The organism is Cytobacillus sp. FSL R5-0569 (genome assembly GCF_038007265.1).
GTDB lineage: Bacteria > Bacillota > Bacilli > Bacillales > Cytobacillaceae > Cytobacillus > Cytobacillus kochii.
This window is the reverse complement of the sequence record NZ_JBBOWW010000001.1, coordinates 57,672-288,357: the sequence shown is the minus strand read 5'-3', so window position 1 is coordinate 288,357 and position 230,686 is coordinate 57,672. Positions and strand designations below refer to the sequence as shown.

Annotated in this window: 228 protein-coding genes, 21 tRNA genes, 9 rRNA genes, 1 pseudogene, 4 riboswitches and 3 other annotated features (2 of these 266 only partly in view); of the genes and pseudogenes, 40 read left to right on the top strand and 219 right to left on the bottom strand. The window is 38.7% G+C overall.

What is annotated here, in order from left to right; all coding sequences use genetic code 11:
* Window positions 1-970: the 5' portion of a methionine--tRNA ligase gene (gene metG, locus MKX78_RS01575; RefSeq protein ID WP_341049479.1), read on the bottom strand. Its footprint begins 671 nt before the window's first position; only the first 970 of its 1,641 coding nucleotides appear in the window; its start codon is at window positions 968-970; its stop codon lies beyond the left edge, outside the window.
* An 80-nt stretch (window positions 971-1,050) separates the two neighbouring features.
* Window positions 1,051-1,326, bottom strand: a binding site (T-box leader).
* A 1,319-nt stretch (window positions 1,327-2,645) separates the two neighbouring features.
* Between metG and MKX78_RS01570 the strand changes: the two genes are divergently transcribed.
* Entirely contained in the window at window positions 2,646-3,356 is a 711-nt protein-coding gene (locus MKX78_RS01570; RefSeq protein ID WP_340977373.1) for a hypothetical protein, read from the top strand.
* Between the two features lie 90 nt (window positions 3,357-3,446).
* Here MKX78_RS01570 and MKX78_RS01565 read toward each other — a convergent pair whose 3' ends face one another.
* The 10 genes from MKX78_RS01565 to MKX78_RS01520 form a co-directional block, all read right to left on the bottom strand.
* Window positions 3,447-3,644, bottom strand: a complete 198-nt coding sequence (locus MKX78_RS01565) for a hypothetical protein (RefSeq protein WP_095370983.1) — start codon at window positions 3,642-3,644, stop codon at window positions 3,447-3,449.
* A gap of 19 nt (window positions 3,645-3,663) precedes the next feature.
* Window positions 3,664-4,395 carry a cytochrome c biogenesis CcdA family protein gene (locus tag MKX78_RS01560; protein WP_341052687.1) on the bottom strand — a complete coding sequence of 244 codons (732 nt, stop codon included), beginning with the start codon at window positions 4,393-4,395 and terminating at the stop codon, window positions 3,664-3,666.
* A gap of 46 nt (window positions 4,396-4,441) precedes the next feature.
* On the bottom strand, window positions 4,442-4,798 hold the full coding sequence (locus tag MKX78_RS01555) for a hypothetical protein (RefSeq protein WP_341049477.1): 357 nt from the start codon (window positions 4,796-4,798) through the stop codon (window positions 4,442-4,444).
* Window positions 4,799-4,991: 193 nt separating this feature from the next.
* Window positions 4,992-5,114: a hypothetical protein gene (locus MKX78_RS01550; RefSeq protein WP_307315695.1), complete on the bottom strand. Its 123-nt coding sequence runs from the start codon at window positions 5,112-5,114 to the stop codon at window positions 4,992-4,994.
* 24 nt (window positions 5,115-5,138) lie between these two features.
* Window positions 5,139-5,876: a class I SAM-dependent methyltransferase gene (locus tag MKX78_RS01545; protein WP_341049473.1), complete on the bottom strand. Its 738-nt coding sequence runs from the start codon at window positions 5,874-5,876 to the stop codon at window positions 5,139-5,141.
* Between the two features lie 14 nt (window positions 5,877-5,890).
* The gene (locus tag MKX78_RS01540; protein WP_341049471.1) at window positions 5,891-6,664 is read right to left on the bottom strand and encodes a Cof-type HAD-IIB family hydrolase; all 774 of its coding nucleotides are present in this window, start codon (window positions 6,662-6,664) and stop codon (window positions 5,891-5,893) included.
* Window positions 6,661-7,110 carry a DUF4275 family protein gene (locus MKX78_RS01535; protein ID WP_341049469.1) on the bottom strand — a complete coding sequence of 150 codons (450 nt, stop codon included), beginning with the start codon at window positions 7,108-7,110 and terminating at the stop codon, window positions 6,661-6,663. Before MKX78_RS01535 ends, MKX78_RS01540 begins: the two co-directional genes overlap by 4 nt.
* A 4-nt stretch (window positions 7,111-7,114) precedes the next feature.
* On the bottom strand, window positions 7,115-8,392 hold the full coding sequence (locus tag MKX78_RS01530; RefSeq protein ID WP_341049467.1) for a hypothetical protein: 1,278 nt from the start codon (window positions 8,390-8,392) through the stop codon (window positions 7,115-7,117).
* Window positions 8,389-8,802 carry a hypothetical protein gene (locus tag MKX78_RS01525; RefSeq protein ID WP_341049465.1) on the bottom strand — a complete coding sequence of 138 codons (414 nt, stop codon included), beginning with the start codon at window positions 8,800-8,802 and terminating at the stop codon, window positions 8,389-8,391. The genes MKX78_RS01530 and MKX78_RS01525 overlap by 4 nt, the downstream gene beginning before the upstream one ends.
* Window positions 8,803-8,889: 87 nt before the next feature.
* The gene (locus MKX78_RS01520; RefSeq protein ID WP_341049463.1) at window positions 8,890-9,891 is read right to left on the bottom strand and encodes a YeiH family protein; all 1,002 of its coding nucleotides are present in this window, start codon (window positions 9,889-9,891) and stop codon (window positions 8,890-8,892) included.
* A gap of 106 nt (window positions 9,892-9,997) precedes the next feature.
* Between MKX78_RS01520 and MKX78_RS01515 the strand changes: the two genes are divergently transcribed.
* The 5 genes from MKX78_RS01515 (at window position 9,998) to MKX78_RS01495 (ending at window position 15,516) form a co-directional block, all read left to right on the top strand.
* Window positions 9,998-10,876: a LysR family transcriptional regulator gene (locus tag MKX78_RS01515; RefSeq protein WP_095370991.1), complete on the top strand. Its 879-nt coding sequence runs from the start codon at window positions 9,998-10,000 to the stop codon at window positions 10,874-10,876.
* Window positions 10,877-11,255: 379 nt separating this feature from the next.
* Window positions 11,256-12,095 (top strand): helix-turn-helix domain-containing protein, encoded by an 840-nt coding sequence (locus tag MKX78_RS01510; protein ID WP_233435361.1) that lies wholly within the window; start codon window positions 11,256-11,258, stop codon window positions 12,093-12,095.
* Window positions 12,096-12,146: 51 nt separating this feature from the next.
* Window positions 12,147-14,201, top strand: coding sequence for a HelD family protein (locus MKX78_RS01505; protein WP_341049462.1), 2,055 nt, complete (start codon window positions 12,147-12,149; stop codon window positions 14,199-14,201).
* A gap of 344 nt (window positions 14,202-14,545) precedes the next feature.
* Window positions 14,546-14,836: a hypothetical protein gene (locus tag MKX78_RS01500; protein ID WP_307315710.1), complete on the top strand. Its 291-nt coding sequence runs from the start codon at window positions 14,546-14,548 to the stop codon at window positions 14,834-14,836.
* Window positions 14,837-15,183: 347 nt separating this feature from the next.
* Window positions 15,184-15,516, top strand: a complete 333-nt coding sequence (locus MKX78_RS01495) for a hypothetical protein (RefSeq protein WP_307315713.1) — start codon at window positions 15,184-15,186, stop codon at window positions 15,514-15,516.
* A gap of 899 nt (window positions 15,517-16,415) precedes the next feature.
* On the opposite strand, the gene MKX78_RS01490 is transcribed toward MKX78_RS01495, so the two are convergent.
* Window positions 16,416-17,390 carry a M23 family metallopeptidase gene (locus tag MKX78_RS01490; RefSeq protein ID WP_307315715.1) on the bottom strand — a complete coding sequence of 325 codons (975 nt, stop codon included), beginning with the start codon at window positions 17,388-17,390 and terminating at the stop codon, window positions 16,416-16,418.
* Between the two features lie 23 nt (window positions 17,391-17,413).
* Window positions 17,414-17,653, bottom strand: coding sequence for a hypothetical protein (locus MKX78_RS01485; protein ID WP_095370996.1), 240 nt, complete (start codon window positions 17,651-17,653; stop codon window positions 17,414-17,416).
* 133 nt (window positions 17,654-17,786) lie between these two features.
* Window positions 17,787-17,891: riboswitch (TPP riboswitch) on the top strand.
* A 104-nt stretch (window positions 17,892-17,995) separates the two neighbouring features.
* Between MKX78_RS01485 and thiT the strand changes: the two genes are divergently transcribed.
* A complete protein-coding gene (gene thiT / locus MKX78_RS01480) occupies window positions 17,996-18,574 on the top strand; it encodes an energy-coupled thiamine transporter ThiT (protein WP_095370997.1) in 579 nt (192 codons plus the stop codon).
* Window positions 18,575-18,925: 351 nt separating this feature from the next.
* Here thiT and MKX78_RS01475 read toward each other — a convergent pair whose 3' ends face one another.
* Window positions 18,926-19,636, bottom strand: a complete 711-nt coding sequence (locus MKX78_RS01475; RefSeq protein WP_341049457.1) for a hypothetical protein — start codon at window positions 19,634-19,636, stop codon at window positions 18,926-18,928.
* 528 nt (window positions 19,637-20,164) lie between these two features.
* On the opposite strand from MKX78_RS01475, the gene sigY (MKX78_RS01470) reads away from it, so the two are divergent.
* The 4 genes from sigY (MKX78_RS01470) to MKX78_RS01455 are packed head-to-tail and all read left to right on the top strand — an operon-like array spanning window position 20,165 to window position 21,535.
* A complete protein-coding gene (gene sigY, locus MKX78_RS01470) occupies window positions 20,165-20,722 on the top strand; it encodes an RNA polymerase sigma factor SigY (protein WP_095370999.1) in 558 nt (185 codons plus the stop codon).
* A complete protein-coding gene (locus MKX78_RS01465; RefSeq protein ID WP_307315724.1) occupies window positions 20,676-21,035 on the top strand; it encodes a YxlC family protein in 360 nt (119 codons plus the stop codon). Before sigY (MKX78_RS01470) ends, MKX78_RS01465 begins: the two co-directional genes overlap by 47 nt.
* The gene (locus MKX78_RS01460; RefSeq protein ID WP_095371001.1) at window positions 21,022-21,240 is read left to right on the top strand and encodes a hypothetical protein; all 219 of its coding nucleotides are present in this window, start codon (window positions 21,022-21,024) and stop codon (window positions 21,238-21,240) included. The genes MKX78_RS01465 and MKX78_RS01460 overlap by 14 nt, the downstream gene beginning before the upstream one ends.
* Window positions 21,221-21,535, top strand: a complete 315-nt coding sequence (locus MKX78_RS01455) for a YbjQ family protein (protein WP_341049453.1) — start codon at window positions 21,221-21,223, stop codon at window positions 21,533-21,535. The genes MKX78_RS01460 and MKX78_RS01455 overlap by 20 nt, the downstream gene beginning before the upstream one ends.
* Window positions 21,536-21,892: 357 nt before the next feature.
* Here the strand turns inward: MKX78_RS01455 and MKX78_RS01450 are convergent, their stop codons facing one another.
* From MKX78_RS01450 to MKX78_RS01365, 19 genes are all read right to left on the bottom strand, one after another.
* Window positions 21,893-22,087, bottom strand: coding sequence for a helix-turn-helix transcriptional regulator (locus MKX78_RS01450; RefSeq protein WP_307315728.1), 195 nt, complete (start codon window positions 22,085-22,087; stop codon window positions 21,893-21,895).
* Between the two features lies 1 nt (window position 22,088).
* On the bottom strand, window positions 22,089-22,391 hold the full coding sequence (locus tag MKX78_RS01445; RefSeq protein WP_341049451.1) for a hypothetical protein: 303 nt from the start codon (window positions 22,389-22,391) through the stop codon (window positions 22,089-22,091).
* 98 nt (window positions 22,392-22,489) lie between these two features.
* Window positions 22,490-23,917 carry an aspartate ammonia-lyase gene (gene aspA / locus MKX78_RS01440; protein ID WP_095371007.1) on the bottom strand — a complete coding sequence of 476 codons (1,428 nt, stop codon included), beginning with the start codon at window positions 23,915-23,917 and terminating at the stop codon, window positions 22,490-22,492.
* Between the two features lie 133 nt (window positions 23,918-24,050).
* The gene (locus MKX78_RS01435) at window positions 24,051-24,296 is read right to left on the bottom strand and encodes a hypothetical protein (protein WP_095371008.1); all 246 of its coding nucleotides are present in this window, start codon (window positions 24,294-24,296) and stop codon (window positions 24,051-24,053) included.
* A 218-nt stretch (window positions 24,297-24,514) separates the two neighbouring features.
* Window positions 24,515-24,784 carry a cytochrome C biogenesis protein gene (locus MKX78_RS01430; RefSeq protein WP_341049449.1) on the bottom strand — a complete coding sequence of 90 codons (270 nt, stop codon included), beginning with the start codon at window positions 24,782-24,784 and terminating at the stop codon, window positions 24,515-24,517.
* A gap of 60 nt (window positions 24,785-24,844) precedes the next feature.
* Window positions 24,845-25,027 (bottom strand): hypothetical protein, encoded by a 183-nt coding sequence (locus MKX78_RS01425; RefSeq protein ID WP_095371010.1) that lies wholly within the window; start codon window positions 25,025-25,027, stop codon window positions 24,845-24,847.
* 91 nt (window positions 25,028-25,118) lie between these two features.
* Window positions 25,119-25,352: a hypothetical protein gene (locus MKX78_RS01420; protein WP_341049445.1), complete on the bottom strand. Its 234-nt coding sequence runs from the start codon at window positions 25,350-25,352 to the stop codon at window positions 25,119-25,121.
* Between the two features lie 166 nt (window positions 25,353-25,518).
* A complete protein-coding gene (locus tag MKX78_RS01415) occupies window positions 25,519-27,195 on the bottom strand; it encodes an acyl-CoA dehydrogenase family protein (RefSeq protein ID WP_341049442.1) in 1,677 nt (558 codons plus the stop codon).
* Window positions 27,192-28,697 carry a class I adenylate-forming enzyme family protein gene (locus tag MKX78_RS01410; RefSeq protein WP_095371012.1) on the bottom strand — a complete coding sequence of 502 codons (1,506 nt, stop codon included), beginning with the start codon at window positions 28,695-28,697 and terminating at the stop codon, window positions 27,192-27,194. Before MKX78_RS01410 ends, MKX78_RS01415 begins: the two co-directional genes overlap by 4 nt.
* Window positions 28,690-29,073, bottom strand: coding sequence for a MerR family transcriptional regulator (locus MKX78_RS01405; RefSeq protein ID WP_322910329.1), 384 nt, complete (start codon window positions 29,071-29,073; stop codon window positions 28,690-28,692). The genes MKX78_RS01410 and MKX78_RS01405 overlap by 8 nt, the downstream gene beginning before the upstream one ends.
* A 127-nt stretch (window positions 29,074-29,200) precedes the next feature.
* Window positions 29,201-29,398, bottom strand: a complete 198-nt coding sequence (locus tag MKX78_RS01400) for a hypothetical protein (RefSeq protein WP_322910250.1) — start codon at window positions 29,396-29,398, stop codon at window positions 29,201-29,203.
* Entirely contained in the window at window positions 29,385-29,894 is a 510-nt protein-coding gene (locus MKX78_RS01395; protein ID WP_341049439.1) for a phosphoribosylanthranilate isomerase, read from the bottom strand. Before MKX78_RS01395 ends, MKX78_RS01400 begins: the two co-directional genes overlap by 14 nt.
* Before the next feature lie 200 nt (window positions 29,895-30,094).
* Complete coding sequence (locus MKX78_RS01390; RefSeq protein ID WP_341049437.1) at window positions 30,095-30,244, bottom strand: hypothetical protein; 150 nt, start codon at window positions 30,242-30,244, stop codon at window positions 30,095-30,097.
* Between the two features lie 378 nt (window positions 30,245-30,622).
* Window positions 30,623-30,844, bottom strand: coding sequence for a hypothetical protein (locus MKX78_RS01385; RefSeq protein ID WP_341049435.1), 222 nt, complete (start codon window positions 30,842-30,844; stop codon window positions 30,623-30,625).
* A gap of 228 nt (window positions 30,845-31,072) precedes the next feature.
* On the bottom strand, window positions 31,073-31,387 hold the full coding sequence (locus MKX78_RS01380; protein ID WP_322910247.1) for an antibiotic biosynthesis monooxygenase family protein: 315 nt from the start codon (window positions 31,385-31,387) through the stop codon (window positions 31,073-31,075).
* Window positions 31,388-31,411: 24 nt separating this feature from the next.
* A complete protein-coding gene (locus MKX78_RS24470) occupies window positions 31,412-31,522 on the bottom strand; it encodes an HTH domain-containing protein (RefSeq protein WP_370873339.1) in 111 nt (36 codons plus the stop codon).
* A gap of 149 nt (window positions 31,523-31,671) precedes the next feature.
* Window positions 31,672-32,229 carry a DUF4256 domain-containing protein gene (locus MKX78_RS01375; RefSeq protein ID WP_289432618.1) on the bottom strand — a complete coding sequence of 186 codons (558 nt, stop codon included), beginning with the start codon at window positions 32,227-32,229 and terminating at the stop codon, window positions 31,672-31,674.
* A gap of 117 nt (window positions 32,230-32,346) precedes the next feature.
* A complete protein-coding gene (locus tag MKX78_RS01370) occupies window positions 32,347-32,790 on the bottom strand; it encodes a hypothetical protein (RefSeq protein ID WP_341049431.1) in 444 nt (147 codons plus the stop codon).
* The gene (locus tag MKX78_RS01365) at window positions 32,783-33,259 is read right to left on the bottom strand and encodes an NUDIX hydrolase (RefSeq protein ID WP_341049429.1); all 477 of its coding nucleotides are present in this window, start codon (window positions 33,257-33,259) and stop codon (window positions 32,783-32,785) included. The genes MKX78_RS01370 and MKX78_RS01365 overlap by 8 nt, the downstream gene beginning before the upstream one ends.
* Window positions 33,260-33,390: 131 nt before the next feature.
* Here MKX78_RS01365 and MKX78_RS01360 point away from each other — a divergent pair, with 131 nt between their 5' ends.
* Window positions 33,391-34,104, top strand: a complete 714-nt coding sequence (locus MKX78_RS01360) for a class I SAM-dependent methyltransferase (RefSeq protein ID WP_307315757.1) — start codon at window positions 33,391-33,393, stop codon at window positions 34,102-34,104.
* A gap of 50 nt (window positions 34,105-34,154) precedes the next feature.
* On the opposite strand, the gene MKX78_RS01355 is transcribed toward MKX78_RS01360, so the two are convergent.
* From MKX78_RS01355 to MKX78_RS01340, 4 genes are all read right to left on the bottom strand, one after another.
* Window positions 34,155-34,910: a class I SAM-dependent methyltransferase gene (locus MKX78_RS01355; protein ID WP_095371024.1), complete on the bottom strand. Its 756-nt coding sequence runs from the start codon at window positions 34,908-34,910 to the stop codon at window positions 34,155-34,157.
* A gap of 17 nt (window positions 34,911-34,927) precedes the next feature.
* Entirely contained in the window at window positions 34,928-35,248 is a 321-nt protein-coding gene (locus tag MKX78_RS01350; protein ID WP_307315763.1) for a hypothetical protein, read from the bottom strand.
* Window positions 35,249-35,387: 139 nt separating this feature from the next.
* Complete coding sequence (locus MKX78_RS01345) at window positions 35,388-36,182, bottom strand: CAP domain-containing protein (protein WP_341049426.1); 795 nt, start codon at window positions 36,180-36,182, stop codon at window positions 35,388-35,390.
* Window positions 36,103-36,630 (bottom strand): LysM peptidoglycan-binding domain-containing protein, encoded by a 528-nt coding sequence (locus tag MKX78_RS01340; protein WP_341049424.1) that lies wholly within the window; start codon window positions 36,628-36,630, stop codon window positions 36,103-36,105. Before MKX78_RS01340 ends, MKX78_RS01345 begins: the two co-directional genes overlap by 80 nt.
* Before the next feature lie 398 nt (window positions 36,631-37,028).
* On the opposite strand from MKX78_RS01340, the gene MKX78_RS01335 reads away from it, so the two are divergent.
* Window positions 37,029-37,415 carry a hypothetical protein gene (locus tag MKX78_RS01335; protein WP_307315764.1) on the top strand — a complete coding sequence of 129 codons (387 nt, stop codon included), beginning with the start codon at window positions 37,029-37,031 and terminating at the stop codon, window positions 37,413-37,415.
* A gap of 121 nt (window positions 37,416-37,536) precedes the next feature.
* Here the strand turns inward: MKX78_RS01335 and MKX78_RS01330 are convergent, their stop codons facing one another.
* A complete protein-coding gene (locus tag MKX78_RS01330; protein WP_307315767.1) occupies window positions 37,537-38,301 on the bottom strand; it encodes a hypothetical protein in 765 nt (254 codons plus the stop codon).
* A 167-nt stretch (window positions 38,302-38,468) separates the two neighbouring features.
* On the opposite strand from MKX78_RS01330, the gene MKX78_RS01325 reads away from it, so the two are divergent.
* Window positions 38,469-39,602: a CamS family sex pheromone protein gene (locus MKX78_RS01325; protein ID WP_322910242.1), complete on the top strand. Its 1,134-nt coding sequence runs from the start codon at window positions 38,469-38,471 to the stop codon at window positions 39,600-39,602.
* A gap of 116 nt (window positions 39,603-39,718) precedes the next feature.
* Window positions 39,719-40,405: a DUF1796 family putative cysteine peptidase gene (locus MKX78_RS01320; RefSeq protein ID WP_307315774.1), complete on the top strand. Its 687-nt coding sequence runs from the start codon at window positions 39,719-39,721 to the stop codon at window positions 40,403-40,405.
* Between the two features lie 1,417 nt (window positions 40,406-41,822).
* Here MKX78_RS01320 and MKX78_RS01315 read toward each other — a convergent pair.
* The 5 genes and pseudogenes from MKX78_RS01315 to MKX78_RS01295 all read right to left on the bottom strand — a co-directional run.
* Window positions 41,823-42,062 carry a hypothetical protein gene (locus tag MKX78_RS01315; RefSeq protein ID WP_095371028.1) on the bottom strand — a complete coding sequence of 80 codons (240 nt, stop codon included), beginning with the start codon at window positions 42,060-42,062 and terminating at the stop codon, window positions 41,823-41,825.
* A gap of 19 nt (window positions 42,063-42,081) precedes the next feature.
* On the bottom strand, window positions 42,082-42,321 hold the full coding sequence (locus tag MKX78_RS01310; protein ID WP_095371029.1) for a hypothetical protein: 240 nt from the start codon (window positions 42,319-42,321) through the stop codon (window positions 42,082-42,084).
* Window positions 42,311-43,798 (bottom strand): glycosyltransferase family 2 protein, encoded by a 1,488-nt coding sequence (locus MKX78_RS01305; RefSeq protein WP_341049418.1) that lies wholly within the window; start codon window positions 43,796-43,798, stop codon window positions 42,311-42,313. The genes MKX78_RS01310 and MKX78_RS01305 overlap by 11 nt, the downstream gene beginning before the upstream one ends.
* Before the next feature lie 65 nt (window positions 43,799-43,863).
* Window positions 43,864-45,105: a nucleotide sugar dehydrogenase gene (locus tag MKX78_RS01300; RefSeq protein ID WP_322910328.1), complete on the bottom strand. Its 1,242-nt coding sequence runs from the start codon at window positions 45,103-45,105 to the stop codon at window positions 43,864-43,866.
* A pseudogene (locus MKX78_RS01295) lies at window positions 45,097-46,608 on the bottom strand (glycosyltransferase family 2 protein); the annotation flags it as partial. The pseudogene MKX78_RS01295 and the gene MKX78_RS01300, both read right to left, overlap by 9 nt.
* 282 nt (window positions 46,609-46,890) lie before the next feature.
* Between MKX78_RS01295 and MKX78_RS01290 the strand changes: the two are divergent.
* Together MKX78_RS01290 and metE are read left to right on the top strand one after the other, a co-directional pair.
* On the top strand, window positions 46,891-47,175 hold the full coding sequence (locus MKX78_RS01290) for a DNA-binding protein (RefSeq protein WP_341049416.1): 285 nt from the start codon (window positions 46,891-46,893) through the stop codon (window positions 47,173-47,175).
* A 77-nt stretch (window positions 47,176-47,252) separates the two neighbouring features.
* Window positions 47,253-47,365: riboswitch (SAM riboswitch) on the top strand.
* Between the two features lie 53 nt (window positions 47,366-47,418).
* A riboswitch (cobalamin riboswitch) is annotated at window positions 47,419-47,598 on the top strand.
* A gap of 148 nt (window positions 47,599-47,746) precedes the next feature.
* Window positions 47,747-50,047 carry a 5-methyltetrahydropteroyltriglutamate--homocysteine S-methyltransferase gene (gene metE, locus MKX78_RS01285; protein ID WP_341049414.1) on the top strand — a complete coding sequence of 767 codons (2,301 nt, stop codon included), beginning with the start codon at window positions 47,747-47,749 and terminating at the stop codon, window positions 50,045-50,047.
* Between the two features lie 20 nt (window positions 50,048-50,067).
* Here the strand turns inward: metE and MKX78_RS01280 are convergent, their stop codons facing one another.
* The 6 genes from MKX78_RS01280 to MKX78_RS01255 all read right to left on the bottom strand — a co-directional run bounded on the left by MKX78_RS01280 (window position 50,068) and on the right by MKX78_RS01255 (window position 55,338).
* On the bottom strand, window positions 50,068-50,358 hold the full coding sequence (locus tag MKX78_RS01280) for a hypothetical protein (protein WP_095371033.1): 291 nt from the start codon (window positions 50,356-50,358) through the stop codon (window positions 50,068-50,070).
* 260 nt (window positions 50,359-50,618) lie between these two features.
* Entirely contained in the window at window positions 50,619-51,482 is an 864-nt protein-coding gene (locus MKX78_RS01275) for an anti sigma factor C-terminal domain-containing protein (protein WP_341049413.1), read from the bottom strand.
* Window positions 51,469-51,975, bottom strand: coding sequence for an RNA polymerase sigma factor (locus MKX78_RS01270; RefSeq protein ID WP_341049411.1), 507 nt, complete (start codon window positions 51,973-51,975; stop codon window positions 51,469-51,471). The genes MKX78_RS01275 and MKX78_RS01270 overlap by 14 nt, the downstream gene beginning before the upstream one ends.
* A gap of 238 nt (window positions 51,976-52,213) precedes the next feature.
* The gene (locus tag MKX78_RS01265) at window positions 52,214-52,525 is read right to left on the bottom strand and encodes a hypothetical protein (protein WP_233435324.1); all 312 of its coding nucleotides are present in this window, start codon (window positions 52,523-52,525) and stop codon (window positions 52,214-52,216) included.
* Window positions 52,526-52,735: 210 nt separating this feature from the next.
* Window positions 52,736-54,217 carry an FAD-dependent tricarballylate dehydrogenase TcuA gene (gene tcuA / locus MKX78_RS01260; RefSeq protein WP_095371036.1) on the bottom strand — a complete coding sequence of 494 codons (1,482 nt, stop codon included), beginning with the start codon at window positions 54,215-54,217 and terminating at the stop codon, window positions 52,736-52,738.
* Between the two features lie 98 nt (window positions 54,218-54,315).
* Complete coding sequence (locus MKX78_RS01255) at window positions 54,316-55,338, bottom strand: AbrB family transcriptional regulator (protein WP_341049408.1); 1,023 nt, start codon at window positions 55,336-55,338, stop codon at window positions 54,316-54,318.
* A gap of 199 nt (window positions 55,339-55,537) precedes the next feature.
* Here MKX78_RS01255 and MKX78_RS01250 point away from each other — a divergent pair, with 199 nt between their 5' ends.
* A complete protein-coding gene (locus MKX78_RS01250) occupies window positions 55,538-56,401 on the top strand; it encodes a LysR family transcriptional regulator (RefSeq protein ID WP_341049406.1) in 864 nt (287 codons plus the stop codon).
* A 229-nt stretch (window positions 56,402-56,630) separates the two neighbouring features.
* Here MKX78_RS01250 and MKX78_RS01245 read toward each other — a convergent pair whose 3' ends face one another.
* The 7 genes from MKX78_RS01245 to MKX78_RS01215 form a co-directional block, all read right to left on the bottom strand.
* Window positions 56,631-57,119 (bottom strand): GNAT family N-acetyltransferase, encoded by a 489-nt coding sequence (locus MKX78_RS01245; RefSeq protein WP_341049404.1) that lies wholly within the window; start codon window positions 57,117-57,119, stop codon window positions 56,631-56,633.
* A 372-nt stretch (window positions 57,120-57,491) separates the two neighbouring features.
* Window positions 57,492-58,175, bottom strand: coding sequence for an ABC transporter permease (locus tag MKX78_RS01240; RefSeq protein ID WP_341049402.1), 684 nt, complete (start codon window positions 58,173-58,175; stop codon window positions 57,492-57,494).
* Window positions 58,168-59,091 carry an ABC transporter ATP-binding protein gene (locus tag MKX78_RS01235; protein WP_341049400.1) on the bottom strand — a complete coding sequence of 308 codons (924 nt, stop codon included), beginning with the start codon at window positions 59,089-59,091 and terminating at the stop codon, window positions 58,168-58,170. The genes MKX78_RS01240 and MKX78_RS01235 overlap by 8 nt, the downstream gene beginning before the upstream one ends.
* A gap of 136 nt (window positions 59,092-59,227) precedes the next feature.
* Window positions 59,228-60,163 (bottom strand): sensor histidine kinase, encoded by a 936-nt coding sequence (locus MKX78_RS01230; protein WP_341049398.1) that lies wholly within the window; start codon window positions 60,161-60,163, stop codon window positions 59,228-59,230.
* 3 nt (window positions 60,164-60,166) lie between these two features.
* Complete coding sequence (locus MKX78_RS01225; protein ID WP_341049396.1) at window positions 60,167-60,862, bottom strand: response regulator transcription factor; 696 nt, start codon at window positions 60,860-60,862, stop codon at window positions 60,167-60,169.
* A gap of 235 nt (window positions 60,863-61,097) precedes the next feature.
* A complete protein-coding gene (locus MKX78_RS01220) occupies window positions 61,098-61,940 on the bottom strand; it encodes an aldo/keto reductase (RefSeq protein ID WP_341052685.1) in 843 nt (280 codons plus the stop codon).
* Window positions 61,940-63,151 carry an MFS transporter gene (locus MKX78_RS01215; RefSeq protein ID WP_341049394.1) on the bottom strand — a complete coding sequence of 404 codons (1,212 nt, stop codon included), beginning with the start codon at window positions 63,149-63,151 and terminating at the stop codon, window positions 61,940-61,942. The genes MKX78_RS01220 and MKX78_RS01215 overlap by 1 nt, the downstream gene beginning before the upstream one ends.
* A 201-nt stretch (window positions 63,152-63,352) precedes the next feature.
* Here MKX78_RS01215 and MKX78_RS01210 point away from each other — a divergent pair, with 201 nt between their 5' ends.
* Window positions 63,353-63,715 carry a winged helix-turn-helix transcriptional regulator gene (locus tag MKX78_RS01210; RefSeq protein WP_341049392.1) on the top strand — a complete coding sequence of 121 codons (363 nt, stop codon included), beginning with the start codon at window positions 63,353-63,355 and terminating at the stop codon, window positions 63,713-63,715.
* A 125-nt stretch (window positions 63,716-63,840) separates the two neighbouring features.
* Here the strand turns inward: MKX78_RS01210 and MKX78_RS01205 are convergent, their stop codons facing one another.
* From MKX78_RS01205 to MKX78_RS01195, 3 genes are all read right to left on the bottom strand, one after another.
* Entirely contained in the window at window positions 63,841-64,293 is a 453-nt protein-coding gene (locus MKX78_RS01205) for a helix-turn-helix domain-containing protein (RefSeq protein ID WP_307315870.1), read from the bottom strand.
* 507 nt (window positions 64,294-64,800) lie between these two features.
* Entirely contained in the window at window positions 64,801-65,166 is a 366-nt protein-coding gene (locus MKX78_RS01200; protein WP_095371056.1) for a hypothetical protein, read from the bottom strand.
* A 36-nt stretch (window positions 65,167-65,202) separates the two neighbouring features.
* A complete protein-coding gene (locus tag MKX78_RS01195) occupies window positions 65,203-66,630 on the bottom strand; it encodes an aminotransferase-like domain-containing protein (RefSeq protein ID WP_341049390.1) in 1,428 nt (475 codons plus the stop codon).
* Between the two features lie 100 nt (window positions 66,631-66,730).
* Here MKX78_RS01195 and MKX78_RS01190 point away from each other — a divergent pair, with 100 nt between their 5' ends.
* Window positions 66,731-67,330: a LysE/ArgO family amino acid transporter gene (locus tag MKX78_RS01190; protein ID WP_095371058.1), complete on the top strand. Its 600-nt coding sequence runs from the start codon at window positions 66,731-66,733 to the stop codon at window positions 67,328-67,330.
* Window positions 67,331-67,430: 100 nt separating this feature from the next.
* Here MKX78_RS01190 and MKX78_RS01185 read toward each other — a convergent pair whose 3' ends face one another.
* The 4 genes from MKX78_RS01185 to MKX78_RS01170 form a co-directional block, all read right to left on the bottom strand.
* The gene (locus MKX78_RS01185) at window positions 67,431-68,084 is read right to left on the bottom strand and encodes a uridine kinase family protein (RefSeq protein WP_341049387.1); all 654 of its coding nucleotides are present in this window, start codon (window positions 68,082-68,084) and stop codon (window positions 67,431-67,433) included.
* Window positions 68,085-68,170: 86 nt separating this feature from the next.
* Window positions 68,171-68,689: an SRPBCC family protein gene (locus MKX78_RS01180; RefSeq protein ID WP_340977314.1), complete on the bottom strand. Its 519-nt coding sequence runs from the start codon at window positions 68,687-68,689 to the stop codon at window positions 68,171-68,173.
* A 669-nt stretch (window positions 68,690-69,358) separates the two neighbouring features.
* Window positions 69,359-70,675: a DUF4179 domain-containing protein gene (locus MKX78_RS01175; RefSeq protein WP_341049385.1), complete on the bottom strand. Its 1,317-nt coding sequence runs from the start codon at window positions 70,673-70,675 to the stop codon at window positions 69,359-69,361.
* Window positions 70,668-71,180: a sigma-70 family RNA polymerase sigma factor gene (locus MKX78_RS01170; RefSeq protein ID WP_322910326.1), complete on the bottom strand. Its 513-nt coding sequence runs from the start codon at window positions 71,178-71,180 to the stop codon at window positions 70,668-70,670. Before MKX78_RS01170 ends, MKX78_RS01175 begins: the two co-directional genes overlap by 8 nt.
* Window positions 71,181-72,147: 967 nt before the next feature.
* Here MKX78_RS01170 and MKX78_RS01165 point away from each other — a divergent pair.
* From MKX78_RS01165 to MKX78_RS01155, 3 genes are all read left to right on the top strand, one after another.
* Window positions 72,148-72,354 (top strand): helix-turn-helix transcriptional regulator, encoded by a 207-nt coding sequence (locus MKX78_RS01165; protein ID WP_095371063.1) that lies wholly within the window; start codon window positions 72,148-72,150, stop codon window positions 72,352-72,354.
* Entirely contained in the window at window positions 72,351-72,650 is a 300-nt protein-coding gene (locus tag MKX78_RS01160; protein ID WP_095371064.1) for a hypothetical protein, read from the top strand. The genes MKX78_RS01165 and MKX78_RS01160 overlap by 4 nt, the downstream gene beginning before the upstream one ends.
* 888 nt (window positions 72,651-73,538) lie before the next feature.
* On the top strand, window positions 73,539-73,916 hold the full coding sequence (locus MKX78_RS01155) for a DUF2283 domain-containing protein (protein ID WP_095371065.1): 378 nt from the start codon (window positions 73,539-73,541) through the stop codon (window positions 73,914-73,916).
* A gap of 194 nt (window positions 73,917-74,110) precedes the next feature.
* On the opposite strand, the gene MKX78_RS01150 is transcribed toward MKX78_RS01155, so the two are convergent.
* The 7 genes from MKX78_RS01150 to sigW form a co-directional block, all read right to left on the bottom strand.
* Complete coding sequence (locus MKX78_RS01150) at window positions 74,111-74,965, bottom strand: aldo/keto reductase (RefSeq protein ID WP_095371066.1); 855 nt, start codon at window positions 74,963-74,965, stop codon at window positions 74,111-74,113.
* A 682-nt stretch (window positions 74,966-75,647) separates the two neighbouring features.
* Window positions 75,648-77,447 (bottom strand): glutamine--fructose-6-phosphate transaminase (isomerizing), encoded by a 1,800-nt coding sequence (gene glmS, locus MKX78_RS01145; RefSeq protein ID WP_341049380.1) that lies wholly within the window; start codon window positions 77,445-77,447, stop codon window positions 75,648-75,650.
* Between the two features lie 487 nt (window positions 77,448-77,934).
* A complete protein-coding gene (gene glmM, locus MKX78_RS01140) occupies window positions 77,935-79,281 on the bottom strand; it encodes a phosphoglucosamine mutase (protein ID WP_307315837.1) in 1,347 nt (448 codons plus the stop codon).
* Between the two features lie 36 nt (window positions 79,282-79,317).
* Window positions 79,318-80,646 carry a CdaR family protein gene (locus MKX78_RS01135; RefSeq protein WP_341049377.1) on the bottom strand — a complete coding sequence of 443 codons (1,329 nt, stop codon included), beginning with the start codon at window positions 80,644-80,646 and terminating at the stop codon, window positions 79,318-79,320.
* Window positions 80,639-81,481, bottom strand: coding sequence for a diadenylate cyclase CdaA (cdaA, locus tag MKX78_RS01130; protein ID WP_095371070.1), 843 nt, complete (start codon window positions 81,479-81,481; stop codon window positions 80,639-80,641). The genes MKX78_RS01135 and cdaA overlap by 8 nt, the downstream gene beginning before the upstream one ends.
* A gap of 244 nt (window positions 81,482-81,725) precedes the next feature.
* Window positions 81,726-82,355, bottom strand: coding sequence for an anti-sigma factor family protein (locus tag MKX78_RS01125; RefSeq protein WP_095371071.1), 630 nt, complete (start codon window positions 82,353-82,355; stop codon window positions 81,726-81,728).
* A 13-nt stretch (window positions 82,356-82,368) separates the two neighbouring features.
* Complete coding sequence (gene sigW / locus MKX78_RS01120; protein WP_095371072.1) at window positions 82,369-82,932, bottom strand: RNA polymerase sigma factor SigW; 564 nt, start codon at window positions 82,930-82,932, stop codon at window positions 82,369-82,371.
* 321 nt (window positions 82,933-83,253) lie between these two features.
* Here sigW and MKX78_RS01115 point away from each other — a divergent pair, with 321 nt between their 5' ends.
* Window positions 83,254-83,418 (top strand): aspartyl-phosphate phosphatase Spo0E family protein, encoded by a 165-nt coding sequence (locus MKX78_RS01115; protein WP_095371073.1) that lies wholly within the window; start codon window positions 83,254-83,256, stop codon window positions 83,416-83,418.
* Window positions 83,419-83,442: 24 nt separating this feature from the next.
* Here the strand turns inward: MKX78_RS01115 and rocF are convergent, their stop codons facing one another.
* From rocF to MKX78_RS01050, 13 genes are all read right to left on the bottom strand, one after another.
* Window positions 83,443-84,339 carry an arginase gene (gene rocF / locus MKX78_RS01110; RefSeq protein WP_341049375.1) on the bottom strand — a complete coding sequence of 299 codons (897 nt, stop codon included), beginning with the start codon at window positions 84,337-84,339 and terminating at the stop codon, window positions 83,443-83,445.
* Window positions 84,340-84,718: 379 nt separating this feature from the next.
* A tRNA-Lys gene (locus MKX78_RS01105) sits at window positions 84,719-84,791 on the bottom strand.
* A gap of 5 nt (window positions 84,792-84,796) precedes the next feature.
* Window positions 84,797-84,871 (bottom strand) — tRNA-Gln (locus tag MKX78_RS01100).
* 79 nt (window positions 84,872-84,950) lie between these two features.
* Window positions 84,951-85,034, bottom strand: a tRNA-Tyr gene (locus MKX78_RS01095).
* Between the two features lie 18 nt (window positions 85,035-85,052).
* Window positions 85,053-85,128: transfer RNA gene (locus tag MKX78_RS01090), tRNA-Thr, on the bottom strand.
* Window positions 85,129-85,148: 20 nt separating this feature from the next.
* Window positions 85,149-85,224: transfer RNA gene (locus MKX78_RS01085), tRNA-Val, on the bottom strand.
* A 4-nt stretch (window positions 85,225-85,228) separates the two neighbouring features.
* Window positions 85,229-85,303, bottom strand: a tRNA-Glu gene (locus MKX78_RS01080).
* A gap of 24 nt (window positions 85,304-85,327) precedes the next feature.
* Window positions 85,328-85,400: transfer RNA gene (locus tag MKX78_RS01075), tRNA-Thr, on the bottom strand.
* Between the two features lie 31 nt (window positions 85,401-85,431).
* Window positions 85,432-85,506 (bottom strand) — tRNA-Asn (locus tag MKX78_RS01070).
* Window positions 85,507-85,525: 19 nt separating this feature from the next.
* Window positions 85,526-85,642, bottom strand: a 5S ribosomal RNA gene (gene rrf / locus MKX78_RS01065).
* Window positions 85,643-85,872: 230 nt separating this feature from the next.
* A 23S ribosomal RNA gene (locus tag MKX78_RS01060) occupies window positions 85,873-88,805 on the bottom strand.
* 326 nt (window positions 88,806-89,131) lie between these two features.
* Window positions 89,132-90,680, bottom strand: a 16S ribosomal RNA gene (locus MKX78_RS01055).
* Together the 16S, 23S and 5S rRNA genes with 8 tRNA genes alongside form the textbook arrangement of a ribosomal RNA operon.
* 252 nt (window positions 90,681-90,932) lie before the next feature.
* Window positions 90,933-91,172, bottom strand: a complete 240-nt coding sequence (locus MKX78_RS01050; RefSeq protein ID WP_095371075.1) for a hypothetical protein — start codon at window positions 91,170-91,172, stop codon at window positions 90,933-90,935.
* 138 nt (window positions 91,173-91,310) lie between these two features.
* On the opposite strand from MKX78_RS01050, the gene pdaB reads away from it, so the two are divergent.
* Window positions 91,311-92,063 (top strand): polysaccharide deacetylase family sporulation protein PdaB, encoded by a 753-nt coding sequence (gene pdaB / locus MKX78_RS01045; RefSeq protein ID WP_095371076.1) that lies wholly within the window; start codon window positions 91,311-91,313, stop codon window positions 92,061-92,063.
* Between the two features lie 19 nt (window positions 92,064-92,082).
* Here the strand turns inward: pdaB and MKX78_RS01040 are convergent, their stop codons facing one another.
* The gene (locus MKX78_RS01040) at window positions 92,083-92,724 is read right to left on the bottom strand and encodes a KinB-signaling pathway activation protein (protein WP_095371077.1); all 642 of its coding nucleotides are present in this window, start codon (window positions 92,722-92,724) and stop codon (window positions 92,083-92,085) included.
* A 148-nt stretch (window positions 92,725-92,872) separates the two neighbouring features.
* Here MKX78_RS01040 and gerD point away from each other — a divergent pair, with 148 nt between their 5' ends.
* On the top strand, window positions 92,873-93,538 hold the full coding sequence (gene gerD, locus MKX78_RS01035; protein WP_341049373.1) for a spore germination lipoprotein GerD: 666 nt from the start codon (window positions 92,873-92,875) through the stop codon (window positions 93,536-93,538).
* A 44-nt stretch (window positions 93,539-93,582) separates the two neighbouring features.
* Here gerD and MKX78_RS01030 read toward each other — a convergent pair whose 3' ends face one another.
* From MKX78_RS01030 to MKX78_RS01000, 7 genes are all read right to left on the bottom strand, one after another.
* Entirely contained in the window at window positions 93,583-94,632 is a 1,050-nt protein-coding gene (locus MKX78_RS01030) for an Mrp/NBP35 family ATP-binding protein (protein WP_095371079.1), read from the bottom strand.
* Window positions 94,633-94,818: 186 nt separating this feature from the next.
* On the bottom strand, window positions 94,819-95,538 hold the full coding sequence (gene cwlD, locus MKX78_RS01025; RefSeq protein WP_095371080.1) for an N-acetylmuramoyl-L-alanine amidase CwlD: 720 nt from the start codon (window positions 95,536-95,538) through the stop codon (window positions 94,819-94,821).
* A gap of 64 nt (window positions 95,539-95,602) precedes the next feature.
* Window positions 95,603-96,046, bottom strand: coding sequence for a DUF2521 family protein (locus MKX78_RS01020; protein WP_322910585.1), 444 nt, complete (start codon window positions 96,044-96,046; stop codon window positions 95,603-95,605).
* 90 nt (window positions 96,047-96,136) lie between these two features.
* Complete coding sequence (gene proC / locus MKX78_RS01015) at window positions 96,137-96,973, bottom strand: pyrroline-5-carboxylate reductase (RefSeq protein WP_095371082.1); 837 nt, start codon at window positions 96,971-96,973, stop codon at window positions 96,137-96,139.
* A gap of 662 nt (window positions 96,974-97,635) precedes the next feature.
* A complete protein-coding gene (locus MKX78_RS01010) occupies window positions 97,636-100,311 on the bottom strand; it encodes a YhgE/Pip domain-containing protein (RefSeq protein ID WP_307316859.1) in 2,676 nt (891 codons plus the stop codon).
* Between the two features lie 835 nt (window positions 100,312-101,146).
* Window positions 101,147-102,334, bottom strand: a complete 1,188-nt coding sequence (locus MKX78_RS01005) for a DUF4317 domain-containing protein (RefSeq protein ID WP_095371085.1) — start codon at window positions 102,332-102,334, stop codon at window positions 101,147-101,149.
* A 282-nt stretch (window positions 102,335-102,616) separates the two neighbouring features.
* Complete coding sequence (locus MKX78_RS01000; protein ID WP_307316861.1) at window positions 102,617-103,216, bottom strand: TetR/AcrR family transcriptional regulator; 600 nt, start codon at window positions 103,214-103,216, stop codon at window positions 102,617-102,619.
* A gap of 183 nt (window positions 103,217-103,399) precedes the next feature.
* Here MKX78_RS01000 and MKX78_RS00995 point away from each other — a divergent pair, with 183 nt between their 5' ends.
* Window positions 103,400-104,137: an SDR family NAD(P)-dependent oxidoreductase gene (locus tag MKX78_RS00995; RefSeq protein WP_095371087.1), complete on the top strand. Its 738-nt coding sequence runs from the start codon at window positions 103,400-103,402 to the stop codon at window positions 104,135-104,137.
* A gap of 153 nt (window positions 104,138-104,290) precedes the next feature.
* Here the strand turns inward: MKX78_RS00995 and bla are convergent, their stop codons facing one another.
* Window positions 104,291-105,178 (bottom strand): class A beta-lactamase, encoded by an 888-nt coding sequence (gene bla / locus MKX78_RS00990; RefSeq protein ID WP_307316863.1) that lies wholly within the window; start codon window positions 105,176-105,178, stop codon window positions 104,291-104,293.
* A gap of 113 nt (window positions 105,179-105,291) precedes the next feature.
* Between bla and MKX78_RS00985 the strand changes: the two genes are divergently transcribed.
* The 4 genes from MKX78_RS00985 to MKX78_RS00970 all read left to right on the top strand — a co-directional run bounded on the left by MKX78_RS00985 (window position 105,292) and on the right by MKX78_RS00970 (window position 109,588).
* The gene (locus tag MKX78_RS00985; RefSeq protein WP_341049368.1) at window positions 105,292-107,085 is read left to right on the top strand and encodes a BlaR1 family beta-lactam sensor/signal transducer; all 1,794 of its coding nucleotides are present in this window, start codon (window positions 105,292-105,294) and stop codon (window positions 107,083-107,085) included.
* Window positions 107,086-107,472, top strand: a complete 387-nt coding sequence (blaI, locus tag MKX78_RS00980; RefSeq protein ID WP_095371090.1) for a penicillinase repressor BlaI — start codon at window positions 107,086-107,088, stop codon at window positions 107,470-107,472.
* Between the two features lie 113 nt (window positions 107,473-107,585).
* Entirely contained in the window at window positions 107,586-108,608 is a 1,023-nt protein-coding gene (locus MKX78_RS00975) for a zinc-dependent alcohol dehydrogenase family protein (protein ID WP_445662668.1), read from the top strand.
* Between the two features lie 245 nt (window positions 108,609-108,853).
* Window positions 108,854-109,588: an SDR family NAD(P)-dependent oxidoreductase gene (locus tag MKX78_RS00970; protein WP_095371091.1), complete on the top strand. Its 735-nt coding sequence runs from the start codon at window positions 108,854-108,856 to the stop codon at window positions 109,586-109,588.
* A 303-nt stretch (window positions 109,589-109,891) separates the two neighbouring features.
* On the opposite strand, the gene MKX78_RS00965 is transcribed toward MKX78_RS00970, so the two are convergent.
* From MKX78_RS00965 to sigY (MKX78_RS00935), 7 genes are all read right to left on the bottom strand, one after another.
* Window positions 109,892-110,368, bottom strand: a complete 477-nt coding sequence (locus MKX78_RS00965; protein ID WP_095371093.1) for a DinB family protein — start codon at window positions 110,366-110,368, stop codon at window positions 109,892-109,894.
* Window positions 110,369-110,603: 235 nt separating this feature from the next.
* On the bottom strand, window positions 110,604-111,344 hold the full coding sequence (locus MKX78_RS00960) for a CPBP family intramembrane glutamic endopeptidase (RefSeq protein WP_341049362.1): 741 nt from the start codon (window positions 111,342-111,344) through the stop codon (window positions 110,604-110,606).
* A 333-nt stretch (window positions 111,345-111,677) separates the two neighbouring features.
* Window positions 111,678-112,457, bottom strand: coding sequence for an ABC transporter permease (locus tag MKX78_RS00955; RefSeq protein ID WP_307316875.1), 780 nt, complete (start codon window positions 112,455-112,457; stop codon window positions 111,678-111,680).
* Window positions 112,454-113,359 (bottom strand): ABC transporter ATP-binding protein, encoded by a 906-nt coding sequence (locus MKX78_RS00950; protein WP_307316876.1) that lies wholly within the window; start codon window positions 113,357-113,359, stop codon window positions 112,454-112,456. Before MKX78_RS00950 ends, MKX78_RS00955 begins: the two co-directional genes overlap by 4 nt.
* The gene (locus tag MKX78_RS00945; RefSeq protein ID WP_095371097.1) at window positions 113,359-113,562 is read right to left on the bottom strand and encodes a PLD nuclease N-terminal domain-containing protein; all 204 of its coding nucleotides are present in this window, start codon (window positions 113,560-113,562) and stop codon (window positions 113,359-113,361) included. Before MKX78_RS00945 ends, MKX78_RS00950 begins: the two co-directional genes overlap by 1 nt.
* Window positions 113,563-113,859: 297 nt before the next feature.
* The gene (locus tag MKX78_RS00940; RefSeq protein ID WP_307316881.1) at window positions 113,860-114,204 is read right to left on the bottom strand and encodes a YxlC family protein; all 345 of its coding nucleotides are present in this window, start codon (window positions 114,202-114,204) and stop codon (window positions 113,860-113,862) included.
* Window positions 114,191-114,721, bottom strand: a complete 531-nt coding sequence (sigY, locus tag MKX78_RS00935; RefSeq protein WP_095371100.1) for an RNA polymerase sigma factor SigY — start codon at window positions 114,719-114,721, stop codon at window positions 114,191-114,193. The genes MKX78_RS00940 and sigY (MKX78_RS00935) overlap by 14 nt, the downstream gene beginning before the upstream one ends.
* A 756-nt stretch (window positions 114,722-115,477) precedes the next feature.
* Between sigY (MKX78_RS00935) and MKX78_RS00930 the strand changes: the two genes are divergently transcribed.
* The 5 genes from MKX78_RS00930 (at window position 115,478) to MKX78_RS00910 (ending at window position 120,105) form a co-directional block, all read left to right on the top strand.
* Entirely contained in the window at window positions 115,478-116,176 is a 699-nt protein-coding gene (locus tag MKX78_RS00930) for a response regulator transcription factor (protein WP_307316883.1), read from the top strand.
* A 1-nt stretch (window position 116,177) separates the two neighbouring features.
* A complete protein-coding gene (locus tag MKX78_RS00925) occupies window positions 116,178-117,119 on the top strand; it encodes a sensor histidine kinase (protein ID WP_307316884.1) in 942 nt (313 codons plus the stop codon).
* A gap of 158 nt (window positions 117,120-117,277) precedes the next feature.
* A complete protein-coding gene (locus tag MKX78_RS00920) occupies window positions 117,278-118,477 on the top strand; it encodes an MFS transporter (RefSeq protein WP_307316886.1) in 1,200 nt (399 codons plus the stop codon).
* A 16-nt stretch (window positions 118,478-118,493) separates the two neighbouring features.
* Window positions 118,494-119,417, top strand: a complete 924-nt coding sequence (locus tag MKX78_RS00915; protein ID WP_307316890.1) for an ATP-binding cassette domain-containing protein — start codon at window positions 118,494-118,496, stop codon at window positions 119,415-119,417.
* Window positions 119,410-120,105 (top strand): ABC transporter permease, encoded by a 696-nt coding sequence (locus MKX78_RS00910; protein ID WP_341049350.1) that lies wholly within the window; start codon window positions 119,410-119,412, stop codon window positions 120,103-120,105. The genes MKX78_RS00915 and MKX78_RS00910 overlap by 8 nt, the downstream gene beginning before the upstream one ends.
* 1,502 nt (window positions 120,106-121,607) lie before the next feature.
* Here MKX78_RS00910 and MKX78_RS00905 read toward each other — a convergent pair.
* The 41 genes from MKX78_RS00905 to rpsJ all read right to left on the bottom strand — a co-directional run bounded on the left by MKX78_RS00905 (window position 121,608) and on the right by rpsJ (window position 145,073).
* Complete coding sequence (locus tag MKX78_RS00905) at window positions 121,608-122,567, bottom strand: hypothetical protein (RefSeq protein ID WP_341049348.1); 960 nt, start codon at window positions 122,565-122,567, stop codon at window positions 121,608-121,610.
* Between the two features lie 60 nt (window positions 122,568-122,627).
* Window positions 122,628-123,101, bottom strand: coding sequence for a hypothetical protein (locus MKX78_RS00900; protein WP_341049346.1), 474 nt, complete (start codon window positions 123,099-123,101; stop codon window positions 122,628-122,630).
* Window positions 123,062-123,562 carry a peptidoglycan recognition protein family protein gene (locus MKX78_RS00895; protein WP_322910599.1) on the bottom strand — a complete coding sequence of 167 codons (501 nt, stop codon included), beginning with the start codon at window positions 123,560-123,562 and terminating at the stop codon, window positions 123,062-123,064. Before MKX78_RS00895 ends, MKX78_RS00900 begins: the two co-directional genes overlap by 40 nt.
* A 283-nt stretch (window positions 123,563-123,845) precedes the next feature.
* Window positions 123,846-124,238, bottom strand: a complete 393-nt coding sequence (gene rpsI / locus MKX78_RS00890; protein ID WP_095371191.1) for a 30S ribosomal protein S9 — start codon at window positions 124,236-124,238, stop codon at window positions 123,846-123,848.
* A gap of 22 nt (window positions 124,239-124,260) precedes the next feature.
* Window positions 124,261-124,698 carry a 50S ribosomal protein L13 gene (gene rplM / locus MKX78_RS00885; protein WP_095371192.1) on the bottom strand — a complete coding sequence of 146 codons (438 nt, stop codon included), beginning with the start codon at window positions 124,696-124,698 and terminating at the stop codon, window positions 124,261-124,263.
* A 203-nt stretch (window positions 124,699-124,901) separates the two neighbouring features.
* A complete protein-coding gene (gene truA, locus MKX78_RS00880; RefSeq protein WP_341052683.1) occupies window positions 124,902-125,663 on the bottom strand; it encodes a tRNA pseudouridine(38-40) synthase TruA in 762 nt (253 codons plus the stop codon).
* 9 nt (window positions 125,664-125,672) lie between these two features.
* Window positions 125,673-126,470, bottom strand: coding sequence for an energy-coupling factor transporter transmembrane component T family protein (locus MKX78_RS00875; RefSeq protein WP_095371194.1), 798 nt, complete (start codon window positions 126,468-126,470; stop codon window positions 125,673-125,675).
* On the bottom strand, window positions 126,470-127,336 hold the full coding sequence (locus tag MKX78_RS00870) for an energy-coupling factor ABC transporter ATP-binding protein (RefSeq protein ID WP_341049343.1): 867 nt from the start codon (window positions 127,334-127,336) through the stop codon (window positions 126,470-126,472). Before MKX78_RS00870 ends, MKX78_RS00875 begins: the two co-directional genes overlap by 1 nt.
* Window positions 127,312-128,151, bottom strand: coding sequence for an energy-coupling factor ABC transporter ATP-binding protein (locus tag MKX78_RS00865; RefSeq protein ID WP_307317062.1), 840 nt, complete (start codon window positions 128,149-128,151; stop codon window positions 127,312-127,314). Before MKX78_RS00865 ends, MKX78_RS00870 begins: the two co-directional genes overlap by 25 nt.
* 409 nt (window positions 128,152-128,560) lie before the next feature.
* Window positions 128,561-128,731: a hypothetical protein gene (locus MKX78_RS00860; RefSeq protein WP_307316990.1), complete on the bottom strand. Its 171-nt coding sequence runs from the start codon at window positions 128,729-128,731 to the stop codon at window positions 128,561-128,563.
* Between the two features lie 177 nt (window positions 128,732-128,908).
* Entirely contained in the window at window positions 128,909-129,547 is a 639-nt protein-coding gene (locus tag MKX78_RS00855; protein WP_341049340.1) for a hypothetical protein, read from the bottom strand.
* Window positions 129,548-130,172: 625 nt separating this feature from the next.
* Window positions 130,173-130,535, bottom strand: coding sequence for a 50S ribosomal protein L17 (gene rplQ, locus MKX78_RS00850; protein WP_095371198.1), 363 nt, complete (start codon window positions 130,533-130,535; stop codon window positions 130,173-130,175).
* A gap of 52 nt (window positions 130,536-130,587) precedes the next feature.
* Window positions 130,588-131,532 carry a DNA-directed RNA polymerase subunit alpha gene (locus MKX78_RS00845; protein WP_095371199.1) on the bottom strand — a complete coding sequence of 315 codons (945 nt, stop codon included), beginning with the start codon at window positions 131,530-131,532 and terminating at the stop codon, window positions 130,588-130,590.
* A gap of 170 nt (window positions 131,533-131,702) precedes the next feature.
* A complete protein-coding gene (gene rpsK / locus MKX78_RS00840) occupies window positions 131,703-132,092 on the bottom strand; it encodes a 30S ribosomal protein S11 (RefSeq protein WP_095371200.1) in 390 nt (129 codons plus the stop codon).
* A gap of 22 nt (window positions 132,093-132,114) precedes the next feature.
* Window positions 132,115-132,480 carry a 30S ribosomal protein S13 gene (gene rpsM, locus MKX78_RS00835; RefSeq protein ID WP_095371201.1) on the bottom strand — a complete coding sequence of 122 codons (366 nt, stop codon included), beginning with the start codon at window positions 132,478-132,480 and terminating at the stop codon, window positions 132,115-132,117.
* A gap of 21 nt (window positions 132,481-132,501) precedes the next feature.
* Window positions 132,502-132,615, bottom strand: coding sequence for a 50S ribosomal protein L36 (rpmJ, locus tag MKX78_RS00830; RefSeq protein WP_003156543.1), 114 nt, complete (start codon window positions 132,613-132,615; stop codon window positions 132,502-132,504).
* A 35-nt stretch (window positions 132,616-132,650) separates the two neighbouring features.
* Window positions 132,651-132,869 carry a translation initiation factor IF-1 gene (gene infA / locus MKX78_RS00825; RefSeq protein ID WP_095371202.1) on the bottom strand — a complete coding sequence of 73 codons (219 nt, stop codon included), beginning with the start codon at window positions 132,867-132,869 and terminating at the stop codon, window positions 132,651-132,653.
* Between the two features lie 296 nt (window positions 132,870-133,165).
* Entirely contained in the window at window positions 133,166-133,912 is a 747-nt protein-coding gene (gene map, locus MKX78_RS00820) for a type I methionyl aminopeptidase (RefSeq protein WP_251163144.1), read from the bottom strand.
* Window positions 133,912-134,562, bottom strand: a complete 651-nt coding sequence (locus tag MKX78_RS00815; protein WP_095371204.1) for an adenylate kinase — start codon at window positions 134,560-134,562, stop codon at window positions 133,912-133,914. Before MKX78_RS00815 ends, map begins: the two co-directional genes overlap by 1 nt.
* Window positions 134,563-134,618: 56 nt before the next feature.
* Complete coding sequence (gene secY, locus MKX78_RS00810; RefSeq protein ID WP_095371205.1) at window positions 134,619-135,914, bottom strand: preprotein translocase subunit SecY; 1,296 nt, start codon at window positions 135,912-135,914, stop codon at window positions 134,619-134,621.
* Window positions 135,914-136,354 carry a 50S ribosomal protein L15 gene (gene rplO / locus MKX78_RS00805; RefSeq protein WP_095371206.1) on the bottom strand — a complete coding sequence of 147 codons (441 nt, stop codon included), beginning with the start codon at window positions 136,352-136,354 and terminating at the stop codon, window positions 135,914-135,916. Before rplO ends, secY begins: the two co-directional genes overlap by 1 nt.
* A 34-nt stretch (window positions 136,355-136,388) precedes the next feature.
* Window positions 136,389-136,571, bottom strand: a complete 183-nt coding sequence (gene rpmD, locus MKX78_RS00800) for a 50S ribosomal protein L30 (protein ID WP_095371207.1) — start codon at window positions 136,569-136,571, stop codon at window positions 136,389-136,391.
* 13 nt (window positions 136,572-136,584) lie between these two features.
* Window positions 136,585-137,085, bottom strand: coding sequence for a 30S ribosomal protein S5 (gene rpsE, locus MKX78_RS00795; RefSeq protein WP_095371208.1), 501 nt, complete (start codon window positions 137,083-137,085; stop codon window positions 136,585-136,587).
* A gap of 23 nt (window positions 137,086-137,108) precedes the next feature.
* Window positions 137,109-137,471, bottom strand: a complete 363-nt coding sequence (gene rplR / locus MKX78_RS00790) for a 50S ribosomal protein L18 (RefSeq protein WP_095371209.1) — start codon at window positions 137,469-137,471, stop codon at window positions 137,109-137,111.
* A gap of 32 nt (window positions 137,472-137,503) precedes the next feature.
* Window positions 137,504-138,043: a 50S ribosomal protein L6 gene (gene rplF, locus MKX78_RS00785; protein ID WP_095371210.1), complete on the bottom strand. Its 540-nt coding sequence runs from the start codon at window positions 138,041-138,043 to the stop codon at window positions 137,504-137,506.
* 31 nt (window positions 138,044-138,074) lie between these two features.
* Entirely contained in the window at window positions 138,075-138,473 is a 399-nt protein-coding gene (gene rpsH, locus MKX78_RS00780) for a 30S ribosomal protein S8 (protein WP_095371211.1), read from the bottom strand.
* A gap of 29 nt (window positions 138,474-138,502) precedes the next feature.
* Window positions 138,503-138,688, bottom strand: a complete 186-nt coding sequence (gene rpsN / locus MKX78_RS00775; RefSeq protein WP_009499044.1) for a 30S ribosomal protein S14 — start codon at window positions 138,686-138,688, stop codon at window positions 138,503-138,505.
* Window positions 138,689-138,713: 25 nt separating this feature from the next.
* The gene (gene rplE, locus MKX78_RS00770) at window positions 138,714-139,253 is read right to left on the bottom strand and encodes a 50S ribosomal protein L5 (RefSeq protein ID WP_095371212.1); all 540 of its coding nucleotides are present in this window, start codon (window positions 139,251-139,253) and stop codon (window positions 138,714-138,716) included.
* Window positions 139,254-139,279: 26 nt separating this feature from the next.
* Complete coding sequence (rplX, locus tag MKX78_RS00765) at window positions 139,280-139,591, bottom strand: 50S ribosomal protein L24 (RefSeq protein WP_095371213.1); 312 nt, start codon at window positions 139,589-139,591, stop codon at window positions 139,280-139,282.
* A 36-nt stretch (window positions 139,592-139,627) separates the two neighbouring features.
* Window positions 139,628-139,996, bottom strand: a complete 369-nt coding sequence (rplN, locus tag MKX78_RS00760) for a 50S ribosomal protein L14 (protein WP_095371214.1) — start codon at window positions 139,994-139,996, stop codon at window positions 139,628-139,630.
* Between the two features lie 41 nt (window positions 139,997-140,037).
* Window positions 140,038-140,301, bottom strand: a complete 264-nt coding sequence (gene rpsQ, locus MKX78_RS00755) for a 30S ribosomal protein S17 (protein WP_095371215.1) — start codon at window positions 140,299-140,301, stop codon at window positions 140,038-140,040.
* A gap of 21 nt (window positions 140,302-140,322) precedes the next feature.
* Entirely contained in the window at window positions 140,323-140,523 is a 201-nt protein-coding gene (gene rpmC / locus MKX78_RS00750) for a 50S ribosomal protein L29 (protein WP_009336588.1), read from the bottom strand.
* Complete coding sequence (gene rplP / locus MKX78_RS00745) at window positions 140,513-140,947, bottom strand: 50S ribosomal protein L16 (RefSeq protein WP_095371216.1); 435 nt, start codon at window positions 140,945-140,947, stop codon at window positions 140,513-140,515. The genes rpmC and rplP overlap by 11 nt, the downstream gene beginning before the upstream one ends.
* A gap of 1 nt (window position 140,948) precedes the next feature.
* Window positions 140,949-141,605: a 30S ribosomal protein S3 gene (gene rpsC, locus MKX78_RS00740; RefSeq protein ID WP_095371217.1), complete on the bottom strand. Its 657-nt coding sequence runs from the start codon at window positions 141,603-141,605 to the stop codon at window positions 140,949-140,951.
* Window positions 141,606-141,608: 3 nt separating this feature from the next.
* Entirely contained in the window at window positions 141,609-141,950 is a 342-nt protein-coding gene (gene rplV / locus MKX78_RS00735) for a 50S ribosomal protein L22 (RefSeq protein WP_095371218.1), read from the bottom strand.
* 18 nt (window positions 141,951-141,968) lie between these two features.
* Window positions 141,969-142,247: a 30S ribosomal protein S19 gene (rpsS, locus tag MKX78_RS00730; RefSeq protein ID WP_095371219.1), complete on the bottom strand. Its 279-nt coding sequence runs from the start codon at window positions 142,245-142,247 to the stop codon at window positions 141,969-141,971.
* A gap of 60 nt (window positions 142,248-142,307) precedes the next feature.
* A complete protein-coding gene (rplB, locus tag MKX78_RS00725) occupies window positions 142,308-143,138 on the bottom strand; it encodes a 50S ribosomal protein L2 (protein WP_095371220.1) in 831 nt (276 codons plus the stop codon).
* Window positions 143,139-143,166: 28 nt separating this feature from the next.
* Window positions 143,167-143,451, bottom strand: coding sequence for a 50S ribosomal protein L23 (gene rplW, locus MKX78_RS00720; RefSeq protein WP_095371221.1), 285 nt, complete (start codon window positions 143,449-143,451; stop codon window positions 143,167-143,169).
* The gene (rplD, locus tag MKX78_RS00715; protein WP_095371222.1) at window positions 143,451-144,074 is read right to left on the bottom strand and encodes a 50S ribosomal protein L4; all 624 of its coding nucleotides are present in this window, start codon (window positions 144,072-144,074) and stop codon (window positions 143,451-143,453) included. Before rplD ends, rplW begins: the two co-directional genes overlap by 1 nt.
* A gap of 24 nt (window positions 144,075-144,098) precedes the next feature.
* Complete coding sequence (gene rplC / locus MKX78_RS00710) at window positions 144,099-144,728, bottom strand: 50S ribosomal protein L3 (protein ID WP_095371223.1); 630 nt, start codon at window positions 144,726-144,728, stop codon at window positions 144,099-144,101.
* Between the two features lie 36 nt (window positions 144,729-144,764).
* Complete coding sequence (gene rpsJ / locus MKX78_RS00705; protein WP_003348621.1) at window positions 144,765-145,073, bottom strand: 30S ribosomal protein S10; 309 nt, start codon at window positions 145,071-145,073, stop codon at window positions 144,765-144,767.
* Between the two features lie 358 nt (window positions 145,074-145,431).
* Window positions 145,432-145,544, top strand: a riboswitch (SAM riboswitch).
* A 106-nt stretch (window positions 145,545-145,650) separates the two neighbouring features.
* On the opposite strand from rpsJ, the gene MKX78_RS00700 reads away from it, so the two are divergent.
* Window positions 145,651-147,510 (top strand): bifunctional homocysteine S-methyltransferase/methylenetetrahydrofolate reductase, encoded by a 1,860-nt coding sequence (locus tag MKX78_RS00700; protein WP_341049337.1) that lies wholly within the window; start codon window positions 145,651-145,653, stop codon window positions 147,508-147,510.
* The gene (gene metH, locus MKX78_RS00695) at window positions 147,488-150,910 is read left to right on the top strand and encodes a methionine synthase (protein WP_341049336.1); all 3,423 of its coding nucleotides are present in this window, start codon (window positions 147,488-147,490) and stop codon (window positions 150,908-150,910) included. Before MKX78_RS00700 ends, metH begins: the two co-directional genes overlap by 23 nt.
* A 93-nt stretch (window positions 150,911-151,003) precedes the next feature.
* Here metH and tuf read toward each other — a convergent pair whose 3' ends face one another.
* The 67 genes from tuf to spoIIE form a co-directional block, all read right to left on the bottom strand.
* Window positions 151,004-152,191 (bottom strand): elongation factor Tu, encoded by a 1,188-nt coding sequence (gene tuf / locus MKX78_RS00690; protein ID WP_307317031.1) that lies wholly within the window; start codon window positions 152,189-152,191, stop codon window positions 151,004-151,006.
* A 121-nt stretch (window positions 152,192-152,312) separates the two neighbouring features.
* Window positions 152,313-154,391 carry an elongation factor G gene (fusA, locus tag MKX78_RS00685; RefSeq protein ID WP_341049334.1) on the bottom strand — a complete coding sequence of 693 codons (2,079 nt, stop codon included), beginning with the start codon at window positions 154,389-154,391 and terminating at the stop codon, window positions 152,313-152,315.
* Window positions 154,392-154,445: 54 nt separating this feature from the next.
* Window positions 154,446-154,916 (bottom strand): 30S ribosomal protein S7, encoded by a 471-nt coding sequence (gene rpsG, locus MKX78_RS00680; RefSeq protein ID WP_095371228.1) that lies wholly within the window; start codon window positions 154,914-154,916, stop codon window positions 154,446-154,448.
* Between the two features lie 44 nt (window positions 154,917-154,960).
* The gene (gene rpsL / locus MKX78_RS00675; protein ID WP_095371229.1) at window positions 154,961-155,383 is read right to left on the bottom strand and encodes a 30S ribosomal protein S12; all 423 of its coding nucleotides are present in this window, start codon (window positions 155,381-155,383) and stop codon (window positions 154,961-154,963) included.
* A 104-nt stretch (window positions 155,384-155,487) separates the two neighbouring features.
* Complete coding sequence (locus MKX78_RS00670) at window positions 155,488-155,736, bottom strand: 50S ribosomal protein L7ae-like protein (RefSeq protein WP_095371230.1); 249 nt, start codon at window positions 155,734-155,736, stop codon at window positions 155,488-155,490.
* A gap of 144 nt (window positions 155,737-155,880) precedes the next feature.
* Window positions 155,881-159,477, bottom strand: coding sequence for a DNA-directed RNA polymerase subunit beta' (rpoC, locus tag MKX78_RS00665; RefSeq protein ID WP_307317037.1), 3,597 nt, complete (start codon window positions 159,475-159,477; stop codon window positions 155,881-155,883).
* Window positions 159,478-159,597: 120 nt separating this feature from the next.
* On the bottom strand, window positions 159,598-163,161 hold the full coding sequence (rpoB, locus tag MKX78_RS00660) for a DNA-directed RNA polymerase subunit beta (RefSeq protein ID WP_095371232.1): 3,564 nt from the start codon (window positions 163,159-163,161) through the stop codon (window positions 159,598-159,600).
* 420 nt (window positions 163,162-163,581) lie between these two features.
* On the bottom strand, window positions 163,582-164,184 hold the full coding sequence (locus tag MKX78_RS00655; protein WP_095371233.1) for a class I SAM-dependent methyltransferase: 603 nt from the start codon (window positions 164,182-164,184) through the stop codon (window positions 163,582-163,584).
* Between the two features lie 178 nt (window positions 164,185-164,362).
* Window positions 164,363-164,728, bottom strand: a complete 366-nt coding sequence (gene rplL, locus MKX78_RS00650) for a 50S ribosomal protein L7/L12 (RefSeq protein ID WP_095371234.1) — start codon at window positions 164,726-164,728, stop codon at window positions 164,363-164,365.
* Between the two features lie 52 nt (window positions 164,729-164,780).
* The gene (rplJ, locus tag MKX78_RS00645) at window positions 164,781-165,281 is read right to left on the bottom strand and encodes a 50S ribosomal protein L10 (protein ID WP_095371235.1); all 501 of its coding nucleotides are present in this window, start codon (window positions 165,279-165,281) and stop codon (window positions 164,781-164,783) included.
* Between the two features lie 59 nt (window positions 165,282-165,340).
* Window positions 165,341-165,488: a sequence feature (ribosomal protein L10 leader region), on the bottom strand.
* A gap of 73 nt (window positions 165,489-165,561) precedes the next feature.
* Window positions 165,562-166,260, bottom strand: a complete 699-nt coding sequence (gene rplA / locus MKX78_RS00640) for a 50S ribosomal protein L1 (RefSeq protein ID WP_095371236.1) — start codon at window positions 166,258-166,260, stop codon at window positions 165,562-165,564.
* 193 nt (window positions 166,261-166,453) lie between these two features.
* On the bottom strand, window positions 166,454-166,879 hold the full coding sequence (gene rplK / locus MKX78_RS00635) for a 50S ribosomal protein L11 (protein WP_009336545.1): 426 nt from the start codon (window positions 166,877-166,879) through the stop codon (window positions 166,454-166,456).
* Between the two features lie 273 nt (window positions 166,880-167,152).
* Entirely contained in the window at window positions 167,153-167,686 is a 534-nt protein-coding gene (nusG, locus tag MKX78_RS00630) for a transcription termination/antitermination protein NusG (protein ID WP_224938664.1), read from the bottom strand.
* A gap of 211 nt (window positions 167,687-167,897) precedes the next feature.
* Window positions 167,898-168,080, bottom strand: a complete 183-nt coding sequence (gene secE / locus MKX78_RS00625; protein WP_095371238.1) for a preprotein translocase subunit SecE — start codon at window positions 168,078-168,080, stop codon at window positions 167,898-167,900.
* A gap of 110 nt (window positions 168,081-168,190) precedes the next feature.
* The gene (rpmG, locus tag MKX78_RS00620; RefSeq protein ID WP_191816903.1) at window positions 168,191-168,334 is read right to left on the bottom strand and encodes a 50S ribosomal protein L33; all 144 of its coding nucleotides are present in this window, start codon (window positions 168,332-168,334) and stop codon (window positions 168,191-168,193) included.
* A 147-nt stretch (window positions 168,335-168,481) separates the two neighbouring features.
* Window positions 168,482-169,204, bottom strand: coding sequence for an RNA polymerase sporulation sigma factor SigH (gene sigH, locus MKX78_RS00615; RefSeq protein WP_180317053.1), 723 nt, complete (start codon window positions 169,202-169,204; stop codon window positions 168,482-168,484).
* A gap of 8 nt (window positions 169,205-169,212) precedes the next feature.
* A complete protein-coding gene (locus tag MKX78_RS00610) occupies window positions 169,213-169,719 on the bottom strand; it encodes an NYN domain-containing protein (RefSeq protein WP_095371241.1) in 507 nt (168 codons plus the stop codon).
* A gap of 2 nt (window positions 169,720-169,721) precedes the next feature.
* Window positions 169,722-170,465 (bottom strand): 23S rRNA (guanosine(2251)-2'-O)-methyltransferase RlmB, encoded by a 744-nt coding sequence (rlmB, locus tag MKX78_RS00605; RefSeq protein WP_095371242.1) that lies wholly within the window; start codon window positions 170,463-170,465, stop codon window positions 169,722-169,724.
* Window positions 170,462-170,887: a Mini-ribonuclease 3 gene (locus tag MKX78_RS00600; protein WP_095373563.1), complete on the bottom strand. Its 426-nt coding sequence runs from the start codon at window positions 170,885-170,887 to the stop codon at window positions 170,462-170,464. The genes rlmB and MKX78_RS00600 overlap by 4 nt, the downstream gene beginning before the upstream one ends.
* Before the next feature lie 5 nt (window positions 170,888-170,892).
* Window positions 170,893-172,293, bottom strand: a complete 1,401-nt coding sequence (gene cysS / locus MKX78_RS00595) for a cysteine--tRNA ligase (RefSeq protein ID WP_341049333.1) — start codon at window positions 172,291-172,293, stop codon at window positions 170,893-170,895.
* On the bottom strand, window positions 172,293-172,943 hold the full coding sequence (gene cysE, locus MKX78_RS00590; protein ID WP_095371244.1) for a serine O-acetyltransferase: 651 nt from the start codon (window positions 172,941-172,943) through the stop codon (window positions 172,293-172,295). The genes cysS and cysE overlap by 1 nt, the downstream gene beginning before the upstream one ends.
* 148 nt (window positions 172,944-173,091) lie before the next feature.
* Window positions 173,092-173,317, bottom strand: a binding site (T-box leader).
* A gap of 67 nt (window positions 173,318-173,384) precedes the next feature.
* Window positions 173,385-174,842, bottom strand: a complete 1,458-nt coding sequence (gene gltX, locus MKX78_RS00585; protein WP_322910604.1) for a glutamate--tRNA ligase — start codon at window positions 174,840-174,842, stop codon at window positions 173,385-173,387.
* Window positions 174,843-174,996: 154 nt separating this feature from the next.
* Complete coding sequence (gene ispF / locus MKX78_RS00580) at window positions 174,997-175,476, bottom strand: 2-C-methyl-D-erythritol 2,4-cyclodiphosphate synthase (protein WP_095371246.1); 480 nt, start codon at window positions 175,474-175,476, stop codon at window positions 174,997-174,999.
* A gap of 13 nt (window positions 175,477-175,489) precedes the next feature.
* Complete coding sequence (gene ispD, locus MKX78_RS00575; RefSeq protein ID WP_340977150.1) at window positions 175,490-176,179, bottom strand: 2-C-methyl-D-erythritol 4-phosphate cytidylyltransferase; 690 nt, start codon at window positions 176,177-176,179, stop codon at window positions 175,490-175,492.
* A gap of 87 nt (window positions 176,180-176,266) precedes the next feature.
* On the bottom strand, window positions 176,267-177,349 hold the full coding sequence (locus tag MKX78_RS00570; RefSeq protein WP_307317049.1) for a PIN/TRAM domain-containing protein: 1,083 nt from the start codon (window positions 177,347-177,349) through the stop codon (window positions 176,267-176,269).
* Between the two features lie 217 nt (window positions 177,350-177,566).
* Complete coding sequence (gene disA, locus MKX78_RS00565; RefSeq protein ID WP_095371249.1) at window positions 177,567-178,640, bottom strand: DNA integrity scanning diadenylate cyclase DisA; 1,074 nt, start codon at window positions 178,638-178,640, stop codon at window positions 177,567-177,569.
* Between the two features lie 4 nt (window positions 178,641-178,644).
* Window positions 178,645-180,024, bottom strand: a complete 1,380-nt coding sequence (gene radA, locus MKX78_RS00560) for a DNA repair protein RadA (RefSeq protein ID WP_307317052.1) — start codon at window positions 180,022-180,024, stop codon at window positions 178,645-178,647.
* Window positions 180,025-180,183: 159 nt separating this feature from the next.
* Window positions 180,184-182,628 (bottom strand): ATP-dependent protease ATP-binding subunit ClpC, encoded by a 2,445-nt coding sequence (clpC, locus tag MKX78_RS00555; protein WP_095371251.1) that lies wholly within the window; start codon window positions 182,626-182,628, stop codon window positions 180,184-180,186.
* 6 nt (window positions 182,629-182,634) lie between these two features.
* Window positions 182,635-183,714: a protein arginine kinase gene (locus tag MKX78_RS00550; RefSeq protein WP_095371252.1), complete on the bottom strand. Its 1,080-nt coding sequence runs from the start codon at window positions 183,712-183,714 to the stop codon at window positions 182,635-182,637.
* Window positions 183,715-183,716: 2 nt separating this feature from the next.
* Window positions 183,717-184,265: a UvrB/UvrC motif-containing protein gene (locus tag MKX78_RS00545; RefSeq protein ID WP_095371253.1), complete on the bottom strand. Its 549-nt coding sequence runs from the start codon at window positions 184,263-184,265 to the stop codon at window positions 183,717-183,719.
* Window positions 184,266-184,292: 27 nt separating this feature from the next.
* Window positions 184,293-184,754, bottom strand: a complete 462-nt coding sequence (locus MKX78_RS00540; RefSeq protein ID WP_095371254.1) for a CtsR family transcriptional regulator — start codon at window positions 184,752-184,754, stop codon at window positions 184,293-184,295.
* Window positions 184,755-185,003: 249 nt separating this feature from the next.
* Window positions 185,004-185,120 (bottom strand): 5S ribosomal RNA (rrf, locus tag MKX78_RS00535).
* Window positions 185,121-185,195: 75 nt separating this feature from the next.
* A 23S ribosomal RNA gene (locus tag MKX78_RS00530) occupies window positions 185,196-188,128 on the bottom strand.
* Window positions 188,129-188,387: 259 nt separating this feature from the next.
* Window positions 188,388-188,463, bottom strand: a tRNA-Ala gene (locus MKX78_RS00525).
* A gap of 15 nt (window positions 188,464-188,478) precedes the next feature.
* A tRNA-Ile gene (locus MKX78_RS00520) sits at window positions 188,479-188,555 on the bottom strand.
* A gap of 99 nt (window positions 188,556-188,654) precedes the next feature.
* Window positions 188,655-190,203, bottom strand: a 16S ribosomal RNA gene (locus MKX78_RS00515).
* A gap of 183 nt (window positions 190,204-190,386) precedes the next feature.
* Window positions 190,387-190,462 (bottom strand) — tRNA-Ala (locus MKX78_RS00510).
* Window positions 190,463-190,479: 17 nt separating this feature from the next.
* Window positions 190,480-190,556 (bottom strand) — tRNA-Pro (locus MKX78_RS00505).
* A gap of 4 nt (window positions 190,557-190,560) precedes the next feature.
* Window positions 190,561-190,637: transfer RNA gene (locus MKX78_RS00500), tRNA-Arg, on the bottom strand.
* A gap of 9 nt (window positions 190,638-190,646) precedes the next feature.
* A tRNA-Leu gene (locus MKX78_RS00495) sits at window positions 190,647-190,735 on the bottom strand.
* Window positions 190,736-190,741: 6 nt separating this feature from the next.
* A tRNA-Gly gene (locus tag MKX78_RS00490) sits at window positions 190,742-190,816 on the bottom strand.
* A gap of 18 nt (window positions 190,817-190,834) precedes the next feature.
* Window positions 190,835-190,919: transfer RNA gene (locus tag MKX78_RS00485), tRNA-Leu, on the bottom strand.
* Between the two features lie 9 nt (window positions 190,920-190,928).
* Window positions 190,929-191,004 (bottom strand) — tRNA-Lys (locus MKX78_RS00480).
* A 7-nt stretch (window positions 191,005-191,011) separates the two neighbouring features.
* Window positions 191,012-191,087 (bottom strand) — tRNA-Thr (locus tag MKX78_RS00475).
* Between the two features lie 17 nt (window positions 191,088-191,104).
* Window positions 191,105-191,180 (bottom strand) — tRNA-Val (locus MKX78_RS00470).
* Window positions 191,181-191,189: 9 nt separating this feature from the next.
* Window positions 191,190-191,306 (bottom strand): 5S ribosomal RNA (rrf, locus tag MKX78_RS00465).
* A 75-nt stretch (window positions 191,307-191,381) separates the two neighbouring features.
* Window positions 191,382-194,314, bottom strand: a 23S ribosomal RNA gene (locus MKX78_RS00460).
* Between the two features lie 326 nt (window positions 194,315-194,640).
* A 16S ribosomal RNA gene (locus MKX78_RS00455) occupies window positions 194,641-196,189 on the bottom strand.
* A gap of 1,003 nt (window positions 196,190-197,192) precedes the next feature.
* Window positions 197,193-198,692: a lysine--tRNA ligase gene (gene lysS, locus MKX78_RS00450; protein WP_328200258.1), complete on the bottom strand. Its 1,500-nt coding sequence runs from the start codon at window positions 198,690-198,692 to the stop codon at window positions 197,193-197,195.
* Between the two features lie 237 nt (window positions 198,693-198,929).
* Complete coding sequence (dusB, locus tag MKX78_RS00445) at window positions 198,930-199,931, bottom strand: tRNA dihydrouridine synthase DusB (protein WP_341049326.1); 1,002 nt, start codon at window positions 199,929-199,931, stop codon at window positions 198,930-198,932.
* Window positions 199,932-199,948: 17 nt separating this feature from the next.
* Window positions 199,949-200,173, bottom strand: a complete 225-nt coding sequence (locus MKX78_RS00440) for a helix-turn-helix domain-containing protein (protein ID WP_095371256.1) — start codon at window positions 200,171-200,173, stop codon at window positions 199,949-199,951.
* Window positions 200,089-200,652, bottom strand: a complete 564-nt coding sequence (gene folK / locus MKX78_RS00435; protein ID WP_095371257.1) for a 2-amino-4-hydroxy-6-hydroxymethyldihydropteridine diphosphokinase — start codon at window positions 200,650-200,652, stop codon at window positions 200,089-200,091. Before folK ends, MKX78_RS00440 begins: the two co-directional genes overlap by 85 nt.
* Complete coding sequence (gene folB / locus MKX78_RS00430; RefSeq protein WP_095371258.1) at window positions 200,652-201,014, bottom strand: dihydroneopterin aldolase; 363 nt, start codon at window positions 201,012-201,014, stop codon at window positions 200,652-200,654. The genes folK and folB overlap by 1 nt, the downstream gene beginning before the upstream one ends.
* Window positions 201,007-201,843, bottom strand: a complete 837-nt coding sequence (gene folP, locus MKX78_RS00425) for a dihydropteroate synthase (protein WP_341049324.1) — start codon at window positions 201,841-201,843, stop codon at window positions 201,007-201,009. Before folP ends, folB begins: the two co-directional genes overlap by 8 nt.
* Before the next feature lie 10 nt (window positions 201,844-201,853).
* Complete coding sequence (gene pabC / locus MKX78_RS00420; protein ID WP_341049322.1) at window positions 201,854-202,714, bottom strand: aminodeoxychorismate lyase; 861 nt, start codon at window positions 202,712-202,714, stop codon at window positions 201,854-201,856.
* Entirely contained in the window at window positions 202,704-203,306 is a 603-nt protein-coding gene (pabA, locus tag MKX78_RS00415) for an aminodeoxychorismate/anthranilate synthase component II (protein WP_307319474.1), read from the bottom strand. Before pabA ends, pabC begins: the two co-directional genes overlap by 11 nt.
* The gene (locus tag MKX78_RS00410; RefSeq protein ID WP_341049319.1) at window positions 203,303-204,712 is read right to left on the bottom strand and encodes an anthranilate synthase component I family protein; all 1,410 of its coding nucleotides are present in this window, start codon (window positions 204,710-204,712) and stop codon (window positions 203,303-203,305) included. Before MKX78_RS00410 ends, pabA begins: the two co-directional genes overlap by 4 nt.
* A gap of 171 nt (window positions 204,713-204,883) precedes the next feature.
* Window positions 204,884-205,807 carry a cysteine synthase A gene (gene cysK / locus MKX78_RS00405; RefSeq protein WP_341049316.1) on the bottom strand — a complete coding sequence of 308 codons (924 nt, stop codon included), beginning with the start codon at window positions 205,805-205,807 and terminating at the stop codon, window positions 204,884-204,886.
* Window positions 205,808-205,984: 177 nt separating this feature from the next.
* Complete coding sequence (locus tag MKX78_RS00400; protein WP_095371264.1) at window positions 205,985-206,857, bottom strand: peptidyl-prolyl cis-trans isomerase; 873 nt, start codon at window positions 206,855-206,857, stop codon at window positions 205,985-205,987.
* Between the two features lie 107 nt (window positions 206,858-206,964).
* Window positions 206,965-207,843 (bottom strand): Hsp33 family molecular chaperone HslO, encoded by an 879-nt coding sequence (hslO, locus tag MKX78_RS00395; protein ID WP_341049312.1) that lies wholly within the window; start codon window positions 207,841-207,843, stop codon window positions 206,965-206,967.
* A 36-nt stretch (window positions 207,844-207,879) separates the two neighbouring features.
* Window positions 207,880-208,659 carry a type III pantothenate kinase gene (locus MKX78_RS00390; RefSeq protein WP_322910613.1) on the bottom strand — a complete coding sequence of 260 codons (780 nt, stop codon included), beginning with the start codon at window positions 208,657-208,659 and terminating at the stop codon, window positions 207,880-207,882.
* A 492-nt stretch (window positions 208,660-209,151) separates the two neighbouring features.
* Window positions 209,152-211,149, bottom strand: a complete 1,998-nt coding sequence (gene ftsH, locus MKX78_RS00385) for an ATP-dependent zinc metalloprotease FtsH (protein ID WP_095371267.1) — start codon at window positions 211,147-211,149, stop codon at window positions 209,152-209,154.
* 122 nt (window positions 211,150-211,271) lie between these two features.
* Window positions 211,272-211,817, bottom strand: a complete 546-nt coding sequence (gene hpt / locus MKX78_RS00380) for a hypoxanthine phosphoribosyltransferase (protein ID WP_095371268.1) — start codon at window positions 211,815-211,817, stop codon at window positions 211,272-211,274.
* Window positions 211,818-211,841: 24 nt separating this feature from the next.
* Complete coding sequence (tilS, locus tag MKX78_RS00375) at window positions 211,842-213,233, bottom strand: tRNA lysidine(34) synthetase TilS (RefSeq protein WP_341049310.1); 1,392 nt, start codon at window positions 213,231-213,233, stop codon at window positions 211,842-211,844.
* Window positions 213,234-213,331: 98 nt separating this feature from the next.
* On the bottom strand, window positions 213,332-214,273 hold the full coding sequence (locus MKX78_RS00370) for a serine/threonine protein kinase (RefSeq protein WP_445662656.1): 942 nt from the start codon (window positions 214,271-214,273) through the stop codon (window positions 213,332-213,334).
* The gene (locus MKX78_RS00365) at window positions 214,257-214,994 is read right to left on the bottom strand and encodes a VWA domain-containing protein (protein ID WP_341049307.1); all 738 of its coding nucleotides are present in this window, start codon (window positions 214,992-214,994) and stop codon (window positions 214,257-214,259) included. Before MKX78_RS00365 ends, MKX78_RS00370 begins: the two co-directional genes overlap by 17 nt.
* A gap of 115 nt (window positions 214,995-215,109) precedes the next feature.
* Window positions 215,110-217,584, bottom strand: a complete 2,475-nt coding sequence (gene spoIIE, locus MKX78_RS00360) for a stage II sporulation protein E (protein ID WP_095371272.1) — start codon at window positions 217,582-217,584, stop codon at window positions 215,110-215,112.
* 327 nt (window positions 217,585-217,911) lie between these two features.
* On the opposite strand from spoIIE, the gene MKX78_RS00355 reads away from it, so the two are divergent.
* Both MKX78_RS00355 and MKX78_RS00350 read left to right on the top strand, forming a co-directional pair.
* Window positions 217,912-217,988, top strand: a tRNA-Met gene (locus MKX78_RS00355).
* A gap of 11 nt (window positions 217,989-217,999) precedes the next feature.
* Window positions 218,000-218,071 (top strand) — tRNA-Glu (locus MKX78_RS00350).
* 818 nt (window positions 218,072-218,889) lie between these two features.
* Here MKX78_RS00350 and MKX78_RS00345 read toward each other — a convergent pair.
* From MKX78_RS00345 to MKX78_RS00290, 12 genes are all read right to left on the bottom strand, one after another.
* Window positions 218,890-219,336: a S1 domain-containing RNA-binding protein gene (locus MKX78_RS00345; RefSeq protein ID WP_095371273.1), complete on the bottom strand. Its 447-nt coding sequence runs from the start codon at window positions 219,334-219,336 to the stop codon at window positions 218,890-218,892.
* 95 nt (window positions 219,337-219,431) lie between these two features.
* On the bottom strand, window positions 219,432-219,842 hold the full coding sequence (locus MKX78_RS00340) for an FtsB family cell division protein (protein ID WP_341049304.1): 411 nt from the start codon (window positions 219,840-219,842) through the stop codon (window positions 219,432-219,434).
* Between the two features lie 22 nt (window positions 219,843-219,864).
* Window positions 219,865-220,494: a spore cortex biosynthesis protein YabQ gene (gene yabQ / locus MKX78_RS00335; RefSeq protein WP_341049302.1), complete on the bottom strand. Its 630-nt coding sequence runs from the start codon at window positions 220,492-220,494 to the stop codon at window positions 219,865-219,867.
* Window positions 220,491-220,790 (bottom strand): sporulation protein YabP, encoded by a 300-nt coding sequence (yabP, locus tag MKX78_RS00330; RefSeq protein WP_095371276.1) that lies wholly within the window; start codon window positions 220,788-220,790, stop codon window positions 220,491-220,493. The genes yabQ and yabP overlap by 4 nt, the downstream gene beginning before the upstream one ends.
* An 82-nt stretch (window positions 220,791-220,872) precedes the next feature.
* Complete coding sequence (locus MKX78_RS00325) at window positions 220,873-221,136, bottom strand: RNA-binding S4 domain-containing protein (RefSeq protein ID WP_095373565.1); 264 nt, start codon at window positions 221,134-221,136, stop codon at window positions 220,873-220,875.
* Between the two features lie 32 nt (window positions 221,137-221,168).
* Window positions 221,169-222,611 (bottom strand): nucleoside triphosphate pyrophosphohydrolase, encoded by a 1,443-nt coding sequence (mazG, locus tag MKX78_RS00320; RefSeq protein WP_328200228.1) that lies wholly within the window; start codon window positions 222,609-222,611, stop codon window positions 221,169-221,171.
* 43 nt (window positions 222,612-222,654) lie between these two features.
* Window positions 222,655-224,217, bottom strand: a complete 1,563-nt coding sequence (locus MKX78_RS00315) for a putative polysaccharide biosynthesis protein (RefSeq protein WP_322910616.1) — start codon at window positions 224,215-224,217, stop codon at window positions 222,655-222,657.
* 602 nt (window positions 224,218-224,819) lie between these two features.
* Window positions 224,820-225,356 (bottom strand): stage V sporulation protein T, encoded by a 537-nt coding sequence (gene spoVT, locus MKX78_RS00310; RefSeq protein WP_341049297.1) that lies wholly within the window; start codon window positions 225,354-225,356, stop codon window positions 224,820-224,822.
* 420 nt (window positions 225,357-225,776) lie between these two features.
* Entirely contained in the window at window positions 225,777-229,313 is a 3,537-nt protein-coding gene (mfd, locus tag MKX78_RS00305; protein WP_307319217.1) for a transcription-repair coupling factor, read from the bottom strand.
* A 331-nt stretch (window positions 229,314-229,644) separates the two neighbouring features.
* Window positions 229,645-229,875 carry an anti-sigma-F factor Fin family protein gene (locus tag MKX78_RS00300; protein WP_095371280.1) on the bottom strand — a complete coding sequence of 77 codons (231 nt, stop codon included), beginning with the start codon at window positions 229,873-229,875 and terminating at the stop codon, window positions 229,645-229,647.
* Window positions 229,876-229,951: 76 nt separating this feature from the next.
* Window positions 229,952-230,515, bottom strand: coding sequence for an aminoacyl-tRNA hydrolase (gene pth, locus MKX78_RS00295; protein WP_095371281.1), 564 nt, complete (start codon window positions 230,513-230,515; stop codon window positions 229,952-229,954).
* 74 nt (window positions 230,516-230,589) lie between these two features.
* Window positions 230,590-230,686, bottom strand: partial view of a 50S ribosomal protein L25/general stress protein Ctc gene (locus tag MKX78_RS00290; protein ID WP_095371282.1) — the final stretch only. It continues 512 nt past the right edge of the window; only the last 97 of its 609 coding nucleotides appear in the window; the start codon falls outside the window, past its right edge — the gene reads right to left on this strand; its stop codon occupies window positions 230,590-230,592.

Here is a 230,686-nt window from a genome sequence, read left to right as displayed (position 1 = left end):
TAACATATTCGTTGGAAATCACCCTTGTCGGCAATGCCGCAATCCCTATTCCTTGTAAAATGGCGGGCCAAATGACCGTGTGGAACGGGATATTATCTTTTCCGTGCACATAATACGAGGTTGTTTCATTTGACCAAAAATGATGCTCATCCTGATTGTTTTCTTCGGCCCACTTTTTACTTGCTGAATAATAGCCTGAAACCGCCTCAATCCATACATACACCTTTTTATCTTCATAACCAGAAACAGGGACACTGACACCGATTGGTAGATCTCGAGAAATGGCCCTGTCGTGCAAGCCTTCACTTAAATACCTTTTCGTTAAATGCAGTGCATTCTCTCTCCATAAATGCTGCCCCTCAGACCGTTGTGTATATTTCTCCAAATCAGCTTGTAAGTCACTTAGTGCAAAATAAAAATGTTCTGTCTCCCTTGTCGTCGGTGTGTGACCACAAATTTTACAGCTGCGTTCATGAAGTTCAAGGGGCTCTAAGATGGTTGCACAATGATCACATTGATCACCTCTGGCAGGTTCATTGCAAACTGGACATAATCCTTCCACATAGCGGTCTGGCAAGAACTGCTGACAGTGCTCACAATAGGTTTGCTCTACCTTTCGCTTGTAGATCAAGCCTTTTTCTAAAAGCGCTAAAAATATTTCTTGTACTACATGATGGTGATGAGCTGTATCTGTTCTTGTATAAATATCATAAGAAAAACCTAATTGCGTAAAGCAATCAACAAACTCTTGGTGATAGTGATCCGCTATCGCCTGCGGCTCTACCCCCGCCTGTCTTGCCTTCACAGTAATCGGTGTACCATTACAATCACTGCCTGAAACATATAGCACTTTTTCTCCTTTTAAACGATAATATCTTGCCAAAATGTCTCCAGGTAGCAAACTTGAAACATGACCGAGATGTAAAGATCCATTTGCATAAGCCCACGCCCCACCAATAAAAATACTCATCTTCTATTCCCCCTAAATTGTTAGCCTGATTGATTGAGACATGACTGCAAACAAAAAACCTCGCCCCATAGCTATTTCTAGCTAAGGGCGAGGTTTACACCACGCGTTACCACCTTATTTTACAAATAGGTTACCCTACTTGCCTCATCAAGTACGCCAGTCCCAATCGGCCTTTATACTGTGACATTGATAACGAGTGCCAAAACTCGGTGGAGCCTACTTATACTTATAAACAAGTATGTTCAGTACACAGCTCAGAGACCATTTTCGAATGATTGCTTTTTGCTTCTTCTCAGCTACCGAAGCTCTCTGCTTAAAAAACGACACATTCTACTTTTTCTCTTCATTGCTTTTGGAGTGAAAATATTTAAATGTAATTGTAATCAACTGGGTTTTGAAAGTCAATGGGAGAAGTGAAAGGCAAATGTGTTTTGCTCGGCTTTCGTGACGGATTTTCTGGCTGAATGACTTGCTAATGCTATTTGCTCGGCTTTCGTGGCGGGATTTCTGACTGAATGACTTGCTAATGCTATTTGCTCGGCTTTCGTGGCTGATTTTCTGGCTGAATGACTTGCTAATGCTATTTGCTCGGCTTTCGTGGCGGGTTTTCTAGTTGAATGGCTCGCTAATGCTATTTGCTCGGCTTTCGTGACGGATTTTCTGGCTGAATGACTTGCTAACGCTATTTGCTCGGCTTTCGTGACGGATTTTCTGACTGAATGACTTGCTAATGCTATTTGCTCGGCTTTCGTGGCGGGATTTCTGACTGAATGACTTGCTAATGCTATTTGCTCGGCCTTCGTGACGGATTTTCTGTCTGAATGACTTGCTAATGCTATTTGCTCGGCTTTCGTGGCTGATTTTCTGACTGAATGACTCGCTAATGCTATTTGCTCGGCTTTCGTGACGGATTTTCTGTCTGAATGACTTGCTAATGCTATTTGCTCGGCTTTCGTGGCAGATTTTCTAGTTGAATAACTTGCTAATGCTATTTGCTCGGCTTTCGTGGCAGATTTTCTAGTTGAATGACTTGCTAATGCTATTTGCTCGGATTTCGTAGCGGGTTTTCTAGTTGAATGATTTGCTAATGCTTTGCTCGGCTTTCGTGGCGGATTTTCTAGTTGAATGACTTGCTAATGCTATTTGCTCGGCTTTCGTGGCGGGATTTCTGACTGAATGACTTGCTAATCCTACTTGCTCGGCTTTCGTGGCGGATTTTCTAGTTGAATGACTTGCTAATGCTATTTGCTCGGCTTTCGTAGCGGGTTTTCTAGTTGAATGACTTGCTAATGCTATTTGCTCGGCTTTCGTGGCTGATTTTCTGACTGAATGACTCGCTAATGCTTCCTTTTTTTACTTTCACCATTGTTTGTTGTGTATTTCGGCCAAATCACGGGTCTTTATCTATTTCTCGGCGGCACGGGAAAACAATATTTGCCGACGATTTATCTTTCGATTACCAATGAAAGGCCTGGGCTCATCGGGCAGGCACGCGGCGTCATCTACCACTGACCATGGATTATTCTTTTCCCTCCCATAGCTTACTTATTACTACTATTGGCCTTTTATCTCGTCTCGTCAGGTTAAATAACCAGACAAATAAAAATTGGCGGAGGATGACTCATTTATGATTTTTGGGTATATAGAAGGGTAGAGAAATAGGAGGGGAATCACCATGACCATTGAATCCATCATCATTGGCGTTATTCTTATATTCATTCAACTTTTTGCACTAAGGATTATTAAATGGCTACCAATGAAAGAGCAGAAAATACTTTCACTTTCCGGCGGTGTGGCGATCGCTTATGTATTTGTATATATTCTCCCTTCCATGCATGAAGAACAAGACAAGTTAGGTGGCACACTAGCGATCGATTCCGAACTATACTTCTTGGGGTTGATCGGATTAATTGTTTACTATAGTGTGTATAAATTCGCAAAATCTACAAAAGCGCAAAAAATGAACCAAAACGCCGCCTATTTTGTGCAAGCAACTTTTTTCGCTATCTATACATTTATGGTTTCTTATATTGTATTCTCATCTGACGTTCACTCTGGTGAAGCTTTATTTTATGGATTAGCCATCGGTCTTCACTTTATCGGCATATCCTATCATATTGGAAAAGAAAACGAGGATATTCACCATCAATACGGACGCTTTCTGTTTGCGATAGCTACGCTTATAGGGGCACTTGCCGGATCAATGGGCCCTACTACAGGGTTATTCGTCCACTCCATCATCGCTTTCAGTTCAGGCGCAATGATCTTTAATGTCATTAGTAAAGAGTTACCGGAGGAAGACTATGCCCACCTGCCCACTTTCTTATTGGCTTCCCTTTTGTACTCATTGATTCTCTTTACTCTTAAAACCGTCTTTAATTGGTAAATAAAAGGAAAAAACCCAATTTAAATGACATGAGCAAATTCCCAGAAACATTTGTTCATGTCTTTTTTATGGAGTTGTACTCAACTCTTCCTACTTACTTTTTCTGTAAAGTATAGCACTAGTAAGAATCATAACGACTGTACCAATCATTAATAAACTGTTTGGGATCCAATACAATTCACTCGGTAAAGTACTAAAAAATATGATAGAGAGCACGATCAAAGGTAGCATGCCTAAAATATACAGACGGATGATTGGGTTTTGCCACTTTATATTAAACTGATTCAACTAATTGTCCCCCTTTGTGCTAACTAGTAATCATCCCCCACAACCCTTTCAAAAAGAATTCCGCCTTCGCTCCCCAAATGTTGATGACATACACTTGATCAAAATAGATCATTACCCCAATAATAATCAAAATGAAACCACCCATTTTCATCAAATGACTCGAATATTTATGAAAGAATCGCGCCTTCTCAATAGCAAAACCTAGTAAAATAAACGGTATAGAAAATCCTAACGAATAAGCTGTAATATGGATAAAAGTTTGTTCTGGTGGTTGAGCCAAACTAGCGTAAATAATAGCACCTAAGATGGGGCCAATACATGGGGTCCAAGCGGCAGCAAAAATGACGCCTACTAAGTATGAACTCAAAAAAGTTCCTGCTTGTTTATATTTAAAGAGGCGTATCTCCTTCATAAGAAGTTTCGGCTGAAAAAGACCCATTAAAAATATCCCCATCATAATAAGGAAAATCCCACCAAACATGCGAATGAGATCATTATATTCTCTAAAAAACTCCCCAAGAAAACTCGCAGAAAAACCCAATACATAGTTTAAAGATGCTAATCCGAAACAAAACGCAACCGCATGAAGGATTACCTTCGACTGTGCACCATGCTTTTGTTTCAGGTCATTTACCGATACCCCGGTAATATAAGAGATAAAAGTCGGATATAACGGTAGCGTACACGGAGAGAAAAATGCCAATAGCCCGCCTAATAATGCTAAGGTTACTGTCATATTCATTATATCCATCACTAGGTATCCTCCTGATCCATTTAAGTAAGTGAATTTCAGTATCTTACAGTAATTCTAACCACTTATGATGTGGCATATGTAATTGCATCGCCGTTTGTAGCCATTTCTTTTCTTCAGAAGATAGGAAATCGACGACTCGAAGAAAGTCCTCTTGATCTTTCGCTTTATATAACAACACCACTTCGGGACTCAAATAAGGAATGCCTTCTTTGTTTACGGACTTCATTTTTTCAAATGAATAACGAATACGCTCATCTCTTCTAAAGATCCAATCGTTATGTTGGATTTCATTTAACAATACCTCTAAAGAAGTACCATTTATCACATTCTGGCAATGAATTTCATGAATCGGTCGCTGTAAGTTTTCTCCTTCCCAAATAACTAGTTCACCATTCACCACTTTCTGAAGCCTCCATTGTTTAAGGTGATTTTTTACATGCGCTTGATCATGACGAAATACAGCGATTTCAATATCTTTATGTTCTCTAGTCTTTTAACCGATATGCAAATCAATCGCCCAACCACCCGCAATAAACCACGGTTTATCAAATCCCGACATGAGTCCTTTATTCTATGACAAAGTTGGAACTCCGTCATAATTTCAACCCCATATATAAAGCTCCTGCTACCGGATTGTACGTATATGGCGGAATCTCATAAAACTGGTTAAGAGAATAATCTCTTGAAACGACCAATTCATCTACTCCTTTCTTCAACAACCAACCATCATTGATATTAAGCTACTCGTATTTAGTCGCCGAAATAATGATCATCATGGGTCTTCTCATTTCATTCTTCATTTCCTCTGTATGCATCATATGTTCTGGTGGCTTTGGTTCCACTACTCTTGTGATTTGAAAACCTTGCTTTAGTAAGCCATCAAGATAAGTAGTCAAAGTTTTATGGTATTTCGTTACTTTTTCTTCCAAAAAGGTTGTTTGTCTTTCTCCTTCAAAGAAATATTGGTCAACAGGAAAATGAGAAACCTTTTGCTGTGCATCATAGAACCAATCTTGACTACCTTGTGCTGTAAAAATAGGATGTTCTACAGAAAAAATAAATTGTCCTCCTTTTACCAATCCCTTATGAACATTATTAGCCACTTCTTCAAAGTCAGGTACATAGTGTAGGGCAAGCGAACTTACTATCACATCATAATGCCTCTCCTTTATTTGCATATCCTCTATTGTGGATCGAATATATGTAACATTTTCATAGTCTTGTGACATTGTTTTTGCTTTCGAGATCATTTTTTCAGAAATGTCTACTCCCACAACTGATTTAGCTCCATGCTCTGCCGCGAATCGGCAATGCCAACCGAAACCACAACCTAAATCTAAGACGGTTTTATCCTGAAAGGTCTGCAGCATCCCCTTTAATGTTTGCCATTCTCCAGCTCCTTCTAAGCCTTTTACCGATCGTGTCATTTGGCTATATTTTTCAAAAAAGGATGCTTGATCATATATATTCCCCTTCATAACGAACCTCCTTCTTATAAAATATTGAACTTCTTTAATGCCTCATAAATCCCTCCTTCACTTGCCCTAGAAGTCACATAATCCGCAGCAGTCTTAACGCCTTGGCTACCATTCCCCATCGCAATTCCTAGCCCAACAAGTTTCACCATATCAATGTCATTGTCGCCATCACCAAAAGCAATTGTTTCATGGGGGTACACATTGAAATAGGCTAATACTTCTTTTGTTGCTACATACTTAGATACCTCTTTTTCAACTACATTTAAGATATAAGGGTGCCACCTCTTGAAGATTAAATAAGGAAACGTTTGCCGATAAATATCTACTACTCTATCATTCGCAAATAAACATAAAAGATAGACCTCTTCCTCAAGAATAGCAGGCTGTGTACTCGGATAATCAGCAAGAGATAAAGTCTCATTAAGTGCTGTAAGAATAGCTCCTTCTTTGACACCATTCATATAAAGGGATTCAGTATAAAAAGATAAACCATGTTTCATTTTTTCTGCAAAGTTCATCACGTCTATTAATCTCTCTTTATTAAATGGAATCTTATGTATGACCGTCTGTTGATGCTTGGCGTACCCTCCGTTAGCTGTTATAAATGTCTCAATTCCTATTTCCCGCAACTCTTCACACATGGATAATGGTCTACCAGTAGCCGCAACAACGTGTATACCTTTCTCCATCAGTCTTCTAATCGCTACCTTAGTTGTTGGTGGTATACTCCCATCTTTTTCACTCGTTATCGTACCATCCACATCAAAGAATACCAGTTTATAAGTCATCTTCTCTCAACCTCTTTATGATGATAAAAATAAGGACCGTACCATGGGGATTCATGTGTCCTTATATATGTCCAAGTAAAATCAACATCCACCACATAAATATCACTTTCTCTCTCGAAATCAATCGCCTTGAGTGATGTTACCCGATCAATGATATACGCAGCATCCTCCATCTCGTAAAATATATAACAAGACATATTTTTCATTTGATCTAACCTACCTCTAGCCTGTTCTCCTTCTAGACAAGCGACTGTCTCATAACTAAAAACGTGCCATAGAAACCCACAAATTCTCCCTTTATCATATAAATGAATCTCTTCTTCTTCACTCTTATTCAAGTGACTAGCAAATGACTGCTCCCAGCGATATTGTAAATAAGGACCCCATTTCGGTATCTCGGTTACTTTTACTCCCCGATCTCGCAATCTTGTTACTAAATCCACCACTCCATCACTTCCTATCCGCCAGCAAGAAAACTTCACCAGTATTGGCATCAACCCCATACAAACTATCAATCATTGCACTTAAAATATATTTTCGTGTATCAAAGTCATACACATAAATAGGTTTTAACTCAATGAATTCCTTGATTTTTTCATAGGCTTTTTCTTTTGATAGGACAACCTCATCCGGGCCATCATACGATTTAAATTGATCACTTAATAACTGGTTGTCTATATAATTTATCACCTCGAGCGAAAGAGGATCGATAAAGACTTTCAGTTTCCTCTGGAAAACAAACGAATTTTTCTTACTTCCTTTTAAATTTGCGTGAATATAACCAGTATCGCGATTGAAAGAAGTTAATAACCATTCTCCTGAATACTCTGGGTATACTTGTCTTAAAAACGTTTGAACGACGTCAATATAAGCAGTTACTTCACTTTTATTAATCGGTACAGTATCAGCACTAGGTTCATTCGTGAATGCCTGTTTTGCTGAGATATCTTCTATCAACATCAACTCACTCCGAGTGAAGTTATTTTGTAACGGCTCCGACCAAACCAATAGCTCTTCCAATTCAATACGTCCACATCTATCGGTAAAACCTTCAAAAGGAAATGTTTTCGAAAGATCATTGGCTATATAAATTTCCTCTACAGCATATACAGCGTGGATTTTTTCCTCTTCAAAGGAAGGATCATGTATCAGTTTGATTTGCGATTGGGCAGCTTTCTTTACTTGCTCAACGGTCAGTGTATATTCCTCTTCTTTCACTACTTCTTCTTTTGGAAATTGCCCATAAACACTATAAAAAACGAGTTTCCCTTCACTATTTAATTTCAGTTCAATATAACCAGGTGGAGATATGTCTTTCCCTTTATAACATTCTTTAAAAACGTACTTATCCCCTTTATGAGAATCCAGTTGAAAATGCCTACCATATATTAAATTCGTTTCCGCTTCTATCCATTTGATAATGCTTTCTACATCTCGCTGATGAAAGACAACACCATGCTCTGCATATGTTTTCCCTTCCACAAAAATAGCGGATTCTACCTTATTTGTTTGCAAATCGATCGTAATTACTGCCGTTCCCTCAGGATTTAAATTTTCCTCAACAATACATGCCTCTTTAGGAAACCACTCCATACAATATTGGTAAACTGTTTCATTAAAAAGTGTTACACGGCGACTGTAACTACTACGACATAAATCATAATGAGCTAAGCCGAACTTTAATCTGGTCCATTCTATTATTTTTTGCTCTTGTTCGTTTATAATCATTTCCTAAGCATCTCCCTTAACACATTCGTCATGTCGCCTGTGGTCAAATACATCTCCCCATCATTAACCATATACATGAGAATACTAGGTTCATCTTGTTCTCCTACCCATAAATGAATGGCATGAGTAGGCAAACCCTTTTTATACTCAACCATTACATCATAATCTGGCAGTCTTTCATTTATTACTGTTGGCTCTTTTACAGCTGTTAAAATGACTTTTTCCACTGTTTTTATGTCTGCATCTTCTTTGATAGAAAAAAGGATGGTTTCATTTATTTCACCCACGCCTTTTGATGGTGAAATATGAATAGCTTTAATTGGCTCGTTCAATAACACCATCGGCTCTCCCTTTTCACAACCTATGAGAACTAATACGCTTAAAACGATAGCGAGGTATATACTTTTCATACTTACTCCTTCATACATATAAAATGGAAATATATGCTTATTATCATACAATGGAACAAAAAAAAGAGCCACACTTCATGTGACCCTTTACATCATAAAAATAATGATAAATCCTAATAAAACAAGCAGTATCGTACCAAGTAATGCCGCATAAAAAATCTGCAGGCCCATTTTCTTAAAAGCGGAGAGTTCTACATTTAGCCCTAAGCCCGCCATTGCCATTGCTAATAATAAATATGATCCACTAATAAGCCATTGAACAAGTTCAGTCGGCAACCACCCCAACGTATTGATGGCACTCATTGCGAGAAAACCGAAAATAAACCAAGGAATAGGTAACTTGTTCTTTGTTGCGCTCTCTTGACTTTCCCGCTTCTTCATATAATAGCCGATAAGAATGGCCACTGGTACAAGTAAAATGACTCTTGTTAGTTTAACGATGATGGCGATATTCTCTGCCTCCACACCACCAACAGAAGAAGCAGCAACAACGTGCGCAATCTCATGCAAGGTGCCTCCAGTTAACATACCATATTGGTAATCGGTTATTGGTAAAATCGGATAAAGAAATGTATAAAGTAACGTGAATAGCGTACCAAGCACAGCAATCACACCGACACTGACAGCAGTCACACTTTCCTTCGCTCTGACAACAGATGCGATCGCCACAATCGCAGCCGCACCACAAATCGCCGTACCACATGCCGTTAATAAACTTAATGTCTTATCCACACGAAGCATCCTAGCGAAGCTATAAACTGCTAGGAGGGTGACACATAATAAGAATGCCGCATAAAGAAAAGTACTTACACCTGCATGAGCTAAATCGGATAAATTAAGGCGCAAACCTAACAAGATAATGCCTAGTCTTAATAATTTTTTACTAGAAAAATCAACACCGACTTTATATGAACGGTTCCAACCAATCGTATGAGACCAAATTATACCTAGCAAAATGGCTAAAACAAGCTGACCGATTATCGTCAGGTAAGGTAGTTTGGCGAGAAGCCCAGCCATAATTGCAATAATCAATGTCGTTCCTATTCCAAAATAAAAGGAGCCTGTTCTCAAAGATGACTTTAAATCCATTGCTGCCTCCCCTTTCTCTATTACAGTATAGTTTTGTCCTTTTTATTTTGGAAATAAATATATATAATAATACTTATTCATTTTATTAATAAATGGGGTGGTTATCATGCATATGGAGGAACTTGAGACGTTTCTTGTCCTCGCACGCGAGAAAAATTTTACAAAAACAGCTAAACAAAGGGCATTATCTCAACCAACCGTTAGTGTCCATATAAAAAACCTGGAAAATGAATTTGCGACCTCACTCATTCAGCGCACAACAAAAAAAGTCCACTTAACAGCAGAAGGGGAACTTTTTTATAATCAAGGCTTAAAAATATGGGATGTGTATCAACAGCTTAAAGAAACATTATATGAGAAAAAACAAGTTGCCTCAGGACTCATACGAATCGGAGCTAGTTTTACAATTGGTGAATACATTTTGCCGAGCGTGATCGCACAATTACAAGCAACTCATGAGCAGTTATCCTTCCATGTGACGATTGGTAATTCAGATCAGATGATTAATAGTGTGAGGCGGTTAGAAGTAGATATCGGTTTAGTGGAAGGGCAAACCTATGCAAGAGAGGTGGTCCAAACACCCTTCGCAGAAGATCGTTTAGTGATTGTCTGTTCACCTGCCTATGAAGGAAATTTTCATTCGATAGAAGATTTGCATGATCAAGAATGGATTATCCGTGAAGAAGGTTCGGGGACAAGGCAATCATTTGACCATCTAATCGAATCTCATCAAATTAGAGTCAAATCCACCTTCATCATCAGCTCTACCCAAGGAATAAAAAGTAGCGTAAAAAGTGGACTAGGACTCGCCTTACTATCCGAGGCAACCATACAAGAGGAATTAACATACGGTCTATTGAAGATTGTACCGATAGATGGCCTTTATGCAAAACGAGCCTTTTCTTATATCCTGACCAAAGGGACAAACCTTAATCGCAATACGCAATTATTGGTCAATACGTTGAAATATGGTACTGAAGCTTAGTATTTAAACAAACGTTTGATTAAATGGGATGAATGGAACAAGTGACAGGTTCTATTCGTTCCTTTTCTACTCGACCAAACCACCTCTTTTTAAGCATTGTCCATTTTAAGGTGATAGTTATTTCAATATATAAGTAAACTTCTGAATTCCACCTAACATTGTAATGATAGTATGAGCTATCAACAAAAAAATAGTTTGTTATCCGTATAAATTCCCTCATTTCCAATACTAAATGTATATTACTCTCCCTTCATTGTCATATTTAAATATAATATTTCTGGCATCCGCTAGTATATGTGTAAGAAAAGAGCAAGAATAATGAAAAGATCTTTAGGTTTTCTTGTTATTATTTGTGAGGGAGGGTCAAGCTTTGAAAAAAGTGAATCTAATTATGGATACCATTGATTATATCGAAGCTCATCTATCAGAGAAAATGAACCTAGCACTTGTTGCACATGCCTTGCATTATTCGAAGTATTATCTGCATAGGGTATTTTCACAAACAGTAGGTATGACTATTCATGATTATGTACAGCGAAGAAAGTTAACTGAGGCAGCAAAAATGCTTGTATTCTCCGATAAGTCTATTCTAGAAATCGCATTGGTTGCTGGTTACGAGAGTCAGCAAGCATTTACCACTATATTTAAAGCAATGTATAAGAAATCACCCCTTCAATACCGTGAGGAAAAAGACTATTATCCATTACAGTTACGATTCCAATTTAATCATGAATGGACTCAGACGAGTAACAATAAAGAATTAGAGAACTTAAGAATAATTAAAGAAGCTACCAAGGATGATGTACCATCTTGGATGGCTTTTGTAAGCCTCGTAATTGATGGCTTTCCTCACTTGCAAGAAGCAGAGCATAGAAAGGTACTTCAAACATACATTGCTGACAGACGTGCCTTCATCATGATAGAAAATGGATTAATCATTGGAAATATGTTGATTTCCCACATAAATGGGGGAATTGATTTCCTGGGGGTTCATCCTTTATATGATAAACCAGAGATTATACATCTTTTTATAAAGATGACCGATTTGGCAAATTACGAAAAAGTCCACATCACGTCTTTTAGAAAAGGAGATAAAGCTGACCTAGGCTACCGAAATGCATTAATTCAACTAGGTTTTAGAGAAGCAGAACTTCTGACTGAATTTGGTTATCCTACTCAGGAAATGGTTTTATACCAACAAGGAGAGATACATGATTAAGCCAGTTACACTATATTTATGAAAACTTAAGTATAAGAAAGGAGTGCTATAATGACATCTGATATATTCCAGGAAGAAAGTATACGATTAAAAGAAATGATTAGTCATTTGGAAGAAGAAAAAGATTACATCAATCATAAAATTAAAAAAGACGATGAAGATTATCATGATTTAAAGCATTATTTATCCGAGTTTACTGCTGATCCGATGGAGATGTACCAAAATTATCGGTCTATGACTAATATTGATAAAACAATTGACTTTTACTATAGTCAATTAAATAAAGTAAAAAAGCTTTTAGAATCACCTTATTTTGGTCGTATCGATTTTAAATTTGAGGATGGCGATGAGGTAGAAGAATTTTATATTGGAAAGTTCAACCTAGCTGATCGAGATAACGATATATTAATTTACGATTGGCGAGCACCGATATCGAGTATGTATTATGAATACGAACTTGGGCAAGCTGCTTATGAAGCACAGGTTGGTATGATACATGGGGAAATCAGCCGAAAAAGACAGTATAAAATTAAGGATCAGCAATTGCAGTATGCTTTAGAGAGCTCTATGACTATCCAAGATGATGTCCTTCAAAGAGAATTGAGTACAACGTCTGATGATCGAATGAAAACAATTATATCAACCATACAGAAAGAACAAAATAAGATTGTACGAAATGAATCTGCTCATACTCTCGTCATTCAAGGAGTTGCTGGTTCAGGAAAATCAGCCATTGCTCTGCATCGCATTGCCTACTTGCTTTACAAGCACAAAGAAAAGCTATCGTCTGATCAGATCACAATCATATCACCGAATAAAATATTTGCTGATTTTATAGCAAATGTTTTGCCTGAACTGGGTGAAGACCCAGTTCGTGAACAAACATTTGATGATATTGCCACAGCTCTTCTTCCAAATAATATAAAAGCTGAATCTTTATACGAACAAACCAAAAGAATCATAGAGGAACCTCATTCTAACTATACGCTTCGAGTAAAACTAAAATCCTCATTAGCTTTTTTTAAGCAATTGAGCAATTATATAAAGAATATTGATTCAAACATCTTCCAACCGGATGAAAATATGCATTTTGGTGATACGATCATAACAAAGGAATACCTTTTATCAAGATTCCATAGTTATAATAACCTCCCAGTAAAACAACGGTTGGATGAGTTATCTAATGATGTCTTGGACATTTTAAAGAAGAGTAAAGCAGCAGAAATTAAAAACATCCCTTCCAAAATAGACTTAAAAAAAAGACTTAGCAGCTATTTAAAATTTAGTGATGCCCAATCTATTTATATACATTTCTTTAATGTGATAAATAATGCTGATGCACTAAATTGGAATAAAGAAAGACTAGAATATCAAGATGTCTTTCCATATATATATTGTATCTACTATTTTGAGGGCATCGAGTCGTTTAACTTAGTTAAGCATTTAGTTATTGATGAAATGCAAGATTACAGTCCCGTTCATTACGCTGTAATCAATAAAATATTTAGGTGCAAGAAAACAATCTTAGGTGATTTTGGTCAAATGTTGAATCCGTTTAGTTTAAATTCCAATCAATCCTTCAGTAACATATTTGATAGAATGGAATTTGTAGAACTGAAAAAAAGTTATCGATCCTCTTATGAAATTATCGCTTTTGCGAAGCAGTTTATGCCGGATTACTCCATCGAAGCAATTGATCGCCATGGAGAAAAACCAGAAATTATATCGTATACAAACCAGCATTCTTTGATTGATCAATTACAAAGATTAATCATCCAGTTCCAAAATAACTCGTTTAATCGTTTAGGTATCATCTGTAAAAGTGAAGCACAAGTAAATCAGATTTATGATGAACTAAAACAGTTTTTTACACTTAATAAACTAAGTGATACCAGTGAAACATTTGAGCAAGGGATAACCGTAACAACAATCCAATTAGCTAAAGGATTGGAATTTGATGAGGTGCTCATTCCTTTTGCAAATGCTGATGTATATAAATCTAAATTTGACAAAGGCTTATTATATATCGCAGCAACTAGAGCGATGCATACGTTGACTATACTGCACAAAAAAAGCGAATTAACTCCTTTAATTAAAAACGAGTAAAAATCGACCCCATTCTATAAAAGATTGGGGTCTTCTCTTTTTATCAATCAATTGTCACTATTCTACCCCTTTAGCAACATACCTAGAAGAATTCCCTTTATTTAAAGAAATAAAGTAACTATCAACCAACCAGAGCAGACTAATATAAAAACTATAACTATGTGTAAAGAAACTATCTAGAGGAAATAACTTAGTTATTACCGTTTTGTTTTACTTGATATTACTCTATATGCTTTATAGAATATTAATCAGATTAATGAAGGAGGATTTTTGTTTGAATAACTTATGTTTAAGTCTGGTTCATAGCTTTTCTCAAAAATAATTCATCGAGGAGAGTGTAATTAATGAACTTTTATATAATGAAAGATATACTGAACGAACAGTTCGATTTAAAAATTACTCACATGACACAACTTACCGATCATAATATATCTGCAACCTATTATTTAAATACATCTAAAGGAAGTTACGTTCTAAAACGTATTCCTTCCTATATTCAAGATACCGAAATAGAAGGCAAATTGGTTAAGTACCTTTACGAAAACGAAATTCCTGTAGCACAAGTTATTAAATCTAATCAAGGAACTTATTCATTCTCCATAAACGGGAAAAATACCACTTACAAGAATATATAGATGGGGAAATTTATGACTTAAATAATGGAACTGACTGGTTTAAGGATGTATCCGCTCAAAATTTAGGAAAAATTCAACATGTATTATCTCAAACCCCCAAATTAAAAACAGGAATGATTAATAAAGAATTATTTACTAACGGTCAAATTATTAAGGCAAAAAAATCCTACCTCAAGACTTTTAAAAAAGCACAACAGTCTAACGATACGACAACTATGAAAGATATTATTAACCGATTAGAGTATCTAGATACAATTAATAACTATACGTTTGATTATTCTAAGTTTACATGTACTAATTCGCATGGAGATTATTATACTTCTCAAATCATATGTAAGGAAACAAAATTGTATACAATTGATTGGACAGACGCCTGTCATTTACCTGCATGTTGGGAAGTAATGATGTCTTTCGCTTATGCGGACCCTGTTGCTAAGAGTGGAAAAATTGAATCTAATGCTCTTAAACGTTATATAGATAACTATTCAAAGTGGTTTACCTTGAATAATTACGATTTATTCCATATGCCATATCTGTATTTCTTTCAGCTAGCTGTTAGTAATTTTTACGAACCTTATGGAAAGTTACCAAAAGAATATTTAAAAATTGCTAGGCTGACAACAAAGCAGTTAGCATGGCTAAATAAGAATGTTGATTCTTTAGCCATGAAGTTAGTTTAAAAAACGTAATCTTTTGTCTTGTCCCTCTCACGTAGACAACATAAAAAGATGAACATTGAACGTGTGTCGATATTCAATCGGCACACGTTTATTTAGTTTCATATGACTACGTTTAGAATCATCATTACCTAGAGCTTATTCTCCTTCTGTTTAACACTTATTCAGTTTTGAGGTGTCGAAAGATCGATTCTATAATTAGCATAAAAAAACAAGTTGCCCCAGGGTTCATACGAATCGGAGCTAGCTTTACGATTGGTAAAGCTATTTTGCCAAGTGTTATCGCACAATTACGAGCCACTCATGAGCAATTATCTTATCATGTTACAATTGGGAATAGCGAATAAGTAATTGATAGTGGCAGGCACCATAGCAGTAGATATTGGCTTGTGGAAGGGCAAACCAATGCGAAAGAGTTTGTCCAGAACCCCTTTGCAGAAGATTGCTTATTGACCTTCTGTTCACCCACATATGGAAAGGCATTTTCATTCGATAGAGAATTTATATGACCAAGAGTAGGGCACGAAAAAGGCACTTGATTGAATTACATCAAATTAGCGTCAAATCTACGTTCATCAGCTCTACACAAGGAATAAAGAGCAGTGTAAAAAGTAGCTTAGACGCTCCTTATTTTCCGAGGTAACTATAAAAGAGGAGTTGACATACGGTCTGTAGAAGCTGGAAGGCTTTAAGAAGAACATTCCTTTCTCTTATGTGTTAATCAAAGGAACGAACTTGATCACAGTATCCAGTTATTAGTTGATACGTTAAAAAACCGCACTGAGTCTTACGAAAAGAGCAACGATTATTATCAAACCACTTTTTTTGCGATTTAAATAAATGTTTGATTGAATTGTGGGCAAGGAGGCCGGCACAAGCGACCTCCATTTTACTGTATTTCTCTATTTAAAAAGCTGGATAATTGCTCTGGGAACGGCAAAAACATAGTCTGCTATTGTCATCGTATTTTCAACCTTGTCGAACTTCTCTTCGAATCGATTAAGGTATTTTGTTAAATGATTTGTTACGATTTCTCCTTGAATCGGTTCTACACCATTTTTAAAACGAATGCGAACTGATTTTCCTTTATGAAGATCTTCTGAATCCATGATTTGAAAATGGATATGCGCTTCAGAAGAGTTACCCGAGTTCCCACATTTGCCAAGTAATTGTTTTTGAAGAACTTCCTCCCCTTCTTGGACAATGATACTGTCTTTTTTAAAATGAGCAATCATACTATATTCCTTATGCGCATGCTCTATCACAATATAGTTGCCTGGGGGGTGTTCTTCATCCATCTGCCCTGGAATATTATCATCGAGACCATCAACCACTTTTATTACTTTGCCATTTTGAGGGGCGATAACTTCCTCTGCAAATGCGTAATAACTCTCATTTTTTTCAGGTCTACCATTATATGTAGAGCCATCCTTCACCTTTAATAGATCATACGCGTACCTTTGATGTTCATATACGTAATGGTAATTAATAAATTCATTTGTGCCACCCCAGAAAACAAACCAATCATCCATCACCGGCATAATGTATTCATTCTTTGTATAAATCTTATCTGTTTCTGGAAAGACAAAGTAGGGTTTCAAATAGAAACTGACAATTGTATATTTATCATCGAATCCAACCACAACTGCTTTTGCTTTTGAGTTATCTACCCATACGAACTGACCAATGCCTAAGACATCCGTCCGTGACGTAAGATGATAACTACGCACACCTTCATTAAAAGCTGCGCTCATCTCAATAAATGCCGATAATGAAACCATTCCTTGAAACACTTTTGAAGTTGCTTCATAAATTGTTTTAAAATCTTCTCTTAACCAATGATCTATAAACCTATCAGGATCCATTGACCCTACCATACCCTCTACCTCCGTAAGTTTTATTAAGATGAAAAAATTAAACGATTCTCAAGAAATATTTTGCAATTAATAGTAAAGAAACCGCCAATAGTTACTTTAATTTCACTTGAATCTTCTAACTTACCTTTCAAATCCCCTCTTAATGCTAGACCTAAATTTTCATCCTGTAATTCACCATTTACATACAACTTTTCTCCGTTAATCCAATAATTTTCGATTAATATATGATTTCCATGATGGTTTACTTCAAAAACCTTCTTCATATCAATCACTCCTTGATTATTCTACGACTATCTAGGGAATAAGTTTCACAAATAATTTGTTTTTTTACTACCAAAAAAAGATTCTTGAATTCTGATGAAAGTCATAGTATATTCTAACCGAGGATAAATTTAATACTTCCACAAGGGGAGCCTAATATGGCTGAGAGTGAGCGAGTTCGTTCTGACCCTAAGAACCTGTTAGATAATGCTAGCGTAGGGATCGTGGTTTTGGATATGAGCAATACTAGGCATCCATCACCGCCTATGTATTGCTTTTTTTCATGACAAAAAAGTAATACAGGTTTACTCGTTCGCTTCTCTTTTCGGAGAAGGAGGAAAAACATGAAACAAAATAAAACACTTTTTATGGTGGAAATTGCTATATTTGCAGCTTTGGCATTATTACTTGATTTCTTATCAGGCTTACTGATGGGGAGATTTTGGCCACAAGGTGGGTCCATCTCACTTGCTATGGTACCGGTTTTCTTAATGGCCTTTCGTTGGGGTGTTAAAGGCGGCGTCTTAACGGGCTTACTATTAGGAGGACTTCAAATCTTAACAGGAGCTGTTCCTTTTCATTTCGCCTCTTGGATCATTGACTATTTCGTAGCCTTTGCTGTTGTCGGACTCGCAGGCATCTATATGAATAAAGTTGTGCAAAATTATCAAGACGGCCAATTTGCCAAAGCAAACATGTATGTTATTAGTGGCGTTTTCTTAGGAAGTTTCTTACGCTTCTTATGCCATTATTTATCAGGCATTATCCTATTTGGTGCCTATGCTCCGGCAGATCAACCTGTCGCACTTTACTCACTCGTATATAACGGAACATATATGCTACCTACCTTTATCGTATGTGCCTTAGTCGTTGTCATGCTTTACACAACAGCCAATAAGGTCCTTCTTAAAAAAGCATATTAATCATAATCATCTAAAGGCTCTGGGGGAACGCAGGGCCTTTTTTTCAAGTCAACGTTTTGGGGGATTTTCGCACGATGAATGAACTGTGGAATCAGGGTGACATGTACATCGGCGTGATATCCATAAGATAACCATGCAAAATGAAAGCGCCAAAAGCAGCTAGACAAACCAACATCTTCTCTTCTATTTTCTCCTTGAGACCGGCAGTTTTCTTTTTGGATTTCTGAGAGGGGGAGTAGACACATCTTTATCCTTACTTTTTTTAGCAGCACTTTTCTTCCGTCAATGTCAATCTAACGATGAACACTCTTGATTATTTATGAATTTGCAACAACTATTATCTACGGTAGTTTAAACCAACATCATCTGTTTTCTTTCTTGTGATTTTTGTACGTAAACACGATCGCGCAGTTCTCTGACTTTCCCTGCTCTCTTTTGCGCGTAAACACAATTTGCGCGCAGTTCTCTGACTTCCCCTTCTCTCTTTTGCGCATAAACACGATTTGCGCGCAGTTCCCTGACTTCCCCTGCTCTCTTTTGCGCGTATACACGATTTGCGCGCAGTTCTCTGACTTCCCCTTCTCTCTTTTGCGCATAAACACGATTTGCGCGCAGTTCCCTGACTTCCCCTGCTCTCTTTTGCGCATAAACACGATTTGCGCGCAGTTCTCTGACTTTTTCTTCTCTCTTTTGCGCATAAACACGATTTGCGCGCAGTTCTCTGACTTCCTCTTTTCTCTTTTGCGCGTATACACGATTTACGCGCAGTTCTCTGACTTCCTCTTTTCTCTTTTGCGCGTATACACGATTTGCGCGCAGTTCCCTGACTTCCCCCTTCTCTCTTTTGCGCGTAAACACAATTTGCGCGCAGTTCCCTGACTTCCTCTTCTCTCTTTTGCGCGTAAACACGATTTGCGCGCAGTTCCCTGACTTCCCTTTCTCTCTTTTGCGCGTATACACGATTTGCGCGCAGTTCCCTGACTTCCTCTTCTCTCTTTTGCGCGTATACACGATTTGCGCGCAGTTCCCTGACTTCCCCTTCTCTCTTTTGCGCGTATACACGATTTACGCGCAGTTCTCTGACTTCCTCTTTTCTCTTTTGCGCGTATACACGATTTGCACGCAGTTTTCCGCCTTCCCCTTCTCTCTTTTGCGCGTAAACACGATTTGCGCGCAATTCTCAACCTTTCCCTTCTGCCTTTTGCGCGTAAACATCATTTGCGTTCAGTCTAAGCTAAAAACGCTCGTTTAAGATTTACCGTATTGATTGGATGAAGCTGACATATATTTAAAAGATACCATCGCCAAGATTTAAATGGAGGTTGTATGGCGTACCAGCCTCGATACTGCTGGCTGTTTCATCTGTAGTCATGCCAAAAGAGGATCCATGTCAATGAAAATAAGGTTATAATTGACCATTGAAATCAAAGGGCACATGGCAGAAAATAAATTTACATATTTATCCATAAATAAATTCAACGCGATAACAAGAGATAATCTCTATCTCCATTCAAAAAATTTTATTTTTCGTGAACGAAAGGAGAACACTAATCGTCATAATAGTAAATCCAAAGAAAAGGGGGGCAAGGTTTGGAAGAGAAAAAATGGATTAAAGCAGCGAAAAAAGGCGATAACCAGGCGTTAGCTCACTTATTTAAGGAGAGTTATCCCCTTCTCGTTCATTATTTAATGAAGCTCACCCTTAATCGAGAAGAAGCTGAGGATTTGGCACAAGAGACAATGACAAAAGCGATTGAAAAACTAAATCAATTTCAGGTGAAATCGAAATTCTCCACTTGGCTCATATCCATTGGTACAAAATTATATATCGATCAAAAAAGGCGCCAGAAGCGAGCTGATGCCTTTAAAGCACAACATATGCGGAAATTAAAATGGCAGGCACAGTCACGAAATGAAGATTGGGATTACTTATTAGCTTCTCTCGGTGAATTAGAAGATGAATTAAGAGTGCCGATTATTTTAAAACATTATTATGGCTATGCGTATGATGAGATTGGCAAAATGCTTGGAATTGCTGAAGGAACAGTAAAATCTAGAGTTCACCGCGGAATTAAAACCATTCGAAAGGAGATGGGTGAAGATGAGAAAGGCCCAGGAACAATGGAAAATCCTATCAAACAAGGATGAAGAAGATTTTTCAAAAGAAATGAAACGTTCTTTTGCACAGTTTGAGGAAAATAACCCCATCTCTACTCCTAGTGAAGATTGGTTTGAAAAAATGGTCATCGCAGAAAAGGATGAAGCTAGCAAAAAATGGCGAAGAGAATTACTCTTATTCAGCGGAATAGCAACACTTATTCTTGTTTTATTTTTTACAACATTAACCCAAATACCAGTTGTCTTTATCACATTACAAGGTCTTACAGTCCTTCTTGTCATCTGTTATACCTTTCTGCAAATCCAAAAACATAGAGAGAAGGTGCGACATGACGAATATTGATTTCTTTTTACTATTCTTAGTAGCAATTATTTTATTATCACAAAGTATCTTTTTATTTACTAATGCAAAGAAAAATGGAATGAATCATTGGTTCTGGGGTATTATCGCCTTAATTCAAGCACCGGTACCACTAATATTCTATTTCATCGTAAGAAACGTTCGTAGAAAAGAGGAGGATGAATTAAATGATTATCGTGACTACTGAAACAATACCAGGTAAAGAAATAAAAGAGTTAAAAGGTTTTGTTAGGGGAAATTCAGTCCAATCGAAACATATTGGAAAAGATATCGTTGCCGGATTACGTACGATTGTCGGTGGAGAAGTCTCGGAATATACAGATATGATGACGGAATCTCGCCAGAAAGCAATCGGTCGAATGGTAGAGCATGCCAAAAAAAAAGGGGCAAATGCGATTATCGGTGTACGTTTAGAAACGTCAGCTATAATGGCAAACGCCAGTGAAATATTGGCTTATGGTACGGCGGTGTATGTGGAGTAAACAAGGGGTTATATATATTTGTTGGCTGTCGATTTCTCGACAGCTTTTCTGCGGAGTAACTTATATCTATTCAGAATAAGGATTGAGCAAATTCCTAACCCCTAATTCTAACGCTTAAGCCTCCGCTGCTGTATCATTCTTTTAATATCATAGCAAGCAAATGTCCCACAAATAATGATACCTGCACTAAATAAAAATACTAAAAACCAATTCTCTCCCCAACTGACATAGGCACTGTAGAGACAAAGTAACGCAGTGACGAGTGATCCATAATTCGCCTGATACAGCTCTAGTTTTGACCTTTGATTTTCTTCCAGAGATCCTCAACTCCCTTTATTATTTTATTATCCCATTTCTCTACTCTTCACTCGCAAACAACTCATCTACTGTGGTATCCAATACTTTGGCTAAATTAAACGCCAACTGCAGTGTTGGATCATATTTATTATTTTCAATAGCATTAATCGTTTGCCTTGTTACTTTGCAACGTTTCGCTACATCCTCCTGCGATAGTTTCATTGACTTCCTTAACTCACGAATTCGGTTTTTCATCTTAATTACCGTATTTTCTCTTATAAAAAAGTAAAGTAATCAAGTAGATAATGCAAATACTTAGTAGAAAGGAGAATGGTGAGATTCCTTCATAAGTGTTGCTTCCCCAAAAAGCTGAATAAACCTTCTTCCCCATTTCAAAAACTAACACGGCTATAACTACTGCAAAGGAATAAGATTGTGCTTTCATTTTAATTAATTTTTTCCTTTCATCACCGAGCTGAGGTAACGTACTGATTGTCAAAAAAATGAGTATTAAACTTAAAACTAGCAGTGAAAAAAAGATAATAACAATCCCGTTCAAAATGATTCCTCCTTCAAAAAATGTAAAATACTTTATACATTTTTTTACTAAAACAACACAAAAATGCTTAGAGCCATTATCAACTCTAAGCATTTAAATTAATCTCTATTTAACAAAGACACACCCGCGATACCTGGGTTCGTCATTTCGTATGGGTTCAAGATAAGATCCAATTCTTCTTCAGTAAGCACATCGTATTTTAAGCACAGTTCACGAACGGATTTGCCATTGATGATTGCTTCTCTCGCGATGCGTGCTGCGACTTCGTATCCGATATGTGGATTCACTGCTGTAATGATCCCTGCACTGTTTTCTACATATTCTTTCAAACGTGTTTCATTCGCTTCAATGCCTGATAAACAGTAATCTGTAAAAGCACGGAAAGCGTTGTTCATAATACTGATTGATTGTAATAAGTTAAAAACAAGTACCGGCTCCATTACGTTTAATTCTAGCTGTCCTGCCTCGGATGCAAGGCAAATGGTATGGTCATTACCGATGACTTGGAATGCCACTTGGTTAATCATTTCAGGCATAACAGGATTCACTTTACCTGGCATGATAGAAGAACCTGGTTGACGCGCAGGCAATGAAATTTCGCCTAGACCAGCGCGTGGGCCTGATGCCATTAAACGAATGTCATTAGCAATCTTAGACATATTCATCATACAGACTTTTAACGCTGCAGAAACTTCTGTATAAGCATCTGTATTTTGAGTCGCATCGACAAGATGATCGGCGCCAACAAGTGGTAAGCCCGTAATCTCAGCCATATGTTTAACAACACTTTCAATATAAATAGGGTCTGCATTTAGTCCCGTTCCTACAGCCGTTGCCCCCATATTGATTTCATATAAATGCTGACGAGATTGCTGGATCCGTTTAATATCTCTTGTGACTACACGACTGTATGCTTCAAACTCTTGTCCAAGACGAATCGGAACCGCATCTTGCAGATGTGTTCTACCCATTTTAATCACATGATCAAACTGCTTTGCTTTCTCCTTAAATGCTGCAAGCATATGCTCCATCGTTTGTGTCAGTTTTTCCAATGCATTCAATGTAGCAATATGAATCGCTGTTGGGAAAGCATCATTTGTTGATTGTGACATGTTGACATGACTATTCGGACTTAAGTGAAGTGCATAGTCTCCTTTATTCTTCCCTAGTAACTCTAGCGCACGATTGGCAATCACTTCATTGGCATTCATATTAATGGATGTCCCAGCGCCACCTTGAATCGGGTCAACAATAAAGTGATCATGCCATTTACCTTCAATAATTTCATCAGCAGCCTGTACAATAACATTGCCAAGCCCCTCATATAATCTTTTTGTGTCCATATTTGCTAACGCGGCTGCCTTTTTAACCATAGCAATTGCGATGATCAGCTCTTCATGAATGCGATATCCGGTAATTGGAAAGTTTTCAACTGCACGTAAGGTTTGAACACCATAATATGCATCTATTGGCACTTCTTTCGAACCTAAGAAATCGTTTTCAATCCTTACTTTATCATTTGACATTTTTATTTTCGCCTCGCCTATTTTCATCATTTAACTATAGATATATCATCTTGCTTTAAGACGATATACCTCCTAAATAATAGCACAGTCTAATTCTTTTATAAAGGCGGGGAGCCACAAAGATTTTTTCTGCTTACACACTGGTTAAGAAAAAAATAATAAGAGAAAAACTTAATAAAATGAGCAGAATAGTATGAAGGAAAATGCCAATCACACTGCATACTTTTCCAGCAGAAATTAACTTTCTTTCTTTAGGTCCATTAATATTGCACAATAACTTTGATGCATAGATGCTTCCAAAGATACCTATAACAAGTCCAATATACGGTGTGATGATAGAAAGTATTCCTAAAATAAGAGAGAGATGAACTTTTGACAAATGCACGCCTCTTTTCAAAAGTAAGCTTATAGTTCATCATATTACACAATAAGTCTTTATATACGGAAAAATGGATTAAATGATGAGAGAGGTTCATTCTAAGAGGTTTTCGATACAATTTGTGGATTCGAATGAACAAGGTAAAAACTTCACCAACCTAGCCATCATCAATAGACCCAGGTTGGTTATAATCAGGCCTTGTTTAAATCCCTTCTATATTAAACGAACACCGGATGAAAATAGATCACTGGCTCTTCATATGGGTGAATGCGTTTGATGATTGTTTTCACTTCTTCCATACGGCTATATAGGCAACGAAATTCCATCTTACATTCTGTCCCAAACGAGATGTTCCCAATTTGACCTAAGTAAGGATTAGCGTCTTCTAAAGGTCTATAGTAACCTTTTACCTCTGAGTAAGATATAACCTGATCATAATTCCCAACTGTTAATGTTCCTATTGCATTCAATTCATCTCTTAATCTCACAATATATTCGCCTGGTATTAATACTTCGACTTTTACAAATTCAAAATCATGAAGTTTCACCTACCATTTAAATGACACGCTTTGAAAAAGTGAAATCGTCAATATCACTGTTGTTAAAGTGCCAGCAGTCATCAAAGTAATCAACTTCGAGCGACTATTCTCCGTTTTTAAAACTTCATTCGATACCGCAAGCCAAATAACGATAGATGCGATTGCAATAATTGATAGCATTCCTGTAGACATCTTTCATCCCCCCCAGGATTTTTTTTAGACTCTTCTCTACTATTCTATACGATTTTGTGAGACATTTAGTTTCAAAAAGTAAAAATTAGTCTTAAGTCTGATTCAGGGTTAGGGCATTAGCATGAGTTGCATTAAGGTTTTTGTTAAAACAAGCTGTTAATTTAATTTTCGCTGGTGGCTTGGTATTATCCGCCTTGCTATGTTCGCACTTTTGATTTAACAACACATCCTTGTAGTTTTCATTACTCTTGTGTAAATATCTCTGATTTGACAACACTTCTTCGCGCTTTTCTTTACTCTTGTGCTCGTATTTCTGATTTGACAACACTTCTTGCCCTTCTTCCACCCATTTGAGTGGACATTCTCTTTTGAGCAAACTTACTGGCGAATTATTTAACCCTTTAATCCCCTCCCTCGATATACAACCCTACCTGATCTCATCCCCCTACCCAAATAAAAAAACATCCCTAGCACTCTAGGGATGCAACTGATTATATAACGATCTTACTTAACTCCAAAACCCTTGTTTCTTCTCCATCAGCATTCCCCCAAGTTTGCTTTAAGTAGAGTTCGGCAATCGCTTCATATTTACCCTTAAATTTCTGCGCATATTCTAATGCGATGACACTTTCATAAAGATGAGCCATTTTTTCCATTAATGGTTTCGCTTGAAGTTGCTGCACGAGGGGCTCAGCTTTAGCGAATTGTTCCAGCTGTTGTTTCACTTCAGCAAACTTTACTTCAACGAGTGCGGTCTGTTCACCTTTAGCTAGTAAAGCAAATCGATCAAACGTTTGATTGATAAATAGTTCGTCGGCAGAGAATTTATTAACGAGACGGATTAATTCCTGACCGAGTATGTTCGCCGTGCCCTCCCATACTGTTAGCACTTGGGCATCTCGTAAAAGCCTTGGGGTGATAAAATCCTCTATATAACCGTTCCCTCCATGCAACTCTATTGCTTCATGGGCAAAATGAATCGCATTTTCTGCTGATTCTTTTTTCAAAAGGGCAATATAGAGACGGTGTAGAATAACCTCCGAATCGCTTGCCTCACCCGCTACAACCTTGTCGTATAGTTCTACTAAATCAAAAATTGCGGCGACCTCTACCTCAAGCTTTGCCTTAAGTTGAGAAAGTGTTTGTTGAATCATTGGCAAATCAATCAACTTTTGACCGAACGCTTCCCTTGCCATGGCATACTGCTTTGCTTCCTCATACGCTCGCTTCATGATGCCGCTTGATGCGACAGCATTACATATCCGAGAAAGGTTTAATGCTTCCATCATATAGTAAAAACCTTTTGATTCATCGCCGACTACATAGGCAACACTACCATCAAATTCTACTTCTCCAGATGGGACAGCACGCACACCCAATTTATCTTTTAATCTTCTAATGCGAAGATGGTTTAGCTCGCCATTGTCTTGTTTCCACGGAACAGCGAACAATGTTAAGCCCCGCGTTCCTTCTTTGGCGCCTTCCTTTCTTGCTAACACCATTGCTACACCACATTGGCCAGCATTGGAAGCAAAGTATTTCTCACCATACAACCGGTATTGTCCCTCTTCTTTTACTGCTCTCACGACATTTGCACCTACATCTGACCCGCCTTGCCGTTCAGTTAAAAAAGTCGCTCCCTCGTATAATTCCTCATCAGCATTTGTTGCACACACATGCGGTAAGAAGCGTTTCTTTATTTCTTCATTTCCATAATGATCCAATAGATAGGCGGTCGCCATTGATAAAGTAACTGGACAATAAAATCCTGGCTCTGTTTGAGAAAGGAGATACCCTTGCGCATAACTGTAAATATAGTTGCCTTTTCTACCAAGCTCAGGGATTTCCTTATGCACATATCCCACCATACCCGTACCGTATGATTCTTTTACTGTTTGTTTGTAGCCGCTATTCACCCACACTTCAGAAACTTCTTCACCATAGCGGTCATACAGTTTTAGCACTGGTTGTCCTTCTCGATCAGTGTATTTAGCACGTTCATCAATCGGACCAGCACATTGCGCGCCGTACGCTGTTAATTTTTCAACTGCGTAATCAAAAAACGCAGGAGGAAGCTTTTCTTTTAAAATATGAAGTAACGTCTCGTCTTCTTTGAAAAAATTAGTTGCATAGCCGCTCTTCTTTTCCGGTTCCTTCAATACTTTCATACTTGCTCCACCCCTTCTTTTAACACTCTTTTTAATATTTTCCCTGACGCATTTCTTGGCAACATGTCAACTTGATGGTAGGAACGTGGGATTTTATATTTTGCTAAATGGTCAACAAGGAATCGATTGAGCTCCTCACTATTTACATCTTCTGTTGCTGAGAAGATGGCTGTTACTGTTTCTCCCCATTCACGGTGTGGGAGACCGATAATCGCAACCTCTTGAATAGTGGGATACTTCATCATAACGTCCTCGATTTCTTTCGGATAAATATTTACACCACCTGAGATAATAACATCCTTTTTACGATCGACTATCCAAATATAGCCTTCTTCATCCCGTCTTGCTAAATCCCCAGTCTTTAACCAGTCACCGATAAATGTTTCTTTTGTTAATGCCTTATTTTTGTAGTAACCAACCATGTTGCCTTCTCCACGCAAGACAATTTCTCCAACTTCACCTACCGGGATCACTTGACCGTGTTCATCAACAATTCTTAACTCCGTATGAAGGGGTGCTCGCATACCAATGCTACCCGTCTTTTCTCCATGCTCTTCAGGTAACATGATGGCGCCACTTGGTCCTGCTTCCGTTAAGCCATACACACTTGTTAGTCGATCCGTGTGAAATCTTTCAGCAATAAGATCAATTTGTTCCTTGGCAAGCGGCGCTCCTCCGTAAACCCACCATTTCATCGATGATAGGTCGTAGTTTTTTAATTCTGGGTGTTGTGCGGTCAGTAAATAAGCGACCGGTGCACCAAAAAAGTGTGTTGTGCGATGTGTTGCAACCGCTTTCAAAAGAAGGTCTGGCGTAAAGGTAGGAGTAATGACAACTGCTGCCCCGACAACGGTTGCTGACATGAGGAATAAATGTAGAGGGGCTGAATGCGTTAAAGGCATCATTAAAAGCATTTTACTATCTGGTTTTACTTCCATTTCAACAGCAATCATTTGCGCCACTGTTAAAATATTGCGATAGCTAAAAAGAACACCCTTAGGATCACCTGTCGTTCCAGATGTATAAAGAATGGTACTGTAGTCATCTTCCGTTAGATTACACTCAACTTCTTTTCCAGGAGAAAGGGCCAATAACTGCTCAAAGCTTTCCCAATTCTGCGCATGCTCTCCCGTTTTAATCTTCAATGGTACTTTTTCAATACTCTCAACTGCTGAAAAAATAATTTCATGTGCGAAAATAGCTTTCGCTTCACAATGATCGACAATGTACTGCACCTCATCCAATGTGAACTTGGCATTTATCGGTATAACAACAGCACCCACTCTTTGCACAGCAAAATAGGTAATGATAAATTCAAATGTATTAGGCATAAACAAACAGACATTGTCTCCTTTATCAATTCCTCTTTCCAATAAACCGTTTGAAAGCGCATTTACTTTATCGTTTAACTCTTGAAAAGTAAGACTTCCTTCAAAACCGATTACTGCCTGTGCTTGAGGATACTTCCTGGCATTTCTTGCGACTAATTGCGAACTATTCATGACGATCCCTCTCTTCTACTAGTTTTTCGAGCCTTTCACTAAAGCTCTTCTTCAAAGACAGCAACTCTTCTTTCATTTCCAACAGTTCTTCAATGGCTTGATCAATTTGCTGGATCCGCTGATTACCATAAGTAATCGTACGTTCTAACTGGGCCATACCCGTTCTGTCATAATCAAATAGCAACACCATTTCTTTAATTTCTTCCAATGAAAAACCATACCGCTTTCCACGAAAAATCAACTTTAACTTGGCACACTCTTTTTTTGTATACAAACGATGATTGCCTTCAGAACGATTCGAGCTAATTAACCCTAGCTCTTCATAATAGCGAATCGTCCTTGTAGAAACATCAAATTTTGCAGCTACTTCACGTATTGTCTTCAGTCATCAGCACCTCCTTTTTCTTAGTATACAATTGACGTTAACGTTAACTTCAAATGTTTTTTGTATATTATCAAAATTCTTATATTTAAACAAAAAAGAATGATATCTGTCTTAGATATCATTCTTCTCTGTTCTTATGCTTTTTTTTATTCCAATCAAAAGGAATGTTGGTCCATTCAAAAAATAGATACCCAAGAAACACCAACAAACTTACCATTATATTCTCAAACCAAGAAATGGGCTGACTACTTATTAATTGCCATATCGTTCCCGTTAAAAAGAAGATCACCGCAAAAGAAAGGCTATTCTTTAGCATGATTTCCCCCCTTATGTAAATAAGTTATTTTCTCCCTATCTTTATCATTATTTTGATCAGCACGATAACTATCTTTAGAAGAAGCTTGATAAACCTTTAAATATTGCTCGTGATTTAATAAATAGTACTTACTATTTTCAACTTGTTGTAGCATTAATTCTGCTAAGGGAATTCCAGCAAAGCTAGGTAACGTATCGATAATTCCAAACTCAACCGACAAGCCCTCTTTCATAAATTCATGTTCATGCAAATCGACTAATTGATATCCCAGCGATACCATCACATCAACAATCTTTGGCCACTCAAAAACATTCTGATCCGGAGGTACTGCCCACCCTCTGTCATCACCTGGCACATGAATATCTAAATCTCTTGCTTGCCAATCCACTCCTGTCAAAAGCTCAAGCCCCACCGAACCCATTAACAAAGGAATGATATTCACTTGATTCAGCGCTTCTGTTATTCTTAAAAACTCTTTGAATTTAGGATTGTTCACATGTGGCCCTCCTTTTCCTTTGATAATGATTTAAGATTACTAGATTATGTACATTTTACTCTCATATCTTGCTGCGATTTTCTGCGATGTATGCCTTTCGCTTTGCTCTTTCCTGTTGGCTTTGATTTTCTTTTTGTTTTGCTCATATTTTGTGGAGACTCTCAATTAGTCCCGATTTCTTCTTTTGCCCGACTCATTTCCTACTGAGACTCTCGATTAGTCCTGATTTCCTCTTTTGCCCGACTCATTTCCTGCTGAGACTCTCGATTAGTCCCGATTTCTTCTTTTGCCCGACTCATTTCCTGCTGAGACTCTCGATTAGTCCTGATTTCTTCTTTTGCCCGACTCATTTCTTATTCAGGCTCTCGATTAGTTTCAATTTGCCTCATTTGTCATAGCATCTTATAAAATAATAAGAGTGAAGGATGAGAGCCATGATATACTCTGATCGATCGTCGGTTACATTTATGGATTGTACATTACTTATCAAATGATTACGCCGCAGTAAGCCTTCTTTCTTGTTATCTCTCATTAGCGAGATCGATGAAGTAACCGTCAATGCATTTGTGGTCCAGGTTTCCTCTTCTATTTCAAAAAAAATCACTTCCTTCAGCTTGGATATATTTTTCACATTCATTACTGTGTTAGCTTTGCCAATTACGATACCATTCTTGTAAATCAGCCATTGCTCCTGTTGAGAAAACCCCCTACTTCTTTTCCAACGTACATCAAAGGAATCCTCTTCTATATATGCGCAAAGATAAATACCAGCGTAAATCAAAGATATCACTCACAACATATTGCCATCTCTGCGTGAAATATTGCTGAATGAAACCGCGTTTTTCCTCACCCTTAAAAAGCGGCTTTTTATTCATCAATGTTCGTTGCAGATGATAAAACGACCACCCGTCTTTATCAGGAGGTTGATAGGTATCTTCTTTTCCAGCCATCCGTTTACTTACTAAATAAATAATAAGCGCGGTTGTTGGGAATAAAATATCGCAGCCCAATGCCACAGGTTAAATGCATTAAACAGCATGAAGCGTACAAACAAAATGAACGATAGCAAAACAAATAGTAAATTTAACTTAACCAAACAAACACCCCTTCGTTTACATACGAAAAAAATGGTAAATAGTTTCAATTCTAAATAAAAAAGCCTACTTCTAAAGTAGACTTCATCGTTCAAAACCATAACTCTCTTCCACTTTGCAAATACGCACCTGATAGTTCTCATACCAGTCCGATTTTCCTTTTTCCTGTGCGACTTTATGAGCCGTATGGTCTTTCCACCTTTTAATATCCTCAAATGTTGCCCAATATGAAACTGTAATTCCTAATTGTGAGTCTCTGGCACTTTCGATCCCGAGGAAACCTTCTTCCTTTTGCGCTAACTCCTCCATGGCCAATGCCATTTTTTCATACCCGTTATCGCCAATTGTCCTTTTGGAAGTAAAGATCACAGCATAATATGTTGATGGTAGCTCCTGCATGATTGACCTCCAATAAATGAGATATTATTTACAAATATAATGTAAAAATAGTACAGGCACAGCTAGTTTATATTTCGTTTCAACAGACACCGAGTTGCCATCAGCAAGAAAATTCTTGATGTCTTCTTCGCTCACTCTTGTATAAATAGAATCTTTTCGCTTGAAGAACTATCTCTACATAAACAGATGTCAACCGAAGAACTAGAGAACAGAGTAGATGCCATTTTTCAAACGTGGGTTTGGAGTCATATCAGCTTTTCTCGAACGATTAATCATTAACAAAATCAAACCCTTAATTCACCACGGAAACCTCTAGCCCCGTAGTATGAATCGGCGCCGTTATGGTAGACAAATACATGATCATAGCGGCGGTCACAAAATAATGCACCTCCGAGGTTTCTAATATTCTCTGGGGTCTGTATCCAGCTAGATGTTTTAAGGTCAAAATTTCCTAGCTGCTGCAATGATTCATACTGTTCTTCAGTAAGAATTGTAATGCCCATCTCATTTGCTAAATCCATCGCGCTCGTTTCTGGCTTATGTTTTTTTCTTGCCTCAAGTGCCTCTCTGTCATAACAAACACTGCGGCGCCCCTTTGGACTTTCTTTTGAACAATCGAAAAAGAGGTACTCGCCTGTGGATTCATCATAGCCCACCACATCAGGTTCACCTTCTGTTCTCTCCATTTCATGAAGGGACCACAGCTTGTCCGGCTGTGCAACTAGTTTTTCTTGCACGTTCTCCCATTCAATACCTTCATGTCTTTCCAAATTCTTCTCAAAACGCAATTTTAAAATGGATAATAACTCTTCTTGGTTTTCTGCTGATAACTTTTTAGTCATTCTTTTTAACCTTCCTTTATCTCATACTTTTTCGTACGAATTGTAGTAGTTTTTCTTTTCCATGTAAGCATTGCTCCATCGTTACAATACAAAAATATGGTTGACTCATCAAGTCCCCTAGGAAGCAATCATCATATATAACCTGCACAAACAAGTTTGCCTCGGGGAAGACTCAGCTAACTCACAATAGATATTACTTATCTCTTCATCTACTGTCCTTGTGACGGCCAGTTTCCCCGTTAGACTCTGCCACCATACTTTAAAAGATTGATAAACTTCATTAAAGCTTGTATGATCCATAAACAAGCCTTCAAAAAAGAAGTTTTTATGATTATAAAATAATTTTTCTCCATTAAATCGATTCTCCGCCACAAGCTGAACCGTTTCTGCCCACTTCTCTTTATAGCTACCTTCAAAGTTTTGACTAAAAGCATACTCTCTAATCATATATGGAAATCTGTGCTCACTCTTTTTCGTCTGATTACCATATATGTTTTGAATATAGATAAAAAAATTCAACGCAGGACAGGCTTCAGTCATGATATAGAATTCCTTATTCATCTAGCCACCACCTGACCTCCAATTGTGTATACGGTTTTACTTTTACAAAATGCTTCTCAATAAAAGAAAGCACGCAGTCATTGCCAGGCACAGTTATTTGCTGAAGTGCCTCCTTGAATGTGAACCAGGCATAATCGCTATGCTCTTCGTTCAATTTCACCTGCTCTTCTTCGCCAACAAAGCCCACAAAAACCGGCGCCATATAGATAAAATCACTTTTTGGATGATAGTACTGCTCAAATGTATTGCTGACATATAAACGAATATCCGTTAGGCCCGTTTCTTCTCTCACTTCTCTTAATGCTGCTTCCCACGCCTTCTCATCCTCTTCAATAGCACCACCGACATAGCACCATTCGCCATGAAAAGGCTCTGTATTCCTTTTCATAAGCTGGACCAACGTATCATTCTCATACTTTTTTAATAAAACAACGGCTATGCCATTACAGTAAATGGGGAGATTCGTCATAGAAAAACACCTCACTTATTTATTCGATTAGATAAAGCCATTTCCTTTAAAGGGTTTGCTTTTACTAGTGTCGAAATTGAAATATACGATTGAAAACCTTTATTTACTTCATAAGGAGACTGGACACTAAGATGATACCTTTGATATATGACCAAATGTACAAAATGGGACCGGGAGATAAATTTTTATTATCTATCATTAACAATTTACAGACTCATCATTTAGCAGATTTAGGATGTGGTACAGGGAGATTAACGAGTTACTTAGATACGAAGGGATATGAAATTACAGCAATTGATCCCGATAATGAGGCGATCGACGTCGCTAAAGGTAAAGGGTTAACAAATGTCCAATGGCTCGTAGGCGATAGTCGACTCTTGCAGGCAAACACATACGATGCTGTCATCATGACAGCAAATGTTGCCCAAGTATTTTTAACGGATGAAAGCTGGTCAGAAACGCTTTCTGATATCCATCAGGCTTTACAACCTAATGGCTCCCTTATTTTTGATTGCCGCAACCTTCATGCAAAAGAATGGGAGAACTGGATGGAGGATGAGACACCTGACTATACAAATCATCCCTATACTGGAGAGAAACTTACCATTATTTCTTCCTATGAAGGAATGGAAGATAATGTTTTCACCTTCTATGAGACCGTTCAGTATTGTGACAACGGTGAACTCTTCACTAGGAGAAAGCATCAAATAAGGTTTCGCACGCTCAAAGAGATTGAAGGCTCTTTAACAAGAGCCGGGTTTACAATCAAATCATGTTACGGAGATTATCAAGATAAACAAGCGAATGATGATTCCGTTAGTTTTGTTTTTCACTGTAAGAAATAAAGTGAGTAAAGTCAGTGGTGTGGTCACTGGCTTTTTTTAGCTTGCTTGCTCTATTTCGCTACTGCCTCAAATGTAATCGATTGATGAGCATTAGTAGGATATAGCCCTTGTTCATAATCGGCTGAAATAATGATGCTGTGGAAACCTGTTGTCTCAAGAATGTTCCTAAACTCTTCGACTCCGTACCAACGTAGGGGAAAATGTTCCAATTCTGTTTGTATCAGCTGCCCATCTCTCCACTTTTCATAACGATGGTGAGAAACCGTGTACTGTTTTATATAATCGACTTCAATCACCTTTTTCTCCAGCGTAATTATATCGCCATTTTCTGTTCTCCATGTCTTAGTCGATGCTTGATTTAGAGTAACGTCCGGTTGTAAAAAAATATCTACAATCAACTTTCCACCTGGCGAGAGATGATGGTGGAAATTCTTTAATGCCTTTATAGAGTCCTCTCGCTCATGCAGCAACAGAAAAGTACCTGTTGGAATAATTATCGCTTCATATTTTGCTGGTAAACTAAACGACTCCATTTTCCCGCTAAATACATTGGTCTCAAGCCCTCTTTCTGCACAATGACGCCGACATATACGGAGCATCTCATCTGATACATCAAACCCTTCAACTGTAAAACCAGCTTCCAAAAGGGGAATAAGCGTCCTCCCCGTACCCACTCCAGGTTCAAGAATCCTGCCTTTACAAGTAGCTAATCTATCTCGGTAAAAGGCAATGTCTCCAAATGTTGAACCTATGTATTTATCTAAATCATATACTTCAGAAGAAAGTTTACTATAATAACTTAACAATGACTCTCACATCCTTCCTAAAGGAGCATGTCTAACTTATTTTTACTAGATGAATAATAATGAATGTCTTTACCTTTACTCTTTGCATATTGTATTTCCTTTCGCGTACTCTCTCCAATGTATTCATCCTCATCAATTACATAAATGGCGTCACTCAAATCAATCTTTCTTAAATGTAACTCTTGTAGCATATGTAACTTCTCATTCGATAAATAAATGTCATCACTATGTTCAAAGAAACCCAGACTTAAAACGATATGACCATGGTAAGTCAATGTCGCTTCTGTATGTATAAATTGTTGTTTAAATTTGGTTGAACCACATAGTGTTATTATCAACCGCATCCCCCTCTCATTTAGTCATTTAACAAATTATACTATATTACTAAATATTTAGAAATTTAAACAACGAGTACTGATTTCGTGAAAGATTATAAGAAGGCTGAACCCCTCGCGTTAGGTTCAGCCTTTTTAGTCTTTAATTCCCTATAAACATCTGCACCCAATTATGACCATTACTCTCATAACCTATGCCGATTTCTGTAAAATTACCGTTTAATATATTTGCTCTATGACCTTCAGAGTTCATCCAGCCTTGGACAACCGCTTTAGGTGATGTATAGCCTTTAGCAATATTTTCACCCGCAGTAAGATAGGTAACCCCATTTGCCGTTAACATTTCAAATGGTGTTCCATATGTGGGAGAAGTATGACTAAAGTAGTTGTTATCGGCCATATCCTTCGCCTTCAAATACGCAACTTTGGAAACGTCTCCATTAAGTTTTAATGCAGGCAACCCGTTATTAGCACGCTCTGCATTTACCAATGATACGACTTCATTCATGTATTGCTCATGATTTCCTGCAGACGCATTTCCGTCATTTTCTTCCTCTGGGTCTGTTACTTCGGGCTTCTCTTCTTCCGGTTCAGTTGCCTCTGGTTTTTCTTCCTTTGGCTCAGTTACTTCCGGCTTCTCTTCTTCCGGTTCAGTCGCCTCTGGTTTTTCTTCCTTTGGCTCAGTTACTTCCGGTTTCTCTTCCGGTTCAGTCGCCTCTGGTTTTTCTTCCTTTGGCTCAGTTACTTCCGGTTTCTCTTCTTCTGGTTCAGTCGCCTCTGGTTTTTCTTCCTTTGGCTCAGTTACTTCCGGTTTCTCTTCTTCTGGTTCAGTCGCCTCTGGTTTTTCTTCCTTTGGCTCAGTTACTTCCGGTTTCTCTTCTTCTGGTAGTCGCCTCTGGTTTTTCTTTCTTTGGCTTAGATCTATCTTGTTCCTCAACTTTTGGCTTTGATACTTTGTCCGTATTGGCTTGTGGTTTTATAATGTTAGAATCATCTTGTTCCAAAAGTTCTCCGTCTCTTCTCTCAGGTATTTTAATTTTTTGCCCTGGATAGATGAGGTTTTTATTCGTAATTTCTGGGTTCGCATTTAGTAGTTTTTCAAAATTAATATTTAACTTAATGGCAATTCTCCACAAGGAGTCACCCGGTAAAACAGTATAATAAATAGAGCTCGTTTTAGGTAATTGAATGATTTGCTCAGGGAAAATGAGATCTTTATTAGGAATTTGACTATTAACGTCTAATAATTCATAAAAATCAACACGCTGTTCCTCTGAAATGTCCCATAAATTATCACCTTGCTTGACTGTATATTTATCAGCAAATGTGGTCATTGGACTTAAAAAAACAAGGGTAGATAAAGTAATTGCTAGTTTTTTCTTCATTATACGTATGTTGGCCTCCGTTATTCCTCGTATATTACCAACTATTACCTAGGATGACTAGTTTAATAATATTCAATTATAATAGCTTCATTCGTCGACTAATTTGGTTAACCACCTTGTAAATTATACGATTGTAATATTACTGTCAAGCTGCCTTTTGACTATATATTTTAGAAGAATTTTATAAGTTATAAAAAATACCAATTTCTAATGCTTTTCTACCTATTTATTAGAGAGTTGCCAATCTAATTGAATTAAAATCTTACTATTTTACAATATGTTCTAACCTCTTATTATAGGAGATTATTTTTAAATTCCGTCGTAGACAACAAAAACGCACGATTGTAAAAAGGTATTATTAGTGTAAAATTATACCAATAAACTGAAGGTGGTTTAAATTGAAAAACAAGCTGTTAGTTTTCTTATTAACTATTAGTCTACTGCTGAACATATATTACTTCTGCAAATGGTTCTTATTAGAACAATGGTCTGCAGCAACAAGAGAAGAAGCTATTATTTTAAGTGAAATGATACTAAAAACGGTTGAAAGTGAGGATTACTTATCTTTAAGGGAAAGAGAAAAAATCATTGCCATCGAATCAGATATTAATAAGTTTAAAGGTGGCGTCTTCCCGTATTATATGGAAGTCAGCGTTAGAACTGAGCAACAAACGTACCTATTTTATTGCAGCGATAAGCAATGTTCGAGTATGGAAAAAGGAGGTTTAAGTTATTCCATCTATGAAGAGGAAAAACCGCGCCTTCCATTTCAAAATACGGACTAATAAAAATTACTACAATCCAAAATAACCTAATTTTATAAAGCTCGAAAGGAGAGGGATGATAAAAAACCTATTTACAGGCGTGTATTTGAACCAAAGCACGACAACCACGGCTCAAGTCGTATTATTTATTTTGAAAAGCGTGATATAGCTTTAACATCTCCAACAGAATTTCTTTATTATAACCCGTTTTTTCATGAATTTTCATTACCCACTCATCGATACCAACTAATGGACTTTCTTTCATTAGTCCATGATTCGTGCTCAAAAAGCTGATCCAATTCGTAAATTCCCAGTGCGCTACTTCTGTTTGATAAGGAACTCTACATTCGAGTAAGGGAGTGGGCTTAAGGAGATTTTGTGAATGTTCAGCTGCTTGGAGAAAAACATCACAATCAATCGGGCGTGTATCATATATTTGTCTTGACTCTTTCCCATTAGGTCTATGATAGCGCACCTCGATCATAAATTCATTCGGTATCAATTGTATTTTAGCACCTGGGAAAAAACCGCCTAGTTTCTCACTTGTAAAATTTTCTCGTTTCTTATCTATTAACACCGGATTTAACCATTGATCTCCCGAATCACATAAGTAGCGGCCACCATTATCGTCCAGTGCAATTACTGCTACATGGGCATTTACTGTCCCTAGATTATGACCGATTGGAAATGCTTGAATCTTTGCTTGTCGAAAAGCATCCAACAACCAAATGGCTAAATCAAAACAATTACCCGCCAGGCCATATTGATCTCTATGTTCCTTCATTAAGGATAGTTCTCTTTGCTTTCTCTCACTTCCCTTTTGGTAATGCCATATTTTCGTTAGATTTTCCATTGGGAACGTGTTAAATTGATCCCAAACACACTGGATACTTTCGCTTGCTCTCATTATCATTCACATCCATCTTCTTTCTTTTCTAACCCTTTCTATTCCACCTTTCATAATCCTCCTTTTTCAAGCAAGCTATGAAAATATCATTTGTACATAATGTCATTATATGGTACCTTTTATTTGCAAGATAATTGGCTCAAAAACATACAAACAAGGAGTTAACCATGAGAAGGCTTCTACTACTTACACTTACACCATTACTACTTATTACGCTAACAGCATGTATGAATAAGGACGAGGAAGAAACCACAGATCAACCCGAAGATATCGTCATTCCAACGCAAATTGAGAATAATATATTTAAAGTCAAGCAACCGTTTGAGCCAGCTATGGCACGAGGTGCAATTACAGCAAATGTTTCTAATAACTACGATATCACTGAGATTGAACTAGGGTTGATGGATATCACTTCTGAATATTTTTCACCAGAAGACCACCTTTACCAATCAGGTCAATACATAGATAGTGACTTGCTCAATGAATTACTTGCTAGAGAGTCTAATGATACGCCTAATGGGCTGAACCCTAAAATGAAAGAAACAAAAGATCGACTGGAAGATGAGGAAAAAACCCCTAAAATCATCTCTCATATTCACGAACAAAATTATTTAAATGACAAAGGAAAAGTTGTTGGGATTTCATTAGCTATTTCTATCAATGATTACTACCATATTCGAGTAATGGATGATGCCGGATTAGTTCACACAGGTGAAGTAAGAGTGAATGAGGTTTATAAAGACAAGAGTTACAACGAAAAATATGCGAAAAACATCGCAAAAAATGTTATTTCTGCCGTCAGAGGGATTGAAAATGTCCCTAATGTACCAATTATCTTATCTATCTATGAAGAGGCAGGCCAAAATGAAATTACACCTGGCCAATTTCTTGCTCATACTTATATTGATAAAGGCAAACAAGGTATCGGCAGCTGGGAAGAGGTTGAAAAAGACCAATATGTCTATCCTTCAGATGAATTAAATGAAGTGGATAAAAGTCTCCATGATAGTCTCAATTATCTATCAGATGACCTTCTTACCTACTTTACAAATTTAGATTTGAGATTAAACGGCGATATTAATTATGAGCATGATAATTTAACGAATATAGAATTAAAAATCTATGCACCAGGTATTTCAAAGGCCGAGTTAACGAGCATTCTTAACTTTTGCGGTACTAAAATTAATTCTATAGCAGGCGACCATGTGCCCGTCTCCATTCGCATCATCAATGTAGATGAAGAACTTGGGCTCATGATTTGGGATACAGAGAACAAAGAGATCTTAACGGAAATATTATAAAAGTAGGGCTTCTTCTTTTTTAAAAAAGGAGGAGCCTTTTCTACTGCTTTTAACTGTTTGTCCAATCACTTCCTCTCCTTTATCAATAAAATAATTATAAGTAAAGGAGTGATAACTTGAAGCTATCAGAAACAAAAGGCGTATATGATCTCGTTGTAAGTTTAGGCTGTTGGTGTGGTCCTGCCATCTACACAAAAGAGCATCATCTAAGAAAAAATTCATTCCCTTTTGATTGGATACAGTCGCCACATCTTAACATGGTCAATCAGCTACTTAAAAACAAGTTTAAAAATTACATGGAAAAAGATCACATGGAGGAAAAGAATATTACCGCACATTTCGTCCATGAAGGACAAGTCATTTATGAAGAAGGAGGAACCACTCCTGCAAGGGCTCATTTTGTTCATGACCGTCTATATCAAATTGATTCTGTCCACGATTTCCCTATGATTGCCAACCAACAGTGGACCGATCAGTACCCAGCATTCAAACAAAAACTCAACAAACGCATTCAAAACTTTCTCACAAAAATACAAACTAGCAAAAAAACCTTATTCATTCGATATGAATGGGAAATTGCAAAATACGAAGACATTATTGAATTGCAAACGACTCTCTCCAAAATTATCCGCGGCCCCTTCAACCTCATTATCATCCAACAAGTAAATGTACCATTAGAACGACCACTCATTGATGAAGAATGGCCACATGAAGGAATCTGCTTCGTTAAAATACCCGTTAACCATCATTATGATAAACAAATATGGAATGAAATCCTTACTGATGTGAGTTTGAGGAAGTAAAGACAGTCGATAATGCACTGTCTTTTTTATTTAGTACTTAGATATCGAAAGGAATTAAGTGTGTAGCTATATTTTGCTCACTGCGTCTCTCATCCCTAGACCAATTGGTTTGATTTTCTTATAAATGATGGTAAATTCCGTTTGTTCGGCTTTCGTGAGTGGTTTTCCTTTAAGTGACGTGCAAATCCAGTTTGCTCAGCTTTCATTGAGGGGTTTTGGTTTGAGTGATTCGCAATTTCATTTTGCTATCCTCTCGTTGGGAAATTTCTGTTTGAGTTACTCGCAAATCAGTTTGTTAACCTCTCCTTTACAGATTCCCACTTGAGAGACTCGCAATTACAGTTTGCTCACCTCTCATTAACAGGGGTTCCACTTGAGAGACTTGCAATCACAGTTTGATCACCTCTCCTTTACAGATTTCCTCTTGAGGGACTTGCAATCACAGTTTGATCACCTCTCCTTTACAGATTCCCTCTTGAGAGACTCGCAATTACAGTTTGATCACCTCTCATTAACAGGGGTTCCACTTGAGAGACTTGCAATCACAGTTTGATCACCTCTCCTTTACAGATTCCCTCTTGAGGGACTTGCAATCACAGTTTGATCACCTCTCCTTTACAGATTCCCTCTTGAGGGACTTGCAATTACAGTTTGATCACCTCTCCTTTACAGATTCCCTCTTGAGGGACTTGCAATCACAGTTTGATCACCTCTCCTTTACAGATTCCCTCTTGAGGGACTTGCAATCACAGTTTGATCACCTCTCATTAACAGGGGTTCCACTTGAGAGACTTGCAATTACAGTTTGATCACCTCTCCTTTACAGATTCCCTCTTGAGGGACTTGCAATCACAGTTTGATCACCTCTCCTTTACAGATTCCCTCTTGAGAGACTTGCAATCACAGTTTGCTCACCTCTCCTTTACAGATTCCCTCTTGAGAGACTTGCAATCACAGTTTGCTCACCTCTCCTTTACAGATTCCCTCTTGAGGGACTTGCAATCACAGTTTGCTTACCTCTGGTTAACTCATTTCCGTTTGTATGACTCGTAATTTATGCATACTTGGCTCTCGTTAGCCAATTCCAGCCTGAATGAAGATCAAAAATTCAACATCTCTGAGGATGGTGCACAGAATTGATTTTTCCCTTTTCTATCTCTCTCCAATCGAGAAGGGCTTAAAGGTGAGATATCCCCTCCTATTCGACGGTGTCTCTTTTTTCCCGTTATCAACATATATTAGTATCCCAAGAGCGACTGTTTTCCTTTTTTCCCGCAGTTCTTAAACCGACTTTGACCGACTAGACAAGAGTTTCTCTCTATTCCTCCTCACTCTTAAACGCATCAACACCCATCTTTTTTATGTATAAAAAGAACCTCACACCAAAATGGTATCAGGTTCCGTACTCCTTATTTGTTCATGAATAACCTGGCAAAGATAAACTGACGAGTTGTGCATCTGCACGCAGGGAGTCTCTTAAGGTTGTTTCCACACAGGCAACTAGTGGAATCGTGATGATAATGATGCCATTTTCGAATTCAAACTCCAGACCTGGGCAGACCTCATCGCATTGCACTTCCGTTTCTGCTCTTCCTGTTCTCGTATTTACTATGATCTTCAAACAAATATCAAAACAACTTTTATGACTACATGCCATTTCCATTCACTCCTTGTGTTTATTGATAGCCTGGTAAAGATAAGCTTGTTAGCTCTGCACTTGCACTTAAATCATCTTTTAATGTCGTCTCCACACACGCTACAAGTGGTAAAGTGATTTGAATGACACCATTTTCAAATTCGAACTCGATACCACCGCAAGCATCATCGCACTCAACGGACGTTTCTGCTCTTCTGTTATTCGTATTTACCACCAATTTTAGACACACATCAAAACAACTTTCATCTTTACAAGCCATTCTTTTTCTCTCCTTTTTTTTGTAAATTCCCTAAATATATCATCGCCTCTAAATGATCACCGACGATGACTGAAGTAGTGGGGGCTAGACTTCCTTTTCGATTAGCATAATGAGTATGCGGGCGAAAGCGATTGATTTTATCCACTTCAACATGGTGTACATTTTCGACTACACAATTATTAACAAGTAACTTTACGTAAGCTAATACAGGATTAGCTAGTGACCCAACACCGACTTTTTCAATACTTTTCCTACTCAAGGCATGGGGGACAGCAACAGTGGAACCCACACCTAAATCAGCTCGATTACATGCTACATTTATTGCGTATTTACAGGCAGTAACTAAGTGAAGTGGCCAGTGCTGTTTTAAGCTAGCATTGAGGTCATTTACTGCAACATCAACGCCCCTCTCTACAGCCTGTACAAATGGCTGTAAGTCTTCCATCGCGATGAGAAAATCGCCATCAACAAATAACAAAATCTCTCCGGTGGCAAAGTGGGCACCTATCGCTCTACCAGTATCTAAACCTAGTTTTTCAGCAAACTGAATAACCGTTGCCCCTGCATCATATGCATGAACCGCTGTCTGATCATTTGACCCATTCACTACAACGATGATTTCTAACGGACCTAATCGCATACACTCCTCAATTACTGCCTTAATTCGTGCTTGTTCATTTTGAGCTGGGATGATAACTGATAACTGGGATAAGGGGTTGTTGGCATGGTCATTTTTTCTAATAGTTGGCTGATGGCCCTGGATAACAGAATCTAGTACATCTAATCTTCTTTCACCATCAGAAAACTTTGATCGGCTATTAGGCGGGAATCTTTGTGTGTAAGCTTGTAAATAATCGTCTATTCTTCTCCTGTCATCTTTCCTATCCCACACTTGATTTTGCAGCTGAAAGATATTACGAATAGGAAGCTGATGTGACAATACATAGCCTTGTTGAACTAATTTCACATGTGCTTCAACAGGATTGCTAAGCGTATCAATACCAATAGTATCTACTGCTTTTCTAGAGAGTCCATAAGGGACGAACACGATTTGGTCTATTTTTAAATCCGAACGATGGATAAAAGCATTGGTTATTTGCGGGAAAATAGTAGAAGGAATGTGGCGGTGTTTTTTTTGAAATTCATAGTCCATATTATTGAGAACAGCGTCCGCGCTATTGTCCATCAGAGGTTGTAAAAATTGCTGGAGCGTTGGTACCGTAATATGTTGGTTGAGATCTAAAAATAACATACATGATCTTGTTGCCTTTTTTGCCCCGATGACATGTGCTTCGTAGACATGTTGCCAAGCATCATTTACTACGAGACGAAACGGATCAACATTTAGTAATTTATGGGCAACAAAGATTAGCTCAACATTTGTGATAGATTGATAGGTCTGGATTAACTTACTCACATACTGATTACTCGCATCCCGACTAATAGGAACAATCAAAGATAAACACGAACCATCCAAAAAGCATCGTCTCCTTACATCTTTAAGTGGCATCACCCCCTTACAAGGAATATAGTATCGCTTGTTCATTTCCCTGTTTTTAATACATGCCTCGTATCAATGATATTTTCTACTTTCGATAAAAGTTTATAATCCAAATTACTATGGTCCGTAAGAAGCAGGGTTAATTGATACTTTGATAATGTCTCGTTTGTTAACGGAACAGATTGATAGCTTTTATTTTCAAGAACAACTGTTGGTACATAAGGATCGTGATAGTCTACCTGATAACCTTTTTGCAAGAGTTCGTTAAAAATTGTTAAAGCTGGGGATTCACGGACATCGTTCACATCCCTTTTATACGCTAGGCCAACAACAAGGATTGCCCCGGTCTCCCCTGCTAATTCAGCTTCTACTTTTTTGACGATTTTTTGAGGCATCGTATCATTAATTTCTCTTGCTGCTGCTACGAGCTGACTGCTTAAGCCGTATTGATTGAGCTTCCATTGTAAATATATCGGATCAACAGGGATACAATGTCCACCTATTCCCGGACCAGGCCAATAAGGAGTAAATCCAAATGGCTTTGTCGCAGCTGCCTGCAGGGCTTCATAAAAATCAATGTCTAATCGTTCACATAGCTCGTCCAACTCATTCACTAGTGAAATATTGACTAATCGCTGTGTATTTTCAAATAACTTAGCTAACTCTGCAACTTTCGGCGAGCTTACTGGCACAACTTCAGCAAAATACTTTGCATAAAACTGATCAATTTTCGCAAGAGAACTCTCTGTTTGACCACTAATTACTTTTGGGATAGAGGCTAACGTATATTGCTTATTTGCAGGATCAATTCTCTCGGGTGAATAACATAAGTAGTAGTCTTCACCAGCTTTAAAGTGATGGCGTGTGAATATAGGCTCAATCACCTCTTCTACTGTTCCCGGATAAGTAGAGCTTTCATAAATAATCGTTTGTCCCGTCTGTAAATATTGGCAAAGATAGTTAGTAACGGCAATCATCGCTCTTAAATCCGGTTCATGATGTTCGTCAATTGGGGTTGGAACTGTGACGATGATATACTCAGCGGCTTTAAGCAAAGCTATAGCTGCATCCGTATGTTTTGGAATGAAATTTAGAACCGCTTGCAGCTCTTCATCTTTTACATCAGGAATATAACTGCTCCCTTGCTGTAATAACTCAATCTTATGAGTATCTTGATCGATGCCCGTTACATGACAGCCCTTTTTTGCTAAGTGGAGAGCCAGTGGGAGACCAACATAGCCGAGACCAATAACAGCAACTCTATCTATTTGACCTTGGAGCATGTCCCATTTTCGATTGCCATCTGTATAACCGCATCTCTGATTGAACGATAGTAAATATGAAAATGCTTCAATGTGGTCACCTAGAATCCGGTCAGTTGATTCGACCCGACCATCGGCTTGCCTGTGATGCTGTTTTCTAATTTTATTTGGCTTGACGACATCGACATAATGAATGGATTCGACTTTAAATCCTTTTAGAATTGCCTTTGCTTGAAATAACGGTGGAGACATTAATGTGAGGATACCAATCTCGTCAATCACTTTCCTGCTCATTGCATGTGGAATAGCAGTGAGAGAATTAACGGTGAGGTCCTCTCTTTTCAGCGCCATATTCAGAAGGTACTTAGCAGCACTCACAGAATGCAACGGATGGGCACGGTCGAGCAATATCTCTAAATCATTTAAAGCAATATCTGCCCCTTCTTCTACAGCATGTATAAAAGGGGTTAAATCTTCTGCTTTGATAACAAAATCACTATCTAAGAACAAACAGATATCTCCTGTACTGTGAAGCGCACCAATCGCTCTTGGAATGTTATGTCCGAGTGCCTGGTCAAACGCAATCACTTTCACACCTGACTTTTCTACCTTTTCCTTTGTTCGTTCATCTGCTCCATTTAACACAACAATGATTTCATCAATGCCTGCCTTCTTTACCTCAGCAATCACTTCAGCAATCGTATCCGGCTCCTTCCCTACAGGAATAATCGCACTATACTTCGCTCGTTTCGCTTCCTTTACCGAAAAGGCTTGTACATATTCCTTAAAAGATAGCCGATTTCGCCTGCCATCGTTTAAACCACCGCGAAATCCTCTCTCTTCAATCAGTTGGGCCACTGCACGTAAGTGGTCACCAATTATTAAACTTGTTGAAAATGAAAAAGAGGAGCCCGTAATCTTCTGTTGATGTTTCGGTCGAATCTTATTTGTAGCAATCACATCAATGGCTACTGGTGCACTCATCTTTAATTCTTTCATCACAGCTATACTATGAGCTAATGGCGGACAAGCTAAATTCTCCCAACCAATTGTATCAAGCGCTGATTTTTTCATAACATGAGGAACAGCGACTAAGGAATTAACGGATAACTCACCTTTACCTAAAAAATGATTAAGAGAGAACTTTGATACTGCTGTCGGATGTGGTCTAATGGGGCGCTTCATTGTCCAGCTTAAATCATTTAGGGCAATATCAGCCCCATCCCGAATGCCATCAAGCAGTGCTTGTAGCTCCTGTGCTCTAACGACAATATCACCATCAATAAAAAGAAGCGTATCTCCTTTTGCCTCCCTTGCACCAATTGCTCGTCCAATATCCACCCCTAGAGGTTCTTTATAAACAAGCTTTCTACATTCAAATGCTTCCGCTATTTTCTCCGATCCATCTGTTGAACCATTCAAAACAGCGATGATTTCATATGGCTCAATCTTCACTAACTCTTCTAAAACGGCTGACAACGTAGATTCTTCATTCTGAATGGGAATAATAACAGATAGATTCATAACACTTCACTTCTCTCCTTCAGCAAAATTAATAGTCTCCTTTGTGCTAACTATAGCCTTTTCCATCACAAACCCGAGAAAAACACTAAGTAATATCAATATATACAGCTTGGCCAATTTTGTTCTCGGACAAGTATACAATCTATGAAAGATGGTGCGATAGACAGGGTAGATTGGTTTAATTATGGGGGCATTGATCGGATTCGGCACTAAAAAATATATTATTACTATTCGTTAGGAGATGTTAAAGTAGATATATATGTATTTAAGGGGGATTACAAATTGGAATTCGAGTTGAATTTTATTTGGATTGCCGTCGGTTTAGCATTACTTGGCTATTTCATAGGCAATGGGTTGAAGCAATTTAGTAGTAAAAATGAAGGTAATATGAATCATTTACTTGTGGAGCAAAGCCACCTTCATCTTTACTTTTATTTAAGTGAAGCAGACATGAAGGATCTATTACAGAAGCATCCTCACGCACCAAAAGTCATTCTTAATGGCAAGCATTATTACCATCTACATAAATTTCGCAAGTGGCTTGAATCTGATGATATATATCACTGATGAAGAATTTATTTTGACAGCTTCCATTTATTATGCTAATCTATCTTTAAAATTCAAAATATTATAAATATGTAATTCTCTTATTCAGAGAGGTGGAGGGACTGGCCCGATGAAACCCAGCAACCTTTAACAATTATTTGTTAAAAAGGTGCTAATTCCTGCAAAGTGTAATAGCTTTGGCAAATAAGAGAGGATAAAGACCTCTCTATTTTTAATTAGAGAGGTCTTTTGTATTTTCAAAACTTAATAACAAAGGCAACAGATGCATGATTGCTTAAAAGGGAAGCCCGGTGGAATGCCGGCACGGTCCCGCCACTGTGAAGGAGAGCGACTTATCATTGACCACTATTTCATAATAGAAATGGGAAGGGATAACGAGCGATAATCCGAAGTCAGGAGACCTGTCTGTTGTTTGCACTTAGACTCTACGGATGCATAGAGAGGAGTGATGAATACGTGTTGAGCAAATCAAATGGTCTCAACTCTAGTTAATATTGCGTATGAATCTCTCATTTAATAATAAATAGAGAGATTTTTTGTTGAGAAAATACAATCTAAAGGAGTGTTTAAATTGACTGAAGTAAAAAGTTCAAATGTAGGTTATCCAAGAATTGGCGAGAAGCGGGAGTGGAAGAAAGCTCTAGAACAATTTTGGAGTGGTAAGTTGAATAAAGAGACTTTTCTGCAACAAATGGAAGTCATTCGTTTATCCTCTCTCGAGAAGCAAAAACAACTTGGCGTTGATCTCATCCCGGTTGGCGATTTCACACTGTATGATCATGTCCTTGATACAGCTGTGATGTTTGGACTTGTTCCTGAGCGTTTTACATACAGAGGTGGGAAGGTTGATATCGAAACGTATTTTGATATTGCCAGAGGGAACAAAGATGCCGTGGCAGCTGAAATGACCAAATGGTTTAACACAAACTATCACTACATCGTGCCAGAACTCAACAACCTCACGCCAACACTTGCTGAAAACCGGCCACTTGCCTTTTATAAAGAAGGAAAAGAGAAGCTTGAAATCGACGGGAAACCGGTTATCTTGGGCCCGATTACGTTTGTGAAATTATCAAAAGGCTATAAAGAAAGTGAATTCAAATCAATCGTCAATCAATTCGTTCCTCTTTATGCACAAATTTTAAAAGAATTACAGCAAGAAGGTGCCTTGTGGGTACAAATCGATGAACCTATTTTAGCAACTACCCTCACAGAAGAAGACATCTCACTCTATCAAGCAGTTTACCAAACATTACACCAGGCAGCACCACAGATAAATATCATTTTACAAACGTATTTTGAAAGCATCACTTATTATGAAGCTGTTACCTCATTACCTGTGCAAGCGATCGGCCTTGATTTTGTCCATGATGCAGGTCAAAACCTCGCTTCCTTACAAAAATTCGGCTTCCCAAGTGATAAAGTATTAGCTGCAGGTGTCATCGATGGCCGTAATATCTGGGGCGCCAAACTTGATAATAAGCTCTCTCTTCTAGAAGAAATTACAGCAATTGTTCCGAAAGATCGCTTAATCATCCAGCCTTCATCCAGCTTATTGCATGTACCCGTTACAGTCAAAATTGAAGAAACACTAGATCATACATTAAAGACCGCACTCACCTTTGCTGATGAAAAATTACAAGAAATCGTAGTGCTAACGAAAGGAATAAGAGAAGGAAAAGAGCAAATCCAAGATGAGATAAACGAGAGACGAACTGCTATCGGGGCACTAAATCAATCTTCTATTAGAAACAATCAACAAGTACAAACAGCCATTCAAAACTTACCATCATCACTAGCAGAGCGCGAAACACCTTATTCTGTTCGTCAAGCAACACAAAAAACAGCCTTCCAACTACCACTCCTACCTACAACAACGATTGGAAGCTTCCCACAAACACAGGAAGTGAGAAGAAATCGTTTAAAATGGCGTAAAGGAGAGTTAACTGCTACTGACTATCAAACATATATCAAAACGGAAATTAAAAAGTGGATTGATATTCAAGAAGAGCTAGGCCTTGATGTGTTTGTTCATGGCGAATTCGAGCGCACAGATATGGTCGAATACTTCGGTGAAAAATTAGCCGGATTCCAATTCACAAAATTCGGTTGGGTGCAGTCTTATGGCTCTCGTTGTGTCAAACCACCACTCATTTATGGAGATGTCTCATTTGAACAGCCAATGACAGTTGCAGAAACAGTCTATGCCCAGTCCTTAACAGATCACCCGGTAAAAGGTATGCTCACTGGTCCGATTACGATTTTAAACTGGGCATTTGTCCGCGACGATATCCCTCGTTACGAAGTCGCAAACCAAATTGCCCTTGCCCTTCGAAAAGAAGTAGAAGCACTAGAAGCAAATGGTATCCGGATGATTCAAGTAGACGAACCAGCCATTCGTGAAGGATTACCACTCAAACAAGAGAAGTGGGGAGATTATCTGAACGCTGCTGTTTATGCTTTTAGACTAGCCACTACTTCTGTCAGAAATGAAACACAAATTCATACGCATATGTGCTACTCCGATTTCGAAGACATTATCTCAAGCATTCAAGCACTCGACGCTGATGTCATCTCCATTGAAACATCAAGAAGCCACGGCGAACTCATTCACTCATTTGAAGAAAGCACCTACGAACAAGGTATCGGCTTAGGTGTATATGACATTCACAGCCCTCGGGTGCCACAACTCGACGAACTAACGAAAAACATCGACCGTGCCTTACAAGTACTAGACCCACAACTTTTCTGGATTAACCCTGACTGCGGCCTCAAAACAAGAGGCATTGACGAAACCGTCGCAGCCCTAACAGTCATGGTGCAAGCTGCCAAACTCTCGCGGGAAAAATTACTTGTAAAAAAAGGCGAATAAACAAACAGAAATCCGAACGATTATACATTCGTTCGGATTTCCTCGTTTAATAGTACAGTGTTTAGTTTCTTATCCATCTTCTTCTGATAAGAACCATGGTTAAATCTCTTTTCGTTAAATTCACCAATCACATTCCGTACCCGGACATTATGGATGATTAAGTTGCGATAAATCTCATTCTGCAAATAAGCATTAAACCAACTATAATCCTTTAACTTCCGCAGATTATTCGTCACATCTGCTTGCGTGACTTGTGTAATAAAAGGGGCGAAAGAAATAATACTTATCATATTTAGGAACAGCTTTTTCATAGTGGGTGCATCCTCTCTTATTTATTCACATTACTGTTGGTTGGGTATTTGTACCTTTTCGTTTACCAAATCAGAGATGATACTACGTCAAAACCAGTTCACATTCGCACTCAAAAAACGAACACCACTACAATCAAAACGACGAGGAGAAGCTCTAGACCATTTGCGGCCTCATCTTGCTTATTTTCATTAATTTTCTTCCGATATAACCTTTGTATCTTTCATTTGTAATTGTTATTCATACGAGTACCCCTTTTATCCTAATATTTATCAATCGTTACCCCTAAAACTGATGCCCTAATGATACTTATATCTCTAAACCTTTCCAACTCCTCTGGTGTGCCGCTTATCATGGCTCCACTAATTAGCGTTTCTGATTCATCGTTATAATAAGGATCGTCTTCTGAAACACCATATCCATAAGAGTTATCACCATTCAACACATGATGCAGGTCAGGATTTCCTTCTGTTGGTTTCGGTGTGTGCTCATTAACCCATAACCAGTCGATATTCTCCACACCCATGATATTACCCAATTCTTTAGGAGTCATCGGTTCATCAAATGATATTGCTACTTCTACTAATGTGTTTTTGTCGAGTCCTACAGCTATATCAATTTCCTGAGGTAAATAACTGTAGTTGATTCGAGGGTAATAAAAATCAACAATACGCTCATTATTCATTTGGTTGTACCGAACAACCCTTTTAGTTTCTTCATCTACCTTATTTCCTTCAGTTAAACCGCTCGCTCGACTAACAAGCTTGATTCTACCTATCGCTGGATATTCATTTGTCTCTTTATTCCAAACAAATTGTCTTCCTCCAATTTCCTTAAAATAGACCGTCTCACCAATGGCGCTAAAGAGATTATAATGAAAGGTAGTATTATGGCTGATAATACCTGCTCCTTTCGACCAACTGTTTAAATCCTCATCCATACCACTTTCTATTTTTTTATTGATAAGATATTGAACACCACTAAAAACTAAGAAGATTAAAATAAGAACGGATATCGTAGAAATTAAAAAATATAAGCCAAATTGCTTCCATCTTGCCTTTCTTACTGAACGCCGGAATAGTGAATCACTAATAAAATCCATTTCATCCTTTTTATGATTCGTCATCACGTGCCTCCTCCAAACATTTCAATAATTTCTTTCGAGCGCGGTATAAATTAATCTTCACAGCGCCAATGCTTATCCCCAAAATGATAGCTATCTCCTCATATGTGAAATTTGATTGATATTTTAATAGTAGAATCTCTGCATAAAAAGGTTTTAACTGATTGAGTATACTAGACAATTCTCTCGCACGTTCTTTTGAGATAACTAGCGCCTCGGGGGTTTCCGTACTTTCCGGCTCACCACTATGTTCATCTAAATTAAAGTGGTATTTCTTATTTTTGCGACATTGGTCATAATGGTAATTCAATGCCACACGAATTAACCAACTTCGTACCTTTGATGAACGAATCGTGTCAGATAATTTGATATACTTAAGCGCTGTTTCTTGCACAGCATCTTGAGCATCTATGTGGGGTACCCCTTTTTTTAATAAATATTTATAAACAATATTTAACTCTCTATTCAAGACATCGATATCCAACGCTTCTCTCATATCCCTCCTCCTATGCTTATAAGACGAAACAGATAGTAGTAATGTTAACAAAATTCTAAAATTAATATTAATATCTAGCATAATAATGTTTCAAACCATAATAAAATAACCACAGCATGAGCTTAAACTGTGGTCTCGATAATTAGCACTCTTTTATATGGTGATAAATTATATTTTATATAGTGTTCACTAAAGTAAGACTAAAACACGATATCAATCAACAGCCATTAGTCTCCCTTTACCCCATTTCTGCAAAATAGCCAAATAATATAAAGAAAACGATCGCTAAGATGAATAAGGTAATAATATAAAAAATCAGTAGGATTCTTGCAAGAAACCCGTTAAAGCGATTATACAATTCGTTAGCAGTTAGTTCCGTTAAAGCAAAGAAAGGTATGGATAAAATCATCAGAAACACAAAATCCTCTGTTATCCAGCTGTAAAATTTTCCACCAGCTCTACTACTAAAAAAATACAAAATGGCTAGGAACATATTAATAATTAAGAAGAATCCTAGCATGCTGAATAAGACCGCGATAAAACCTATCATACTGTCTGATTTACACCTCACAGGAAATTTACTCATAAAACTTCTAGAAATAGATATCTTCATTATATTACCATTATTTACATTTATATAAAAAACATAATTTATTAAAGAGCAGGAAAGTAAAAATCAAAACCAGCGTAAGCGAACTGTCAGCACACTACAATACAAAAAAAAAACACAAGGTAACGAGAATACCTTGTGTGAAAGGAGTTATTTTACTTTCTGAGCATGGCGCGAAGCCGCTGCACCAGCTAATTTACCAAAGACGGCGCCAGACATTAAGCCTGAACCGCCGGGATAATTCTCGTAGAAGATACCGCCAATCATTTCTCCAGCAGCATATAAGCCTTCGATTGGTTTATTCGATTGATTGACTACTTCCCCTTCGATTGTTGTCGCTAATCCCCAAAATGAGAACGTAATCCCGCAAGTCACAGGATAGGCATAGAATGGGCCTTCACTTATGGTTTGTGCCCAGTTAGATTTGGCTGGGGTAATGCCTTTTGTCGATTTACCGTCCTTTTCTGAAGGATTGAATTCACCTTCTTGAACCGCTGCATTATAGTCAAAAATGGTTTGTAGGAATTGTTCTTTATTTATATCTAATTGATCTGCAAGCACTTCAAGTGTAGCTGCTTCAATGACGGTCGCTTCTTCTAAATCATACTCCGCACGTAAGATTGGGCGAACTTTAGCATCATAAATTTGGTAGGCTATATTTTTCGGTTGCTTTAATATTTCTTTACCATATTTTGCATAGGTGTAGTTACGGAAATCGGCTCCCTCGTCTACAAAACGGTGACCTTCCACATTGACCATCACGCTATAAGGGTAAGAATGCTTTTTGAAAATATCACCTGGTTTTTGGAAATCACCTACTCGTGGGGCATTGGCATCTGTTCCAATGGCATGACAGCCATTCCGTTGACCAAACGTTTGCGCACCGATTGATACCGCCATATCAATGCCATCACCCGTGTTAAACTCAGTCCCTCTAACGATTGCTTCGTTCCACTCCATTCCTAATGCTTCCGCACGTTTCTTTTTGTCCGCTTCTATACTTCCACATGCTAAAACAACACTTTCACATTGAATCGTTTGCAGTTGCTCTTTTGTTTGCACTTCAATCGCCACCACTGCCTCATTTTCCGTGACAATATTCGTGGCTGCACTTTCATACCAAATTTCAATTCCCAACTCTTCACAGCGATGAAATAAGCTGCGCATTAAGCCGATTCCTTTATCAACGGTTTTAACTGGTAAACCGCCCCAGAAATGAACCTTTCCTTCTTTTTCAAAAGATTGGTTCGCATAGTTCAACTCAAATACGACACCTTGTGTTTTCATCCACTCAATCGTTGGTAAGGATTGATCAACTAATTGACGAATCAACTCAGGTTTACTTTGATTTTTTGAAACTCTCATAATATCATTATAGAAATCTTCTGTGCTGTATTCAGGCATATCAATTTTATTAATCGTGTCCTGATCTAAATCAATCACTTTCGTAATAGCATCTAAGTTTTGATAAGCTACACGAATGGCGCCGTCAGTAAAAAATGAATTACCACCACGTTTTTCAATTGGTCCTTTCTCTAATACGAGTACCGAACTCCCTTGCTCTTTTGCAGATATCGCTGCACATAATGCCGCATTTCCCGCCCCAACAATTACTACGTCATATTTAGCCATCAAACATATCCCCTTTATTCGTTGATAGATTAACTATAAGAAATGATTAGAAATAAATAAAATACATAATTTTTAAACATATCCATAAAAATTTTTTATCACTTGAATATCTTCCACTTTAATACAGGTAGAATAACTATATAAATGAATAGCATGCGGAATAATTGAAAAATCGTTACCTGTGTAGCATCTGCTTGTAATGCGGTAGCGATGAGCCCCATTTGATCCATTCCACCTGGAGCTGTGCTTAAATAGCTGGTGGCAAAATCCATATCAAATAATAAAACCATTCCCTCTGCAATTATAAAGGTAATGATTAACAGTAATATTGCACTACTAATCCCTCCTATTAATACGCGAACGGGTAATCGTAAAGATTTCGGATGTAACAGTAATCCAATGTACGCACCGATACAAAGCTGTGCTATATGCAACAGGTGACTATCCATTGGGGCTAAATCTACTTTAAATAGACTTAATAGCAAACCCATAAGGACAGGCGTTAAAAAATGTGGCACCGGCAATCTTAATTTTTTCCCAATTGGCAAAAACAGAAGTCCCAATAGGATTAGACCGATATTATGCAGAACATTGTTTGAACTTTGTATGACTGATTCCGGCGCCTCTCCAGTTAGGGAAACAATAATCGGAATAAGCCCAACAACAAACAGAACACGAATGACATGAAAAAACGTTACTATAGCTACGTTAATATTCTCTTGTTCCTCTGCAAAAATAACTAATTGAGATAACCCACCGGGAATACTAGCTGTTATCGCTGTCGCAAATGGTATTTTTGCCCATATTTTCAAAATATAGGCTAATCCAAAGCAACATACACTTAAAGAAATATTGAGCATGAGCATAAAAAGTAAAGTGTCTTTCATCGAGACTAATATATTAAGAGTAAAAAGCTGACCAATTGCCGTCCCTACTATAAGTAGCCCAATATTTCGCATCATAACGGGCCACTTCATAGGTATTTTCCATATCAGTTGTGTGAGCAATACGCCAAATAACGAGCCTAGCATCCACGGCATAGGAAAGGAGAGTAATTGAAAAATGCCTACACCAACTATCGCTACAATCACCACTGTGGCAATAGGAAGAATTGCGCGCATTAAATCCCCTCCAAAGATTAAACACTACTACCTCCAGTAATTACGCCTACTAAATCAAAAACAACAGCCGTAAAAAAACTCTCCAGATTCAAATTTATTTTTCCTTTTACAGAATATATGATATATTCCAATGAATAAAATAAATAAATTTCAGCGACACCGATAAAAAAATTTTATATCAATGCGGAAGGAAATTGCTATGAACCTTAATGATTGCCACCTATTAATTGATTTGTACAAGACGAAGAATATTACACACACTGCTAATAATTTGTATACATCGCAGCCTGCTCTCACCTATCGTATTAAACAGCTCGAAAAAAAATATGAAATTGAGTTGATTGTACGAGGGTCAAAAGGAATTGACTTTACAGAAGAGGGGCGGATTCTTTATGAACATGCTGAACAAACCTTACATAACGAAAGATTACTCGTAGATCAATTAGCTAATCTAGCTGAAGAAATAAAGGGCACGATCTCAATCGGCGCTTCTGGTTTGTTCGCGCTACACCACCTCCCCAGAATATTGAATGCCTTTAAAGAGCTTTACCCTAATATAAATATACAACTGAAAACGGGATGGAGCAGCGAAATGAAAGAAGCACTCAATGCGGAAGAAATCCATTTAGCCATTATCCGCGGTAATTACTCCCTAAATGCAAAGAAATGTACACTATGTAATGAAGAATTATTTATCGTATCAAAAAATCCGTTTCAAAAAGAAGATATCCCTCACCTACCATTTATCACTTATAAAACAGATCCACCCTTAAGTCTCATAATTGATAAATGGTGGCGTACCAATTTTCAAAAGCCTGTACATCCAAGTATCGAAACTGATCAAGCCGCTACATGCAAAGAGATGGTAAAGTATAACGTTGGTATCGCCGTACTACCCGGTATCAGTATCGAAGGTGAAGAAGACTTATACACCATTTCATTAAATGAATTTGGAGAAGACATCTATTACCGAGAAACCAGTCTCTTCTATAACCCATTCGTCGAAAACTTACGTCATGTTAAATTATTTATAGATTTTTTAAAGAGTCATTATAATGTGTAAATTGCTGAGGAGGGGGCCAATCGTTAGCGTTTGGCTCGTCTTTAAAGCGTCTGATAAATACTATTAAAATCTTTTTTTGACCACTAAAAAACTGATTTACTTTTGCCCTGAATTCACATTCTTTAACGTCAGATAAAAATTCAGGATCGTAGTCGCCTTCCTAAAGAAAAATGCTATCGTCTGCTGTATCGTTTGATCTTTCGTTTTCAAACTGTCTGTACCTTAACATTTATACTTTAAATGTTTGAATCAAGCATAGCTCATCGTCAATCATATCTTGCTTTTCTTCGTATGGAATATTGAACTCTTTATATATTTTTCTCCAGAAAGATACTGCAGTTCTATTTTCAATCAGTTCAATGACGTAATACTTTCCTTGTTTATTATGAAATATCTCTTTAATAGCCCGCGTACTATTTCCTTTCCCTCTGTATTTATTAAGCAAGAAAATATCATTCACTGCAAAATCATACTCTTTCCTTAGAAACGGACGCTCTAATAAGAGGATAAACCCTATAATACGCTCGTCTATCAAGATGAAATATGGGGATAGCCCATCTACCTCCCAAAACTGATCAACCCCATCGTATTCAAAGATACCGTCTGGCCCAATATCCAGTGTTGATGTGTATCTTGAAAGGTCATGAAGGTACAGGGAGTAAAGGTTTTTTAAGATATTCTTTTCTGATTTTAATACTTCTCTAAGCGCCACAGGCATTATATAAGCTCCTCCTTTTTAATCTACCTATTAGCCCCCATTAGGGCTGGGACATATATACTTCAGCGAAAGTTGTATCGAATGAATAGGAACATCTATCTTTTATTCATTGGGATTACTTTATCGATTATATACAAATATTAAAAGACTAGTGTAATGGAGCGGAAGACACTCGACTCTTGCGGGAAGTAGAGGGAAAGCTGAGATCCCGCAAGCAATGCTGAGGAGGCTCAAGGTTTCCTCCCCGCGGAAAGCGAGTGTACAAGAGCGCAATGGAACGGACTCAATTTTGCAACTGATGTTTTAAAGATTACCATTTGTTATTGTTCGTTTCCTGAAATCATTTAGTTATCTCCCATACCATCAAAAAAATTAAACATCCCCCACTCTATCAACCATCTTAATTGAAAGAAAAATGCTAACCGCTCCCAAAAGACATAGACCTGCGTTCACAAAATCAGAATTGAGATTTATATTAAGAAGAGAAGAAAAGTTTTGAAATTGCATAAGGAACATGGCACAAATGACAGTTGGAATCGTTGCTCTTTTCCAAATCCCAAAGAAAAAGAGGGGAATTAAACTAATTAGTGTAATGAAAAAAGAATGAATGATCATCTTACTAGCATATGAAGTAATATCTACAACGGTTGGTTGCCCATTAATGATATGGAACAGATGATCAAGAAGATACGTAACGATACCTGACAACAGAAAGGATACGAGTGTACAGAGAAAAACTGCGAGTGAGATAAAAAGCACTTTTGCGATAATTAACTTTTTCCGACTAATTGGATAGCCGAATGAAAGAGAGAACGTTTTGTTCTTATACTCATCTATAACCACCTGATTAATAAGAGAAGCTCCAAATAGCACCCAGCCCATCTGTATGGCCAAAATCAATTGAATAATTGTCGCATAACTTTGCCCGAAGTCAGCGCTTACCATTTTAATAAAGAAAATCGGCATAAACATAAGAATACCCGCATAAATAATGATCTCACCCATCACCATTTTTTGCTTTAGTTTCCTCCACTCCAGCTCCATTAATTTAAACATGCTGTTCACCTCCATGGATAATTTGATAGAAATAATCTTCCAGTGTACTTGTATGTTTTTGTATCTCTTCTATATCAATCTGATGAAGAATTAATGCCTTTGAGATCTCACTTGGGGACAAGGTTAAATCATATATGCGAATTCTATTGTCTTCTATAATCTTCATATTAGTAATACGAAGTTCGTACTCTAGCAAATACACTGATTTTTCTACATTCGATGTCACAATCTCAATATATTCCGTTTGCTGCTTCCTAATATCAGCCAAAGTGACTTCATTCACTAATTGACCATCCCTAATCACACCTATTCTATCAACAACCTGTTCCATTTCCCCTAAAATATGACTAGAAAGGAGAAAAGTCATGCCATATTCTTTATTTAACATGCGAATTAAATCTCTCATATCTTTTATACCAATGGGATCAAGACCATTGGTCGGTTCATCGAGAACAATCAGTTCTGGCTTTGTTATGATGGCTCTGCCAATCCCCAATCTCTGCTTCATTCCAAGGGAAAAATCCTTCACTTTTTTCCCTTCAATTCCTTTTAAATGAACCATATCTAAAGCTTGTGTAATGGCTTTTTGATCATAAAACCCTAAATATTCACAGTGAAGCTGTAGATTCTCTCTCGCTGTTAAATGCTCATAAAAGAGCGGATATTCAATAATACTACCTACACGCTTCAACCCAGACTTCTTATTTTCTGTAAGCCTTTCACCAAATAACGTAATCTCTCCTGAAGAAGGATGAATTAATCCCGTGAGCATTTTCATGATTGTCGTTTTCCCAGCCCCATTTTGTCCGAGAAATCCGTATATTTCTCCTTTTTTAATATGAAGATTTACATTAGTTACAAGCACCTTATCTTTGACCTTTTTTGTTAAGCCATTGGTTTGCACGACGTAATCCATTGTCTTAACCTCCTTTATGATTGTTACTTCTAGCTTAAGCAAAGATAGTATCTTTTTTCTTTCTCATTTCTTACATGTTTCTTAAGTTTGAATAAAAAAAGAGCCGTTCCAACAGAACACCCCTTTTCGCGAAGTCTTAATATGTCATTTGTTTAAACCTACAAGTAAAAGTCGTCTTCTCAAATGGTTGGCTACTCACGTGCAGCGTGCCATTCATTGCTTCTGTTAATCGTTTCGAAATACTTAAACCCAATCCACTGCCTTGAAATTGAGGGTTTCTAGCATCATCTAATGTATATAGTCGTTCAAACACCCGGTCCTGGTGTACCTCTGCAATCCCTTTCCCCTTATCCCAAACCTCTACGGCAATGGTTTCCCCATCTCCTCGAAGGGTGAGACCTAATACGCCCCCATCATTTCCATATCGAATCGCATTCGAGATAAGATTACTTAGCACCCGGTTAATTGCCTCTTCATTACCAAGAATGTAAAAATTCCGCTCTGGAATGTCTATCTCTACCTGAAATCCTTTTGATACAAGCAAATCATAAAACTCTAATACATTCTTTCTACAAATCTCATTAAGTGAAACCTTACTCAACGGCATGAGGTAATCATCGGATTCTAGTTTAACAAGATCAAAGGATTGATTAAGTAAAGAAACGAGACTCATTACTTTTTCGTGCAAGCGTAAAATGACGATTTCTTTTTCGTCCTTAGCCATCGTTTTATCCAGCTTTATTTTTTCTACATAACCTAAAATAACTGTTAGTGGTGTTTTCAAATCATGTGACATATTGGCTATCATTTTCCTTAAACTATCTTTTGTTTTGGCGTAATCGGCAAATACTTTTTGATTGTTATCAAGCATTCGGTTGATTTGAATAAGTAAAAGTTGAATGGCCTCTTGATCTGTTTGGAGTAACACTTTTTCAGCTGTCTGTTGTTCGATAATATTTGTTAACTTATCACTGATTTCATTTATATGTTGCTTTGTTTTTTTACGAGAATAATATTGCCATCCATTCATTACAATTAAAATGGCCATGATAACAATTAAAGTAACCATCATAGACTATTCACCTAATTTATATCCGATTCCCCAAATGGTTCGAATATACTTTGGATGAGACGGATTCTCTTCTATTTTTTCTCGTAACCTTCTTATCTGAACATTGATTACATTTTCATTGCCGTAATAATCATCTTCCCAAATAAAATGGTATATTTGTTCCTTTGTAAACACTCGATTTTGATTGGTCATAAACAGCTTTAAAATATGGAATTCCTTAGAAGTAAGCTGCACAACCTTATCTTTCATTTGTACAGAAAAGGTATGTAAATCGAGGGATAATTCCTTAAAATGAATGTTATGAGATATTGCTGGAGTCCCCGCAGGACGATATTGCGTTGCCCTACGAATAGCCGCATGGACCCTCGCCGTTAGTTCGATCATTGAAATCGGTTTGCTTATATAATCATCGGCACCAAAGCCTAATCCTAACGCCTTGTCTAAGTCACTATCCTTCGCTGAAATAATCAACACAGGCATTAAACTCTCTTCTCTGATGCGTTTTAAAACATCCATACCACTTAACTGCGGAAGCATTAAATCCAACAAGATTAAGTCAAAGTCCTCCTTATGGAAAAGGGATAAAGCTTCCTCCCCATCAAATGCGGTAAATACCTCGAAACTCTCCTGTCTCAAAATATCTGTTATTAATTCACTAATCTCCCTGTCGTCTTCCACAAGAAGAATACGCTTTTGCATACTTCCACATCCAATCCTTTGTACTAACCATGCAATGAATCAATCACCTTTAACTCTCCCTTTATTTCTATAAAGGGCGCATAATTCCTTCTATAATATAGAACTGATGGTATAAAAAAAGACTGATGATTTTCATTCGTTAGTCTCATTTGAAATAAAAGCCGATTGCCTCTCTCATACAGGACACATGAAAAAGTGTAGGGAAAGTATGCATCCCTACACTACAAGTTCTTTATTAAAAATCAAAATTGTCTGGGTCTGGCCCTACACGAAGATTCTGATTTAATCCATCAATGATTTCCATCTCTTCTATCGTTAATTCAAAATCAAACACATTTGCATTTTCTACAATTCGATGCTCTTTTGTTGATTTTGGAATGCTGACAATCCCGTTCTGTAAATCCCAACGCAAAATAATTTGCGCAACAGACTTATGATGCTTGTTTGCGATCTCCTGTAACACTTTATTATCTAGTAATTGTCCTTGCATTAATGGTGACCATGCTTCCAGCTGAATCCCATTGTCTTGACAAAATACTTGTAACTCTTTTTGCGATATCCTTGGATGGCATTCTACTTGATTGACCATCGGTTTAATTTCAGCATCCTTCATTAGTTCTTCCAGATGATGAGTTTGAAAGTTACTCACTCCAATGGCTTTTACACGACCTTCTTTATAAAGCGTTTCTAAAGCTCTCCAAGCATCCTTATATTTCCCTTCAACCGGCCAATGGATCAAATATAAATCTAAATACGCTAAACCAAGCTTCTCTAAGCTTGCTTCATAAGCAGCGATTGTTGATTCATACCCTAAATCAGCATTCCAAACTTTAGAAGTGACAAATAGCTCTTCTCTAGAAATCCCTGCATCTCTTATACCTTCTCGGATACCTTCACCTACACCTACTTCATTCTCATAAATTGCTGCGGTATCCACGCTGCGGTATCCATGGTTAATCGCTGACTTTACTGCGTTTACTAATTCAGGACCTTCTTCCACTTTAAAAACACCTAATCCAAACCAAGGCATCTTTACACCGTTATGCAAAGTAGTTGTATCTTGTAAATGTTTGACCATCATCTTTCAACCTCCAAAGTGATATTATTTTCTTGATCTTTTCGTTCCAAAGCTCTGCTAAACCCCGTTAAAACGGCTGCCACTAAAACCATAAGCGCTCCAATCCAAGATGTATGAATCAGTCCAATCGAGTCCGTAATCATACCACCTAAGTAAGAGCCAATGGCGATACCAGCATTAAATGCTGCAATATTGATGGCAGATGCGACATCCACTGCACTCGGAACAAAGCGCTCTGCCAACATCACCACATAGACTTGTAAACCCGGCACATTCATAAATGCTAATAACCCCATTAGAAAAATCGTTATCAATCCAGCCACTTTAAAAGGTGCTGTAAACATCAAAATAAATAACACAACCGCCTGTACAATAAACATATAGAACAATGCGCGGATAGGATTTTGATTCGATAACTTCCCGCCAAACATATTCCCAATTGCAATCGCTATGCCATAAACCAATAAAATGATTGCTACAGTTCCTTCTTCAAATCCAGTGATATCTTGAAGCAATGGCGATAAGAAGGTAAACACGACGAAGGTTCCACCATAACCTAGTGCTGTAATGATAAATAAGAGCAATAACCGGCCATTTTTCACAAGTTTCAGTTGATCACGAAAGGATGTTTTGACCCCTTTTCGTAAATGTGATGGAACGAGAATACTATTAGCAATTAAAGCAATAACACCAATAATGACAATCGTCATAAACGCTGCTCTCCACCCTAATTGCTGACCGATAAAGGTGCCAAATGGAACACCTGTAACAGTAGCGACCGTCAGACCCGTAAACATAATGGAAATCGCACTCGCTCTTCGATTTTCAGGAACTAAATCAGCAGCGATTGTCGATCCGATTGACATGAAGACCCCATGGGAAAATGCTGAGATCACACGTGCAACGAGTAATAGCCCTATAGTTGTTGAAAAGGCAGCAAGCGTATTCCCGATTATAAAAACAATCATAATCCAAAGTAATAAAGTCTTGCGGGACATTCTCGATGTCAAAGATGTCAAAACAGGGGCACCAAATGTTACCCCTAAGGCATATAAAGAAACCGTTAACCCTGCAGTGGTTACCGGAATACTTAAATCATTTGCAATAAGGGGTAATAAACCAACACTGATAAATTCAGTCGTCCCGATTGCAAAGGCACTTACTGCCAAAGTAAGCAAGGCCATTGTGCTTTGCTTTCTGTTTAGATTCATATATTCTTCACCTTTTTTCTTTTATATAAATGGAAAATTTCCTTTTCGAACATAATAATTTTAAAGGAAAGTATCGTTTCAATCTGCCGGCAAATGTTATTATGATACATATGGAACACAAAGAGAAGTACGCACTTTAAAGTGATATAGATACCAGAAAGTAATATAGGTACTTTTTAGTTCCTAAGGAGGGAAACAAGAATGCAGAAGAAGAAATACAATATTTCTGTCGAAGCAACTTTAGAAGTCATCGGAGGAAAGTGGAAATGTGTAATCCTTTGTCATCTCACACATGGCAAAAAGCGAACAAGCGAATTAAAGCGTCTCATGCCTAACATCACACAAAAGATGCTTACCCAACAGCTACGCGAGCTTGAAGAGGATGGTGTCATCAATCGTATCGTGTACAATCAAGTTCCACCAAAAGTAGAATACGAACTCAGCGAATACGGACAAAGCTTAGAAGGGATCTTAACTTCATTATGTGCCTGGGGAGAGAACCATTTGACCAAGCTATATGGGGATAAATTCTCGGTATTAGAAGAAAGTATATTGAACGAATAGGATAAGTAATAAATTGGCTGAAAACAGGACATTTTTATAGAGGTAATGGCTAACTCCAAGCATAACAGGGAAGCTTCAATGGCATACCCTCTGAAGCTTCTTCCTCTCTTTATAAATAAATTTGCTTACTCCGTTTTATATTTTTTTGCCAACGTTTCACTCCCAATCGCTCCAATGATTGAAGCAGTGAATGGCAGAAACGCATAAAGAATCGAACCTTGGAAAAATGTTATATTCAAGTCAAAAAATTTATTACCCACAGCGATAAGAATTTTGAAAACAACTAAAAATAAGCCAACAAGCAGAAGAAGATCAAAAAACAACTTTAACTTTGGATACGCTAATTGCTTTCCATCTTCAATAATGCTCTCCTTCAAATGATCATCTCCTTTTAATAATTCATCAATGGTAATATCAAAAATTTCACTTAGTTGAATGAGAGATTCAATGCTGGGATATCCTTCTCCACGTTCCCATTTTGATACTGATTGTCTACTAATTTTAAGTAATTCACCGAGCTGTTGTTGAGACATTTCATGTTTTAAACGTTGTTCTTTTAATTTTTGGGGGAAATCCATTTTCTTCATCTCCTAACAACTCCAGTATATTTGCATCTCTAACTAAACGTAAAGAACCGTGTCGTTGCAACGATGTAAACGAATAGTTGCGGGATAAAATGAGTAATTATTTTACCATGTTATATTATATCAGCTATCACTTTACCTACATTTCCCATTGTCATTTATACTTATTATGCTGTTTTCTATTTGAAGATACCCGTGGGGAAATTTCCAGTATAAGAAAACGGCCATTCCCTATACCACTAAAGTAAAAAAGGAAGTGACCGTTTCTATCATAGCTTTATATAAGTTTATCTTTACAAACATCTCACACCTGATATTTACCAATAGAGCAGATGATAAAGCACCATAATCACAGCAATAATTAAAATGACTAAAACCACTTGATTAACTTTAATATCAATTAACACTTTATTTCATTCGGATAATTTACTTAAGTAAGATTTTTAAAGTATTAGTTAATCTGAAGTGTATTATAAATAACTTAAGAAAAGTTGAAAGTCACTACTTTTTAAGACGGTTCTCCAATGATTCAATCGCCAGTTGAAGCGCAATTAATCGTCGCTCATTTACTGTTTTTTGAGGACTACCATCTTTTGCTTTTGCTATCTGTTTTTCAATAGGTGGAATAGTACTTTGCAAAATATCTTTAGATGTTAGAATAACTTCTTCTTCATATGAGAAGTCTTCACCGTTCCAAATATTCCTTAAACTATCTAAACCGACTTTTATAGCATCTCGTCTCTTTCTTACAAGAGTAGTATTAGAGCCCTTTTCAGTCATGCTTTTATAAGCATTTGAAAGTTTACTAAATGTAGACTCTAAGGATTTTACGGATAACTCTTGTATTTCTTGGTTAATTGACTCCATGTAGACTTCTCATCACTTTCTATTATTTAGTAGTATTCATTCATGATTACAGAGTAATAATAAAGCATGTAGACCTTCTTTTATTTCTGCTAGTGAAGCATACGCATACGACAGTCTTATATGGTGAGAATCACCTGAACGATAGATATAACCTGGGTTGATTAAAATATTTTGATTGAGAAGGTTTAGAAATAGTGCTTTGTTTACGATAGGTTTATTAAACCTTAACCAAATATAAAAGCCACCTTCTGACTTATTCCACGTAGCAATCTTTCTAAATTGGTTTTCTAGTATATTTTCAATAAATGCCGCTCTGTTCTTTAGTTGTTCACGAAGATTTTTTAAGTGATTTTCATATAAACCAGTTGAAATCCAATGTGCGACGATCTCTTGAGAAAGAGCACTTGAACCATAATCCGTTTGCATTTTTATATCCGCTAGCCGTTCAACCACAGGTGAAGGTGCGACAATCCATCCAATACGTAACCCAGGACTTAATGTTTTCGATACACTACCAAGATAAAGTACTTGTCCTGACTTGTCTAAAGACTTTAGGGTAGGTAAAGTATGATCAAATAGTAATTCATGATAAACATCGTCTTCAATAATAGGAATCTGTAACTCTTTGCATATATTGTATAGATTTTTCTTTTCCTCCAACAACCAATTAACTCCAGTAGGATTATTTAATGTCGGAACACAATAAAATATAGATTGTTTTTTCCTCTTAAAAACTTTTAAGTTCTCAGCTAATTTCGGATGATTACGCATTACCGTATGCATACGCATTCCAGCAGATTGAAAAGGATGAATAGAACTTAAATAAGATGGTTCTTCATGGAAAATCACAGAGCCTTCTTCTAATAATCCAATGGCAATTAGTTGAAGCGCCTGAAGTGCTCCAGAAACAATTAGAATGTTCTCTGGTTCCGATTGAATACCTCTTATTTTCAGATAGTCACATAATACTCTTCTAAGTCTTTCATTTCCTTTTGGTGATGAATAACCGATAGATTTTGCATCAAGGGTGATTTCTTTTAAGGACTGTTCAAGTTGTTTTGTTGGGAGTAATTCCGGTGATAATTCACCTGTTCCAAGGCGAATGATATGATTATATTGCTCGTATTCATTGATAAGTTGAATGGTATGGTCATTTGCTCTATGGATACTTGAATCAATATGCTTTTTCCAATTCGGTTGAGTTTTATTTAAAAGTACATTCCAAGAAATATTAGTTACAAATACACCTGATCCTAATTTTGATTGAAGTAAACCATCTGCCTTCAGTTCATCAAGAGCAAGTTGAACTGTACTTCTATTGACATTAAATTGTATCGCTAGTTGACGCTGTGTGGGGATTTTTGTTCCAACCGCCCAATCTCCACTTTCTATACGAAATTTCATCCAATCTACAATTTGTTCGTGAAAAGTTAAATGAGAATCACTACTCGGTTTCCATTTCAAGTTAATCCCCCTTAAATTGGGTGGATAAAAAACCATCCAATTGGTTGTTTTCTTTCAGTTTTATCATAGTACGATAGTAATTGAAAGAGAGTTGATTTGAATGGAACCCATTCTGCACGGATTAATTTTGGCATTCGGGCTTATTTTACCTTTAGGGGTACAGAATGTCTTTGTATTTTCTCAAGGAGCAACGCAACTTAGATTGGCTCAGGCACTTCCAGCTACGATAACAGCTGCAATCTCTGATACACTTTTAATCTTATTATCTGTATTTGGTTTATCAATGATTGTCCTTCAATTTGAATGGTTACGAGTAATTTTAATGATTACCGGTATCTTATTTTTATTGTATATGGGATCTGTCATTTGGAAATCCGAAACGACAAAAAAAACGAATAAGGCTTTACCTATTCGTCAACAAATTATCTTTGCTTTATCTGTTTCTTTTTTAAACCCTCACGCCATCTTAGATATAGTCGGTGTTATTGGGGTAAGTGCAATAAAATATGCTGGAAAAGAACAATTTCTTTTTACTATTACTTGTATTACAGTATCTTGGATTTGGTTCTTTGGGCTAATGATTGCAGGAGCATTTGTGAAAAAGTTAGATGGCAAAAGAAATGTATTGCAATTATTTAATAAATTCTCTGCTATCTTTATCTGGGGTACAGCCATTTATATTTTTCTTGATTTAATGTAATATCCTTGGAATTATCATTTCATATGTAAAATGCGAAAGCCTTCTGTCAAGATGCAAGGGAGAAGGCTTAAAAGGTAAGATTTCTTTTTTTAAAAGTAGTTTATTCTTTCACTTCAAATGTATTTTTCTCTATACATATCGCTGCTGCAGACGTATTTATAATGATATCAAAATCCTGGCTGTATGGATGCATAAACACTTCGTACTGTATCCTTCGTTCTTCATGGGATTGCCTTAAATAATTGAGATCTGCTCCCCTTTCAACGATGTCCCGATTCGACCTCCTTAATAATTCAGTTTCACCATCTGTATAGAAATAAATTTTTAAGTCAAATAAATCAGGATGAATAAATGCTACACTCATTCCCTCAACAATCGTTACTTTATTCCTCGAGGAAATTAATTCGCTTTTCATATAATGTGTATGCATTGTGTATAAATCTAAACCATCTCTAATCATCTGAACATCTCTTTCTAAAGATAACAAATGATGCGCTGATGGGTGGCAAGCTGTCATTTTATAACGATGATTTTCGTTTTGATATGTATAGTCAATCATTGCATGGTTTCGTATATTCGAGCTAACAATATACGGGTCTGTATTTATATAATTCACTCCATCTTGATTTAATACGTTTATAAGCTTATTGGCAAACGTTGTTTTTCCAGCAGCACCATGTCCGGAAATACCAATAATAAGCTTTTTATCCGTTATTGTAATCCAATTTGGGATGTCTTGTATTAACTTATCCATCAATCTCCCCCCGTCACTAGATTTGCTTTTTTCAACTTACTTTTTAAGATGTCTATACTTCTAATGATGAGTGCTATATTCTCCACTTAATTCGAATCAAATGCTTCCCGATAAAACTCCCTTAACTCCGCTCCGTTATCCGGCCATTCGGGCAGCTGTTCGTTAGCCAACATAACCAATGCATCAAGACAGCGATGCCATCCTGCTGCTGTTGCCGCTGCCCAAGACCGGTCATCAAACGTATGCTGAAAATTCATTCGGCACCCGTCATCGGTATTTTGCAACTCGATTCTTAGCATATCAGCGCCTTCATGAAAGGCAAAGACGACAGGTGGTTGGTATTCAGTAATTATGCCTTCGTACTTCGTCCCCTCGCCATCATCAAAAGCTATTTTGCCACCTTCAATAAGATCCATCTCTCCAGTTGCAAACGGATACCACCTGGTAAAGTAATCAGGATCTGTTACGTAGCGGAAAACACTCTCTGGTTTATGGGTAAACAAACGTTCAAATTGCAAAACATAACGACCATTCACTTCATATAACTTTCCGAATTTAGTCATCTTATTCTCCTTTACATTTTTATTCATTATTAAGATTAACAAAAAGCTTCATCTTAAACTATGCCCGTTTGCGAAATAAAATTTCCGATAAAAAACCTCCTCTTGACCATCATATCCAAAGGGTATAAACATCGCAATTTATGCTGATTTGGAGTAAGTTTGATCAAAATTAAATATAACGAATATGCTTCAAACGGTTCTTGTACGAAACCAACAAAATAGTTTATTAACCGGCATCTAGCTGTTTTCTAGGTGTAAAAGTATAACTATCTCACACTTTTAACTAAAATAAATATAACCCTTAGTTAATAATTACTAACATAAATGTGTTGTCTAAATTGATAAAAATCCCTACCTACTCATGGTCGGGATTTTCATCATCTGGTCTTCACTTTTTGTTATCTAATTCATTTATGAACCGTAGGAACAGCTGCCAAAAGAATAGTTAGAAATTAATGTGGATTCTTTAGGATCAAAGTTAGAAAAGACCCGGAAAATTTTACGGAGCTTTTTCTAAACATAAGTACATATTACCTTAATGAAAAACGATAAAAATCAATTCTATTAGATTCAGTCGGGATTATTATTAAGAGGTCTTTAACCCTTTGGTAATTCCCCAAAAGTAATGCAAATGCGCATACAGACAGTGGTTTTTTATGAAAAATTCACCTTCTATTTAACGGAGTACCTGATGACATTTGCATTGGGCTATTACTTTATTTTCACATTAGCCTCTGCACTGATAGAGGCTGGATAATCAAGCAATTCAAGTTTAACAGGTCCTAAGTCAGTTGCCTCAGATGGGAAAGGAACGGAATACAATACATAGTCGTCGACATAAGAATAGGAGATACCATATGGTTCATCCTTACTTATTACATTTCCATCTGCATCTATTGCATGCGTAAAAATTGCTGATTTGAATTGATTCGGATTCGTATCTAATTTAATGGACATCTCGCCTTGCTCTATCTCTACATCTGTTAATTTTCCGTCTTTCGGTGCCTTAAGTATTTTCTTTTTTATCGGGTCTACTTCAACATTGAGCTCTTCCTTATCAAGCGCACGAATTGAATTGAAACGCAAATATAATTCTTTAGGATTAGTAAAGTAGTTGCTCTGCAAATAAATGATTGTTTCGTTCTCATTGATTTGTGTAGTCTCTATTACACTTGTATTCCATGTTTCTCCTTTTTCATCTATTAGATGCAAGTCATTAATACCAAATATCTTTTTACTATTTTGCGAATGATAATATACATGTACAGCTGTTTGAGAAGGATACATTGTTACGTCCTTGATTGTTAATTGCTGTCCTTCAATTTCTAATGTTTTATCCACATTATACACTTTCTTTCCAACAATTTTACCTTTATCTAAAGTAAAGGGAATTTCCCAAACCCCGTCTAAAAGTTTCTTATCTTTAGAAAACTGAGTTGAAAGAATTAGTTCATTTGGCAGATTATCCCCTTCTTTTAAAGGAACCCTGATTTCCAGCAAAGAATCCGGATTATCATTCCGATATTCACCAACTATATGATAAGGCAATACCTCTCCTTTTTCATTAAGCAATTGAAAGCTTCCTAGAGTAATAACTACGTCTTCTTCATCTGATTGATATTCATAAAAAATGATCAGTGATTTTTCATCATGAATAATTGAATTCAAAGTAAACTCTATACCTTTGTTATTCACACTTGAATCCACTTTTTGTATGTAATTATTTTCAACAGCTGCAAGTAGTCCTTTGTCATATCGGACAAAATCAACAATTTTCCCCATACCAGGTACATTTGACATGTAATATGCAACGGGTTCGGATACATTAACAGATGTAATAAACGTAAGTCCTAAAATACATGCAGCAGTGAATGTCTTAATGGGCAGCTGTATTCTCTTTTTCTTTTTCTCTGCTTTTGCTTGCTGTATTCCCCTTAGAATTGCCTGGTCAGAGCGATCGTCAGAAATGGATAGATCCTTCATTATTTTTTTTGATTCAGCCAACTCACTTTCTTCTCTTTCAAACATTTAGCCCACCCCCCTTATTTAATTGAACCTGAAGTGCTTTTAGGCCTTTGTATAGCCAGGTTTTAATGGTGCTCTCCGACCTTTCGAGAATTTCGGCAATATCTTTTATCTTTAAATCGTTATAATACTTTAAAATAATGACTTCTCGAAAACGTGCATCTATTTTTAGTAATGCTTCCTCTATTTCTAACGTCTGGTTGTCATTCTTCGTTACTATTAGATTATCAATATACTTAGGATCTGCGATTCTTTTTCTTTTACGAATTTGATCATGGCAGTAATTAAGCATAATCCGGATAACCCATGTTGAGAAGTATTCTGCATGTTTCAATTTATTCAATGAAAGATAAGCCCTAAAAGTTACTTCCTGCAATGCTTCTAAGGCCTCCTCCTCATTATGTAAGTAACCCAAGGCTATTTTTAATAGTCTACTTTTATGGATTTGGATTAATTCGTAGAAAGCATCATCATCTCCCTTTCTTGCTCTATTGACTAGGTTTTTCACTTCCAAGCGCGCTTCCCCCTTTTCTCTTTCTAGTTATTAGACATAACAAAGAAACAAAAAGTCTTAAGTTTTTACTTTCTGCAGAATTTTTTGGTATTGATAATCGAATAATCTATTCCTAAGGTGTACCCGTTGTAAAAGTCCTTTTAAAAAAACAAGTCTATGTTAGAAGCTACGGTTGGTAGTTTGGAGAAACATCATGTTATCTTATTTTCACCCTAAAAAACCCCCTAGGACAATGCATATTCCAAGAAGGTGAAACTTCGCACTTTATTTGAAATCAATACATTTTGTTGGATTGAAAAAAAGTTCGAGCAACTCGAAGTAATTTCTTGTTAAACACTGTACAATTTTTATCATTTACTTCTATTAATTTTAAACAATTTCGCTCTTCTTGATTACTATACAATTGAAATTTTCTAAAGAACGTAGACCACCGAAAAAATAACATATTTTCCCTTAATTTACTGCAGATAACCTGCATAACTAAAGAGCAATGATGGACCTAAAAAATACCAGGTTATATTCCGCCCTAGGCAGGAGCAATTTTTGACCATTTTCCAGAAATTTCCTTAAACACGAATATTGTAAAACGGTAGACTAAATCCCACAACAGAGACAATTTGGATGGGTCATAGTCATTATGAGGAGATATTTTAGAAAAGAGACTTAGACAAAAAACTCCCACACTTAGAGGAGTTTTGTTTTATTAATCTTTCATTCCACTTTATCACATTCACTTGGTAATATGCCCCATACGTATTATCAATCTATTATTTCATTACCAGAAAAATATTAAGGTTTTAACCTAACAAACAATTTAGTGTACTTGAATTATTAGAGGGGATTAAACCATTAAAGGAAATAATCTAATTATAAAAAAATTTAATTGTCGTAAATACTTTACATTTTGTAAAAAATATATTACATTTAACTTATAAGAAATCATATAGAAAAGAGGTTTCATATGCTGGAAAACTTTATATCAGTTGGTAGGGCTGAGAAAAAATGGACTCAACAACACTTAGCCGATGACGTAGGTGTTAGTCGTCAAACGATTGCAGCATTGGAAAAAAACAAATATAACCCTTCGTTGATATTAGCATTTAAGATTTCTAATTCATTAGGGAAAGAAATTACAGAAGTATTTAAATTTAAGGAGGAAGTTGTATGATCACGTTAACTACATCATTGATTATAGGTTTAGCAATACTGGTTATAGTTTCAGAAGTATATAAAGCAAAATTTGAAAGTAAAAAAGAATCAATGGATGAAAGAGGTGAGCTATTACTTTTTAAGATTAAGTCGCTCTCTTATTCAATATTATCTGGGGGGATACTTCTTGGGGTGGCATTAGTAGCAATCTTAGATGTAATCCAAAAAGAATATTTTATTTATTACGTTATGATTGTTTTTTTTATTCAAAGCATTGTTTCTTCAATATATTTAGCTGTAGTTAAACGTATTTAAATAATACATTACAACACTTTGAGAAATTAACTATGCTCATATATAACTTCTTAATTAAGTATCACATGCCTCTTCAGTACATGACCCGCTCATAGTTTGTCTATTTGCAATCCATTCATAAACTTTTTGCCCCATCCCCTATCTTAGAGGATTAAGAAAATGCTAAGTCGTTATTGGCAGCAAGATATGAAGAGATATGACCAGTGTCGTGAATTCTTTTAGGTTTAAGTTGCATCTAATCGATCCGACGCCTTTAAAATTTAAAATTCCTGAAGCTAAGTTTATCAACTTATGGATTACTCAATTTTTTTGACAACCTCAATAATACTCATCAAAGGGAAAATCTTCGCGACTTTTTAAGACGTCGCGATTTCATACAAAACACTCGAATTGATATACCTTATTTGTTCATGTAATTCAGTAAATCTATAGATTTTTTGAATGTTTCTTCTCCTTGATATTGTAAATGTATAATCCAACGATGATAAGATTTTTTCTATTACTATTTTAAATTTTAGAGAACTTAACCATAAAAAAACCGCCTCCAATTGTTAGATCATGTCTAACAATTGGAGTGTGTGTATATCAGAATTTTAAAAACGGTATCACTTTTATTTAAATTCTATACAATTACTTGTAGCCTTGGAGTAAAGTTTGATCAAAAGTATCTCACAAAGCCACATAAATGATTCAGCGTAATATTTCACCGAAACAAATTTATGATGCATATACAAAAAGTACGAAATATAGCGATCCAGATTATCCAAATGCAACGGTATATCACTACAAGGGTATAGCTGTAGCTAGAGAAGGTAATATTTTAACAACAGTTTATAATCAAGCTAAACCTAAATCGAGATGAAAAAAAAGTAAAGGCGGTGTATTAAAATGATTAAGAGAATTGAGTTTAACAAAGAAGTAAAAATAGGTTATATTCAAGTTATCAAAGAAATAAAAGCTGGTATGGTTCATGAAACTGATGAATTAAAAGTTAATCCTTATATAAATTTAGACTTAGATAAGGATAATAGAATTATAGGCTTAGAGATATTTAGAGATGAAGCTAATGCCCTTAAAAATGCATCTTCTAAAGATAACTTTTACCTTAAAAGAGATAATATGTATTCGTTACGACTAAATGATAATGAAGTAGCTTCGAGATATTCTTATTTAGGATTAGAATTCTGTTTTTCAGAAGAAAATCACAGAGGATTTATAGGTTTCGACATTCTAGATATATCAAAATATCCTGAAAAGACTTTATAGTTTACTATACTAATTTTCATAAAGAAAATTCGGGAATATATTGTAAAAAACCAAAAGAGAATCTGCTTAAAACAGACCCTCCTTTTATCTATTGTTCAAAAAATATCTAATTCAGAGTTTCCAATCGAATATCGTGTCAAAAACGATATTTATTTTATGAACGAATACTATACGATGTTTATATATTGTCCTGCCTATACATATTCGTGATATTCATTTGGGTCCTGCCCTTCTACACGGCCAGCTTCTCCTTTATCCAATGAATCAATTGTTTCAATATCCTCAGGTGCTAATTCAAAGTTGGTACTATTGAAATTATCTTTTTGATGCACGGGATTACTTGATTTTGGTATAGAAAATACGTCTGCTTGATAATTCCAATTTAAAATAATCTGCGCCGGGCTTTTATCGTACTTATCCGCAATTTCTTTAATTGTGGTATTTTTTAGCACGTCATTCAGATAACCTCTACCAAAAGGGCTCCAGGATTCAGTAAGAATGCCCCGTTTTTTATTTTCTTCTACCATACGGTTATTATTAAAATACGGATGACGCTCCACCTGATTTGTAGCAGGTGTCACACCTGTTGCTTCGATAATGTCGTCCAGATGTTCTGGTTCAAAATTTGAAACGCCAATGTTTCTGATTAACCCTTGTTTTTGAGCATCCACTAAAGCCTTCCAAGCTTCTACATACTTGCCGTCCTTAGGGTTCGGCCAATGAATTAAATACTTGTCAAAATATTTTAATCCAGTGCGGCGTAGAGATTCTTGGATAAAGATAAATGCCTTGTCATATTCATGGTAAGCACCGGGTAATTTCGTACTAATCAAAATTTCCTCTCTGGGCAGTGCGGACCGACGCACAGCTTCACCGACAATCCCTTCATTGTCGTAGTTTGTTGACGTATCGATTAAGCGATATCCTATATTCAAGGCGTTTAAAATTTCAAACGTACCCTGATCCCCATTAATACCAATCGTGCCTAATCCCACAAAAGGAAGTTCTGTACCATCATTTAGAGTAAAACCATTATTATTTAAAGTCAAAAACTCATCTCCTTTTAAAAATTTTGCAATGTAAGTTGAGATTGAAAATAACTATTTCCATGATGTCTATAATTACAATACCCGATTTAAAAAAATCCTACACCAACCTGAATTGATTGCTATACCTTTGTGACTTTCTTGGTTTCTCATCAAATCCCCTCTATCCTTTCTCCCCCAACGGTCCACCCGCTCATTTACGCCTGAAGGCAATGTTATTAAGCTATTCCCCAAAAGCCCACTATCGACCTCTTTTTACGTTCTGTATTGTATATAATATTTTGACAATATAAAATAGATGTCCCTCTGAATGGAGACAGAAATAGACATAAGCAATGAGAATAAAAAATACCTTTCCCAACACTCTTATTCTTCTATCCCGTTTCTTACGAAGTGTATAGAAACAATATGACAAACAAACGAACACACTATAACTTTTTTATCAGACAAGGTTTTTGGGGGAATATTGGTCAAAGAAAAGGACTGAACCCTATTGGATCCAGCCCGGATTTGTATTGAGATTTTGAATAACCTTAAATGAATGTCTATCTATTCGTGTTTTCCCCGCTCTTTCCCCGACTCATTTACCGTTAGGATACCACCTTAGTTCCATGAGAAGAACAAAGTTACGTGAGAACCAAGAGAGTTACAGGGCGGACAAATTCTAAAATCCAACAAAATCCCCTTATTCAACAGTAACCGACTTAGCCAAGTTCCTTGGTTTATCTACATCACAGTCACGGTGCAGAGCAGCGTAATAAGAAATCAACTGCAATGGAATAACCGAAACAAGTGGTGAGAGCATTTCGTGTACTTCTGGTAGGACGAATGTGTCACCGTCTTGGTCTAGGCCTTTCATTGAGATGATGCATGGGTTAGCTCCACGTGCGACGACTTCTTTAACGTTGCCGCGGATGCTTAGGTTAACGCCTTCTTGTGTTGCCAGGGCGATGATTGGTGTACCGTCTTCAATCAGAGCAATTGTACCATGTTTGAGTTCTCCTCCAGCAAAACCTTCTGCTTGGATATAAGAGATTTCTTTTAGTTTTAATGCGCCTTCAAGTCCTACGTAGTAGTCAATACTTCGACCGATGAAGAAGGCATTTCTTGTTGTTGATAGGAAGCTACGTGAGATGTCTTCGAAAGTTTCTTTTGAATCACATAGTGTTTCCATCGCATTTGCAACAATACCTAATTCTTGTACAAGGTTAAATTCTAATTCACGTCCTTTAGCAATCGCTGTGACCTCTGCTAAGATTGCTAATACCGCTACTTGGGCAGTGTATGCCTTTGTAGAAGCGACAGCAATTTCTGGTCCAGCATGTAACAAGAGCGTGTAGTCTGCTTCACGGGATAAGGTTGAGCCAGGGACATTTGTAATCGTTAATGCTGGGTGTCCCATTTCTTTCACACTAACTAATACTGCACGGCTATCAGCTGTTTCACCACTTTGTGAAATAAAGATGAATAACGGTTTTTCTGATAGCAACGGTGTGTTATAAACAAATTCACTTGAGATATGCACTTCAACAGGGACTTTCGCTACTTTTTCAATATATTGCTTACCGACTAATCCAGCATGGTAAGACGTACCGGCAGCGATAATGTAGATACGATCCGCACTATTCATTGCATCCAGAATCTCTCCATCAATCGCTAGCTCTCCTTGGTCATTCTGGTATTTCTGAATGATCTTACGAAGAACAAGTGGTTGCTCATCGATTTCTTTTAGCATGTAGTGAGGGTATGTTCCTTTTTCAATATCGCTTGCATCAAGTTCTGCTGTATAAGGTGAACGTTCAATTGTTTCCCCTTTAAGGTTTTTAATTGTTACACCATCTTTTGTCACCATTACCATTTCTTTATCCATGAGTTCTACATATTGATCTGTGATTTGAATCATTGCCATCGCATCAGAAGCCACGACATTGAATGCTTCTCCTAAACCAACTAATAATGGACTTTTGTTCTTCGCGACATAGATTGTACTCTTGTCTTCATTATCTACAAGCGCAAGAGCGTAAGAGCCTTTAAGCTGTTGCAAAGTTTTGCGAAAAGCTTCTTCAGTGCTAAGCTCTTTAGCAAATTGATCAATCATTTGTACGATAACTTCGGTGTCTGTTTCACTTTTCAGCTCCACACCTTGTAAGAATTCACGTTTCATCTGTTCATAGTTTTCAATCACACCGTTATGAACAAGTGTGTAACGACCTGAATTACTTTGATGAGGGTGTGCATTTTCTTGACTTGGTACACCATGTGTTGCCCAACGTGTATGACCGATTCCTGTATACGCTAAAACCTTTTCGTCTACAATCGCACGAAGGTCAGCAATTCTGCCTTTTTCTTTAAAAACTTGCACGCCAGCTTCATTGACTACCGCAATACCTGCAGAATCATAGCCTCTATATTCTAGCTTTTCTAAGCCTTTTAATAAAATTTCCTTTGAATCTTGGTTACCAATATATCCAACAATACCGCACATACTTCTTCCTCCTAATGTAGAAGGGGCAAGAAGCCTTTAAGGGCGTACTTGCCCCTTATCTCCGTATTATTTCAATGTGAAAGCAAGGCATGACATAGATGCCTTTACGTTCTATATTTATGGCATTCATCTCTCTTTGTCCATTAGGTTACCCTAATGATTTAAAGACATGATTACGGTTGTGCTTTTCAACCGGGAGGTACCCGCCGATGCTTCGATAAACCTCCTCCTCGTCAACTAACCTTCCATATCCGTTCAAAGATTAGCCCGGGCGCTTTAATTATGAAATTGTGCTTCTAAACCACCTTTCTTTTTTTATATACAAAAACATGATAAGCATAACCGATACGCTTATGAAAGTCAACGAATAACCATCAATTAATAGGTATTTTTTACTATAAGCGGAAGTTCTCCATGCTTTTTTCATACATAAATAAAATATGCATAAGAAAACAGAAGCGTTCCCTTATGCATCATTATTACACGCTTATTTCAGACCCATTTCTTCTTCTACAACAGCAGCAATACGGTTTACATATGCTTCACAAGCCTCTTCTGTAGCTGCTTCTGCCATGACGCGAACAAGCGGTTCAGTTCCTGAAGGACGGACAAGAATACGTCCATCACCATTCATTTCTTTTTCAACTTCACTAATAACAGCTTTAACCTTTTCATTATCTGTTACATGGTGTTTATCCGTTACTTTAATATTAACGAGCTTTTGTGGGAACTTTTGCATTTCTTTCGCAAGCTCTGAAAGTGATTTGTTTGTCACCTTCATAATGTTCACTAGTTGTAAACCAGAAAGGAGCCCGTCACCTGTCGTGATATGATCAAGGAAGATAATATGGCCAGATTGTTCGCCACCTAAACTATAACCACTCTTCTTCATTTCCTCTACAACATAGCGGTCACCGACTGCCGTTTGCACACTTTTCATCTCATTTGCTTCTAATCCCTTATAGAAACCAAGGTTGCTCATTACTGTAGAAACAACGGTATCCTCTTTAAGTCTACCTTGTTCTTTCAAGTACTTCGCACAAATGAACATGATTTGGTCACCATCTACCACTTGCCCTTTTTCATCGATAGCTATCAACCGATCGCCATCACCATCAAAGGCAAGCCCTACATCCGCTCCTCTTTCTTTCACAAAAGCAGCTAAGGCTTCTGGATGTGTAGAGCCCACTTCCTCATTAATATTTAACCCATTGGGTGAAGCACCCATCATCGATAAATCGGCATCCAAGTCAGCAAATAAATGATTTGCTAAGAATGAAGTCGCTCCATGTGCACAATCTAAAGCGATATGAATGCCAGAAAAATCATCATCAACAGATTGCTTTAAGTATTGCAGATATTTCTGTCCGCCTTCGAAGTAATCATTCACTTGTCCAAGATCACCACCAACTGGTCGTGGAAGGGAATCATTCTCCTTGTCCATTAGTTCTTCGATTTCATTTTCCTGTGCATCTGAAAGCTTGAAGCCATCTGGACCAAAAAACTTAATTCCATTATCCGCAACAGGATTATGGGAAGCAGATATCATTACGCCCGCCTCTGCATCTAATGCTTTCGTTAAATAGGCAACACCTGGAGTAGAAATAACGCCGAGTCGCATCACTTCTGCGCCGATAGAAAGAAGGCCTGCTACCAGTGCATTCTCAAGCATATGTCCTGAGATTCTTGTATCTCTCCCAATTAAAACTTTTGGGCGTTCTTGATCTTTTGTTAATACATATCCACCAAATCTACCTAGTTTAAAGGCTAACTCTGGCGTTAACTCACTATTTGCCACTCCGCGAACGCCATCCGTACCAAAATATTTTCCCATTATTAATCGCTCCTTCACTTTCCTCTGCTGTTCCATCTATTCTTTTTCTGTAATATTGATTGTTGCCGTCTCACTCTCAAGTTGGGACTCAACACCAAGAGGTGCGTCTAATTGAATATTCACCTCATGTTCTCCAGGATCAAGGCCAGATACATCTATAGATAGGATAAAATCACCTTTACTTAAACTATTCATATCCTTTTCATTACCAGAAACCTTCAAGCTTGTCTCACCTTCATCAGGGCTTTGAAATGTCACATCATATTGGTCGTCTAATCCTGTGATTGTTATCGGCATGCCTGAATAGGTTCGATTCACTGTTTGTTCATTTGCGGCTTGTTCCTGCTCTTGTTCTTGTACTTGTGATTCTTCTTCCTCACTGCTGCTATCTTCTGGTGCTTCTTGTTCCTTAACAGTCACATTGGCATTAACCGTCACTTCTTTAGGATCAACACTAGTAATTCCGTCTGAGATGATCACAGGTAATTTTATTTCCTGATCTTTATCGAGTTTGCTTAAATCGACCTCTACCCTAACCGTTTTTACATCATTTAGAACATTTTCTGGAGCAAAAATGGTTGCTTCTGTTTGGCTGAGTTTAAGAGAGTCTAACTCAACTCCCGAAGGAAGGCTCCCGGTTTCAACAATATCGATGGGCACCGTCTTACTTAAACGCTTCACATCGACCGAAACCTCCACCTCACCTGGATTTACATCTACATCTAATTTATTCATATTACGATCGAGCACATTAATCGCGGCTGTTTCTGTAAATGATTCCGTTATAGAACCTTTTGTATTAACAGTTGCTTTGACATAAGCAATCGATTCAATCACATTTTTGGCACCTGTTATTTTGACTGTACTAGGTTCAGCAAGTGCTGCTTCGGCCTTGTAACCTTCTTCAAGTAAACTATTGTTAAATTCTGCTTCCACATTGAACTCTTCAGTTACTTTTTCATCAATTGTTACATCTACAGTAGAAGGGTCAATTATATATTCAAGCTTATCGGATAGATCTTTAATCCCTACCTCTACTTCTTGTCGACCAATTTCTGCATCTGATAAGTCCACAAACACTTCAAAGTTCCGCTGTGCCTTCGCATTTTCCAAATGGCTCCTTGGGCCATCTAAAGTAACAGCCACTGTTTCTGGAAGTCCGGAAACGACAAGATTATCTGTATCATAGTAAGCTGTGAGCGGAACATTTTCAATGACAGCTGAGCCATCATCTCCAGGTACATTGATACTTCTATTATCGTTATTCGTATCATAAACCGAATCAAACAGGAGCAGAGCAATTAATAAAGCCACTACCTTCATAAACCATCTGGTATCAATGAGCTTATCAATATATTTATCCATTTTTCTTTCCCCTCCAGTTCCAAAGAGTGGAAGAAGATTGTTTTGATTTAGCTGAGTGAATAAGCTTCTCATTTAATAGTTCTTTGAGCTGATCGAGTTTCAAATCGCGTGTAAGTTCACCATTTTTCGCTACAGATATTCCACCTGTCTCTTCAGACACAATAATGGTGATACTATCTGTTACTTCACTAATTCCCATCGCTGCTCTATGTCTAGTACCTAACTCTTTAGAGATAAAAGGACTTTCTGATAAAGGCAAGTAACATGCAGCAGCTGCAATTTGACTTTTCTGTATAATAACGGCGCCATCATGTAATGGTGTATTGGGAATAAAGATATTAATAAGTAATTCTGATGATATTTTGGAATGCAATGGAATACCAGTTTCAATATAGTCACCCATACCAGTTTCACGTTCAATCGAAATTAGCGCACCAATTCTCCGCTTAGCCATGTAATCAACAGACTTTACAATTGCAGTAACTAATTGATCTTGATCCATCTCTTCTTGGTTACCACTTCTAACGAAGAATTTACCCCTACCAAGCTGCTCTAGTGCACGACGCAACTCTGGTTGGAAGATAATAATAATGGCTAGTACCCCCCATAAGAGAACTTGTTCCATCATCCATCCTAAAGTTTGCAAATGAAGGATATCACTTAAAACCTTTACAATCAGAATAATAAATATCCCTTTGACTAATTGGACGGCTTTCGTCCCTTTAACAATCATAATTAATTTATATATAACGAACCAGACAAGGAGAATGTCTACTGTATTCGCTAAAAGCCTTAATAAAGGTAAATCTGTGAAAGATAAATCTAAAAGCGACATTTTCCTTCCTCCAAGTATTTATTTCCACCATTAAAATAGTCGTTTAACCTACTTATTATACCATATTTCTAATGAAATCCAATTTTCTAGTTATGTATACAATCGTGAACGTTATTAAAATATATCCTACATTTTTATTACTACATATGCAAAGATTAAGCGATTTATTAACAAACAATTACATATTTACACTTCTTTGAACAAAGGAAAAAGCCACCGCATTATAGCAGTGACCTATATTCTCTTACTCTTTTTCATCCTCTTGTGTAACAGTCGAGATTAAACTTTTACTTGTATTTTTAATGTGATACCATAACCATTCAAAAAGCTGGTCTACTTCTTTTATTTCTCCTGTGACGTTACCAGCCGAGGCTAAATATTGCTCACCATTAATGACCGTTGCATCCCCTTCGACTTCACCATTTATTTGCAAGTTTCCATTCTTAACAACAACATCTCCCTTGACCACTTCTCCTTCTGGGACAATGACCGTATCGTTCTCAATCACTAGATTAGATTGCTTGGAAACAGACAATGCACTTTCTTGATTCCAGGCAGATAGAACACTTCCAGACATTAAGATAAGAAAGAGTGATGCTGCAGCAAGCATTGGGTGCTTCCTGAGCCACCTTTGTGCACCTACTTTTTTCTTTTCTTTAGGCAGTCTCGCCATCACATTCTCAGTAAAACCTGCAGGCGCTTGGAAATGTGACGTACTCTGGACAAAGGCAATCGCTCGCTTTAGTTCATGAAAATGCATGCGGCATTCTTCACATTGCTCTATATGTGTTTTGAGTAATTGTTTATGCTCATCTGTTATTTCTTCATCTAAATATTCATGCATATATTCAATAATTTCTTCATTACATTTCACTGAAATCACCTTCTTATACGTAGCGTAATTGCTTTCTTAAAGCTTCTCTTCCCCTATGAATCCTCGTTTTCACAGTGCCTAATGGTAGATCTAAGGTCTCACTGATTTCATTCAAGGATAGTTCTTCAATGTACTTAAGCACGATGACCGATCGATATTTTTCCGGTAGCTTCGAAATTTCCATTTGTATGGTTTCCTGCAACTCCATTTTTTCTACATCTTCTTCAGGTAGTTTCGTACTCGCGGGAATTTGTGAGTACATATTTAAACCGTCTGTTCCTGCTACTTCCGCGTCCAAATAATAGTCAGGCTTTTTCTTCCTGATCCGGTCAATACATAGGTTTGTTGCAATGCGATATAACCATGTTGAGAACTTTAAGTTCGTATTGAAGCTTTGTATATTTACATATGCTCGTAAGAAAGCTTCTTGTGCAATATCTTCAGACTCATGTTGATTACCCAACATTCGATAACAGATATGATATACTCTGTCTTTGTATATTTCTACTATTTCAGCGTAAGCATCTTGATCTCCTTTTAATACTTGTTTAATTCTTTTCTTCACCAACAATTCCATCTATTTACCCCCGCTCTATGCGGCTTATCGATAATCATTTACGAATCGATAGCAAAAAGGTTTCACATATTTTTTATTAGGTTCCTTTTCCTCCATAAGTACTTTGGTTATATAAGAGTTATCACATAATATTTTAACAAATTTTAACTAAAGTAGTTTAATTAATTTTCATACTGGGTATAAAGGATTTAAAACCAGTGTGTTGACGAAGGAAAAAAGACCTTCCCTTCAATATTTTTGCTCCAACGAACAAGAGACCATACATTTAAAAATTGTCTACGTGCTGGAATAAAATTTTCAAATGGAAAGGACAATGATCTCATGTATACGGAGGAACTATTAAAAGATATTGAAATACACAGAGCTAAAATGGTTGAACTTGCTTCTATTTCTTCATTTTCAAACCACCAAGTTCTTAAAGCGAGCATTGAATTGGACAACCTAATTAATAGATACTATACATTAACATTAAAAAAAGAAGCTTGAGCATCGACTCAAGCTTCTTTCACTTTATAGTAATTTTTCACCGAATAGCGAGCCCATTAAGGCCACCGCTGCATCAGCTGTTTTATTTCTTTCATCTAATATTGGATTAACCTCAACAAATTCGGCCGAAGTAATCATTTGGGATTCTGCCAGTATTTCCATAGCAAGGTGGCTCTCTCGATAACTTATCCCCCCCATAACTGGTGTACCCACACCAGGTGCATCAGATGGATCAAGACCATCTAAATCTAACGAAAGGTGAACACCATCTGTTCGGTCTTGTAAATAACTAATCGTCTCTTCCATTACCCTCGGCATCCCTAAGCGATCAATTTCATGCATCGTAAAGACTTTTATTCCCTTGGCTTTAATCAAATCCCTTTCGCCTTGGTCTAAAGACCTTGCTCCTATAATCACAACATTTTCAGGCTTCAACTTCTTATGGACTCCTCCTACCTCTAATAACAATGGATGCCCATATCCTAGAGCGACTGCTAAGGACATCCCATGAATATTACCGGATGGCGAAGTATCTGCTGTATTTAAGTCCCCGTGTGCATCGTACCAAATCACACCTAAGTTATGATAATGCTGTAATAAACCAGCTAACGTACCAATAGCGATACTATGATCCCCTCCTAAAACAAGAGGAAATGCTCCTTTTTTTACTACCCCATCAACTTGATCTGCTAAGATTTTAGTCTTTTCTGCAATTAAGTCCAAGTTTCTTAAACCTGTTTCCTTATCTATTTGTTCAGTCGACCTACCTATTTCAATATCACCTAAATCATCAACTTGGTGATTAAGTTCTTGTAATCTATTTTCAATGCCCGCATATCGGATGGCACTTGGCCCCATGTCTACCCCTCTTCGTAATTGTCCCAAGTCCATCGGCATACCAATAATTGAAATGTTTTTCATTTAGTTGCTCCCCCTACTAAAGAATGAATTCTCTCTCTATTGTAAACGGTTACATTCTGATGGTTCAACTGTGCAAAATTTTGTATATCTATACAAAAAAAGGGCATTTATTATTGCTCTGGGTCAATTACTGTGGGCAGGATAGCAGAACACAAACGGAAAATGATATATTTCTAAACACAGATTGAATTACAAATCACCAAAAATAGATGCGCTTCTTCTGCTTACTTAGTTAAGTCAGCTTAAAGGATTGTACAAAGAAAGGCCCTGTGATATCTCATACAAGAAGTATGTGGGTAATTTCCTTATGTTTAATCTCATGGGAAAAATACAAGATAACAAATAAAAATCCTTAAACATAAAATGTTTAAGGATTAAGTGAGCCATGAAGGACTCGAACCTTCGACCCTCTGATTAAAAGTCAGATGCTCTACCAACTGAGCTAATGGCTCGAAAATGGCTGGGCTAGCAGGGATCGAACCTGCGAATGACGGAATCAAAATCCGTTGCCTTACCGCTTGGCTATAGCCCATCGTATGTAAAAAAACAAAATAAAAAGGACTAATTATATTATGTCCGCTTTTTGGATTTTCATTCAAATAAAATTGAAATGGTGGAGGGGGGCAGATTCGAACTGCCGAACCCGAAGGAGCGGATTTACAGTCCGCCGCGTTTAGCCACTTCGCTACCCCTCCGACATAAATATATTAAAATGGTGCCGGCCAGAGGACTTGAACCCCCAACCTACTGATTACAAGTCAGTTGCTCTACCAATTGAGCTAGGCCGGCCCATCTATAGTAAATTGAAATGGTGGAGGATGACGGGATCGAACCGCCGACCCTCTGCTTGTAAGGCAGATGCTCTCCCAGCTGAGCTAATCCTCCAAAATGGTGACCCCTACGGGATTCGAACCCGTGTTACCGCCGTGAAAGGGCGGTGTCTTAACCGCTTGACCAAGGGGCCAAAAATATTTAAAGTTCTTACCAGAGCTTCCAACCGGGCTCGAACCGGTGACCTCTTCCTTACCATGGAAGTGCTCTACCTGCTGAGCTATGGAAGCATCAGCTAAATATCTTTGATTTTGTTTAAAATGGCTCCGCAGGTAGGATTCGAACCTACGACCGTTCGGTTAACAGCCGAATGCTCTACCACTGAGCTACTGCGGAATAATATGATAATATGTATGCCCGGCAACGTCCTACTCTCACAAGGGGACAGCCCCTAACTACCATCGGCGCTGAGAAGCTTAACTTCCGTGTTCGGTATGGGAACGGGTGTGACCTTCTCGCTATCGCCACCGGACTATGAAATTGTAAGGGAATCGTTCCCTCAAAACTAGGTAATGTTGAAGAAGATATTTATTGAGTAATCGCCTATGCGTTGCTGACGCGACTACTTACGTAGTGCTGTCTAGCTGCGGCGCCTAGGTGCTCGAGGTCATAAGCCAAATTTGTCATGAGGTTAAAGAACAACCTCCTGTCAAATTTGGCTTATGCTTGTCGCACCTGGGCAAGGCGCCTCCGCATTTCGAATTGGTTAAGTCCTCGATCGATTAGTATTAGTCAGCTACATGTGTCGCCACACTTCCACCTCTAACCTATCAACCTGATCATCTTTCAGGGATCTTACTAGCTTGCGCTATGGGAAATCTCATCTCGAGGGGGGCTTCATGCTTAGATGCTTTCAGCACTTATCCCTTCCGCACATAGCTACCCAGCGATGCCTTTGGCAAGACAACTGGTACACCAGCGGTGCGTCCATCCCGGTCCTCTCGTACTAAGGACAGCTCCTCTCAAATTTCCTGCGCCCACGACGGATAGGGACCGAACTGTCTCACGACGTTCTGAACCCAGCTCGCGTACCGCTTTAATGGGCGAACAGCCCAACCCTTGGGACCGACTACAGCCCCAGGATGCGATGAGCCGACATCGAGGTGCCAAACCTCCCCGTCGATGTGGACTCTTGGGGGAGATAAGCCTGTTATCCCCGGGGTAGCTTTTATCCGTTGAGCGATGGCCCTTCCATGCGGAACCACCGGATCACTAAGCCCGACTTTCGTCCCTGCTCGACTTGTAGGTCTCGCAGTCAAGCTCCCTTGTGCCTTTACACTCTACGAATGATTTCCAACCATTCTGAGGGAACCTTTGGGCGCCTCCGTTACTCTTTAGGAGGCGACCGCCCCAGTCAAACTGCCCACCTGACACTGTCTCCCATCCCGATAAGGGATGTGGGTTAGAATTTCAATACAGCCAGGGTAGTATCCCACCGACGCCTCCACCGAAGCTAGCGCTCCGGCTTCTAAGGCTCCTACCTATCCTGTACAAGCTGTACCAAAATTCAATATCAGGCTACAGTAAAGCTCCACGGGGTCTTTCCGTCCTGTCGCGGGTAACCTGCATCTTCACAGGTACTATAATTTCACCGAGTCTCTCGTTGAGACAGTGCCCAGATCGTTACGCCTTTCGTGCGGGTCGGAACTTACCCGACAAGGAATTTCGCTACCTTAGGACCGTTATAGTTACGGCCGCCGTTTACTGGGGCTTCGATTCAAAGCTTCGCGTGAGCTAACCTCTCCTCTTAACCTTCCAGCACCGGGCAGGCGTCAGCCCCTATACTTCGCCTTGCGGCTTCGCAGAGACCTGTGTTTTTGCTAAACAGTCGCCTGGGCCTATTCACTGCGGCTCATCAAGGCTTTAACACCCTAATGAGCACCCCTTCTCCCGAAGTTACGGGGTCATTTTGCCGAGTTCCTTAACGAGAGTTCTCTCGCTCACCTTAGGATTCTCTCCTCGCCTACCTGTGTCGGTTTGCGGTACGGGCACCTTATTCCTCGCTAGAGGCTTTTCTTGGCAGTGTGGAATCAAGAACTTCGGTACTAAATTTCCCTCGCTATCACAGCTCAAGGTATGTGACCATGGGATTTGCCTCATGGTCCCTCTAACTGCTTAGACGCACATCCAATAGTGCGCTTACCCTATCCTCCTGCGTCCCCCCATCACTCAAACAGAATACGGTGGTACAGGAATATCAACCTGTTGTCCATCGCCTACGCTTTTCAGCCTCGGCTTAGGTCCCGACTAACCCTGAGCGGACGAGCCTTCCTCAGGAAACCTTAGGCATTCGGTGGATGGGATTCTCACCCATCTTTCGCTACTCATACCGGCATTCTCACTTCTAAGCGCTCCACCAGTCCTTACGGTCTAGCTTCAACGCCCTTAGAACGCTCTCCTACCACTGAACATCAACGATGTTCAATCCACAGCTTCGGTGATACGTTTAGCCCCGGTACATTTTCGGCGCGGAGTCACTCGACCAGTGAGCTATTACGCACTCTTTAAATGGTGGCTGCTTCTAAGCCAACATCCTGGTTGTCTAAGCAACTCCACATCCTTTTCCACTTAACGTATACTTTGGGACCTTAGCTGGTGGTCTGGGCTGTTTCCCTCTTGACTACGGATCTTATCACTCGCAGTCTGACTCCCATGGATAAATCTTTGGCATTCGGAGTTTGTCTGAATTCGGTAACCCGATGAGGGCCCCTAGTCCAAACAGTGCTCTACCTCCAAGATTCTTACGCATGAGGCTAGCCCTAAAGCTATTTCGGAGAGAACCAGCTATCTCCAAGTTCGATTGGAATTTCTCCGCTACCCACACCTCATCCCCGCACTTTTCAACGTACGTGGGTTCGGGCCTCCATCCAGTGTTACCTGGACTTCACCCTGGACATGGGTAGATCACCTGGTTTCGGGTCTACGACCACATACTCATTCGCCCTATTCAGACTCGCTTTCGCTACGGCTCCGTCTGTCCAACTTAACCTCGCATGTAATCGTAACTCGCCGGTTCATTCTACAAAAGGCACGCTATCACCCATTAACGGGCTCTAACTACTTGTAGGCACACGGTTTCAGGATCTCTTTCACTCCCCTTCCGGGGTGCTTTTCACCTTTCCCTCACGGTACTGGTTCACTATCGGTCACTAGGGAGTATTTAGCCTTGGGAGATGGTCCTCCCTGCTTCCGACGGGATTTCTCGTGTCCCGCCGTACTCAGGATCCACTCTGGAGGGAACGAAGTTTCAACTACAGGGCTTTTACCTCCTATGGCGGGCCTTTCCAGACCTCTTCGTCTATCTCGTTCCTTTGTAACTCCGTATAGAATGTCCTACAACCCCAAGAGGCAAGCCTCTTGGTTTGGGCTAATCCCGTTTCGCTCGCCGCTACTCAGGGAATCGCGTTTGCTTTCTCTTCCTCCGGGTACTTAGATGTTTCAGTTCCCCGGGTCTGCCTTCCATACCCTATGTATTCAGGTATGGATCCTATCCCATAACGGATAGGGGGTTTCCCCATTCGGAAATCTCCGGATCAAAGCTTACTTACAGCTCCCCGAAGCATATCGGTGTTAGTCCCGTCCTTCATCGGCTCCTAGTGCCAAGGCATTCACCGTGCGCCCTTATTAACTTAACCATTGTTCGGCTTGCGATAAGCTACGCATTTCGGCGTCAGCTCACTCGTCAACATCCTCATGTGCACAAGACGCACACTCCGGTGTTTCCTCGCTCGCTTCCTTGAACTGCTTGCTTCTCACAACCCTCTCGGTTGTGTTTATTAAAAAAGTTTAGTATTTTAAATCAATCTATAATATATAGAGAGAAAAAATAACTAAGGTGGCGATTACTCGGTAATCTTCTTCATTACATTATCTAGTTTTCAAAGAACGATTGAATTGAGAGATTATACTCTCAAAACTGAACGAACAGTCTAACATCAAGTTAATTCCGTATATTCCTTAGAAAGGAGGTGATCCAGCCGCACCTTCCGATACGGCTACCTTGTTACGACTTCACCCCAATCATCTGTCCCACCTTAGGCGGCTGGCTCCAAAAGGTTACCCCACCGACTTCGGGTGTTACAAACTCTCGTGGTGTGACGGGCGGTGTGTACAAGGCCCGGGAACGTATTCACCGCGGCATGCTGATCCGCGATTACTAGCGATTCCGGCTTCATGTAGGCGAGTTGCAGCCTACAATCCGAACTGAGAATGGTTTTATGGGATTGGCTAAACCTCGCGGTCTTGCAGCCCTTTGTACCATCCATTGTAGCACGTGTGTAGCCCAGGTCATAAGGGGCATGATGATTTGACGTCATCCCCACCTTCCTCCGGTTTGTCACCGGCAGTCACCTTAGAGTGCCCAACTAAATGCTGGCAACTAAGATCAAGGGTTGCGCTCGTTGCGGGACTTAACCCAACATCTCACGACACGAGCTGACGACAACCATGCACCACCTGTCACTCTGTCCCCCGAAGGGGAAAGTCCTATCTCTAGGATTGTCAGAGGATGTCAAGACCTGGTAAGGTTCTTCGCGTTGCTTCGAATTAAACCACATGCTCCACCGCTTGTGCGGGCCCCCGTCAATTCCTTTGAGTTTCAACCTTGCGGTCGTACTCCCCAGGCGGAGTGCTTAATGCGTTTGCTGCAGCACTAAAGGGCGGAAACCCTCTAACACTTAGCACTCATCGTTTACGGCGTGGACTACCAGGGTATCTAATCCTGTTTGCTCCCCACGCTTTCGCGCCTCAGCGTCAGTTACAGACCAGAAAGTCGCCTTCGCCACTGGTGTTCCTCCAAATCTCTACGCATTTCACCGCTACACTTGGAATTCCACTTTCCTCTTCTGCACTCAAGTTCCCCAGTTTCCAATGACCCTCCACGGTTGAGCCGTGGGCTTTCACATCAGACTTAAGGAACCGCCTGCGCGCGCTTTACGCCCAATAATTCCGGACAACGCTTGCCACCTACGTATTACCGCGGCTGCTGGCACGTAGTTAGCCGTGGCTTTCTGGTTAGGTACCGTCAAGGTACCGGCAGTTACTCCGATACTTGTTCTTCCCTAACAACAGAGTTTTACGATCCGAAAACCTTCATCACTCACGCGGCGTTGCTCCGTCAGACTTTCGTCCATTGCGGAAGATTCCCTACTGCTGCCTCCCGTAGGAGTCTGGGCCGTGTCTCAGTCCCAGTGTGGCCGATCACCCTCTCAGGTCGGCTACGCATCGTCGCCTTGGTGAGCCGTTACCTCACCAACTAGCTAATGCGCCGCGGGCCCATCTGTAAGTGATAGCAGAACCATCTTTCAATCTAATTATATGTATAAATAGATATTATCCGGTATTAGCCCCGGTTTCCCGGAGTTATCCCAGTCTTACAGGCAGGTTGCCCACGTGTTACTCACCCGTCCGCCGCTAATCTTTGGGAGCAAGCTCCCTCAGATTCGCTCGACTTGCATGTATTAGGCACGCCGCCAGCGTTCGTCCTGAGCCAGGATCAAACTCTCCAATAAAGTGTTTGATTAGCTCATTTGCACCTATGGTGCTTTGTTGCTGATAAATCAGCTTTTTTAGAATTACGCTTGACGTTTTATGTTCGTTCAGTTTTCAAAGAACAATCTCGTTCGCTTCAGAAGCGACTTTATTAATTTAACATTTAAGCTCGTTTTTGTCAACAACTTTTTTGTTTTTTTATTAAAAACTTTTTTAATAGTTGATGTCACTAACGACTGCTTTAATATAATAACACCATATCTTTTAAAACGTCAATGACTTTTTTTTATTTTTTTATTCTTTTTTTCATTTAATTTATAATGAGCATATTCATCTGCTGGAACAACCCTTTTGAATAAGCTTAAAAGTATCTCATACTTCTCTTTCATTGCAACTTTAACAACATCTGCAATTCGCTCATCTTCTAAATCGAACAATATTTCATCCATCTCTCTCTTTAATAAGTATTCAATTTCTTGTTGCTCTTTTCCATTTAGTAATAACCCGATCAACGATTGTTCCACCCTCTCTTTGACAAGCTATCACTATATTACCCATCCCCACTCATTTTATAATGATAAATTCATCATGTTTTTAATTTTTTTGCATAGATATAGGACAAGGATGTATTTGGGACGAGGTGAATAAGAATGAAGTTCTTTTATGTATTTCATGCAAAGAGATTAAAACAAATGACTTTAATTTTGGTAGCTGCATTTTTTACAGCAATGTTTATGTTTATGGAAACAACGATTCATTTACCTGTTTTTTCTACAAAAGACGCACCGAAGGCATTATATAAAGGGGAGAAAGGAGTAGCTCTCACTTTTAATATTGGTTGGGGAGATGAAAAGGCGGAGCCTATTTTAGATTTATTAAAGAAAGAAAAAGTCACTTCTGCTACATTTTTCTTATCAGGCTCATGGGCTGAGAGCCACCCTGATATTGTCGAACGTATTGCTAAATCTGGATATGAAATCGGTATACTGGGTTATAATTACGAAGACTATACAGAGCTAGAAGAAGATAAAATCAGACAAGATTTAGCTAGAGCACAAACCGCGTTTGCTAAGTTAAATATTAAGGATATTAAATATGTTAGACCACCTACTGGTCACTTTGACAAAAAGACCTTAGCAGCAGCAAAACAATTAGGCTATACAGTTGTGCATTGGAGTTTAGATTCTAAAGACTGGACAAATCCAGGTACAGATAAAATTATTCAAAAAGTACTCGAAGCTGAAAATGGAGAAATCGTATTGATGCATGCATCTGATTCAGTGAAACAAACATCCAAAGCATTGCCTTCTATCATAAATGGGTTCAAAAAGGAACAGCTTGAGTTAGTTACTATTTCAGAAATGATGGCCAATGCCAATGCAACGGCAGAAGAAATTAATTAAACAGCAAAAAGTCGCCTGGTTAAACAGACGACTTTTTTGCTTCCAATCTTTCTCTTTGACGGGCAGATTCTGCATTATATTTTGGTAACACGAGTAATTGATAAGCATTACAAATGATTAAAGGTAGAACCATTAACCATAACCAACTTTCTTCGTTTACTCTTAATACCGGCACCCATTCAATCGTTGTCACGACCACCATAAAAAACAACGCTGGTACAAAAGCATGTTTATTCGTAGTGGATACTTTCAAGGCCGCAATAACTACACCGGCTATTAAAACAAAACCTGCAAGTCCTAAATAAGGAAGAATACTATCTCCTGCATCCGCAAAAGCTTTATAACGGAAGTACACTAAATCAAATAGCACAAATAAAACCAACACAATTTGCACAGCATTCCATAATTGATGAGACTTAAAAATACCCAACCCAAAACGATGCACTGTTAAATATGCGAAAAATCCCATTTGACTAATAATACTAAAAATTAAACCGACACCGAATAACCAAAAAAGAACAGATAGTATTTCCAACGCATCAAAATTGGTAAATAAATGAGAAAATTCATCCCAACGCACGACAAAACCAATAACCCCTGTTGCAACGCCACCGACAAGTAATGTGGTTATAAAAAATTTGATCCAAGCACGGCTAGTCAATTCCTTTTCCCCCATAACGTTATTATCACTTAATGATTGTACCAAATCTTTACTTGAAAAATCTAGGCAATCCGCAATTTACGCATAATATTGACAGATTTTCTTCATTCTATTAGTACGGGATATTTATTTTAGGAGGCAGTTTAACATGAAAAAAAGCCTTTTTATTATTCCATTGCTCCTCATTCTAACCTTAACAGCATGTTCGCAATCAGGTAGTGAGCACATGGACTATGATCAAACAAAGAAAATGATTGTAGATATACTAAAAACGGATGACGGAAAACAAGCATTACAAGACTTAATGGCTGATGAAAAAATAAAACAACAACTAGTAATGGACCAAAATATGGTGACAGAAACAATCGAGAGTACACTGACATCTGAAAAAGGCACAGAGTTTTGGAAAAAGTCATTTGAAGACCCAGCGTTTGCTGAAACAATGGCTAAAAGCATGAAGTCAGAGAATGAGGAGTTACTCAAGGACTTAATGAAGGATCCAGATTATCAAAAAATGATGATGGACATTCTAAAGGATCCTGAAATGGAGAAAAAATTAACAGAAGTGATGAAAAGTCAAGAATTTAGGGCGCATTTGCAAACAGTCATTACTGAAACCTTTGAAAGCCCGCTCTTTAAGGCAAAATTACAGGACGTTCTTATGAAAGCGGCCGAAGAATCACAATCAGGTAAAGAAGGTAAAGAAGGTGGTGGCGGTAGTAGCGAAGGTGGTGGCGGTGAACAAGGTGGTGAAGGTGGCGGTGAAGGTGGCGGTGAAGGAGAAAGCGGCCAAGAAGGTTCTGGAGAAGAATAAAAATATAAGAAAGCATTTGGATTTAACATCCAAATGCTTTCTTATTATGCTTTTTTAATTACTTGTTGTGCAATTTCTGTATAGATTTTTCCTAAACGATGATCTGCGTCGTAAATAGATGGTGCGAAATCTTCTTCGCTCCAATCAGGCTGCTGCAGTGGTAATTGACCAATTACCTCTGTTCTTAGTTCTTCTGCAAGTTTTTCTCCGCCACCATGACCGAAGACATACTCTTTTTCACCTGTAACTTTACTTTCAAAGAAAGCCATGTTTTCAATTACGCCTAAGATTTCATGTTCAGTACGAATAGCCATCGCACCAGCACGTGCAGCAACAAAAGCTGCCGTAGGGTGAGGAGTAGTTACGATGATTTCCTTACATGATGGAAGCATTGTATGAACATCTAGCGCCACATCACCTGTTCCTGGTGGTAAATCTAATAGAAGATAATCAAGATCTCCCCACTCTACTTCATTAAAGAAGCTATTGAGCATTTTACCAAGCATTGGACCTCTCCAAATAATTGGTGCATTATCTTCTACAAAGAAGCCCATAGAAATAACCTTAACACCAAAACGTTCTACAGGAATTATGCGCTCACCTCTTACCACAGGACGCTTCATAATACCCATCATATCAGGGACACTGAACCCATAAATATCTGCATCTACTAGACCGACTTTCTTTCCTTGCCTAGCAAGAGCGACAGCCATATTGACAGATACTGTTGATTTCCCAACGCCACCTTTACCACTAGCAATAGCAATAAATTTCGTTTTACTATTCGGTGATAGTAGACCCTTATCTTCTTCAGGCATTGCTTGTCTATGTTTTTCTAGTGTTTCAGCCGGTAGTTCATTAAAACGGATACCCACGGATTCTGCACCAGCTGCTTTAATTCGATTCACAATCTCAGTTTGCAATTGTAATTGTTCAGCTGTTGCAGTCTTGGCGATCAATATTTTTACACTGACATGAGCCTTCTCCTCTTTTACTTTAATCTCTTCAATCGCTTGAAGTTCCCCGAGTGTTTTATGTAAAAAAGGTTCTTGTAAGCCCTCAATGGCTTCTCTTACTTTTTGTTCATTAATCATCTATCCTACACCCCTTTAAAATCGTTTCTTCATTAGAATAACTCTAATTGTCATTCTAACACATATTAGAATATCAGTCTTTATACAATGCCTAAAATATCTTAAAGATCTATTTGTATAAATGTTTATATTTTCCACGAAGGGATTTTTAGAAAATAAAAACACGAACAAATCTTTTGTCCGCGTTTAATCTTCAATCACAATCTCTTTCTCATTAGAGTAATGGCGCATTATGCCATTGTAAATGGAGGCTGCTATTTTATTTTGATAATCGTCGCTTTGTAGTAAGGTCCGCTCGTTCTGATTAGATAGGAAGCCTACTTCTACAAGGACACCTGGTTTTTTTGAATGATCAAGAATATAGACATTTTCTAATTCCTTCGCCCGTCTTGTCGTATTTTCTAAGTTAGCGATGAGTTCATCTTGGATAAATTTAGCCGCTCGTGCATTTCCATCTATATGAGAAGCAAAAAAGGTTTGTGCTCCTCTCCATTTAGGAGAAGGGATTGAATTCAGATGTACACTCACGTAAAAATCAGCATCACTATGGTTAATCATATTTAAGCGCTTTTTCAAATCCTCTACTTTTCGCCTACTATAGCCTTTAGTATCTTCTGCAGCTAAGTCCTTATCATCTTCGCGTGTCATCATCACCACGGCTCCTTGTTCTTGAAGGTAATCACGCAGCTTCAAAGAAACTTCTAGGGCAATATCTTTCTCTAACACATTTCCATTATCTGCTCCACCATCCGGACCGCCATGACCAGGGTCAAGAAGGATAACCTTTCCGGATAAAGGAAGATTCCAAGCGTTCCAGGAATCATCTTCAGAAAAGTCATATTGCAAAATAAAGAATAAAATAGCCAGTCCAGTTATAAAACCAATTACTTTTAATTTCTTCTTCACCTATTACCACTCCCCGCTCGTCCTCAAAATATATATATGGGACAAGGAGAATGATTAGAACGATTTAATGCAGTCTTAATTTATGCCTTTTTCGACCATTTTCAAACCCTTCCATCCACCAACTATAGATATACTGTTCACAACTGTAGAATAGGGATTCACTATAAACCCCTTCTTCATTTTGCGCCCAATATAAGAAAAAATGATACAGAGTATTCGTAAAATGCGTAAGTTCCCCTTTACATCTATGTTGAACAGTAGTAGCCGTCTCACCGCTAGTACCAAAATGACTATAATGTGCGCCTAAAAGATACGCTTCGATTGCCATATCATAGCAAGCTTCCTCTATTCCCGCATGGTTCATTAAACCTGTTAATAAACGAGATGATCCGAATAAGTGCTTGACTTGTTCTTTCAGATCCTTTACTGAGATCTCCTTTAGCACTGATTTTTCATATTTTAACTGCTTCTCTCGCCGCTTATCTTCAAATGTAGTAATAAGTGTCACTTGTTTTCACCTCTATCTCTATTCTTTAACTTCCTGTATAGAGGCATACAAAAAGCAGCGGTGATTTCCGCTGCCAATTTTTCCACTATATTAATGTGCTACTTTTTCTAACTCTTCTCTAATTTCCTTCGAACGTGCAGCAGCATGTTGAACAGCTTCGGAAATAGCTTCTCCGCCGTGATGAGCTTTTAGTGCTTCGACACCCGAATGAGTTGTACCATTAGGTGAGGTCACTCTCTCACGTAAAACAATCGGTGCTTCGCCTTTTTCTAAAACCATTTTTGCTGCTCCATATATCGTTTGAGCAATAATTTTCCGTGCTTTTTTGGCCTCTAATCCTTGTTCTACACCCACCTTCTCCATCTCTTCCATTAGATAGTAGAAGTAGGCAGGGCCACTTCCTGCAAGACCTGTGAAAACATCCATCTGCTCTTCTTCAATGATAAATACTTCTCCCATACAAGCAAGTAAATCTTTCACATCTCTCTCATGTCGCTTCTGTGTATAAGAACCGAGAGACATCGCTGTAGCCGATTCTTGAATCATGCTAGATGTATTTGGCATCACCCGAATAACTTGCTGCTCATCATTTAGCTTCTCTTCCATATATGAAGTAGAAATACCTGCTAATACAGAAACAACCACTTGATCAGGTCTGATTTTATCTTTTAAGAAGGCAAGGGCTTCTTCTGCGCCATAAGGTTTCATTGCCATAATAAAATAATCAACTTCTTCATACGGTAGATCCTTTTGTAGCATCGTATGAACACCGTATCTTTCCTTTATTTCTGTCAACCGATCCCCATTGAATTTATTCGTTACATAAATTTGCTGTGCTGGTACCTTCTCCGCATGAATCATTCCTGAAATCATTGATTCCGCCATTGAACCTGCACCAAAAAAAGCCACTGTCTTATTCTCTAACATTTACACAAACACTCCTTAAAAGTTGTGTCTTCGTTTCCGTACTTTTTTCAACGTTATCTATCTTAACATGTCACTATTTAGAATCAAGGGTTAACGATTAAGTCATAAGCATATGAGCGAGATAGTGAAAGAAAGCGTTACCATTCAAATCCTGATGTCCTCTAACCTCGCTCAACGGTCTGTATGCAGGCTCAATCTTAAATATCGTGTTTTCATCTTTGTTGTAAAGTAAGGACAACCATCTGCACATACTTCAATAGTAGCTTCATGTTAAATTATTCTTTTATTCTAGGACACAAAGCAACAAATAATGGAAGAGACGAAGTAAAACGGATGAGGAGAACTATTCAGATTTTATGACGATGATAGGTATGAGCCACATCATCCGAAAAGAACTGCTAAACATTTACGCTTCCACTAAGGAACGTCACAAATCTGTTTTGCGCTACTTATCCCTTTGCTTTCCCTTGTAACTATGTACCCCTTCACATTTTCAAACAGAGCGACTTGCCTAATTACCAACCTCGTAAAAAGATCTGCCCCCACTCCCTTTAAATTATCGCCACCAACAATCACTGTTCTGTAAATTAAATCACCGAAAAAATTTGATGTACATCATCAAAAAAAGCTTTTCGCCACGATAAGTGACAAAAAGCTCTATATTAATCAACTAATCGACTAGAACGAGATTTCTCCGCTGTCTTCTTTAACCAAGGCGTTAATGGTTTTTTTAGTACAAGCCCTAAGATTAAAGAGGCTACGAAAAAGAGAAATAAGTATAGAAAACTCATCCAGACGACATGAGGGACAATGCCTCCAACTGCTTCTCTCAGAATATTAATCGCATGTGTAAATGGTAAGAATGGATTAATCGCTTGGAAAAATGCTGGTGCAACTTGAATCGGGAAAGTACCGCCTGCACCTGATAACTGCAATACCATGAGTATAATCGCTAACGCCTTACCAATATTGCCAAAGATTGAGACAATCGTATAGACCATTGTCATAAACATCATCGCAATAATGACAGTAAATATCACAAACCAAACCGGATTTGCTGCGTAAGTTCCAAGAATCAGAAGATCACCAACACTAACAATTAACCCTTGTAGAAAGCCAACGATTAAAAATAGGACAAGCCTGCCAAGGTAAACATGACGAATAGAATACTCCTCTTTCATATCTTTTGGGTGGACATCTGTTTTTAATAAGTTCGCTAATAACAGTGCACCTACCCATAAACATAACACAGTATAAAAGGGTGTATTCGCTGAACCGTAATTTGGGATTGGATATAATTGATCCTCAACAAGCTTTACCGGCTCTTTAAAGAATTCACTTTCTTTTTGAATATCATTTTTTAATAACGCAATGATTTCTCCCAAATCATTATTTGCCTTAAAATCTCGAATATCATCGGCTGCTTTATGGACCGAATCTTCAAGCGCAGGAAGATTCCCTTGAATGAACGCGGTAACTTCAGAAAGTCCTTTTTCCACCTCAGGAAGGTTTTCATTCACTAAGCCCGCTATTCGCGAGAATTCTGACTCAATTTTAGGGAGGTCATTACGGACAAAGTTACTTGCTTGATGAACTTTTTCTTCCACACCTGGGAGGTCATTTCGAATAAAGTCGCTTGCCTTATGAACGGCATCAACTGCTTTGGGTAAATCCGTCTCAATCTTTGCAACGATTTCACCTATTTTCTCCTCGATTGCCGGTAAGTCAGCAATGATTTGATTGAGCTGTGCTTCACCTGTCTCAGCAATTCCTTCTGCATTTGTTAGCACTTCTTCTATATTCGGCATGTCTTGTTGAATTTTCTCTAAATCGCCCGCAGCTTTTTGTGCTGTATCATTCAATTGTTGCATGCCATTTAAGATCTCTTGCTTTCCACCATTGTTCATAAAACCAACAAGTCTTCCCGCTTGAGCAGCGGTATCTTGAGCCTGTTTCCTAAGTACTTGGATTTGCTCTTTTGATAACTCACCTGAGCCCGCTTGCGCTAGGGAATCATTAAGTGCTGTTAACTGCTGTGATAATTGTGTTAATGAATCAATCACCGTTGTAAATTGACCGTTTTGATTTAACGCCGTAAACATATCAATCGCATGATTAACTGATGTAATATTTGTTTGCAATTGTTGCTGTAAATCTTTAATCGATTGATTGACCGAATTGTTCATTTGGTCATTTTCGAGTTGTTTAAGTACTTGGTCAATGGAATTGGCCGTATTTTCAATGATAACTGCATTTTGAGTAATAACATCTAATATGGGCTCAATTGCCCCTTCATTTGCTGATAAAAAGCTATTTAGACTTTTAACATATTCTTCAGCATCAGCTGCCATTTGATTGGCTTTCGGTAAAGCTTCCTGCACACGCTCAATCACCTCTTGCGCTGTTTGAACACCTTTTAACGCTCGATTTAACTGATCTGATACTTCTCCAAACTGCTGACTTGCTTCTGTTAATCGCTCTGCTGCCTCTTCAATTTCTGGTAACCGCTCTTCTAATGTCAATACTTGATCACCTAATTGATTGATGAGCGGAAGCTTTTCTTCTAATGTGAGTATGTGCTGTGCTCCTTGATTTAATTCAGGAAATTTCTCTTCCAGGGCAATTACTTTTGTGATTGTTTCCTTCATCTCTGGCCAGTCTTCATTTAACGTGACAATCTTTTCACCTAGTTCATTTAACTCCGGAAAACGTTCTTCTAATGCAAATATATTATTCTCCACTTTAAGAATGGTCGGTAGTTCTTCCTCTAACTTAATACCGATATTGTTAAATTCCGTGAATAGGGCTTTTGATGCTTCGGCTAAAAAATTCTCACTAATCTGTTCAACTAATGCGGAAGCGCCTGCAGATGTCATCTTTGGTGCAATCGCATTTAATTTTTCATTTACCTCATACCTGACTTCCGGTGCCTCTGGTTCACCATCCACCACACTTGTTAATTGTTTCGAAAAATCCTCGTCAATATAGACCGCAGCATAATAATCTCCATCTCTTACTCCTTCTTCAGCTACCTGCCTATTCACAAAGGTCCAACCCATTTGATCATTATCTTTTAATTGATCAACGAGCTCTTGCCCTATATTCATTTCTTTCCCTTCAAGCTCTGTGCCACTATCTTCATTGACAATTGCTACCTTAATTTGACTCGTCTCGCTATATGGATCCCACGATGCAGCAATATTAAACCATGCATACAATGACGGCAAAAAGGCTAAACCGATTAGTAGTAACGCAACTAACGGTACCCTGCGTAAATTCCTAAAATCCTGCCTGACAATGCTGAAAATCTGCTTCAATCTTCCACCTTCCTTATTCATGATGGGCCTTCTAATAACAGAAAACCCCAATTCAATACCTATAAGAATACAACATCCTTTTGGAAGTTTCCATTTAAAAGTCACTGGAAATTTTAAATTACAAATTAATGGTTGCTTATCGAGAAGGCGTCGCTTTAAAAAGGGGCAATAATTGGTACATTGTAAACATTTTAAAAGCATACAAAGACTTTTTATCAACGCCAGATGAAAGCATATGTCATTTAAGAAACCACATCATTTACTGTTAGGTTTAAATAAAGCTCCTAACAAGTTAATGATACGATTCAAATTGGATTTAAAAAATAGAGAGTTGGGTTCCTTTTTGTAAATGTCACATCAATCAGTGGTTGGGATAATGATATCAGATGCATCCGAATGATTAGGGTTCTTTACCTTCTATTAGTTTGGATTATTTTATATGGTTTTTATACTCATTTTAAAAGAATAGTGGAATGAACCCTATTAATAAGTAGATATTATCCAATGTTGCATGTTGAGCAGTAAAATATACACAAGTCGTACCCTTGCCCTATAAACATCACTTGCTTTGGACTCTGTTAAGCCACGGAATCCTTCGGCTCATATTTTAAAAAATATATTCAAGGAATAAAGAAAAAGTGGAACTGAATGGACTATATCTATCTAATCGCATATTCGAAAAGTATGCCAATGTAATACAGGCATTTTGGGGAATCTATTTAAAATGAGGAGGGTGGATAGGTCATATCTCGTGTCAATTTACCGGTAAATCACGCTTAACCGCCTTATATTTGGGCTAAGGCGGCTAATTTTTATATCCCATTCTTATTAAATACTTATTGGGATAAATCTTTCTTTATTCTTCATCTTTTACTTTATTAAATATTGCTTCTGGAATCATTTCAAAGCCTTCAATCACTGTGTTCTCTTCCACTTCAATCATTAGACAAAGCTTACCATCCACATGCATTTGACGAACATAGCGCAAATCCTGCGGACAAACAGAAATATCTGCTACTTTTGTTTTGATTTTAATTGACTTAGACGTATACTTTGGCACAATACTGGTTGCTTTCAGCTCATAATTTTCATCGTCAATTACCTTTTTGAAAGCTGATTCTACCTTTTGGCGATCGACATCCTGCACACCGCTAGTTGTTAGAACCTTCTCCACATCGCGATAGTCCAGTTTCGGGGCATCAGGCTCTTCATTCTCTTCCACCACTCGTTGGATTTCATCGAATACATTGGCAAGTATCGACGTATTAATCTGGTTGCCTGCAACATCCTTTACAATTTCCTCAAACACAATCTTATCGTCTTGTGCTGTCATAGCTTCTTCAGCATTTAATACTTCTTCAATGAAATGATAATCCAGCTCATATGCCTTTCCTGCTGAATAGAGTACATGATTCACATCTGCAGCATGATCAGTAAAGCTAGGAAATAGAAATCCGCCAACTGGTACTTTCAAATTGATAACAGGATCAACGACAAAGTGATACTTGAATTCTTTCTCCACATAGTCAAACAGTAGCTCTTTTTTGGGATCTATCGTCTTGTTGATACTGCATAAGATAAAAGGATTGGCATAAACCGCATCTCGGCTGCTTTCTTCGGTCTCTTCGTTACTCCGTTTCGTAGGCTTTAAATATTCACCATGTATAAACGTAACGACAATATCCATTTCGTACTGTTTATCCTTCAACATCTTTTCCACAAGATCCAACATATGCCCTTTCCATTCATCCGTATCATTCGTAAGTATCGCTTGATGAAGTATCAGTTGGCTACTATTCTCTATATTTCGCTGGAATTTCAATTCAAACAACTTCTGATCCAACTGGCCTGTCAGTACTTTTTTGAAGTTGGTTAAGAAAAGTTCCTGCTGTTCTTGTTCAAGCATTTCGAATGGCGTGCTTTGATGGTGATAAACTTCACTAGATTCTTTCATTATATAAACATTAAAAATATCTTTAATCTTTAATAAATCATTATTCATCTTAAATTGTTTTTTAAAGTCAGCTATATCTTTTTTATTCAAAAATGGATTCTCCCTTAATTCATTATGCAAACCATGGATCAATCAACTGAATTTTATCTTTTCATTTTAACATAATTAAATGGGCTAATGGATGACTTAACTCCATAGATTGTTTCCAAACGGATATCAATTAAAATTAGTTTGTGAAAATGTGCACAAGCGGTTATACTAGAACTATAACCCGATTGTGAATCATTGAACATGATGAAGAATTAAAAAGTGGTCCATGAGGAAAATAGTCCGAACAAGCTTGTAATAGCGGAGCCTACTTTTTTGCCACTTTTAATGTTTATCTAAATATTTGACCGAAGCCATATGCGCCTGAGATAGTATGATAATTTCTTTAATCAATTCTTCTTTTGATATCTGGAAGCCTGTATTAATCCAATTGGCTAATAAACCGTAAAATCCATATGCTGTGTATCGCTTAAAGTAATCCATATTAACCGGGAGATCATTAATTGTTTTAAATTCAAACTTCTCCTGATATATCGTAAGTATTGTTTGTGGAAACCTCGTATGCAGTTCGGGAATGGTGTCGACATAATTGATTAAATCATAAAATTCCCGATTGTTATAAATGGATGAGATAATATGAAAATACCTATTATCCAATAGGTTTGTACTAACCTCTCTCTTAAGTTTAAACGGCCTTTCAAAAGATTCTTCTAACGCCGCTAGATTGGTGGACAAGAGGTCATCGGCTAATTCAAATTTATCTTTATAGTGAACATAGAACGTACTTCGATTATACTTTGCATACTGCACGATATCTTTGACAGAAACAGAATGGAAGCCCTTTTCTTTCGTTAAGGCAATCAGAGCCTGTTGAAGGTGCATCTTCGTCCGATCTCTTCTTGGGGTAGACCAATTGTTTTGCATTCGCTCCTTCTCCTTATGCAACAAAATTTTGCTGGTTTATAGACAATTATACCTAATATGTCTAATGAATACACAATTACAATTTTATTGCTGATTGAACCTATCTATCATCGTATTATAATTTATTTGTAAACACTTTCAATTAAGTGTATTGACACATTCATTATAATAGGGGGAAGAAACATGAGCAAACTACAAGATAAAGTAGCTGTTATTACTGGGGGAGTATCTGGTATTGGTGCTGCAACTGCAAAATTATTTGCTTCAGAAGGGGCAAAATTAGTCCTTGTTGATATGAACGAAGAAAAAGGTGCTAGTTTTGAAGCTGAATTAAAATCACAAGGTGCAGAAGCGGTTTTCCTTAAAGCTGATGTAACAAGTGAAGTAGAAGTTAAAAATATCTTTACTACAGCATTAGATACTTTCGGTAAAGTAGATATTTTATTTAATAATGCGGGAATTGGCGCAGTAAAACCAACTGAAGAGCTAAGCTATGCAGAGTGGAGAAAAACAGTAGAAGTGGACTTAGATGGGGTATTCTTAGTTGCACAAGCTGCTATTAAAGAATTCTTAAAAACAGGAAGCGGTGTTATTGTCAATACAGCTTCTATGTATGGTTGGGTTGGCTCACCTGGAAGTGCGGCATATAACGCTGCCAAAGCAGGTGTCGTGAACTTAACTCGTTCGCTTGGCTTAGAGTATGCAGCACGCAATATCCGTGTAAATGCGCTTTGCCCAGGATTTATCGATACACCAATTCTTGGAGAAGCAGATAGACAAGGTTTAACTGCTGCTACACCAATGAATCGTTTAGGTAAACCAGAAGAAATGGCAAAAGCAGTATTATTTATGGCTAGCGATGATTCTTCTTTCATGACTGGTAACAGCCTAATTATTGATGGTGGATACACAGCACAATAATTATAAATAAAGTAAGAAACCCATTTTGACTTATGGTCAGAATGGGTTTTTTTATGATGATGCAGGGACAGAAATGACATATTTTCTACTGTAAAACAGCTATGAACAATCAATTTTATCTAGGCAGTTTATTCCCAATAACACTTTTTGATCTCAATTCACTTGAGTCAATGTTTCAAGCACAATCTCGGTTGCTTCTCCAATCAATTGATCATCATATTCGGCTTCTTTTTCCTGCTTATTCGACAATACGGCAATCACAATTGGTTCATCATTAGGCGGCCATACAATCGCGATATCATTTCTTGTACCATAAGATGCGGCACCACTTTTATCACCAACGATCCAATCTGTTGGTACTCCTGATTTAATCAAGGTATCACCAGTTGTATTTCCTTTGAACCACTCCTGAAAAATTTCTCTTTTTTCTTCCGATAATTCATCCGTTAATCCAAGTATTCTTAAATTTGTTGCCAATGCTTTAGGGGTACTAGTATCTCTCGTATCCCCAGGAGTGGCTTCATTTAATTCTGTCTCCAACCGGTCCATCTCTGTCACATCATCACCGATCGCTCTTAGTGCTTCCTCAAGCTGATCTGGTCCACCTAATTCTGCAAACAATAAATTTCCCGCTGTATTATCGCTATACTGCATAGCTGCTTTCGCAATCTCCCTTAATGTCATTCCTTCATCGACATATTTTTCTGTAATCGGTGAATAGGTAACAAGGTCTTCTTTTGTGTACATTCTTTTTTCATCTAAGATTGATATCGGGTTTTCCTTTAATAAAACCGCCCCCGCTAACGCCTTAAATGTCGAGGCATACGCAAACCGTTCGTCTTCTTGATAGGCAACCGTTTCTTCATTACCTGTATCAATAGCGTATACACCTAATTTAGCACCATACTTTTCTTCTAACTGAGCAAACTTGCCAGACGACACATCCTCTGCCTTCACTTCCCCACCATTCACTTCATTTTCTTTAGAACAACCGACGAGTAATAACATAGCAACAAATAAACCAACAATCATTTTTTTCATCCAAAAACCACTCCCTAAAATTTAATACCAGATTACATTTGTAGTCTGATTACATCTGTAGTACAATATTACATATGTAATCCTAATTGTCAAATTTTTTTTAAAAAAAGGAGGTGGGCGAGATCTTTATAAGTTTCTTTCTCAACGGGTTGATCATTTCCACTTTTTCAATCCTTACCATCCTACTTATACGTAATTGGATGAAAAACCAAATAAAAGCACAATCACTTAACCACTTGTGGATATTGCTTTTCCTAACACTGCTCATTCCTTTATGCCCTATACCATTACCTTCTTTGTTTTCCGCACAACCGCAAATTCCGGAATTACAAAAGGAAGGTACAACAGTGGCAATTGAAGAAAAACAAGGTGTAATGACAAACGAATTCATTAAAGATTTCTCTGTTTCGGTTCAAAGGATTGATTTCTCTTTCTTAAATGTACCGCTCATGATTCTATGGCTACTCGGTGTGTTTGTGTTACTATCTTTACTTTTGATTAGCTTTTTCGCACTTAAAAGGTTGAAGGCCCAAACACAACCAGTTGAAGACCCAAATATTAAGGCTCTTTTTCTATCATGTAAAAAAAGACTAGGGATTAAAAGAACTATCGACGTCCGCTATTCAACCGAGACTCACTCACCACTCATTTTTGGCCTTTTTCATAGTGTCGTTGTCATCCCAAAAAAAGAGCAAAGCTGGTTAACCATGACGGACTATGAAAATATCTTTCTACATGAGTTAAGTCATTATAAAAATAAAGATTTACTTACAAACTATGTGATGATTTTCTTCCAGGTCATTTACTGGTTCAACCCGCTCATCTGGATTGCCTCAAAAAGAATGAAAGCCGATAGAGAAATGGCTTGTGATGAGGCAGTTTTACAGTTACTCTACCATGACAAAGCTGTCGTTCGTTATGGGCATACAATGATTAATTTCGCATCTACTATGCAAAGGAAGCTGCCACTAACCGCAGAATTCACAAGTGGCAAACGACAAATGAAAGAACGAATCGAGCGTATTGCTGCTTTTCGTACAAAAAAAGCATACTCATTTAAAAAAACAGTATGCTTCTATACTTTAACTCTCTTTATCTTAATTGCTCAGCTACCTTTCGTATCTGCACTCGAAATCGGAGCAGAAGAGACATATGACTTTCAAAACGAGAGCATCATTGAGCGAAATCTCTCACCTTTCTTTCAAGGGTTTGAAGGAAGTTTCGTCCTTTATGATGAAGCGAAAAATCAATACGTCATTCATAACCGCGAGAATGGCATGAAGCGGATCTCACCTGATTCTACTTATAAAATCTATAGTGCTTTATTTGCATTAGATGCAGGGTACATTATGGAGGAAGCTTCCACCCTTTCATGGGATGGCAGAAACCAACCTTTTGCGGCTTGGAATCAAGATCACAACTTAACTTCTGCTCTACAAAACTCAGTTAATTGGTATTTCCAACGCTTAGATACGATGGCTGGTGAGGAAGCGTTACAAACAAATCTTCAACGTATACATTATGGCAACACCGATACTTCAGGAGGCGTAAAAGACTTTTGGAATGAATCATCCTTGAAGATTTCACCAGTTGAACAAGTCGAGCTCTTGCAATCTTTTTATCATCATCAATTAGGATTTAAAAAGGAGCATACAGCCAAGGTGCAAGATGCACTATTAATTGAAAGCCACACAGGTTACCGCTTATATGGAAAAACAGGCACAGGAACCATTAATGGTATAAACAAAAACGGTTGGTTTATAGGTTACGTCGAAACAAAGCAAACTACCTACTTCTTTGCCACAAATATTCAAGACGAAGGAGAACCAGATGGGCAAAAGGCAATACAAATCACGAGAGATATTTTGAAAGAATTAGGGATTTACGAAAGCAAGGAGGCACAATAAATGGGGGAAACATTACCGAATATCTCAGAATCCGAATGGGCCATCATGAATGTCCTTTGGGATCACTCACCACGAACAGCTAACGATATCATCCAATCTTTACAAAAAAATACTGATTGGAAACCAAAGACCATCAGAACATTGCTCGACCGTCTCGTCCAAAAGTCAGTCGTAGCTGTCGACAAGAGCCAGAAAGTGTACACCTTTTCCCCACTCTACTCCCAAGAAGAGTGCCAAAAGGCAGAAACACAATCATTCATCCAACGCATCTACGGCGGCACACTCAAATCCATGCTCGTCCACTTTATCCAAGACGATAAATTATCAGACAAAGACATCAAAGAACTGCGTTCGATATTGAATGAGAAACCTGAAGGGAAGGAATAGGAAAGGATGAAGACACTAGAAACGCGTCCTACAATTTTGGGGTTTCTGGTGTCTTTTATTTTCAAATACACCATGATAATAAAAGGGTCTGAATGATTATTAGCGCCATAGCAATGTTGAGATTATGGAAAAGGAGAATTACTGTTTTGGAAGCAAAGTGTATTAAGTTCTATGAATTTGGTAATCCCGAAGACGTACTAAAAATTGAATATAAAAGTATCCACACTCCTAAGGATAATGAAGTGCTTGTACGTATGATAGCAAGACCAATGAACCCTTCTGATTTAATTCCCATTAAAGGTGCATATTCTCACCGTATTCCGTTACCTAATATTCCTGGTTATGAGGGCGTAGGTATTGTAGAAGAGGTTGGTCCATTAGTATCTCAAAACCTTATTGGTAAGCGTGTCTTACCTTTACGAGGTGAAGGTACTTGGCAAGAGTTTGTGAAAACAACAGCAGACTTTACCGTGCCGATACCGGATTCTATTGATGACTTTACAGCTGCTCAGGTGTATATAAACCCAATAACAGCCTGGGTGATATGTGTGGAAGAATTAAAATTAAGTCCAAATGATGTCTTATTGGTAAACGCATGTGGTTCTTCGATTGGGCATATTTTTGCTCAATTATCTAAAGTAATAGGCTTCCGATTAATAGCTGTAACAAGAAATGAGAAATACTCAAAAGATTTACTAAGACTCGGTGCTTCTTATGTTATAAACACCTCTGTCAACCCATTGCATGAAACAGTGATGGAATTAACCAATGGACTCGGGGCCAAAGCAGCCATTGATTCAATAGGAGGTCCTGCAGGCACTAATTTAGCATTTAGCGTTCACCCAACTGGAACCTTTTTAACTATAGGACTATTATCAGGAATTCAAGTAGACTGGGCACAAATCATAAATAAGGCAAAAGTAAACGCCAAAATATTTCATTTACGACATTGGAATAATAGAGTTTCGATAAGTACTTGGCAAGAAACATTTAATCACCTGATAGCCTTAATCACTAATAAAAAGTTAAAACTCCAGAATGCAGATGCTCAATTCGACTTGATAAAAGTAAAAGAAGCAGTCAATTTTGTAGAGTCTTATCGAAATCGTAAAGGAAAGGTTTTTCTAATCAACTGATAAGTATTGAATCTAAAAAAGGGTCGAATGAACAACAACGTTCATTCGACTCTTTTCATTATGACAATGCACTTGAAGGACTACTTGTATTTTTTATTATTTCTCATATGTTGAATAAGACCCAATATAATCAATACGACAAAGCCACTAATAGATACCAATAAATTGACCTAAAAAGAAGGAAATAGTTATTTGGATAAATAATACTGTCTAGAGTAACCATGTAAAGAGAGGGGCTATAATAAGTGCTTAAAACTAAGAAAGTAATCGTAACAGGAGCGGCTTCTGGAATAGGGAAAGAAATTGTTAAACAATGCTTACATGAGGGAGTTTCAGTAATTGCATGCGATATTAATGAACATTCTTTATATGAATTAAAAGAATCCATGGCTAATCACTATGTTCTACATACATATCAGTTAGATGTAAGTAACTATGAAGAGGTCGCTAAATTCTTTGAACATGTTGAAGAAGCACATACAGATGTAGATGGATTAGTAAATAATGCAGGGGTGTATTTGGCGAAAAATATACTGGATTATCAAGTAGATGAAATGGATAAAGTCTTGGATATAAACGTTAAAGGGTTTATTTATTTCTCACAAATGTTCGGTAAAAAGTTGCTTCAAAGCAAGCGCCCGGGAGTTATTGTTAATATGTCTTCCGTATCTGGAATGGAAGGCAGTTCAGATGCAATTTATGGGTTATCAAAAGCTGCTATATTAGGTTTAACTAAAAGCTGTGCATTAAATTTCTCACCATATATCCGAGTAAATGCTGTTGCTCCTACTATGGTTACTACTCCAATGATGGATACGATTCCTGATTGGAGAAAAGAGAATTATCTAAAACAGCAACTCATTCATACACCTGTCCTCCCTGTAGATGTGGCTGATACTGTTGTCTTCTTATTATCAGATAGAGCAAAGCATTATACTGGGGCAACTTTCGATATAAATAATGGTGGATATCTAAGGTAGTTACACTTCTTGATGAGAAATGCGTTTGTTAAAGAAGTTCCTATCGTCATGTTTGTAATTTTCTCTATGAACTAATAGTAACTTCATAGAGCCTCTTTTGTCTGACTGAATTGCTCAACCCCGTTTGTGAAGGAAAAAGTTTATCTCACCAAGCATGAAACAACCTTTGGCTTTACTACATTTTTTACAGCGTTTATTTTCCACAAAAAAACAAAGGGGCTGCATAAGCTACCTCTTTGTTTCCACTTGATGCCGACTTTCTTAGGAAGATCCTTTCCTTCTACACCAGTTTCCTTTAAGGGTTTATATCGCTTCATGCAAATATAAACATTTTTTTATGTCATTTATAGCTTGCAAATGTATTCCCTCGTGAAAGATGGTCCGAATTAACACTTGTTCAATCGTTCGCATCCCCATTTCAGTGGGAGAAAATAATTCTTCTAAACGATGTCCATAGCTCTCCTTCAACCTCTTAGGTTGTTCCTCCAACAATTTTTTTAGTTCGATATAAGAAGGTGTCTCCATAGAAAAATGATCCGGTGTTGTACCATATCCAAACCATTTTCGGAAAGATTCTGGAGCCTCCGTTTTCTCCTTTGTTAAAGTCTCAATCCATAAATACTGATCTAGATATACATGTCCCATATTCCATCTAATATTATTATTAAAATGGTTGGGTACAATCTCAGCTGCCTCTGCACTTACCCCACTTATACTATCCAATAAATCTTGTCGATAAGCTTCTAACTGATTAAAAAGTACCAATTGACCTTCTTTCATGACTCTTCTCCTTTTTGTGTATTATTTAATATAATTAGTTCGGCATTTAATATATTTTTCCTCCTAAAACTAACTTGACATTAAAAAAAGGAAACATAGGGCGATTCCTTTTATCATTCAAGCGAGAAAATGAATATTGAATCCTGTTACGTTTCCCCTTTGTTTCATCTAACACCTACTCCAAATTTTTTAGTTACAAGCTGCCATAACAGTAATTAGGGGTAACATCCCTCACTCATTTCGCAACAGCATGACCTTGATCACCTAATTTAGCAAGATAATCAATTAAGAAGTGTAAAATAATTAGTGGAATAATTGATCCTAAAACAATATATAGGCAAGAAAATAATAAACCTATAATAGTAGTTCTTACAACTCCTACCCAAACCCCTTGATAGGTATGTGCTAATCCAAATATAAAAGATGCGGCAATAATGACTCCCCATATTGATAAATCAGGAAATAAATAGGATAGTGCAAAAATTAAGAAACCTCTATAAAGAACTTCTTCCGTTATCCCCGCACTCAATGATACAAAATTCCACACTTTTTTCTCTTTATCATTAACTGGCAATATCGGAGTAAACTCATAATTCTCCATTTCCCCCGCTTTTTTTATGGATAGTTCACGCCTAATCTTAGAACTTAAATAGTAACCAATTATATAGTACAAAACTAAACAAAGATAAAATACTCCTAAGGTTAAAATGATGTAACTGAAAACATTACCTAAAACAGAAGTATTAAGTTTCAGTGATGTGAATCCTATTTGCCCTAAAGACAGTTCTGTCAGTAAAACCAGGCCAAGCATGAAAATGATGGGTATCCATAATCCATATATTATTTTGTAGTAGTACTTTAATCTTGCATGCTCTTTTATCCGTACATCCTTTTTAAATTTCTGAAAGTCTAAGTATCCAACAATCGGATCATAAAGCAATAAGGTAATTAAAATAAGCCAAAATCCAATTTCCATAATTTATCCTCCTTGATAGATTGTGAATTAATATTAACAACTCACGTTACGTGAGATACAAGAGGAAATTTAATATTAGGTAAATGAATTGTACTTAGATTGGATGATTTAAAAATGACATTAATACCCTCCTTGCTCCTCCCCTGTTGTTACATGCTCTTGCAAGATTGCACAATATAATTATTTATCCTTGATTCTAGAGCCCTTCAAATCCTTAATTAGACTTAAAAAAACTCCTTGCTCATTAAGAACAAAGAGGGTTAACATTGATATAACAAGTTTATACCATTTTGCGAAGTTTTATATGGATAAAAATGTATGAAAAAGGATTCTTTATTCCAATAAGTCTTTTCGCTTAAATATTTGTACAGATGCGATGAGTACGACGATAATAATAACAATAGTTGTAATAAAAGCTAACAAGAAACTAGAATCTAGTTTTCCTGACAGCAAGACCTGTCCTGTGTGCTCAGTCATCGTGGCCGGACTCCATTTCAAATACTTTCCTAGAAGGGATGTAACTGTCGAAATGGCAAAGACCACAAATATTGTAACAAAAGCAACTCCTCCATTTCCTTTCATTATCGTACTAAAAAAAAGCGTCAATGTAACAACAAAAACTAACCATATGCTATAGATCACTACACTTTGAAAAACGCGCTCAAAAGCGACTGTTTCAATGAGTAAACTCGTATAATACCAAGAAGCTACATATCCAATAAGCAATGAAACGAATGTAATTGTAAGTAACCCAGCCCATTTAGATAATATATATGAGGAATAAGAAACTGGTTTAATCATGACCATAGCTGCTACTCCACTTTGTTTTTCTTCGGAAACGATACCCATTGCACTCAAAACAAGAATAAGTACACCGAGCATCCCATAATTAGATAGAACATTCATTAATACTTCTGCCCCAGTTGGAGTAGGCATTTCAAGGATTGTACCTTCTGGAAGACCCCCAAAAGTGTCCAAAATCTCCGGCATATAATACGAACTAACCGGCTGCATAACACCTAGCAAAATAAACACAATTGGAATCCATAAAATTTTATAATTCCGCACCATTTCCGTTATTTCTTTTTGATAAAGAACAGTCCATTGCGTCATGCCTTCACCACCTTGACAAATAAATCTTCTAATGTTGTTTGAGAAATCTCGAACTTACGAATCGGAAGTTTTCTATCCACGATATCTTTTAATAATGTTTGCTTTCCATTTACCATATCATTTAATACGATGCTGGTTTTATTACCTTGAATGTCTACTTCAGATACAAAGCTATAACTCGCTATGCTCTTTAGCCAATCAACAGCCGGTGATTCGAATTCGATTTGTAAAATAGGTTGCCGATATTCCTCCATTACCCTTCCCAGGCTACCTGATATCGCAATTTCCCCAGCATGCATGATAAGAATGTCATCACTTATTTCTTCTGCATCGTGAAGGACATGAGTTGAGAAAAGAATGGTTGTTTCCTCTTTAATCTCTCTCATCATGTCCAACACTTCCCGTCTCCCAAGTGGGTCGAGTGCAGAAACAGGCTCATCTAAAATAAGTAATTTCGGACGATGAATGAGTGCCTGTGCCAATCCGAGGCGCTGCTTCATTCCACCAGAATAACCCCCTATTTTCCTTTTTTTTGCATTCGTTAGACCCACTCGTTCAAGTAATTCCTCACTCCGTTTTTCTGCTTCCTTACGATTCATTTTTGCCAATTGTCCTGCAAAAACAAGAAACTCCTTTCCGCTCATCCAATTATAGAAAGCAGGATATTGAGGTAAATACCCAATATACGGCCTTAAATCCTTTGGTTTTTCCCCTTTAAAATCAATACTACCTGAAGTCGGTGCCAACAATCCGGATAGCATTTTTAATGTTGTTGTTTTTCCTGCTCCATTTGGTCCAAGTAATGAAACGCACCTGCCTTCTTCAATATGAAAATTGATTCCTTTAACAGCATTCGTATTTCCAAAACTTTTTACTAAATCGCTTGCCTTTAATAATTCCATTAATCATTTCTCCTTCCAACAACGAAATAAAGCACTGGCCCTATTATGCCGATAAAGAGAATAACAAGAATCCACAACCATTTTGGTCCGTTCGTTTTTTCTTCTTTAATACAAGAAACTAATGCGATAATCATAAGAATTAATTGTAAGACAATAATTGGCGCAAACGCTCCCCATGGGATTCCATTTAACAGTTCATTCATTTTTTCTCCTCCAAACTGTTTATTTATCCTTAATACGATTACGTTTGCCTATTCGTTCACTCACGAAAAAAAAATCTCAGGAATTTGATCCTGAGACCTTTCTTTTAAATATTTTCCTTGCAAAAATAAGATAGATAATAAGATACGTTGGAAATTGAATAAGACCTAAGAAGCCCCATAGCCAAGCATTGTGTCCTCTCTTTCGCGCGTCCCAAAACATCCACGAGCTCTGGCAAATCAGAATGAACGCAATCACGAGCCATAACCAAAGCGATATGCTACTTAGTTCATTTGAGTTCATTCATTACTGACCTTCTTTCTAGTTTTGTTAAGAGCGACGGGCAGTAAGATAACCCCCACAAGCTGAAAATAAAGAAAAAGAATTGGCTGGCGATAAACGACAGCAATCACAACTGAAAGCACTAATACTGCAACAGAGATAAACGTGAGAAGGTCTTTCCATTGTTTTTTTCGTATTCTTTTTTTCTCTAATTCAACATTCTGTTGAAACCATTGTAAGTTTGGAGTAGATACTGGATTCCATTGGTCCAGTTTTTCTAAACCATCTGTTAATTGCTTAACCGTTAATTCATCTTCATCATCCAACATAGAATTACTATTTTTAGAATCATTCTCCTTCAAGATCAGCCAACTCCTTTCGTACATTTTTTAGACCATTTGACACTCGAGATTTTACTGTTCCTTCTGCTAGACCCATCATTTTCCCAATTTCCCCATATGAATATCCGTAATAATGCTTTAATACGATTGGCATACGTATTTCTTCATCAATTTGGGCAAGTATATCAAGTACATCTGCCCATTCTTCATTCATATTTGCTACATTCCATTTCATTTTTCGGAGCGCTTGTTCATGCTCTAGCCAGTTTTTCTCCAGCTTCTTTCTCCGCTGTTGATCGATGAAAAGGTTCGTTGCGATCGTGATGAGCCATGAGGAAAACTTGGATTCACCATTATACAGTTGGATTTTTTCAATACACTTCACCATCGTCTCTTGCGTTAAATCTTCTGCGACTTGTGGATGAAGGGTAACTTTCATTAAATACTTTACGAGAAACGAATAATTCTGTTGTAGCAGTTTCGAAAGCGCCAATGTATCTCCTTTTTTCGCCTTTTGAATTAAATCCTTTTCATCCATGAGATCTACTCCATACAATAATAATCTATATGTAATACGATTAACTGGGAGAAATCGTTCATTTTTAAAATAAAGAATTACAAAAAAAACGTTTAGCCACAGTATTTGTCAAATGACTTGAAAGTATATATTAGACCATAAACCAAATATTGCTCATTCAGCGAGTTTAGATAATTGTTCAATTATTATAGTGTGATTAAACTACTCACATACTTTGCTTAAGTATGTCCCTCTTTAACTAACCTTCCCCCCTAGTTGAATAAGCCTTAGAATTTCATTGAATTAAATAACTCAATTTGCAATGAGTTCATATTCAAATAATAGATTAACTCTAATAATCATACCTTTAAACAACAGATACAAAAGCTACCTTGAAGAAAAAGGGAGTTGTTTCTCCCTTTAAAATATAACCCCTTTCAGGCTAGTAAACCTGTTGTCACTATTTACTATTAAGCACTTCGATACCTAGTCATTTCCAACTTCGACTAATCTCTTTGTAAAGTTAATATCTTCCACCTAGTACGTTATCAAGGAGAGATAAGTACTATTTTTCCGAAAACTATTAAGCTACCAAAGGTTAGTTATAGAGAAATATGGTCAGACCCCTTCAATAAGCATTTGATAAATAAAAATAAGTGTGTCTTTCGCATTAAGGTGACCATGTAAGGGGGAGGAATGTCTTTCAAATTATAGAATAAAAATATAAGTTACCTTTTATAACATAGAAAACACTTGTAAGTTAGTAAGGAGGATAAGATGCCATACCGTATATTACTTATTGATGATGACCCTTCTATCAGTGAAATGTTAGAGAAATTTCTATCAAAGGAAGGATATTTTGTTTTAACCGCTTTTAACGGAGAAGAGGGATTAGCCCTTTTTTTAAGTGAAGATATTGATTTAATCGTCATTGATATTATGATGCCAAAATTAGATGGTATTGAAGCGATAAAGTTGATTCGAGAGAGGAGCACTATACCAATATTAATCATTTCAGCGAAAGACACTGATGTTGATAAGGCATTGGGCTTGGGATTTGGAGCTGATGATTATTTATCTAAACCATTTTCACTTGTAGAATTTTCAGCAAGAATTAAAGCAAGTATTAGAAGGGTAACTAAATATGCAAATGATACCGAACCAATACTCCATCAAATCTTTACTTTTGGTCAACTTACTGTGGACTTACATAATTATTCTGTAAATAAGGAAAATGAAGAAATTAAACTAACATCAAAGGAATTTGAATTGCTGAAGTTATTTATCACCAATCCAAACCGGGTTTTTACAAAGGATGATTTGTATAACCTTGTTTGGCAACAACATTATTTCGGAAATGATAACGTTATTAATGGTCATATTCGGAGGTTAAGAGAAAAAATTGAAGATGAACCATCCAACCCCAAATATATAAAAACATTATGGGGAATTGGCTACAAATGGGTGAGTAACTAACATGACTATTTTATATATAGGTACAATTGTCATTTTGGTAGCTATCATTTACGCTCAATATCAAATGAGTAGAACAAGAACAAAACATTTGCGTGAAATTCATAATAAGTTACATCGAATCGTCAACCAATCATCAGATGAAGTGATATTGTTATTTACAGATGACAAAGAATTGATTGATATTACAGTGGATTTGAACCGGCTTTTAGAAAAGCATAAAAAAGCTTTAGCAAATTATACAAACACTAAATGGTCAATGAAGAAAATGATTTCAAATATTTCACATGATTTAAAAACTCCCTTAACAGTCACATTAGGTTATATAGAAATGATTCAGATGGATTCTGATTTGGATCCTGAAGAAAGACATTTAATCCTCACCAAAATTCATGACAAATCTGTAGAAGTGATTACTCTAATTGACAAATTTTTCAATTTAGCAAAATTAGAGTCGGGGGATAAGGAAGTCCCGCTTACGAGCATAAGAATAAATGATATCTGCCGCAAAAGTCTCCTGGAATACTATGATATTTTCAACAAAAAAGGCATTGAAGTCCACATTGACATTCCAGATAAACCCATTTATGTGTTAGGGAACATTGAAGCACTTAAACGCATTTTAACTAATCTCATATCAAATGCAATCGTACATGGTGGGGATGGGAAGATGATTGGCTTGAAGATTAGAATAAATGAAGACGACATTTACATCGATGTGTGGGATAAAGGAAAGGGCATAGATGAGCCATACCAGGACCGAGTCTTTGAAAGGCTGTATACGCTAGAGGATTCACGGAATAAATCTTATCAGGGCAGCGGTCTTGGACTTACAATAACAAAGCGACTTGTAGAAAAATTAGGAGGTACGATACAAATTAACAGTAAACCTTGGCAAAAAACCGTTTTTTTCTTCTCGTTAAAACGCTCGGATGAACAAAATTAACTTGATTGATCATTAAGACATTACTTTCCTTTATGGTAAAAACTATATTGTTTTTTTCATTTATTTTCCAACTTAAGAAATTCTTAAGGATTAATTAATGGAAAACGAAACTTTGCTCCTTAGACTGTAAGTAAGATACAAAGAAAGGAGCAGTTTGGATGTCTAGAAATGCACAGAGAAAACTAGTTATTTTGATGGTTAATATGTTCATTGCGAATGCAAGTTTTGGCATTATTATTCCGATCTTACCAGAATACCTCCAATCTATTAATCAAGGAGGAACGGCTGCGGGATTATTAATCGCCTTTTTTGCTGGTGCACAATTATTCTTTTCTCCAATTGCGGGAAAGTGGGCTGATCAATATGGAAGAAGAAAAATTATCATCTATGGATTGGGTATATTATCCATTTCCATGTTTGTGTTTTATGTGACAGATATTATTTGGATTCACTATTTTTCCCGTGTCATTGGCGGTCTTGGAGCTGCTATGCTCATTCCAGCGATTTTTGCGTATATAGCAGACATTACAACAATGGAACAACGTGCCAAAGGGCATAGTTTTCTATCAGCTGCCATGTCACTTGGCATCGTTATTGGACCTGGAATCGGTGGCTTTCTTGCACATGCCGGCCTCAAAATTCCATTTTTAGTCGCAGCCATTAGCTCTATAACAGCAGTCATTTTTTCCTTTTTATTATTGGAAGAAAGTAAGAAACAAGAATATGAATCTACAAAAGACATAAAGTCAAAGGAGTCAATTGGAACAAAATTAGCTCAATCGGTTAAATTACCCTACTTCATCCCTCTTCTCATCTCATTAGTTATGAGCTTTGGATTAGTCGGATATGAATCGATTCTCTCTCTCTTTATGGAGAATCAGTTTGATGCATCTCCACAGCAAATCGCAATTATGATTACTTCAACAGGATTAGTTAGTGTCCTCGTGCAATTACTCTTCGTAGAAAAAATCGTTCGAAAATTAGGAGAATTAAAGACCATTCATTTATTTTTAGGTCTAGCGGCACTTGGTTTCTTCCTATCATTAATAGTAAATCAATTTTATCTATTTTTTGGAATTACATTAATCATTTTCCTTGCGACATCGATTTTGAGACCAGTAGTTAATGCACTTATTTCAAGACTTGCAGGAGAAAATCAAGGATTTGCGATGGGATTGAACAATGCATATATGAGTTTTGGCAACATATTAGGTCCAACAATTGCAGGAGTTGTTTATGATGTGAATGTTTTTTATCCATTTATATTAAGTACTGTTTTCATTGTAATGACAATTATTATTACAGGCGGTTGGCAAAAATCCATGACCAGTAAACAAACCGAAATCGTTAAGGAATGAAGGGAGGAACAGATTCATGAATAGAATTATAGAAACCCGTGAATTAACAAAGGTTTTTAATGAAAAAGAGATCATCTCTAATGTGAATATTACGGTTAATAAAGGAGAAATTTATGGTTTTTTAGGACCAAACGGTGCCGGGAAAACGACAGTGATGAAGATGGTCGCAAATTTAATCAAACCGACTCGTGGGGAAATAGATTTATTTGAAAAGGCATTATCATCTAATTCCTATCAAGTTTTAGGCAAGATAGGGGCAATTATTGAACAACCGGTCTTTTATGAGAAGCTAAGTGCAAGAAAAAATTTAGAACTTCACTGCGAATATATGGGATATCATAATAAGAATGCTGTTAACGAATCATTAGAGATGGTCAAGTTGACAAACACTGGAGCTAAGCCAGTAAAGGAATTTTCAATGGGAATGAAGCAAAGATTAGCAATCGCACGAGCAATCATGACAAAACCTGAATTACTTATACTAGATGAACCGATTAATGGATTAGATCCTGTTGGCATTAAAGAGATAAGGAAATTGTTTAAAAAGCTAAATAAAGAATATGGAATAACCATTTTTATCTCAAGTCATATTCTAGCAGAAATTGAACATATTGCTGATAAGATTGGCGTTATAATACAGGGAAAGCTAATGGAAGAAATTCCGATGGAAAAAGTCAGAGAAAATAATAAAGACTATATAGAAATCGTGACCAAAGATTCCGCAAAAGTAGCTTTGATACTAGAACACCATTTAAAGATTACAAATACTAAGATGCTAGATTCACTAACCATACGCGTTTATGATTTGGGAGTACCCCAAGGTGTCATTTCAGAAGTCCTATTTAAACACGGAGTAGTGATTGAATCTATTTATCATAAAAGCAGTTCATTAGAGGATTACTTCTTTACATTATTGAATGGTGGTGGAGTCAGTGCTTAAGCTTATGAAATTAGAAATGCAAAAATTTGAAATAACAAAGTATGTGAAAGGTGCGCTAATTGCCAATATTGTCATCCTTTTTCTAATATGTCTAATCGCTTATGTTGAAACGAATCAAGGAATTCAGGTCATGACAAGTCATTATATGGCTATGGAGATTATAGAAACAATAATAAGAGTCACATTTATCATTTTTGCGGCTGTACTTTTGTCTCAAATTGTTATAAGTGAGTATAAAAATAAGACAATTAATGTCCTTTTTATGTATCCTATTAAACGAAGAACCATTCTAATAGCAAAGTTACTTGTAACGGTTTTGTTTACTTTCTTTGCTATTATCTTCTCTTTTATTATAGTGGGAAGCGGATTTTACTTGTTTAATTCTTTTACAAATGTTATTCCTGAACCGTTAAGTGCCACAATCATTATCAATTCCTTTGGAAAGGTAGTATTCAATGCATTGGCTGCGAGCTTAATTAGCTTAATTCCACTTTACTTTGGATTAAAAAAATATTCGGTCCCAGCTACAATCGTTTCAGCCTTCTTTGTCTCTCTAATCATAAGTCAAAATATAAATGGGTTTTCATTATATTCAATTATTATCACACCTATTACTCTCTCGTTAATAGGATTAGCAACTGCCATTATTGCCATTAAAAATATAGATAATGGAGATATTATCACTTAATAAGGGACCCGAAGCTTGGGAGGATACGTCCTTACGGATAGATGAACCTATTTAATTTGCCCAGTTTTAAGGTACCCCAATGAAATATAAAGTAAATTTGACGGGCTCCTTCTCTGATATCGAGAACCTAACTTTCCAATAATTCAAATAAAAAAGCTATTTATAAGAGATAAAACACTATATCGAGTTCAGAGTTTTCTTTTGCCTCTCTTCCTAACAACACTCCAAGCTAATAAAACTCATTGATAATTTGATGTGAGTTACTTCGATAAGGTCACCATATTTAAATATGCTTCACCTCTAATTATACTAATTTTTATACTGGCTCTGCATTAAAAGAAAAATCTCTTAAAAAATTCCTTTTCTACTAAACCTCCCCGTTAGTAGAATTAGGATTAATATATGCCTTTGCCATAACCATCCTTTTTTACTATGTATGAGTTTCAATATAAAGGATATGATGAGCAGCATAATTATTTTAATCCAAGGATTAGGAATAAATGTGAGTATTTGTTGGATTTTTATCTAAAAGGACTTTAGAACTTTAACATAGTAATATTATAGTTAGAAATGGGGTAATTATATTTTAAATTTGAGCCTTTAGGTTTTATTGAAAGTGGTGTTACTTATCATATTTCTGCAACTGAGAATAAGGTCACAGTTGTTGCTAAAACAGGAGGTTTAAGTATTAAGTGTACCGGAAAAACCTTTAAAGGTACTATCTCAGAAGCAAAGAAAAAAATTAATGAAGAAAACTATTTGAAATCGTAATCCTATCTCATTTGAGAAGAGTTATTTTTTAAAATCATGAAGAAGGAATTTTCACCTCACAAAAGAAGTATATAGTATTATAACTTTTCATATTACAATTTGAGGTGACATCATGATTCTTTCCATAGTAATTAAACTAAATGTAATTGATTGGACATCTATTGCAGCAATATCGACATTTCTAGCTGTTCTTGTTTCTTTATATTTATCTAAGGTAGAGAGAAGAGAACGTATTACTTTGATTGACAGTACTATCGGTGGGGATTATTACGAGAAGTATGGTATTGTGAGGACTATCAAGATACAAAATACGGGTCATAGGGATGTATTAATCGAAGATTTATTTTTTCCCAAGAGATACATTATCAGATTTAATACAACTAATTATTATTAATAAAAGGAACATCTACTATCCGTCTAAATTATTCATTTTGGTTAAATGCCTATTCAGTAAGGAAGGACGTATACTCTTTACTCCATATGAGTTTACCCATTCTGAAGAATATTTAAAAGAAAGTACCAAACTACCAATAGTTTTAAAAAGTTTTCATTCAGCGCAAATTATCATACCTAATACATACTTTAAACATCTTATAAAGAATGATGAAGAAGAAAATACTGTTCCTTTCTTTGTTTTAACTGGGACAGGAAAAAATTCAGAGGAAAAATAACTATCTATAATGGTTAAAGATATTTAAAACTATAAAAGCCCTCAATGAAAGGGCTTTTAACTACATAAAGATATGTTCTAAGAAAAATTTATCCATTTCATCATTATTCTTCGAAAAAACTTCGTGCTCGGCAGAAATTAATTGTCTTAGAATCTCATCTAACTTTGTAGAGTAAGAAATAAGTTCCTGATCATTACTTTTTATACTCGATCCATGTATAATCGTGGACCTAAAACCATAAACTTTCTTTATAAACTTATATAATTCAATTTTTTCATCTTGAGAAGTGCCTATCATAATCCCGACTCTTTCCGATATTCTATGTGTTAAATCAGTTGTTGAAGTACTAAATAAACATTCGAGTGCTGTGCAATAGAAAACTATCTTCATAGGTAAAGCAAAACTTGTTCTAGCTACAAGTGTAAAATAAAAAGCTTTCACTAACCTTCCTGGATCACCACTTTTATAGAAAAGAGATGTATCAGGCAATTTCCCGCCAAAACTTTCCTCATCTACCTCATCTAAAGAAAAAGGAGTATATGTATGAATGGCCTCTTCAATTTCTTTCATTGTGAAAATATCATCAATTTGTTTGCCATCAGCACGCTTGAAAGTCTCTGTTAAAGACGCTTTATAAGTTCGTCCATCTTGGATCTCTTTTTCATATGCAATTAAAAAACCATCCCTTACATAAACCCCATTATCCTTTATCCTCCATAGACTGTTTACAAATTCTTGTGCATCTCTCAAAAATGTAAATGTCATATTTGAGCCCTTATTGTCCATTTCATCGAAAGTTTTTATATCCTTACATACACCATACTTATAAAAATAAACTGTATCATTAAATTCATCAACTGAATGTGACCCTGCAGTCCACCTTAAAAGATCACTATTTAAAATTTCATTCCTTTCCTTTTCACCATTTGATATTCTTGTTCCTGGAATGAGTTCCTTACCCTTATTAAGTATGTTTTCTAATTTTAATCTATGAAGAATAGTAATAAATTTGTATTTCAACTTTTTACCCCCAAAATATTTTATATATATTACTATTCTTCAAAGTAAGTTATCCTTCCTTCAATAGTCACGTTTTTTTGTAAAATCCTTACTACTTCCATAATTCGCTAAGTAATTCAGTATTTTGTCCCGTGTTCCCTTATAATTCTTAATTCCGTATTTAGAAGCAAGCTTTTTTCGATTTGCAAATGAAGAATCAACATTAATTGACTTCAAATAATCAACCACGCTAGTTGTTTTCATATCGCCTTTTTTGGCTGATTTACTCGTTTGAGTTGTACCTTTTTTCTTCATTTTTTCAAGCAATGTTAAGTTTTGTGCTGGAGTGCCTGAATAATTCTTGATGCCGTGCTGAGAAGCAAGTTTCTTTCGATTGTTAAATGAGGAATTGATTCCTTTTGATTTTAGGTAATCAACAATACTACTTCCTTTATATTCCCCTGACGGCTTGGCTGCTGGCTTCGAAACAGGCTTTGAATGCACGGGTTTTGCAACTACTGATTTATTAGCCAAAACAGCCTTGTAATCAAACACTGGGCACTCTTTCCAAGCATATCCACTGAATTCATTGTGTCCTTTAACATATTTAATATGAGGGTATTTTTTTGTAACGTAGCAACTAAGTTGCGCAAGCTTTCCTCTTGTTTTTTTGTAGGTTTTTCACTTCTGAAATCCCCTGTTAAACAGATGCCAATCGCATAATTATTGTGATCACCTACATGATAAGTCCTTAATTCAATGTCATTACAAAATTTGATTGTCCCATCAGGCTCAATTACATAGCTATAACCAATGCTTGGCCAACCGTGTGTATCTACATGATATCTCGCATAGCCTTCAGCATTAGAACCCCCAAGCCCTTGCTTAGTTAAACTATGATGAATGGCTAATGTTGTTTTACCTTTTAAACTCAATACAGGAAATTTTAATCTCGGGTGCCTTTTTACTTCGTTTCTAAAGTCCACAAATTTTGGTATATCTAATAATCCTGCCATTTTATTAACACTCCTTTTATTTTTATGTGGAAATAAAAAAGACTGCCCTATTGGACAGCCTTATAATTTATCTCCTTTTTCTAACCAAGCCTTTTGTTGTTTAGCCTTTCAATAATGAATGTATATACTCATGTCTCAAAAACAATGTCTCAAAAAACCGCTGAAAACTTCCTTAAATTTATGGAATTAGAATAAATTAGGTCAAAATTAGGTCAAAAGCTATTTTTCTCATCAAAAAAGACCCTTGAACAAATCTGTTCGAGGGTCTTGAAACGTTGGTATATTAACGTTTTGAGAACTGAGGTGCACGACGAGCGCCTTTAAGACCGTATTTTTTACGTTCTTTCATACGAGCGTCACGTGTTAATAGTCCAGCGCGTTTTAGTGTTGGACGGTATTCTGGATCAGCTAGAAGTAACGCACGAGCGATACCGTGGCGGATTGCGCCAGCTTGACCAGTGTATCCACCACCTTTAACATTTACAAGAATGTCGTAGCTTCCTACTGTTTCAGTAGCTACTAGTGGTTGTTTAACAACTTCACGTAAAGCTGCAAACGGGATATATTCATTGATTTCACGACCATTGATAACGATTTTACCGTCGCCAGGGACTAAACGTACGCGAGCTACTGAGCTCTTACGGCGACCAGTACCAGTATATTGAACCTGTGCCAAGTTAATAACCTCCCCTAATTAATTATCCACGAAGTTCGTAAACTTCTGGTTGTTGTGCTTGGTGCGCATGTTCGCTACCAGCGTAAACATGTAATTTTTTAAACATTTGACGACCAAGAGAGTTCTTTGGAAGCATGCCTTTAATAGCAAGCTCTAACATGCTCTCAGGGTAGTTTGTACGCATTTCATTAGCAGTTCTAGTTTTTAAACCACCAGGGTGCATGCTGTGGCGGTAGTAAATTTTATCAGTAAGCTTCTTACCAGTTAATTCGATCTTAGAAGCGTTCAAGATAATTACATGATCACCAGTATCCACATGTGGTGTATAAGTTGGTTTATGTTTACCACGTAGAATTGATGCTACTTCACTAGCAAGACGTCCAAGAGTTTTGCCTTCAGCATCAACTACGTACCATTTACGTTCGATATTGTTTGCATTCGCCATAAACGTTGTACGCATCGGTTTTCCCTCCTAAATTAAATCCATTATAATCATTTTTGGTTTCATATATTCTTACACAATAAGATTCCGGGGCTTATCGTGGTTTTAATAATAATACCATATGCTATAATATAACTTTACCAGCTGATTGTCAAGTCGATGTTACACCTGGATTAGTTGTTTTAAGAATTTTTTCTCGCAAATCCAGCAAATGACGCTCTTTACTTATCATTAGCAATATTTTCATCGTAATAGACTTGCCATAAATACAGGCCATGACCAGGTGCCGTTTTCCCAGCATAGATACGGTTTTTCTTCGCTAAAATCTTCTCTATTTCATGTGGCTCACGCTCGCCCTTACCAACCTCTAGTAAGGTTCCCATTAAAATGCGAATCATATTATAAAGAAACCCGTTACCAACAAAACGGAACAGTAGCTCATCATCATGTTCCTCAATATAAATCCCATAGATGTTCCGCACGCGATCTTCCACTTCAGACCTTGCTGAACAAAAGCTCGTAAAGTCATGTTCTCCTAATAAATACGGGATGGCTTCGCGCATACGCTCCACATCTATTGGAAAGGAATACTGATAAGCATAATGTCGCAAAAAAGGGTTGCTTTTCTTCGTACGTATTAATCGGTAGCGATACTCCTTACCTATAGCATGATATCGCGCATGGAAGTCCTCTGCTACATAGGCCGCTTCCTCTACTACAACATCATTCGGCAGAATAGAATTCAAAGCAGCTGGCCACCGCTCCTCAGGCAACTGCAAAGGACTATCGAAATGAATTACTTGACCCACCGCATGAACACCAGCGTCCGTGCGGCCAGAAGCAACGACTTTCACTTCACTGCCCTTATGCAGCTTCGTAAGTGCTGATTCTAGCTCCCTCTGGACAGTCCGTTTATTCGGTTGTACTTGATAGCCCGCAAAGCCTGTGCCATCGTAAGCGATAATACATTTGATTCTCATGATATGCCCTCTTTATGTTCTAAATATAATTAACAATATCGTTAAAGCCAAAAGCAATAACAACATCAAGGTATCAATACCGCTCCACACAAGCTTACGATACCTTGTCCGTCCATCGCCTCCACGATAACCACGAGCCTCCATTGCTGTGGCAAGCTCCTCTGCTCGTTTAAATGAACTCACAAACAGCGGAATCAGTAGTGGAATAATCGCCATCACACGGTCTTTTACAGGGCCTGAAGAGAACTCCACGCCTCTTGCTGATTGTGCCTTCATAATCTTATCTGTTTCCTCCATGAGCGTCGGAATAAACCTTAAGGCGATAGACATCATTAGAGCGAGCTCATGCACCGGAAACTTCAACTTCTTAAGTGGGCCTAACAAACTCTCTAAACCGTCTGTAATCGCAATAGGGGCTGTTGTTAACGTTAGGATCGATGTGATTAAGATTAATAGGAAAAAGCGTAAAGAGATAAATATCCCTTGTCTCAAGCCTTCCTCGTAAACTTTAAACCATCCTAATTCAAAAATAATCGGTCCTTCTCTTGTTAAAAAGATATGCATCAAGAACGTAAAAATAATCAAAATGAAGACGAGTTTTAAGCCGCCAAATACAAAGCGCATCGGCACTTTCGACATCGCTAGCATTAATAAGGTATAGACAACAAGGGCACCATACGTAATCGCATTATTAGCGATAAAAACAACACATACGAATAAAAGAACGATAATGAGTTTGGAACGCGGGTCCATTCGGTGAATCACTGAATCAGCTGGAACATAGCGTCCAAAAATCATTTTTTCCATCATTAGGCTTCACCTCTCTTTAAAAAGCGAGGCATTTCTTGACTGATTTCCTCTATTGTTAAGCATGTTTTAGCAAACTTATAGCCGAATGTTTTCTCTAGCTTTTGCTGGAACTTCACAACCTCTGGTACGTCTAAGCCCATTTTTATCAATTGCTCCGGGTCAGAGAAAATCTCGAGTGGTGTGCCCACTCTATAGACTTCACCTTTATGCATAATAGCAATCTTATCCGCATAGCGTGAGGCATCCTCCATACTATGCGTTACAAGAATCGTAGATAAATTCCGCTCTTTATGAAGCTGATAAAACATATCCATAATTTCTTTACGCCCACGAGGATCTAAGCCAGCTGTTGGTTCATCAAGCACAATGACATCAGGATGCATCGCTAATACACCAGCAATGGCAACTCGGCGCATTTGTCCACCAGAAAGATCGAACGGCGATTTTTGTAAAATCGACTCATCTAGGCCCACTTGTTTAATTGCTTCATGCGCTCGCCTTTTTGCTTCTTCTTCATTCACACCGAAATTCATCGGACCAAAACAAATATCCTTCTCTACAGTTTCTTCAAATAGTTGATGCTCAGGAAATTGAAACACAATCGCTACTTTTTGGCGTATCGCTTTTAAGCCTTTCTGTTTCTTCTCAGAAGTAATCGTTCTCTCACCAATAACAACTTCGCCCGCTGTAGGTTTCAGTAATGCATTTAAATGTTGTAGGACGGTCGATTTCCCAGAACCAGTATGTCCTATTAAAGCGAGAAATGTGCCTGATGGAATATCTATAGACACATCTTGAATCGCTAATCTTTCAAACGGCGTATTGACCTGATAGCGATATTCTACATTTTTGAGTGCGATGTCCATAATTCTTCCACCAATTCTTCTTCAGATAAATGATGCTTAGATACTGGGATATTTAAGCCTTTTAACATTTTGCTCATTTTCACAGGGAATGGAATATCGAGTCCTAACGAAATCAACTCTTCATCTAATTGGAAAATATCTTCCGGACTACCTTCCCGATAAAGCTGTCCTTTATTCATCACAATCATGCGATCAGCCTTTGCTGCTTCTTCTAAATCATGTGTGATGGAAATAACAGTCATTTCTTGCGATGCTTTTAACTGCCTAATCGTCTCTAACACCTCTTCACGACCACGCGGGTCTAACATAGAGGTCGCTTCGTCCAAGACAATGATATTTGGCCTAAGCGCTAGAACCCCTGCAATGGCCACACGCTGCTTTTGGCCACCTGATAAATGGTGCGGCTCTTGATCAAGAAACTGTTCCATTTTCACACTCTCCAGCGCGTCATGGACACGCTTAATCATTTCTTCTCTCTCGATGCCGTGATTTTCTAAACCAAAAGCCACATCATCCTGTACAGTCGTACCAACAAACTGGTTATCGGGATTTTGAAAAACCATCCCAATTTTATCTCGTATGTCCCAAACCGTTTCTTCTGATAGCAGCAAACCATCTACCGTAATACTGCCTTCCTTGGGGAAATTCAAGCCATTTAAAAGCTTAGCCATCGTTGACTTCCCTGATCCATTATGACCAACAATCGCCAACCATTCCCCTTCATATATATCAAACGTCACATCTTTCAACGCATAATCCGCATTCTCATCATATTTAAAAGAAAGATTCCTTATCTGCACGAGGGAATTCTTCATACTCATCTACTCCTCTCCAACCTCTGCTGCTCTCAACTCTACTAAAAACAAACCTAAAAATCTAACGTCTAAATTTTATTAGAAAACTGTGCGATTGGCAAGCCTTTAAGGCGACGACAGAGACCTAGTTGCTCTTATACTTCGTTCTTTCTTTTGACAGGCATCATAGAGCTATTTTTCTTCTCTGCTTGTCAAAAGGTAATCACTCAGAAGTGATTGAAACCTGAGCAATTGGCAAGCCCGTTAAGACGATGACAGCGTCTTAGTTGCTCTTATACTTCACTCTTTCTTCTGACTCACTTCATCGCTATTCTTCAATGCTATCAATAGGTCACGGCTCTGAAGTGATAGAAAACCAATTCTTAATCGTACTAATATCACTGGCTTGCATTCAGAATGGTTCATGCGTTTAATGATTCTTTATGCACAAGTCTTGCTTCTTTACTAGTTTTTGCGCAATTCCAATGTTTACGCGTAATTCCTTGGTTTTCTTTGCCACCTTTTGCGCGATTTCAACCTTTACACGCAATTCCTTGGTTTTCTTTACTACCTTTTGCGTGATTCCATCATTTACGCGCAATTCTTTAGCTTTCTTTACTACTTTTTGCGCGTTTCCATCGTTTACGCGCAGTTTCTTAGCTTTCTTTACTACTTTTTGCGCGTTTCCATCGTTTACGCGCAGTTCTTAGTCTTTCTTTACTACTTTTTGCGCGTTTCCATCGTTTACGCGCAGTTCCTTAGCTTTCTTTACTACTTTTTACGCGCTTTCACCCTTTACGCGCAGTTCCTTAGCTTTCTTTACTACTTTTTGCGCGCTTTCACCCTTTACGCGCAGTTCCTTAGCTTTCTTTACTACTTTTTGCGCGCTTTCACCCTTTACGCGCAATTCCTTAGCTTTCTTTACTACTTTTTGCGCGCTTTCACCCTTTACGCGCAATTCCTTAGCTTTCTTTACTACTTTTTGCGCGCTTTCACCCTTTACGCGCAATTCCTTAGCTTTCTTTACTACTTTTTGCGCGTTTCCATCGTTTACGCGCAATTCCTTAGCTTTCTTTACTACCTTTTGCGCGCTTTCACCCTTTACGCGCAATTCCTTAGCTTTCTTTACTACTTTTTGCGCGCTTTCACCCTTTACGCGCAATTCCTTAGCTTTCTTTACTACTTTTTGCGCGTTTCCATCGTTTACGCGCAATTCCTTAGCTTTCTTTCCTACCTTTTGCGCGCTTTCACCCTTTACGCGCAATTCCTTAGCTTTCTTTACTACCTTTTGCGCGCTTTCACCCTTTACGCGCAATTCCTTAGCTTTCTTTACTACCTTTTGCGCGCTTTCACCCTTTACGCGCGCAATTCTTTGCCTTTCTTTCCTACCTTTTGCGCGTTTCCACCCTTTACGCACAATTCTTTGCCTTTCTTTCCTACCTTTTGCGCGCTTTCACCCTGTGCATGCAGTTCTTCACTTTCCCCATATCTTTTACGCGTTTTCACGTATATAAGTAATTCTTCTTTTTTCCCTTACCTGTATGCGCACCGACCATCCATACCCACGTACTCTGCCACTAATTATGCTATTGAATAAGGAGTTACAAAAATTCTATTAACTAAAACTTAGGGGCAAAACAAACATTTCTCTTTATATAATAAAAAAGCCGCCATTATTGATGGCGAGCTACTATGTATATGGAGTTCTATCCTATCTGCAACTATCTCCATAACAAAGGCTCATTAATAATTGCCTTGGCAATGGTTGTTTTTAAAAAAGCCTGCATCCTCATCCTAGTAATACAGGCATTCCTGTATGGACGAGTAAAGCAAATGGATGAAGATGCAAAGAGCTAGACGTAACACCTCAATATTACGGATGTCCATCGTAACACTCAAAATGGTTTTGCTCATTGGCTTTAGGGGTATCCCTATTTAAAGAAAGAGGGCATTGAATAAGTTCCAATGAAACCATTCAGGCGCCCTCAATCTGCACATGAATCCCAAAGGTTAGGTTATCCTAATCTAAGAAGATACGTTTATTATACTAATTCGATGATTACCATTGGTGCTGCGTCGCCACGACGAGGACCGATTTTCATAATACGAGTGTAACCACCTTGACGCTCTTCATAACGAGGAGCAATATCACTGAACAATTTTTGAACAGCATCTTGGTTTTTCTCAGCATCAGCTACTTCATGACGAACATATGCAGCTGCTTGGCGACGAGCGTGAAGATCTCCACGTTTACCAAGAGTGATCAATTTTTCAACTACTGAACGAAGTTCTTTAGCACGAGCTTCAGTTGTTTCAATACGCTCATTGATGATTAAATCTGTTGATAAGTCACGTAGCATCGCTTTACGTTGAGCGCTAGTGCGTCCTAACTTTCTGTATCCCATGAAAGTTTCCCTCCTTTGTTGAAGTCATTAAAGGCTAGATTTCAAAAGACAATCAGTCGTCTTTACGCAAACCTAATCCAAGCTCTTCTAGTTTATGTTTTACTTCCTCTAGAGACTTCCTACCTAAGTTACGTACTTTCATCATATCCTCTTCAGTTTTATTAGCTAACTCCTGAACAGTGTTAATGCCTGCACGTTTTAAGCAGTTGTATGAACGAACAGATAAATCTAGTTCTTCAATTGTCATTTCAAGGACTTTTTCTTTTTGGTCTTCTTCTTTTTCAACCATAATTTCAGCATTTTGAGCTTCATCAGTTAAACCAACAAAGATATTCAAATGCTCAGTTAAGATCTTCGCTCCAAGTGCAACTGCATCTTGAGGGCCAGTACTTCCGTCAGTCCAAACATCAAAAGTCAATTTATCAAAATTACTCAATTGACCAACACGAGTATTCTCAACTTGATATTGTACGCGTGAAACTGGCGTATAAATAGAATCAATAGGAATTACACCGATTGGTTGATCTTCTTTTTTGTTTTGAACAGCTGGTGTATAACCACGACCACGTTTAGCAGTTAGACGCATATGCAAATGACCATTTGAACCAAGAGTAGCAATATGAAGATCCGGATTAAGAATCTCTACATCACTATCATGTGTTACATCTGCAGCAGTAACTACACCTTCGCTTTGAACGTCAATTTCTAATGTTTTTTCTTCATCAGAATAGATTTTCAATGCGAGCTTTTTAATGTTTAAAATGATAGATGTTACATCTTCTACGACGCCTTCAATTGTTGAGAACTCATGAAGTACCCCATCAATTTGGATCGAAGTGACAGCGGCACCTGGGAGTGAGGATAATAGGATACGACGTAAGGAGTTACCCAAAGTTGTTCCATATCCACGCTCAAGTGGTTCTACGACGAACTTACCATACTTAGCATCATCGCTGATCTCAACCGTTTCGATTTTTGGTTTTTCTATTTCGATCATCAAAATACACCCTCCTTCAAAACGTCGAAACCCCGGTTTATTAACCGAAATTCCCCCATGTATACGTTCCCGTTTTGTGCACAACAACTGGAATAATAAATACTGTATAATTCATTTACTTTGTATCATATCCCATTATAGACAGGGATTCAAAAGTTTATACAGATTAATTATACACGGCGGCGTTTTGGTGGACGACATCCGTTATGTGGTACTGGAGTAACGTCTCTGATAGCAGTAACTTCTAGACCAGCAGCTTGTAATGCACGAATAGCAGCTTCACGACCTGCACCAGGTCCTTTAACTGTTACTTCTAAAGTTTTCATACCATGTTCCATAGATGCTTTCGCAGCTGTTTCAGCAGCCATTTGCGCAGCGAAAGGAGTCGATTTACGAGAACCTCTGAATCCTAGCGCACCAGCACTTGACCAAGAAAGAGCATTACCATGAGAATCAGTGATAGTTACGATTGTATTATTGAATGTTGAACGAATATGTGCAATTCCGCTTTCAATATTCTTTTTGACACGACGTTTACGTGTATTAGTTTTACGAGCCATTTTAAGAACCCTCCTTTACCGATTATTTCTTTTTGTTCGCTACAGTCTTACGAGGACCTTTACGTGTACGAGCATTGTTTTTAGTATTTTGTCCGCGAACAGGTAAGCCACGACGGTGACGAAGACCGCGGTAGGATCCGATTTCCATTAGACGTTTGATGTTAAGTGATACTTCACGACGAAGGTCACCTTCAACTTTTAATGAATCGATTTGCTCACGAATTTTGTTTAATTCATCTTCAGTAAGATCGCGTACACGAGTATTCTCGTTTACACCAGCTTCTGCTAGAACTTTTTGAGCAGTTGTTTTACCAATACCATAGATATAAGTTAATGAGATTACTACACGTTTTTCACGTGGTACATCTACACCTGCAATACGTGCCACTATATGCGCACCTCCTTCAAATTAGCCTTGTTTTTGTTTATGTTTAGGGTTTTCACAGATAACCATTACTTTACCTTTTCTGCGGATGACTTTGCACTTTTCGCAGATCGGTTTAACTGATGGTCTTACTTTCATTATCCTAACCTCCTTAGTAGTACGGAGTGCAATGATTATTTAAAACGATAAGTGATTCTTCCGCGAGTTAAGTCATAAGGAGAAAGCTCAACTGTTACTTTATCCCCTGGTAAAATACGAATGAAGTGCATGCGGATTTTACCGGAAACATGAGCTAAAACTGTATGACCGTTTTCTAATTCTACCTTAAACATTGCATTTGGCAAAGTGTCTATGACAGTGCCTTCTACTTCAATTACATCATCTTTCGCCACTAAACAAGTCTCCCTTCCATAAAATCATATACGAAATACATCAAATGCTTTCCCAAGCATGTAGATATTCTTTGCTAAAAGGTTCGCAGAATAACACATTCGGACATTCCGATACATAATCTCATAGGTCGCGTAATCAATGCAAGCTTTATGAGCTAATAATCATCTTACTCAAAACAAATGATTTTAAACATATACACAACAACCTTCTGATTATAACATAAAAAGAGTTTGACGTCTCCTTATAGTAAAAAGAAAAATGAGTTAGAAACGGAGTATTTTAGAAAAGCCTACTGTTATTTTACAGTAAGTATTTCATAACCAGTTTCAGTAATGGCTATTGTATGTTCGAAATGGGCACAACGCTTACCATCGACTGTTACGACTGTCCATTGATCTGATAGCGTTGATACATATCTACTACCGATATTTACCATCGGTTCGATAGCTAATACCATACCTGGTTTTAATAGAGGCCCTTTATTCGGGGGACCAAAATGTGGAATCTGTGGTTCCTCATGTAAGTCTTGCCCTACCCCATGTCCGACATATTCTCGTACAATGGAAAAGCCTTTGCTTTCCGCATATGTTTGGATTGCATGAGAGATGTTCGATAAGCGTACACCTGGCTTTGCTTGTTTTAAGCCTTCATATAATGACTGCTCAGTAACTTCAAGCAATGCTTTTGATTGTTCATCAATTGCCCCTACTGCGTAGGTCCAGGCAGAATCACCGTGATAACCGTTATATTTTGCACCTATATCAATACTGATGATATCACCATCGTTTAAGCTGTTATCATCAGGAATCCCGTGAACTAGCTTTTCGTTCACAGATGTACATATACTACCTGGAAAACCGTTATATCCTTTAAAAGATGGGACGGCCCCACATTTGAGAATAAAAGCCTCAGCAAGACGATCTAATTCTCTTGTCGTTATTCCCGGAGTGATATGCTTTTGTAATTCCTCATGTGTTAAAGCGACAATTCTACCAGCTTCTCGCATAATATCGATTTCACGTTGAGTTTTGCTTATGATCATTATTGTAAGCCTCTTAAAAGACTATCTAGATCAGTAAATACTTTACCAATTTCTTGTTGACCGTTAATGTTACGTAAATAGCCTTTATTTTCATAGAAATCAAGCAAAGGTTTTGTTTGCTTAATGTTTACGTCAAGTCTATTTTTAACAGTTGCTTCATTATCATCTTCACGTTGATATAATTCTCCACCACAGCGGTCACATTCGCCCTCTTTAGTTGGAGGATTAAATACAAGATGATATGTTGCCCCACAAGATTTACATATTCTGCGGCCAGTTAGCCTTTCCATCAAAATCTCTTGATCTACATCAATGTTAATAACGTAATCAATTTTTCTTGATAGATCAGAAAGAATATTTTCTAAAGCATCCGCTTGAGCAACGGTTCTAGGGAAACCATCTAAAAGAAAACCTTTTTCGCAATCGGGTTTACCAAGACGTTCTCTAACAATACCAATTGTTACTTCGTCTGGCACAAGTTCACCTTTATCCATAAAAGACTTTGCTTCTAAACCTAGAGCAGTTTCTTCTTTGATCGCTGCACGGAACATGTCTCCAGTAGAGATATGCGGAATACCGTACTTTTCAACAATTCTTTCTGCTTGTGTACCTTTACCGGCACCAGGGAGCCCCATTAATACAAGATTCAAGTGAATTCCCCCCTATTCTATTAGGTTTGAGGGAACAATCGTCCCCTTAAACCTTTCTATTTGATAAAACCTTTATAATGACGTTTAACTAGCTGAGACTCTAACTGTTTGTAAGTATCAAGAGCAACACCAATCACGATTAGTAAGCTCGTTCCACCGATTTGAGCAGTTTCTGGTAGCCCTGCAACATTAATGAAGAACATTGGAATGATTGCAATCGCTGTTAAGAAAAGAGCACCAACAAAAGTTAAACGATATAAGACTTTAGTTAAATATTCCTGCGTGTTTTTACCAGGACGGATGCCCGGTACATAACCACCTTGATTCTTCAAGTTCTCAGAGACTTTCTCTGGGTTTACTTGAATGAATGCATAGAAATATGTGAAAGCAATTATTAATGCAGCATAGATGACCATACCAATTGGCTCAGTATAATCAAATATCTTCTGGATCCAACTCGTTACACTATTCGATTCAAAAAAGCCTGCAATCGTTCGTGGTGTAATGATAAATGAAATCGCAAAGATAACAGGGATAACACCTGCAGCATTTACTTTTAAAGGTAAATGAGTGTTTTGAACACCTACTGGCGTCTTACCTGCTGATGCACGTTTTGCATATTGTACTGGAATTTTTCTTAATGCCTGTTGGATAAAGATTGTTCCAACTACAATAGCAATAACCGCAAGCACGATAAGTACAAGGGTTACGATACGTAGGAATAATTGATCTCCAGCACCTTCAATTTGCTGCGCATAAATTTGGTTAGCGATGGAAGGAATACCGGCAACGATTCCAGCGAAGATAATAATAGAAATACCATTACCAACACCTTTTTCCGTAATTTGCTCCCCTAACCACATTAAAAAAGCAGTTCCTGCAGTTAATACTGTAGCAATTAATAAATAAGAGCCAATACCCGTATTTTCAATTAACATGCCACCAGCAAGATTATTAAACCCATAAGACATACCAAGAGCTTGGATAAAACCAAGCACGATAGTAAAGTATCGTGTAAACTGAGCTAGTTTACGACGACCTGCCTCACCTTGCTTAGCCCATTCCGTAAATTTCGGCACAACGTCCATTTGTAGTAACTGAACAATGATTGATGCTGTAATATACGGCATGATTCCCATCGCAAGAATTGAGAAGTTTAATAACGCACCGCCACCAAATACATTCAAGACACCAAATACACTCATTTGATCCTGTGATTGTAAAATTTGTGCATTCACCCCTGGAACGGGGATAAATGTGCCGATGCGAAATACAATTAACATTAATAGGGTGAAAATGATCTTTCTTCTTATGTCACCCACGCGCATAAAATTGGAGATTGTCTGAAGCATTAGATCACCTCGGCTTTACCGCCGGCAGCTTCGATTGCTTCTTTAGCCGCAGCAGAGAATTTATGAGCTTTAACTGTAAGCTTTTTCTCTACGTTGCCTTTAGCAAGAACTTTAATTCCTGCTTTTTCGTTACTTACAACACCCGTTTCAATAAGAAGCTCTGGAGTAACTTCCGCTCCATCTTCAAAACGATTAAGTGCGTCAAGATTAACTACCGCATATTCTTTACGGTTAATGTTAGTGAATCCGCGTTTTGGTAAGCGTCTGAATAAAGGTGTTTGACCACCTTCGAATCCAGGACGTACGCCGCCGCCAGAACGAGCATTTTGACCTTTATGTCCCTTACCAGCAGTTTTACCGTTACCTGAACCAATACCGCGACCTTTGCGTTTACGTTCTTGACGTGAACCTTCTGCAGGTTTTAATTCATGAAGTTTCATGTTGGCACCTCCTTATTTTGTAGAAGATCGAAAATTATTTTTCAGTTACCGTTACAAGATGAGCAACTTTATTAATCATACCACGGATGGCAGGATTGTCTTGGTGCTCAACTGTTTGGTGCATTTTGCGTAATCCAAGAGCTGTGACTGTTTGGCGTTGGTCCTCAGGGCGACCAATCACACTGCGAGTGAGGGTAACTTCTAGTTTATTCGCCATTTGATTTCCCTCCTTATCCTAACAGTTCTTCTACTGATAAACCACGTAACTTAGCTACGTCTTCAGCACGTTTTAATTGTTGTAGACCATCTAGTGTTGCGCGAACCATGTTAATTGGTGTGTTTGTACCCAATGATTTAGAAAGGATATCGCCTACACCCGCTAACTCTAGTACCGCACGAACTGGTCCACCAGCGATAACTCCTGTACCTTCATATGCAGGTTTTAGAAGAATTTCGCCAGCTCCGAAGTGACCGATTACTTCGTGAGGAATTGTTGTTCCAACCATAGGAACTTCAATTAAGTTTTTCTTCGCATCTTCAATTGCTTTGCGAATAGCTTCTGGTACCTCTTGAGCTTTACCTGTACCAAAGCCAACGTTACCGTTTTTATCTCCAACTACTACAAGAGCAGAGAATCTGAAACGACGTCCACCTTTAACAACCTTAGCTACACGGTTTACCGTAACTACGCGCTCTTCAAGTTCAAGTTTGTTTGGATCAATACGACGCATTCTATATGTCCCTCCTTTGTCTATTAAAATTCTAACCCGTTTTCGCGAGCAGCATCTGCTAACGCTTTAACACGACCATGATATAAGTATCCTCCACGGTCAAATACGATTGATTTCAATCCTTTTGCTTCCGCACGTTTAGCGATTAATTCGCCGACTTTAACAGCCGCATCAACGTTGCCTGTAGCTTCAATACTAGCTTCTTTGTCTTGTGTAGACGCGCTAGCAAGAGTTACTCCGTTCACATCGTCAATTAATTGTGCATAAATGTGTTTATTTGAGCGATACACATTTAGACGAGGACGAGCCGCAGTGCCAGAAAGTTTAGATCTTACGCGAGCGTGTCTTTTCTTACGCACTGCATTTTTATCAGCCTTCGTAATCATTTCGGTCACTCCTTTCGTTTAGCTATGCAGCATTACTTACCTGTTTTACCTTCTTTACGACGAACATATTCTCCTTCATACCTAATACCTTTTCCTTTGTAAGGTTCTGGAGGACGAACGTCACGAATGTTAGCCGCTAAAGCGCCTACACGTTCTTTACTTGCACCTTTTACTACTACTTTCGTATTAGCTGGTACTTCGATTTCGATACCTTCTTCAGGTTCGATTTCAACTGGGTGAGAGTATCCAACGTTCAATACAAGCTTTTTACCTTGTTTTTGGGCACGGTAACCGACACCGATAAGTTCTAAGCCTTTTTCGAAGCCTTTAGATACACCTTCAACCATGTTAGCGATCAATGCACGAGTTGTACCATGAAGCGCACGGTGCTCTTTTTGATCAGAAGGACGCACGATGTTGATTACGTTCTCTTCGATGTTAATTGCGATATCTTTATTAAAAGTGTGAGAAAGCTCACCTTTAGGACCCTTTACGATAACGTGATGATTTTCATCAAGCGTTACTGTTACTCCACTAGGGATTTCAATTGGTTTTTTACCTATACGGGACATTTATTGCACCTCCATTCTTTCTGAAACTATATTACCAAACGTACGCTAGTACTTCTCCGCCTACTTGTTTCGCGCGAGCTTCTTTGTCTGTAAGAACGCCTTGAGAAGTAGAAACGAGTGCGATACCAAGACCGTTAAGAACGCGTGGTACCTCATCAGCTTTAGCATAAACACGAAGACCAGGTTTACTGATACGTTTTAAGCCTGTGATTACACGTTCATTTTTTGCACCGTATTTTAAGAAAATGCGGATAATGCCTTGCTTGTTATCTTCGATAAACTCTACATCACGTACGAAGCCTTCACGCTTAAGGATTTCAGCAACTTCTTTTTTAATATTAGAAGCAGGAACTTCTAATTTTTCGTGACGAACCATGTTCGCATTACGGATGCGAGTTAGCAAATCTGCAATTGGATCTGTCATGACCATTGTTTTTACCTCCTTCCCTAACTTTGGGTTTACCAGCTAGCTTTTTTAACGCCAGGAATTTGTCCTTTATATGCTAATTCACGGAAACAAATACGGCAAAGCTTAAATTTACGGTATACAGAATGTGGACGTCCACAACGTTCGCAACGTGTATATTCTTGTACCTTGTATTTAGGCGTGCGCTTTTGTTTCGCAATCATTGACTTTTTAGCCACGTTTTCGCCTCCCTCTAATTAACGATTACTTTTGGAATGGCATTCCAAATTGTGTTAAAAGTTCACGAGCTTCTTCATCAGTATTGGCAGTTGTTACGATAACGATATCCATACCACGAACTTTGCTTACTTTATCGTAATCGATCTCAGGGAAGATCAATTGCTCTTTAATACCAAGTGTGTAGTTTCCGCGTCCGTCGAAAGACTTTTTAGAAATACCACGGAAGTCACGTACACGTGGAAGAGAAACAGATACTAATTTATCGAAGAATTCGTACATGCGTTCTCCACGTAAAGTAACTTTCGCTCCGATTGGCATACCTTCACGTAAACGGAAGCCAGCGATTGATTTTTTCGCGCGAGTGATAACAGGTTTTTGACCTGCGATTTGTGTTAATTCCTCAACAGCATTATCTAATGCTTTAGAGTTTTGCACAGCATCACCCACACCCATGTTGATAACGATTTTTTCAAGTTTTGGTACTTGCATTACTGATTTATAGTTAAACTTGCTCACAAGAGCAGGAGTAATTTCTTTTACATGTTTTTCTTTTAGGCGGTTCATCGATTGTACCTCCCTTCTTCATTGATCTATTTATCTAAAGATTCACCTGATTTTTTTGCTACACGCACTTTTTTCCCATCAACCGTTTGATAGCCTACGCGAGTTGGTTCACCAGATTTAGGGTCAACCGGCATAACGTTTGATACATGAATAGGTGCTTCTTGGCTAAGGATTCCACCTTGAGGATTCAAGTTAGATGGTTTAGCGTGTTTCTTTACGATATTAACACCTTCTACAAGAACGCGTTCTTGTTTTGGGTAAGCAGCAAGAATAACGCCTGATTTGCCTTTATCCTTACCAGAGATGACCATTACTTTATCACCTTTTTTTACATGCATCTGTGTGCACCTCCTTAAAGGCATTTTGTTTAATTTTTATAGTACTTCTGGAGCTAATGATACGATTTTCATGAAGTTGTTCTCGCGTAGTTCACGAGCAACTGGTCCAAAGATACGTGTACCACGAGGACCTTTATCGTCACGAATAATTACACATGCGTTTTCATCAAAACGGATGTATGTGCCATCTTTACGACGAACGCCGCTCTTTGTACGAACGACAACAGCTTTAACAACATCACCTTTTTTAACAACGCCACCTGGTGTTGCTTGTTTCACTGTGCAAACAATTACATCACCGATGTTGGCAGTTTTACGGCCTGAACCACCTAAAACTTTAATTGTAAGTACTTCACGAGCACCAGAGTTATCAGCAACTTTTAAACGTGATTCTTGTTGAATCATCTGTGTAACCTCCCTTCGGGATCAAACATATTTCCGAACAATTAGATAATAACTGCTTTCTCAACAACTTCAACTAGACGGAAGCGTTTAGTCGCAGATAATGGGCGAGTTTCCATGATACGAACGATATCGCCGATTTTTGCTTCATTTTGCTCATCATGAGCTTTAAACTTTTTAGAGTACTTTACGCGTTTGCCGTATAATGGATGCTTTTTGTATGTTTCGACTAAAACAGTAACAGTTTTATCCATTTTGTCTGAAACAACGCGTCCAGAGTATACTTTGCGTTGGTTACGTTCACTCATTGTGCGAACCTCCTCTCAATATCACTTGCTAAAACCAATTTCTCTTTCACGGATAACAGTTTTCATACGAGCAATTGCTTTACGCACTTCACGGATGCGAGCTGTGTTTTCCAGTTGTCCAGTCGCCAATTGAAAGCGTAGATTAAAAAGCTCTTCTTTTAATGATTTAACTTTTTGTTCTATTTCGGCAGTGGTAAGGTCACGAATTTCATTAGCTTTCATTTGATTCACCACCAATTTCTTCTCGTTTTACAAACTTACATTTAACTGGAAGTTTGTGTGCTGCAAGACGTAGAGCTTCACGAGCGATCTCTTCAGATACACCTGCAATTTCGAACATTACTTTACCAGGCTTAACAACTGCAACCCATCCTTCAGGAGCACCCTTACCAGAACCCATTCGGACTTCAAGAGGCTTAGCAGTGTATGGCTTATGCGGGAATATTTTAATCCAAACTTTACCGCCACGTTTCATGTAACGAGTCATTGCAATACGGGCAGATTCGATTTGACGGTTAGTGATCCAAGAAGCATCTTGAGCTTGTAGACCATATTCACCGAATGTTACTTCAGTACCACCTTTTGCTTGACCGCGCATTTTTCCACGGTGTACACGACGATATTTTACGCGTTTTGGCAATAGCATATTATTTGCCTCCTTCCCCATTATTCTTCTTTGTAGGAAGCACCTCTCCACGATAGATCCATACTTTTACGCCTAACTTACCGTAAGTCGTATCTGCTTCTGCTGTAGCATAATCAATGTCAGCACGAAGAGTATGAAGTGGTACAGTTCCTTCGCTATAAGATTCAGAACGAGCGATATCAGCACCGCCAAGACGTCCAGATACCATTGTTTTGATACCTTTAGCTCCTGCGCGCATAGCACGTTGAATAGTTTGTTTTTGAGCACGACGGAATGATACACGGTTTTCCAATTGACGAGCAATGTTTTCCGCTACTAATTTCGCGTCGATGTCAGCTTTTTTGATTTCAAGAATATTGATGTGAACACGTTTGCCAGTAAGTGCGTTAAGTGCTTTACGCAACGCCTCTACCTCAGTACCACCTTTACCGATAACCATTCCTGGTTTTGCAGTATGGACTGTGATATTTAAGCGATTAGCTGCACGTTCGATTTCTACTTTAGAAACAGATGCATCGCTTAAGCGTTTTGTGATGTACTCACGAACTTTCAGGTCTTCGTGTAAAAGATCAGCGTAGTCTTTACCTGCGTACCATTTTGACTCCCAATCACGGATGACACCGATACGCAAACCGACTGGATTTACTTTTTGACCCACAGATTATCCCTCCTTCTTTTCTGATACAACGATTGTGATGTGACTTGTGCGTTTGTTGATTGCGCTAGCACGACCTTGTGCGCGTGGACGGAAACGTTTTAAAGTTGGTCCTTCGTCAACAAATGCTTGCTCAACTACTAGGTTATTAACATCCATTTCGTAGTTGTGCTCTGCGTTAGCTAGTGCAGATTTTAATACTTTTTCTACGATTGGAGAAGCAGCTTTTGGAGTTAAATTTAAAATCGCTACCGCTTCACCTACTTGCTTACCTCGAATTAAATCTACGACTAAACGAGCTTTACGAGGAGCAATACGAACTGTTCTTGCAACAGCTTTAGCTTGCATTATAATGCCCTCCTCTCATTAACGTCTTGTTTTCTTATCATCATTACCATGGCCTTTGTATGCACGTGTTGGAGCAAATTCTCCAAGCTTGTGGCCTACCATATCTTCAGTAACATAAACAGGCACATGTTTGCGACCATCATACACTGCGATAGTGTGTCCGATGAATTGTGGGAAGATCGTAGAACGGCGAGACCAAGTCTTCACTACTTGCTTGCCATCAGTTTCATTTAACTTTTCGATCTTTGTCATTAAATGTTCGTCAACAAAAGGTCCTTTTTTTAAGCTGCGACCCATGATTGAACCTCCCTTCGTGATTGTTCTACGGCCCGTCTTTGGAACCGTAGTTCAATCCCGTTATTTTTTACGACGACGTACGATAAATTTATCAGATTGATTGTTTTTCTTACGTGTTTTGTATCCAAGAGTTGGTTTACCCCAAGGAGACATAGGTGATTTACGACCGATAGGAGCTTTACCTTCACCACCACCGTGTGGGTGATCGTTAGGGTTCATAACAGATCCACGTACAGTTGGGCGTTTACCTAACCAACGAGAACGACCGGCTTTACCGATGTTAATCAATTCGTGTTGTTCGTTACCAACTTGACCTACAGTAGCGCGGCAAGTAGCAAGAATCATACGAACTTCACCAGAGTTTAAACGTACTAATACGTATTTGCCTTCTTTACCAAGTACTTGTGCACTTGTTCCAGCAGAACGTACCAACTGTCCACCTTTACCAGGTTTAAGTTCGATGTTGTGGATTACAGTACCCACAGGAATGTTTGTAAGTGGTAATGCATTACCTACTTTGATATCTGCTTCAGGACCAGACATTACTTCTGCGCCTACTTTAAGAGTCTTAGGAGCTAGGATGTAACGCTTTTCTCCATCTACATAATTAATTAGTGCAATGTTAGCTGAGCGGTTTGGATCATACTCGACTGTAGCAACGCGACCTGGTATTCCATCTTTGTCACGTTTAAAGTCGATGATACGATATTGACGTTTATGACCGCCGCCTTGATGACGAACTGTCAACTTACCTTGGTTGTTACGGCCACCTTTGCGCTTTACTGGAGCAAGCAAAGATTTTTCTGGTTTGTCTGTAGTGATTTCTGCGAAATCAGATACCGTCATGCCGCGACGACCATTAGAGGTAGGTTTGTATTTTTTAATCGCCATTTCATTTCCCTCCTCTTCTTGTTAGAAATTAAGCTTCAAAGATTTCGATTTCTTTGCTGTCAGCAGTTAGTTTAACAATCGCTTTACGGCGTTTGTTTGTATAACCACCGAATTTACCCATGCGCTTGAATTTACCTTTGTAGTTCATGATGTTCACTTTTTCAACTTTTACATCAAAGATTTCTTGAACAGCATCTTTAACTTGAGTTTTATTAGCTCTTACATCAACTTCAAAAGTATATTTTTTGTCAGCCATGATGTCAGTAGAACGTTCAGTGATAACGGGGCGCTTAATGATATCGCGTGCATCCATTATGCAAGCACCTCCTCTACTTTTTCGACCGCTTGCTTAGTCATGATCAATTTATCATGATTTAAAACGTCTAATACACTGATTCCGTTAGCAGTAACAACTGTTACTCCAGGGATGTTACGAGCAGATAATGCTACGTTTTCATCGATGTCTGCAGTTACGATTAATGCTTTAGAATCTACAGAAAGACCTTTAAGTAGACCTTTAAAGTCTTTTGTTTTTGGAGCTTCGAAAGATAGTGTTTCTAATACTAGAATGTTCTCTTCCGCAACTTTAGTAGATAACGCTGATTTGATAGCTAAGCGACGAACTTTTTTAGGTAATTTATAGCTATAGCTGCGTGGTACAGGACCAAATACAGTACCGCCTCCGCGCCATTGTGGTGAACGAATTGAACCTTGACGAGCACGACCTGTGCCTTTTTGACGCCATGGTTTACGTCCTCCGCCAGCTACTTCAGAACGAATTTTAGTTTTATGAGTTCCTTGACGTAGAGAAGCTCTTTGCATAATAACAGCTTCAAACATCACGTGGTTGTTTGGCTCGATACCAAAGATTGAGTCGTTCAGCTCAATATCGCCAACTTGTGAACCACTTTGGTTTAATAATGCAACTTTAGGCATTCTTACTTCCTCCTTTCCGGGTTATTACTTTGCTTTAACCGCACTTACTAGTTTTAGAAGCGCTTTTTTAGAGCCAGGTACATTACCTTTTACTAATAGAAGATTGCGTTCTGCATCTACTTTTACGATTTCAAGGTTTTGTACTGTGATTTGTTCTCCGCCCATGCGACCCGGTAATAATTTACCTTTAAATACGCGGTTTGGAGCAACAGGACCCATTGAACCTGGGCGACGGTGGTAACGTGAACCGTGTGCCATTGGTCCGCGAGATTGTCCGTGGCGTTTAATTGCACCTTGGAAACCTTTACCTTTTGAAATTCCTGTTACATCAATTTTTTCACCTTCAGCGAAAATATCAACTTTGACTTCCTGACCAACTTCATACTCAGCTAAGTCAGCTCCGCGTAATTCGCGAACGAAGCGCTTAGGAGTAGTATCAGCTTTAGCAGCGTGTCCTTTTTCCGGTTTGTTTGAAAGCTTTTCACGTTTATCTTCAAAACCGATTTGGATTGCTTCGTATCCATCAGTATCAACTGATTTCTTTTGAAGAACAACGTTTGGAGTAGCTTCAACCACTGTTACCGGGATAAGATCACCGTTTTCAGCAAATACTTGAGTCATACCAATCTTTCTTCCTAAGATTCCTTTGGTCATTTCAGTCACACCTCCTAGATTGTTTTAATGTATTAATTAAAGTTTAATTTCGATATCAACACCAGATGGTAAGTCTAAACGCATTAATGAATCGACTGTTTGTGGTGTTGGATTAATGATGTCGATTAAACGTTTGTGTGTACGCATTTCGAATTGCTCACGAGAATCTTTATATTTATGCACCGCACGAAGAATTGTGTAAACTGACTTTTCAGTTGGCAATGGGATTGGACCAGATACAGCCGCACCAGAGCGTTTTGCAGTTTCAACGATTTTTTCAGCAGATTGATCAAGAATTCTGTGATCATAAGCTTTTAAACGAATACGAATTTTTTGTTTTGCCATTATTTTCCCTCCTTTTCGCCTATTTTCATATAGACATTCTCCGTGAAAATTTCCCACACACTCGCCATGGCAAAGCGGCCGGGTGTGTCAGCAACCTTTCACTTCATCGCAGTCAAAGACCAACATTGTCTATTATACAGAAAAGACATAACAAATGCAACTATTGATTGCGTTTCTCTCTGTTCTGCACACTTTTAACATTATAACTGCTGTTAATAGTGTTTTCAAGTATATCTTCCTCTTTACATCATTTTCTAAAAAAGCACTTATTTAATTACTTATTTTTAAATTTTCTAAATTTTTATTTGACAAACATAGACTCATTCATGTAAATTTTAGTCAATAAAATATTTTTTATTTCTTATCATGAGAGGTTGAGGGATAGGCCCGATGACACCTCAGCAACCATCAATAGTGAACACTATTGAAAAGGTGCTAATTCCTACAAGCTATACGCTTGAAAGATGAGAAGATGACTATGATAATAATAGGCCTTCTTCTTGAGGGCCTTTTTTATTTTCTCTTTGGCTTCTCATCCATTGAATTCAACAAAATATGAATTGAAGGAGTGAGACCTTTGAACTTCCTTGAAAAAATGAAGAACCAAGTATTAATTGCTGACGGTGCGATAGGAACACTTCTTTATTCTTATGGTACGGATACATGTTTTGAAGAGTTAAACCTCTCAGCACCGGAACAAATTCAGCACATTCATCAAGCCTATCTCCATGCAGGTGCTGATTTAATTCAAACAAATTCCTATGCTGCGAATTATTTAAAATTGAAACGGTATGGCCTAGAGGATTCAGTCAAAGAGATTAATAGCGCGGCTGTAAAACTGGCACGATCTAGTATTCAACAGCACCAGGCATATGTGCTTGGCACAATTGGAGGTGTACGAGGATTAAACCCCCTCTCTATTCCTCTAGATGAAATTAAACGTAACTTTCGTGAACAGCTATACTGCTTATTGTTAGAAGGCGTAGATGGGCTCCTTCTTGAAACATATTATGATTTAGAAGAATTAGAAACGGTTCTCTCTATTGCCCGGAAAGAAACGGATATACCTATAATTGCCCAAGTGTCTTTACAAGAAATCGCTATATTACAAAATGGGACGTTAATTAATGACGCCTTAAAAAGGTTAGAAGCTAAAGGGGCAGATGTTGTCGGGGTAAACTGCCGTTTAGGTCCACATCATATGTTAGAGACACTCTCCTCCGTTGAATTACCTCAGCACGCGTTTCTCTCTGCATATCCTAACGCGAGTCTACCGGCCTATATCGATGGTACGATTCAATATAAGGAGAGTGAAGACTATTTTAGAAAATCAGCGAAGTCCTTCCTTAAGCAAGGTGTTCGACTGCTTGGTGGTTGCTGCGGAACGACACCTGGCCATATTAAAGCATTTGCAGACGAAGTTAGGCATGCTGTACCAATTATTGAAAAACACGTAACAAATAAAAGGAAACCTAAAATAGAGAGAATTACAATCGAACGCACCAATACCCCGTTAGAGACACTTGTACAAGAAAAACGCACCATCATCGTCGAACTAGACCCACCTAAGAAGCTATCAACTGCTAAATTTTTTGAAGGTGCCAGAGCCTTAAAAGATGCTGGGGTTGATGCAATCACACTCGCAGATAACTCTCTTGCGACACCACGAATCGCAAATGAAGCCCTAGCACACATCATCCAAAAGGATACAAACGTTCGACCACTTGTCCACCTCTCCTGTAGAGATCGAAACTTAATCGGCTTACAATCACATCTCATGGGTCTTCATACATTGGGGTTGCATGATATTTTAGCCATTACAGGGGATCCGGCAAGAGTTGGTAATTTCCCAGGCGCTTCATCTGTGTTTGATTTATCTTCCTTTGAATTAATAGAAATGATTAAACAATTTAATGAAGGAATTTCCCCTTCAGGTTCTGAACTTGGTGAAAATGCCGTCTTTTCTGTCGGGGCAGCATTTAATCCTCATGTCAAATCCTTAGACAAAGCTGTTGCCCGACTTGAAAGGAAGATAAAAGCAGGCGCTGATTATTTCGTGTCACAGCCAGTGTTTTCAGTAACACAACTATTAGAGATTCATGAGGCAACAAAGCATCTGTCCGCACCTATTTTCATCGGAATGATGCCACTGATTAGCAGCAAAAATGCAGAGTATCTTCATAACGAAGTGCCTGGTATCAAGATTACTCAAACGACCCGCGACAGAATGGCTAAAGCGGTTAACCCTGTTCTAGCTGAGAAAGAAGGCTTATTAATTACAAAAGAGTTGATCGATGCAGCCTTAGAACTCTTTCAAGGCATCTACCTTGTTACCCCCTTCCTTAGATATCAACTTACAACCGAGCTGACCAATCATATTAGAAGAAAAGATCAACAGATGAAGGAGCATCATTATGTCAAAATTAGCCATCACTAAACAAATGACGGAAAAGATTTTAATCATGGATGGAGCAATGGGTACCATGCTACAAGAAGCCCACCTAACTGCAGATGACTTTGGTGGTGAGGATTTAGAAGGTTGTAATGAACACCTCACACTTACGCGACCTGAATTGATTCAATCAATTCATGAAGCTTATCTTTCGGCAGGGGCAGATATAATTGAAACAAATACATTCGGAGCGACGCGTATCGTTTTAGAAGAATATAATATTGGGCATTTAAGTGAATTATTAAACCGCAGAGCGGCTGAAATCGCTATAAAAGCAGCGCATAAATACGACAAGCCTAATCATCCGCGATATGTAGCAGGATCTATGGGACCAACTACTAAGACATTAAGCGTTACCGGTGGAACAACTTTTAAACAATTAGTCATGGATTATCGTACACAAGCCATAGGACTCATTGACGGTGGTGTAGATTTATTATTAATAGAAACAAGCCAAGATCTCCTTAATGTAAAAGCTGCTTTCCTAGGGATTAAAGAAGCCTTTCATCACACAAAGAAAGAACTCCCTATAATGGTATCAGGGACAATAGAACCGATGGGCACCACTTTGGCAGGGCAAAACATCGAAGCGTTTTACATTTCAATAGAGCACATGAAACCAATAGCTGTTGGACTCAACTGCGCAACTGGACCGGAATTTATGCAAGAGCATATTCGCTCTCTAGCACAACTCTCTTCAACTGGGGTTAGCTGTTATCCTAATGCAGGCTTACCAGATGAAGACGGTTGTTATCACGAAACAGCAGAATCTCTATCTACAAAGCTTTTGGATTTTGCCACACAGGGCTGGGTGAATATCGTTGGTGGTTGTTGCGGTACCACACCAGCGCACATCACAGCAATCAGTCAAGCATTAGCCCATGTACCACCCCGTCCCATTACTAAAAAGAGACAGCATAAACTATCAGGTATTGAACCCCTTACCTATGATGAATCTATTAGACCGATTATGGTTGGTGAGCGGACAAATGTCATTGGCTCAAAGAAATTCAAACGGTTGATTAATGAAGGAAAGTATGAGGAAGCATCGGAAATTGCTAGAGCCCAAGTTAAAAAAGGAGCAAGCGTCATTGATATATGCCTTGCTGACCCTGATCGTAATGAGATAGAAGATATGGACCATTTTTTAGCTGAAGTAACGAAAAAAATCAAAGTTCCCCTAGTCATTGATTCAACTGATGATGAAGTAATCGCCAAAGCTCTTACCTACTCTCAAGGTAAAGCTATAATCAATTCGATTAACTTAGAAGATGGTGAGGACCGATTCGCCTTTGCTGCAAAGCTTATCCATCAGTACGGAGCAGCCATTGTTGTCGGTACCATTGATGAGGAAGGCATGGCCATCACAGCTGAAAACAAGCTAGTCATAGCTAAACGGGCCTATCACATCCTCGTTGAGCAGTATCAAGTACCTCCAGAGGATATTATCTTCGACCCCCTCGTATTTCCTGTCGGCACTGGAGATGAACAATATATTGGTTCTGCTAAAGAAACTGTACTTGGTATTAAACTTATTAAAGAAGCTCTACCGGAGGCGAAAACGATTTTAGGCATTAGTAATGTGTCCTTTGGTCTTCCGAGTGTGGGGAGAGAAATTTTAAATTCCGTCTTCCTCTTTCATTGCACGAAAGCCGGGCTAGACTATGCAATCGTCAATACAGAAAAGCTAGAGCGTTTCCCAAGCATCCCTAAAAATGAAGTCGAATTAGCAGAAAAGCTTCTTTTTCAAACCAGCGATAGCATTTTAGCTGATTTTACTGACTTTTATCGTGATAAGAAGAAGGAAAAAAGGATAGAAACCCATTTACTATCATTAGAAGAACGTTTATCAAGCTATATAATAGAAGGAACAAAAGAAGGCCTTCTCCCAGATTTAGAAAGAGCATTAGCGAAATACCCAAATCCATTAGATATTATCAACGGACCATTAATGAATGGTATGGCAGAAGTAGGTAGATTATTTAATGATAATCAATTAATTGTTGCAGAAGTCTTACAAAGTGCAGAAGTAATGAAAGCATCAGTCGCGTTTTTAGAACCTTATATGGAGAATGATAAACAAACATCTACAAGTAAGGGGAAAGTTTTACTCGCAACCGTCAAAGGTGATGTCCATGATATCGGTAAGAATCTTGTCGATATTATTCTCTCTAACAATGGATTTGAAACCATTGATCTTGGAATTAAAGTCTCTTCTGCTGAACTTATCGCAGCCATTAGAGAGGAAAAACCCGACATCATTGGACTCTCTGGCTTACTCGTAAAGTCAGCACAACAAATGGCATTAACAGCAAAGGACTTACAGGATGCCCATATACAAACCCCCATTATGGTGGGGGGAGCTGCCTTATCTCGAAAATTTACGAATAATAAAATCGCCCCTAACTACAAAGGACTCGTCTTATATGCAAAAGATGCAATGACCGGTCTGAGTTTAGCAAATGAAATCCGAGAACCAAGTCGCTATAGTGAATTATTTCAAGCACAAATCTCGAGAACAGCACAAACTACCAAAGAAGAAGCCCAATTGATAAAAAAATATTCCGAACCAGCCGTTGGAGTGAAAACCGTTCAAGAAGCTCCTATTTTTCAACCGCAAGACTTAAAGAGACATTTAATTACAAATCTCTCTTTCCACCATATAGAACCATATATTAACCGTAAAATGCTGCTATATCATCTTGGGGTTAAAAATCAAAAAAGGGAGCTCACTAATGAAAAACTAGAAAAGGTGAATATCCTGTTAGACTCACTGATCCATGAAATAATTAAAAATAACTGGATACAACCAAAAGCTACTTACCAATTTTTTAAAGCAAATGCCAATGGAAATAATATCATTATAATGAATAAAGACGATCTTCCTATTGAAAAGTTTGCATTCCCTAGACAAGAAAAAGGAAAAAATCTTTGTCTTGCTGATTATCTAAGAGAAAAGCAAACAGACTACGTATGTTTTTTTGCTGTAACAGCAGGAAAGGGAATACGACAAGCAGCTACACAATTAAAAGAGGAAGGCAGATTTCTAGAAAGTCACGCATTGCAAGCAATTGCGTTAGAAACAGCTGAAGGGCTGGCTGAGTATATTCACAGACAGATTAGGGATAAATGGGGTTTTCCAGATCACCCAACAATGACGATGGAGGAGCGTTTTGCGGCTAAATATCAAGGACAACGATTTTCATTCGGTTATCCAGCCTGTCCAAATTTAGAAGATCAAGCGAAGTTATTCCGTCTTATACAACCAGAGGATATTGAGATCGAATTAACAGAAGGTTATATGATGGAACCTGAAGCATCTGTTACAGCTATGGTGTTTTCACACCCCGAAGCAAGATACTTTAATGTACACTCCTCTTCATGATTGATGTAGAAAAAGCATAAAGAAAAAGCAGCCGGCGTCCCGACTGCTTTTTCTATGAAAGGCGTCCCCTTCAAATATCATAATCAAAATTTATTACTCAACGATTGTAGCAACTACGCCAGCGCCTACAGTACGTCCACCCTCACGGATAGAGAATTTAGTACCTTCTTCGATAGCGATTGGAGAGATAAGTTCAACGTTCATTTCGATGTTATCTCCAGGCATAACCATTTCTACACCTTCAGGAAGGTTACAAATACCAGTTACATCAGTTGTACGGAAGTAGAACTGAGGACGGTAGTTTGTGAAGAATGGAGTGTGACGTCCACCTTCTTCTTTAGATAAAACGTAAACTTCAGCTTTGAATTTTACGTGTGGAGTAATTGAAGATGGTTTAGCTAATACTTGACCACGTTGGATATCTTCACGTGCAACACCACGAAGAAGAGCACCAATGTTATCTCCTGCTTCAGCATAATCAAGAAGCTTACGGAACATTTCAACACCTGTTACAGTAGTTGATTTTGGTTCTTCAGCAAGACCGATGATTTCAATAGTATCACCGACTTTAACTTGTCCACGCTCAACACGACCTGTAGCAACAGTACCACGACCAGTGATTGAGAATACATCCTCAACTGGCATCATGAATGGTTTTTCAGTGTCACGAGTTGGAGTTGGGATATACTCATCAACTGCAGCCATTAATTCAATGATTTTTTCTTCCCACGCAGCATCTCCTTCAAGAGCTTTAAGCGCAGAACCTTTGATTACAGGAATATCGTCACCAGGGAATTCATATTCAGAAAGAAGGTCACGAACTTCCATTTCTACTAATTCAAGTAATTCTTCGTCGTCTACCATGTCACATTTGTTCATGAATACAACAAGGTAAGGTACACCTACTTGACGAGAAAGAAGGATGTGCTCACGAGTTTGTGGCATTGGGCCATCAGCAGCAGATACTACTAGGATACCGCCGTCCATTTGTGCAGCACCAGTGATCATGTTTTTAACATAGTCAGCGTGACCTGGGCAGTCAACGTGTGCATAGTGACGGTTTTCAGTTTCGTACTCAACGTGTGCAGTAGAGATTGTGATACCACGCTCTCTTTCTTCTGGAGCAGCATCGATTTGGTCATATCCACGAGCTTCACCGCCGCCTGCTTTCGCAAGTACAGTTGTGATTGCTGCTGTTAATGTAGTTTTACCATGGTCAACGTGTCCGATAGTTCCGATGTTAACATGGGGTTTTGAACGGTCAAATTTTTCTTTAGCCATTAGGAAAATCCTCCTTTAAATTTAAATAAATTAAGTATTTGATTGACATTGGTCGGTGGCTACCTTCCAATGTCAGGTTACTTACAATGATAGTTATACTTGATTAAAAAGGTAAAATCAATTATTCACCTTTATTTTTTTTGATGATTTCTTCAGAAATTGATTTTGGAACTTCTTCATAATGATCAAAGTGCATTGAGAATGTACCGCGACCTTGCGTATTAGAACGCAATGAAGTAGCATAACCAAACATTTCAGAAAGTGGAACCATTGCACGAACAACTTGCGCGTTACCGCGAGCTTCCATACCTTCTACACGTCCACGACGAGAAGTAACATCACCCATAATGTCTCCCATATACTCTTCCGGAATAACTACTTCAACTTTCATTACCGGTTCAAGGATAACTGGGTTACATTTTGAAGCAGCGTTTTTCAGTGCCATAGAAGCGGCAATTTTAAACGCCATTTCAGATGAGTCAACATCATGGTAAGATCCATCAAATAATCTAGCTTTAATATCAACCATTGGATAGCCGGCTAATACACCACGCTCCATAGCATCTTCAAGACCAGATTGTACTGCAGGGATATATTCACGTGGAACAACACCACCAACGATGCCGTTTACGAATTCAAATCCTGCACCTTCTTCATTTGGAGAGAACTCAATCCAAACGTGACCAAATTGACCACGACCACCGGATTGACGCGCGAATTTACCTTCGATGTTTGCAGATGCACGGAAAGTTTCACGATAAGCAACTTGTGGTGCACCAACATTTGCTTCTACTTTAAATTCACGTTTCATACGGTCTACAAGGATATCAAGGTGAAGCTCACCCATACCAGCGATGATTACTTGACCAGTTTCTTGGTCAGTATGCGCGCGGAATGTTGGATCTTCTTCTTGAAGTTTTTGAAGTGCTGTAGTCATCTTATCTTGGTCTGCTTTAGACTTCGGTTCGATAGAAAGAGAGATAACTGGCTCTGGGAACTCCATAGATTCAAGAATTACAAGACTCTTTTCATCACATAGTGTATCTCCAGTAGAAGTATCTTTCAAACCAACAGCAGCAGCAATATCCCCTGCATAAACTGTAGAGATCTCTTCACGAGAGTTTGCATGCATTTGTAGGATACGACCTACACGTTCACGTTTATCTTTTGTAGAGTTCTTAACATAAGAACCTGAATCTAACGTACCAGAGTAAACGCGGAAGAAAGTTAATTTACCAACATAAGGGTCAGTCATAACTTTAAATGCTAATGCAGAGAAAGGCTCTTCATCACTTGATGGACGAGTAACTTCTTCTTCTGTGTCTGGATTAATACCTTTAATGGCATGTACATCCAATGGAGATGGAAGATAGTCGATTACTGCATCAAGCATTTTTTGAACACCTTTGTTTTTGAATGCAGATCCACAAATAACTGGATAGAATTCAACGTTTACTGTACCTTGACGGATTGCAGCTTTAATCTCTTCATTAGAGATTTCTTCTCCACCAAGATATTTCTCCATTAATTCTTCATCAAGTTCAGCAAGAGCTTCGATTAATTTTTCACGATACTCTTGGGCTTGATCCATATATTCTTCAGGAATTTCACGAGTTTCGATGTCAGTACCAAGATCGTTACCGTAGAAAGTAGCTTTCATTTCGATAAGGTCAATGATACCTTCGAATTCGTCTTCAGCACCAATTGGTAATTGGATAGCTGCTGCATTTGCTTGCAGACGATCATGAAGTGTACCTAAAGAGTACAAGAAGTCTGCACCGATTTTATCCATTTTGTTTACGAATACCACACGTGGTACGCCGTAAGTTGTCGCTTGACGCCATACAGTCTCAGTCTGTGGTTCAACACCAGATTGAGCATCTAGTACAGCAACTGCTCCATCAAGTACACGCAAAGAACGTTCAACTTCAACTGTGAAGTCTACGTGTCCTGGCGTGTCAATGATATTAACACGGTGGCCTTTCCATTGAGCTGTAGTAGCGGCAGAAGTGATTGTAATACCACGTTCTTGCTCTTGCTCCATCCAGTCCATTTGTGAAGCACCTTCATGTGTTTCACCAATTTTATGGATACGACCAGTGTAATAAAGAACACGCTCAGTTGTTGTTGTTTTACCAGCATCAATATGAGCCATGATACCAATATTACGCGTATTATCTAAGGAGAACTCTCTTGCCATTGTGTCTTTCTCCTTCCTAGTATGGGAATTGTTTTTATAATATAAAAGTGAATCTTACCAGCGATAGTGAGCAAATGCTTTGTTTGCTTCAGCCATTTTATGAGTGTCTTCACGTTTCTTCACTGATGCACCAGTGTTGTTAGCTGCATCAAGAATTTCGTTTGCAAGACGCTCTTCCATTGTTTTCTCACCGCGAAGGCGAGCGTAGTTTACTAACCAACGAAGACCAAGAGTTGTACGGCGATCAGGACGCACCTCAACTGGTACTTGGTAGTTAGCTCCACCAACACGGCGTGCTCTTACTTCAAGTACAGGCATGATGTTTTTAAGCGCTTGATCGAATACTTCCATTGGCTCTTTGCCAGTACGCTCACTAATGATATCAAATGCATTATATAGAATTGCTTGAGATTTACCTCTCTTACCATCTACCATCATTTTATTGATTAGACGGCTAACAAGCTTTGAGTTGTAAATCGGATCAGGCAATACGTCTCTTTTTGCTACAGGACCTTTACGTGGCATGTAATTTTTCCTCCTTTCAAGAAAGGGTTATTTTTATTTGTGAATTATTTCTTAGCTGCTTTAGGACGTTTAGCACCGTATTTAGAACGACCTTGCATACGGTTGTTAACACCAGCAGTATCAAGTGCACCACGAACGATATGGTAACGTACACCCGGTAAGTCTTTTACACGACCGCCACGGATAAGTACCACACTGTGCTCTTGTAGGTTATGACCAATACCAGGAATATAAGCATTCACTTCGATTCCGTTAGTTAAACGTACACGTGCATATTTACGCAACGCTGAGTTTGGTTTTTTTGGAGTCATTGTACCAACACGAGTACATACACCGCGTTTTTGTGGTGAAGATATGTTCGTTTGTACTTTTTTGAAGCTGTTATAACCTTTGTTCAACGCAGGAGAAGTTGATTTCTCTTCCTTTGTTTTACGAGGCTTGCGTACTAATTGATTAATAGTAGGCATGTATTTTTCCTCCCTTCATCTTTTCATGTAAGCCCACACATCCAGGTGGTTCATTTAAAGGCAAAAACAAAGTCCTTGCAGATTTCTATCTACAAAAACAGTTTTTAAATAGTTAATGCAACAGCTGCAGCACCTACATCTATCCCACATGCTTTACCAAGCTTTTTCATCGAATCAACATATGTGATTGGAACGTTATGATCTTTAGCAGCTTCTTCTATCATAGATTTGACTTGAAAATTTGTATCGCTAGCGATGACTACTTCAGATACAATTCCAGATTTAAGAGCTTTCACTGTTTGTTTAGTTCCTACTATAATTTCTTTCGCCTGCAATACTTTTTCATAAGACATTAATTCATCCTCCAAAGTATCCAGTAATAGGAGCACCTTTGCTATATTACCACCAATTGAAAATGATGTCAACAATCATTCATATTTTTTTAATATAGAAGGTCGGTGCCATTCTTAAAAAGAACGACACCCTTTCTTCTATCATTATTCAACCGTGATTGTTTCTTCAACTGCCTCTTTTGTATAAGGCTCTGCTTGACGATAACGTTGCATACCTGTACCAGCTGGAACAAGTTTACCAATGATAACATTTTCTTTCAAGCCGAGTAACTCATCGCGTTTTCCTTTAATCGCTGCATCTGTAAGAACTCTAGTTGTTTCTTGGAATGAAGCAGCGGATAAGAAGGAATCAGTTTCAAGAGATGCTTTTGTAATACCAAGTAATACCGGACGTCCAGTAGCTGGCATTTTACCTTCCATAAGTGCTTTTCTATTCGCATCAGTAAATTGATGGATATCAAGCAATGTGCCTGGAAGTACATCTGTCTCAGCTGCATCGATAACACGTACTTTACGAAGCATTTGACGTACCATTACTTCGACGTGTTTATCACCGATTTCAACCCCTTGCATACGATAAACTTTTTGTACTTCTCGTAGCAAGTATTCTTGAACAGCTGTAACATCTCTCACCTTAATTAATTCTTTCGGATCGATAGAACCTTCTGTTAGCTCTTGACCGCGTTCCACTTCATCGTTAATTGCTACTTTTAAGCGTGCAGTATAAGGTGCAGTATAAGTGCGTGATTCAACTTCACCTTGAATAACGATTTCATGTTGACGATCGCGACCTTCATTAATGCCAACCACTGTACCTTTGATTTCTGAAATAACCGCTTGACCTTTAGGGTTACGTGCTTCAAAAATCTCTTGGATACGAGGAAGACCTTGTGTAATATCGTCTCCTGCAACCCCACCAGTATGGAATGTACGCATCGTTAACTGTGTACCAGGTTCACCAATTGATTGAGCGGCAATAATACCAACTGCTTCACCGACTTCAACTTCTTGACCAGTAGCCAAGTTACGTCCGTAACATTTTTTACATACACCGTGGCGAGTATTACATGTGAACGCAGAGCGAATCCATGCTTCTTCAACGCCTGCAGCGATGATTTCTGCAGATAAATCTTCAGTAATCAATTCATTTTCACGTGCAATGATTTCATTTGTTTCCGGATGTCTAATCGCTTTTCTTACATGACGACCGATTAAACGTTCCTCTAAGCTTTCGATCACTTCTGTTCCTTCCTTCAAGGAAGAAATCAATAAGCCACGATCTGTACCGCAATCATCTTCACGTACAATTACGTCCTGTGCAACATCAACAAGACGACGAGTAAGGTAACCAGAGTCAGCTGTTTTAAGGGCTGTATCAGCAAGACCTTTACGCGCACCGTGAGTAGAGATAAAGTACTCTAATACAGTTAATCCTTCACGGAAACTTGATTTAATCGGTAATTCAATAATACGACCAGCCGGGTTGGCCATTAGACCACGCATACCAGCTAACTGCGTAAAGTTAGATGCGTTACCACGGGCACCTGAATCACTCATCATGAAGATTGGGTTGGATTTATCCAATGATTTCATTAGTTTCGATTGGATATTATCTTTCGCCGCACTCCAGATAGAGATAACTCTGTCATAACGTTCCTCTTCAGTAATAAGACCACGTCTAAATTGTTTTAATACATTATCAACTTTATTTTGAGCTTCATGAAGAATTTCTTCTTTTTCACCTAATACAACGATGTCTGCCACACCAACGGTAATACCAGCCTTAGTTGAATATTTGAAACCTAAATTCTTCATGCGGTCTAGCATTTTTGATGTTTCAGTAATCTTGAAGCGTTTAAATACTTCAGCAATGATATTTCCAAGAATTTTCTTCTTAAACGGATCGACAATCGGCATTGTACGAATCGCTTCAGGAATATCAATAGCTTTATCAATAAAGTATTTCTTCGGTGTTTCAATTTCAAGATTCTCTTTTGTTGGTTCGTTAATATACGGGAATGTTTTCGGTAAAATTTCATTGAATACCAATTTACCAACTGTTGTCATTAATAGTTGCTTGTTTTGTTCTTCAGTGAATGTTTCATTTTTTAACGAACCAGCATGGACAGCTACTCTTGTGTGCAAGTGAACATATCCGTTTTGGTAAGCAAGTAACGCCTCGCTTGTGTCGTTAAAGACCATTCCTTCACCAACAGCATTTTCTCTTTCTAAAGTTAAGTAATAGTTACCTAACACCATATCTTGTGAAGGCGTAACAACTGGTTTACCATCCTTAGGATTCAGGATGTTTTGTGCTGCCAACATAAGCAATCTAGCTTCAGCTTGCGCTTCTGCTGATAAAGGTACGTGAACCGCCATTTGGTCACCATCAAAGTCAGCATTATATGCTGTACAAACAAGTGGATGCAGGCGAATGGCACGTCCTTCAACCAACGTAGGTTCAAATGCTTGAATCCCTAATCTATGAAGTGTAGGGGCACGGTTTAATAATACCGGATGCTCCTTAATGACACTCTCAAGTACATCCCAAACTTCAGGGTGAACTTTTTCGATTTTACGTTTAGCTGATTTAATGTTATGTGCTAGGCCCTTTTCAACTAACTCTTTCATGACAAATGGTTTAAATAACTCCAATGCCATTTCTTTAGGTAGTCCACATTGATACATTTTCAAGTTTGGACCAACGACAATTACAGAACGCCCAGAGTAGTCAACACGTTTACCGAGCAAGTTTTGACGGAAACGTCCTTGTTTACCTTTTAACATATGAGATAGTGATTTAAGTGGTCTATTACCAGGACCTGTAACAGGACGTCCACGACGACCGTTATCAATTAAAGCGTCAACAGCTTCTTGAAGCATACGCTTTTCATTTTGAACGATGATGCTTGGAGCACCAAGGTCTAATAAACGTTTCAAACGGTTATTACGGTTAATTACACGGCGATAAAGGTCATTCAAATCTGATGTAGCAAAACGACCACCGTCTAGTTGAACCATTGGACGAAGCTCTGGAGGAATAACTGGTAGCACATCAAGAATCATCCAGCTCGGTTCATTTCCTGAACCACGGAATGCTTCAAGCACTTCTAATCGTTTAATTGCACGTGTACGGCGTTGCCCTTGTGCAGTTTTTAATTCTTCTTTTAAAGAATCTACTTCTTTATCAAGGTCAATATCTGAAAGTAACTTTCTAATTGATTCCGCACCCATAGACGCTTGGAACTTATTACCGTATTTTTCACGGTAAGCACGGTATTCTTTTTCAGAGAGCAATTGTTTTTTCTCTAATGCTGTATCTCCGGATTCGGTTACAACATAAGATGCAAAATAAATTACTTCTTCCAATGCACGAGGAGACATATCAAGAACAAGACCCATACGGCTTGGAATACCTTTAAAGTACCAAATATGTGATACTGGCGCTGCTAGCTCAATATGCCCCATTCTTTCACGACGAACTTTAGCACGTGTAACTTCAACACCACAACGATCACAAACAACACCTTTATAACGAACGCGTTTGTATTTACCGCAATGACACTCCCAGTCCTTTGTTGGACCGAAAATACGTTCACAAAACAAACCATCTTTTTCAGGTTTTAATGTACGATAATTGATTGTTTCAGGTTTCTTTACTTCACCATGAGACCATGAGCGGATTTTATCTGGTGAAGCGAGACCTATTTTCATATACTCGAAATTATTAACATCTAGCAAGGGGCCTACCTCCCTTTCGATCTACAGGTTTTTCCCATTAACTTATCAATAAGTTTGGGTCCCAGTCATCTATTCCACTTAGCTCGAATGGAGGGCAGTGATCGCCCTCCTTGTTCAAATTTATTCTTTTGTTGCTACTGTTTCTGCTACTTCTGTTTCTTGCGTATCTGGAGCGATTGTTAAGGATTCAGCCTGTTGCATATCCTCATCATCATCCGTATCACGCATTTCTATCTCTTTTTCATCGCCTGAAAGGATTTTTACATCCATACCTAAGCTTTGAAGTTCTTTAATTAATACTTTGAATGATTCAGGGACACCAGGTTCCGGTACATTTTCACCCTTAACGATGGATTCATATGTTTTCACACGTCCAACGACATCATCCGATTTAACTGTTAAGATCTCTTGAAGTGTATAAGCAGCACCATAGGCTTCAAGTGCCCAAACCTCCATCTCACCAAAACGCTGTCCACCGAATTGTGCTTTACCACCAAGCGGTTGTTGCGTAACAAGTGAGTAAGGTCCAGTAGAACGAGCGTGAAGTTTATCATCAACCATGTGTGCTAGTTTGATCATATACATGACACCAACAGATACACGGTTATCAAACGGCTCTCCTGAACGTCCATCATAAAGAACTGTTTTCGCATCACGAGCCATACCAGCTTCTTCGATTGTTTCCCAAACATCTTCCTCGTTTGCACCATCAAATACTGGTGAAGCAACATGAATGCCTAGTGATCTTGCCGCCATTCCAAGGTGTAGTTCAAGTACCTGACCGATGTTCATACGAGAAGGTACTCCTAATGGGTTCAACATGATATCAACCGGTGTGCCATCTGGTAAATACGGCATATCTTCTTCCGGTAGAATACGAGAGATAACCCCTTTGTTACCATGTCGGCCGGCCATTTTGTCCCCTTCAGAAATCTTACGCTTCTGAACAATATAAACACGTACAAGTTGGTTTACACCTGGAGGTAGTTCATCGCCATCTTCACGGTTGAAGACTTTGACATCTAGTACGATACCGCCTCCACCATGTGGTACACGCAAGGATGTATCACGTACTTCACGTGCTTTTTCACCGAAGATAGCATGAAGTAGTCTTTCCTCTGCAGTTAGTTCTGTTACACCTTTAGGCGTTACTTTACCAACTAACAAGTCCCCATCTTTCACTTCAGCACCTGTGCGAATAATACCGCGCTCATCTAAATTACGTAGGGCATCTTCCCCTACATTCGGGATGTCACGAGTAATTTCTTCAGGTCCAAGCTTCGTATCACGAGACTCTGACTCATACTCTTCAATATGAATCGAAGTGTATACATCATCTTTTACAAGGCGCTCACTCATGATGATCGCATCCTCGTAGTTATAACCGTCCCATGTCATGAAAGCAACGAGAACATTACGTCCAAGCGCAAGTTCACCAAGTTCCATTGATGGTCCGTCAGCAAGGATTTCACCTTTCGTTACACGGTTACCAACTGCAACAATTGGTCTTTGGTTGTAACAAGTACCTTGGTTGGAACGAATGAACTTAAGCATTCTATATTTATCAAGATCGCCTTTTACTTCTTGGCCATCTACTTCTTTCACACGTCTTACCCAAACTTCTTTCGCTTCAACATGCTCAACAATACCTTCGTGCTTACAAATCACCGCAGCACCAGAATCTTTACCAGAAACATATTCCATTCCTGTTCCAACGCGTGGTGCTTCAGGCTGCATAAGAGGCACAGCTTGTCGTTGCATGTTGGCACCCATTAAGGCACGGTTAGAGTCATCATTCTCTAAGAACGGGATACATGCAGTCGCAGCAGATACAACCTGCTTAGGTGATACATCCATGTAATCAACACGGTCACGTTTAACAACAGTATTTTCCCCTCTAAAACGAGCAACAACTTCCTCGTCAACAAATGAACCATCTTCACCTAGTCTTGCGTTCGCTTGGGCTACAACATAATTATCTTCCTCATCAGCTGTTAAGTAATCGATTCTTGAAGATACTGTACCTGTTTCGTGATCAATACGACGATAAGGTGTTTCAATAAATCCGAAACGATTCACTTTCGCAAAGGATGATAAAGAGTTAATTAATCCGATATTCGGTCCCTCTGGCGTTTCAATTGGACACATACGACCATAGTGGGAATAGTGAACGTCACGCACTTCAAAGCCTGCACGCTCACGTGTTAATCCACCAGGTCCTAAGGCTGACAGACGTCGCTTATGTGTTAACTCAGCTAATGGATTTGTTTGGTCCATGAACTGAGACAATTGAGAGCTACCAAAGAATTCTTTAATAGATGCAATAACAGGACGAATGTTGATTAATTGTTGTGGCGTAATTGTGTTCGTGTCTTGAATGGACATTCTCTCACGAACTACACGCTCCATTCTTGATAAACCGATACGGAATTGGTTTTGCAATAGCTCACCAACAGAACGTAATCTTCTATTACCAAGGTGGTCAATATCATCTGTATCGCCGACACCATGTAATAAATCAAAGAAATAGCTAATAGAAGCAATAATATCAGCCGGTGAAATATTCTTCACAGCTTCTTCTACATACGCATTACCGATTACATTGATGACTTTCTCGCCATCTTCATTCGGTGCATAAATTTTAATCGATTGAACATCGACTTCTTCATCTATAACGCCACCGACAAGGTCCACTTTCTTAAAGCCAACATTCTTCTCAAGATAAGGAAGAATTCGATCAAGCGTTCTACGATCAAGTACAACACCTTTTTCAGCAATGATTTCCCCTGTTTCAGGATCAACCAAATTCTCAGCTAATCTTTGGCCAAATAATCTATTTTTTATATGAAGCTTTTTATTAATCTTGTAACGTCCAACATTTGCTAAATCATAGCGTTTTGGATCAAAGAATCTTGATACAAGTAAGCTTTTTGCATTCTCAACAGTCGGTGGTTCACCAGGACGAAGACGCTCATAGATTTCGAGCAATGCTTTGTCCGTACCTTCTGTGTTATCCTTTTCAAGCGTATTACGGATATATTCATTGTCACCAATTAATTCGATGATTTCTTGATCAGATCCGAACCCTAGTGCACGCAAAAGAACCGTAACGGGTAGTTTCCTCGTACGATCTATTCTAACGTATACGACATCTTTGGCATCAGTTTCATACTCAAGCCAAGCGCCGCGGTTCGGGATAACAGTGGCAGTAAAGCCTTTTTTCCCGTTTTTATCGAGTTTTCCGCTAAAGTATACGCTCGGAGAACGCACCAATTGCGAAACAATGACACGTTCTGCGCCATTAATTACAAATGTTCCTGTTTCTGTCATAAGCGGGAAGTCACCCATAAAGACATCCTGATCTTTGACTTCGCCTGTTTCTTTGTTCACAAGACGCACTTTCACACGCAAAGGTGCAGAATATGTAACATCTCGTTCCTTCGATTCCTCAACCGAATATTTTGGATCGCCAAGGCTGTAATCAATAAATTCAAGCGATAAATTACCAGTAAAGTCTTCAATCGGAGAAATGTCGTGAAACATCTCTCTTAAACCCTCATCAAGAAACCATTGATAAGAAGAGGTTTGGATTTCGATTAGATTTGGTAATTCTAAAACTTCACTGATTCGTGCGTAACTTCTACGTTGGCGGTGTCGTCCATACTGAACTAGTTGACCTGTCAACTGATTCACCCCTCAAATCAAGCGTTATTATTTGAAAAGCAACCTGTGAATCTCACATGTAAATAATAGAATCTATCTTTTTACCTGTGGATTCCAGCCCACAAGTGAGATAAACTCTTTACATGAGAAATATTATCCAGGTAGCTTGACATATCTTAAACTCGAGTCACATTTCGCTCTATTTTTGCCAAAACTAGAGCGTCGGAAGCCCCAAAACACGAGTTTCCTCCGTAAACATAAACTCAATCAGACAAAAAGAAAAAGGGTTTTTCAAGCAAAAACCACAATTCCATCATTAGACTATTCTTTTCATTACTTCCCACATCTGGATAAATTTATACAATAACGCATAAATTTTTATCCCTATTGGTAGTATATTATGTTGGCATTTTACAATACTAACATAGCGAAAATGTCAAGTCAATCTTTTTTTGCTCTTAATATAAAATAGCCTTTTTTCTTCACAACAGTATCTACTTCAGCAAATAATTCCGAGAGCTTTTCAATTGCAGATGGTGCACCTTGCTTCTTTTGAATGACTACCCATAGTTCTCCACCAGGCAATAAACATTCAAAACTCTCTTCAAAAATACTATGAACAGTTTGTTTCCCAGCTCTTATTGGTGGATTCGTTAAAATAGCTGCAAATTGTTGGTCTTTAACAACTGCCAACTTGTCACTTTCTTTTACAGTGATATTGTTGATACCATTTAGCTCGCCGTTCGTTTGTGCCAGCTCAAGCGCTCTTTCGTTCACGTCGAGCATGACGACTTGACGATCTTGCATAATCGACGCCATTGATAAACCAATTGGGCCGTACCCACAACCAACATCTAATACATCACCAGATATTTCAGGAGGGATAAACGTCTCTATTAATAACCTTGATCCAAAGTCAACTTCACTTTTTGAAAATACACCATGATCGGTTTTAAATTGAAATGTTTTGTCTCTTAGTTTGTAACTCCAAACACGTGGATTACTTTCGACATTAGGCGTTTTAGAATAATAATGGTCTGACATAGTGGTCACCTCCAGATATTAGAGCTGCATGTGCGAGGATTTTTTTGGTAGAGGGTAAAATTAAGCAAACGCTTCGTTAGTTGCTGTAACGTTCTCCTTAAATTCACTTACCTAAACAGTCCACATAACTGATATTAAAAAAGCCCGCTCATACAAGCGGGCTTTTAAACAAACTATATTACTTAACTTCTACGCCAGCTCCAACTTCTTCAAGTTTAGCTTTGATTTCTTCAGCTTCTTCTTTAGAAGCGCCTTCTTTAATAGCTTTAGGAGTGTTATCAACAACTTCTTTCGCTTCTTTAAGGCCAAGACCTGTGATTTCACGAACAACTTTGATAACTTTAATTTTTTGATCGCCAGCAGAATTAAGAATTACGTCAAATTCTGTTTTCTCAGCAGCAGCGTCTCCACCAGCAGCGCCACCAGCAACAGCTACAGGAGCTGCAGCAGTTACTCCGAATTCTTCTTCAATTGCTTTTACTAGATCGTTAAGTTCTAAAACAGTCATACTTTTAACTGCTTCAATGATTTGTTCTTTAGTCATGATATAATTTCCTCCTTAATTTTTGTTAGATTATATTGGTTAAAACCGATAATTAAGCGCCTTGTTCTTCTTTTTGATCTGCAACAGCTTTTGTTGCAAGAGCAAGGTTGCGAACTGGAGCTTGAAGTACGCTGAGTAGCATAGAAAGTAAACCTTCGCGAGATGGAAGTTCAGCAAGAGCTTTCACTTCTTCTTGTGAAGCGATATTACCTTCAATTACACCCGCTTTAATTTCAAGAGCTTCATGCTTTTTAGCAAACTCGTTTAAAATTTTCGCTGGTGCGACAACATCCTCTGTACTGAATGCAATTGCATTAGGACCAGTAAGATGTTCGTTTAAGCCTGCAAGTTCAGCAGCTTCTGCTGCACGACGACTCATAGAGTTTTTGTAAACTTTGAATTCAACATTCGCTTCACGTAGTTGTTTACGAAGTTCTGTTACTTCTGCAACAGTTAATCCGCGGTAATCAACAACAACTGCTGTTTGAGCTGATTTGAATTTGTCTGCAATTTCTTCTACGATTTGTTTCTTTTGTTCGATAATGCTGCTCATCTTTACACCTCCTATTGAATTATGCATTCATACCGTTCAATCAGATAGGTGAGACTCACCATCTCATTAAAAAACCTCCATATCAAAGGTAGACACGGAGGAAGTATACAATAGCTCGTTCAAGCAATTAAAATCTATCGTATTACCTCGGCAGGTTATTAAGCCCCAATCGGCTCCTGCTGTCTACGGTATAAATGATTAAGTTATGATAATAACAAGATTCATTCTACAGAATGGACTTTGCTATGTCAACTTTATTTAAAAACCAAATAATGGTTAATTATTTTGTTGCCGCTGTAGAAGGGTCGATTTTCACACCAGGTCCCATAGTAGTAGTTACAGAAACGTTTTTCATGTAAGTACCTTTTGCTGCAGCAGGTTTTGCTTTCATCATTGTATCGAAGATTGTGTTGAAGTTTTCAACAAGCTTGTCATCTTCAAATGATACTTTTCCGATAGGCACGTGAATGTTACCAGCTTTTTCCACACGGTATTCAACTTTACCTGCTTTGATTTCATTAACAGCTTTTTCTACATCAAATGTAACTGTACCTGTTTTAGGGTTTGGCATTAAACCTTTTGGTCCAAGTACACGACCAAGTTTACCAACTTCACCCATCATGTCTGGAGTAGCAACGATTACGTCAAACTCAAACCAACCTTGGTTGATTTTGTTGATGAATTCTGCATCTCCAACATAGTCTGCACCCGCAGCTTCTGCTTCTTTCGCTTTTTCACCTTTTGCAAATACAAGCACGCGTTGAGTTTTACCAGTACCGTTCGGAAGCACGACAGCTCCACGAATTTGTTGGTCAGCTTTCTTAGGATCTACACCTAAACGAAAAGCTACTTCAACTGTTGCATCAAATTTAGCAAAGTTTGTTTTCTTCGCAAGAGCAATTGCTTCTGCAACTGGGTAAGCTTTTGTGCTATCTACAAGTTTAGCAGCTTCTACATACTTCTTACCTTTTTTAGCCATTTTAATTTCCTCCTTGAATGTGGTTTTAGCGGAATAACCTCCCACCGACGAAAAGCACGTTTGCCTCTCATCTCAAAAACGTCGGTCCCTCGAGAATTTCTCAAGGTCCGAACATTATAAAGGTTGCGAGTGAAACTAATTCAGCATCGCAACCTTTTTAGAAACAATCATCATACATACATAGCAAATAGTATTAGTCTTCGATGACAATACCCATGCTGCGTGCAGTACCTTCAACCATACGCATAGCAGCTTCTACACTAGCAGCGTTTAGATCAGGCATTTTTGTTTCAGCAATCTCGCGTACCTTGTCACGCTTGACTGTTGCTACTTTATTACGGTTTGGTTCACCAGAACCAGACTCAATACCAGCCGCTTTCTTAAGCAATACAGCAGCAGGTGGAGTTTTCGTAATAAATGTAAATGAACGGTCCTCAAATACCGTGATTTCAACAGGAATAATTAGACCAGCTTGTTCAGCTGTGCGTGCATTAAATTCCTTACAGAATCCCATGATATTAACACCGGCTTGACCTAGTGCAGGACCAACTGGTGGTGCTGGATTTGCTTTACCTGCAGGAATTTGCAATTTAACAAGTTTGATTACTTTTTTAGCCACGAGACACACCTCCTTAAAGTCCGTGATGTGGTAATAGGGGTGTTCCCCCTCCCACTCAACTGTTAATTCTTTATATTAACATAAAGAATAATGTCCAATGTCCGGTCTCGTCTTCTGAGACATACTGACCTATGAAATATTATCATTTTTCAAAGACGATTTCAAGTTCTTTTCAAAAATATAGGAGAGCTCATAAGAGAAAGACAATGGCTAGATACGGCGAAATCATACAAAAATCAACTTTCTCTAGTTAAATATAAGGGAGAAAGACCGTTAAATTTTTTCGATTTGCGAAAAATCTAATTCAACTGGCGTATCTCTTCCAAACATATTTACAAGCACCTTGATTTTCGCTTTATCTTTATCGATTTCTTCAATAGAACCAGTAAAGTTAGCAAATGGACCTTCGTTTACTTGAACCGTTTCCCCAACTTCGAAGTTTACATCCATTCGTTTTTCTTCAACACCCATACGTTTAAGAATGACCTGCACTTCTTCAGGCAACAACGGAGTAGGTTTGGAGCCAGAACCCGCTGAACCAACAAACCCCGTTACACCAGGTGTGTTACGCACTACATACCAAGAGTCATCTGTCATAACAATCTCCACCAACACATAACCTGGGAACACCTTCCGTTTTACAACTTTCTTCTTACCATTCTTAAAATCTGTTTCTTCTTCTTCTGGGACAACCACTCTAAAAATTTTATCCTGCATGCCCATCGATTCCACACGTTTTTCAAGGTTTGCTTTTACTTTATTCTCATACCCTGAGTACGTATGTACTACATACCAATTCTTTTCCATATCAAAGGGGACTTAACGTCCTTCCCTCCCTGCAATCTATTTTTATTTTTGAAAGACTGACATCTCTTGTTTGTCTAAAGTGACGGATTACGAAACCAATCGAATCCTAAGCAAATGGACTAGGCCTTTCTTGACCAAATGAAAAAACCCGTTACCGGGCTCCTGCAAATGTTCCTGTGTTATCATCCATTATACCATGGAAGCTCAGGGGTTATTCAAGAATTAAACGAATCAATTCAGAAATACCTAAATCAACAACAGTAAAGAATAACGTAAAGAATAAAACAACGACAATAACTGTGATCGTATATTTCGTTAGCTCTTTCTTTGTAGGCCAGCTAACCTTTTTCATCTCACGTCCAACTTCACGGAAAAACTTCACGATGCGTCCCATTTCTTAACCCCCAACTTTTAAAGAGATATATCCTTTAACAAAAAAGCGTTGATTAAGAATACATCCCCCTGAATGCCATTCTATTACTTTTTTGTCTCTTCTTTACTCTATTATTTTGTTTCGCGATGAACTGTATGTGCACTGCATTTACTGCAAAATTTCTTTAATTCCAATCTCTCATTACCTTTGTTACTATTGGTAGTGTAATTTCTTGTCCCACAATCGGCACAAGCTAGTATCACTTTTTTCGGCATTTTTCACACCTCTTCGACATTTATGCCATTAAAACTCTACCATGGCCAATAATCCATGTCAATAACAGCAAAAATAGGAAAACCTCCACTGTTATCAATCGAAAATGGTTCTCATATGCCCATAAATAATATATTAACATATAGTAGTTATAAAGAGAATTCTCTTATTTCTAAATATCTCTCTAGTTTTCTCTTCACTCTTTGCAAAGCATTATCAATTGACTTCACATGTCGATTCAATTCTTCTGATATTTCTTGATATGATTGCCCATCTAAATAAAGGGCAAGCACCTTTCTTTCCAAATCGCTCAAAAGTTCAGACATTTTTACTTCGATGTGGTCAAACTCTTCCTGATTAATAATTAACTCTTCTGGGTTCATCACTTTCGCTCCAGAAATGACATCCATTAACGTACGATCTGACTCCTCATCATAAATAGGCTTATCAAGCGATACATAAGAATTCAACGGGATATGCTTCTGTCTTGTTGCTGTTTTAATTGCAGTGATAATTTGTCTTGTGATACATAATTCTGCAAATGCTTTGAAGGAAGACAACTTGTCCTCCTTAAAATCTCGAATGGCCTTATAAAGACCAATCATTCCCTCCTGCACAATATCTTCCTTGTCGGCACCAATGAGGAAATAAGACCTCGCCTTTGCACGCACGAAGTTTCGATACTTATGGATCAAATAATCTAGCGCTTCACTTTCACCTTTATGCACTAATTCAATTACTTCTTCATCTTCGAGTTGCACGTATAAAGAATGCTTTTCAGCTTTTGTCCTGAAGTCGATACTCATCCTGATCCCTCCGACCGTACAAGCATGGTTAGAAATATTATACAGTAGGGTATTTTCCAGCGTCAACCAATCATTTAACGTTCTCTGCGCCATTTTTCGAAAATTTCAACGATTTCATCACTTAATGGGATTTTAGACACTGGCTTATTTTCCTGGCTTTTCTTTACTTTTTTGTTAATTTGTTTTTCAATATGATTCATTTCATTGTGTAATTCTCGGGCTGACTTTCTTAACGCACCTTGAGCAAAGATGACTCTCTGCTCTGTAAAATCTGAAGTAGCTACATAGATTTGTGTTTTAATATTATTTAACGCAATCGCTAGCTTTTCAATACGTTCATCTGCGGTTTCGTTTGTACGTGTAAAAATAACTTCAACATTATAATTCTTAAATTTTCTTTCTGTCCCTTTTACGTAATGGGCATCAAAGACAACTATGACTCGGTAACCGGAATACCCTTGATATTCAGCCATCTTTTCTACCAGCAGGTCCCTGGCTGCTTCTAAATCCTTATTTTTTAGAAGCTGAAGCTCTGGCCAGGCACCGATGATATTGTATCCGTCAACAAGAAGGATATTCATCATTATCGCTCAATCGGAGAGCGTTTGCGGTAGACTTCATACATCAACAAAGCAGCAGCGACTGAAGCATTTAAAGATGTTACTTTTCCAGCCATTGGTAAGCTGATAAGAAAATCACATTTATCTCTAATCAGTCTTCCCATTCCTTTCCCTTCACTACCAATGACTAATCCGATGGGCATCACTCCATCCAATTGGCGATAATCCTGTTTACCGCTTGCATCTGTACCCGCAATCCAAACGCCTCGTTCTTTTAATTCATCAATCGTTCTTGCTAAGTTCGTTACACGAGCAACAGGGATATGTTCAATCGCTCCCGTTGAAGCTTTAGCAACTGTTGCTGTTAAACCAACCGCACGCCTCTTTGGAATAATAATCCCATGCGCACCTACAGCATCAGCTGTTCTCATAATCGAGCCTAGATTATGAGGATCTTCAATCTCGTCCAATAGAAGAAAGAATGGAGCTTGTCCACTGTTTTCTGCTTTTTTAAATAGGTCATCTAACTCGGCATATTGATAGGCAGCCACTTGAGCAACCACACCTTGATGATTCCCTAGCTCCATTTGATCCAATTTCTTTTTCGGAACAAATTGAACCAGCACACCCGCTTCCTTCGCCATTCCAACCACTTGCTGCATTTGCCCTTTTTGAGAGCCTTCCGCAACCATAATTTTATTCATATCACGCTCTGACTTAAGTGCCTCGATTACAGCGTTTTTACCAATAATGAAATCATGACTCATTTCTTGCTCTCCTCCTTCCTATCCTCAGTCCACTTAAATGCTTTTACTACTAACTCTTCTAACCGCTCTACTCGTTTAGATAAATATAAGAAACCTATCAATGCTTCGAATGCAGTACTATAACGATAAGTTTGTACATCGGTGTTTTTCGGAATGGTGCCAGATTTAGCATTTCTCCCCCGTCTTACTACCGCCTCTTCTTCTTCTGATAAAACGCCCTCGTCCAAAAATGCATGAATCACTTTTGATTGTGCTTTAGCAGATACATATTTCGTTGCTGCCTTATGCAACTGATGTGGCCTTATATTACCTTTTTGTAATAAGTCCTGACGTACGTATTGTTCATAAACAGCATCGCCCATATAAGCAAGGGCGAGACTGTTTAATTGTTTAGGATTAAGATTTTCTTCGTATGAAAGCATCACTCTTATCCTCTTTTCCATCTTGTTCCTTGAGCTGTATCCTCAAGAATAATATTCATTTCTTTTAATTGATCACGAATTTGATCAGCTAATTGGAAATTGCGATCTTTTCTTGCTTGAATCCGATCGGCTATCAATTGATCCACTTCCTCATCTAACAGCTGTAGCTCATCCTCTAATGATAGTCCAAGCACACCGAAGAAATCCTCGAATTGAGTCATAAATGCATCGATTACAGCAGTGGACGTATTCTTTTCCATCAAATAATAATTCGCTTGTTTTGATAATTCAAATACAACAGAGATGGCATTCGCCGTGTTAAAATCATCATCCATATCTGTGATGAATTGCTTTTGTAAATCACCAATTTTCTCTAACCATTCTTGGTTATTTTCTGTTAACTCACTACTCGCCTCTTTACGATGCTTTAAATTCTCATACGATGCTTTAATACGCTCATAACCCGCTTTTGTATTTTCCAGCAATTCTTCATTATAGTTAATTTGATTACGATAATGCACTGCTAACATGAAGAACCTTAACACTTGCGGATTGTGCTTCTTAATAATATCGTGTACCAAGACGAAATTACCGAGTGATTTAGACATTTTTTCGTTATCAATATTAATATAGCCATTATGCATCCAGTAACGAGCGAAAGTTTTACCTGTCACTGCCTCTGACTGTGCTATTTCATTCTCATGGTGAGGAAATGATAAATCTTGTCCTCCAGCATGAATATCAATCGTGTCACCTAGATATTTACGAGCCATAGCGGAGCATTCAATATGCCACCCTGGGCGACCTGCCCCCCAAGGACTATCCCATTTAATCTCACCTTCCTTCGCCGCTTTCCAAAGGACGAAATCAAGTGCGTCTTTCTTCTTCTCACCAACAGCAATTCGATTGCCTAACTTTAACTCATCAATCGATTGATGAGAAAGCTTTCCATACTCTTCAAACTTTCGTGTATGGTAGTACACATCTCCTTCTGATTCATAGGCAAAATCTTTATCAATCAGCGCTTGGATAAAATCAATAATCGTATCCATATTTTCCGTTACTCTCGGGTGTGTGTCTGCTTTTTTGCAACCTAATGCCGATACATCTTCAAAATACGCTTCAATAAATCTCTCCGCAATTTCCGGCACGTCTTCACCTAGTTCTTTGGCCGTGCGGATTAATTTATCATCGACATCTGTGAAATTTGACACAAAATTCACATCATATCCGCGATACTCCAAATATCTCCTCACTGTATCGAACACAATTGCAGGGCGAGCATTTCCTATATGAATATAATTGTATACAGTAGGTCCGCAAACATACATCTTTACTTTACCCTCTTCTAACGGGATAAACGGCTCTTTTTTTCTTGTTAACGTATTATATAATTGAATCGCCATTATGAGTGGCTCCTTTCAGCTTTCAGTTGTTCAAACTCTTTTTTCACGCGCTCTAACTCATTTTCTAGCTCTTTAAAGCGATCAGAAATGGGATCTGGTAAGTCTGTATGATTTAAATCTTTCGTTACTTTGACGCCATCTTGGATTTTTACCTTACCAGGTATACCAACAACCGTTGAATTAGGTGGCACTTCATGTAAAACAACTGAGCCGGCACCTATTTTTGAGTTTTCCCCAATTGTAATGGATCCAAGCACTTTTGCCCCTGTAGCAATAAGAGCATTATCCTTAATCGTTGGATGTCTCTTGCCTTTTTCTTTCCCTGTCCCCCCAAGTGTTACACCTTGATAGACAGTAACATTATCTCCAATCTCGCATGTCTCGCCAATAACAACACCCATCCCGTGATCAATAAAAAATCGACGGCCTATTTTCGCCCCAGGGTGTATTTCTATCCCAGTAAAAAAACGACTAATTTGTGAAACCAACCTTGCAAGGAAGAAAAATTTATTTTTATAAAGACTGTGTGCAATGCGGTGATTCCAAATCGCATGTAATCCTGAGTAGGTTAACACTACTTCAAAAACACTTCTTGCGGCAGGATCCTGTTCAAACACAACATCTATATCTTCCTTCATTCTTTTAAACATGCTCTCTCCCTCCAGTCTTTAAATAGCATTTTTCTCGTATAATAAAAACAACAAAAGTAACAGTGATTACACTCTCTCTTTGGGTGGGTCCTTATCACCAGAAAACAAATAACATATCTATAAATAAAAAACGCCCCTGTCTAAAATAGACAGAGACGTTTACACGCGGTTCCACTCTGTTTAAGCTTTCATATAATAAAAGCTCCAACTCTGCCTCGTTAACGGGAAGGTAACCGCCTATTTCTACTATAAAGGTTCGAAACAGGACTCAGAGGGGCACTTCAGAGAATGAGAGGTTTAAACCACTTTCAGCCGATGATGGTTCTCTCTAATAAACAGTCATTACTCTTACTTTTCCTCTTCAATGATTTAGCATCTATAATGATTTTCTAAAGATTTATACGTTAATATTCTATACTATATTATATTTTTACCGATATGTTAACCTAAAATACGCTGTAGGCGAATTTTTACAGTTTCCCTACCTAATAACTCCATTGCTTTCGGTAGGTCTGGGCCATGTGTCTGCCCCGTTGTTGCTGAGCGAATCGGCATAAATAATTTTTTCCCTTTATGTCCTGTCGCTTTCTGTACTGACTTCATTGCCGCCTTTATTTGATCAGCTTCAAATACCTCAAGCGCCTCTACTTCATGTAAGAAAGCAGTCAACACTTCCGGTACTTGCTCTTCAGCTAAAACTTCGCTTGCTTCTGGTTCAACTTCGATATCCTGAACAAAGAATAATTCACTTAGTTCAATTACTTGCGCACCATAACTCATTTTCTCTTGTAGCAACAACACTAATTTCTTTAACCATTGTAACTCATCGTCAGAAGGATTATCTCCTACTTTGCCTGCTTTTTTAAAATGAGGTAACGTTAAATCAAGTAACTGGTCACCATCTAACTTTTTCATGTACTGCGCATTAATATGAGCAAGCTTCTGCATATCGAATAAAGCCGGTGACTTAGATAACCTTGACTCATCAAAGATTTCAATTAGCTCTTCTTTGGAGAATAATTCTTCCTCTCCACTCGGAGACCAACCAAGTAAAGCGATAAAGTTAAACAAGGCTTCAGGCAAGTAACCTAGCTCTTCGTATTGTTCAATGAATTGAATGATTGACTCATCACGTTTACTTAATTTTTTACGACTTTCATTCACTATTAGCGTCATATGACCAAATACAGGTACTTGGAAGCCAAGTGCCTCATAAATCATAATTTGTTTAGGTGTATTTGAAATATGATCATCTCCACGTAATACATGAGAGATTTTCATTAAATAATCATCTATGGCTACAGCAAAATTATATGTCGGTGTCCCGTCTTTTTTAACAATTACATGATCACCAATGCCATCTGACTCAAATGACACTTCTCCTTTAACCATATCATTGAATGCATACACTTTTCCTTGTGGGACAAGAAAACGAATACTTGGTTTTCTTCCTTCAGCTTCGAGTTGTTGGCGATCATCATCTGATAAATGTCTGCACTTTCCTGAGTAAATCGGCATTTCACCTTTAGCCATTTGCGCCTCACGTTCAGCTTCTAACTCTTCTTCCGTACAATAACACTTATAAGCTTGTCCGCTATCAAGTAACTGTTGATAATACTTTTTGTAAATTTCGTTTCTTTCTGATTGACGGTACGGGCCGTATCCACCATCTTTATCGATACTTTCATCCCAGTCTATACCAAGCCATTGTAAGTATTTTAATTGACTCTCTTCTCCGCCCTCAATATTACGTTTTTTATCTGTATCTTCTATACGAATGATGAATTTACCATTTTTACTACGAGCAAATAAATAATTAAACAAAGCTGTACGCGCATTACCAATATGTAAATGTCCCGTTGGACTTGGTGCATAGCGTACACGAATATCACTTGACATGATGATCCTCCTTCAAAATCGGTTCTATTTCGAAAAACCGCTGATTGCTATATAAGCCACCTGACGATCCATCTTTTTTATCAAAAATTGAATATGAATAGCACCCTTTATTTTATCATCCTACTGTAAGTTGTCAAAGTCCGTAAATAACCGACTAGGCACTTTTCTTCAACAACACAACCACTTGAGCAGCAATTCCTTCGCCTCTGCCTGTAAATCCTAGTTTTTCCGTTGTTGTGGCTTTCACGTTAATGTTCTCTACTTCTGATTCTAACAATTCCGCTATTCTTTCTCTTATAGCAGGAATATAAGGAGCCATTTTTGGTTTTTGAGCAATAATAGTACAGTCTGCATTCACAAGTTCATAACCCTTTTCTTTTACCAATTGCCACACATGTTGCATCAGTTTAGCTGAATCCGCATCTTTAAAGTCTGGGTCTGTATCAGGGAAGTGCTTACCAATATCACCTTCACCAATTGCACCTAAACAGGCATCTGACACTGTATGTAATAAAACATCCGCATCTGAATGTCCAAGTAATCCTAATTCATATGGAATCGTAACCCCACCCATAATCAGTGGTCGTCCTTCAACTAATTGATGTACATCAAATCCTTGACCAATGCGAAACATATTATCTTCTCCTTTAGATAAAGTCATCTCTTTTATTTAAAATCGCCTCAGCAAAATATAGGTCTTCAGGCGTTGTTAGTTTTATATTATCGTAATTCCCTTGTACAAAAGCAATCTTATTATGTACTCTCTCCACCAAGCTTGCATCATCAGTCCCTACAAATTGGTCCTTTTGCGCTTTCTCATATGCCGCTTGTAAAATACTAAGCTTAAAAGCTTGAGGGGTTTGCACAGACCATAGACTCGTTCGATCAATTGTTCCCTCGACTAATCCATCACGTCCCTTTTTTATCGTATCCTTCACGGGAACGGCTAAAATGGCGCCATCATTGAACTGAGCTTGAGATACAAGTTGATCGATATGCTCTTGTTCAACAAAAGGTCGAGCGGCATCATGTACCAACACAATCCCTTCACCTGTTAACTCACGTATCACATGACTAATGCTATGCTGCCTTTCCTGTCCACCACCGATATACGCCCTTACCTTATCCACCCCATGCTTAGCGATTAACGCACGTATCTCCTTTTCCTCAGCAGGATTAATAGCTAAATAAATCCCTTCACATGCGGAGTCTCGTTGGAAAACGCGCAATGTATGTATAAAAATAGGTACCCCTCTTAGTTCTAGCAACAGTTTATTTTTTGAAGCACCCATTCTCTTCCCTTGCCCCGCTGCAGGGATGACGACTCTATACCCCATATTTTCTTCTAACTCCCTTAATCAGCATAAAAAGCGGAAGAAAAGAGCCAATTTACGGCCCCCTCTTCTGCTTCTTCTATACTATAATTATAATGCTTTTTCTAAAAGTTTTGGTTTAGCGAAAATCATTCTACCCGCAGATGTTTGCAATACACTTGTCACTACTACATCAATATGCTTGCCAATATAATTTCTACCTTCTTCTACGACAATCATTGTGCCATCGTCTAAGTAGGCAATCCCTTGATTTTGTTCTTTTCCGTCCTTAATGACCTGAACTTTCATTTCTTCTCCCGGAAGCACAACCGGCTTCACAGCATTCGCCAGATCATTAATATTTAGAACTGCGACTTTCTGTAGCTCGCATACCTTATTCAGGTTGAAATCATTGGTTACAACCACACCGTTAGTTAATTTCGCTAATTTCACTAGCTTACTATCCACTTCTTGTATTTCTTCAAAATTACCTTCGTAAATTTCTACCTTTATAGATAGCTCACTTTGAATACGGTTGAGAATGTCTAAACCGCGGCGGCCCCGATTTCTTTTTAACACATCAGAAGAATCGGCAATATGCTGTAATTCTTCTAAGACAAAACGAGGAATAACAATTGTTCCTTCTAAAAACCCTGTTTGACAAATATCAGCTACTCGACCATCGATAATAACACTTGTATCCAATATTTTAAGCTTATTCACATCAGATTGACTATCTTCTTCTTCAGTTAACTTTTTCTTTTTGTTTGTAAAAAGATTGAGTAATTCATCTCGTTTTTTAAATCCAACTTGAAAACCTAAATATCCAAATAACAGTGTTAAGACGATAGGAGCAACAGTATTTAATACCGGTATCTCGAGTGTCGATAATCCATAACCAAGTAAAAACGCGACAACAAGACCAAACACCAGTCCAACACTACCAAATATAATATCGGTAATTGGCACCTTTACAATCGATTCTTCTGTCCATTTAATGAAATTGACAACATGGTCAACCGCCCAAAATGTTAAAAGATAGAAAATAATAGCTCCTAAAATGGCGGAAACATAAGGATTATTTAATAATGGAATGTCATCTAAACTGATTAGAATTAGTAATTCTGGTATCACAAAGATTCCTAATGTGATCCCAAATATAAGGAAACAGACTTGTACAATTCTCTTTAACATTCCCTCACCTCCTTTTATTCATTATTAACAAATTCCAAAAATAAAAAACGCACAATATTGGAAAATTTTATATTATAAACAAAAAATTATTGCAGTAAACTAAATAAAAGGATAGATCAAACGGTTATGAATACTCTTAGACTAGCACCGTAAGTAAGGGAATGTCAAATGATAAACTACCTATTCTATCATAAGGTGAATAGTAGTTCAATGGTATTTATAAATGTCGGTCAGAAAAAAATTGGTCTTGTATAAGCTTGAGGCCTTCGTCAATCTTCCTAGCCCGTACCTCTCCTATACCTTCTACCTCATCTAATTCTTCAATAGAAGCTGCCGCTATATACCTCAGTTCCTCAAAGCGATCAACGAGGTTATCAATAATAATAGGTGGTAATCGCGGCACCTTATGCAGCACCCGAATCCCTCTAGGATGAATGACTTCTTCGGTATGAATATAGCCATGAAAGCCTAGTAATTTCATGATAACTGAGTCTTCTAAAGTCTCACCTTTTGATAACTCTTGAAGCTTTTGAAGCGCTTCCTTTGCCCTAATATCACGATCATTAGCATAATCCATAATAACGAATTCTGATTCTCTTTCCATTTCAATCAATAACTCATTCATTTGTAAACGAATGAGACGTCCTTCTGTCCCTAACTCGCTTAAATAAGTTAGTAACTCATTTTTAATTCTTAACAGCATTTCTATATTATGCATAACATTTAACACATCATTATAGGTCACCTGTTCTTCAAATTCGAGAATACCTAAATTCGATATACTTTGCTCAAGAACAACTTTATATTTCTCTAATGTTGTGACTGCCACATTAGCCTTTGTTAATATAACGCCAATATCCTTTAGTGAATAACGAGAAGCCCCTTTATATAAAGTAATGACATTACGGCGTTGTGAAACAGCAATAACAAGCGCACCTGTTTGTTTCGCCACCCGTTCTGCTGTCCGATGTCGCATCCCTGTCTCAGAGGAAGGAATACTCGAATCTGGTGCGAGTTGGGCGTTGGCAATAAGGATTTTATTTCCTTCTTGATTGAGAATAATCGCCCCATCCATCTTCGCAAGCTCATATAAATAGTTTGGCGAAAAAGGGCAATTAATTTGGAAGCCCCCATCCACTAAACTGGCAATCTGCTCCTTAGAACAAAGAACAATTAACCCACCCGTGTTTGCTCTTAATACATTATCTATACCTGCACGTAGGGGTGTCCCTGGTGCTAAAAATTTCAATAATTCGCTGATTGTAATTTCACTTTGTTTCTTTGAATCCATATGCTTACCCTCCTAATGCAGCTTCAAGTGCTTCACTAACCGAGTGAACGCCAATCAATTGAACATTTTTAGGACCTGTCCAGCCGCTCAAATTATTCGCTGGTAATATAATACGCTCAAATCCTAGTTTCGCAGCCTCCTGGACTCGCTGTTCAATTCTTGAAACTCTTCTTATTTCTCCAGTGAGGCCCACCTCACCGATAATGCAATCTGTTGCTCTTGTTGGCTTGTCCCGAAAGCTTGATGCGATACTAACTGCAACTGCCAAATCAATTGCTGGCTCATCTAGTTTTACCCCTCCAGCAACCTTCAAATACGCATCTTGATTTTGTAACAACATACCGACCCGTTTCTCTAATACCGCCATTAATAGCGGCACACGGTTATGATCAATCCCTGTTGCCATCCTTCTTGGGTTACCAAAACTCGTAGGGGATATTAATGCTTGTATTTCTACAAGAACGGGCCGAGTTCCTTCCATTGAAGCCACAACAGTTGAACCCGCTGCTCCTTGTGATCGTTCTTCTAAAAAAATCTCTGAAGGGTTTGCCACTTCTTCTAAACCTAATTCTTTCATTTCAAATATACCCATTTCATTCGTAGAACCAAATCGGTTTTTGACTGCTCTTAAAATTCGATACGTGTGATGCCTTTCCCCTTCAAAATAAAGCACCGTATCCACCATATGTTCAAGCAACCTAGGACCGGCGATCGATCCTTCTTTCGTTACATGTCCAACAATAAAGATCGCAATCCCTTTCGTTTTCCCGATTCTCATAAGCTCAGCCGTACACTCTCTTACCTGTGAAACACTACCAGGGGCCGAGGTCACTTCCGGGTGATAAATAGTTTGAATGGAGTCAATAATAACAAACTCCGGCTTCACCTCATCAATCGTTTGACTAATCTCTTCTAAGCTTGTCTCTGCATAAACAAGTAGATGTTCTGATGAAATATTTAATCTGTCAGCTCGTAGCTTCGTTTGTCTTATCGACTCTTCTCCAGAAATATAAAGTACAGAATGCTGTTTATTAGATAATTGGGAAGAAACTTGCAACAGTAGTGTTGATTTTCCAATCCCAGGATCTCCACCTATTAAAACGAGAGATCCTCTAACAACCCCACCACCAAGGACTCGATTTAACTCTTTCATTTCCGTATAAATACGTGGCTCATTGACTGTTTCAATTTTTGGAATCGGAGTCGCTTTTGCTCTAATCGTTGTCTCTTGTGTATGTGCAAAAGCCCCTCTTCTCGAGTTAACAGGTTTCTCTATCTCTTCCGTCATTTTATTCCATACACCGCATCCGGGACATTTCCCCATCCACTTTGCCGATTCATAACCACATTCTTGACATATGAATTTTGATTTTCTTTTCGCCAATCTTCATTCTCCTTCTCTTTCGTACAACACATTTATATTTCTTACTATATCAATGGAATCGTTTGTATTCAAAGGTTAACATATAATTGGAAGAAAATTTGTTGTTATCAAAAAAGGTACACACTATTGATTAGCGTGTACCTTCTCTCTAACATTTCATTATTTTTGTGCAGTGCCAGTTGGTTCGGCTGTTTTTACGACAAATTCGCCTTCCTCAACATCGATTACTACTTCTTGACCAGTAAGCACTTTTCCTCTTAATAATTCCTCAGATAAGCGATCTTCAATATGCTTTTGGATCGCTCTTCTAAGCGGTCTTGCACCATACTCTGGATCGTAGCCTTCTTCTGAGATTTTTACCTTAGCAGATTCAGATAGGGATAATGTAATATCCTGTTCTTTTAAACGGTTCGTTAAGGCATCGGACATGAGTGTAACAATCTCTTGCAGATGCTTTCTTTCTAATGCATGGAAGACAATAATCTCATCGATACGGTTTAAGAATTCAGGTCTGAAGGCCTTTTTCAATTCCTCCATAACCTTGCCTTTCATATCTTTGTAATCATGCTCATCATCTTGAATATTGAAGCCTACATATTTATTACGCTTAAGTGCTTCGGCACCAACATTTGACGTCATGATAAGCACCGTGTTTCGGAAATCGACTGTACGTCCTTTAGAATCTGTTAACCGTCCATCTTCCAAGACTTGCAGAAGAATGTTAAATACATCCGGATGGGCTTTCTCAATTTCATCTAATAAGACAACTGAATACGGTTTTCTACGTACTTTCTCAGTTAATTGGCCTCCTTCTTCAAATCCAACATAACCTGGAGGTGAACCAACTAATCTAGATGTGGAGTGTTTCTCCATATACTCAGACATATCGATGCGAATCATCGCTTCCTCATCACCGAACATCGCTTCAGCTAAGGCACGAGCAAGTTCTGTTTTACCCACACCTGTTGGACCTAGGAAAACGAAAGAACCAATTGGTCTCTTCGGATCTTTAAGACCGGCTCTTGCCCGTCTAACTGCTTTAGAGATCGCCTTTACTGCTTCCTCTTGGCCAATTACGCGCGAATGTAAGATTTCTTCTAAATTCAATAGTTTTTCGGTCTCAGTTTGTGCCAATTTAGTAACTGGAATTCCTGTCCAGTTAGAAACGACATTGGCAATATCCTCTACCGTCACTTCACTATTTTCTTTCCCTTGCTTTTCTTTCCATGTTTTCTTAGTTTCTTCTAACTTTTCTCTTAATCTTTGTTCATTGTCTCTTAAAGATGCTGCTTTCTCAAACTCTTGACTTTGAACAGCTGCATCCTTTTCTTTTCTTACATCTTCTAATTTAACTTCTAACTCCTTGAGATTCGGAGGCGTTGTATAAGAACGTAGGCGAACTTTTGAACCTGCTTCATCAATTAAATCAATCGCTTTATCTGGTAAGAAACGATCAGAGATATAACGATCTGATAATTTAACTGCCGCATCGATGGCTTGATCCGTAATTGTCACACGGTGATGGGCTTCATAACGGTCACGTAGTCCTTTTAAAATTTGTACGGACTCATCTGCAGTCGGCTCATCAACCGTAATTGGTTGGAACCTACGCTCAAGCGCTGCATCCTTCTCAATATATTTGCGATACTCATCTAGCGTCGTCGCTCCAATACACTGTAGCTCTCCACGCGCAAGTGATGGCTTTAGAATATTTGATGCATCAATCGCACCTTCTGCTCCACCAGCACCAATTAATGTATGCAATTCATCGATGAACAAAATAATGTTGCCCGCCTGACGAATTTCGTCCATCACTTTCTTCAAGCGATCCTCAAATTCACCACGGTATTTAGTACCTGCAACTACCGTACCCATATCTAAAGTCATTACACGTTTATCACGTAGCGTCTCCGGCACTTCATTATTTATGATCTGTTGAGCTAGGCCTTCTGCTATCGCAGTCTTACCCACACCAGGTTCTCCAATTAATACGGGGTTATTTTTTGTTCTTCTGCTTAATACTTCAATTACACGTTGAATCTCTTTACTACGTCCAATAACTGGATCTAAGCTTCCTTCACGTGCAATGGCAGTTAAATCTCTCGCTAAACCATCTAGTGTTGGTGTATTTGCATTGGCTGAAGAGCTGCCTTGATGCCCGTTAGACTCGCTACTACCAAGTAATTGTAGTACTTGCTGTCTTGCCTTATTTAAACTTACGCCAAGGTTATTAAGTACTCTTGCAGCTACACCCTCACCTTCTCTAATTAAACCAAGTAAAATGTGCTCAGTTCCCACATAGGAATGGCCCAATTTTCTTGCTTCATCCATTGATAATTCAATTACTTTTTTTGCTCTTGGTGTATAATGCGGTGTTTGGGAGGCCTCTTGCCCTCTACCTATTAGATTTTCAACTTCCGTTTGAATTTTTTCTGAACCTAGACCTAAGGCATAAAGTGCTTTAGCGGCAATTCCTTCACCTTCACTTACTAACCCTAGAAGTATATGCTCAGTCCCAATATTGTTATGTCCTAAGCGAATGGCTTCTTCCTGTGCTAATGCTAATACTTTTTGTGCTCTCTCAGTAAAACGTCCAAACATCATCTATCATCATCCTCCCAACTCTTGATCTTCCATTTTTAATCTTTCTCGAATAAGAGAAGCTCTACGAATATCCCGTTCAAACGGTCGTAATGGGCCTCCAGCATATTGCTGTAAAAATCCTGGTTGTGTTAAAACCATTAATTCATTTAATATATTTTTTGATATGCCTTGTATATAGTCCATGTCTATTCCAAGGCGAACATCCGATAAACATCTAGCCGCTTCTTTTGATTCAATGATTCGGCTATTAGATAAAATACCATAGGATCTGAAGACTCTATCTTCTAATTGTATGTTAGAGGTTTTCGCTAATGCTTCTCTTGCTGACCTTTCCTGCGAAATTAATTGCTCCACAACACTTTTTAAATCCTCAGCAATATCTTCTTCTGATTTCCCTAATGTGATTTGGTTAGAAACTTGAAAGATATTACCTAATGCTTCGCTACCTTCTCCATAAATTCCTCTAACAACTAATCCAAGTTGGTTAATTGCTGGAATGATTCTATTCATTTGATGAGTTAATACTAATCCTGGTAAATGCATCATGACAGATGCTCTGAGACCTGTACCGACATTCGTTGGGCAACTAGTTAAATACCCTACCTGTTCATCATATGCATAATCAATCTCAGTTTCTAACCAATCATCAATTTGGTTTGCAACTTCTAATGCTTCTGATAATTGGAAGCCTGGAAATAAACACTGTATACGTATATGATCTTCTTCATTCAACATAATGCTAACCTCTTCATTTTCAGTAAGTAGGCAGGCACCATGACTAGCGTTTTCTGCTAAATGAGGACTAATCAAATGTTTTTCCATCAGCACCCTTTTTTGCAATGGTTGTAAATCATCCATTTGCAATAACGAAAAGTCACCATAAGTATCAAAAGTCGATTTTTCCATTCTTGCTTTAATGATCTCTATCACACGTTTAGCTTCATCATGGGAAAAGATTGTTGGAAAATTAACCTGTTTAATATTGCGAGCTAAACGAATTCTAGAACTAAGTACTATATCAGAATCAGGACCTTCTGCACTCATCCAAGAGCTGACAGCCTGATTGATAAACCTTTCTAAAGACAAGTTCATTCCCCTCCCTCTAGATGGTTTTTCATTTCTTTTTCCAATTGACGTATTGCATCTCTTGTCTCTGCTGCTTTTTCAAATTCCTCTTTAGTTATAAGTTCTTTCAAGTTTATTTTTAAATCCTCAATTTGCTTTTTCAAATGGATATCTCCACCCATTCTTGTAGGGATTTTTCCATTATGATTCCAATTACCACTATGAAGCCTTTTAATAATTGGCTTTAACTGTGCTCGGAAAGATTCATAACAGTGGGCACATCCGAATTTCCCGACTTTAACAAATTGAGGAAAGGTCATCGAGCATTGCTCACACTGTACTACCTGCGCTTGTTTATTTAACTGAGCTTGGTTATTTGCATAACTTGTATCTATATTAAATAATCCGCTCAATAGATTATTAATAGAAAATCCAGATCCATTATTTAACATAAACATATCCCCATGTTCTTGGGCACATTTTTCACATAAATGGAACTCAGCCTTTTCGCCATTCATAATTTTTGTAAAATGTAGAGTCGCAGGTCTCTGATTACATTCTTGGCATATCATCTGTTTCACCCCTCCATACTTTACAGCCTACTTATATTTCAATGTATTTAGCATCGCAACAAGCATCCTTGCTCTTAACTCATCCCTATAGGGTAACTCTAAGTAAAGAACTGAACGGTCAATGACACTTAACATAATCTTCGCTTCTCGAGTAGTAATAATCTCTTCTTCAACTAATCTGTTTATAATATTTTCAGCACTATTTTGTGAAATACGATCACGTACAATCCTAATCAATTGATTAATTAAATCAACATAATCATAAGCTTGCACTTTGGTGATTCTTATATAACCACCACCGCCACGTTTACTTTCGACAGCATAGCCTTTTTCAACTGTAAACCGAGTATTTATGACGTAATTTATTTGAGATGGGACACATTGAAATTTATCAGCGATCTCGCTCCGCTTAATTTCAACAATTTCCCTTTCGCTAAGTTCCAAGACTTCTTTAAGATATTTTTCAATAATATCTGATATATTTTTCACCCGGCCTCCCCCTATCTGACTTTGACTATATTTGACATAAATTATACATGATTTGTGTGAAATGTTGCAACGAAGTAGTATTATTAATTTTCCCCTTTTTTTCTAAATCTCAAACGTATGAAATATAGGTTCATTCATTAAATTTATATTATGTTTAGATTGTGTAGATGTTATTTGTCCATTTAAATAAACGAATTCATTATAGCACGACAAAAAAGAGCACATACAAATGATGTGCTCTTTTATATTGCCCGGCAACGTCCTACTCTCACAAGGGGACAGCCCCTAACTACCATCGGCGCTGAGAAGCTTAACTTCCGTGTTCGGTATGGGAACGGGTGTGACCTTCTCGCTATCGCCACCGGACTATGAAATTGTAAGGGAATCGTTCCCTCAAAACTAGGTAATGTTGAAGAAGATATTTATTGAGTAATCGCCTGTTTGGTTAAGTCCTCGATCGATTAGTATTAGTCAGCTACATGTGTCGCCACACTTCCACCTCTAACCTATCAACCTGATCATCTTTCAGGGATCTTACTAGCTTGCGCTATGGGAAATCTCATCTCGAGGGGGGCTTCATGCTTAGATGCTTTCAGCACTTATCCCTTCCGCACATAGCTACCCAGCGATGCCTTTGGCAAGACAACTGGTACACCAGCGGTGCGTCCATCCCGGTCCTCTCGTACTAAGGACAGCTCCTCTCAAATTTCCTGCGCCCACGACGGATAGGGACCGAACTGTCTCACGACGTTCTGAACCCAGCTCGCGTACCGCTTTAATGGGCGAACAGCCCAACCCTTGGGACCGACTACAGCCCCAGGATGCGATGAGCCGACATCGAGGTGCCAAACCTCCCCGTCGATGTGGACTCTTGGGGGAGATAAGCCTGTTATCCCCGGGGTAGCTTTTATCCGTTGAGCGATGGCCCTTCCATGCGGAACCACCGGATCACTAAGCCCGACTTTCGTCCCTGCTCGACTTGTAGGTCTCGCAGTCAAGCTCCCTTGTGCCTTTACACTCTACGAATGATTTCCAACCATTCTGAGGGAACCTTTGGGCGCCTCCGTTACTCTTTAGGAGGCGACCGCCCCAGTCAAACTGCCCACCTGACACTGTCTCCCATCCCGATAAGGGATGTGGGTTAGAATTTCAATACAGCCAGGGTAGTATCCCACCGACGCCTCCACCGAAGCTAGCGCTCCGGCTTCTAAGGCTCCTACCTATCCTGTACAAGCTGTACCAAAATTCAATATCAGGCTACAGTAAAGCTCCACGGGGTCTTTCCGTCCTGTCGCGGGTAACCTGCATCTTCACAGGTACTATAATTTCACCGAGTCTCTCGTTGAGACAGTGCCCAGATCGTTACGCCTTTCGTGCGGGTCGGAACTTACCCGACAAGGAATTTCGCTACCTTAGGACCGTTATAGTTACGGCCGCCGTTTACTGGGGCTTCGATTCAAAGCTTCGCGTGAGCTAACCTCTCCTCTTAACCTTCCAGCACCGGGCAGGCGTCAGCCCCTATACTTCGCCTTGCGGCTTCGCAGAGACCTGTGTTTTTGCTAAACAGTCGCCTGGGCCTATTCACTGCGGCTCATCAAGGCTTTAACACCCTAATGAGCACCCCTTCTCCCGAAGTTACGGGGTCATTTTGCCGAGTTCCTTAACGAGAGTTCTCTCGCTCACCTTAGGATTCTCTCCTCGCCTACCTGTGTCGGTTTGCGGTACGGGCACCTTATTCCTCGCTAGAGGCTTTTCTTGGCAGTGTGGAATCAAGAACTTCGGTACTAAATTTCCCTCGCTATCACAGCTCAAGGTATGTGACCATGGGATTTGCCTCATGGTCCCTCTAACTGCTTAGACGCACATCCAATAGTGCGCTTACCCTATCCTCCTGCGTCCCCCCATCACTCAAACAGAATACGGTGGTACAGGAATATCAACCTGTTGTCCATCGCCTACGCTTTTCAGCCTCGGCTTAGGTCCCGACTAACCCTGAGCGGACGAGCCTTCCTCAGGAAACCTTAGGCATTCGGTGGATGGGATTCTCACCCATCTTTCGCTACTCATACCGGCATTCTCACTTCTAAGCGCTCCACCAGTCCTTACGGTCTAGCTTCAACGCCCTTAGAACGCTCTCCTACCACTGAACATCAACGATGTTCAATCCACAGCTTCGGTGATACGTTTAGCCCCGGTACATTTTCGGCGCGGAGTCACTCGACCAGTGAGCTATTACGCACTCTTTAAATGGTGGCTGCTTCTAAGCCAACATCCTGGTTGTCTAAGCAACTCCACATCCTTTTCCACTTAACGTATACTTTGGGACCTTAGCTGGTGGTCTGGGCTGTTTCCCTCTTGACTACGGATCTTATCACTCGCAGTCTGACTCCCATGGATAAATCTTTGGCATTCGGAGTTTGTCTGAATTCGGTAACCCGATGAGGGCCCCTAGTCCAAACAGTGCTCTACCTCCAAGATTCTTACGCATGAGGCTAGCCCTAAAGCTATTTCGGAGAGAACCAGCTATCTCCAAGTTCGATTGGAATTTCTCCGCTACCCACACCTCATCCCCGCACTTTTCAACGTACGTGGGTTCGGGCCTCCATCCAGTGTTACCTGGACTTCACCCTGGACATGGGTAGATCACCTGGTTTCGGGTCTACGACCACATACTCATTCGCCCTATTCAGACTCGCTTTCGCTACGGCTCCGTCTGTCCAACTTAACCTCGCATGTAATCGTAACTCGCCGGTTCATTCTACAAAAGGCACGCTATCACCCATTAACGGGCTCTAACTACTTGTAGGCACACGGTTTCAGGATCTCTTTCACTCCCCTTCCGGGGTGCTTTTCACCTTTCCCTCACGGTACTGGTTCACTATCGGTCACTAGGGAGTATTTAGCCTTGGGAGATGGTCCTCCCTGCTTCCGACGGGATTTCTCGTGTCCCGCCGTACTCAGGATCCACTCTGGAGGGAACGAAGTTTCAACTACAGGGCTTTTACCTCCTATGGCGGGCCTTTCCAGACCTCTTCGTCTATCTCGTTCCTTTGTAACTCCGTATAGAATGTCCTACAACCCCAAGAGGCAAGCCTCTTGGTTTGGGCTAATCCCGTTTCGCTCGCCGCTACTCAGGGAATCGCGTTTGCTTTCTCTTCCTCCGGGTACTTAGATGTTTCAGTTCCCCGGGTCTGCCTTCCATACCCTATGTATTCAGGTATGGATCCTATCCCATAACGGATAGGGGGTTTCCCCATTCGGAAATCTCCGGATCAAAGCTTACTTACAGCTCCCCGAAGCATATCGGTGTTAGTCCCGTCCTTCATCGGCTCCTAGTGCCAAGGCATTCACCGTGCGCCCTTATTAACTTAACCATTGTTCGGCTTGCGATAAGCTACGCATTTCGGCGTCAGCTCACTCGTCAACATCCTCATGTGCACAAGACGCACACTCCGGTGTTTCCTCGCTCGCTTCCTTGAACTGCTTGCTTCTCACAACCCTCTCGGTTGTGTTTATTAAAAAAGTTTAGTATTTTAAATCAATCTATAATATATAGAGAGAAAAAATAACTAAGGTGGCGATTACTCGGTAATCTTCTTCATTACATTATCTAGTTTTCAAAGAACAATTTGTTGGTGGAGCCTAGCGGGATCGAACCGCTGACCTCCTGCGTGCAAAGCAGGCGCTCTCCCAGCTGAGCTAAGGCCCCGTATTAAAGTTAAAATGGTGGGCCTAAATGGACTTGAACCATCGACCTCACGCTTATCAGGCGTGCGCTCTAACCAGCTGAGCTATAGGCCCACATAACTTCACGGTAAAGTATTTAATCATATCAAAGAGATTGCACTCTCAAAACTGAACGAACAGTCTAACATCAAGTTAATTCCGTATATTCCTTAGAAAGGAGGTGATCCAGCCGCACCTTCCGATACGGCTACCTTGTTACGACTTCACCCCAATCATCTGTCCCACCTTAGGCGGCTGGCTCCAAAAGGTTACCCCACCGACTTCGGGTGTTACAAACTCTCGTGGTGTGACGGGCGGTGTGTACAAGGCCCGGGAACGTATTCACCGCGGCATGCTGATCCGCGATTACTAGCGATTCCGGCTTCATGTAGGCGAGTTGCAGCCTACAATCCGAACTGAGAATGGTTTTATGGGATTGGCTAAACCTCGCGGTCTTGCAGCCCTTTGTACCATCCATTGTAGCACGTGTGTAGCCCAGGTCATAAGGGGCATGATGATTTGACGTCATCCCCACCTTCCTCCGGTTTGTCACCGGCAGTCACCTTAGAGTGCCCAACTGAATGCTGGCAACTAAGATCAAGGGTTGCGCTCGTTGCGGGACTTAACCCAACATCTCACGACACGAGCTGACGACAACCATGCACCACCTGTCACTCTGTCCCCCGAAGGGGAAAGTCCTATCTCTAGGATTGTCAGAGGATGTCAAGACCTGGTAAGGTTCTTCGCGTTGCTTCGAATTAAACCACATGCTCCACCGCTTGTGCGGGCCCCCGTCAATTCCTTTGAGTTTCAACCTTGCGGTCGTACTCCCCAGGCGGAGTGCTTAATGCGTTTGCTGCAGCACTAAAGGGCGGAAACCCTCTAACACTTAGCACTCATCGTTTACGGCGTGGACTACCAGGGTATCTAATCCTGTTTGCTCCCCACGCTTTCGCGCCTCAGCGTCAGTTACAGACCAGAAAGTCGCCTTCGCCACTGGTGTTCCTCCAAATCTCTACGCATTTCACCGCTACACTTGGAATTCCACTTTCCTCTTCTGCACTCAAGTTCCCCAGTTTCCAATGACCCTCCACGGTTGAGCCGTGGGCTTTCACATCAGACTTAAGGAACCGCCTGCGCGCGCTTTACGCCCAATAATTCCGGACAACGCTTGCCACCTACGTATTACCGCGGCTGCTGGCACGTAGTTAGCCGTGGCTTTCTGGTTAGGTACCGTCAAGGTACCGGCAGTTACTCCGATACTTGTTCTTCCCTAACAACAGAGTTTTACGATCCGAAAACCTTCATCACTCACGCGGCGTTGCTCCGTCAGACTTTCGTCCATTGCGGAAGATTCCCTACTGCTGCCTCCCGTAGGAGTCTGGGCCGTGTCTCAGTCCCAGTGTGGCCGATCACCCTCTCAGGTCGGCTACGCATCGTCGCCTTGGTGAGCCGTTACCTCACCAACTAGCTAATGCGCCGCGGGCCCATCTGTAAGTGATAGCAGAACCATCTTTCAATCTAATTATATGTATAAATAGATATTATCCGGTATTAGCCCCGGTTTCCCGGAGTTATCCCAGTCTTACAGGCAGGTTGCCCACGTGTTACTCACCCGTCCGCCGCTAATCTTTGGGAGCAAGCTCCCTCAGATTCGCTCGACTTGCATGTATTAGGCACGCCGCCAGCGTTCGTCCTGAGCCAGGATCAAACTCTCCAATAAAGTGTTTGATTAGCTCATTTGCACCTATGGTGCTTTGTTGCTGATAAATCAGCTTTTTTAGAATTACGCTTGACGTTTTACGTTCGTTCAGTTTTCAAAGAACAATCTCATTCGCTTTAGAAGCGACTTTATAATCATACAACATCTTAACTTGTTATGTCAATAACTTTTTTAAAATGTTTTTGGTGGAGCCTAGCGGGATCGAACCGCTGACCTCCTGCGTGCAAAGCAGGCGCTCTCCCAGCTGAGCTAAGGCCCCAAAAAGAGTAATAAAAATGGTCGGGAAGACAGGATTCGAACCTGCGACCCCTTGGTCCCAAACCAAGTGCTCTACCAAGCTGAGCTACTTCCCGTTTATGGCGCGCCCGAGAGGAGTCGAACCCCTAACCTTTTGATCCGTAGTCAAACGCTCTATCCAATTGAGCTACGGGCGCATCAATAAGTGGTGCCGAGGACCGGAATCGAACCGGTACGGTAGTCACCTACCGCAGGATTTTAAGTCCTGTGCGTCTGCCAGTTCCGCCACCCCGGCACTTATTGGAGCGGAAGACGGGATTCGAACCCGCGACCCTCACCTTGGCAAGGTGATGTTCTACCACTGAACTACTTCCGCAAATATTCAAAATAAAAATGGTGCGGGTGAAGGGAGTCGAACCCCCACGCCTTGCGGCGCCAGATCCTAAGTCTGGTGCGTCTGCCAATTCCGCCACACCCGCATATATAAATGGTGAGCCATGAAGGACTCGAACCTTCGACCCTCTGATTAAAAGTCAGATGCTCTACCAACTGAGCTAATGGCTCGTACAAGTGGTGCCGGCCAGAGGACTTGAACCCCCAACCTACTGATTACAAGTCAGTTGCTCTACCAATTGAGCTAGGCCGGCAAATAAACACAAAAAAATGGTGGAGGATGACGGGATCGAACCGCCGACCCTCTGCTTGTAAGGCAGATGCTCTCCCAGCTGAGCTAATCCTCCAATATGTATGCCCGGCAACGTCCTACTCTCACAAGGGGACAGCCCCTAACTACCATCGGCGCTGAGAAGCTTAACTTCCGTGTTCGGTATGGGAACGGGTGTGACCTTCTCGCTATCGCCACCGGACTATGAAATTGTAAGGGAATCGTTCCCTCAAAACTAGGTAATGTTGAAGAAGATATTTATTGAGTAATCGCCTGTTTGGTTAAGTCCTCGATCGATTAGTATTAGTCAGCTACATGTGTCGCCACACTTCCACCTCTAACCTATCAACCTGATCATCTTTCAGGGATCTTACTAGCTTGCGCTATGGGAAATCTCATCTCGAGGGGGGCTTCATGCTTAGATGCTTTCAGCACTTATCCCTTCCGCACATAGCTACCCAGCGATGCCTTTGGCAAGACAACTGGTACACCAGCGGTGCGTCCATCCCGGTCCTCTCGTACTAAGGACAGCTCCTCTCAAATTTCCTGCGCCCACGACGGATAGGGACCGAACTGTCTCACGACGTTCTGAACCCAGCTCGCGTACCGCTTTAATGGGCGAACAGCCCAACCCTTGGGACCGACTACAGCCCCAGGATGCGATGAGCCGACATCGAGGTGCCAAACCTCCCCGTCGATGTGGACTCTTGGGGGAGATAAGCCTGTTATCCCCGGGGTAGCTTTTATCCGTTGAGCGATGGCCCTTCCATGCGGAACCACCGGATCACTAAGCCCGACTTTCGTCCCTGCTCGACTTGTAGGTCTCGCAGTCAAGCTCCCTTGTGCCTTTACACTCTACGAATGATTTCCAACCATTCTGAGGGAACCTTTGGGCGCCTCCGTTACTCTTTAGGAGGCGACCGCCCCAGTCAAACTGCCCACCTGACACTGTCTCCCATCCCGATAAGGGATGTGGGTTAGAATTTCAATACAGCCAGGGTAGTATCCCACCGACGCCTCCACCGAAGCTAGCGCTCCGGCTTCTAAGGCTCCTACCTATCCTGTACAAGCTGTACCAAAATTCAATATCAGGCTACAGTAAAGCTCCACGGGGTCTTTCCGTCCTGTCGCGGGTAACCTGCATCTTCACAGGTACTATAATTTCACCGAGTCTCTCGTTGAGACAGTGCCCAGATCGTTACGCCTTTCGTGCGGGTCGGAACTTACCCGACAAGGAATTTCGCTACCTTAGGACCGTTATAGTTACGGCCGCCGTTTACTGGGGCTTCGATTCAAAGCTTCGCGTGAGCTAACCTCTCCTCTTAACCTTCCAGCACCGGGCAGGCGTCAGCCCCTATACTTCGCCTTGCGGCTTCGCAGAGACCTGTGTTTTTGCTAAACAGTCGCCTGGGCCTATTCACTGCGGCTCATCAAGGCTTTAACACCCTAATGAGCACCCCTTCTCCCGAAGTTACGGGGTCATTTTGCCGAGTTCCTTAACGAGAGTTCTCTCGCTCACCTTAGGATTCTCTCCTCGCCTACCTGTGTCGGTTTGCGGTACGGGCACCTTATTCCTCGCTAGAGGCTTTTCTTGGCAGTGTGGAATCAAGAACTTCGGTACTAAATTTCCCTCGCTATCACAGCTCAAGGTATGTGACCATGGGATTTGCCTCATGGTCCCTCTAACTGCTTAGACGCACATCCAATAGTGCGCTTACCCTATCCTCCTGCGTCCCCCCATCACTCAAACAGAATACGGTGGTACAGGAATATCAACCTGTTGTCCATCGCCTACGCTTTTCAGCCTCGGCTTAGGTCCCGACTAACCCTGAGCGGACGAGCCTTCCTCAGGAAACCTTAGGCATTCGGTGGATGGGATTCTCACCCATCTTTCGCTACTCATACCGGCATTCTCACTTCTAAGCGCTCCACCAGTCCTTACGGTCTAGCTTCAACGCCCTTAGAACGCTCTCCTACCACTGAACATCAACGATGTTCAATCCACAGCTTCGGTGATACGTTTAGCCCCGGTACATTTTCGGCGCGGAGTCACTCGACCAGTGAGCTATTACGCACTCTTTAAATGGTGGCTGCTTCTAAGCCAACATCCTGGTTGTCTAAGCAACTCCACATCCTTTTCCACTTAACGTATACTTTGGGACCTTAGCTGGTGGTCTGGGCTGTTTCCCTCTTGACTACGGATCTTATCACTCGCAGTCTGACTCCCATGGATAAATCTTTGGCATTCGGAGTTTGTCTGAATTCGGTAACCCGATGAGGGCCCCTAGTCCAAACAGTGCTCTACCTCCAAGATTCTTACGCATGAGGCTAGCCCTAAAGCTATTTCGGAGAGAACCAGCTATCTCCAAGTTCGATTGGAATTTCTCCGCTACCCACACCTCATCCCCGCACTTTTCAACGTACGTGGGTTCGGGCCTCCATCCAGTGTTACCTGGACTTCACCCTGGACATGGGTAGATCACCTGGTTTCGGGTCTACGACCACATACTCATTCGCCCTATTCAGACTCGCTTTCGCTACGGCTCCGTCTGTCCAACTTAACCTCGCATGTAATCGTAACTCGCCGGTTCATTCTACAAAAGGCACGCTATCACCCATTAACGGGCTCTAACTACTTGTAGGCACACGGTTTCAGGATCTCTTTCACTCCCCTTCCGGGGTGCTTTTCACCTTTCCCTCACGGTACTGGTTCACTATCGGTCACTAGGGAGTATTTAGCCTTGGGAGATGGTCCTCCCTGCTTCCGACGGGATTTCTCGTGTCCCGCCGTACTCAGGATCCACTCTGGAGGGAACGAAGTTTCAACTACAGGGCTTTTACCTCCTATGGCGGGCCTTTCCAGACCTCTTCGTCTATCTCGTTCCTTTGTAACTCCGTATAGAATGTCCTACAACCCCAAGAGGCAAGCCTCTTGGTTTGGGCTAATCCCGTTTCGCTCGCCGCTACTCAGGGAATCGCGTTTGCTTTCTCTTCCTCCGGGTACTTAGATGTTTCAGTTCCCCGGGTCTGCCTTCCATACCCTATGTATTCAGGTATGGATCCTATCCCATAACGGATAGGGGGTTTCCCCATTCGGAAATCTCCGGATCAAAGCTTACTTACAGCTCCCCGAAGCATATCGGTGTTAGTCCCGTCCTTCATCGGCTCCTAGTGCCAAGGCATTCACCGTGCGCCCTTATTAACTTAACCATTGTTCGGCTTGCGATAAGCTACGCATTTCGGCGTCAGCTCACTCGTCAACATCCTCATGTGCACAAGACGCACACTCCGGTGTTTCCTCGCTCGCTTCCTTGAACTGCTTGCTTCTCACAACCCTCTCGGTTGTGTTTATTAAAAAAGTTTAGTATTTTAAATCAATCTATAATATATAGAGAGAAAAAATAACTAAGGTGGCGATTACTCGGTAATCTTCTTCATTACATTATCTAGTTTTCAAAGAACGATTGAATTGAGAGATTATACTCTCAAAACTGAACGAACAGTCTAACATCAAGTTAATTCCGTATATTCCTTAGAAAGGAGGTGATCCAGCCGCACCTTCCGATACGGCTACCTTGTTACGACTTCACCCCAATCATCTGTCCCACCTTAGGCGGCTGGCTCCAAAAGGTTACCCCACCGACTTCGGGTGTTACAAACTCTCGTGGTGTGACGGGCGGTGTGTACAAGGCCCGGGAACGTATTCACCGCGGCATGCTGATCCGCGATTACTAGCGATTCCGGCTTCATGTAGGCGAGTTGCAGCCTACAATCCGAACTGAGAATGGTTTTATGGGATTGGCTAAACCTCGCGGTCTTGCAGCCCTTTGTACCATCCATTGTAGCACGTGTGTAGCCCAGGTCATAAGGGGCATGATGATTTGACGTCATCCCCACCTTCCTCCGGTTTGTCACCGGCAGTCACCTTAGAGTGCCCAACTGAATGCTGGCAACTAAGATCAAGGGTTGCGCTCGTTGCGGGACTTAACCCAACATCTCACGACACGAGCTGACGACAACCATGCACCACCTGTCACTCTGTCCCCCGAAGGGGAAAGTCCTATCTCTAGGATTGTCAGAGGATGTCAAGACCTGGTAAGGTTCTTCGCGTTGCTTCGAATTAAACCACATGCTCCACCGCTTGTGCGGGCCCCCGTCAATTCCTTTGAGTTTCAACCTTGCGGTCGTACTCCCCAGGCGGAGTGCTTAATGCGTTTGCTGCAGCACTAAAGGGCGGAAACCCTCTAACACTTAGCACTCATCGTTTACGGCGTGGACTACCAGGGTATCTAATCCTGTTTGCTCCCCACGCTTTCGCGCCTCAGCGTCAGTTACAGACCAGAAAGTCGCCTTCGCCACTGGTGTTCCTCCAAATCTCTACGCATTTCACCGCTACACTTGGAATTCCACTTTCCTCTTCTGCACTCAAGTTCCCCAGTTTCCAATGACCCTCCACGGTTGAGCCGTGGGCTTTCACATCAGACTTAAGGAACCGCCTGCGCGCGCTTTACGCCCAATAATTCCGGACAACGCTTGCCACCTACGTATTACCGCGGCTGCTGGCACGTAGTTAGCCGTGGCTTTCTGGTTAGGTACCGTCAAGGTACCGGCAGTTACTCCGATACTTGTTCTTCCCTAACAACAGAGTTTTACGATCCGAAAACCTTCATCACTCACGCGGCGTTGCTCCGTCAGACTTTCGTCCATTGCGGAAGATTCCCTACTGCTGCCTCCCGTAGGAGTCTGGGCCGTGTCTCAGTCCCAGTGTGGCCGATCACCCTCTCAGGTCGGCTACGCATCGTCGCCTTGGTGAGCCGTTACCTCACCAACTAGCTAATGCGCCGCGGGCCCATCTGTAAGTGATAGCAGAACCATCTTTCAATCTAATTATATGTATAAATAGATATTATCCGGTATTAGCCCCGGTTTCCCGGAGTTATCCCAGTCTTACAGGCAGGTTGCCCACGTGTTACTCACCCGTCCGCCGCTAATCTTTGGGAGCAAGCTCCCTCAGATTCGCTCGACTTGCATGTATTAGGCACGCCGCCAGCGTTCGTCCTGAGCCAGGATCAAACTCTCCAATAAAGTGTTTGATTAGCTCATTTGCACCTATGGTGCTTTGTTGCTGATAAATCAGCTTTTTTAGAATTACGCTTGACGTTTTACGTTCGTTCAGTTTTCAAAGAACAATCTCGTTCGCTTCAGAAGCGACTTTATAATCTTATCATCCCACCAACATCATGTCAACTACTTTTTTAAAATAATTTTTGATGATTAGTTGAGTAAACTTGCTCTCTCTTGGGAACAAAAACTACTATATCACGATTGAAAAGTGTTTGCAATATAATTTTTAAAGTTTTTATTAAGAAACTTCTTTTTTTGAAAACAAACTTCAAATCCGTAATTTCAACTTCCCAACTAATCTTTTAATAAGTTTTTTCTATTGTACTATTACTTTAATTAAACAAGTAGAATCTTTATCATTAAACAGCTTTTCTTTTATCTTCTAAATTGAATACTTACAGGAAAATATACCTTTGTACCTTTACTCGTCACATAATCTACATCCAAGCAGAAACGCAAACAACAAATAGCACTTAAACCTTTCTGTTTTTCCTCTTAACACTGCTGCGTCAAAAACCACCTATTTCTAGAACGAACGACAGCCTAACCAAAGTGATTAATAAATTGCTTTTCTACCTTATTAGCTTCGTTTTCATTAGAACAAACGGTTGCCAGCTCTACGCATATTGAAAAAAAGACTTGAATATCAATTGTTTGATAATGGATTTAATACAGATGCACCCACCTTTACCTTTTCCTATATGGATCACTCTCCTTCTCTAACAATTCAATTGAAAGCAAGGAACACAATTAATAAACCCATGGCAATTAGCAAATAGTCAAAGTGAAGCAGTAAAGTTTAAAGTAACATAACTAAAAAACTAACTAATTCAGATAGTATAGCTTCTAATAAATTATCAATTTTTACTAATCATAGTACACTGCTTCATTTGTTTAAATACAATTAAAGCCAGTTGAAGTTTACTTTTGTAAACTTCAACTGGCTTTTTTCATCCATTAATATTTATTTTTGACGCATATGCGGGAACAATAACACATCTCTAATAGAAGCTGCGTTTGTTAGTAACATAACTAAACGGTCCACACCAATACCTAGTCCACCAGTTGGCGGCATTCCGTATTCTAACGCCTCAATAAAGTCGTTATCCATCATATGTGCTTCATCGTTTCCTTGCTCACGCTCTTTTAACTGCGCTTCAAAGCGTTCTTTTTGATCAATTGGATCATTAAGTTCCGTGAATGCATTAGCGTGTTCTCTAGCGACTATAAATAACTCAAAACGGTCAGTAAAACGTGGATCGTTTTCATTCTTTTTCGCAAGTGGAGAGATTTCTACCGGGTGTCCGAAAATAAAGGTAGGTTGAATTAGCTTCTCTTCTACTTTTTGTTCAAAGAATTCATTGACGATGTGACCATATTGCATATGCTCGGTAATTTCCACACCATGCTCTTTTGCAAGCGCACGCGCTTCATCAACTGATGTTTCTTTCCAGAAGTCTACACCAGTATATTCTTTAACCGCATCTACCATATGAAGCCTTTTCCACTCTGGTTTCAGATTAATTTCGTATTCACCATACTGAACAGTCGTTGAACCTAGAACTTCTTCTGCAATATGCGCAATAAGGTTCTCTGTCAAACTCATAATATCACGATAATCAGCATAAGCCTCATATAGTTCAATCATCGTAAACTCAGGATTATGTCTTGTAGACACTCCCTCATTACGGAATACACGGCCGATTTCATACACTTTCTCCATCCCACCAACAATCAGGCGTTTTAAGTGTAGTTCAATGGCAATACGCATATATAATTCCATATCCAACGCATTATGATGTGTAATAAAAGGTTTTGCTGAAGCCCCACCTGCAATAGCATGCATCATTGGTGTTTCTACTTCAAGATAACCTTGATCATCTAGATAACGTCTCATAGATTGTATAATACGACTACGAGTAATGAAGGTATGTTTACTTTCTTCGCTCATAATCAAATCTAGGTAACGCTGGCGATATCTTTGCTCCACATCTTTTAAACCATGGAATTTATCAGGTAAAGGACGTAGGGCTTTTGTTAATAATTCAAATTGTTTTGCTTTAACAGAAAGTTCCCCTACTTTTGTTTTGAAAAGAACACCCGAAACACCGACAATATCACCTAAATCAGCAGATGTAAAAACTTCATATGCTTCTTCACCAACAGCATCCTTACGAACGTATAATTGGATTTGTCCAGATAAATCTTGAATATGAGCAAAACCCGCTTTACCTTTACCGCGTTTTGTCATAATTCTACCTGCAATGGTTACAGGAATTTCTTTTTCCTCTAATTCTTCTTTTTCAAATTGAGAGTATTCCTCAACCAATTGCTGTGATTGATGTGTGCGATCAAATCTTTTTCCGAAAGGATCTACGCCTTGTTCACGAAGACTGTTCATCTTTTCACGTCTAACCACTAATTGGTCATTTAATTCTTCATGATTTTGACTCACAGATACCATCTCCATCTTAAATCTTTTATGTAGACGCCTAAGGGCGGTTTACGAAGATTTAGTATTTTATATCTCTATTATTGTACACAATACAACAACGACAGACATCTATTAAGTAAAGAAATAGAATAAAAACTGCCAGCAAGTGACTGGCAGTCGTTCATTGTTTCACAGAAATATTATAGTTAAATATAAAAATGATGTCAAACCCGCTATTAAACGCTAGTTGCCACTAATTGTAGTTAATTAGACTGCTTTTGAAGCTTGTCTTTCTTTTTCTTCCATTTCCACTACTAACTCAGAAAGGACGTTTACAACATCTTCTCTAGTATTACATTCATTAATAGCTGCACGAGCTTTTGCATTTCCTTTGATTCCTTTTAAATACCAAGCTGCATGTTTACGCATTTCCCGCACAGCAATATGTTCATTTTTCAGTTCAATCAATCGATCCATATGCAATGTACAGACATCCATTTTCTCACGAACGGACGGTTCTCCCATGAGCTCTCCAGTTTCTAGATATTTGACAGTCCGATAGATCATCCACGGGTTCCCTAAAGCTGCGCGTCCAATCATCACCCCATCGACACCTGTTTCATCTAACATTCTTTGGGCATCTTGGGGAGTCTGTACATCTCCATTACCGATTAACGGGATTTGAATGTTTTGTTTTACTTCTCGAATGATGTCCCAGTTAGCTGTACCTTCATACATTTGCACTCTCGTACGACCGTGCAACGAGACCGCTTTACCTCCAGCACGTTCTACTGCTTGGGCGTTTTTCACAGCGTATATATGGTCTTCATCCCAACCCATACGCATTTTGACTGTTACGGGCTTTTCTACCTCCGACACAACCGCTGAAACCATTTCGTAGATTTTATTTGGGTCTAAAAGCCATTTGGCACCCGCATCACATTTGGTGATTTTCGGCACAGGACATCCCATATTAATATCGATAATATCTGCATTAGTATTTTGGTCAACAAATTTCGCTGCCTCAACCAAGGTTTCTTTTTCCCCACCGAAAATTTGTAGACTTAACGGCTTTTCACGCTCATCTATATACAGCATATTCATTGTTCTTTCATTTTTTAAAATAATGCCCTTATCGCTCACCATTTCGGCACATACAAGTCCTGATCCGAATTCTTTTACTGTTAATCGGAATGCAGAGTTACACACACCAGCCATCGGTGCAAGGACCACTCGGTTCTTGATGTTAACATCACCAATTTGAAACATATCCGAGAGACCTCCTTCTATTTATGGATTTCCTGCTCTTCAGGTGGAGCTAAATCCTCCATTGTCACATGTAGTAATGTTGTAATTTTTTCTAGTAATTGTTCCGTAGGCATACGATTACCTCTTTCAATCTCACCAATAATAGAAACTGATATACCTAACTTTTTCGCAAAACCTTCTTGGGTGTATCCTTTGAGCTTTCGAAAAGCGCGAATACGTCTCCCCCATTTTTCCGCTTCCATATCCGAACTCCTTTTTTGTCTGGGATCGCCTCTAATTTCTCATGTAAAGGCTGTTCCTCATCCGGTAAGCAAATGGTTGGTTGAATCTCTAGAAGTGGAATGAGCACGAAAGCTCTCTCATGCATACGTGGGTGTGGAACGATTAACGTCTCTGTCTCAATATTTTCTTGATTATACAGTAAAATGTCAAGGTCTATATTTCTTGGCCCCCAACGAATAACCCTTTTTCTACCAAGATCTTGCTCAACTCTTAATAAAGCTTTTAATAGTTGCGAAGAAGATAATGTCGTACTAACTTGTATAACCATGTTCAAAAATTGAGCTTGGTCTTCAAATCCAACAGGGTCCGTCTCATATATGGAGGAATAATTTACTATTTCTATATCTTTACTCTTTGCTAGCTCACTTATTGCTTCATATAAGTTTACTTCTCGATCTGGCATATTTGAGCCCAAGCCGATAAAAGCTATATTTGTCACTATTTCCTACTCCTTGTCATTTCTATCGCTACAGAATCATAATGACCCGGAATAGGGGGATCCGGCTTCACTACTTTTACAGTTATTTGAGATATTTGTTTAAAGGTGGCTAATGCTTCTGAGGCAATTTTCTCTGTTAATGCCTCTACTAACTTGAATGGTTTGCCCTCTACTATTGTCTTACACAACTCATATAGATCTGCATAATTTATCGTGTGATTTAAATCATCACTTTTCCCCGCTTCACTTAAATCTAACTCAATTGTTAAATCTACATAAAAACGTTGTCCTAGGCGATTCTCTTCAGTAAATACCCCGTGATATCCATAAAACGCCATGCGATTTAAATAGATTTTATCCAAGATTAACATCCTTCCCAATAAGCGCATCCATCATTTTAGCCATACGGCTCATTTCCTTTACATCATGTACACGCATAATCTGACAGCCCTTTTGAATACCATAACAGACTGTCGCCCCTGTCCCTTCCATTCTGTCATCAACAGGTAGGTTAAGCACATTGGCTATCATTCGTTTCTTTGATGTACCTAGCAATACTGGATAACCAAACGCCACAAGCTGATCAAGATGACGCATCATTTCTATGTTATCTTCATGGCTTTTCGCAAATCCTATACCTGGATCTAAGATGATATTGTCATCCTTAACCCCCGCTGCCTTAACAATTGCGATACTTTCATATAAGTCATTCATACAATCTCTAAAGAATGAATCATATTTTTCATTATCTCTATTATGCATTAAGATAATGGGGACATCTTTTTCAGCGGCTAATGATGCCATTTCTTTATCTCTCTTCGCACCCCATATATCATTAATAATGTGCGCACCTGCTTCTAGGGCGTGCTTCGCCACTTCTGCTTTATAAGTATCAATAGAAAGAGGAATTCGAACTTCCTTTACAATCGCTTCTATCGCGGGAACAACTCGTGCAATTTCTTCCTCAACAGAAATCTCTTCATATCCTGGCCTCGTAGATTCGCCACCAATATCGATAATATCTGCTCCAGCCTCCACTAATTCCTTCGCTCTCTTTACCACATTCTCTAATTGGTTGTATTTACCACCATCAGAGAAAGAATCGGGCGTGATATTAAGTATGCCCATAATTAATGTCTTCCTACTATAATCTAAGGTATAAGAACCACAATGTAATACACTGTTTGTCATGCTATTCCTCCTAAAATGAATCTCTACCCCATAAATTCTCTCTTTGTTGTTTGTATACCCCCTGCAACAAGGTTACTATCGGTCCATTTAGACCAGGGAGCTTTCGACCTTCCATTGTTTTAAGCGGAACAATTTCCTGAATAGAGTTGGTAATAAATATCTCATCTGCATCAACGATTTCAGTACGGTGGAACACACCTTCTTCAATCTCCAACCTTAACTTTTTAGCTATCTTTATAATAAATTGCCTCGTAATACCGTTTAAAATACCTGTATCAATCGCTGGTGTGTATAACACATTTCCTTTAGTCCAAAAAACATTAGAAGAAATGCCTTCAGCCAAAAAACCTTCCTTTGTTAAAAAAATTCCCTCTAACGTATTATCTGCACCTAATTCCTGTTTGGCTAAAATATTGTTTAAAAAGTGGTGTGATTTTAAACGTTCAGCCCCTTCTGGTGTATTTCTTCTAATTGAAAGGATTTTTCCGTTTTTTTCAACCGGTAGGGGGGCTTCAGGTAATTCATTGGCAAAAATAATAACGGTAGGTTCTATATAATGGTCAGCCCTTAAACCTACTTCACCTATTCCCGCAGAAACATTTACTCTTATTCTAGCATTTCTTAACTGATTCATTTCTAATAATTCAGCTAAACGAAATTGTAACTCTTCTCGCCCATTAAATGGACTACGAATACATACAGCATCTAACCCTTGTTTCAACCGCGCTAAATGGTCATCCAATAAAAACGGATGTCCATTGTATATACGAAAGGTTTCAAATAAGCCTAAACCATATAAATACCCATGATCAAATGGAGAAATACTCGCTTCTTCTTTTCGCACCAGCTTGCCATTGACACTAATATACAAAGTGTTTGCCCCCTTGTTGAATGAGGTCATGCTGATTAAGGAAGTTTAAGAGCAAACCTTTTCCTGCTGAAGTCATAATGGATTCAGGGTGAAACTGCACTCCTTCTATTGGTAAAAGGCGATGTTTAATACCCATAATTTCACCTTCCTCCGTCCACGAAGAGACTTCGAAGCAATCTGGAAGGGTCTCTCTCTCCACAATTAAAGAATGATAGCGTGTAGCTAAAAACGGCACTTCAATTCCCCTATAGATCGTTTGTTGGTTATGAAAAACGGGTGAAGTTTTCCCATGCATCAATCTATCTGCTCGCACAACCTTGCCTCCAAATACTTGTGCAATTGATTGATGCCCTAAACATACACCGAAGATAGGGAGTTTCCCAGCAAAAGCTTCTATCGCCGCTAAGCTAATACCCGCTTCATCCGGACTACAGGGTCCTGGTGAAATCATTAAGCACGAGGGGGAAAGTGCTTCTATATCAGCGATTGTGATTTCATCATTACGCTTAATTAACACATCTGCACCTAATTCCCCTAAATATTGCACCAAATTAAACGTAAAAGAATCAAAGTTATCAATCATTAATATCACTTTTTCCAATCCCCCTTCTCTTCAGCTAACTCTTTTGCACGCCATAACGCCTTGGCCTTCTTTAACGATTCTTTATATTCTAAATGCGCTTCAGAATCAATAACGATTCCCGCTCCTGCTTGTACATATGCCACTTCCTCTTTGACTAGCATTGTTCGAATCATAATATTCAACTCTAAATCACCATTAAAGCCGATCCAACCAAGCGACCCTGTATAAATACCTCTTCTTACTGGTTCTAACTCATCAATTATTTCCATCGTTCTAATTTTCGGTGCACCTGTGATTGTGCCGCCTGGAAATGAGGCATCGATTAAATCGTACCCATCTCTACCGTTAGCTATTTGCCCCCTTACATTCGACACAATATGCATGACGTGGGAGTATTTTTCAATCACCATAAACTCATTAACTTCAACCGTTCCATATTGGCACACACGTCCTAAGTCATTCCGTTCTAAATCAACAAGCATGACATGCTCAGCCCGTTCCTTTTCATTTTCAATCAATTCATTGGCTAATTTAAGATCCTCTCTTTCATCCTTACCACGTGAACGAGTACCCGCAATCGGCCTTGTACTCACTTCATCGCCTTTTTTCTTTACTAATAATTCTGGCGAACCACTGACAAGCTGGTAATCAGGGGTATTTAAATAACCCATATAAGGAGATGGATTCAGTTCACGTAATTGACTGTACACTTCGATGGGAGGAACGTTCAACTTTTGGCTTCCTCTTACAGAAAGGTTGACTTGGAACACATCACCACTCGCAATATATGATTGTACTTTTTCCACTGCTTGAACAAACGTTTCTTCACTGATGGAAACGTCTTTTAAAGTAGGTTCCTTTTCTCCAGCTAATTGTACCTCTCCTTGTTCCACTTCCTCTGTCCAACGATTCACCCATGCTGTTTCCCTCGAGGTGACATCCTCTTCTGTATCATGGGCAAATATCAACCATAATTCTTCTGTATCATGATCAAAAACGAACCATTCTTCAAATAAGAAGAAGTGCGTATCAGGCATTTCCAAATCATCTTCAGTCATGTCTGGTAGGTTTTCAATATAACGTCCGTAATCATAACTTACAAATCCCAATACACCTCCATGAAAATCTGGTAAACTCTCTAAAGGCTCTTCGATTTCATATTGCTTTAACCACTTTTTCATTTCATGTAATGGGTTGCCATGTGCCACTTGCACCCCTTCACTTGTTTTTATGTATAACTTATTATCTTTCCCCGTAAACTCAACGATTGGACAAAAGCCAGCCATACTATAACGGCCACTTCTACCGCTCTCTAATAAAATATGTATATCATAGTCCTTTGCTATCTTTTTGTATAATGGAAAAAACCATTCCTTCGAATAGCTTAACTTTTTTGTATGTATCATCTTTTTCATTGAATCTCACCTCATACTCATCATACCGAAATGCTTACAAATTACTAGTCATTTTCTCATTGTAATAATTGTTAATCAAAAATGAAGGCTAGTCACCAAGTACGATGGTGCCAGCCTTCATTTTTGAATAAAAAAACAGCAGTGCTCATCACTGCCGTTTTCTTTATCGTTTTAATCAAATTGATAAAGTGGTGTACTTAAGTACCGCTCTCCATTACTTGGAATAATCGCCAATACTTTTTTGCCTTCTCCAAGCTCTTTGGCTACCTTTAAAGCCGCGTGAATAGCTGCACCTGAAGAGATACCACCTAGAATCCCTTCCTCTTTAGCCGCTCGACGGGCTTGAGCAAACGCATCTTCATTGGCAACAGCGATAATTTCATCATATACCTTTGTATCTAATATCTCAGGTACAAATCCTGCGCCAATACCTTGAATCTTATGCGGTCCAGGCTTTCCACCTGTAAGAACAGGAGAATCAGCAGGCTCAACTGCATAAATCTTAATATCCTTGTATTTTTCCTTCAGTACTTGACCAGCACCTGTAATCGTGCCACCTGTACCAATACCAGCAATAAATGCATCTAATTGATCGCCCATTTGCTCAACAATCTCTTTTCCTGTTGTCTCGCGATGTACTTCAGGATTTGATAAGTTTTCGAATTGTTGTGGCATGAAGTATCCATGCTCTTTCGCTAATTCTTGCGCTTTTCTTATTGCTCCACCCATACCATCTGGTCCTGGCGTTAACACTAATTCTGCTCCATATGCACGAAGAAGATTTCTTCTCTCCATACTCATGGTCTCAGGCATCACTAAAATCGTTTGATACCCTTTTGCTGCAGCAACCATAGCCAGACCAATACCGGTATTCCCACTAGTTGGTTCAATAATTGTGTCGCCTTCTTTTAAATCACCACTTTTTTCTGCGGCTTCTATCATTGCATTGGCAATACGATCTTTTACACTGCTTCCAGGATTCATATACTCCAACTTCAAATAAATATCCGCACTTCCATCTTCTACAATACGATTAAGCTTCACTATTGGTGTTTGTCCGATGAGTTCAGTAATTGAATTTGCAATACGTACCATCTTCTCCACTCCTTATTCCGAGTATTATTATTGGTTTTATTTTAATTTATCAATCACACAACCAATTGTCAACGAATATGCAGGCATAAAGCCCTTTAATTATTAGAAAATTTAAAACTTTATACCTGAACAATTCATGTTAGCTTATGCTATATGATACCTATAAATAACAAAAAACTACAATGCACCATCATAAAAAGTATCAATGTTCACTTCATCCTTAAAAGGTTCAGTAGAAACAGGAAGATCCATTTGTTCTAAAGCCATTTGTCTCCGTATTTGGGATTTAACATCCTTAAAGGAATAGGTTTCTCCCTCAACAAACTCTTGTAACAGAACTATAGCATACCCCTCATCGGTCTTTACTGGGTCAGACCATTCTCCAGCTTTTAAATCTTGCGCCGCATTAATGATGGTTTCATAATTTTCGTCATCAACTGTCACATAACCAAGGTCGCCACCCTGGGCAGCTGTTAAAGTATCTGTTGATTTTTCCAATGCCATAGCTGTAAAGCTTGAGCCATTGTCTAATTCTTTCACTGTTTGTTCTGCTTCTTCTTTAGTTGCCAGTACAATTTGTGATAGATGATATGTATCCTTAATTTCATATTGAGCTTGGTTATCTTCGAAGTATTGTTGCAGCTTTTCCTCAGAAATACTGACTTCTTTTGTTAAAAGCTCCTCAAGCATTAAACTATCTTTAATTTGCTTTCTCCATTGTTCTTCATTGATTGATAAAGCAGCGGCAGACGTGCCATACGCTGATTTTAACATTTTGATTTCACGGTCAATTTCTTCTTTATCTATTTCAACATCGTATTTATCTCCAGCAGCCTCGATGACCTTCCCATCAATCATTTCGTCTAACACTTCTTTCCCGTAGCGACCCTCCATTTCATTTAACCAATCTTGCCTTGTAATTTCATCTTTTCCAATCTGTGCCACAACTTCAGATTGACTCGGTTCGCCCTTCCCAAGAAAATAAGCAACGCTCATAAAGTTAATCACAATGAGTATTAATATGATTAACCATAAATGTTGTCTTTTCAAAGCTCCTCCCCCTACTACTTTTCATATATTTCTGTATAAAAAAGGCTTGGGCGCACCTTCTATTCCCTATTGTTCTTAAGAATCAAGATACGCCCAAGCCCTCACATTTATTTTGCTTCTTGTTTAAATGCTTCAAGTTCTTCTTTATTATAGTGATAAGCTTCATTACAGAAATGACATTGTGCCTCTGCACTACCTTCTTTCTCTATCATATCTGCAATTTCCTCTTTTCCTAAACTAATAATCGCATTCCCAAACCGTTCTTTTGAACATGTACAAGTAAAACTAACATCCATCTTTTCTAAGAAATTCACTTGATCTTTACCAAGAACACTTTGTAAGATTTCTTCTGGTGTTAGCCCCTTTTCAATCATTGTTGAAACAGGTTCAATATGTGATAGCCTCTCTTCAATTGCTGCAATTGTTTCTTCATCGGTTCCAGGCATTAACTGGATAATAAAACCACCTGCAGCTAATATACTATTGTCATCATTGACTAATACACCCACACCAACGGATGAAGGTGTTTGTTCAGATGTGACAAAATAGTAAGTAAAATCTTCCCCTAGCTCTCCTGATACAATCGGTACTTGTCCAGAAAAGTTTTCTCTCATTCCAATGTCTTTTACCACTGTCAAAGTACCTTCTGTTCCAACCCCACGACGGACATCAAGTTTGCCTTGTGCATTGGATTCAAAATGCACTTGAGGATGAGTCACATAACCACGCACTTTCCCTTTTGCATTACTATCAACCAGGAGTGGGCCAAGTGGGCCATTACCTTCGATTTTAATAGTGATTTTGTCTTCTCCCTTTACCATCGCCCCCATCATTACACCAGCGGACATTGCTCTCCCGAGTGCTGCTGAAGCAACTGGCCATGTATGATGCCTTCTTTGCGCTTCTCCTACTGTTTCTGTTGAACGAACGGCAAATGCCCTCACTTGTCCTTCATAAGCTAAAGCTTTTACTAAATAATCACTCATTTTAATACTCCTTCCATAACGAATACAGACGTTATTCTACTTTTTTATCGTGTCCATATTCCGTTTATAAATAAGCTGTAAACCTTTTAAAGTTAAAAATGGATCAATAATATCTATAACCTTTGATTCTTTTGCGATCAATGAGGCCAACCCACCTGTACCTATAACAAGCGGTTCCTCTTTTGCTTGTAACTTCATCCTACTTACAATCCCCTCTACTTGGCCAACATAGCCAAAGAGAATGCCTGATTGCATAGCTGAGACGGTATTCTTTCCAATAATCCCATCAGGCCTGACAATCTCTATTCGCGGTAATTTCGCTGCCCTAGAGTAAAGCGCTTCAGTAGAGATACCAATACCAGGTGCAATCGCACCACCCATATACTGTTTATGCTCATTAATATAACAATACGTAGTTGCTGTGCCAAAATCAACAATTACGAGCGGACCGCCATATTCATGAATACCTGCCACCGCATTAACAATTCTGTCGGCTCCCACTTCTTTTGGATTATCATACTTAATATTCAAACCTGTTTTGACCCCTGGACCCACAATTAATGGTTTGATATGAAAGTATTTTTCACACATTCGCTCCAAAGCAAACATAATCGGAGGAACAACGGAGGAAATAATAATACCATCTATATCAGCAAAAGATAATTGCTCATGCTCAAACAACGATTTCACAATCATTGCATATTCGTCCTCTGTCTTATGACGATCAGTCTCTATTCGCCAATGATACTTTAACTCATCTCGTTGATAAACACCCATCATCATATTCGAATTCCCTACATCAAAAACAAAGATCAATCACCCTCACCACACTTACCATAAAATAATTACACTTTAATACTGAGAACATCATATCACACCTCTGTTCAGATTATCCAAATTATAAAACTCCAACCCTATTGCCTCAACGCTGAATGAATGAAGATTCATCATTTCTATTTAATTGGACAACTTACTAAATAATTTCCTTTAGTGCATATCTCTAATCAATAGTAGCTTTCCCCTTACTTCATTAAAAAGAAATAAAATCGGTCAAGTTATGTAGTTCTTGCTCCGTTAATAATTAACCATAGGTGGTTGTATAATTGTATAAACCTGACTTGGTATACCAACATTTGTTCTGCTACCTTTGATGAATTTCCTCTTGTTACACGCGCAAAACCATTTTATTCCACTATCTTTCATAAGTTTCCTCTTATTGCACGAAGAAATTTCCTGTTATACGTTTCAACCCCCACTTATAGACAGAAAAAAAAGCCCCTCAATAGTGAGGCGCTTTTTCTTTTTTGATTAAGATTTACGATCTTCATCAATTGCTGGAGGCTCTTCTTCTTCAGCAGGGGATTGTTTTTCCCTTGTTTCAGTGATTTCACCTTCATTATCTTTACGATCGTCATCTTTTCGAATATTAACCTTAATATTTGAATCTTCTATTGTTTCACTTGTTTTAGAAGCTGGGCGTTCAGGTAGTGTACCATGATCAGATAGATGTTTAATTTGCTCTGCATCTAGCGTTTCCACTTCTAAAAGTGTTTTTGCAATGATATCTAGTTTGTCACGGTTCTCTGTAAGGATTTGCTTACAGCGTTGGTAACATTCTTTAATCATGCTTTGAATTTCTAGATCAATCTCATATGCAATCGCATCTGAGTAATTACGCTCGTTATTGAAATCTCTACCTAAGAATACTTGACCACCTTGTGATTGACCAAATTGTAGAGGTCCGAGTTTGTCACTCATTCCAAATTCAGTTACCATTCGGCGTGCAATACCTGTTGCACGTTGGAAGTCATTATGGGCACCAGTAGAAACCTCACCAAACACGATTTCCTCTGCTACACGTCCTCCAAGTAAACCAACAATTTTATCAAGTAATTCTGGCTTCGTTTGGAAGTAACGATCTTCTCTCGGCAGCATAACAGCATATCCGCCTGCTTGCCCACGAGGTACAATTGTTACTTTATGAACCATATCAGCTTCATCTAAGATTAAGCCGATTACAGTATGACCTGCCTCATGGAAGGCCACAATATTTCTTTCTTTTTCAGATATAACACGACTCTTCTTAGAAGGCCCTGCAATTACACGGTCAGTCGCTTCATCCACATCGGTCATATCCACCTTCTTCTTATTCTGACGAGCGGCAACAAGTGCTGCTTCATTCAATAAGTTTTCAAGGTCTGCACCAGAGAACCCTGGTGTACGTTGAGCAATCGTTTTTAAGTTTACCGACTCATCTAACGGTTTATTTTTTGCATGAACTTTTAATACCGCTTCACGACCTGTTACATCCGGACGATCAACTGTAATTTGACGGTCAAAACGACCTGGACGTAATAACGCAGGGTCAAGGATATCTGGACGGTTTGTTGCAGCAATGATAATAATTCCTTCATTTGCACCGAAGCCATCCATTTCTACAAGCAATTGGTTAAGTGTTTGTTCACGTTCATCATGCCCACCACCGACACCGGCGCCACGCTGACGACCAACCGCATCAATTTCATCAATAAAGATGATACATGGTGCGTTTTTCTTCGCATTCTCGAATAAGTCACGTACACGAGAAGCACCAACACCGACAAACATCTCAACAAAGTCAGAACCACTAATAGAGAAGAAAGGTACGCCTGCTTCTCCCGCAGCTGCTCTCGCTAATAACGTTTTACCAGTACCTGGAGGTCCCACTAATAGAACACCTTTAGGGATTCTCGCACCAAGTTCTGAGAATTTTCGTGGGTCCTTCAAGAATTCAACAACTTCCACTAATTCTTGCTTCTCTTCGTCCGCACCTGCTACATCTTTAAAACGGACCTTCTTCTTGCTTTCATCATACAACTTCGCCTTACTTTTACCGAAGTTCATTACACGGCCACCGCCGCCTTGAGCTTGGTTCAATAAGAAGAAGAATAAAATGAAAATGATGATGAATGGAATCATCGTTGTAAAGAACGTTACCCAGCCATTTGCTTCTTCTGCTGGTAGGATCTCTAATTTGGAATCACTTGCTAACTCTTCCACTCGGTCTATTACAGAGTCACTATTAGCAATATATGTGATAAAATATTTACCTTCTTCATAGCCTTCTAATTGACCACGTACTTCATAAACGCCCCTTACAGGCTGTAAACTAAGGCTTTCAACTTGACCAGACTCTAAATTCTCAACAAATTGGTCATAAGTCATTGCCTCTGTCGGTTCGTTATTGCCATTAAAGAAACTGACAACCCCTATAATGACTAAAAATATTAATAAATAAAAGATGGTGTTACGGAAAATCCGATTCATCCCTTACCTCCTCCCACGGTAAACAAACTACATAGTATCGTATCATACAAAATTGTGCATATACAAGGAATTACACTTGGTCAGACTGGGTTTTGTAAAGTATTTCACACATCGCATTTCACTTAATTATTATTGCTATACACCTCAGGTTTTAAGATACCAATATATGGTAAGTTTCGGTATTTCTCAGCATAATCTAATCCATATCCTACAACAAACTCATCTGGTACATTAAATCCTACGATATCCGCTTTAATTGCTGCTTTTCTACCAGTTGGTTTATCAAGCAGAGTAACAATTTTTATCGATTTCGCTTTACGATAACGGAATAACTCTACTAAATAGCTCAAAGTTAATCCACTATCTATGATATCTTCTATGATGAGGACATCACGTCCCTCAACAGAAGTATCAAGATCTTTCAAAATCTTTACCTCTCCTGAAGAGACCATGGAATTCCCATAACTGGATACATCCATGAAATCCATTTCAAGATGAGTATCAATTCGTTTAATTAGATCGCTCATAAATGGCATTGCGCCTTTTAAGACACCTATAACAAGAGGAAAACGTCCATCATACTCCTCTGTTAATAAGCCGCCCAACTCTCTCACTTTTTGCTGAAGCTCTTCTTCAGTAATTAAGATTTTTTCAATTTCGTTTCGCATCTTATTCCTGTGCCCCCTAGAAGATCATTGCTTTATGTATTTCAGAAAAATATAGCTTGTATCAGGTGAATATTCAGCTGCTTGATCAGACTTTTTTAATCCTGGTAGCCATATAATGTTACCATTTGCATCCGTAACAACAGGCCATAAATCCCGTTTTTGCCGCGGAATTTTCTGATCGATAAAGATATCCTTTAACTTTTTGCTACCATTTATTCCTTTTAACTTCATCCTATCTCCATTTTTCCTTGTACGGATCGTTAATGGTAAGGCGATATCCGCTTTAACCAAAAGATAATCCATTTGTTGATATTCCTGTAATGGGTGACCGACATAATGCATGCTGATCTCGCCTACTTCAGGAATAACATAGTTTCCTGGCTCTTGTATTTGAAATAAATACGGCTGTACGGTTGTTTTTTTACTAGTGGAGAAGAAACAACAATCATATGAACGTACAACTGTTAAACCATTTGGGAAATGTAAGGTTCCAGACGGATGAGGATGAGAAATTAAGGAAAAAACATTTTCAATATGTGTAGCGGATAAAGAAGATGGCCTTTCCTGATATAGATAATTTAATATTAGTTGAATCACTCTTCTTTGTAAAGGTTTTGCGACATCTGTAAATCTGTCAATATAAAGAAGAATTTCACTAGCACTTTTCCTCTCTGTTACACTATTCAATTGTGCTTCTGCTAATTCCTGCATAAATACCTCATCTTCGCTCAAATCCTCACTAAGGCGTTGGAAATGGTTATGCACTTGAGGATTTTCCCTTTTTAAAAAAGGCAAGATATTTTTCCTAAAACGATTTCTGCTATAGATTTCCTTTACATTACTAGGATCTATTCTAGGTTCTAAATGATGAGTCTCTACATAGGAATCAATTTCATTTCGACTTAAGCAAAGGAACGGCCGTATAATTGCCCCTCTACTAAAAGGTCGTATAACTGGCATACCCGCTCTAGCAAGACCACTACTCCCTCTTGTCATTCTCATTAACATTGTTTCAATTTGATCATCACCATGATGACCTAATGCAATGTAATCAAGCGCTTCTCTTTGCATTACTTGCTCAAAGAAACGATAGCGACAGTCCCTTGCAGCAATTTGCGAGCTTTTCCCCGTTTCCTTCATATGTGCAGAAACATCAATTCGTTGCATATGAAAAGGAATGCCTGACTTCTGACAATAGCGTTCTACAAACTTAGCGTCTTCAAAAGATTCTTCGCCCCTAAACATATGATCCACATGGATTACTACTAATTGAAAACACTCTTGTTTACTTATTTGCTGCATAAAGTGAAGTAAGCTTAAGGAGTCAGGCCCTCCTGAGACAGCAATTCCCACACGCTTATTCTCCAATTCAATGCCCTTTTGTGATAAAAATGCTTTTACCTTTGCATAAAACATAACATTCTTCCCTTATGTTAAACTATTACTTCTACTAAAAGGATATCACTTTTTTAATGTTTATTTCCAAAGAAACGATTATTTATGCCTAAACCCTCTCACACCATTTGACTATATAAATAGAAAAAGTAAATACAACCAATAAACAAGATTAAAACGAACGCTCCAGTTTTTCCATTGGGCTTTCCTTTAGTCTTTCGGGATGTTTGCCTAGCTGGTGGGGACACACGAGTTCCTTTTGAACGAGTTTGCTTATATGAACAGGCAAGCAAGGCTTGTCTCATATCTTCAGCAGTTTTAAACCTGCCTTGAAGTGCTGGTATGACAACTCCTTCATAAGTTTTTAAGGTTTTATGTTTCTTTACCTTATCCATTAATTGTTCTAAACCCCTTCCGTCTTTAGAGAAACGGCTTGGATAGGCACAGTGAATAAAAACCATAGCTGTTGAGAATAAATCATAAGTAGGTTCAGCTTTTCTACTACCAAGCCCCCAATATCCTCGGTCGTAAAACTCTGTAAACTCCTTAATGGCTCTACCTTTTAATGTTGTTCCTCCTACATCTATACACCGAATGCGCGGAGCTCTTCCTGTGACAATCAGATTCTCTGGTTTTAAATCTCCAAATACCCATCCCGCTTTGTGCAGCTCCTCTAGATCAGAAAGTAATTGCAGCATGAGCACAGGTATCCACGCCTCTCCTTTCTGTTTAATAAAAGAGTGGAGATCAGGACCATGGATATATTCCATCACATAAAAAGAATACATAGTGGATGAGGAAAATTGCCAATCATCAACATCAAGCAAAGAAGGTCCTAGGGTAGACCCTTGGACCTTCGTAAAGGATTTTAGCACATTCACTTCAGAAGTTACTGTATACCCATTTTCACTTATTTTTAAAGCAACGAGTTGCCCAAGGTATGTGGCGAGATAAACTACACCATTAGCCCCTGCACCTAGTTCTTTTTCGATACAGTATTGCTTTTGATGCCATTTCCCGTTAATAATCGCACCTTTTTGTAGATTAAATTGACTCTTCATAGTACTCATCGTCATTTCTAGAAATTAAATTGCGTAATGATCGTTTCTTCTCAAAATAGGTAATCGCCTCTCTTAAAGCTGGTCCAGTGGGTGTAATACCACCTGTTGAGAGTTTAGCGAACACAGAAGTTAACGATTCGAGCTTAGGTGTCCAATCTAGCAATTTTTCGACATCATTCTTTTTCCCGGGAAATACAAACAGAGAAAATTTATTTTTTCCCGTGCGTGCATTTAAGCTTAAAGATAGATCAAATAAGGCTTCTTTGACTGTAGGTAGCTTATGTTTCATACTTGCACTCGTATCGACAAGAATCAACAATTCCATTTCAACCGTTTCCCCTAGCTCATCCACAACCTCCATTACCTCGCCTCTTTGTTCTGGAGGCAAATCCTCAATCGTTTGTTTATTTCCTAAGATTTGCGTGAGTTCACGATTGACTACTCCTTGTAATGTTTGTGTCATCGCCTGCCTTGTTACCATCTGTACAGTATGTGATAGCTGTCTAGCATATACGACTTGACTTACCCCACCCCCGGAAAGGGCAATACTCTCAATTTCCTGCATTCCCTTCTCATCAATAACGTCATTCTCCATTACACCTATCACATTTACGGAAACTCCCTGCTCTTTTGCTAGAGCCGACATCGCTATAGGGTCTTCTCCAACGTTTGAACACCCGTCTGTAATAAGTAAAATTTGTTTTAGGGTACCTGTTTTCATCTTTTTCCCTCCTAATCTGATAGAAGTTACTTAGTGATTACTAACCATTTTCAACGGATTAGAAAGGAAATATACATAAAAATGACATCTATTGGAGATTCTATTCTATTTAACATTAATTCGCTTGTTTATGGAACGGTATACTCGACCATTTCGGGATATTGTGCTTTACTTTTGCCACCATCACCGTCATATCATCATCAATACGTCCAGCTCTTGATCGAATCACCTCTTCCATAATTAAATCTGCCACTTCTTGTGGGTCGTTCGTTTTTAACTCGGTTATTTTCCTCTTCATCCAAAGATCAAAGTTCTCCACATGTTTCGGCCCTTCAAATACACCATCGCTCATCATAATGAGTAAATCCTCTGCTTTTAATTGCTTACTGACAACATCGACATCAAATTCTTCAATCATGCCTATGGGTAAATTACTTGCCTGCACTTTCATCACTTGGCTCCCTCTTTTAATAAAACTCGGTGTAGAGCCTATTTTCAAAAATTTAGCATCAGCATTTTGTAAATCAATCATCGCCAAATCTAATGTGGAGAAAATTTCATCTGTTGTCCTTAATGACAGAACAGAATTGACCGATTTTATGGCCACTTGCTCTTCTATACCTGATTGCAATATTTTCTGTAGTAATTCTAACGTTTCTTTGCTTTCTATATGTGCTCGTTCTCCATTTCCCATCCCATCACTAATGGCAATTGCATACTTACCGCTACCTAATTCAATTGTTGAATAACTATCTCCTGATATTAAGCCACCGTCCTTAGCCGCATGTGCCACTGCCGTATCAATGACATATGCCTTTGCTGAGCGAAAAGTAACATGGCAATAATCGTTGGCATAACTCGCACATTCCTCAGATTTAACTAAGATTGTTTCTCCTAATATATCTGAAAGCATTGGCGCAATTAATTTCTCACATTCCCCGTGCCCATTACAGTATGGGATCGTCATCTCTATATCAACATCGCCTTGCTCCAAGCTATAAATTTCTACCTGTTCTACCTCTACCCCAAATTCTTGGATGGCCTCTAATATCAGTTCTTCCTGTTTATGATGATTCTCTCGCTCTCTTTGAATTTCTTTAGCAAAATCCCCCATCACTGCAGATACACCTAATAATTGATCTGCCACAAGCTTCCTACTTTCTTGCACTTGTTTTTTCAACCGTTGATTTGCTTTATAAAAAGTAAGCTCCTGTTGAATCACTTCTGTTGTTTTCTTCGATCTTGTACAGTGTTTTTCCCACTCCCTTTCTAGTCGTGAAGAAATTTGTCCATCTTTTTCATCTAAATCATGCATAATATTTTTCATATAATCATATGTTGTATCAAAGTTCCTAGCCCAGCAGTGATCCTTTTTAAAGCAAGTTTGGCATGTCTTCTCTGTGACATTACTTAGGAAATAATCCAATTCTCGATCTGTCTCATCATTTTCCACCACAGGAGCTTGATGTTGCATGGCAAAGCTTTGCGATAACGCTTGAAAAACATTAGAAAACTGAGAAACTCTGTGCGCAGTTACATCCCGCATTTTTCTCATATACTGCTGTTGCTCTGCCGCATATTCTGCAGTCCCAGGGATATGTTTGGCTAGCTTTGACGTAAAACTTTGAGGCGTTAATAGAAATAGAAATATTGCTACTCCAGTTTCGTATAAACCAATTAATAAGTTTGACTGATTGTCACCATACATTCCCATGAGTAGGGTAGCAATAAGCAAACCAAATGCCACACCTATTTTCTTCCCTTCTTTTAATAACCCACCTAACAAACCAGAGAATGCTAATAAACTCATATGGAAAAAGCTTGAAATATTAGCCAAACTAAATATTAGCCCTGTCACGACACCAACCGTTGAGCCTACCGTGGCACCTGCGACAAATGAAAACACAAGCACCAAATAACGAGACATCACATGTTCGACTGATAGGTCATACACTGTCCATCCGATTGTTCCTGTCATTACTGAGGCTAGCATAATAATGAGGCAGACGATTTCCTCTGTTTTTAATGATTGCCTCCTCCGATTAAAAAATAGTAACGGCAGGCTCTGTAGGAATATTAAACATAGGATAAATCCTAAACTAGCCTCTACACCAGCCATCATGAAATCATACATCGCCACATGTCCCGTTATAATATAAGATTGGATAATCGAACTGATTAATAATGTCACAGCCACATATATAGGCATTACTTTTAATTCATTGGTAACCCACTTTTTACTTATCCGAAAAACAAACAGAAAAAAGAAGGATGTTAAAAACGTGGTCACACCATGAGTAAATGATAAAGTCGAAGCTCCTCCAATCAATCCAATTAAAGCAAGCGGTGCTTTATCCTTTCTTACTAAATACATCGCAGCAAAAAAGGGCAGAGTGAATGGTGTTAACTGGGACAATATAAGGGCTCGTCCAAGTAAAAAACCAATAATTAAAAACAAGTACCCCTTCTTAATAAAGAAAGTTTCTAAGCCCGTCTGTATTTTCCCACCTATTTTTGAGAGCTCCATCTTGGGACGACGAAGATCCACTTCCCCTATCGGTTCTGCAATTGTTCGTTCGAGTTTTTCCATCATTCCCACTCCCTATTTGTTTCTTTTTCGCTATTATAAAGGGCTATGTCTTAAAAGTTTGTCAAAATAATGGACAAATACCTCTTTTTCGTTCGACTGATTTCTTTATAAAGTGCAAAAAGAGTACAAAAGCAGCAACAATTAAAGGATTGGAATTGGACCATACGTTCTCCTGTTGTCTAAAAAACTAGACATCACATGCTTCCAAAAAATGACGAAACCTCATCAACTATTCCGACAAAAATTTTCCGGGGGAAATAATATTGACAGACTTGTAGAATCTTTGTATTATATATCTTGTGCTTTTAAAAGAAAGCCACTTCAAATGGCGGTGTAGCTCAGCTGGCTAGAGCGTACGGTTCATACCCGTGAGGTCGGGGGTTCGATCCCCTCCGCCGCTACCATTTTTTATAGTGGCCCGTTGGTCAAGCGGTTAAGACACCGCCCTTTCACGGCGGTAACACGGGTTCGAATCCCGTACGGGTCATCACTTATATTAGCTATAAAACAAACCTGGGCAGCTTCAACTGTTCAGGTTTGTTTTTTACTCATTTTTAATTATAATAACAGCAGACCTAGCATGTATTTCCTTTTTGTTTGATTTCTGGTTTGTTTTTGCCTAATTTAACCAAGATTTTCACTCTGACCTGATTTCTGATTCGTTTCTCGTCTAATCCTATCAAACTTTCCTCTCTGGCCTGATTTTTGACCCGTTTCTAGTCTAATCCTATCAAACTTTTCTCTCTGGCCTAATTTCTGATCCGTTTCTTGCCTAATCCTATCAAATTTCTCTCTCTGGCCTAATTTCTGATCCGTTTCTTGCCTAATCCTATCAAATTTCTCTCTCTGGCCTAATTTCTGATTCGCTTCTCGTCTAATCCTATCAAATTTTTCTCTCTGGCCTGATTTCTGATCTTTTTCTCGCCTAATCCTATCAAACTTTCCTCTACCACCTGATTTCTGACCCGTTTCTCGCCTAATCCTATCAAATTTTTCTCTCTGGCCTAATTTCTGATTCGCTTCTCGCCTAATCCAATCAAATTTTTCTCTCTGGCCTTATTTTTGACCCGTTTCTCGCCTAATCCTTCAATCAATCTTCCGCACCCTATCCGCACATATGCACAATTCTTTTCCAGGCTTATACGCAAAGTCTTTTATAAAACCACACCTAACCGTTATAAGTTACAATCATCGCCATTCGTCACAAAAGATGCGGAAGAATAATAAAAAAGCAATCCCAATAAGGATTGCTTTTGCAGGAATCGTCGTGATTCCCTTGCTCGTATATATTAATTCAGCAGCAAGTTAACCTCGTTTAGCTCCTCTGCCACCACGTTTTGATTCTGTATTTCTCTTAAGAGAAGATAAACGGTCTTCACTGTCTTTCAAAAAGCGAGCCATTTTAGATTCGAATGTCTCCTTTGAAGGACGGTGATTATCGTTTGTTCTACCTTGACGTGGGCGCCCAGAATAGCCTCTAGACTCTCTTCTTTCAGGCCTTTCCGTTCTCTCAGGACGATCAACAGCTTTCTTAATTGATAAACCAATTTTACCGTCTTTCTCCACATTAATAACTTTCACTTCAACAGTATCGCCTACTTTGAGGTGATCATTAATGTCCTTCACATAATTGTCTGCAACTTCACTAATATGCACAAGGCCTGTTGATCCTTCCGGCAGCTCTACAAACGCTCCGAAATTAGTGATGCCTGTAACCTTTCCTTGTAACTTGCTGCCTACTTCGATTGACATAAAAAGATATTTCCTCCTTAAAGATATAAAGTAAACCCAAATGTATTCATACTTATACTATATTATACCGAAAGATAAAAATAGGTGTCAACTTCTCATTGAGCTGACTCATTTTCTTTTTTTTCCTTTTCATCGGTTTCATCCGGCATTTTGAAGATGATTTCACCTTGTTCAGAAAGATAATAATCCCTTCTAGCAAGTTTTTCTAAATACTCTTCATCATGTAACCTAACTATCTCTTCATTCAAGGCCTTTTCCGACTGTTCTAGTTCTTTCAATTGATGAGCAAGTTTTACCTTTTCTTCTTTCTTTTCATCTAGGGCAGCAGATTGGGATACGATAGTCGTAATCATAAATACTGAAACCACAGCAACAAATACAAAAAAGACAGTCAGTCTACGATAGAGAAGCTTCTTTCTCCGTTGAGAACTGATTTTATTGGCTTCCTGTTGTTCGATATAGCTTGAATGGATCTTGGCTACATTTTTATTCTTGTTGTTACTCATACAACTATCTCTCCCTTCTAAGTTAATCTTTCTTCTTCCACTTTTCCGCCAGTTTTTTAACATATTCTTTCCCTTTTTGGAAATATCCTTTTAATTTATCATAGAACTTATCGACTGATTTTTTAAAAGGGGCTGGTAATATACGAATAAGAAGTCGAAATATCCATCTTACTGGTGATAATAGTACTTTTAAGATGAACATTAGCACATTACTTGTCCATTTTATCAGTAGTAGAAGAAGTTTGCCCACTAATACCAATAGCCCTATTAACGTAGTGAAAAAAAACTGAACGGGTCGAATAATTAATAGGCGAATGACCTTCACAATAAAATAATAAATAGAAATAATCGTAGTAATAACTATCTCTAATAACTTTAGGTAAATATTTTTCATTAACGCTTGATAGGCTGCAAAACCGCAAAGTAAAGCTAAAAAGATGTAGAATCTTAACTCTCCTTCATTGACAAGGAACAAAATATAAAATATAGCTAGTCCTTGTAATAGCCAAAAAAGGATGTCATTTATAAAGACAACCCAACTCTTTCTTACTGGCCGTTTGAGAAAGCGCTGATACGTATCTAAGCTTGCTCCAAAAAGGGAACCCATCCCTATCATGGAGAGCATCGTCAAAAATTGGACCGATAACGTCATCGGAATAACTTGCTAAAGAGCCCTTTAGCTTTTTCTCCATGTTGATCATCTAAATAAACAAGGTCGAAAATTTTCCCTTTTATGGAGACAATTCCTTTGTCCACATCTAAATTCTTCATTTGTAGATTTTGCCCTTTGATAGCTAAAAAACCCATGACAGTTTCTAATAAAAACTCTTCATTATCAAAGCTTTCTACCTGCTTCACTCCCGTAATATCTAGCAGTCTTCTGCCACGCATGATCACATCATGATCAGGAGCAGTTTGTTTACTCGAGTTCTCATGGTATTGGCTCATCTCTATCCCTCACAATCCATAGTACAATCCTTTAATACATATGTATGAAGATTGCTCAGGGATTAGAACAAGCGCTATTTATTTATTCTTGATTCATTCTTTCTTCACTTACTATTGTGTACATTTCTGCTGCATCATCTTTTCTTGTTGTTTCCTGTATTTTATCTATTCGCACCTTTGTCACTTTCTGCCCAAATCGAATCGATAATTCATCACCAACTTTTACATTGGTACTTGCCTTGGCTTCTACTCCATTAATAGCAATACGCCCTTGGTCAGAGACTTCCTTTGCCAATGTACGTCTTTTTATTAATCGAGATACTTTTAGAAATTTATCTAAGCGCATACTTTCACTCTCCTTTACCCTAAAAAGTTCATTTAGTAACCTTTTTTCTTCGCTTCTTCCCAAAAACGATCCATTTCCTCCAGGCTCGCCTCTTTTAGATTCTTATCTAGTTTTTTCTCTATATATGAAAAACGATTGGTAAATTTCGTATTGGTTCGATGTAATGCTTCTTCTGGATTGATTTGATAATACCGAGCAATATTGATAAATGCAAATAATATATCACCAAATTCAATTATGCGATTGTCATTATTATTCTCGGCTTCCAATTGAAATTCTTTAATTTCTTCAAACACCTTATCCCACATTGGTTGGATGTTTTCCCAATCGAAACCGACCTTTGCAGCACGTTTTTGTAACTCTTCTGCACGCAACATGGCTGGATATGATTTTGGAACACCATCCAATATTGACGATGTTTTTTCGCCTTTTTCTTGTTTTTTCATTTCATTCCAGTTACGTAACGCTTCATCTACATCTTCTGCTGCTCTCTCCCCAAACACATGCGGATGTCTAAAAACCATTTTTTTAGAAAGACCTGCTATTACATCATGAATAGAGAAGTACCCTTCATCGTCTCCTATCTGGGCATGAAGCATAACTTGTAACAACACATCCCCTAGCTCTTCAATGATATGATCAATATCATCCTCTTCAATCGCTTCGATTAATTCATACGCTTCCTCGATTAAATACTTCTTCAAAGATTGATGTGTTTGTTTCTTATCCCACGGACATCCATTTGGACCTCTTAAGGTAGCAATGATTTCTTTCAGTTTAGGAAACGTTGGGTAAAGAATCGCTTCATTCGTAACGGGAGGGACATATACAGATGTTAAATTAGTTAAAGCTAAATCATGATCTAGTTCATAAAGTGGAACTTCTTTAATCACTTCTTCACTACTTCCGGCCGCTGTTACAATCTTTACTAAATAATCATCCGGTAAATAGTCCATTAACGTCAATTTTACTTCAGATGCAATGAATGCATCATATACTTGTCCGATAATCATATGTTGTGTAAGAACAAGTTCACTTCCCTTTAAGTCCGTACCATCTAATAGTGTAAAACCTTCAACTGGATCAACCCTTAACGCTTGGAACATGCTATCTAGAAAACTTTGGCCACCCTTAAATTCTAAATTAACTCCATACTCATCAGCCCGTTCAATGAGTAATTGTACCGTTTTTTCTGCTACAAGCGGGTGACCTGGCACAGCATAAACAATGTTTTCCACTTTTCCTTTTTCTAACAAAAGGGTGCTTATTTCTTCGTATACCTCTGCAAATTGATCATGTGATTCATAGATCTTGTCGAAGGATTCAAATAGCACTCCTTCTGCTGTTAATGCTGATACCACAGGATGTTCTTTTGTTCTTAAATAGACTTTATTAACACTGGTTAATAGCTTATATACTCCTAGTGGCAGTTGATTAAGATCTCCTGCTCCAAGGCCAATAACTGTTACCTTCATTATAAATAATTCTCCTTTATTTTACTTTTTGTGTCGGTTGTTTTTATCTTCTTTTCATAAAATGGAGAAGCTTTTCTCCAAAAGGTAACTGACGTAGTTCTGCTTCTGTAAATATGTTGCTGCGAATCGTAAGAAATAAATAAAGAATCGCACCGAGAGCAGCGCCGGTTAACGATTGAAAGGTAGCAAGTACTCTTCCACTCATGAATGAGAGTGCAGTAACAGAGAGATACAAATTTAAAAAAATCGTCATCAGAATAGCAGAACTAAGGATTGTCAATAACTCACGTACTGAAACAAGTTTGACACTTTGGTTCCATTTTAACCGAAACAGCAAAGCAATTACCATCAACGCTAACGCGATGTATGTGGCGTATACAGCCCCATATATTCCATAATGCGGTACAAATGAGGTATTCAGAAAGTACTTAATTCCCACTCCGATTAAAATCGTCCACGCTGGAAAAAAGCTATTTCCTAAACCTTGGTGTACGGCTGCCAAAGTAATCACAAGAGAGCTTAGTAAAATAACAATAGACATTAAACCTAGAACGGCTGATCCTTTATCATTTTCGAATAGCATGACATTTGTTTGACTCACAATCGCCCAAAGCCCAACTGAAGCGCCAACGCCAAATAGAAGGCTCACTCTAATGACCAATTGGATTTTTTCATTGAGTAGTTGAGGTTGCTGTATTTTTACGTATGTAAGAATTGGTACGAGCGATAAACTCATCGAAGTGGCAACAATAGAACCTAATTGAATAAGTGGCTGACCTCTGTCATATACACCCTTTAATGTCTTTGCTTCAATCTCAGAAAAACCCGATGTCGTCAGTAATGCATAAAGATTGAGGGCATCTGCTAACTGGATAAAAATGAGTAATAAACTACTCACACAAATAGCAAAGCTTTGGACAATAATCTCTTTAGACAGTTGAAAATACGAGCTAACACCCATGTGCTTCTGCCTTATTCTTGGTGCACTTTTCATTTCTTTTATAAAATAAAATAGCAAGATTGCAAAAGCTGCCAAAGAGGCTAAAATGACACCATAGTAAACTCCACCGCTAACAGAATAAATGGAAGCACCCATTTTAGTTAGTATATAAGCATAAAGTAAGATAAACAGCACTCGTAAAAGTTGTTCACTCACTTGAGAAACAGCTGTTGGCATCATATTTCCTTTTCCTTGAAAAAAACCTCTTAGCACTGATACAAGTGGTAATATTAAAAAACTAATAGCAACAATGCGCAAGGAATCAGCCAATTGTGGATCGTTCATATAGTAAGCTAAGGCATCCGCACTAAAATACATCGTTAAGCAACATATAATAGCAATCATTGATAACAATAATCCGGCAACTTTTAATAACCGCCGTCCACCTTCCTCACCATTCCTCGTTCTTTGCTCAATATATAGTTTTGAAATCACAACTGGAAAACCTGTTGTGGCTAAAACAAGAAAGATCCCATAAAAAGGGTACACTTGTTGATAAATATAAAACCCGATATCTCCTACTATGTTTTGGAAAGGAATACGATAAACCGCGCTCAACAATTTGACAATTATTCCTGCCGCAGTCAAAATAACCGCACCTTTCATTATACTCGTAGAAGTTTGATTGGTATCCAGAAGATATCTCCCCCTATAAGCACGACGATACCGCTTAACTATGAACTTCGAAATGTATTATAGCATATTCATTTAATTGATATTTGTCACTCGCTCCTTGCCTGAGGGAGGCATTTTAAATATTGAGGTGTAGTTTTGCGGTAAAAAGATGCTTAGCTATGATTTCTCCTTATGTTTAATCAAATCCTACTTGAATTTATCAATTTTTGAAGCATTTATTTGATATTTTCTGTCTTAATTATGATTTCTTCACGCTTGGGTTTCTCCAGACGTATTCCCCCTAGTGCTTCTTACCAAAAATCTCTTTGGTTTTTTGACTTCGTTACCATCTTAATCGGTCTTTTCAGAACGCGGCTCTTTTTTACCCGATTAAGAATTTCCAGTCGACTTCAGTTAAGGGGCTGATTCGTTTCCAACGGCATCTTACGGCAGATCATTTTCCTCTAACATTAGCAGCAGTCAGCTCCCGAAAGTCAATGTCTACACAAAAATAAAGCGAACAATCATCATTAAAAATATGATTGTTCGCACTAGATGACGCTAGAAAAGCTCCAGCTCATATTACCTATATACTATGATTCCATTTGTCTCGCTAAAAATCCAGCTGCGGTTTCGACGGATTTTTGTTCAACTGCACCAATGGTGTCATCTTTCGCAATGATTACGACTGCACCAATTGGATCGCCATTGGCTACTATGGGTCCTATTGTGTAAGATGCGACGGATTCTGTATGATTATCTACAATTGAAATTTCGCTTGATTGGGTCACAAGAACAGAGCTACGATCCTCCATTGTCTTCTCTACTAGAACACTAATACTCTTATTTAAGTAATCCTTCTTAGAGCCTCCTGCAACAGCGATATATGTATCTCTATCGCAAATTAAGACCGGATTTCCTAAGCTATCATATAATGCTTCTGCATATTCTTTTGCGAAGTCACTAAGCTCAGAGATAGGTGAGTATTTCTTTAAAATTACCTCTCCATCGCGGTCTACAAAAATCTCAAGTGGATCTCCTTCACGGATTCTTAAAGTTCTCCGGATTTCTTTAGGAATGACGACACGACCCAAATCATCAATACGACGAACAATACCTGTTGCTTTCATTCAACGTTGCCTCACTTTCATCTGATGATTAAATTACTGAAAAGAAAAAGCCGCTTAACTCTAACCGATCCATGGCCATTAGGACGATACAACGAGAATTCTTCCCATTTATTCCTTCACTAATGATACATATTTCCCTTTACAGATGATTTTCGGTTAAATCTAACTCAAACTACAGCTTTTGCTTTTCAAAATAGCTATGATTCATAAGGAAGATATCATGAATGCATCGCCATGTTTGAACTTAGTATCTTTCATAAGGAAAGTTATATACACGTCCAACTATTTTTTCTTTTAGGTGTGATTCATTCCAGAAAGGGATAAACATTCCATTTATGTGCTCTATCCTTGAAATACCCTTGTCCTTTCTCAATCAAACATTGCAATTCTTACAATAAAATTACCAATATTTTTCAACATTTACTTGGCTGTTTTTTCAGGAACCTTCTTTGTATCTTGTAATCCCTTCATAAAAGTGAATGCATTTTCTAACCATTCTTTCGTGGCAATTCCTTTTATATGGAGAACCGCTTTCAGTTTTTTCCCATCCATACCAAGCCCAATCATGCGACCAAATTGATTGCTAAGCTTGAATACTTTTTGCCCATCAGCTTCCACACTACCTTGCTCAGATAATAGGATAAGCACTTCATCTTTTGATTGCTTCACTAGTTCGACCCCAGCCACTTCTCCATATACTTTCATTTCAGCAATTTTAAATAAATACGCGACTTCTTCCGGATAATCACCAAATCGGTCAACCATCTCATCTTTCAATTCATCAATATCCTCAAGGCTCGTAATCCCACGGAAGCGTTTATACATTTCAATTTTTTGATGTCCATCAGAAATAAATGCATCTGGAATATAAGCATCAATTTCTAAATCAATTTCCATTGGCTCTTTTCTCGGCTCACCGCCCATGGATTCTTTCCTCTCTTCAATTGCTTCTTTCAGCATTTGTGAATATAGATCAAACCCAACAGAATCAATAAAGCCGTGTTGCTCCGCTCCAAGTAAATTACCTGCACCTCGAATCGTTAAATCTCGCATGGCAATTTTAAATCCAGAGCCAAGCTCCGTAAATTCTTTAATCGCCTGCAAACGTTTCTCTGCCACTTCTGTAAGGACTTTATCTTTACGATAGGTAAAGTACGCATAAGCAACACGGTTAGACCTACCTACCCTTCCTCGCAATTGATACAACTGAGATAAGCCCATGCGATCAGCATCATGAACAATTAATGTATTTACATTTGGTATATCTACACCAGTCTCAATTATCGTTGTACTTACTAAGACATCATATTCACCGTCGAAGAAACCAAGCATGACGCTCTCTAATTCATTCTCCGACATTTGACCATGTGCATAAGCGACCCTTGCATCAGGAACTATCATAGAGATTTCCTCTGCTTTACGCTCAATATCCTCCACGCGATTATAGAGGAAATAGACCTGACCACCACGTGCTAATTCTCGCTCGATTGCTTCCCTCACCAATACACCGTTATATTCCATCACATATGTTTGTACAGGAAAACGATTTTCAGGTGGTGTCTCAATAACGGATAAATCCCGAACGCCCAGCATCGACATATGCAATGTACGCGGAATTGGTGTCGCTGTTAATGTTAAAACATCGACATTGGTTTTTAATTTCTTGATTTTCTCTTTATGAGTAACACCAAACCTTTGTTCTTCGTCTATAATTAACAAACCGAGATCTCGATAAGTTAAATCTTTAGAAAGGATACGGTGAGTACCAACGACAACATCAACCGTCCCCGCTTTTAATCCTTTAATCGTTTCAGTTTGTTGTTTCTTCGTACGGAATCGACTCAACATACCGATTTTTACAGGGTAGTCTTGAAACCGCTCAAGCATCGTTTCATAATGCTGTTGTGCAAGGATCGTTGTTGGCACAAGAAAAGCAACTTGTTTACCATCAGCAACTGCTTTGAATATCGCTCGTATTGCCACTTCTGTTTTTCCATAACCCACGTCTCCACAAAGCAAACGGTCCATTGGTCTTTCTCTTTCCATATCTTTTTTAATCTCATTAATGGAACGAATTTGATCTTCTGTTTCTTGATATGGGAAAGCAGATTCAAACTCTCGCTGCATATCACTATCAGGGTTAAAAGCGTATCCTTTAGATGCTTCTCTTTCGGCATATAATTTAATAAGGTCATCGGCGATATCTTCAACAGAGGATTGGACTTTTTTCTTTACCTTCTTCCAATCGTTACCGCCAAGTTTATAAATCTTCGGTTCTTTTGATTCAGACCCTACATATTTTTGTACAAGGTCAATTTGTTCAACAGGAACATAAAGTTGATCACTACCTTGATAACGAATATTCAAATAATCTTTATGGACACCATTAATCTCTAAAGTTTCAATTCCTAAGTACTTCCCAATACCATGATTGACATGAACAACGTAATCACCAATCTTTAATTCCGAATAGCTCTTAATTCTTTCTGCATTGGAAAGTTTTTGTCTTCTCTGTTTCTTTCTTGTTTTATGATTAAATAGCTCTTCTTCTGTAATTACGGCAATCCGTTGATTATTAAGCTCAAAACCTGTTTGAATTGCCCCTTCTAAAATCTGAATTCTTCCTTGTGCAAGGAGAGAGTCCTGTTTGATGATAGCGGATTCAATATCATAATCCTCTAACACATTCTGCAATTTGTGAACCCGTTCTTCATCTACAGCAAGAAAAACAATAGCATAATTTCCTTTTTTCCAGCGATCAACCTCTGTTTTAAGCACATGCATTTGACCATGAAAATTTTGCATCGGCTTACAGGAGATATTAATAATATTTTGCGGATTTGTATTCGGTACATGTCGTAAAAATAAGGACATATAAACAATCGGATTTTTCTTAGTATACATTAGTTCTTTTAAAGAATGAGAAGTCACAACGTCGTGAATAATCTGTCCTTCTTCAAGTAGGTTCGTGTACCATTCTGCTTCTTCTTTATCAAGGGAATCATTCATTTCTTGTACACGACTGACTTCGTCTACAAAAATCAATCCGTTCGCAGGAAGATAGTCTATTAAACTACTGCCTCCCTCATAAGCAAGGGATAAATATTTATATAATTGCTCTGGTTTAGTACCAGTCTTTAATTGTTCTAATTCATAACCGATATTTTGTGTAAGGCTTTGTTTGGCTTGGTCATTTTTTAATTTTTTTAAGCTTTTACCCAATCCTGACTCTAAAGTATGAATAAGCCGCTCAAAATGTTCACCTTCCATTGGTGTTTCTGTAGCTGGCCCAATTAACACACGCTCAACCTTTGACTTTGAGCGCTGATCTTCTAAAGAAAAGAACCGGATAGAATCAACCTCGGTATCGAATAATTCAATCCTAATAGGGTCTGACTCTGTTAACGGATAAATATCAATAATACCACCGCGAACACTAAATTCACCTGGAGAGGACACCATCTCCACTCGACTGTAGCCCATTTGGATAAACTGATTTAATTGTTGTTCGGTTAGCTCATCGCCAACTTTTAACGTTAACTGAAGTTTGCTCCACAACTCTTTAGGTGGGAGGATCTTCTTTAACCCGGCCATAGGTACAATCATGACACCATCATTTGCTGACATCATATGGTTGAGTGTTTCAATTCTTTGCCCTTTTAATTCTGGGCTAGATATACTTAATTCAGCTGCAATTAACTCATTTGCAGGATACAAGAATACTTGCTCTTCTCCTAGAAGTTGTGTTAAATCATCATATAATTTTTGCGCTTGCAATAAATTGTGTGTTGTCACAAGTAAGGGACGTTTAGACTGTTCATATACTGCCGCCAGAAAAAGCGTTCTAGCTGAACCCGTTAAACCTGCCACCATTTGTTCATTTAACCCTTCATCTATGCCTGATAATACAGACAAGACCTCATCCTGTTGTGAAAATACTTTTTTAAGCCCTAACATGCAGTAATCCTCCTATTACAAAAAGCAACATCTCTCCCTCAACCTGAGAAAGCTACTACTCCCCTATTTGCTCTTCTTTTTAAATACATTTTTAAAGCACTTTAAGCTCCCTAAACCTCGTATAGGTTAGGAAGCCAAATTTTTCTTACTTACATGTTTATACTCACAAAGCATATAAATCATGCGTATTTTTTCAAACAATGGTTGTTAACTTTATATATTATTCGATTTTTATAAGAAAAGTCCCTCTATTATCGTACTAAACTTTTTTCCTATCTATCGAAAAGAGTATAAAGAAACAGAAAAATGCTTTGGAAAGTACTCCAAAGCTTTAATGAATAAGAAAGTCTTGCTGATAGTAGTCTGGATTACGCTCTAGTGATTCATGGCAATCCTCACAAATCGCCTTCACGTAAACGTTTCCTGAATTGTCATACTGGATCATTTCATGTCTTTCTTCTTCATTTAATTTATGAAAGCCTAATTGCTCTGCTTGAACCGTTTGTTTATCGACAGTCCCTAAAGATACCCCGCAATGGCGGCATGAGTAATGAATAGCCAACAATAACACTTCCCTTTATCCATCAATTGTCATTATTATTGACAGTTTGTTGGAAGGATATGCACAAGTCATTATATCATGATTGATTATATACATTCATGACTTGAAGGAAAGGTATATTTAACCATTCTTCACACGCATCAGTGCATTTATTAATAACGGCTTTCATTTCGTTCATTTCTTCTTCAGAAAACTTACCAAGTACATAATCGGGGACTTTCATTCCTTGAGGCGGACGATCTATCCCCACTCGGATGCGGTTAAATTCTTGCGTACCGATATGAGCAATCGTTGATTTAATCCCGTTATGTCCACCAGCACTTCCTTTTTGTCGCAAGCGAATCTTTCCAACCGGTAAATCTAAATCATCATAAATAACTACAATATCCTCTATCTCAATTTGAAAATAATCCATCAGTGGTCTAATGGATTCACCTGATAAATTCATATATGTAAGTGGTTTTAATAAAAAAACTTTTTCTCCTTTTACAAATCCAGCACCATACAATCCTTTAAACTTTGATTGATCAAGTGGAATGTCCCACTTTTTAGATAATTCATCGATCACATCAAATCCAATATTATGTCTTGTACGATCATAGGGCTTACCTGGATTACCTAACCCTACAAATAGTTTCACTAAGCACTTTCCCCCTTACCTCAAATAAGGACTGACCCATTGGTGCTCTGGTCAGTCCCCACCTTAGTTTGGTATTATTCTTTTTCGTTTATAACTTCCGGTTCTTCCACAACTTCCTCTTCTTGTGGTTCTTCTTCCACACGAGGAGGGAGGACGGAAAGAATCGTCTCT

Bases quoted from the DNA above. Each gene is read 5' to 3' on its own strand.
- MKX78_RS01240 (WP_341049402.1), bottom strand. From the start codon at position 58,175: ATGTTTAAATTAATGGAGCTGGAGTGGAGGAAACTAAAGCAAAAAATG.
- MKX78_RS01165 (WP_095371063.1), top strand. From the start codon at position 72,148: ATGCTGGAAAACTTTATATCAGTTGGTAGGGCTGAGAAAAAATGGACT.
- rplF (WP_095371210.1), bottom strand. From the start codon at position 138,043: ATGTCCCGTATAGGTAAAAAACCAATTGAAATCCCTAGTGGAGTAACA.
- MKX78_RS01205 (WP_307315870.1), bottom strand. From the start codon at position 64,293: ATGGATTTCCCCCAAAAATTAAAAGAACAACGTTTAAAACATGAAATG.
- tcuA (WP_095371036.1), bottom strand. From the start codon at position 54,217: ATGGCTAAATATGACGTAGTAATTGTTGGGGCGGGAAATGCGGCATTA.
- thiT (WP_095370997.1), top strand. From the start codon at position 17,996: ATGAAACAAAATAAAACACTTTTTATGGTGGAAATTGCTATATTTGCA.
- disA (WP_095371249.1), bottom strand. From the start codon at position 178,640: ATGGATTCAAAGAAACAAAGTGAAATTACAATCAGCGAATTATTGAAA.
- MKX78_RS01175 (WP_341049385.1), bottom strand. From the start codon at position 70,675: ATGTTTGAAAGAGAAGAAAGTGAGTTGGCTGAATCAAAAAAAATAATG.
- map (WP_251163144.1), bottom strand. From the start codon at position 133,912: ATGATCATAAGCAAAACTCAACGTGAAATCGATATTATGCGAGAAGCT.
- tuf (WP_307317031.1), bottom strand. From the start codon at position 152,191: ATGGCTAAAGAAAAATTTGACCGTTCAAAACCCCATGTTAACATCGGA.
- MKX78_RS01450 (WP_307315728.1), bottom strand. From the start codon at position 22,087: ATGAAAAACCGAATTCGTGAGTTAAGGAAGTCAATGAAACTATCGCAG.
- MKX78_RS01310 (WP_095371029.1), bottom strand. From the start codon at position 42,321: ATGGCTTGTAAAGATGAAAGTTGTTTTGATGTGTGTCTAAAATTGGTG.
- mazG (WP_328200228.1), bottom strand. From the start codon at position 222,611: ATGAAGGTAACAGTTATTGGCCTTGGAGCAGGAGATCTTAATCAACTG.
- MKX78_RS01300 (WP_322910328.1), bottom strand. From the start codon at position 45,105: ATGCTCCAAGGTCAAATAGATAGAGTTGCTGTTATTGGTCTCGGCTAT.
- MKX78_RS01385 (WP_341049435.1), bottom strand. From the start codon at position 30,844: ATGGCTGGAAAAGAAGATACCTATCAACCTCCTGATAAAGACGGGTGG.
- rplL (WP_095371234.1), bottom strand. From the start codon at position 164,728: ATGACTAAAGAACAAATCATTGAAGCAGTTAAAAGTATGACTGTTTTA.
- MKX78_RS00975 (WP_445662668.1), top strand. From the start codon at position 107,586: ATGTTGAGATTATGGAAAAGGAGAATTACTGTTTTGGAAGCAAAGTGT.
- secE (WP_095371238.1), bottom strand. From the start codon at position 168,080: ATGGGACGCATCGTGAAGTTTTTCCGTGAAGTTGGACGTGAGATGAAA.
- MKX78_RS00610 (WP_095371241.1), bottom strand. From the start codon at position 169,719: ATGAATATCCTTCTTGTTGACGGATACAATATCATCGGTGCCTGGCCA.
- MKX78_RS00915 (WP_307316890.1), top strand. From the start codon at position 118,494: ATGAATAGAATTATAGAAACCCGTGAATTAACAAAGGTTTTTAATGAA.
- rpsS (WP_095371219.1), bottom strand. From the start codon at position 142,247: ATGGGTCGCAGCTTAAAAAAAGGACCTTTTGTTGACGAACATTTAATG.
- MKX78_RS01380 (WP_322910247.1), bottom strand. From the start codon at position 31,387: ATGCAGGAGCTACCATCAACATATTATGCTGTGATCTTTACTTCCAAA.
- rplQ (WP_095371198.1), bottom strand. From the start codon at position 130,535: ATGGGATACAGAAAGTTAGGACGCACTAGCGCTCAACGTAAAGCGATG.
- cdaA (WP_095371070.1), bottom strand. From the start codon at position 81,481: ATGTCGCTTTTAGATTTATCTTTCACAGATTTACCTTTATTAAGGCTT.
- rpmC (WP_009336588.1), bottom strand. From the start codon at position 140,523: ATGAAAGCTAATGAAATTCGTGACCTTACCACTGCCGAAATAGAACAA.
- MKX78_RS00845 (WP_095371199.1), bottom strand. From the start codon at position 131,532: ATGATCGAAATAGAAAAACCAAAAATCGAAACGGTTGAGATCAGCGAT.
- hslO (WP_341049312.1), bottom strand. From the start codon at position 207,843: ATGAGTGATTATTTAGTAAAAGCTTTAGCTTATGAAGGACAAGTGAGG.
- spoVT (WP_341049297.1), bottom strand. From the start codon at position 225,356: ATGAAAGCAACAGGTATTGTTCGTCGTATTGATGATTTGGGTCGTGTC.
- MKX78_RS00925 (WP_307316884.1), top strand. From the start codon at position 116,178: ATGACTATTTTATATATAGGTACAATTGTCATTTTGGTAGCTATCATT.
- rplM (WP_095371192.1), bottom strand. From the start codon at position 124,698: ATGCGTACAACGTTTATGGCGAATGCAAACAATATCGAACGTAAATGG.
- pdaB (WP_095371076.1), top strand. From the start codon at position 91,311: ATGAAGTTCTTTTATGTATTTCATGCAAAGAGATTAAAACAAATGACT.
- MKX78_RS01135 (WP_341049377.1), bottom strand. From the start codon at position 80,646: ATGGATAAATATATTGATAAGCTCATTGATACCAGATGGTTTATGAAG.
- MKX78_RS00410 (WP_341049319.1), bottom strand. From the start codon at position 204,712: ATGAAAAAGATGATACATACAAAAAAGTTAAGCTATTCGAAGGAATGG.
- cysS (WP_341049333.1), bottom strand. From the start codon at position 172,293: ATGGCGATTCAATTATATAATACGTTAACAAGAAAAAAAGAGCCGTTT.
- MKX78_RS01270 (WP_341049411.1), bottom strand. From the start codon at position 51,975: ATGAGAGAAGCGTTGGATATCGATGTCTTGAATAGAGAGTTAAATATT.
- MKX78_RS00325 (WP_095373565.1), bottom strand. From the start codon at position 221,136: ATGCGCTTAGATAAATTTCTAAAAGTATCTCGATTAATAAAAAGACGT.
- MKX78_RS01225 (WP_341049396.1), bottom strand. From the start codon at position 60,862: ATGCAAAAGCGTATTCTTCTTGTGGAAGACGACAGGGAGATTAGTGAA.
- nusG (WP_224938664.1), bottom strand. From the start codon at position 167,686: ATGGAAAAGAATTGGTATGTAGTACATACGTACTCAGGGTATGAGAAT.
- MKX78_RS00600 (WP_095373563.1), bottom strand. From the start codon at position 170,887: ATGCTTTCATACGAAGAAAATCTTAATCCTAAACAATTAAACAGTCTC.
- cysK (WP_341049316.1), bottom strand. From the start codon at position 205,807: ATGGTACGTATTGCAAATTCAATTACTGAACTCATCGGACAAACACCA.
- rplW (WP_095371221.1), bottom strand. From the start codon at position 143,451: ATGGATGCACGCGATATCATTAAGCGCCCCGTTATCACTGAACGTTCT.
- MKX78_RS00440 (WP_095371256.1), bottom strand. From the start codon at position 200,173: ATGGAAGCGGAAAAATGGGGGAGACGTATTCGCGCTTTTCGAAAGCTC.
- sigW (WP_095371072.1), bottom strand. From the start codon at position 82,932: ATGGAATTGTTGGTGAAGAAAAGAATTAAACAAGTATTAAAAGGAGAT.
- MKX78_RS00945 (WP_095371097.1), bottom strand. From the start codon at position 113,562: ATGAATGAACTGTTAAATGGAATCCCATGGGGAGCGTTTGCGCCAATT.
- MKX78_RS01250 (WP_341049406.1), top strand. From the start codon at position 55,538: ATGAACCTTAATGATTGCCACCTATTAATTGATTTGTACAAGACGAAG.
- MKX78_RS01415 (WP_341049442.1), bottom strand. From the start codon at position 27,195: ATGAAAGTATTGAAGGAACCGGAAAAGAAGAGCGGCTATGCAACTAAT.
- ispF (WP_095371246.1), bottom strand. From the start codon at position 175,476: ATGTTTCGCATTGGTCAAGGATTTGATGTACATCAATTAGTTGAAGGA.
- MKX78_RS01515 (WP_095370991.1), top strand. From the start codon at position 9,998: ATGCATATGGAGGAACTTGAGACGTTTCTTGTCCTCGCACGCGAGAAA.
- rpsQ (WP_095371215.1), bottom strand. From the start codon at position 140,301: ATGAGTGAACGTAACCAACGCAAAGTATACTCTGGACGCGTTGTTTCA.
- dusB (WP_341049326.1), bottom strand. From the start codon at position 199,931: ATGTTTCAAATTGGTGATGTTAACATCAAGAACCGAGTGGTCCTTGCA.
- MKX78_RS01255 (WP_341049408.1), bottom strand. From the start codon at position 55,338: ATGCGCGCAATTCTTCCTATTGCCACAGTGGTGATTGTAGCGATAGTT.
- MKX78_RS01375 (WP_289432618.1), bottom strand. From the start codon at position 32,229: ATGACTAAAAAGTTATCAGCAGAAAACCAAGAAGAGTTATTATCCATT.
- bla (WP_307316863.1), bottom strand. From the start codon at position 105,178: ATGAAAAAAATGATTGTTGGTTTATTTGTTGCTATGTTATTACTCGTC.
- rplD (WP_095371222.1), bottom strand. From the start codon at position 144,074: ATGCCTAAAGTTGCATTATTAAACCAAAGTGGTTCACAAGTTGGCGAT.
- MKX78_RS01425 (WP_095371010.1), bottom strand. From the start codon at position 25,027: ATGTCTACAGGAATGCTATCAATTATTGCAATCGCATCTATCGTTATT.
- MKX78_RS01400 (WP_322910250.1), bottom strand. From the start codon at position 29,398: ATGCTAAAGAATAGCCTTTCTTTTGCGGTGATCTTCTTTTTAACGGGA.
- secY (WP_095371205.1), bottom strand. From the start codon at position 135,914: ATGCTTCAGACAATCTCCAATTTTATGCGCGTGGGTGACATAAGAAGA.
- rpsK (WP_095371200.1), bottom strand. From the start codon at position 132,092: ATGGCTCGTAAAACTAATACACGTAAACGTCGTGTCAAAAAGAATATT.
- rplX (WP_095371213.1), bottom strand. From the start codon at position 139,591: ATGCATGTAAAAAAAGGTGATAAAGTAATGGTCATCTCTGGTAAGGAT.
- rpsE (WP_095371208.1), bottom strand. From the start codon at position 137,085: ATGCGTCGTATTGATCCAAACAAACTTGAACTTGAAGAGCGCGTAGTT.
- mfd (WP_307319217.1), bottom strand. From the start codon at position 229,313: ATGTTAGGGCTTAAAAAAGTATTTTCACAACAGGATGAGGTCTTGTCT.
- MKX78_RS01235 (WP_341049400.1), bottom strand. From the start codon at position 59,091: ATGGATTACGTCGTGCAAACCAATGGCTTAACAAAAAAGGTCAAAGAT.
- glmM (WP_307315837.1), bottom strand. From the start codon at position 79,281: ATGGGAAAATATTTTGGTACGGATGGCGTTCGCGGAGTGGCAAATAGT.
- MKX78_RS00950 (WP_307316876.1), bottom strand. From the start codon at position 113,359: ATGGAATTATTAAAGGCAAGCGATTTAGTAAAAAGTTTTGGAAATACG.
- MKX78_RS00345 (WP_095371273.1), bottom strand. From the start codon at position 219,336: ATGTCAATCGAAGTAGGCAGCAAGTTACAAGGAAAGGTTACAGGCATC.
- MKX78_RS01460 (WP_095371001.1), top strand. From the start codon at position 21,022: ATGACGAATATTGATTTCTTTTTACTATTCTTAGTAGCAATTATTTTA.
- MKX78_RS00570 (WP_307317049.1), bottom strand. From the start codon at position 177,349: ATGTTAAAGAGAATTGTACAAGTCTGTTTCCTTATATTTGGGATCACA.
- sigY (WP_095371100.1), bottom strand. From the start codon at position 114,721: ATGGATGAAAAGGATTTAATTCAAAAGGCGAAAAAAGGAGATACATTG.
- metH (WP_341049336.1), top strand. From the start codon at position 147,488: ATGTCAAAATTAGCCATCACTAAACAAATGACGGAAAAGATTTTAATC.
- ftsH (WP_095371267.1), bottom strand. From the start codon at position 211,149: ATGAATCGGATTTTCCGTAACACCATCTTTTATTTATTAATATTTTTA.
- MKX78_RS01570 (WP_340977373.1), top strand. From the start codon at position 2,646: ATGACCATTGAATCCATCATCATTGGCGTTATTCTTATATTCATTCAA.
- MKX78_RS01410 (WP_095371012.1), bottom strand. From the start codon at position 28,697: ATGAATAGTTCGCAATTAGTCGCAAGAAATGCCAGGAAGTATCCTCAA.
- MKX78_RS00655 (WP_095371233.1), bottom strand. From the start codon at position 164,184: ATGTCAGACCATTATTATTCTAAAACGCCTAATGTCGAAAGTAATCCA.
- rplO (WP_095371206.1), bottom strand. From the start codon at position 136,354: ATGAAACTTCATGAATTAAAACCTGCAGAAGGTTCACGTCAAGAACGT.
- MKX78_RS01390 (WP_341049437.1), bottom strand. From the start codon at position 30,244: ATGAGTCGGGCAAAAGAAGAAATCAGGACTAATCGAGAGTCTCAGCAG.
- rplP (WP_095371216.1), bottom strand. From the start codon at position 140,947: ATGCTATTGCCAAAACGCGTAAAATATCGTCGTGTACACCGTGGAAAA.
- MKX78_RS00545 (WP_095371253.1), bottom strand. From the start codon at position 184,265: ATGATATGCCAAGAATGTAATCAGAGACCTGCGACTCTACATTTTACA.
- MKX78_RS01465 (WP_307315724.1), top strand. From the start codon at position 20,676: ATGAGAAAGGCCCAGGAACAATGGAAAATCCTATCAAACAAGGATGAA.
- MKX78_RS01200 (WP_095371056.1), bottom strand. From the start codon at position 65,166: ATGGAGTCAATTAACCAAGAAATACAAGAGTTATCCGTAAAATCCTTA.
- yabQ (WP_341049302.1), bottom strand. From the start codon at position 220,494: ATGACGTTATCGGTCCAATTTTTGACGATGCTCTCCATGATAGGGATG.
- MKX78_RS01280 (WP_095371033.1), bottom strand. From the start codon at position 50,358: ATGAAAAAGCTGTTCCTAAATATGATAAGTATTATTTCTTTCGCCCCT.
- MKX78_RS00670 (WP_095371230.1), bottom strand. From the start codon at position 155,736: ATGTCTTATGAAAAAGTATTGCAGGCGAAAGAAATTATAGTAGGAACT.
- tilS (WP_341049310.1), bottom strand. From the start codon at position 213,233: ATGTTTTATGCAAAGGTAAAAGCATTTTTATCACAAAAGGGCATTGAA.
- MKX78_RS01340 (WP_341049424.1), bottom strand. From the start codon at position 36,630: ATGAAGAAAAAACTAGCAATTACTTTATCTACCCTTGTTTTTTTAAGT.
- cysE (WP_095371244.1), bottom strand. From the start codon at position 172,943: ATGTTTAAAAGAATGAAGGAAGATATAGATGTTGTGTTTGAACAGGAT.
- MKX78_RS01365 (WP_341049429.1), bottom strand. From the start codon at position 33,259: ATGACGAATCTCCCCATTTACTGTAATGGCATAGCCGTTGTTTTATTA.
- rplE (WP_095371212.1), bottom strand. From the start codon at position 139,253: ATGAACCGCCTAAAAGAAAAACATGTAAAAGAAATTACTCCTGCTCTT.
- proC (WP_095371082.1), bottom strand. From the start codon at position 96,973: ATGTTAGAGAATAAGACAGTGGCTTTTTTTGGTGCAGGTTCAATGGCG.
- rplN (WP_095371214.1), bottom strand. From the start codon at position 139,996: ATGATTCAACAAGAATCACGTTTAAAAGTTGCTGATAACTCTGGTGCT.
- MKX78_RS00930 (WP_307316883.1), top strand. From the start codon at position 115,478: ATGCCATACCGTATATTACTTATTGATGATGACCCTTCTATCAGTGAA.
- rpsJ (WP_003348621.1), bottom strand. From the start codon at position 145,073: ATGGCAAAACAAAAAATTCGTATTCGTTTAAAAGCTTATGATCACAGA.
- MKX78_RS01230 (WP_341049398.1), bottom strand. From the start codon at position 60,163: ATGATGGTTACTTTAATTGTTATCATGGCCATTTTAATTGTAATGAAT.
- rocF (WP_341049375.1), bottom strand. From the start codon at position 84,339: ATGAAAAACATTTCAATTATTGGTATGCCGATGGACTTGGGACAATTA.
- MKX78_RS01185 (WP_341049387.1), bottom strand. From the start codon at position 68,084: ATGGATAAGTTAATACAAGACATCCCAAATTGGATTACAATAACGGAT.
- MKX78_RS01505 (WP_341049462.1), top strand. From the start codon at position 12,147: ATGACATCTGATATATTCCAGGAAGAAAGTATACGATTAAAAGAAATG.
- MKX78_RS00315 (WP_322910616.1), bottom strand. From the start codon at position 224,217: ATGAAAGGTGCGGTTATTTTGACTGCGGCAGGAATAATTGTCAAATTG.
- rpmG (WP_191816903.1), bottom strand. From the start codon at position 168,334: ATGCCGAAAAAAGTGATACTAGCTTGTGCCGATTGTGGGACAAGAAAT.
- yabP (WP_095371276.1), bottom strand. From the start codon at position 220,790: ATGAGCCAATACCATGAGAACTCGAGTAAACAAACTGCTCCTGATCAT.
- aspA (WP_095371007.1), bottom strand. From the start codon at position 23,917: ATGTCAAATGATAAAGTAAGGATTGAAAACGATTTCTTAGGTTCGAAA.
- glmS (WP_341049380.1), bottom strand. From the start codon at position 77,447: ATGTGCGGTATTGTTGGATATATTGGTAACCAAGATTCAAAGGAAATT.
- MKX78_RS01360 (WP_307315757.1), top strand. From the start codon at position 33,391: ATGATACCTTTGATATATGACCAAATGTACAAAATGGGACCGGGAGAT.
- rpsH (WP_095371211.1), bottom strand. From the start codon at position 138,473: ATGGTCATGACAGATCCAATTGCAGATTTGCTAACTCGCATCCGTAAT.
- MKX78_RS00370 (WP_445662656.1), bottom strand. From the start codon at position 214,273: ATGAAGAGTCAATTTAATCTACAAAAAGGTGCGATTATTAACGGGAAA.
- MKX78_RS01275 (WP_341049413.1), bottom strand. From the start codon at position 51,482: ATGACGAATCATAAAAAGGATGAAATGGATTTTATTAGTGATTCACTA.
- gltX (WP_322910604.1), bottom strand. From the start codon at position 174,842: ATGTCAAGTGATATTCGTGTACGCTATGCACCAAGTCCAACGGGACAT.
- MKX78_RS00895 (WP_322910599.1), bottom strand. From the start codon at position 123,562: ATGGCAGGATTATTAGATATACCAAAATTTGTGGACTTTAGAAACGAA.
- rplR (WP_095371209.1), bottom strand. From the start codon at position 137,471: ATGATTACGAAGGCTGATAAAAATGCAGTGCGTAAGAAAAGACACGCT.
- rplA (WP_095371236.1), bottom strand. From the start codon at position 166,260: ATGGCTAAAAAAGGTAAGAAGTATGTAGAAGCTGCTAAACTTGTAGAT.
- MKX78_RS01545 (WP_341049473.1), bottom strand. From the start codon at position 5,876: ATGAAGGGGAATATATATGATCAAGCATCCTTTTTTGAAAAATATAGC.
- rplB (WP_095371220.1), bottom strand. From the start codon at position 143,138: ATGGCGATTAAAAAATACAAACCTACCTCTAATGGTCGTCGCGGCATG.
- rpmJ (WP_003156543.1), bottom strand. From the start codon at position 132,615: ATGAAAGTAAGACCATCAGTTAAACCGATCTGCGAAAAGTGCAAAGTC.
- rpmD (WP_095371207.1), bottom strand. From the start codon at position 136,571: ATGGCGAATAAACTAGAAGTTACCCTCACTCGCAGTGTGATTGGTCGC.
- MKX78_RS01325 (WP_322910242.1), top strand. From the start codon at position 38,469: ATGAGAAGGCTTCTACTACTTACACTTACACCATTACTACTTATTACG.
- MKX78_RS00960 (WP_341049362.1), bottom strand. From the start codon at position 111,344: ATGGAAATTGGATTTTGGCTTATTTTAATTACCTTATTGCTTTATGAT.
- MKX78_RS00365 (WP_341049307.1), bottom strand. From the start codon at position 214,994: ATGAAAACAGGTACCCTAAAACAAATTTTACTTATTACAGACGGGTGT.
- hpt (WP_095371268.1), bottom strand. From the start codon at position 211,817: ATGCGAAACGAAATTGAAAAAATCTTAATTACTGAAGAAGAGCTTCAG.
- MKX78_RS01030 (WP_095371079.1), bottom strand. From the start codon at position 94,632: ATGATTAATGAACAAAAAGTAAGAGAAGCCATTGAGGGCTTACAAGAA.
- MKX78_RS00920 (WP_307316886.1), top strand. From the start codon at position 117,278: ATGTCTAGAAATGCACAGAGAAAACTAGTTATTTTGATGGTTAATATG.
- MKX78_RS01215 (WP_341049394.1), bottom strand. From the start codon at position 63,151: ATGAATCTAAACAGAAAGCAAAGCACAATGGCCTTGCTTACTTTGGCA.
- MKX78_RS01485 (WP_095370996.1), bottom strand. From the start codon at position 17,653: ATGAAGAAGGTTTTTGAAGTAAACCATCATGGAAATCATATATTAATC.
- gerD (WP_341049373.1), top strand. From the start codon at position 92,873: ATGAAAAAAAGCCTTTTTATTATTCCATTGCTCCTCATTCTAACCTTA.
- MKX78_RS01520 (WP_341049463.1), bottom strand. From the start codon at position 9,891: ATGGATTTAAAGTCATCTTTGAGAACAGGCTCCTTTTATTTTGGAATA.
- MKX78_RS01530 (WP_341049467.1), bottom strand. From the start codon at position 8,392: ATGATTATAAACGAACAAGAGCAAAAAATAATAGAATGGACCAGATTA.
- rplC (WP_095371223.1), bottom strand. From the start codon at position 144,728: ATGACCAAAGGAATCTTAGGAAGAAAGATTGGTATGACTCAAGTATTT.
- MKX78_RS01455 (WP_341049453.1), top strand. From the start codon at position 21,221: ATGATTATCGTGACTACTGAAACAATACCAGGTAAAGAAATAAAAGAG.
- MKX78_RS01160 (WP_095371064.1), top strand. From the start codon at position 72,351: ATGATCACGTTAACTACATCATTGATTATAGGTTTAGCAATACTGGTT.
- MKX78_RS01490 (WP_307315715.1), bottom strand. From the start codon at position 17,390: ATGGTAGGGTCAATGGATCCTGATAGGTTTATAGATCATTGGTTAAGA.
- MKX78_RS01245 (WP_341049404.1), bottom strand. From the start codon at position 57,119: ATGCCTGTGGCGCTTAGAGAAGTATTAAAATCAGAAAAGAATATCTTA.
- MKX78_RS01210 (WP_341049392.1), top strand. From the start codon at position 63,353: ATGCAGAAGAAGAAATACAATATTTCTGTCGAAGCAACTTTAGAAGTC.
- MKX78_RS00865 (WP_307317062.1), bottom strand. From the start codon at position 128,151: ATGAAGAATTCCCTCGTGCAGATAAGGAATCTTTCTTTTAAATATGAT.
- rplV (WP_095371218.1), bottom strand. From the start codon at position 141,950: ATGCAAGCTAAAGCTGTTGCAAGAACAGTTCGTATTGCTCCTCGTAAA.
- rlmB (WP_095371242.1), bottom strand. From the start codon at position 170,465: ATGAGTCATGATTTCATTATTGGTAAAAACGCTGTAATCGAGGCACTT.
- MKX78_RS00875 (WP_095371194.1), bottom strand. From the start codon at position 126,470: ATGATGGAAAAAATGATTTTTGGACGCTATGTTCCAGCTGATTCAGTG.
- MKX78_RS01010 (WP_307316859.1), bottom strand. From the start codon at position 100,311: ATGAATAAGGAAGGTGGAAGATTGAAGCAGATTTTCAGCATTGTCAGG.
- MKX78_RS01000 (WP_307316861.1), bottom strand. From the start codon at position 103,216: ATGCAAAACAATTGGTCTACCCCAAGAAGAGATCGGACGAAGATGCAC.
- MKX78_RS01115 (WP_095371073.1), top strand. From the start codon at position 83,254: ATGTATACGGAGGAACTATTAAAAGATATTGAAATACACAGAGCTAAA.
- MKX78_RS01265 (WP_233435324.1), bottom strand. From the start codon at position 52,525: ATGATAGGTTTTATCGCGGTCTTATTCAGCATGCTAGGATTCTTCTTA.
- MKX78_RS01315 (WP_095371028.1), bottom strand. From the start codon at position 42,062: ATGGCATGTAGTCATAAAAGTTGTTTTGATATTTGTTTGAAGATCATA.
- MKX78_RS01500 (WP_307315710.1), top strand. From the start codon at position 14,546: ATGAACTTTTATATAATGAAAGATATACTGAACGAACAGTTCGATTTA.
- rplJ (WP_095371235.1), bottom strand. From the start codon at position 165,281: ATGAGCAGCATTATCGAACAAAAGAAACAAATCGTAGAAGAAATTGCA.
- spoIIE (WP_095371272.1), bottom strand. From the start codon at position 217,584: ATGGAAAAACTCGAACGAACAATTGCAGAACCGATAGGGGAAGTGGAT.
- clpC (WP_095371251.1), bottom strand. From the start codon at position 182,628: ATGATGTTTGGACGTTTTACTGAGAGAGCACAAAAAGTATTAGCATTA.
- fusA (WP_341049334.1), bottom strand. From the start codon at position 154,391: ATGGCAAGAGAGTTCTCCTTAGATAATACGCGTAATATTGGTATCATG.
- MKX78_RS01370 (WP_341049431.1), bottom strand. From the start codon at position 32,790: ATGAATAAGGAATTCTATATCATGACTGAAGCCTGTCCTGCGTTGAAT.
- MKX78_RS01330 (WP_307315767.1), bottom strand. From the start codon at position 38,301: ATGAGAGCAAGCGAAAGTATCCAGTGTGTTTGGGATCAATTTAACACG.
- MKX78_RS01190 (WP_095371058.1), top strand. From the start codon at position 66,731: ATGGAACCCATTCTGCACGGATTAATTTTGGCATTCGGGCTTATTTTA.
- MKX78_RS01525 (WP_341049465.1), bottom strand. From the start codon at position 8,802: ATGAAAAGTATATACCTCGCTATCGTTTTAAGCGTATTAGTTCTCATA.
- MKX78_RS00955 (WP_307316875.1), bottom strand. From the start codon at position 112,457: ATGACGCAATGGACTGTTCTTTATCAAAAAGAAATAACGGAAATGGTG.
- MKX78_RS01560 (WP_341052687.1), bottom strand. From the start codon at position 4,395: ATGGATATAATGAATATGACAGTAACCTTAGCATTATTAGGCGGGCTA.
- MKX78_RS00965 (WP_095371093.1), bottom strand. From the start codon at position 110,368: ATGAAAGAAGGTCAATTGGTACTTTTTAATCAGTTAGAAGCTTATCGA.
- rpsL (WP_095371229.1), bottom strand. From the start codon at position 155,383: ATGCCTACTATTAATCAATTAGTACGCAAGCCTCGTAAAACAAAGGAA.
- MKX78_RS00995 (WP_095371087.1), top strand. From the start codon at position 103,400: ATGAGCAAACTACAAGATAAAGTAGCTGTTATTACTGGGGGAGTATCT.
- ispD (WP_340977150.1), bottom strand. From the start codon at position 176,179: ATGGGGTATAGAGTCGTCATCCCTGCAGCGGGGCAAGGGAAGAGAATG.
- folP (WP_341049324.1), bottom strand. From the start codon at position 201,843: ATGACAAACAGTGTATTACATTGTGGTTCTTATACCTTAGATTATAGT.
- blaI (WP_095371090.1), top strand. From the start codon at position 107,086: ATGGGGGAAACATTACCGAATATCTCAGAATCCGAATGGGCCATCATG.
- lysS (WP_328200258.1), bottom strand. From the start codon at position 198,692: ATGGTATCTGTGAGTCAAAATCATGAAGAATTAAATGACCAATTAGTG.
- MKX78_RS01155 (WP_095371065.1), top strand. From the start codon at position 73,539: ATGATTAAGAGAATTGAGTTTAACAAAGAAGTAAAAATAGGTTATATT.
- MKX78_RS01220 (WP_341052685.1), bottom strand. From the start codon at position 61,940: ATGGTCAAACATTTACAAGATACAACTACTTTGCATAACGGTGTAAAG.
- rpsG (WP_095371228.1), bottom strand. From the start codon at position 154,916: ATGCCACGTAAAGGTCCTGTAGCAAAAAGAGACGTATTGCCTGATCCG.
- MKX78_RS00870 (WP_341049343.1), bottom strand. From the start codon at position 127,336: ATGGACATCGCACTCAAAAATGTAGAATATCGCTATCAGGTCAATACG.
- MKX78_RS01540 (WP_341049471.1), bottom strand. From the start codon at position 6,664: ATGACTTATAAACTGGTATTCTTTGATGTGGATGGTACGATAACGAGT.
- MKX78_RS00340 (WP_341049304.1), bottom strand. From the start codon at position 219,842: ATGAGTAACAACAAGAATAAAAATGTAGCCAAGATCCATTCAAGCTAT.